The sequence below is a fragment of the Niabella ginsenosidivorans genome, from assembly GCF_001654455.1.
GTDB lineage: Bacteria > Bacteroidota > Bacteroidia > Chitinophagales > Chitinophagaceae > Niabella > Niabella ginsenosidivorans.
On sequence record NZ_CP015772.1, the window covers coordinates 4,786,432 to 5,017,117 of the forward strand.

At 44.6% G+C, this 230,686-nt stretch carries 169 protein-coding genes, 1 tRNA gene, 1 pseudogene and 1 CRISPR repeat array; of the genes and pseudogenes, 51 read left to right on the forward strand and 120 right to left on the reverse strand.

The genetic code is table 11. The features are described 5' to 3' along the window. Nucleotides 1-139: 139 nt before the first annotated feature. The 7 genes from atpA to A8C56_RS20345 all read right to left on the reverse strand — a co-directional run bounded on the left by atpA (nt 140) and on the right by A8C56_RS20345 (nt 5,790). Nucleotides 140-1,720: a F0F1 ATP synthase subunit alpha gene (atpA, locus tag A8C56_RS20315; protein WP_067762340.1), complete on the reverse strand. Its 1,581-nt coding sequence runs from the start codon at nt 1,718-1,720 to the stop codon at nt 140-142. A 261-nt stretch (nt 1,721-1,981) separates the two neighbouring features. Continuing rightward, the gene (locus tag A8C56_RS20320; RefSeq protein ID WP_067760184.1) at nt 1,982-2,452 is read right to left on the reverse strand and encodes a DUF4920 domain-containing protein; all 471 of its coding nucleotides are present in this window, start codon (nt 2,450-2,452) and stop codon (nt 1,982-1,984) included. A gap of 37 nt (nt 2,453-2,489) precedes the next feature. After that, entirely contained in the window at nt 2,490-2,720 is a 231-nt protein-coding gene (locus A8C56_RS20325; protein ID WP_067760185.1) for a 4a-hydroxytetrahydrobiopterin dehydratase, read from the reverse strand. An 11-nt stretch (nt 2,721-2,731) separates the two neighbouring features. Beyond that, nucleotides 2,732-3,175, reverse strand: coding sequence for an IPExxxVDY family protein (locus tag A8C56_RS20330; protein WP_067760187.1), 444 nt, complete (start codon nt 3,173-3,175; stop codon nt 2,732-2,734). A 79-nt stretch (nt 3,176-3,254) separates the two neighbouring features. After that, nucleotides 3,255-3,632 (reverse strand): DoxX family protein, encoded by a 378-nt coding sequence (locus tag A8C56_RS20335; protein WP_067760190.1) that lies wholly within the window; start codon nt 3,630-3,632, stop codon nt 3,255-3,257. Nucleotides 3,633-3,706: 74 nt separating this feature from the next. Further along, nucleotides 3,707-4,480 carry a sugar phosphate isomerase/epimerase family protein gene (locus tag A8C56_RS20340; RefSeq protein ID WP_084490464.1) on the reverse strand — a complete coding sequence of 258 codons (774 nt, stop codon included), beginning with the start codon at nt 4,478-4,480 and terminating at the stop codon, nt 3,707-3,709. 32 nt (nt 4,481-4,512) lie between these two features. Then, nucleotides 4,513-5,790 carry a Gfo/Idh/MocA family protein gene (locus tag A8C56_RS20345; RefSeq protein ID WP_067760196.1) on the reverse strand — a complete coding sequence of 426 codons (1,278 nt, stop codon included), beginning with the start codon at nt 5,788-5,790 and terminating at the stop codon, nt 4,513-4,515. A gap of 586 nt (nt 5,791-6,376) precedes the next feature. On the opposite strand from A8C56_RS20345, the gene A8C56_RS20350 reads away from it, so the two are divergent. The 4 genes from A8C56_RS20350 to A8C56_RS20365 all read left to right on the forward strand — a co-directional run bounded on the left by A8C56_RS20350 (nt 6,377) and on the right by A8C56_RS20365 (nt 14,397). Further along, complete coding sequence (locus A8C56_RS20350) at nt 6,377-9,418, forward strand: SusC/RagA family TonB-linked outer membrane protein (RefSeq protein ID WP_067760199.1); 3,042 nt, start codon at nt 6,377-6,379, stop codon at nt 9,416-9,418. 23 nt (nt 9,419-9,441) lie between these two features. Continuing rightward, nucleotides 9,442-11,031, forward strand: coding sequence for a SusD/RagB family nutrient-binding outer membrane lipoprotein (locus A8C56_RS20355; RefSeq protein ID WP_067760202.1), 1,590 nt, complete (start codon nt 9,442-9,444; stop codon nt 11,029-11,031). A gap of 78 nt (nt 11,032-11,109) precedes the next feature. Beyond that, nucleotides 11,110-13,566 (forward strand): glycoside hydrolase family 9 protein, encoded by a 2,457-nt coding sequence (locus tag A8C56_RS20360; RefSeq protein ID WP_245645615.1) that lies wholly within the window; start codon nt 11,110-11,112, stop codon nt 13,564-13,566. Between the two features lie 63 nt (nt 13,567-13,629). Next, on the forward strand, nt 13,630-14,397 hold the full coding sequence (locus tag A8C56_RS20365) for a cellulase (protein ID WP_067760206.1): 768 nt from the start codon (nt 13,630-13,632) through the stop codon (nt 14,395-14,397). On the opposite strand, the gene A8C56_RS20370 is transcribed toward A8C56_RS20365, so the two are convergent. After that, on the reverse strand, nt 14,392-15,156 hold the full coding sequence (locus A8C56_RS20370) for a DeoR/GlpR family DNA-binding transcription regulator (RefSeq protein ID WP_245645616.1): 765 nt from the start codon (nt 15,154-15,156) through the stop codon (nt 14,392-14,394). The two genes, A8C56_RS20365 and A8C56_RS20370, sit on opposite strands and share 6 nt — an antisense overlap. Nucleotides 15,157-15,498: 342 nt before the next feature. On the opposite strand from A8C56_RS20370, the gene A8C56_RS20375 reads away from it, so the two are divergent. The 4 genes from A8C56_RS20375 (at nt 15,499) to A8C56_RS20390 (ending at nt 18,889) form a co-directional block, all read left to right on the forward strand. Further along, nucleotides 15,499-16,464, forward strand: a complete 966-nt coding sequence (locus tag A8C56_RS20375; RefSeq protein ID WP_067760208.1) for an ROK family protein — start codon at nt 15,499-15,501, stop codon at nt 16,462-16,464. Then, the gene (locus A8C56_RS20380; RefSeq protein ID WP_067760210.1) at nt 16,454-17,602 is read left to right on the forward strand and encodes an MFS transporter; all 1,149 of its coding nucleotides are present in this window, start codon (nt 16,454-16,456) and stop codon (nt 17,600-17,602) included. The genes A8C56_RS20375 and A8C56_RS20380 overlap by 11 nt, the downstream gene beginning before the upstream one ends. Before the next feature lie 3 nt (nt 17,603-17,605). Next, the gene (locus A8C56_RS20385) at nt 17,606-18,367 is read left to right on the forward strand and encodes a sugar isomerase domain-containing protein (RefSeq protein ID WP_067760212.1); all 762 of its coding nucleotides are present in this window, start codon (nt 17,606-17,608) and stop codon (nt 18,365-18,367) included. A gap of 75 nt (nt 18,368-18,442) precedes the next feature. Beyond that, on the forward strand, nt 18,443-18,889 hold the full coding sequence (locus tag A8C56_RS20390) for a GNAT family N-acetyltransferase (protein WP_067760214.1): 447 nt from the start codon (nt 18,443-18,445) through the stop codon (nt 18,887-18,889). Nucleotides 18,890-19,494: 605 nt separating this feature from the next. Here A8C56_RS20390 and A8C56_RS20395 read toward each other — a convergent pair. From A8C56_RS20395 to A8C56_RS20405, 3 genes are all read right to left on the reverse strand, one after another. Further along, on the reverse strand, nt 19,495-20,394 hold the full coding sequence (locus A8C56_RS20395) for a metallophosphoesterase family protein (RefSeq protein WP_067760217.1): 900 nt from the start codon (nt 20,392-20,394) through the stop codon (nt 19,495-19,497). Between the two features lie 67 nt (nt 20,395-20,461). Continuing rightward, on the reverse strand, nt 20,462-22,249 hold the full coding sequence (locus A8C56_RS20400) for a RagB/SusD family nutrient uptake outer membrane protein (protein WP_067762344.1): 1,788 nt from the start codon (nt 22,247-22,249) through the stop codon (nt 20,462-20,464). 71 nt (nt 22,250-22,320) lie between these two features. Continuing rightward, a complete protein-coding gene (locus tag A8C56_RS20405; RefSeq protein WP_067760219.1) occupies nt 22,321-25,554 on the reverse strand; it encodes a SusC/RagA family TonB-linked outer membrane protein in 3,234 nt (1,077 codons plus the stop codon). 427 nt (nt 25,555-25,981) lie between these two features. Between A8C56_RS20405 and A8C56_RS20410 the strand changes: the two genes are divergently transcribed. Beyond that, nucleotides 25,982-26,575, forward strand: coding sequence for a TetR family transcriptional regulator (locus tag A8C56_RS20410; protein WP_067760221.1), 594 nt, complete (start codon nt 25,982-25,984; stop codon nt 26,573-26,575). Here the strand turns inward: A8C56_RS20410 and A8C56_RS20415 are convergent. From A8C56_RS20415 to A8C56_RS20490, 15 genes are all read right to left on the reverse strand, one after another. Further along, nucleotides 26,551-26,823 carry a CBU_0592 family membrane protein gene (locus A8C56_RS20415; RefSeq protein WP_084490309.1) on the reverse strand — a complete coding sequence of 91 codons (273 nt, stop codon included), beginning with the start codon at nt 26,821-26,823 and terminating at the stop codon, nt 26,551-26,553. The two genes, A8C56_RS20410 and A8C56_RS20415, sit on opposite strands and share 25 nt — an antisense overlap. A 517-nt stretch (nt 26,824-27,340) precedes the next feature. Then, nucleotides 27,341-28,561, reverse strand: a complete 1,221-nt coding sequence (locus A8C56_RS20420; RefSeq protein WP_067760225.1) for a hypothetical protein — start codon at nt 28,559-28,561, stop codon at nt 27,341-27,343. Between the two features lie 206 nt (nt 28,562-28,767). Continuing rightward, nucleotides 28,768-29,853 (reverse strand): dipeptidase, encoded by a 1,086-nt coding sequence (locus tag A8C56_RS20430; protein ID WP_245645617.1) that lies wholly within the window; start codon nt 29,851-29,853, stop codon nt 28,768-28,770. Continuing rightward, entirely contained in the window at nt 29,850-30,956 is a 1,107-nt protein-coding gene (locus A8C56_RS20435; RefSeq protein WP_067760227.1) for a D-TA family PLP-dependent enzyme, read from the reverse strand. The genes A8C56_RS20430 and A8C56_RS20435 overlap by 4 nt, the downstream gene beginning before the upstream one ends. A 2-nt stretch (nt 30,957-30,958) precedes the next feature. Then, the gene (locus A8C56_RS20440) at nt 30,959-31,426 is read right to left on the reverse strand and encodes a RidA family protein (protein WP_067760228.1); all 468 of its coding nucleotides are present in this window, start codon (nt 31,424-31,426) and stop codon (nt 30,959-30,961) included. A 2-nt stretch (nt 31,427-31,428) separates the two neighbouring features. Continuing rightward, nucleotides 31,429-32,739 (reverse strand): gluconate:H+ symporter, encoded by a 1,311-nt coding sequence (locus A8C56_RS20445; RefSeq protein ID WP_067760230.1) that lies wholly within the window; start codon nt 32,737-32,739, stop codon nt 31,429-31,431. 300 nt (nt 32,740-33,039) lie between these two features. Next, nucleotides 33,040-34,227 carry an AGE family epimerase/isomerase gene (locus tag A8C56_RS20450; RefSeq protein ID WP_067760232.1) on the reverse strand — a complete coding sequence of 396 codons (1,188 nt, stop codon included), beginning with the start codon at nt 34,225-34,227 and terminating at the stop codon, nt 33,040-33,042. A gap of 6 nt (nt 34,228-34,233) precedes the next feature. Further along, nucleotides 34,234-36,318, reverse strand: coding sequence for a GDSL-type esterase/lipase family protein (locus A8C56_RS20455; protein WP_067760234.1), 2,085 nt, complete (start codon nt 36,316-36,318; stop codon nt 34,234-34,236). A gap of 17 nt (nt 36,319-36,335) precedes the next feature. Further along, nucleotides 36,336-37,898 (reverse strand): sialidase family protein, encoded by a 1,563-nt coding sequence (locus A8C56_RS20460; protein WP_067760236.1) that lies wholly within the window; start codon nt 37,896-37,898, stop codon nt 36,336-36,338. 17 nt (nt 37,899-37,915) lie between these two features. Next, entirely contained in the window at nt 37,916-39,202 is a 1,287-nt protein-coding gene (locus tag A8C56_RS20465) for an MFS transporter (protein WP_245645619.1), read from the reverse strand. Nucleotides 39,203-39,205: 3 nt separating this feature from the next. Next, nucleotides 39,206-40,261: a Kelch repeat-containing protein gene (locus A8C56_RS20470; protein WP_169818807.1), complete on the reverse strand. Its 1,056-nt coding sequence runs from the start codon at nt 40,259-40,261 to the stop codon at nt 39,206-39,208. A gap of 87 nt (nt 40,262-40,348) precedes the next feature. After that, on the reverse strand, nt 40,349-41,269 hold the full coding sequence (locus tag A8C56_RS20475; RefSeq protein ID WP_067760240.1) for a dihydrodipicolinate synthase family protein: 921 nt from the start codon (nt 41,267-41,269) through the stop codon (nt 40,349-40,351). A gap of 40 nt (nt 41,270-41,309) precedes the next feature. Beyond that, nucleotides 41,310-43,007: a DUF4091 domain-containing protein gene (locus tag A8C56_RS20480; protein ID WP_067760241.1), complete on the reverse strand. Its 1,698-nt coding sequence runs from the start codon at nt 43,005-43,007 to the stop codon at nt 41,310-41,312. Nucleotides 43,008-43,109: 102 nt separating this feature from the next. Beyond that, on the reverse strand, nt 43,110-44,639 hold the full coding sequence (locus A8C56_RS20485) for a RagB/SusD family nutrient uptake outer membrane protein (protein WP_067760243.1): 1,530 nt from the start codon (nt 44,637-44,639) through the stop codon (nt 43,110-43,112). A 20-nt stretch (nt 44,640-44,659) separates the two neighbouring features. Further along, nucleotides 44,660-48,022, reverse strand: coding sequence for a SusC/RagA family TonB-linked outer membrane protein (locus A8C56_RS20490; RefSeq protein ID WP_067760245.1), 3,363 nt, complete (start codon nt 48,020-48,022; stop codon nt 44,660-44,662). 136 nt (nt 48,023-48,158) lie between these two features. On the opposite strand from A8C56_RS20490, the gene A8C56_RS20495 reads away from it, so the two are divergent. After that, on the forward strand, nt 48,159-48,851 hold the full coding sequence (locus A8C56_RS20495; RefSeq protein ID WP_067762350.1) for a FadR/GntR family transcriptional regulator: 693 nt from the start codon (nt 48,159-48,161) through the stop codon (nt 48,849-48,851). Nucleotides 48,852-48,901: 50 nt separating this feature from the next. On the opposite strand, the gene A8C56_RS20500 is transcribed toward A8C56_RS20495, so the two are convergent. The 9 genes from A8C56_RS20500 to A8C56_RS20540 all read right to left on the reverse strand — a co-directional run bounded on the left by A8C56_RS20500 (nt 48,902) and on the right by A8C56_RS20540 (nt 66,379). Continuing rightward, the gene (locus A8C56_RS20500; RefSeq protein ID WP_084490310.1) at nt 48,902-49,651 is read right to left on the reverse strand and encodes a GDSL-type esterase/lipase family protein; all 750 of its coding nucleotides are present in this window, start codon (nt 49,649-49,651) and stop codon (nt 48,902-48,904) included. 7 nt (nt 49,652-49,658) lie between these two features. Continuing rightward, on the reverse strand, nt 49,659-50,570 hold the full coding sequence (locus A8C56_RS20505) for a DUF4380 domain-containing protein (protein ID WP_169818808.1): 912 nt from the start codon (nt 50,568-50,570) through the stop codon (nt 49,659-49,661). Between the two features lie 7 nt (nt 50,571-50,577). After that, nucleotides 50,578-54,243 carry a DOMON domain-containing protein gene (locus A8C56_RS20510; protein WP_218917208.1) on the reverse strand — a complete coding sequence of 1,222 codons (3,666 nt, stop codon included), beginning with the start codon at nt 54,241-54,243 and terminating at the stop codon, nt 50,578-50,580. Next, the gene (locus A8C56_RS20515; RefSeq protein ID WP_169818809.1) at nt 54,218-56,008 is read right to left on the reverse strand and encodes a hypothetical protein; all 1,791 of its coding nucleotides are present in this window, start codon (nt 56,006-56,008) and stop codon (nt 54,218-54,220) included. The genes A8C56_RS20510 and A8C56_RS20515 overlap by 26 nt, the downstream gene beginning before the upstream one ends. A gap of 53 nt (nt 56,009-56,061) precedes the next feature. Next, on the reverse strand, nt 56,062-57,894 hold the full coding sequence (locus A8C56_RS20520; RefSeq protein ID WP_218917209.1) for a glycoside hydrolase family 88/105 protein: 1,833 nt from the start codon (nt 57,892-57,894) through the stop codon (nt 56,062-56,064). A 496-nt stretch (nt 57,895-58,390) separates the two neighbouring features. Further along, complete coding sequence (locus A8C56_RS20525; protein WP_067760255.1) at nt 58,391-59,242, reverse strand: alpha/beta hydrolase; 852 nt, start codon at nt 59,240-59,242, stop codon at nt 58,391-58,393. Next, nucleotides 59,239-61,251: an NPCBM/NEW2 domain-containing protein gene (locus tag A8C56_RS20530; protein ID WP_218917210.1), complete on the reverse strand. Its 2,013-nt coding sequence runs from the start codon at nt 61,249-61,251 to the stop codon at nt 59,239-59,241. Before A8C56_RS20530 ends, A8C56_RS20525 begins: the two co-directional genes overlap by 4 nt. Before the next feature lie 34 nt (nt 61,252-61,285). Further along, complete coding sequence (locus A8C56_RS20535; RefSeq protein WP_067760259.1) at nt 61,286-63,175, reverse strand: RagB/SusD family nutrient uptake outer membrane protein; 1,890 nt, start codon at nt 63,173-63,175, stop codon at nt 61,286-61,288. 30 nt (nt 63,176-63,205) lie between these two features. Beyond that, nucleotides 63,206-66,379, reverse strand: a complete 3,174-nt coding sequence (locus A8C56_RS20540) for a SusC/RagA family TonB-linked outer membrane protein (protein WP_067760262.1) — start codon at nt 66,377-66,379, stop codon at nt 63,206-63,208. A gap of 289 nt (nt 66,380-66,668) precedes the next feature. On the opposite strand from A8C56_RS20540, the gene A8C56_RS20545 reads away from it, so the two are divergent. Continuing rightward, entirely contained in the window at nt 66,669-66,902 is a 234-nt protein-coding gene (locus A8C56_RS20545; RefSeq protein ID WP_067760264.1) for a hypothetical protein, read from the forward strand. 130 nt (nt 66,903-67,032) lie between these two features. On the opposite strand, the gene A8C56_RS20550 is transcribed toward A8C56_RS20545, so the two are convergent. From A8C56_RS20550 to A8C56_RS20610, 13 genes are all read right to left on the reverse strand, one after another. Beyond that, nucleotides 67,033-68,628, reverse strand: a complete 1,596-nt coding sequence (locus A8C56_RS20550) for a right-handed parallel beta-helix repeat-containing protein (RefSeq protein ID WP_067760266.1) — start codon at nt 68,626-68,628, stop codon at nt 67,033-67,035. A gap of 612 nt (nt 68,629-69,240) precedes the next feature. Beyond that, nucleotides 69,241-70,605: a hypothetical protein gene (locus A8C56_RS20555; RefSeq protein WP_218917211.1), complete on the reverse strand. Its 1,365-nt coding sequence runs from the start codon at nt 70,603-70,605 to the stop codon at nt 69,241-69,243. Between the two features lie 184 nt (nt 70,606-70,789). Continuing rightward, on the reverse strand, nt 70,790-71,815 hold the full coding sequence (locus A8C56_RS20560) for an MBL fold metallo-hydrolase (RefSeq protein WP_245645621.1): 1,026 nt from the start codon (nt 71,813-71,815) through the stop codon (nt 70,790-70,792). A gap of 77 nt (nt 71,816-71,892) precedes the next feature. Next, on the reverse strand, nt 71,893-72,393 hold the full coding sequence (locus A8C56_RS20565; protein WP_067760273.1) for a DinB family protein: 501 nt from the start codon (nt 72,391-72,393) through the stop codon (nt 71,893-71,895). 463 nt (nt 72,394-72,856) lie between these two features. Beyond that, nucleotides 72,857-74,593: an RICIN domain-containing protein gene (locus tag A8C56_RS20570; protein ID WP_067760275.1), complete on the reverse strand. Its 1,737-nt coding sequence runs from the start codon at nt 74,591-74,593 to the stop codon at nt 72,857-72,859. Between the two features lie 108 nt (nt 74,594-74,701). Then, nucleotides 74,702-77,746 carry a SusC/RagA family TonB-linked outer membrane protein gene (locus A8C56_RS20575; protein WP_067762356.1) on the reverse strand — a complete coding sequence of 1,015 codons (3,045 nt, stop codon included), beginning with the start codon at nt 77,744-77,746 and terminating at the stop codon, nt 74,702-74,704. Nucleotides 77,747-77,800: 54 nt separating this feature from the next. Then, nucleotides 77,801-79,528: a RagB/SusD family nutrient uptake outer membrane protein gene (locus tag A8C56_RS20580; protein ID WP_218917212.1), complete on the reverse strand. Its 1,728-nt coding sequence runs from the start codon at nt 79,526-79,528 to the stop codon at nt 77,801-77,803. Nucleotides 79,529-79,554: 26 nt separating this feature from the next. Continuing rightward, entirely contained in the window at nt 79,555-82,638 is a 3,084-nt protein-coding gene (locus A8C56_RS20585; RefSeq protein WP_071609379.1) for a SusC/RagA family TonB-linked outer membrane protein, read from the reverse strand. 55 nt (nt 82,639-82,693) lie between these two features. After that, nucleotides 82,694-83,695 carry a DUF4961 domain-containing protein gene (locus A8C56_RS20590; protein WP_067760281.1) on the reverse strand — a complete coding sequence of 334 codons (1,002 nt, stop codon included), beginning with the start codon at nt 83,693-83,695 and terminating at the stop codon, nt 82,694-82,696. Between the two features lie 25 nt (nt 83,696-83,720). Further along, nucleotides 83,721-84,161, reverse strand: coding sequence for a DUF5004 domain-containing protein (locus A8C56_RS20595; protein ID WP_067760283.1), 441 nt, complete (start codon nt 84,159-84,161; stop codon nt 83,721-83,723). Between the two features lie 56 nt (nt 84,162-84,217). Next, nucleotides 84,218-85,999 (reverse strand): RagB/SusD family nutrient uptake outer membrane protein, encoded by a 1,782-nt coding sequence (locus A8C56_RS20600; protein ID WP_067760285.1) that lies wholly within the window; start codon nt 85,997-85,999, stop codon nt 84,218-84,220. Between the two features lie 229 nt (nt 86,000-86,228). After that, a complete protein-coding gene (locus A8C56_RS20605; protein ID WP_067762357.1) occupies nt 86,229-88,577 on the reverse strand; it encodes an alpha-L-rhamnosidase-related protein in 2,349 nt (782 codons plus the stop codon). 20 nt (nt 88,578-88,597) lie between these two features. Further along, entirely contained in the window at nt 88,598-91,123 is a 2,526-nt protein-coding gene (locus A8C56_RS20610) for a glycoside hydrolase family 38 C-terminal domain-containing protein (protein WP_067760287.1), read from the reverse strand. Nucleotides 91,124-91,526: 403 nt separating this feature from the next. Here A8C56_RS20610 and A8C56_RS20615 point away from each other — a divergent pair, with 403 nt between their 5' ends. After that, nucleotides 91,527-94,457 carry a discoidin domain-containing protein gene (locus A8C56_RS20615; protein ID WP_067760289.1) on the forward strand — a complete coding sequence of 977 codons (2,931 nt, stop codon included), beginning with the start codon at nt 91,527-91,529 and terminating at the stop codon, nt 94,455-94,457. 360 nt (nt 94,458-94,817) lie between these two features. Here the strand turns inward: A8C56_RS20615 and A8C56_RS20625 are convergent, their stop codons facing one another. From A8C56_RS20625 to A8C56_RS20635, 3 genes are all read right to left on the reverse strand, one after another. Beyond that, nucleotides 94,818-95,672: an ROK family protein gene (locus tag A8C56_RS20625; protein ID WP_067760293.1), complete on the reverse strand. Its 855-nt coding sequence runs from the start codon at nt 95,670-95,672 to the stop codon at nt 94,818-94,820. A gap of 375 nt (nt 95,673-96,047) precedes the next feature. Continuing rightward, nucleotides 96,048-98,363, reverse strand: coding sequence for a GH92 family glycosyl hydrolase (locus tag A8C56_RS20630; protein ID WP_067760296.1), 2,316 nt, complete (start codon nt 98,361-98,363; stop codon nt 96,048-96,050). 40 nt (nt 98,364-98,403) lie between these two features. After that, the gene (locus A8C56_RS20635; protein ID WP_067760298.1) at nt 98,404-99,804 is read right to left on the reverse strand and encodes a DUF5005 domain-containing protein; all 1,401 of its coding nucleotides are present in this window, start codon (nt 99,802-99,804) and stop codon (nt 98,404-98,406) included. 549 nt (nt 99,805-100,353) lie between these two features. Between A8C56_RS20635 and A8C56_RS20640 the strand changes: the two genes are divergently transcribed. Together A8C56_RS20640 and A8C56_RS20645 are read left to right on the forward strand one after the other, a co-directional pair. Then, a complete protein-coding gene (locus A8C56_RS20640) occupies nt 100,354-101,751 on the forward strand; it encodes an SGNH/GDSL hydrolase family protein (RefSeq protein WP_169818810.1) in 1,398 nt (465 codons plus the stop codon). A 14-nt stretch (nt 101,752-101,765) separates the two neighbouring features. Next, a complete protein-coding gene (locus tag A8C56_RS20645; RefSeq protein ID WP_067760302.1) occupies nt 101,766-103,712 on the forward strand; it encodes a sialate O-acetylesterase in 1,947 nt (648 codons plus the stop codon). 22 nt (nt 103,713-103,734) lie between these two features. Here the strand turns inward: A8C56_RS20645 and A8C56_RS20650 are convergent, their stop codons facing one another. From A8C56_RS20650 to A8C56_RS20670, 5 genes are all read right to left on the reverse strand, one after another. Next, nucleotides 103,735-105,285 (reverse strand): family 43 glycosylhydrolase, encoded by a 1,551-nt coding sequence (locus A8C56_RS20650; protein WP_218917213.1) that lies wholly within the window; start codon nt 105,283-105,285, stop codon nt 103,735-103,737. Between the two features lie 639 nt (nt 105,286-105,924). Continuing rightward, nucleotides 105,925-106,494 (reverse strand): ORF6N domain-containing protein, encoded by a 570-nt coding sequence (locus tag A8C56_RS20655; RefSeq protein WP_067760304.1) that lies wholly within the window; start codon nt 106,492-106,494, stop codon nt 105,925-105,927. 45 nt (nt 106,495-106,539) lie between these two features. Continuing rightward, the gene (locus A8C56_RS20660; RefSeq protein WP_067760306.1) at nt 106,540-107,088 is read right to left on the reverse strand and encodes an ORF6N domain-containing protein; all 549 of its coding nucleotides are present in this window, start codon (nt 107,086-107,088) and stop codon (nt 106,540-106,542) included. A gap of 168 nt (nt 107,089-107,256) precedes the next feature. Further along, a complete protein-coding gene (locus A8C56_RS20665; protein WP_157098043.1) occupies nt 107,257-109,545 on the reverse strand; it encodes a GH92 family glycosyl hydrolase in 2,289 nt (762 codons plus the stop codon). A 2-nt stretch (nt 109,546-109,547) separates the two neighbouring features. Then, the gene (locus tag A8C56_RS20670) at nt 109,548-110,129 is read right to left on the reverse strand and encodes an RNA polymerase sigma-70 factor (protein WP_067760311.1); all 582 of its coding nucleotides are present in this window, start codon (nt 110,127-110,129) and stop codon (nt 109,548-109,550) included. Nucleotides 110,130-110,332: 203 nt separating this feature from the next. Between A8C56_RS20670 and A8C56_RS20675 the strand changes: the two genes are divergently transcribed. Beyond that, the gene (locus tag A8C56_RS20675; RefSeq protein WP_169818811.1) at nt 110,333-113,476 is read left to right on the forward strand and encodes a ligand-binding sensor domain-containing protein; all 3,144 of its coding nucleotides are present in this window, start codon (nt 110,333-110,335) and stop codon (nt 113,474-113,476) included. Next, nucleotides 113,473-114,234: a response regulator transcription factor gene (locus A8C56_RS24205; RefSeq protein WP_084490315.1), complete on the forward strand. Its 762-nt coding sequence runs from the start codon at nt 113,473-113,475 to the stop codon at nt 114,232-114,234. Before A8C56_RS20675 ends, A8C56_RS24205 begins: the two co-directional genes overlap by 4 nt. A 143-nt stretch (nt 114,235-114,377) precedes the next feature. Here the strand turns inward: A8C56_RS24205 and A8C56_RS20680 are convergent, their stop codons facing one another. From A8C56_RS20680 to rbsK, 14 genes and pseudogenes are all read right to left on the reverse strand, one after another. Further along, nucleotides 114,378-115,205 (reverse strand): alpha/beta hydrolase, encoded by an 828-nt coding sequence (locus tag A8C56_RS20680; protein WP_157098044.1) that lies wholly within the window; start codon nt 115,203-115,205, stop codon nt 114,378-114,380. Nucleotides 115,206-115,287: 82 nt separating this feature from the next. Then, nucleotides 115,288-116,841, reverse strand: a complete 1,554-nt coding sequence (locus tag A8C56_RS20685; RefSeq protein WP_067760313.1) for an ADP-ribosylglycohydrolase family protein — start codon at nt 116,839-116,841, stop codon at nt 115,288-115,290. 507 nt (nt 116,842-117,348) lie between these two features. Then, nucleotides 117,349-118,659: an IS110 family RNA-guided transposase gene (locus A8C56_RS20690; RefSeq protein ID WP_071609351.1), complete on the reverse strand. Its 1,311-nt coding sequence runs from the start codon at nt 118,657-118,659 to the stop codon at nt 117,349-117,351. Nucleotides 118,660-119,074: 415 nt separating this feature from the next. Beyond that, nucleotides 119,075-120,883 (reverse strand): DUF4838 domain-containing protein, encoded by a 1,809-nt coding sequence (locus A8C56_RS20695; protein WP_169818812.1) that lies wholly within the window; start codon nt 120,881-120,883, stop codon nt 119,075-119,077. 72 nt (nt 120,884-120,955) lie between these two features. Continuing rightward, nucleotides 120,956-122,518 carry a hypothetical protein gene (locus A8C56_RS20700; protein ID WP_067760319.1) on the reverse strand — a complete coding sequence of 521 codons (1,563 nt, stop codon included), beginning with the start codon at nt 122,516-122,518 and terminating at the stop codon, nt 120,956-120,958. A gap of 30 nt (nt 122,519-122,548) precedes the next feature. Beyond that, the gene (locus A8C56_RS20705; RefSeq protein ID WP_084490316.1) at nt 122,549-124,753 is read right to left on the reverse strand and encodes a sulfatase-like hydrolase/transferase; all 2,205 of its coding nucleotides are present in this window, start codon (nt 124,751-124,753) and stop codon (nt 122,549-122,551) included. A 16-nt stretch (nt 124,754-124,769) separates the two neighbouring features. Next, nucleotides 124,770-126,668, reverse strand: coding sequence for a glycoside hydrolase family 127 protein (locus tag A8C56_RS20710; RefSeq protein ID WP_084490317.1), 1,899 nt, complete (start codon nt 126,666-126,668; stop codon nt 124,770-124,772). Nucleotides 126,669-126,687: 19 nt separating this feature from the next. Then, nucleotides 126,688-128,271 carry an ADP-ribosylglycohydrolase family protein gene (locus tag A8C56_RS20715; RefSeq protein ID WP_067760321.1) on the reverse strand — a complete coding sequence of 528 codons (1,584 nt, stop codon included), beginning with the start codon at nt 128,269-128,271 and terminating at the stop codon, nt 126,688-126,690. Then, nucleotides 128,272-129,270, reverse strand: a complete 999-nt coding sequence (locus A8C56_RS20720) for a GRP family sugar transporter (RefSeq protein ID WP_067760323.1) — start codon at nt 129,268-129,270, stop codon at nt 128,272-128,274. A gap of 490 nt (nt 129,271-129,760) precedes the next feature. Next, entirely contained in the window at nt 129,761-131,428 is a 1,668-nt protein-coding gene (locus tag A8C56_RS20725) for a sulfatase (protein WP_067760325.1), read from the reverse strand. A 65-nt stretch (nt 131,429-131,493) separates the two neighbouring features. Beyond that, a complete protein-coding gene (locus tag A8C56_RS20730) occupies nt 131,494-133,071 on the reverse strand; it encodes a RagB/SusD family nutrient uptake outer membrane protein (RefSeq protein ID WP_067762368.1) in 1,578 nt (525 codons plus the stop codon). 36 nt (nt 133,072-133,107) lie between these two features. Further along, nucleotides 133,108-134,805, reverse strand: a pseudogene (locus tag A8C56_RS25360) (SusC/RagA family TonB-linked outer membrane protein); the annotation flags it as partial. Nucleotides 134,806-134,825: 20 nt separating this feature from the next. Next, complete coding sequence (locus A8C56_RS25365) at nt 134,826-136,154, reverse strand: SusC/RagA family TonB-linked outer membrane protein (RefSeq protein WP_169818813.1); 1,329 nt, start codon at nt 136,152-136,154, stop codon at nt 134,826-134,828. 523 nt (nt 136,155-136,677) lie between these two features. Then, nucleotides 136,678-137,631, reverse strand: coding sequence for a ribokinase (gene rbsK / locus A8C56_RS20740; protein WP_067762370.1), 954 nt, complete (start codon nt 137,629-137,631; stop codon nt 136,678-136,680). Between the two features lie 176 nt (nt 137,632-137,807). Here rbsK and A8C56_RS20745 point away from each other — a divergent pair, with 176 nt between their 5' ends. Next, the gene (locus tag A8C56_RS20745; RefSeq protein WP_067760326.1) at nt 137,808-139,319 is read left to right on the forward strand and encodes a hypothetical protein; all 1,512 of its coding nucleotides are present in this window, start codon (nt 137,808-137,810) and stop codon (nt 139,317-139,319) included. Between the two features lie 41 nt (nt 139,320-139,360). Here the strand turns inward: A8C56_RS20745 and A8C56_RS24725 are convergent, their stop codons facing one another. Then, complete coding sequence (locus A8C56_RS24725) at nt 139,361-139,513, reverse strand: hypothetical protein (RefSeq protein WP_169818814.1); 153 nt, start codon at nt 139,511-139,513, stop codon at nt 139,361-139,363. Nucleotides 139,514-139,884: 371 nt separating this feature from the next. On the opposite strand from A8C56_RS24725, the gene A8C56_RS20750 reads away from it, so the two are divergent. The 3 genes from A8C56_RS20750 (at nt 139,885) to A8C56_RS20760 (ending at nt 143,376) form a co-directional block, all read left to right on the forward strand. Then, a complete protein-coding gene (locus tag A8C56_RS20750) occupies nt 139,885-140,655 on the forward strand; it encodes a class I SAM-dependent methyltransferase (protein WP_067760328.1) in 771 nt (256 codons plus the stop codon). 247 nt (nt 140,656-140,902) lie between these two features. Continuing rightward, complete coding sequence (locus A8C56_RS20755) at nt 140,903-141,544, forward strand: transposase (protein ID WP_169818815.1); 642 nt, start codon at nt 140,903-140,905, stop codon at nt 141,542-141,544. Nucleotides 141,545-141,864: 320 nt separating this feature from the next. Further along, complete coding sequence (locus A8C56_RS20760) at nt 141,865-143,376, forward strand: alpha/beta hydrolase (protein WP_067760332.1); 1,512 nt, start codon at nt 141,865-141,867, stop codon at nt 143,374-143,376. A 1,219-nt stretch (nt 143,377-144,595) separates the two neighbouring features. Then, a CRISPR array of direct repeats spans nt 144,596-146,491; the repeat unit is 47 nt; unit sequence GTTGTGAATTGCTTTCATTTTTCGAATTAACTTTGGTCTTTGACAAC. 503 nt (nt 146,492-146,994) lie between these two features. Here A8C56_RS20760 and cas2 read toward each other — a convergent pair. Genes cas2 through cas9 form a run of 3 tightly spaced genes read right to left on the reverse strand, consistent with a single transcriptional unit; the run spans nt 146,995 to nt 152,258 of the window. Beyond that, nucleotides 146,995-147,333 (reverse strand): CRISPR-associated endonuclease Cas2, encoded by a 339-nt coding sequence (gene cas2 / locus A8C56_RS20765; RefSeq protein ID WP_067760334.1) that lies wholly within the window; start codon nt 147,331-147,333, stop codon nt 146,995-146,997. 2 nt (nt 147,334-147,335) lie between these two features. Continuing rightward, complete coding sequence (gene cas1 / locus A8C56_RS20770) at nt 147,336-148,244, reverse strand: type II CRISPR-associated endonuclease Cas1 (protein WP_067760336.1); 909 nt, start codon at nt 148,242-148,244, stop codon at nt 147,336-147,338. Nucleotides 148,245-148,256: 12 nt separating this feature from the next. After that, nucleotides 148,257-152,258 carry a type II CRISPR RNA-guided endonuclease Cas9 gene (cas9, locus tag A8C56_RS20775; protein WP_394330805.1) on the reverse strand — a complete coding sequence of 1,334 codons (4,002 nt, stop codon included), beginning with the start codon at nt 152,256-152,258 and terminating at the stop codon, nt 148,257-148,259. A gap of 750 nt (nt 152,259-153,008) precedes the next feature. Here cas9 and A8C56_RS20780 point away from each other — a divergent pair. From A8C56_RS20780 to A8C56_RS20810, 7 genes are all read left to right on the forward strand, one after another. Next, nucleotides 153,009-153,617: an NYN domain-containing protein gene (locus A8C56_RS20780; RefSeq protein ID WP_067760340.1), complete on the forward strand. Its 609-nt coding sequence runs from the start codon at nt 153,009-153,011 to the stop codon at nt 153,615-153,617. Between the two features lie 637 nt (nt 153,618-154,254). Continuing rightward, on the forward strand, nt 154,255-154,968 hold the full coding sequence (locus tag A8C56_RS20785) for a hypothetical protein (protein WP_067760342.1): 714 nt from the start codon (nt 154,255-154,257) through the stop codon (nt 154,966-154,968). 180 nt (nt 154,969-155,148) lie between these two features. Beyond that, nucleotides 155,149-155,748: a hypothetical protein gene (locus A8C56_RS20790; RefSeq protein WP_067760344.1), complete on the forward strand. Its 600-nt coding sequence runs from the start codon at nt 155,149-155,151 to the stop codon at nt 155,746-155,748. A 375-nt stretch (nt 155,749-156,123) separates the two neighbouring features. After that, nucleotides 156,124-156,645, forward strand: coding sequence for a hypothetical protein (locus A8C56_RS20795; protein ID WP_067760346.1), 522 nt, complete (start codon nt 156,124-156,126; stop codon nt 156,643-156,645). Between the two features lie 10 nt (nt 156,646-156,655). Next, on the forward strand, nt 156,656-157,468 hold the full coding sequence (locus tag A8C56_RS20800) for a hypothetical protein (protein ID WP_067762372.1): 813 nt from the start codon (nt 156,656-156,658) through the stop codon (nt 157,466-157,468). A gap of 303 nt (nt 157,469-157,771) precedes the next feature. Next, nucleotides 157,772-158,425 (forward strand): DUF4145 domain-containing protein, encoded by a 654-nt coding sequence (locus A8C56_RS20805; protein ID WP_067760348.1) that lies wholly within the window; start codon nt 157,772-157,774, stop codon nt 158,423-158,425. Nucleotides 158,426-158,576: 151 nt separating this feature from the next. Further along, a complete protein-coding gene (locus tag A8C56_RS20810) occupies nt 158,577-159,548 on the forward strand; it encodes a hypothetical protein (RefSeq protein WP_067760350.1) in 972 nt (323 codons plus the stop codon). Nucleotides 159,549-159,954: 406 nt separating this feature from the next. Here the strand turns inward: A8C56_RS20810 and A8C56_RS20820 are convergent, their stop codons facing one another. Further along, nucleotides 159,955-160,203, reverse strand: coding sequence for a helix-turn-helix domain-containing protein (locus tag A8C56_RS20820; protein WP_067760352.1), 249 nt, complete (start codon nt 160,201-160,203; stop codon nt 159,955-159,957). A 282-nt stretch (nt 160,204-160,485) separates the two neighbouring features. Between A8C56_RS20820 and A8C56_RS20825 the strand changes: the two genes are divergently transcribed. The 4 genes from A8C56_RS20825 (at nt 160,486) to A8C56_RS20840 (ending at nt 163,502) form a co-directional block, all read left to right on the forward strand. Then, nucleotides 160,486-160,980 (forward strand): hypothetical protein, encoded by a 495-nt coding sequence (locus tag A8C56_RS20825; protein ID WP_067760354.1) that lies wholly within the window; start codon nt 160,486-160,488, stop codon nt 160,978-160,980. Between the two features lie 522 nt (nt 160,981-161,502). Beyond that, a complete protein-coding gene (locus A8C56_RS20830; protein ID WP_067760356.1) occupies nt 161,503-162,108 on the forward strand; it encodes a hypothetical protein in 606 nt (201 codons plus the stop codon). 70 nt (nt 162,109-162,178) lie between these two features. Beyond that, nucleotides 162,179-162,733, forward strand: coding sequence for a hypothetical protein (locus A8C56_RS20835; protein WP_067760358.1), 555 nt, complete (start codon nt 162,179-162,181; stop codon nt 162,731-162,733). A gap of 238 nt (nt 162,734-162,971) precedes the next feature. After that, on the forward strand, nt 162,972-163,502 hold the full coding sequence (locus A8C56_RS20840) for a hypothetical protein (RefSeq protein WP_157098047.1): 531 nt from the start codon (nt 162,972-162,974) through the stop codon (nt 163,500-163,502). Nucleotides 163,503-163,523: 21 nt separating this feature from the next. On the opposite strand, the gene A8C56_RS20845 is transcribed toward A8C56_RS20840, so the two are convergent. From A8C56_RS20845 to A8C56_RS20895, 12 genes are all read right to left on the reverse strand, one after another. Next, on the reverse strand, nt 163,524-163,793 hold the full coding sequence (locus A8C56_RS20845; RefSeq protein ID WP_067762373.1) for a helix-turn-helix domain-containing protein: 270 nt from the start codon (nt 163,791-163,793) through the stop codon (nt 163,524-163,526). A 10-nt stretch (nt 163,794-163,803) separates the two neighbouring features. Continuing rightward, a complete protein-coding gene (locus tag A8C56_RS20850) occupies nt 163,804-164,319 on the reverse strand; it encodes a hypothetical protein (protein WP_157098048.1) in 516 nt (171 codons plus the stop codon). 256 nt (nt 164,320-164,575) lie between these two features. Continuing rightward, entirely contained in the window at nt 164,576-165,082 is a 507-nt protein-coding gene (locus A8C56_RS20855) for a hypothetical protein (RefSeq protein ID WP_067760365.1), read from the reverse strand. A gap of 1 nt (nt 165,083) precedes the next feature. Beyond that, nucleotides 165,084-166,748 (reverse strand): hypothetical protein, encoded by a 1,665-nt coding sequence (locus tag A8C56_RS20860; protein ID WP_067760366.1) that lies wholly within the window; start codon nt 166,746-166,748, stop codon nt 165,084-165,086. Then, nucleotides 166,748-167,842, reverse strand: coding sequence for a DUF4407 domain-containing protein (locus A8C56_RS20865; protein WP_067760368.1), 1,095 nt, complete (start codon nt 167,840-167,842; stop codon nt 166,748-166,750). Before A8C56_RS20865 ends, A8C56_RS20860 begins: the two co-directional genes overlap by 1 nt. Beyond that, nucleotides 167,823-169,100 carry a DUF4407 domain-containing protein gene (locus A8C56_RS20870; RefSeq protein ID WP_218917214.1) on the reverse strand — a complete coding sequence of 426 codons (1,278 nt, stop codon included), beginning with the start codon at nt 169,098-169,100 and terminating at the stop codon, nt 167,823-167,825. Before A8C56_RS20870 ends, A8C56_RS20865 begins: the two co-directional genes overlap by 20 nt. After that, nucleotides 169,097-169,639 (reverse strand): hypothetical protein, encoded by a 543-nt coding sequence (locus A8C56_RS20875; protein WP_067760370.1) that lies wholly within the window; start codon nt 169,637-169,639, stop codon nt 169,097-169,099. The genes A8C56_RS20870 and A8C56_RS20875 overlap by 4 nt, the downstream gene beginning before the upstream one ends. 78 nt (nt 169,640-169,717) lie before the next feature. Further along, on the reverse strand, nt 169,718-170,068 hold the full coding sequence (locus tag A8C56_RS20880) for a DUF3157 family protein (protein ID WP_067760372.1): 351 nt from the start codon (nt 170,066-170,068) through the stop codon (nt 169,718-169,720). After that, the gene (locus A8C56_RS20885) at nt 170,065-171,177 is read right to left on the reverse strand and encodes a type I restriction endonuclease (RefSeq protein WP_067760374.1); all 1,113 of its coding nucleotides are present in this window, start codon (nt 171,175-171,177) and stop codon (nt 170,065-170,067) included. The genes A8C56_RS20880 and A8C56_RS20885 overlap by 4 nt, the downstream gene beginning before the upstream one ends. Before the next feature lie 201 nt (nt 171,178-171,378). Then, nucleotides 171,379-171,900: a thermonuclease family protein gene (locus tag A8C56_RS20890; protein WP_067760376.1), complete on the reverse strand. Its 522-nt coding sequence runs from the start codon at nt 171,898-171,900 to the stop codon at nt 171,379-171,381. 154 nt (nt 171,901-172,054) lie between these two features. After that, the gene (locus A8C56_RS25370) at nt 172,055-172,186 is read right to left on the reverse strand and encodes a hypothetical protein (RefSeq protein ID WP_262492441.1); all 132 of its coding nucleotides are present in this window, start codon (nt 172,184-172,186) and stop codon (nt 172,055-172,057) included. A 204-nt stretch (nt 172,187-172,390) separates the two neighbouring features. Next, a complete protein-coding gene (locus tag A8C56_RS20895) occupies nt 172,391-173,356 on the reverse strand; it encodes a hypothetical protein (protein WP_067760378.1) in 966 nt (321 codons plus the stop codon). A 630-nt stretch (nt 173,357-173,986) separates the two neighbouring features. Here A8C56_RS20895 and A8C56_RS20900 point away from each other — a divergent pair. From A8C56_RS20900 to A8C56_RS20910, 3 genes are all read left to right on the forward strand, one after another. Next, complete coding sequence (locus A8C56_RS20900; protein WP_084490320.1) at nt 173,987-175,636, forward strand: tetratricopeptide repeat-containing sensor histidine kinase; 1,650 nt, start codon at nt 173,987-173,989, stop codon at nt 175,634-175,636. After that, the gene (locus tag A8C56_RS20905) at nt 175,633-176,298 is read left to right on the forward strand and encodes a response regulator (protein WP_067760380.1); all 666 of its coding nucleotides are present in this window, start codon (nt 175,633-175,635) and stop codon (nt 176,296-176,298) included. Before A8C56_RS20900 ends, A8C56_RS20905 begins: the two co-directional genes overlap by 4 nt. Nucleotides 176,299-176,543: 245 nt before the next feature. Next, entirely contained in the window at nt 176,544-177,146 is a 603-nt protein-coding gene (locus A8C56_RS20910; protein WP_067760382.1) for a C40 family peptidase, read from the forward strand. Between the two features lie 93 nt (nt 177,147-177,239). Here A8C56_RS20910 and A8C56_RS20915 read toward each other — a convergent pair whose 3' ends face one another. Continuing rightward, the gene (locus A8C56_RS20915; RefSeq protein WP_067760384.1) at nt 177,240-177,746 is read right to left on the reverse strand and encodes an SRPBCC family protein; all 507 of its coding nucleotides are present in this window, start codon (nt 177,744-177,746) and stop codon (nt 177,240-177,242) included. A gap of 365 nt (nt 177,747-178,111) precedes the next feature. Further along, entirely contained in the window at nt 178,112-179,470 is a 1,359-nt protein-coding gene (locus A8C56_RS25180) for an SRPBCC family protein (protein WP_084490321.1), read from the reverse strand. A gap of 278 nt (nt 179,471-179,748) precedes the next feature. Between A8C56_RS25180 and A8C56_RS20925 the strand changes: the two genes are divergently transcribed. Further along, nucleotides 179,749-180,744, forward strand: coding sequence for a GlxA family transcriptional regulator (locus tag A8C56_RS20925; RefSeq protein WP_067760386.1), 996 nt, complete (start codon nt 179,749-179,751; stop codon nt 180,742-180,744). A 46-nt stretch (nt 180,745-180,790) separates the two neighbouring features. Further along, nucleotides 180,791-181,009, forward strand: coding sequence for a hypothetical protein (locus tag A8C56_RS20930; RefSeq protein WP_067760388.1), 219 nt, complete (start codon nt 180,791-180,793; stop codon nt 181,007-181,009). A 167-nt stretch (nt 181,010-181,176) separates the two neighbouring features. On the opposite strand, the gene A8C56_RS24570 is transcribed toward A8C56_RS20930, so the two are convergent. Next, complete coding sequence (locus A8C56_RS24570; RefSeq protein ID WP_157098049.1) at nt 181,177-181,392, reverse strand: hypothetical protein; 216 nt, start codon at nt 181,390-181,392, stop codon at nt 181,177-181,179. Nucleotides 181,393-181,838: 446 nt separating this feature from the next. Between A8C56_RS24570 and A8C56_RS20940 the strand changes: the two genes are divergently transcribed. Continuing rightward, complete coding sequence (locus tag A8C56_RS20940) at nt 181,839-183,290, forward strand: RtcB family protein (RefSeq protein ID WP_067760391.1); 1,452 nt, start codon at nt 181,839-181,841, stop codon at nt 183,288-183,290. Between the two features lie 95 nt (nt 183,291-183,385). On the opposite strand, the gene A8C56_RS20945 is transcribed toward A8C56_RS20940, so the two are convergent. Continuing rightward, a complete protein-coding gene (locus A8C56_RS20945; protein WP_067760392.1) occupies nt 183,386-185,554 on the reverse strand; it encodes a TonB-dependent receptor in 2,169 nt (722 codons plus the stop codon). Between the two features lie 680 nt (nt 185,555-186,234). On the opposite strand from A8C56_RS20945, the gene A8C56_RS20955 reads away from it, so the two are divergent. The 3 genes from A8C56_RS20955 (at nt 186,235) to A8C56_RS20970 (ending at nt 189,058) form a co-directional block, all read left to right on the forward strand. Beyond that, nucleotides 186,235-186,636 carry a hypothetical protein gene (locus A8C56_RS20955; protein ID WP_157098050.1) on the forward strand — a complete coding sequence of 134 codons (402 nt, stop codon included), beginning with the start codon at nt 186,235-186,237 and terminating at the stop codon, nt 186,634-186,636. A gap of 164 nt (nt 186,637-186,800) precedes the next feature. After that, entirely contained in the window at nt 186,801-188,096 is a 1,296-nt protein-coding gene (locus tag A8C56_RS24575) for a cation diffusion facilitator family transporter (RefSeq protein WP_157098051.1), read from the forward strand. Nucleotides 188,097-188,131: 35 nt separating this feature from the next. Beyond that, entirely contained in the window at nt 188,132-189,058 is a 927-nt protein-coding gene (locus tag A8C56_RS20970; protein ID WP_169818816.1) for a DUF4346 domain-containing protein, read from the forward strand. Between the two features lie 597 nt (nt 189,059-189,655). Here the strand turns inward: A8C56_RS20970 and A8C56_RS20975 are convergent. From A8C56_RS20975 to A8C56_RS21035, 13 genes are all read right to left on the reverse strand, one after another. Beyond that, on the reverse strand, nt 189,656-191,587 hold the full coding sequence (locus A8C56_RS20975; RefSeq protein WP_157098052.1) for an XAC2610-related protein: 1,932 nt from the start codon (nt 191,585-191,587) through the stop codon (nt 189,656-189,658). A 40-nt stretch (nt 191,588-191,627) separates the two neighbouring features. After that, complete coding sequence (locus A8C56_RS20980) at nt 191,628-192,434, reverse strand: DUF805 domain-containing protein (protein WP_067760401.1); 807 nt, start codon at nt 192,432-192,434, stop codon at nt 191,628-191,630. 56 nt (nt 192,435-192,490) lie between these two features. After that, nucleotides 192,491-193,543: a hypothetical protein gene (locus A8C56_RS20985; protein ID WP_067760403.1), complete on the reverse strand. Its 1,053-nt coding sequence runs from the start codon at nt 193,541-193,543 to the stop codon at nt 192,491-192,493. Beyond that, nucleotides 193,531-195,402: a WG repeat-containing protein gene (locus A8C56_RS20990; RefSeq protein WP_067760404.1), complete on the reverse strand. Its 1,872-nt coding sequence runs from the start codon at nt 195,400-195,402 to the stop codon at nt 193,531-193,533. Before A8C56_RS20990 ends, A8C56_RS20985 begins: the two co-directional genes overlap by 13 nt. Next, nucleotides 195,399-196,538, reverse strand: coding sequence for a DUF3298 and DUF4163 domain-containing protein (locus A8C56_RS20995; protein WP_067760406.1), 1,140 nt, complete (start codon nt 196,536-196,538; stop codon nt 195,399-195,401). Before A8C56_RS20995 ends, A8C56_RS20990 begins: the two co-directional genes overlap by 4 nt. 7 nt (nt 196,539-196,545) lie before the next feature. Further along, a complete protein-coding gene (locus tag A8C56_RS21000; protein WP_067760408.1) occupies nt 196,546-197,250 on the reverse strand; it encodes a hypothetical protein in 705 nt (234 codons plus the stop codon). A gap of 4 nt (nt 197,251-197,254) precedes the next feature. Beyond that, on the reverse strand, nt 197,255-198,496 hold the full coding sequence (locus tag A8C56_RS21005; RefSeq protein ID WP_084490322.1) for a WG repeat-containing protein: 1,242 nt from the start codon (nt 198,494-198,496) through the stop codon (nt 197,255-197,257). 29 nt (nt 198,497-198,525) lie between these two features. Then, entirely contained in the window at nt 198,526-199,236 is a 711-nt protein-coding gene (locus A8C56_RS21010; RefSeq protein ID WP_067760411.1) for a hypothetical protein, read from the reverse strand. A gap of 37 nt (nt 199,237-199,273) precedes the next feature. Further along, nucleotides 199,274-200,161, reverse strand: coding sequence for a hypothetical protein (locus A8C56_RS21015; protein WP_157098053.1), 888 nt, complete (start codon nt 200,159-200,161; stop codon nt 199,274-199,276). A gap of 25 nt (nt 200,162-200,186) precedes the next feature. After that, nucleotides 200,187-200,816, reverse strand: coding sequence for a hypothetical protein (locus A8C56_RS21020; protein WP_067760415.1), 630 nt, complete (start codon nt 200,814-200,816; stop codon nt 200,187-200,189). A 90-nt stretch (nt 200,817-200,906) separates the two neighbouring features. Then, nucleotides 200,907-201,698 carry a hypothetical protein gene (locus tag A8C56_RS21025; protein WP_067760417.1) on the reverse strand — a complete coding sequence of 264 codons (792 nt, stop codon included), beginning with the start codon at nt 201,696-201,698 and terminating at the stop codon, nt 200,907-200,909. Nucleotides 201,699-201,836: 138 nt separating this feature from the next. Then, on the reverse strand, nt 201,837-204,875 hold the full coding sequence (locus tag A8C56_RS21030; RefSeq protein WP_067760419.1) for an energy transducer TonB: 3,039 nt from the start codon (nt 204,873-204,875) through the stop codon (nt 201,837-201,839). A 25-nt stretch (nt 204,876-204,900) separates the two neighbouring features. Further along, nucleotides 204,901-205,230 (reverse strand): hypothetical protein, encoded by a 330-nt coding sequence (locus A8C56_RS21035; RefSeq protein ID WP_067760421.1) that lies wholly within the window; start codon nt 205,228-205,230, stop codon nt 204,901-204,903. A gap of 226 nt (nt 205,231-205,456) precedes the next feature. Between A8C56_RS21035 and A8C56_RS21040 the strand changes: the two genes are divergently transcribed. After that, nucleotides 205,457-207,499: an ATP-binding protein gene (locus A8C56_RS21040; RefSeq protein WP_067760423.1), complete on the forward strand. Its 2,043-nt coding sequence runs from the start codon at nt 205,457-205,459 to the stop codon at nt 207,497-207,499. Here A8C56_RS21040 and A8C56_RS23995 read toward each other — a convergent pair. Beyond that, complete coding sequence (locus tag A8C56_RS23995) at nt 207,429-207,788, reverse strand: winged helix-turn-helix transcriptional regulator (protein WP_071609353.1); 360 nt, start codon at nt 207,786-207,788, stop codon at nt 207,429-207,431. The two genes, A8C56_RS21040 and A8C56_RS23995, sit on opposite strands and share 71 nt — an antisense overlap. Nucleotides 207,789-207,886: 98 nt before the next feature. On the opposite strand from A8C56_RS23995, the gene A8C56_RS21050 reads away from it, so the two are divergent. From A8C56_RS21050 to A8C56_RS25560, 3 genes are read left to right on the forward strand one after another with little or no spacing between them, the layout of a single operon-like run. After that, nucleotides 207,887-208,519 carry a nitroreductase family protein gene (locus A8C56_RS21050; protein WP_067760427.1) on the forward strand — a complete coding sequence of 211 codons (633 nt, stop codon included), beginning with the start codon at nt 207,887-207,889 and terminating at the stop codon, nt 208,517-208,519. A 10-nt stretch (nt 208,520-208,529) separates the two neighbouring features. Further along, the gene (locus tag A8C56_RS25185; protein WP_245645623.1) at nt 208,530-208,682 is read left to right on the forward strand and encodes a hypothetical protein; all 153 of its coding nucleotides are present in this window, start codon (nt 208,530-208,532) and stop codon (nt 208,680-208,682) included. Further along, the gene (locus A8C56_RS25560) at nt 208,616-208,888 is read left to right on the forward strand and encodes a DoxX family protein (RefSeq protein WP_394330820.1); all 273 of its coding nucleotides are present in this window, start codon (nt 208,616-208,618) and stop codon (nt 208,886-208,888) included. The genes A8C56_RS25185 and A8C56_RS25560 overlap by 67 nt, the downstream gene beginning before the upstream one ends. Nucleotides 208,889-209,084: 196 nt before the next feature. Here the strand turns inward: A8C56_RS25560 and A8C56_RS21060 are convergent, their stop codons facing one another. The 4 genes from A8C56_RS21060 to ybeY form a co-directional block, all read right to left on the reverse strand. Further along, complete coding sequence (locus tag A8C56_RS21060; protein WP_157098054.1) at nt 209,085-209,981, reverse strand: hypothetical protein; 897 nt, start codon at nt 209,979-209,981, stop codon at nt 209,085-209,087. Between the two features lie 262 nt (nt 209,982-210,243). Beyond that, nucleotides 210,244-210,972, reverse strand: coding sequence for a DUF2490 domain-containing protein (locus A8C56_RS21065; RefSeq protein ID WP_067760432.1), 729 nt, complete (start codon nt 210,970-210,972; stop codon nt 210,244-210,246). A 77-nt stretch (nt 210,973-211,049) separates the two neighbouring features. Continuing rightward, nucleotides 211,050-212,918, reverse strand: a complete 1,869-nt coding sequence (mnmG, locus tag A8C56_RS21070; RefSeq protein WP_067760434.1) for a tRNA uridine-5-carboxymethylaminomethyl(34) synthesis enzyme MnmG — start codon at nt 212,916-212,918, stop codon at nt 211,050-211,052. Between the two features lie 746 nt (nt 212,919-213,664). Continuing rightward, a complete protein-coding gene (ybeY, locus tag A8C56_RS21075; protein WP_067760436.1) occupies nt 213,665-214,105 on the reverse strand; it encodes an rRNA maturation RNase YbeY in 441 nt (146 codons plus the stop codon). 52 nt (nt 214,106-214,157) lie between these two features. On the opposite strand from ybeY, the gene A8C56_RS21080 reads away from it, so the two are divergent. After that, nucleotides 214,158-214,400 (forward strand): FeoA family protein, encoded by a 243-nt coding sequence (locus tag A8C56_RS21080; RefSeq protein WP_067760438.1) that lies wholly within the window; start codon nt 214,158-214,160, stop codon nt 214,398-214,400. A gap of 6 nt (nt 214,401-214,406) precedes the next feature. Next, a complete protein-coding gene (nadD, locus tag A8C56_RS21085) occupies nt 214,407-214,979 on the forward strand; it encodes a nicotinate (nicotinamide) nucleotide adenylyltransferase (RefSeq protein ID WP_067760440.1) in 573 nt (190 codons plus the stop codon). On the opposite strand, the gene A8C56_RS21090 is transcribed toward nadD, so the two are convergent. The 3 genes from A8C56_RS21090 to nadA all read right to left on the reverse strand — a co-directional run bounded on the left by A8C56_RS21090 (nt 214,967) and on the right by nadA (nt 218,563). Then, nucleotides 214,967-216,181 (reverse strand): chromate transporter, encoded by a 1,215-nt coding sequence (locus A8C56_RS21090; protein ID WP_245645625.1) that lies wholly within the window; start codon nt 216,179-216,181, stop codon nt 214,967-214,969. The two genes, nadD and A8C56_RS21090, sit on opposite strands and share 13 nt — an antisense overlap. A gap of 551 nt (nt 216,182-216,732) precedes the next feature. After that, entirely contained in the window at nt 216,733-217,488 is a 756-nt protein-coding gene (gene fabG / locus A8C56_RS21095) for a 3-oxoacyl-[acyl-carrier-protein] reductase (RefSeq protein WP_067760445.1), read from the reverse strand. Nucleotides 217,489-217,552: 64 nt separating this feature from the next. Next, nucleotides 217,553-218,563: a quinolinate synthase NadA gene (nadA, locus tag A8C56_RS21100; RefSeq protein WP_179946951.1), complete on the reverse strand. Its 1,011-nt coding sequence runs from the start codon at nt 218,561-218,563 to the stop codon at nt 217,553-217,555. Between the two features lie 587 nt (nt 218,564-219,150). Here nadA and A8C56_RS21105 point away from each other — a divergent pair. Further along, on the forward strand, nt 219,151-219,471 hold the full coding sequence (locus A8C56_RS21105) for a hypothetical protein (RefSeq protein ID WP_067760447.1): 321 nt from the start codon (nt 219,151-219,153) through the stop codon (nt 219,469-219,471). A 48-nt stretch (nt 219,472-219,519) separates the two neighbouring features. Here the strand turns inward: A8C56_RS21105 and A8C56_RS21110 are convergent, their stop codons facing one another. From A8C56_RS21110 to A8C56_RS21120, 3 genes are all read right to left on the reverse strand, one after another. Next, entirely contained in the window at nt 219,520-220,230 is a 711-nt protein-coding gene (locus A8C56_RS21110; RefSeq protein ID WP_067760449.1) for an NUDIX hydrolase, read from the reverse strand. A gap of 183 nt (nt 220,231-220,413) precedes the next feature. Next, nucleotides 220,414-222,126: a transcription termination factor Rho gene (gene rho / locus A8C56_RS21115; RefSeq protein WP_067760451.1), complete on the reverse strand. Its 1,713-nt coding sequence runs from the start codon at nt 222,124-222,126 to the stop codon at nt 220,414-220,416. A gap of 166 nt (nt 222,127-222,292) precedes the next feature. Beyond that, a complete protein-coding gene (locus A8C56_RS21120) occupies nt 222,293-223,381 on the reverse strand; it encodes a CapA family protein (protein ID WP_071609354.1) in 1,089 nt (362 codons plus the stop codon). 82 nt (nt 223,382-223,463) lie between these two features. Here A8C56_RS21120 and asnS point away from each other — a divergent pair, with 82 nt between their 5' ends. Then, complete coding sequence (gene asnS, locus A8C56_RS21125) at nt 223,464-224,903, forward strand: asparagine--tRNA ligase (RefSeq protein WP_067760453.1); 1,440 nt, start codon at nt 223,464-223,466, stop codon at nt 224,901-224,903. A gap of 101 nt (nt 224,904-225,004) precedes the next feature. Here the strand turns inward: asnS and A8C56_RS21130 are convergent, their stop codons facing one another. Both A8C56_RS21130 and A8C56_RS21135 read right to left on the reverse strand, forming a co-directional pair. Continuing rightward, nucleotides 225,005-226,228: a glycoside hydrolase family 10 protein gene (locus A8C56_RS21130; protein WP_067762387.1), complete on the reverse strand. Its 1,224-nt coding sequence runs from the start codon at nt 226,226-226,228 to the stop codon at nt 225,005-225,007. 27 nt (nt 226,229-226,255) lie between these two features. Then, nucleotides 226,256-226,723, reverse strand: a complete 468-nt coding sequence (locus A8C56_RS21135) for a MarR family winged helix-turn-helix transcriptional regulator (RefSeq protein ID WP_067760455.1) — start codon at nt 226,721-226,723, stop codon at nt 226,256-226,258. A gap of 192 nt (nt 226,724-226,915) precedes the next feature. Here A8C56_RS21135 and A8C56_RS21140 point away from each other — a divergent pair, with 192 nt between their 5' ends. Both A8C56_RS21140 and A8C56_RS21145 read left to right on the forward strand, forming a co-directional pair. Further along, nucleotides 226,916-227,806, forward strand: a complete 891-nt coding sequence (locus A8C56_RS21140; RefSeq protein ID WP_067760457.1) for an aldo/keto reductase — start codon at nt 226,916-226,918, stop codon at nt 227,804-227,806. An 81-nt stretch (nt 227,807-227,887) separates the two neighbouring features. Then, nucleotides 227,888-227,961 (forward strand) — tRNA-Asn (locus A8C56_RS21145). A 128-nt stretch (nt 227,962-228,089) separates the two neighbouring features. Here the strand turns inward: A8C56_RS21145 and A8C56_RS21150 are convergent. The 3 genes from A8C56_RS21150 to A8C56_RS21160 all read right to left on the reverse strand — a co-directional run bounded on the left by A8C56_RS21150 (nt 228,090) and on the right by A8C56_RS21160 (nt 229,591). Next, on the reverse strand, nt 228,090-228,692 hold the full coding sequence (locus A8C56_RS21150; RefSeq protein ID WP_067760460.1) for a hypothetical protein: 603 nt from the start codon (nt 228,690-228,692) through the stop codon (nt 228,090-228,092). A gap of 144 nt (nt 228,693-228,836) precedes the next feature. Next, complete coding sequence (locus A8C56_RS21155; protein ID WP_067760462.1) at nt 228,837-229,103, reverse strand: hypothetical protein; 267 nt, start codon at nt 229,101-229,103, stop codon at nt 228,837-228,839. Then, nucleotides 229,100-229,591, reverse strand: a complete 492-nt coding sequence (locus A8C56_RS21160) for a hypothetical protein (RefSeq protein WP_157098055.1) — start codon at nt 229,589-229,591, stop codon at nt 229,100-229,102. The genes A8C56_RS21155 and A8C56_RS21160 overlap by 4 nt, the downstream gene beginning before the upstream one ends. A 100-nt stretch (nt 229,592-229,691) precedes the next feature. Here A8C56_RS21160 and A8C56_RS21165 point away from each other — a divergent pair, with 100 nt between their 5' ends. Next, nucleotides 229,692-230,615, forward strand: coding sequence for a hypothetical protein (locus A8C56_RS21165; RefSeq protein ID WP_067760465.1), 924 nt, complete (start codon nt 229,692-229,694; stop codon nt 230,613-230,615). Nucleotides 230,616-230,686 lie beyond the last annotated feature (71 nt).

Here is a 230,686-nt window from a genome sequence, read left to right on the forward strand (position 1 = left end):
AAACGATGACTTTTGATATCGTTTCTTCCGTTTCTAATATTGATCCAATAGTAGAGTTAGTTCCGCACTACAACGGCTACCGGCAAATAAAAAGCTGCCCGGAGGCAGCTTAAGATCATATATCCAAAGGATAATGTTATTATTTCTTGTACTGAGGGATGATGCTGTTGGACAGTTCCACCATTTTTTTCAGCCCTTCTTCGGGGAGGTTCCCTTTTTTGAATTCAGCCAGAACATCGGGGTATTTATTTTCCATTTCCAGCAGGAAATGCTCTTCAAACTCCTTTACCTTATTTACAGGAACGTCTTTGATCAGCCCGTTGGTGCCCAGGTAAATAATGGCAACCTGTTTTTCTACGGGATAAGGAGAGTATTGTGCCTGTTTCAGGATCTCCACGTTACGCGCCCCTTTGTCAATTACGTTCTTGGTTGCAGCATCAAGGTCTCCGCCAAACTTGGAAAAAGCTTCCAGCTCACGGTAAAGCGCCTGGTCCAGCTTTAAGGTACCGGCCACTTTCTTCATGGATTTGATCTGTGCATTACCTCCTACACGGCTTACGGAAATACCTACGTTAATAGCGGGGCGGATGCCGGAAAGGAATAAGGATGATTCCAGGAAGATCTGTCCGTCTGTGATAGAGATTACATTGGTGGGGATATATGCTGATACGTCACCGGCCTGGGTTTCAATAATGGGTAAAGCTGTTAAGGAACCGCCACCTTTTACAAGGTGTTTAATGGAATCCGGAAGATCATTCATATTCTTAACAATCTCATCATTGCTGATCACTTTGGCGGCTCTTTCCAGCAAACGGCTGTGCAGGTAGAACACATCACCCGGATACGCTTCGCGGCCCGGGGGACGGCGTAACAGCAGCGAAACTTCACGATACGCTACGGCCTGCTTTGAAAGGTCATCATAAATGATCAGTGCAGGACGGCCTGTATCACGGAAATACTCGCCAATAGCAGCACCCGCAAACGGAGCGTAGAACTGCAAAGGAGCCGGATCAGAAGCAGAAGCTGCAACAATGGTGGTATAATCCATTGCGCCATTGTCTTCCAGGGTTTTCATCACTCCTGCAATGGTAGAGGCTTTTTGCCCAATGGCGACATAGATACAATAAACCGGCTGACCGGCTTTAAAAAATTCTTTCTGGTTAATAATGGTATCAATGGCAATGGCTGTTTTACCGGTCTGGCGGTCGCCAATGATCAGTTCCCGCTGGCCGCGGCCGATCGGGATCATGGCATCAATCGCTTTAATACCGGTTTGCAGCGGTTCTTTTACCGGTTCACGGAAAATTACTCCCGGTGCTTTCCGCTCCAGAGGCATTTCATAAAGCTCTCCGGTAATAGGTCCTTTGCCATCAATAGGTTGCCCCAGGGTGTTTACCACACGGCCGGTCATACCTTCACCCACTTTAATGGAAGCGATCTGCTTGGTGCGGCGCACCTTTGAGCCTTCTTTAATATCTTTTCCTTCACCCATCAGTACCACGCCCACATTATCTTCTTCCAGGTTAAGGGCTATGGCACGAACGCCGTCTTCAAACTCAACCAATTCGCCATATCTTACATTTCCAAGTCCGTATACACGGGCGATACCATCACCCACCTGTAGTACGGTACCCACTTCCTCCAAATCGGCCTGAGCATTAAAATTGCTCAACTGCTCCCTAAGAATGGCGCTTATTTCGTCTGGTTTTATTTCCGGCATAAATAATGAGATTTTATAATTTAATTCTTTGAATTTTGGCCTAACGCCCGTTTTCAGGCTGCAAAAGTAGTGTATTAGCGCATTCAGAACAAAAAAATAAACGGGATATTGATTTTTATCCGCCGGCTGAAATCTGTTCCTGTCTGTTGCCGGAACCCGGCGTTTGAAAGGGCTCATTCGTATCTGCATCTCCGGCATTTACAGTGCTGATGCAGAAAAAATCCAGGTGCTTTTAAACCAGGGATCAGGGGGCATTTGCCTTTACAGCACCAATACCCCTGTGGGCTGGAACCGGATCTCTTTCTGAGGCTCTGTAATGGCGTCAATTTCAGCCTGGGTTTTTTTTGCGTCCTCTGCGTAATGCTTTAATTCACTAACGGAAGTGGTTTTGTTAAACGCAACGCCTTCTAAAACAACTGTTTTTCCTTTTAAGGCAACAGGCACGAAGATGTTATAATTCCGGGATTTTACAAACATCCCTGATTTGTCCGGCAGTTCTAACGTCAGCCAGCAGCCTTTTTTGGGACATACATCCAGCACTTTGCCTGTTACCCTGGTCTGCAAAGTATCAGTCTGATGCATTTTATCTACCAGTTCCATTACCGAGATGGCGCCCCGGGCACTAATTTTTTCGCCATATGTATCTCCCTTTTTTGCTTCACCGGCCGGCGGCTGTGCATATACAGAAGCGGTGATCATCACAGCAGCAAGCAATAAGAACCCTTTTCCCATAAAATATAATTATTTAAAATGCAGAGTTACTTACAAATTAAAGGCAATTATTGATGCTGTTTGCCATTTTTTTGTCTTTTTCTGTAACAATATCCCCCGCATCATGAGTATTTAGCCAGATCTCTACCTTATTATAGGTATTTGTCCACGTAGGGTGATGATCCATCTTTTCAGCGATCAGGGCCACACGCGTCATAAAACCAAAGGCTTCATTAAAATCTTTGAATTCAAATTTCCGGTATAATGTATTGTTTTTTTCTTCCCACATAACAAACCGTTTTAAAAAATGAGGTAATCCTTGTTCTTTATTTTTTCATTAGTGAGCTCTGTGATCAGTTGCACCCCCGGAATTTCCCGGAGCCAGGCTTTTACCTGTTCCAGGTATTCATCCGTTACCGTATCATTTTTCATCAGCCATAAAAAATCCAGGTGCTTGAATTCCGGCAGCAGGAACTCCCCGTCATGCAAATTATTGTATAAATAATGGCAAAGGGAGCTGTTCGGGTCCCGGTATTCATAAACGGAGAAAAAATATAATCTCCGTTTTCTTTTCAGCTTTATCTCAATATCATGATTGATCCTGAAATCCAGTTCCAGCAGGTTATTCAGGTTCCAGCAAAATTTATAATCCTTTACCGTGGTTACTATGCCCAGGAGCTTTGTATCTTCAAAAAACTCCTCGGTGATCTGCTCGGTATTTAATGATAATTTTACGGTGGCCATGAATTACATAGTTACTACTGCTGTATAATCCAGCATTTTTGTAAAGGTAATAACTATTGACAGTTGGCCAAAGATCCGGTCAGGCAATTATGGGCCGGTACTTTTTATAATTATCAACAAGCATCCAGCTATTTATGATCAGCAATACGATTGCTATCGGCAACCCGGGTATTGAGGGATCCAGGGTCGTGTGATGCAAAACAATGCCCACCATAACAGGAAAAATCACAAGAGCACCTAAAGCTCTTGTTTTGGGAAAAATAACCAGCAGGCCTCCTGTTGTTTCCATGATGCCTAAAAGCGGAAACAGCCATTTCAACTTTAAAATGGCGCCGGCTATTTCCATCTGTTCCGGCGTCATCTGCTGCGCAGGCATATACATAAAGAACTTATTAAGCCCGGCATTAATAAACATTAATGCAAAAAGGGTGAAGACGATCTGTTTTACTATTTTCATTTTTGTTTGATTTAAGCTGTTAAAGTCAGCTCCTTTACAATCCCATTACCTTCCGCCACCTGTTATAGTGTTGCTTACACACAGAGGCGCTTTTTTTCAAAATAATTATAGCTGGCAGCTACCCGCTCCAAACCATTTTGGGCTGCAGAAGGCGTTTCTATAATGCTGTACAGCATCCCGGCCTGTTCTTTTTGCCGGAACACAGCAGGAAAGTCTACTATCCCGTCACCGGCATTTACAGGTTGTCCGCCGGCATCCACATCTCTTAAATGCCATAAAGGAAAACGTCCCGGGTATCTTTGGATAAAGGCATCCGGATCATGACCGGCCTGCACGACCCATCCCAGATCCAGTTCAAAAACGACCAGCTCCGGGTCTGTATGGCTTAACAATGTATCAAAAGGCAAGGTGCCGTTGACTGCCTCAAATTCAAAATGGTGATTATGGTATCCTAACTGTATCCCCGCTTTTTTTGCAATACGGCCCAGTTTATTATATGTTTCCGCTATTTCTTTATAGGAATCTACCGTTCGCCGTTCGTCGGGGAACATAGAGCAGATGATGTATTTTATCCGGAGAGCGGCACCGTCTTCCAGTAATAGCTCAATAGTATCAGAAGCAGCGTTAGCATGTAAACTGATGAGGTCCAAGCCAAGCGCATCGGCTCTCCTCTTCAGGAGCCCGGGCTTTACACCCAGCACCGTACGGGCCTCCGGGCTATAACCGGCAGCTTCCGCATAGCTAAAGCCTTTACAGGCGAGGGCCTGCAATGTACCTTCAAAATCGGTTGCCAGGTCATTCTTTACGGACCAGAGCTGAACGCCTATTGCTTCTTTTTTATACGTCATATTTTGCAGGATAAAATGAATGCTCACGGGTTTCAGAACTTCCTGAAATCCCATTCACCACGATAGGGCCGGCTGCGCATCTGGTTGGCAGATTCATTGTCAAAAGCTTCTTTAACAGGATCCCATTTCAGCTTCTTTTGCAGCTCGTAAGCAATGTTCACCGCGTTGCAAACAGTAGCGGTGCGGTGCCCGGTTTCCACATCACAAATCGGCCTGGAACGTTTTTTTATAGCGTCCACCCAATCCTGGTAATGGTTATCACTGAAGTATAACCGCCTGTCGCTTGTTTTAAATTTCAGTTGCGCCAGGTTTTCGGGTTGTGTCCTTAAAAAGCTGCGGCTTACTTCTATTTTCCCTTTATCGCCAATAAACTGAATGGAGTTGCCCTCACCCCAGTTCTTATGATTTACCTTAATGCCGTTGGCATACATAAAGGACAGTCCTTCTTTTGCACCGGGCCCTTCAGGCGGAATAAATGTTACGGGGCCGGAATTGTCCATGCCCAGCGCCCATTGCACAATATCAAACATATGGGCACCCCAGTCGGTAATATACCCGCCGCCAAATCCCGCATAACCGCGCCACCAGGCCCATTCTTTTGCATCAACAGGCGGTGCCAGTATAGCGTTATATCCCCTGTAAAAGGAAGGCCCGATCCAAAGATCCCAGTCAATATAATCCGGGGTAGGCTCTGTAGGCAGGTCACATTGCTTTACCGGCTCACCAACGGAAACATTGATCTCTGTGATCTTACCGATATATCCATTTGTTACCAGTTCAGCCGCCTGCCGGAAATTATAGGAAGAGCGCTGCATGCTCCCGGTCTGGAAAACACGTTTGTACTTACGCGTGGCATTTACCATAGCACGGCCTTCGGCAATGGTCAACGCCAATGGTTTTTCGCAATAAATATCCTTACCGGCTTTTGCAGCATCAATAGCTATCTGCGCATGCCAGTGATCCGGAGTAGCAATAACCACGGCATCAATATCTTTCCGTTCCAGCAGTTCCCGGTAATGTTTGTAGCCTTTTATTTCCGTTTTTACTTTTTTTTCATTTGCCTTTTGGGCAAGGCCGGTAAAGTAATCCAGCTTTTTTGCATCCACATCGCAGGCGGCAAGCACTAATGTTTCCTTAGGACCGTTAATAGCATTAACAAGATGATGGGATTGTTTTCCCAAACCAATATAACCGAGCTGGACACGATCACTTGGGGCCAGGTGCCCCTTGCCACCCAGAACAGAACGGGGCACAATGGTAAACGCCAGGGCGCCCATGGCAGTTTGCTGAATAAATCTTTTTCTTTTCATTTTTACAGATTGAGGGAACAGGGCCTTTTATTGTATCAACCGAAATAAAATTTTACAGCATAAAAATACACAAAGAGAACTGAAAAGCTTTACCCAAAGTTTCTGATGGTTCAGATGATGACAATGCACAGAAGGAACAGACCGTTTTATTTTTGTAAACCCCTGCTGAACCTGATACGATTTCCGCCTTTTCAACAACAGTCCAAAGCCTCTTAAACAACCCGGAACGATCCAAAACCCGGTTTATAGAAAATAGCGTTTTTATGCGTTTTATATGATAAAAAATATAAAATAGGCAAATAATATCAACATTTCGATCATCTGACACTTTTCTGAAATACCTTTAAATATTGGTATTTTTTTACTTTTCAAAAAAAATAGAAAATTTTTGTTGCGTTTTTATGCATTTTTATTATAACTTTCTGCTACAAAACAGCAGCCAGTGTAAGCAGGATTACAAAAAGAGAAAGTTCGGGCGCCGTGTGATTGTGCTTCTCCGTTTGTAAAATGATGATGAAATGATTGAATGAGCCTGGTAATACACCGGGCAGTATGATGCCTTTTTTTTTATTATAATATTAATAATATGCTTCTGAAACATTTCCGCAACATAACACTTGCTGTTATCGGCTTCTGTATGGCTCACCCGCTTTATGCCCAGCATAGAGTATTTACCGGCAAAGTGCTGGATGCTGCAGACAGTAGCCCCCTGAGTGGTGTATCTGTAACTATTAAAGGCACGGAACAGGGTGTTACAACTAAAAAGGACGGCTCGTTCTCTATCAAAACGGCGGTTGCGGCTCCTTTGCTGGTTGTTTCTTACGTGGGATATAGTCAAAAGGAAACTGCAGCCACCGATTCCTTTCTTACCATTTACCTGGAGAAGACCACCAGTGAAATGAACGAAGTAGTGGTAACCGCCCTGGGGGTAAAGCGGCAAAAGGCTTCTCTCGGATATGCGGTCAGTGAAGTGAACGGAAAAGACCTTACACAGGCGCGGGAAGTAAATGTGCTCAACTCGCTGGAAGGAAAGGTAGCCGGGGTAAATGTAAGCGGTATAGCGGGTGGTCCGGGCGCTTCATCCAATGTCATTATCCGGGGTATTTCCAGCCTTACCCAAACCAATCAGCCCCTGTATGTTATTAATGGCATTCCGGTTGAAAGTCAGCCTAATTCTTCAGACGGAAGCCAGTACTCCAACGTTCCGGATCTGGGCGATGCCATGAGCAATATTAATCCGGATGATATTGAAACGATCTCTGTGCTAAAGGGTGCCGCAGCCTCCGCCTTATATGGCTACCGCGCAAAGGCAGGCGTTATTTTAATCACTACCAAAACAGCCAAATCGAACAGCATAGAGCTGAACTCCAATTACGTGGCAGAAAAGGTGGTGGACTTGACAGACTGGCAATATGTTTACGGGCAGGGCGCCAATAACCTGAAGCCCACTTCACAACTGGTAGCCTTCCAGTCTGGTCAGTCCAGCTGGGGCGGCAAGCTGGATGGCAGCCCTGTTGTGCAGTTTGATGGTGGTGTACGGCCTTATGTAGCCCAGAAGAACAATCTCCAGAACTTTTACAGGACCGGGGGCACTTTTACCAATACCCTTGCATTGAACCGGACTTTTGAGGGAGGCGCTATACGTTTTTCGGCCAGTGATCTTACCAGCCGGTCTATTGTTCCCAACAGCGGTATCAACCGCCAGACATTTGACCTGTCTGCCAATTATAATCTGACGCCAAGATTTCTTGCAGATGTGCATGCCAATTACATCCTTGAGCAGGCAAAGAACCGGCCCCTGCTCAGTGATCCGTCCGGGAACTCCAATTATAATGTCATGTTTTTACCCACCAGCGTAGATGTGCGGACGCTTGAAAAAGCCACCAATCCTGATGGGTCCGAACTGGCTTATTCCCCGTCTGTAAACGCCACCAACCCCTGGTTTGCCGCCGAAAAGTTTATTAACAATACAGAGCGCAACCGGTTCATTTCCTCCGTACGGCTTCGTTATACGTTTGATAACGGGGTTTTCCTACAGGGCCGCGCAGGCATAGATAATTATAACGACCATTATTTATCCGTTGTTCCCACAGGCACAGCTTACAGGCCCAAAGGCTCTATGTCTGAATATAACACCAGCTACAAGGATCTGAACGCAGATCTTCTTGCCGGAAAAGATTTTAAGCTCTCCCCCGACCTGACCATAACGCCTAACCTGGGCGCCAGCTACCGCCGTACAAAATCGGCCGAATATGAAAATCATGGGGAAACGTTCCAGATTCCCTTTGTATATAATATCCTGAACACATCTGTAAAAACGGTCTATTACCTTCCCTCTGACCAGGAAGTGCAAAGCGTGTACGGCACCCTGGATCTTGCCTATAAAAATTACCTGTACCTGACCGGTTCCGGAAGAAACGACTGGTTCTCTACACTGGCTACACCGGGAACCAATAATAAAGTCGGCGTTTTTTACCCTTCTGTAAGCGGCTCTTTTATATTTTCCGAGCTGCTGAAGCCCAACGAATGGTTCAGCTACGGAAAACTAAGGGCTGGCTATGCAGAAGTAGGACAGGCTACCGCTCCTTACCAGACGCAGCTCAGCTACATCTTTGCCGGCACCACCTTTAACGGGCTGCCGCAGGGCCTCATCAATAACTCAGACATTCCCAACTCTTCCTTAAAACCTTCACTGGCAAAGGAACTGGAGATCGGAACCGAGCTTGGATTTTTTCACAACCGTCTGAACCTGGATCTGAGTTGGTACAACAAAAAATCATCCAATGAAATCCTGAGCGCACCGGCTTCCATTGCTTCCGGTTATGGAGGCGCTGTTTTAAATATCGGCCAGTTGCAAAACAAAGGCTGGGAACTTCTATTATCCGGTACGCCGGTAAAGGGGAGCAGTTTTACCTGGAAAACAGCCCTGAACGGTTCCGTAAATAATAACAAGGTGCTTGCCCTGGCTAACAATCAGTCTTCACTGGCCGTTGGTACCTCCAGCACTGCTGTTGGATTCATTCAGCAGATCGTTGGGTTACCCGCCAACCAGATCATGGCATATGATTACAAATATGACGATGCCGGCAATATTATAAAGACCGCCAGCGGCGTACCGGCCAGAGGGTTGCTGAAGCCTTATGGATCTGCCTATGCCAAATGGATGGCCGGTTTCAGCAATGATCTTTACTATAAACATTTTCACCTGTCCTTTCTTATTGACGGGAAGTTTGGCGGCAAACTGTTTTCAGGAACCGATTACCGCGGATATACATTTGGCTTGTCCAAGGCAACGCTGGTAAACCGCGAAGGCACTTTTGGCAATAACCTGGATGCCGCTACCTATTACAGTACTCTGGCATCCAATGTTTCAAAATTATTTGTAGAAGATGCCGGTTTTATAAAATTCAGATCGGTGGTGCTGGAATACACGTTCCCCTCCGGACTGTTTGGAAAGGGCATTAAAGGCGCTTCTCTCAGCATTGTGGGCCGAAATCTGTTTTACCTGATGCGCAAAACAGAAAATGTGGACCCCGAATCGAGCTTTTCTCCTACCGCGTATGGGCTTGAGCTGGGCGGTGTGCCCTCCACGCGCACATTTGGCGCCAACCTGAATTTAAAATTTTAAACGCGTTCCAAAAAATTACAGCAATGAAAAAATCAGCTTTATATATTATTTCTGCTTCCGTGCTTTTTTTACAGGCCGCCTGCACAAAAAATTTCGACAGGATCAATACTAACCCGGCTACTTACAATGAGCAGAATTTTGACCCAAACTACCTGCTTACGACCGCTCAGGTAGCTTATACCGGCAGCTACGACTTTGCCTATGACACCTGGCGCGCCAATCTTATTTACTGTTCCGGCATGATACAGGGCTTTGCAACCGTGCTGTCCTACTGGGGCGGAGATAAGTATACGCTGAACGAAGGATATACGGCTGCCTACTGGGGGTTCAGCGGCGATGGCGCATATTCCGAACAATTAAAACCTATTGCGGATATTCTGCAAACAACAAAAGACAAGCCCCAATACAAAAATCTTTACCAGATTGCGCACATTATGCGCTCCTTGATTGTTGAGCGCATTACGGATCTTTACGGCGATTGCCCCTATTCAGAAGCCGGTTTGGGTTATTATGATAAAAATTATTTTCCGAAATACGACAAACAGCAGGATATTTACAAGGGTATGCTGCAGGAAGTAAGTGATGCTGTTGCTGCGCTGGATTCATCGGCAGACAAGCCTTCCGGCGATGTTATTTACAATGGCGATATTGAAAAATGGAAACGGTTTGGCAATACCCTTATTTTGAGGATGGCAATGCGGCTTACAAAAGCAGACCCTGCAACCGCAAAAACCTGGGTACAGAAAGTTGTGGGAAAAACAATGACCGATAATACAGATAATGCATTCATCAACGGGGATGAAACCGGTGGTTTGTCTACCATTAACCGCAACAGCCTGGTGCTGCTGGGCGATGGCGGCCAGGAGCCCTATTATGTAAAATGGTCCAACACCTTCATCAATTTCCTGAAATCCAACAATGATCCGCGCCTTGGTAAAATAGCCGTGATCCGGTTATATACGGACGCAAACAGTACCACACAAAATCCCGGCTATAGCGCAGACCCTTCCAAACAAAAAGGAATGCCCAACGGAAAAGACCTGAGCGGTATTGCCGGAAGAGATATTTCCACAGACCCTTCTTATACGGGTATGCCGGATTATTCTTCCCCACATCCGGGCATGATCAAAAATAACGGCCCTACCTTCCTTTTAATTTATCCTGAAGCGGAACTGCTTTGGGCAGAAGCAGCACAACGTTTTGGCATTGGAGGCAGTGCCGCAACCCATTACAATAACGGGGTTACCGCGGCCATGACCTATCTGGCGCAATATGATCCAAAATTAACGATCAGCGTTTCCGATGCCGGCACTTACCTGGCGGCGCATCCGTATAATGCCGGCCAGGGACTGCAGATGATCAATACGCAATACTGGGCATTAACCAACACTATGCTGGATTTTTATGAATCATGGTCAAACTGGAGAAGAAGCGGCTACCCGCAATTAACACCGGTAAATGCGCCCAATAACGCAACAAACGGACAGATACCGAGGCGGTTCCCTTATCCCCTGGCAGAATCCAATGTGAACCCATCCAATTATCAGGCGGCTTCCGATGCCGTTCCCGGGGGCGACAATTTACTGGGACGCGTATGGTGGGACGCACAATAACTCATTTACTAAAAAACAGGAACAGCCATTATGTATTTTTGGAGATCATTTTTTCTTTTTATTTTATTATTTCCCGGCATGGCAATAAAAACATTTGCCGCCGATGAGTGGATCCGCATCAATCAGCTGGGATATATTCCCAAAGGTATCAAGGTTGCAGTGTGGGCCTCAAAGAACAATGCTATACCCAAAAACTTTCAATTGGTCAGTACACAAACCGGTTCGGTGATTTTTTCGGGTGTTACAGGCGCGCCTTTTGGTGCTTACGGCCCTTTTTCCCAAACCCTGCGGTTGAATTTTTCCGCATTCCATACACCCGGCACCTATTATCTTACCTGCGGAAATGCCCGGTCGCCTGTCTTTACCATTGGCGATGATGTATATGCAGGGATCGCCGATTTCGGGCTGCGCTACTTAAGACAGCAGCGGAGCGGATTCAATCCCTTTTTAAAAGACAGTTGTCACACGCACGATGGTTATACCATGTATGGCCCGATGCCGGATACCACCCGCATTAATGTATGGGGCGGCTGGCATGATGCAACAGATTACCTGCAGTATGTGACCACTTCTGCAAATGCTACTTTTCACCTGCTGTCCGCCTACAGGGATTTTCCCGGGATCTTTACGGATCATTACCAGGCAAACGGACTGGAAGGCAGCAACGGCATGGCAGATGTATTAGACGAAGCCAAATGGGGGCTTGACTGGCTGCTGAAAATGCATCCCCGTAAAGACTGGATGTTTAATCAACTGGCGGATGACCGCGACCATCATGGTTTCCGCCTGCCTGATGAAGATTCTGTGGACTATGGCGTGGGCCCCGGGCTGGGGCGGCCTGTTTACTTTGCCACCGGAAAACCCCAGGGTTTGGGAAAATACAAAAACCGGACAACCGGCGTTGCTTCTACCGCCGGTAAGTTCAGCAGCGTCTTTGCTTTGGCCGCCATCATTTATCAAAACAATCCTTCCCTGGCTTCCCTGTTTAAAGAGCGGTCCCTGTCTGCTTATGAAATGGGGCTTGCAAAACCCGGTGCCTGCCAGACAGCGCCCAACCGGGAACCTTATTTCTATGAGGAGGATAACTGGACAGACGATATGGAGCTGGCTGCCGCAGAGCTTTACAGCCTCACCGGAGAAAAAAGCTATTATACACAATCGATCCGGTATAGCAAAGAGGAAAAAGTAACGCCCTGGATGGGGCAGGATACCGCCCGTCATTACCAATGGTACCCTTTCCACAATTTCGGACATTATGAGCTGGCCAAAGAAGCAGCGGCACCGGAAAACAAAACGATAACCAGCTATTACAAAGAAGGCATTGAGCGGGTATGGAACAAAGCCAGGAAAAACGCTTTTTACCGGGGTGTTCCCTTTATCTGGTGCTCCAACAACCTCAACACGTCTTTTGCCATACAATGTTACCTGTATAGGCAACTGAGCGGAGATAACCGGTTTGATGAGCTGGCCCAGGCCTGCTTTGACTGGCTCTTTGGATGCAACCCATGGGGAACGGGCATGGTGTATGGATTACCGGCAGGTGGTGATACGCCCGCCGATCCGCACTCCTCATTTTCCCAGCTGAAGCATTATCCCCTTGATGGGGGCATGGTCGACGGTCCTGTATACGGCAGCATCTTCAAAAACCTCAGGGGATTAAAATTGATGCATGAGGATCCCTATGCCGCTTTTCAATCGGATTATGTGGTGTATCATGATGATTCCGGCGATTACAGCACCAATGAGCCTACAACAGACGGAACCGCCTCGCTGGTGTACCTGATGGCCGCAAAGGAAGCGGAAGCCCGTAACCTTTCAGGGAATAATACCGTTACGGCTTATGGAGGGATCATAAGAGGAGACACGACTAAAAAAAATATTGCGCTGGTTTTTACCGGGGATGAATTTGGAGACGGCATTTACTCCATTGCCCGAACCCTGCAAACAAGAAAGATCCATGCCTCTTTTTTCCTCACCGGTAATTTTTACCGGAACCCTTCTTTTAAAAAAGGCATACAACTGCTGCAAAAGGACAGTAACTACCTGGGCTCGCATTCAGACCGGCATCCCTTGTATTGCGACTGGACCAACCGGGACAGCCTGCTGATCTCGCGCAGGCAGTTTTTGAACGATTTAACAGCAGCTTACCAGGAACTGAAACAATGGAACATTACCCCCAAGGAGGCTCCTTATTTTTTACCGGCCTATGAATGGTACAATGATTCGATTGCCGCATGGACAAAAGACTTTGGTTTACAGCTGGTCAACTTTACACCGGGTACGCGGAGCAATGCAGATTATACTTTTCCCAAAATGGGAGAAAAATATGTGCCCGGTGACACCATTTATAACAGCATCCTTCATTATGAAAAAAAAAGCCCTTCCGGGTTAAACGGTTTTATACTGCTGCTGCATATTGGTACTGACCCGGACCGTACGGATAAATTCTATGACCGCCTGCCCCAACTCATTGACGCACTCAGAGAAAAAGGCTACCGGTTCCTGCGGATCGATCAGCTGTTGAAGGAGCAATGAGCGTTGAGAAATAGTTATCAGCTTTTAGCAATTAGTACCTCATGGTCATATAAAAACAGACGGATGAAAAAAATATTCCTTTTTATAGCAACCGGTTTTTTAATGATGGCCGCCAGCGGGCAGGTAAAGCTGCCGGCGGCTTATCTTAAAGACAGCTTTCCCGTATTGGTCAGTCATTGCAAAGCTGTTCTGGATAAGGCATACATGGCGCAGAAGCTGATAGCAACAACGGATACCTTACCCGGCTGGGAGGGTTTTCCGGTAAAGCTGTATCAATATAAAACAGGCAATGACCTGTATACCGGTCAGCCCAAGACAGGGATGGTCTATTTGCTGAATCCTTCTCCTCAAAAGCTGGCGCTGTGGATCGCCACGGCCTGCTGGATCGCCAAAGGGTCAGTGGCCGGCCGCTATACAGATTCCCTGCTTGCGTGGATCAACAGGCAATCCAATGCCCAGTTTCCGGTAAAAGGCGTGGTTTATGAAGATCAGTATACAAATGACTTCCAGGAGCCTTATGTTTTCAAGGATGGAGTTACGGTGTATGTAAAAGACAGTACGATGTTCCCAAAAGACAAGACCTGTACACCGGAGCAACTGGCATTTTACCTGCGGTTAACCAATGATGACCTGAAACCGCAAACGGGGCAATATGCCCGTATTGCAAGCACCCGGCGCGAAGATTATATTGCTAACGGGGGCACAGAAGCTGTAGGCGATGCCGGCAACCGGAAAATAAAATGGCTGGATGTAGTACGTGATCTTTATAAAAAAGCCTGGAACTCCGATGAAAATGAACTCATCATTTTCTGGGCAAAAGATCACTTATAACACGATCATATTCTTTTTATAGGGGATCAGCTTTTTATCGGAAGGTTTTAACTCGGTGATCAGGTAATCGATCTGCTGCGGGCTGCAGATCTTCATATTGAATGTAGAGTTCAGCTTTTCTGAAATAGTGATCACGGCCAGCCTGTCGCAGCACGCGATCATTGCCTTCTTTACCTGGGCCACGTTCCATTCCCTTTCCGTAAGACCGGTTTTGGCATTTAAAGCATTGACTCCAAAAATGCACAGGTCTGCCTTTATCTGGTTCAGCTCATAAACAGGCTTTTCGCCAAGGGTGATCTGGGAAGACATATCCATCTGGCCACCAATCAGGATCACTTTCAGCAATGAATATTCTGCCAGGTGCAGTGCCATTAAAGGGCTTACTGTAAAGAAAGTAGCTTCCAGCTTTTCCGGGAGCAGGCGCACCAGCTCCAGCATCGTAGTGCCCGCCTCAATCAGGATCGTCATGCCCGGTTTTATTAATTCGACCGTTTTTTTTGCGATGATCTTTTTCTCTTCCTGCGCATAGACCTTTGTTTGCTGCACCGGGTAGTGGTACGACTTGGAAAGCGCCCCTCCATGCACTTTTATAATGTCACCGGCTTCTGCCAGTTCGGCAAGATCCCTGCGGATGGTATCTTCAGAAACATTCAGCTCCTCGCTCAGCGAAGAGGACAGCACTTTATTATGCAGGTTGATCTGCCTTAAAATATACGCCTGACGTTCATTTTTAAACATACCGCCGCTGGGTTGTTCCATATCTGTCATTTAAAAAAGCTTTTGTTTTGATTGTCTGCAACCGGTGCATAGTAAACAACCGTGCTCAAAGCTAATTAATTCTCCCAACAGGAAGCGCATACCTGCGTGAAAATTTTGTCAGCAGGTTTATGCAGTATTATTACACAACAGGAGTTACCCGTTCAGGGAAAAACAACGGCAGGCCCCGGCAATGATCCTGTTCAGGGATCTGGAAGAGCAGCCTATGCCCTGCAAAAAATTTCAGAAAAAATTTTTTTATTTTTTGTTTGCGTTTTTATGCGAATATATTAAATTAGACAAATAAAATCGGCTTAAAACCGCACTTCTTAAATAACTCCATTTATGGCAGTAATCGGATTGGATTTAGGCGGCACCAAATTAGCGGTTGCTTTATTTACTGAAGAAGGCAGCCTGCTTTACAAAGAGCGTGTGCCTTTAACGCTTTTGCAGGGCGAAGCAACAGGAGCACTGATCGCCGACCGGATCACAGCATTAAAGAACAGGTTTCCGGAAACAGCCATTACCGGTGCCGGCATTTGCGTGCCGGGCATTTATTATGCAAAAACAGGTAATGTGTGGTGCCCGAACATCAAGGGCTGGGAGAATTACCCACTTGGAAAGCGGCTTTCAGAAGCCTGTGGGGCTATGCCCATTGTCATTGACAGTGATCGCGCCTGTTATATTCTGGGAGAAGCCTGGAAAGGAACAGCAAAGGGATGCAACAATGCCATTTATTTATCTGTAGGCACCGGTATCGGTGCCGGTATCTTATCCGGAGGAGCTGTTGTAAGAGGCCAGCATGATATTGCCGGGGCCATTGGCTGGATGGCCTTAGCCCAACCCTTTCAGCTTCCTTTTAAACAATATGGCTGCTTCGAGCATTCCGCCTCCGGGGAAGGCATTGCCCGTTATACCCGTGAGCTCCTGGATACGATGAACGATTACAACGGACTGTTGAGAGCCATTGATGCAGAACGTTTAAAAGCACAGCATGTTTTTGAAGCATTTGAACAGAAGGATGTGCTGGCAACAGCCGTGATCCGCCACTGTGTGCAGTTTTGGGGAATGGCGGCTGCCAACCTTGTAAGTCTTTTTGACCCGGAAAAGATCATTTTCGGTGGAGGTGTTTTTGGGCCTGCCCAAAAGCTGATCCCTGACATACGGGAAGAAGCAGCAAAATGGGCACAGCCGGTCAGCATGCCATCTGTGTTATTCGTACCCGGCAGCCTTGGTGCTGACGCAGGGCTATACGGAGCGGCATCACTGGTATTACAAAAAGCCATTCCGTACCCCAACCATGATCAATAAGCAACTTCTTTTCAGCGCAGCCTGTGCCGGCATGCTCTTTTTTGGCGTTTGCCTGATAACGCTGGGCTCCGTTGTACCGGATTTAAAAGTTACCTACGGGCTCAATGATCTTGAGGCCGGGGCTTTATTTTCAATCTTACCTTTTGGCGTACTGGCCGGTTCACTGATTTTTGGCCCTGTTTGCGACAGGTACGGTTATAAATTTCTACTAAGCATTGCCTGCATCTGTATGGCCATAGGGCTTGAAGGGATCGCTTTTGCGCCTACGCTGCTTGTTTTAAACAGCTGCGTGTTCCTCTTCGGGGCCGGAGGCGGGGCTATCAATGGCGCTACAAATGCACTGGTAGCGGATATCAGCCATACCAATAAGGGAGCCAATCTGAGCCTGCTGGGCGTTTTCTTTGGTATAGGAGCGCTGGGCATGCCTTTTATCCTTGGCCTTTTACAACATCATTTTAATTATACGGTCATCTGCGCGGTTGCAGGAATTACCTGTTTTTTATTAGGTATCTGTTATGCGCTGCTTACTTTTCCAGAGCCTAAGCAACAACCCAACGGAACCGGTACCAAAAGCAGCTTTCTGCTAAAAGAATCTTTTTTATGGCTTATATCGTTCTTTCTTTTTTTCCAAAGCAGTTTTGAAGCCATTATCAATAACTGGACCACCTCCTATCTTTCTTCCCGGTTCAAATTTGAAAAAGAAACAAGCCTGTTTGCTTTATCCCTTTTTGTAACCGGCATGGCAGTGATGCGTTTACTATTGGGCAGCTTTTTCAGAACAGCCAAAAAAGTACACCTGTTCCCCCTTCTGTTCGGGTTGGTTGCATCAGGTCTTCTGTTTCTTACATTCGGCAACAGCTTCTTTACCGCTGCATCCGGCCTAATTCTTACAGGAGCAGGACTGGCAGGCGGGTTTCCTTTTATGCTGGGCTATCTGGGAAGCCGCTATGCAGCTGCATCCGGCACAGCGTTCAGTATTGCACTGACCATTGCCCTTACCGGCAATATTCTTATCAACTCCATTACAGGCATCATTATCCAGTACTACGGTATCCGGCATTTAACGACTATTGCCTGTACAGAGCTCGCCTTTATGATCTTCCTTTATTTTTTTATAATTAAACAACTCAAATCTTAAGTTATGTTAGCAACACAATGGTTGAATAATGTGCGGTCCATTATGACAAAAATTGAAGAAACACAAATGGATTTTATAAAAAAGGCGGCAACCGTAATGGCCGATTCTATTGAGTGTGGCCGGTGGGTGCATACGTTTGGCTGCGGGCATGCAACATTACCTATTGAAGAAATGTACCCGCGCATTGGCGGCTTTGTAGGGTTTCATCCCATGGTGGAGCTGCCCCTTACCTTTTTTACAAACATAACAGGGCAGATGGGGGTGCACCAGTTCATTTTTTTAGAGCGTGTGGAAGGCTATGGTGTTGAAATTATGAAAGGCTATAATTTTGACAAACGGGATACGATGTGGCTGTTCTCTCACTCCGGTATCAATAATGTAAATATTGATATTGCGCTGGAATCCAAAAAGCGTGGCATGCAGGTAGTGGTATTTGGCTCCGCTGCTGCCGCAAAGGGAAAACAGACCCGTCATTCCAGCAGGAAAACGATTTTTGACATCGCTGACATTGTAGTAGATACCTGTGCGCCTATTGAAGACGCTTCTGTGCCTGTAAAAAACCATATTGACAAAATAGGTCCTGTATCTACTATGGCTTTTGTAACCTGTGTGTGGATGACGGTGACCACCGTTGCCGAGATCCTGGCCGACAGGGGCGTGCAATTGTTTATTCACCCTTCACATAATGCCCCCGGAGCTCAAGACGCTAAAATACGGCTGGATGCCGCTTTGGATGAGTATAAAAGAAGGATCACCGGTGTTTAACCCTGTTCTTTATTGTTTTATCAAAAGGACAGCGAAAGGTTATACAAATGCCGACACAAGGAAATTTTATAGGATATGGATATAGAAATAAAAAGATTAAAGGAGGATACAGATACCTTAAAACAATTGATCCGGCTTTATGCCGAAGTATTCGAAACACCGGTTTTTACAATGCCCGATGACACCTATCTTAACGGGCTTTTACATAACCCCATGCAGCTTTTTATAATCGCCTTAAAGGATAAAACCCTGGCAGGAGGGTTAACAGCATACGTTTTACCTTCTGTTTACAGGCCTTCACCGGATATCTATTTATATGACATCGCTGTAAAGAAAAATCTGCAAAGAAGCGGTATCGGTACTTTATTAATGCACCGGTTATTTGAAGAAGGTAAAAGGATGGGGGCTTCTGAAGTTTTTGTTCAGGCGGATAGTGCTGACAGGCATGCGCTTAACTTTTATAAGCAATCAGGCGGCCATGCTGAAACAGATGTAATGCATTTCAGCTATATTATAAAATAATCCGTTATTTGATCGGAGGTAACTAAAAGGTACCCTGATGGTCATCCTGAGACTTCGGAAGCTTCTGACGAAATACAGACAATCAAGGGATCAGCTTTCGTCAAGCCCGTACGACCATTCCGGCGGTACCCGGGCTGACATTACTTTCTGGTAATTGCCAGGCTGTTCGTCGGACAGGAGCCCTGACAAGCGCTGTTATGCTGATTGGAATACTGTGCCTCAAATAAAACAGGGTTTAAGTTCATTGAGGGCAAATTCTTTAATCGCCATCCCGAGTTTTTTATTTGCTTGGCAAAGTCAATAGGGCCATGACGCTTTTCGGAGATTCCGGATTGAAGTTGCCCCAATAGCAGGAGTACTGCTTCGGCCTAAACATAAAAATCCTAAGGCTGAGTGTCCGCCAGCTGGCGGACCTGCCACTATGCACAGAAGCTGATAGCAGCTCTTTCCCGGAAGCGTGCCGTAACCCCTGCCCCTCCGGTCAGGCAGGCATTCCGGGGGCCTTTGGGGGGAGGTACCTTTTGGGAAGCAAAAAGGTACAGAAGAAAAATAAGATTGTGTATCAATTCAACAGAAAAGAGCATTGCAAGTCAGGTTCTTGGTAATTAGAATCCATGGGGAATATATTGGTTTTCTACTCTTCCGCCGGTAAATAATTTCAGGACCGCATAGCCGGGAGGCGTTTCCAGATAATAGCCCGGACCGGCAGATTCTTGATCACCCCGGCCCCACCAGAACCCGGACATGGCCCCGTTGCAACAATAATATACATTATTATACAAAGTGGTATCTGATAAATGATTGTGCCCGCTTAAACAAACCTTTACCTTATCCCTGTGTTTATAAAACAGATCCTTCAGCTTTTTAAAGTCGCTATGTCCCCCTCCCACCAGAACCGGTGTAGTGCCCAGTATAGGGTAATGAGACATTATGAGTACAGGCTTATGGTCCGGCAACTGCTCCAGTTCCTTTTGCAGCCAGTTAAACTGTTCATCGTCCAGTGAAACATTGGCATTATTACCGTCCAGCACTATAAAATGCCAGCCCTGCCGGGAAAAACCGTAATAACGGCCGGGCATTTTCAATCTTTTTACAACATATTCCTTTCCAAACATTTCATCTTCTTTTGACGGAGCCTTCCACCAGGGGTCATGATTGCCGATGCAGGAGTACATTTCATACTGTTTTATCACCTCCAGACAATTATCCCATATTTGCCATTGGCTCACGACCTGCTCTCTGACAACATCATCATACGAAGCATCCTGTATAGAATCACCGGTGTTTAAAAAGAAATCGGGCTGATGTTTCCTGATGATCATTTTTAAGCATTCCTTAAACCGTGCGGGAGCATTGTCACCCGGTCTGATATGCACATCTGTAATATGTGCTACCGTTATAAAATCTTTTTTTGAGATACGCTCTTTTTCAAAATACCCCGAACCTGGCAGGGCAATACCTGCCAGGCCCAGAGCAGATCCTTTAATAAAATTTTTCCTGTTCATTACTTCCTGTTAAAATCATTATATATGGTTTCTGACGATTGGGCACCTGCACTGTTCAAAAAGACAACTACCATCCAAACGGTTGTTTTAACTGTCCGTTTTGTGTTGTTTCCAGAACAGGAATGGGCAAATAATAATACTTCGGCTCTATAAAGGCCCGGGGAGTAACCCCTGTAACAATAGGTCCGCCGGCTTCTCCGTTCTGAAGAAAAACCGTAACGTTCTGGTCTCCGAAAACACCCACTTTATAGTAGATCAGTGTTACGCCTAATGCATTTTTTATCTTGTTTTTCTCATCCGGTATTGAGGCCGTTTTGCTGATCAGGATGATATCCGGAATACCATCTCCTGTAAGGTCATACTGTCCCAGGCCAGGGAAATAAAGCCCCTGCGCATAAGGCGCAAACCCTGTTGTTCCGGCATGCCAGCGCATCAGGTCATTGTACCGTTGTCCCTCCAATGCAAATTCAACGCGCTTTTCACGCCGTATCTCAAGAATCAGTCCTTTATTCGCTCCGCCTACATCAGGATATTTGGCGGCCAGGACCGGATCGGGATTTGCATTGGCACTGGTTATGAGCAAGGGGGGCATACCAGCACGGGCCCGTAGCAGCCCGATTGTTTTATCAATGTCGTCCTGCGTTACTGCACCCAGTTCAGCGCTGGCCTCGGCATATACCAACAGCACTTCTGCATACCTTATTGCCGGAACATCTGTACTGTTAATAACGGTTGCATCCGTACTGCTGTTCTGATATCCTTTCAACTGATGATATCCCGTAAAATTGTTGTTCAGCTTTTGTATATACGGCGTTGTGGCCGGCAGCAGAATAAAGCCGGGGTACATGAGCGTAGCATAGATCCTCGGATCCCGGTTTTTAAATTCCTCCACAAATTGTTTCTGCTGATAATTGGCAGCATCAGTAAACCTTGTGCCGTCCTTCATCAGATAGGTTTGCACCAGATCACGGGAAGGAGATTGCTCATAGTCCAGTATATTTGCGTTTCCGGAGCTTGCTATTTCCTTAGCCACATCATACGCAGTATTTAAAATCACCTCTTTATTCTGACTCAAGTCCTGGCTGTTAAACAGGTCTGCATAATTGGGCGTTAAAGCAAACTGACCGGATGCAATGATATCACCCGCCTGTTGTTTTGCCAGCTGCAAAAAACGGGCTGCAGTGCCTTGCAGGTTCAGCTCAGGATGATACTTCCGGTATGTTCCTTCAAATAAGGCCATCCGGGCATACATCGCTTTTACGGCCCAAAGCCCGGGGGTTCCTGCAGGAACCTTTTCCTTAACATTACCGGCCGCAAAATCCAGATCAGCAAATATGCTGTCCACCACCAGCGTTCTGGGATCGCTGGCTTTGTATAAGGATAATGAATCTGTAGGATCAATTGTATGGCTGTACCAGGGCACATCAGAAAAAAACTTTACTTTGTCCAGGTAAAATTTTGCCCTGTAATACCGGGCCAGACCGGCATAATGGTTTTTTATATCCTCTGAAACGGCAGCTTTGGAATAGTTGTCTAAAAAATAATTAATACTTCTTAACCTGCCCCAGTTCCAGTTGTTGGGTACGTTCTGGGGGCTTATATTCCCACTCAGGAGATTTTTAACGGTCACATTGCCGGTGGTGGCATAGTCGTCCGTAGCCTGTTCATTCCCGTTTACATACAGGGAGGTTCCGGGGTGGTCCAGCAGGCCGTTAATGTATAACGACAGATCGCTTTCCGTATTAAAATAAAGCTGGGGTGAGATGGACGTTTGCGGATACCGGTCCAGAAAACTTTTTTTGCAGGAGCTCATGCCGGCAAGCGTAATAAGGATTGCTATATAATACTTTTTCATGTGCATATTTTTTATTGATTTTGGCCACATGGAAGATTTCATTTAAATGCTTTTATAAGACAGCGGGGCTATTAAAGATCAAGGTTAATGCCTACTGAATACTTTCTCTGGTAAGGATAAGCCCAGCCATAACCATCAATAATAGATTCAGGGTCTACATATTTTTTGATCTGGGAAAATTCAAACAGGTTCTCTCCTGTAAAGAAGATCCTTAACCGGCTTACTTTTATTCTTTGTGTAAGAGCGCCGGGCAGGGTATAGCCAAACGTAAGATTTTTAATTCTCAAATAGGCGGCGTTCAGCAGGTATTTGGTCTGGGGTATATCCAGGCCGGACCCATAGTTATTATCTGCCAGCCAGGATTGCAGAACCGGGTAATAGGAGTTAAGGTTCGCATTTGCCAACCCGGCGGCGATGTAGGACTGGGAGTATGCGGCCTTTTCATCATCCGTAGCCGCTGTTGCCCTGTAAAAGTCCAGGTTCCAGGGATAGATATTGGCATAGGGCTGCTGGTACGGGCCCCAAAAAAGATAATGATGCGGGTAATAATCCATTTTTGCCACACCCTGTATAAAAAGGGAAAGGTCAATATTATTCCACGCCAGGTCTACGTTAAAGGAATAACGGTACCTCGGGCTTGAATTTCCAATAATGCGCAGGTCCGCAGGATTTTTATCACTGGTGCCCACGGTAATCTTATGATCGCCGTCCTGATCAATATATTTTGGCCAGCCGGGCACAATATTCAGCGCGCCCCAGGGTATAATGGCGCTTTCATCCAGCCCTGCTATATCATCTGCATCTTTAAAATAGCCGTCGTTTACCAGCCCCCATATTTCTCCGATCGTTTGTCCCTGTCTGTACGAGGCAGAGAACAGGCCCAATGGGTTATCATATCTGGTAATTTTGCTTTTATCATCCCATAGCTGCGCTTTTACGGTGAGTGCAAAAGGCTTATGCGCCACATCAAAGACCGTATTGTATGCTGCTGTAAGCTCCCAGCCTTTTGTAGACATGTCTGCTGCATTTTGTTTCGGAGCCGTTGTTCCCAGCACACCGGGGAGCACTTTTGATGCCACCAGCATGCCGGTGGTGTTCCTTACATAATAATCGAAAGTGATGTTCAGGTGGTTTTTAAGCAGGCCGATATCGGTTCCGAAGTTGGAGGAAGCCACGCTTTCCCAGGTATAGTTATTGGGGTCAACATCCAGGCCGGGCACTGAAGTAACCGGTTGCCGGCCTGCGCCATTGATGAGATAGCCGGAAGTGCCTAAACCCAGCCCCTGGATATATCCGTAATAGGCTACAGACTGGTTGCCCTGTTTTGCATAAGAAGCCCTGAGCTTAAAAGTGGAAATGGCAGGATCCAATGCTTCCCAGAACCGTTCCTTATTAATGACCCATGCGCCAGAAACACCTGGTGTAAATGCCCACCGGTCGTTGGGAGGAAAACGGGAAGAACCATCTCTGCGGGCTGTAAAGGTGGCAATGTATTTATCTTTAAACGAATAGTCCGCCCTGCCAAAATAACTCCTGATGGCATAGTCATAATAATCATCTCCAAAACCGGTTTGGGTAATGGAGGGATCGGTTCCCAGTGTAAGCCCGATGTACGGAAGGCTGGTAGAGATCAATTGGTTCCGGTCTACAGACAGCGGGTTCCATTGATAATACTCCTGGTTATATCCTGCGGTAAGTTTGATCCCATGCTCCCCCAGCGTTTTATTATAGTTTGCAAACAAATCATAGATATCCTGCCTTACCATGCCATTTACATTTGTAATGGAGCCGGGTGCGTTCACTTCGCGCACATCATCAGGCCCATAGCCCACCTGGATGGGCAGGTAAGAATAATAGCCACTCCAGAGCTCTCTTTTATTACTTGCCGTTCCGGTAATGGTAAGATCTCCGTTTAAAAGGGTAGCCGTTCCTCTCAGAATATTGGTAAATCCAAAACGGGTTTCTTTATTTCTTCCTCCGTCCACCAGCTCACCGGCTAAAATGCCCGCAGTATTATTTCCCCAGGAGCCATCGGGGTTCTTAGGTACATTAACCGGCTGTGTATAATAAACATCTGTTACATTATAAGAGGGCATATCTTTTATGAGTTCATAAACGCTCAGATTATCTTCAACCCGCAGCCAGGATAAGGGGTTAATACCAAGATTGGATCTGAGCCCATACCGGCTCCAGTCATTCTTTGTGATCTTGATCAGCCCGTTTTCTTTGGTATAATCGGCAGATAACAGATAATTGACGGGCCTTTTTCCTGCCGACGATCCGCTAAATGAAAGCGTATGATACTGAGAGAAGTTGGTGTTGCTGAAAAAATAATTGTTGAAGTTATAATTGCCCATATAGGCCCATTTTGCAGGATCGTCCGGGTTGACCATTACCTCCGGCGCTGAAGAAGGGTCATCGGAGCGTTGTTTGGCCCAGGTTTGTTCCCAGGGAGTAAAGCTGGCATAATCCCAGGGAGTATTCTGGGTAGCGATCTTCATTACTTTTTTATAGATATAAGGATCCGTAATGGGATCCGGCATTACTGTTCTCCTGGATAAAGCAAAATAGTCATTATAGGAAATGGTTTGCCTTCCGCCTGATTTTCCTTTTTTTGTTACAATCATGATCACACCAAATGCAGAGCGGGCACCATATATAGCAGCGGAAGCGCCATCCCGTAAAGTGGTGATCGATTCTACATCTGAAGGGTTCAGGCGCAGCAGGTCGTCTGTTTGCGATGCAACGCCGTCAATCAATATCAGCGGGGAACCTCCGCCACCATTGATGGAGCCCATGCCCCGGATATTTATGTTGGGAGTGCTTCCCGGGGCACCTCCTGAATAAGAAATATTTAACCCGGCGCTTAAGCCCTGCAGGCCCTGCATAATATTAGCTACCGGCCTTTCGGCAATCTTGGCGCCCGAAATCTGGTCAACCGCACCTGTTACTTCTATTCTTTTCCGGGTACCATATCCTACATTTACAACAATCTCCTGCAGCTGATCACTGCTGCCGCCCGGTTCCAGATAAACATCAAGCACGGTATTCCCGTTCAACGGAAGTTCCTGTCCGGTATAGCCCACCGAGGAAAATTCCAGTATCGCGTCCCTTGGGGAAACAATAGCGTAAGCCCCCGAAGCATCTGTAACCGTTCCCCTTGCAGCACCCTTTAAGGTAACAGAAACTCCCTGCAACAGGCTGCTATCCTTAGCAGACCGCACTACACCACTGATCTTCAGATCCTGCGCCCCTGCACAAATACAAAGCGCAAAACAAAAAAGTGTAAAAGCCAGTTTTTGCATCGTTTAAATTTTTGATTATTGATTATTGTAAAATTTTGAAAGAACAGTCTGGTTGTTTTGCATTCACTGATTGAATGGGTACAGTCAGTCTCCTTCCGTTTATGTCCTTGTTTCTAAAACACAAAATTCATTATTCCGGCAGCATTCGTCTTCTTTCCCTCTTTAAATAATTAACACTTTTACCTTATGAAATTATTAATTATTTTGATTGAACGTTCATTCAATTAAAAATACGGGTAAAAAAATTATATTCGTACCCCTGTGCAACCGGGCTGTACTGTTTTAAATGTCAATTGCCAGCGCGGAAGGTTCGGTGTACTGCGCGGGAGATACTGTACTGGCCTTCAAAAATGTTCTGTATCATTTTCTTGGGCAGATTCAGTATTTTTCAGCCCTGAATTCGTCATGAACTAAACCAAAAGAAAAAATGGGCAGAAAAAGTTTGCGGGAGCCAAGGCAAAAAGAAATCGTAAAGGCCTTTTATAAGGTAGCCAAGAAAGAGGGACTGGAAGAAACCTCCATTGCCAAGATCGCTGAGGTTATGGACATTAACCCCAGCCTTATTGTTCATTATTTCAAAAACAAACAGGAACTGGTATATGCCCTGATTACCTATATTCTTGACAAATACCTTCTCATTTATGAAGTAGAAAATACGGAAAACCCGAAAGTTTCAGATTTAAGGAAAATGATCGACAACCTGTTCTCAAAAAAATGGAACCGGCTTTTTGATGACGGACTTTTTTACAGCTGTTATGCGCTTACCTTCAGGGATAAAAGGGTGCAGCAGATGTATCTCAATATTGCGCATACCCTTCGCAGCAGGCTGGCTGCTTTTATTGCGGCCTGCAACAGGGAAAAGATCTTATCCGTAAAGAATGTTGATGAGATTGCCGACAGGCTTTTTGTTTTGGTGGATGGCTCCTATTTTTATTTAAGCGTGATCACCGACAAAAAGGAGTATGAGCAGATCGTAGCCCGGCATAAGGCCGGAGCCTATGCATTGCTGGGAATTTCCTGATCATTGTTTCTAGGTCTGTTCCTGAAATATTTGATCATACCAAAACAGGCAATGACCAGCCACAGGCAGTTGGCCAGAAAGTTGGGCGTATCATCAAAATCCAGCGCTTTTATTGCCAGACCGGCACCGCCCAAAAGATTTAATGCCTGGAACAGCCACCCGTCAAAGCGGATGTATTTTAAATTCAATAACAGGTAGGCCAGTGTACAGCTCCCCAGCCCGATCCAGCCAATGCTATTCAATAACATAATGTAAATTTTTTCCTAAAAGTAATGGATTAACTACTAAAGCCATCCCGTACCGGTAACCTTTCTTTTGAACTGTTGCCGGCATAACAGCTATAATATGGATGTGGAATTTTAATCAGACCGAAAGGGTTTCCGAAAACGCAACGCTTTTTTTTGTTGGTCTGTAATGAATTTCACTTGCATGTTATGTCCCGCTGTTCCGAACCTTCGGAACGCAGGCTTCTGCCAATGACGGAAGCGCAGATGGACTGGTTGTCAGCGCTGTTCAGGGAGCATTGAATGGCACCAGCCCTTTCTTTTGGTTCTTCCGGGATGCCGGGAATACCCTATCCTAAAATCCATCTGCTTTCGGAAACCTTTTAATGCTCTGGCTACTTAGCCGCAATGCTTTGTTCAGATCTATAATAAATTTCACTTGCGTATAAGAAGTCAATTTTCACCAATAACAAAAGATGTCCGGATCAACCAGAGAAAGGGCGGCCGGTGAAAAACACCAGCGGAAAACAGGCTGAATTACCTATTGGCATTGGCCTGTCAAAAATCTGATGGTTGCCCGGTCATAATCACTATAGATATGATGATCGGCTACAGCAATATGAATTTGCTCCAATACGGCAAGCTTTTGATTCAGCGACAGGCTTTTCAGTACAGGGAATGCAGCCGGGTCGCTTTGTAAAGCTGCTGTTAACGCGTCAGCAGATGTACTGAAATAGTTTTTATTATCAATAAACCCATTGGCCTTCAATTCTGTAAATACAGCAGCTGACTGTTTATCGGAAAGCTGGCCACTTCTTGAAAAACGTTCCGGATAAACCGGACTTCGTTCATTAACCAGGTACTTACTGCATACACCTCTTGCATTCAATGAATTTGAAAAAGAAAACGCTGCAGCATTTCCGGCAGCCCCAACCTCCGGATTACTGTCGGACCCTGCCATACAAAACTGAACGGGAACCGTGGTGTTTTGCAACACATTGGTGCTGCCCTGTGAACAATACTGCACTTCTGCTTTAAAATGGTACAGGAAGGATAACGCCGCCGAGAAAAAACCGCCGTCGCTCATGCCAACAGCATATCTTGGCACCGAACGATTGGCGATGCCCCGGGTGTAAAGATTGTTGGTTATAATGCGAATGTTGGCATTATCTACATTCGACATACTATCATATGGCAACAGGGCCCACCGTATTTTACCATCTCCGTTCTCATCTACGCCGGTAGTAGCTTCTTCGGCTTCCGTAATAAGCACTGCAAAATGATTATTGACCAGCTCTTTTATCAGTTGCTGCCATTCATAATCATTTGCAATGTTTGCAGCGCTTCCACCAGTACCATGCAACAGGTAAACAATGCCCTTGTGTTCCCCGGGAAAGCAATAATATACCGGTTTTAACCGATCCTTTCCCATAATCTGCTCATACCGCAAAGTAAAAGGATCACCGGTTCTTACGGTGCCGGTCAGGGTTACATTCTTCCCCGGCATAATAAACCATGTGTGCCATTCGCCTGCATCATTCAGCAGGGAGCTATCCCCGCTCCAGATACCGAAAACCTGGTCTCCTGTATAGGCCCTGGCAAACAGGTGCACTGTATCCCCTGTCCTATACCTGCCGCTTCCGTAACCGTTGTGTATGGTAACCGTAAAACTATCTGCTGAAGGTGCAACGCCGGCACCAGCTTCCTTTTTACAGGATGTAATTAACAGGTAAAAAAGGGAGATGGATATCAGATTTTTCACAACCCTGTTTTTAGCCTTTGATAGCAATTTCGGAAAAAGGTTTAAAGGCAAAGCATTGATGCAGGGGTTTTACTTCCCCAGGCTGGTCCTGTTGAGGTTCCGGAGACGGAACAATAGGTGGATCCGCTCTACGCAGGGTTTGTCAGCAATGCAAAAGACCCGGTGGCAGCAAAAAAAAGATTTAAGCGACCCTTATCCGGCAATTTCTATTTCCCCGGATGATGCCAGGCATTCCGCAAAAACCGCAACCAGTTGCCATGCATGATCTTTTCAATATCGGCATCAGCATATCCCCGTTTTTTAAACAAGGCCGGAAGCTTTTGCAGATCGGCAATGGTTTCCAGGTCATACGGGCATTGCTCTTTTCCAAAGGCGCCGTCCAGGTCTGACCCCATGCCGATATGATCCGCATTTCCTGCCAGCTGGCAAATATGATCCAGGTGATCAACCACAACCTCAAGGTTGCAATTCATTGCCCGGGGTTCCGATTGTCCTCTTACCCAACCTGGAACCATCATCCAGGCATCCAGAGCGCCGCCAATCACCGCACCACGTTCTATCAGCGCTTTTAGCTGGTCATCGCTGTACTGGCGGTTATGATGCACCAGTGCGCGCACATTGTTATGGCTGGCCCATACCGGGCCGTTAAAATGTTCCAGTGCTTCCCAGAAACTGTCGTCACACAAATGCGTTGCATCCAGGATGATATTCAGCCGCTCCATTTCTTTTAATAAAGCATGGCCTTTTACTCCCATAAAGCCGGCAGCATCCGTGCCCTGCGCATAAACGCCCGGGCCGTAGTGCGCCGGGCCCACCGCCCTTAGTCCGTATTGGTAAGCTTTTTCGAGATGTTGTAAACCAACGATAGAGTCCGCTCCTTCAAGGCTTAAAATATACCCCACTGGTTTTTTATCAGCTGCTGTATTGCCCATCCAAAGACGCACATGTTGCTCCAGAGCATCCAGATCTGCTATCTGCACCATTTCTCCCTCTTCTTCCATGGCATTATACCACGCCAGCTGGCCCTGTGTTTGTGCCCAGGCCTGCTGTTGCGAATGCCAGCCTGGCAAAGGATTTCCCGGCGCCACATAACGCGCTATCTGGGTGGCGACCACCAGCCCGATATTCCCTTTTCTCAGCTCGGGTAATGCTACGGTTGCCTTTGCCCTGTCCGGCTTATCTGTCAACCCGTTTTCACGCTGGTTTATCTGCGCTACCGGCAGCCGCAGATCGCGGTTCCATTCCAGCGCATTCATGCTCAGATCCAGATGGGCGTCTATTGTAAACATCATACCGTTATTTTTCTGTCGCGCGCCGTATTTTCCCATTCACCTGCTGCGATCCCGTTTTCCACAACAATAGCTCTTTCATATAACGCACAGGTAGGACAGATATGCACAGGCATGCCATAAAGCGCCTCCCCGATTTTAAAGAGATGCTCTTTATCTGCTCTTAATTTTAAATGCTCCTCGCTCTGCCCTTCAAACAAAACATCCGGAGCATTGAGAAAATGCACCCGGTCATTTAACGGGTTTTCCGCGGCAACGGATTTATGCCCCAGATCTGTACAAACGATACCTGCTTCCGGCAGGGAAATGACCCGGGTAACCACCAGTGCTGCGGGCTGAAACAAATGTTCCTTATACCGGGTGGCATAGCCATAGTCCCAGTAAACAAAAGTACCCGGGCTGCATTCCACGTCTGCTCTTCTGGCATGAACAGAGAAGGTGGGCGATCCACCAATGATCAGAGCAGGCTTTACAGATCCTGCATTCATTATTGCATCTTTTATTTTTGTTACCTGGTCAAAAACAGCATCGCTCTGCTGTTTCCGTATCTCATAATCAGGATCCGTAATATGCCCATCGTAGGCATGCAAACCTATAAAGCGGATATTCTTCAATGCACAAATCTCTTTAAAAAGAACAAACACTTTTTCCGGAAGAATGCCCGTCCGGTTCATTCCCACGTTTATGTCAATATACACTTTAATAACAGCGGATGCACCCTGTGCCGCTTCATCGATCTTCACGGCTGCTTCCGTATTATCCACCAGGCATGAAAAACGGGTTTGCGGATATTTGCTGATCAGCTCCAGCAACCGGCTGATCTTTGGGCCAACGGGCTGATAAGCCAGTAACACATCCGGGGCATTGACCATTGCCAGCATTTCTGCTTCTGCAATGGTGGCGCATTTGAACCTTGTAATACCTGCCTCCAGCATTAACCGGGTTATTTCCTTTGTTTTGTGCGTTTTTACGTGCGGCCGCAGCCGGTCTGCATTCCCCACCATTGAAAGGGCAAGCGCAATATTTGCCTTTACCCGTTGAGGATATACCACCAACGCCGGTGTATCTACCTCGTTGATATTATTAATCCGGTACCACTCACTCATATTTATTGCAATTCAAACACAGCTTCTATTTCAACCGGAATATTATCGGGCAGCGAACCGAAGCCCACAGCGCTCCTTACGCCGATACCGTTTTCTTCACCCCATACTTTCGCAAAGAGCTGGCTACATCCGTTGATCACATAAGGGTGTTTTTCAAATTCCGGAACGCAGTTCACCATTCCCAATACCTTTACCACTCTTTTTATCCTGTTCAGGCTTCCCAGGTTTGTCTGAATGGTTGAAAGGATCGTAAGACCTACCTGTTGTGCCGCCTGTTTTCCCTGCTCTATATCCAGTTCTTTGCCGATCCGTCCGGTAATTAAGCTTTTATCATCCTGTACGGGCCCATGCCCGGATACATATAATAAATTGCCAATGACCAGGCAGGGCTTGTAAACCCCCAGGGGTGGAGGTGCAGGAGGCAGTGTAAGCCCCAGTTCCATAAATTTCTGTTCTGCGTTTTGTTCCATAACTAATGAATAAAATTATTTAAAATCAAGACCCCGATCAAGCCAACCACAGATACAATAATTTCCATTATTGACCATGATCGTAAAGTGTCCTTTATACTTACATTAAAATATTCTTTAAACATCCAGAAACCGCCATCATTTACATGAGAGAACATCAGGCTTCCTGCGCCAATAGACAATACCATCAGGTTCGGATCGGTATGTGTTTGCCCTATTAAAGGCGCAATAATACCGGCGGCGGTAAAGCCCGCTACGGTGGCGGACCCTACAGCGGCGCGGATAATTGCAGCAGACAGCCAGCCCAAAAATAAGGGAGATAAATCGGTTTGCTGCAACAACCCTGCGATCTGATCACTTACACCACTGTCTGTTAACACCTGTTTCAGCCCTCCGGCACCACCAATAATTAACAGGATCATGGCTACTTCTTTTACCGCATCGCTGTACATCAACATCACCCGCTGCATATTACGCCCCTTTTTTAGCCCCAGTATCCATGTGCCGGCAATCAGGGCAGCCAACATTACAATGGAAGGCTGTGCTAAAAACGAAATCAGTGAAGCGTATTTGTCATGCAAAACAAAGGGCAGCAATGTCATCAGGGCAAAAAGCCCTACCGGTAAAAGCGCTACAAAAAAACTGCTGAATGTGCCGGGCAGGTTTTCTTTTGCGATTGCCTGTGGCCGGAATGCCTCCAGTGGCGCAGCTGGTATTTTTAATAAGGCCCTGGAAAAAACGGGGCCTGCAAGAACAATCGCCGGAACAGCCACTACAATTCCATATAATAATGTTTTACCAAGATCTGCATGAAACTGGGAGACCAGCGCCGCCGGAGAAGGATGCGGCGGTAAAAACCCATGTGCCACGGAAAGCGCTGCCAGCATGGAAATGCCGGTGGCTACTGCCGGCAGCCGGTATTGATATACCATTGAAAAGATAAGGGGCACCAGCAGCACAAAACCGGTATTATAAAACAACGGAATGCCCACGATAAACCCTACCAATGCCACGCCCCAATGCACTTTTTTTATGCCTGTTTTACTGACAATGGAGGTGGCCACCTGTTGTGCAGCGCCCGTATCTGCAATCAGTTTTCCCAACATTGCCCCGGCAATAATGATCACCACATTACTGCCCAATATATCTCCAATTCCTTTTTCCACAGATTGAGTGATCTTGTCCAGCGGCACCCCCAGGCAAAGCCCTGCTGTAACGGATACAAACAGGAAAGAAAGAAAAGCATTGATCTTAAAAACGCCAATCAGCACTACCAGCAACAGGATCGCACCCAGAACAATAATTAAATCCATGTACAAGCATTAGAGAGTGAACAGATTCGGGGCTTAAATTTAAGGGCAAATCCTGAGAATATTTAGAATTGTTATACGGAAGGCTTCTTGCGAAGCCGCAAAGAGGGCTGGCCGCAATGTTTTGCCTTATCTGTAATACACTTCCTTTGGTATCAGTACAGGTTACAGGATAAATATTTTTAGCTGAAGGATACCCTATAAACAGGTATTGATCATAGCGTCCTTTATGTAAGGCAGCAAGCCAAGCAGCGTATTCATAACATTTCCGGTAAATATCTGGCTTTACGCCGTTAGAGGAAACTATACCCTATCCTTATCCAGGTAACTGTTTAATAAATGATAGCAATACCATTCCTGCCTGGGTAAATGAAAGGGCCCTTTGAATAGATTTCCTTTTGCTGTCTGTGCAATGGTTCCATCCCTGTGGAGATAGCCAAACCATTCCCCGTGCTGCGGGTCATGAAAATGCTGATAAGAATACGCATGAACCATTTGATGCCATTGCGCATACTTTTCATTTCCAGTAAGCAGATATGCTGACAGAGTTGCTATAATGGCTTCATTATGCGGCCACCAGAACTTCATATCCTGCCAGTATTCCTGCACCGGCCTGTGGTATACGTCCCTGAAATAGAAAATGCCGCCCTGCTCCTGATCCCATCCGCGCTCCCACATATAATCCAGCATACGGCAGCCTAAATCAATTAAATGCGGATCGTTATTGCGGTGCATGGCCTCCTGTAAGATAAACCAGGCGCCCTCAATGGCATGGCCGGGGTTTAACGTTCGCCCGTCAATATGATCAATAATGCTGCCATCGGGAGCTACCTGCTCCATCACGCATTGTATATCATCCTTTACAAACCCTGTTTCTATTTCTCTGATCCATTTGGAGATGTACTCATCACAACGCGGATCACCAATCGTTTCGCATAGCTGCCGGGCTGTGTTGATCATGATCATAGGTATGGCAATGCCTTTAGATGGTCGCGTATCTGTGAATTTCGGGGGAAGCTTTTTTTCTCCGTCTGCATATTGAATACAGGTAGTAAAAAGCGCTCTTGCCTTTCCGGCAGCCTGCTCATCGCCGCTGGCTTTGGCATAAGCGGCATGCGCAATGCAGGCAAAGGTTTCAGAAAAAAAATATCTTCTTTTTCTTATGGGCCGGCCATCTCTTGTAACATGAAAGAACATTTGCCCATCGGCATCAAAGCAATACTTATTTAAAAAATCAATACCGGCTTTTGCAGCGTCCAGCCACTCCTGCCGGGGCTCAATAGTGTTATACAGGGTAGATAGCAGCCAGGCTGTGCGCCCCTGTATCCACACAGCTTTGTCATCATCAATTAACGAACCGTCCGCATCCCTCATTAAAAGATAACCCCCAAATTCATTGTCAATGCTTCTCGGAAACCAAAAGGGAAGCGTGTCATTTAATAGCTGATTTTTATAAAACGCCCGGAGTTTTATAAGTTGTTCGCGATTCATATTCTGTTATTTTACAGGTTCAATAAAAGTACTTGCCGGTAATAAATCTCCGTTTACCAGATTCGCCCTGGTAAATGGCTGCCAGGCATAGGCAACTTTTTCCGCATGCACACCTTCAGGTATAGTAATGATTACTTCATCCGCTTTCACAACAGCAGGCACTTTTATAAATGCTCCTTTACCGGACATAATTTCAAAGCCCTCCAAAGACCTGCCGTTGGCCGCCTTCAGCCCTGTGGCATACTGAAACCTGATCCTGATCTGATTGCCTGTTTTTTTCAGGGATTGAAACAACGGGCCAGATGGTGTAATACTTTTATGATAGGTTTTATTGAGCGCTAACCCTGCAAGACGGTTGCCAACGGGTATTTTGTTTTTATAATGCACATCAGCAGTATCCCCCAGATCGCTAGTAACAACCATACCGCAATGATCTACCTGGTTTATTAAATTCCTTTGCACATCCCGAAAGTAATTCCAGGAAGGCCTGTTAATGCTGGAGAGCTGAACATAATAAAAAGGCAGGTCTTTTTGCCACTGATTCCGCCAGTCCTTTACAAAAACAGGGAACAGTTTTTGGTATAGCTCTGCATTTTCAGCATCGCTCTCTCCCTGGTACCAGATAACCCCCTTAACGGGGTAAGGAATCAGCTTTTCAATAGCGGCCTCAAAGTTAAAGGACGGATCATAAGGGTGGCGTTGAAAAGGTGAGGCGGCATTTTTTAAATTTACATCGGCTCTTTGCCTGCACCATTGCATCAAATAATCAGACTGGCGCCAGTTATGGAAAGCCGGCTCAAAAAGCGGGGCCGCTTCAAGCGCATAACGGCTTACCCAGGAAATAAGCGGCGATCCTCCAACAGCAACTTCAATAAGTCCCACAGGTACATTTACCTCTTTAAGCAACCTTGCGCCAAATATATATCCAACGACAGAAAAATCCGCAGCGGCCTTTTTATGATTCAATTGCCAACTGCCTGAAAAAAAGTCCAGCTCATTTGCCTTGCGCAATTCATTATTTGTCCACGGGCGGTTATCCGTTTCAGCATAGGGTTTATATTTAAACAAGCGTAAAGGCTGCAGGGAATCGGTATTTTGAAGGAGACTATCTGCCCCGGTGGTTTGTGATAACGGAAAATACATATTTGACTGACCGGAGCAAAGCCATACGTCACCAATTAGCACATTACGAATTGTTACCCGGGTTGACAGGCTGGATATTTCAATAACCTGTGGTGCGCTAACGGCCTTTGATGCAGGAAAAAGTACCTGCCATTTGCCATCATAACCGGCTATTACGGTTTGTTTATTCGTCATAAATTTTACAGTAATGGCAGCGCCCGCGTTTGCTTTTCCCCATATCTTAACAGGTTCATCGCGCTGCAATACCATATTATCTGTAAATACAGGCGGTAGCTGCAGCCCGCCGAACTTCCCGGTAATGTATTGATAAATGGTTTGAGCTATAATACCGGCTCCCGTTTCATTGGGATGCAGGGTGGCCGCATCTGTAAATACATCGGGACGGTTATGAAGCGCCTGATATAAATCGATCAATGGCAGGTTGTTTGCTGCGGCTACCTTTCTGATTTTTTCCTGTACCTTCCAGTACCAGTCAAAAGTGCTCGACATAAACCGGCTATGCCCCGTAAACAGGGGAGTTAACCGGCAAATAAATATTTTTACCCCCGGGCTCATACTCCTGATGGTATCTATAAGCCAGTTATAATCCACCATAAAATGATCGCGGTAATTGGGAAAATCCCTTGGATCCGTATCATTTAATCCCAGATCGATGACTGCTATAGCGGGTTTGAATTGTAATAATTCCTGAAACTCTTTTGTTTTAAAATAAGGATTATGACCTTTCCTCAGCAGAGTGGCACCGTTATGTCCGAAGTTCCGTACTTCATATTGGTCGCCCAGTTTTTGCTGCAGGAGCGCAGGATAGGACATTTGCGCAGGATCCTTCAACCCCCAACCGTATGTAACGGAATTGCCAATACAGGCCACTTTCATAAGCCGCTGCTGTGCATAACAAACGGAGGCCCATAAAATCATTACCAGAAAGCAGAAAGGGCGCTTATACATTGTCACTTATTCAATAGTCAGTTTATAATATCCGCTACAGGGATTTTTACAAAATTCAGGTCTCTTATCCCTTCATATAAAACTCCAAGGGTCTCTTCATCCACCTGCACCAATGCAGAGTAGCCATAAGCCTTCCGCTCATCAATCAGTAGCTGGTGAGCCGGCAGCCAGGTTGCGCCCAAATCAAGGCTCGCTTTAATGGTTAAATGCTTGCGCGCGTCACTATTATTCATGTTACTAAAGAAAACCACTTCCCTCAATACACCTTTTATCTTTACGCTTGCCTTAATGATGGATGCCATGCAAACAGGGTCTGGCAGTGCTTCGTAAGAAGTTGGATGCTCCAGCCATGTTTTACCCATATCTTTTGTGGTAGCAACGCTGCGAAAACCACCCCGGTTATCCCGCATGTTCAGCATCAGGGTTCCCGGCGTGGTTTCTATTACCTGGCTTTCTGTGGTATTTGATTTAGCGCCAATGCCGGATTTCCAGGTTTTTCCATGATCCATACTGTAAATGACTGATCCGTGTGGAATGCCGGGCTTCTTTGTTTCATCCCAGTACTGGGATGCGAAAACAAGCGTTCCGTTTTGCATGGCGATGCCGTTGCCGGGCCCCTGAAAATATAAATGCCAGGCAGGATTTTTTACCTGCGAAGTAATATTGATCGGCGCAGACCAGGTTTTTCCGTCATCAGCACTGCAGACTAAAACAAACTGCCCCGAAACATCCGGTGACAAACCAGGCTCAGATCCGGCAATGGACCGGTTACCTTTGCTCCATAACCCGGCTACCCATATTTTTTTACCGGCCGGATCAAACAAAACGGCGGGATCACCAATGCCGCTGTTCTCCCCGGGTTTACCCATACTCATAATGATCTTCATGGGTTCCCAGGTTTCGCCGTTATCAGTGCTGCGGCTCATACCTATATCAATATCAGCAGGAAGATCCCTGTCATTTTTATACCGTACGTCATAAACAGCGATCAGTGTATTTTTGTCGGTTCTTACAATACCGGGAATCCGGTAGGTATTAACGGAGTCATCACCCGGTTTGCGGATCCTGATGCCGGTGTACCACCCCTTCTCTAACTGATTACCGGCCCTGATGGGCAGGCTGCTGCCATTTGATAGAATAATTGTATGTGTGCTTAGCTGAACCTTCTTATCAACAGGTGCCTGCTCTTTTAAAAGAACACTTACCCACAGGTAATTGAGTCCCGGCGCCAGTGTGTCGTTGATAGGAATAGCATTTTTTCCTGCAACAGGCTGTATGTTAACCGGTATGCCTTTACCGGAAAACACCGGTTCATTGCGGGTGTTAAAAATACGGATCTTATCGATCAGGGAGGCACTTGCCGCGTCTGTGTTTATGACCAGTTGCTTTGCTGTTAATGATCCGCCGGGAATAAAAATCCTGACCCGTTGAACGGGGTTTTCATCTACCCTTTTGAACACAGGGATCCTATAGTTGAGCACTTCAGCATCCGCTTTTGTTCCCTGTGCGTTACTTATTGCCGGTATAAAAAAAAGAACAGCCAGGCGGGCAGCGGTAAGCAACGATTTTATTTTATTCATAATCTTTTTTTTAAATTTTAATCCTTATAATTATTGGTTCGGGGCTTTAATAATGATAATTGCAGCAACACGGCTACTGCAACAATTACTGACATCAGGGCAAAATTGCCTCCCAGCTTGCCGGCGTCCGTTGCTTTCCCCAGGAGACCGGTAACAACGGCTCCTGCAAAAACCCCGCTCATATTCATTAGCCCGTATGCTGTTGCCCGGTACTTTGCTGAAACAAACTGGCAAAGTATCGGCATATTATTCGCATCAAACATTCCAAACCCAATACCAAAACAAAATGTTGCCGCTATAACGCTGAGCATGGAGTTGCCAAATCCCAGAAACATCAGCGCAGGAATGGTAAGTCCCAGGCCGATAGCGCTGGTATAAATACGGCCCCGCAGGTTCTTTTGTACCCATTTATCTGAAAGAGTACCGCCAATAAGTACCCCAATAAACGAGGATACAGCAATCGTAATAGTAGCGGCAGGCCCGGCCTTTGCCATATTGATCTGCAGGTTCTCCGCAAATAAAGTAGGAAGCCAGTTTTTTGTGGCCCAGCCCGGAAGGCTGGGCATGGCAAAGCAGAACAGGATTACCCAAAACGCAAGATTGGAGAACAGAACAGCCAATCCTTTTAAAACCGGCAGTTTTCCGGTGATGTTCTCTTGTTGCCGGAGCAACGCTGTTGATGGCCGCCTTTTTGATTTCAAAAAAAGGATCAGCACCACCGCGTAAATAATGCCGGTAATGCCAAACCAGTGAAACGTTTGCTGCCATGAAAAATTACTGGCAACTGTAGCACCCAGCCCTCCCAATGCCTGCCCAGCGTATAAACCGGTCATGTGCAGGCCAATGGCCAGCGATCTTGTTTTTGATTCGTGATATTCGGTTATTAATGCCAATCCTGCCGGGATATAAAGCGCTTCGCTGACACCCATTACCGCCCTTAATATATATAACTGATCAAACGTAGTCGCATACCCCATCAGGTAAGTTACGGCAGACCAAACAAAAAGACTTCCTACGATCAGCCATTTCTTGTTTAGCTTATCTGCTATCATACCGGAAACAGGGCTCATCAAACCGTAGATCCACAGGAATACAGCCATCAAAATTCCAAAATTCTCTGCGCTCTGCAACTGGTGTATGTCTTGCTGCATGGCGGGCTTCATCGTTGACAGCATCTGCCGGTCAAGATAATTCAGCAAGGCCACTACCCATAGTAACCCTACAACTATCCATGCATAAGAAGCGCGTCTTTGATCAGACCTTCCGTTACTGCTATTGAGGTATGTTGTTTCTGTAATTTCCAAAATCTAATGCTTTATTGCCACTCTTAGTATTTCCGGTGTTCTTACACCTGCTTTTATTTCTCCTGAAGGAATATAAATAGCCCCCGGAGTTGCAACAGCCGTTGTTGTTACGGGCACTTTAAACGGAATTATTCCTTTAACAGACCATTTATTTTCAGCAATATTCAATACCAGCACCTGATTGCTAAACCCCGGATGCGTTTCCTGAAGCCGCATCCTTTCAACATTTAATATATGCTGCTTTTGCGTATCTGGTTCATTATTGATCTGCTGAATCTTTAATTCCGTTTCATGAAACCGTTCACCTTTATCACCACCAAAGAGCACAATTTCATTTTCATTAATCATAGCGCCGGTGCCTGCAGCAAGCGGGTAGGGTAAGGATTGCAAAGACTTCCATTCCTTTTTCACCAGATCAAAGGCATAAACATCTTTGTAAAGGGCGCTGATGCCATCTGCTCCTTTTTCCCGGCCACCAATGTAGTAAAGCGCCCGGTTGCTGCCTACCATCACTCCATGGGAAGCGGCATAAGGGAGGTGCGGAAGTTGCTGCCAGCCCTTATTCAGCGCCCTTATATCAAGGCTGTAACATGCATTGGAAACACGATCCTTCATTTCACCGCCTGCTATATAAATGATGTCCTCTACACAGGTAGCTGCAGCATTGGTAACAGCAGCCGGTAACTCCGGAAGCTTATAAAACATCAGTGAATCCCTATGCTTTTTCAGTAGCATTGCATTCCTGCTGATACCGGTTTCATTTTCTCCTCCCCCAATAAAAATGCCCTGACTGAACGAGGTGCAGGCGGCATAAGCCAGATTAAAGGGAAGCACAACAGAGCGCTCATCAGCCAGTAAGCTGTCACCTCTTATTTCAAACGCGAATAAATGGTCATAATATTTTTTCTTTCCTCCTTTCCACGGCATTCCATCCGGAAAATTTGCCCCTCCGCCAACAATCAACTGATCTCCAATGATACCAGCAACAGGCCCCGCGTAACCCAACGATTTCTTTTCATTCTTAACTGCAGGCAGCTGCCCGGCTATATTCCATTTCATTTCCATACTGTTATAGCTGCAGGAACAAATACCTGCAAAAAGAAGCAAACAGATCACCCGTTTTTTCAATGCTTTAAAAATCATTGATTATTTTGAGCAAAAATTATAGAAACCAATCCGCTCTGCATCTTCCATGAATTTTTTAAAAGAAGGATCGTCCATATTTTTAACGGGCAACCGAAATCCTCCGCAGTCAAGGCCTATGAGTTTCATATATGCTTTCCCCACTGCTATGCCTCCATATTTCCCTAACAGCCTGATCATCTCTATTGCTTGCACCTGCAGGTCCCTGGCCCTGCTAAACTCCTTATCATTGAATGCCTTAATCAGCTCATGATAAAGCGGTGCGGCGTAATTATAGGTGCTTCCCACGGCTCCCGAGCAGCCCAGGGCCAAGGCGGGCAGCATATTCTCATCTCTGCCCCAAAGCATGTCATAGCGGCCATTTTCCATGTACATGCATGAAAGAAAGTCCATAAAATCCTCATGTGTATACTTAATGCCGGCAAAGTTAGGAATAGCGCCCCCGATCGCATTCAGTAAATCATACATCGGAATATTGCAACCCGTAAGCGCCGGAATATGATAATAATAAAATGGCGTGTTAGGCGCAGCAGCAGCTACCCGCCGGCAACAGTCTGCCAGGGTTTGCGCTATTACCGGAGTAAAATAAAAGGGTGAAGTAAAGGATATGGCATACAACTTCAGCTGTTCTGTATATGCTGCCATTTCCTCACAATCTTCCAGTGAAGCGCCTCCTACTAAATTAATAATCTTAAACTCAGGATCATTTTCAGCTGCCTCAGCCCATGCTGCTGCTACCTGTTTTTTTTCTTCTATTGTAAGCGAAACACCTTCTCCGGTAGACCCGTTTATAAACGCACCCGCAATCTTATTTCTCTTTAAAAGCTGATAATACTGTGGAATTACCTCAATGTGCAGCCGTCCATTTTGCAGCAGAGGCGCAAACGGCGCTGCAATGAGGCCTTCTATTTTTTTAAACTTCATTGTCTGATATATAATTTTTATAAATGTTTTTTCAATGTCATTAAATGGATTCCCGGTTCAGGATGTCTTTTATTTTTTGAACCATAGAAGCTGCCTGTCCGGATCCTGCCGATTTTATACTAAATTCTTTTAATGCATCGGTCAGATCACTTAACTGTTTACTGGTCTTACCGGATCGATTGCTTTTTATTATCCTGATCTTTTCATACAATTGTATTCCCTCAATAAGTTTTTCAAAACGGATAGAGCTTGTAGCAAATGGATATACCAAAAAGCAGTCACCGGCCGGCGCCATAGTAAACCTGCTGTCCTGAAGCGGTTTGTCGGGCCAGCTGTTATAGGCCCAGCGAAGATAACCGTCAAAATGATTGGCGGCTGCATAAATACCTAACCAGGTACTTTCGGCAGGTGGAGAAAAGGTAAAGCTATTGGGAAAACGTTCTGCACAGCACGTATAATAAGTGCTTTTGAGCTTTTCAGCTTTCCTCCTGTTCAGAACACTATCCGGATAAACAAATTTTGATGCCAGGCAATAATCATAAATATCTTTTTCGATCTCCGGATGATAATTGCCTGCCAGTGCAACTTTCCACTTTTTGTTCAGTGATTTTAGCAGGCCAATGATATACTTCATATCCTCCAGGCCTCTTTCATCCATTGCTATGGTAGTTATATCAAACCATCCTTTTTGTTGAAGATGCCTTTCAAAATCAATAAGCATCGGTTTCCACATCCGGGCGTATGCATCGCTGCCTGGTTTGCATTTTGTACTTTTCACCTGTTGGGTTGCTTCATCATAATAGCTGAAGGATAACCCCCACGGAAGCATTGAATAACAATTGATCTGTTCGTTGATCCCGCAGCTCATCACAAATGCGACGTACCTGTCAAATAAGGAATAATCATATTTCCAACTGCCATCCCGTTTTTTGATCCACCTGATTAAAGCCGGATAGTCGTCATACGTTTGATGCCCCCAAGGTTCATTTACAATACTTGTTGTAATGACCTTTTGTCCGGCTTTTGCCAGCATGCTGTACAGGGAACGCATTGCTTCAAAATGTTCATTGCTCCAAAGTGGTACATGTTCAGCACGTGCCACAGCAGCCGGATGTTGCCATAAGTCGAGGTGGAATTTCCATTGCGCCGGCGGAGGCAACGTTTTGTTGATCACCTCTATATTGATTGGCAGTCTGTATTTTTTCTTTCCTGTTATTTCAATAGCCCCTTTGTAAATACCTGCCGATATGTCCCGGGGAACCTCAATAGATATCCAAACCGGCTGCAGGTTTTTTGTTGTGCTGTTGCCAGGGCGTGCTGCAAAAAGCGGATCGGCAACCATTGAGGAATCAAATACAATCCCACGCCTGTCAGAAATACAGCTTCTTTCCCTGTTGCCAAATCCATCCGTCCAAACATACCCTACATAAGACACAGAGAAGGCGCCTTCCGCAATAAGGTTCCCTTTTGCATCTTTTAGCGCAGTTGCCTTAACTTTAATACCCGGCAATTGCTGATCAGAGTAAACAAGCAGCTGCTGGCTTATTTTTTCCCCTTTCCATGCCTTGCCGTTCCAGGATGAAGCAAGCGTGGTATTTTTAGCCAGCGGGTATGAATAACGCATATTGGTATCCGCAAATCCTATAACCAGGCTATCCTCAGGTATGATCGTATAGCTGCAAACCGTAAGTAAACAGACAAAATAAATTATGCGCTTATAACTGATTATGTTCTTCATTAAAATGCTGCCAAAGTATATTTTTTTTTAATATTTCTATCATAAACAGGAAGACTGCTTAAAAGTTACTTTGCTATTCTGAAACAACCTTCCTGTTTTTTGTCAATAACCCGGAGTTTGTGTTAACAACGGATCATTATTCATCATAGTCTGGGAAATAGGCAACAGCAATTTAGCAGTTGTAGTTGGTGAAAGATAAGAAGGCCTGATCGCCGCATATACATAATCATCTCCGGCTCTTCTCAATGCCCACCAACGTTTTCCCTCGCCAATGAATTCCCTAAGATATTCATCTAAAATGGCATTCATATTGCTGCTAACCGATCCGTTTGTAAAAAGCTGCGCAGCATCGCCATGTGCTCTTTTCCTGATCTGGTTAATTTCTGAAGCAGGATCTTCTCCCAGTTTTGTCTTTGCTTCTGCCATCAGCAACAACACATCCGCATAACGGTAAACCGGGTAATCATTATTGTATACTTGCGTAGAGCCGGATGTAGTTCCTATAAATTTGGTTAGCAGAATCCCTCTTGTATCAAATGGAGATTTTGCAGTGTACATAACCCTGAAAGTCTTTGGAATGCGTTGGTCAGTTGTATCAGCCGTTAGCTTGTTAATAGTTGCCTGCGACATTCCTACGCCATTAGCGCCACTTACATATGGATACACGGATAAGACCTTTGGCGTTGTATCTTTTGCAAATGACAGGCCGGAAGCCTGGATATTATTCACCAGAAAACTTGTAAAGGTTGTCTGGGTTGCCTGTCCCAATTCATAATTTACCGCAAAAATAATTTCAGGGTTATTGCTCTTTTTTGTCGGATCAAAAATATCCGCATAATTGGCGTTTAACATTAACGAGGTTCCCTGTAAAGCTTCTACTTCTGCCAATGCAGCTTTAGCTGTGGTAAAGTCAGCTTTTCCTCCTTCAAGATGTGTACCCGACCAGATATATACATCTCCTTTTAGCACAAGCGATGTTATGCGGTTCCAGAAAACACGGTTCCCGGATGGGAAGGTATTAGCATTACCAAACAATTCGAGCGATTTTTCAATATCACTTTTTATCTGCAGCATTACAGAATCAGGAGTGCTCCGGGCTTTGTAAGTTTCTGCAGCATTGTTTATAGTAATAACCGGCGTTGTTGTTATGGGCACCCCGCCCCATGTTTTTAGCATTGTGTAATAAATGTATGCTCTTAAACCATACATTTCTGCAACTTCTCTTTGACTGATGGCTGCATCAACCGGGCTTTTAGGCAACACATCAATTACGTTGTTAATATTATATATCAGGTTATAAAAACCAGCCCAGTTGTCGAAAGGCACATTTAACGCGCTAATATTATGCGTATATAATTGTAACATTCCGGCATTGGGCGACTCTGTATAAATTCCGTCAACCCATATATCAGACCGCATTTCACCCAGGTTAAAAAACGTGCTCACATTTGAACGGAACAATGCGTATGCTCCGGCATATAATGTTTGAGCAGCCCCGGCATCCGTGAGTGCCAGAGACTTGCTGATGCGGTCCTGTGGAATCACTTCTTCCAACTGGCGCTTACATGAAATTAACGATGTGGTAATAGCCACATATAATAACAGTTTATATATTGATGTATTCTGTCTCATCTTTTCTGATTTTGATTCGATTAAAAAGTGATTTGGGCGCCAAAAGTCAATCTTTTGGGTAACGGATAACGGCCATTATCAACACCTCCAACTTCAGGGAAAATGCCACTATACTTAGTTATATACATAAGGTTTGTTCCTGTTAAAGAAAGGCTTATACCTTTTATTTTATTATTCAGTATGCTACTCAACAATTTATTGGTCAGGCTGTAGCTCAATGTCATTTCCCGCAACATCAGGTAATCACCTTTTTCCCAAAGATTGGCAGCAACAACATTGCCGGAAGCATCGGTAAAACTCCGTCCCTGATTGGCCCAATAGAACAGCGGTAAAGTTGCGTTTGGATTATCGGGCGTCCACGTATTCAGTACATCCTTTGTACTGTTTTGCGAGCCCTGGGCCTGTGTTAACCCTCTCACCTTACTATTATTTAAGATAACAAACCCATACGCATAGTCAAAGGCCGTATATAAATGTATGCCTTTAAACCCTGCATTGAAAAAGAAGCTGCCCAGTCCTTTTGGCGTGGTACGCCCAACAAAGACATATTGCCTTGAATCAATGGTATCATTTTTATATACCTGGTACCATTTCGCATCCCCCAGTTGTTTAAATTTTTTATTATCCCCTGCGTAAGGCAAAAAAGCATTATAAACACTGGCATCAGCCGTTATCATTTCCTGGCTGGTATAAATACCGGCCCATTTAGGCGCCCATACCTCATCATATCCAACCCGCTGTCCTTCTATCAGGCCATTCACCTGCAGCAGTTGTCCTGGATTGTTGGGATCCCAAACCTGTATAGTTCCCTGCCGGTTGCCCGGTAAACCATTATAAGGGAGCTTTACAGCATAGTTCTTAACAGTAAAGTAAGTTGCTCCAAAATCAAGGTTAAACCCTCCTTCTTTTTGGGGCGACACAATTTTTGCATTCAGCGTAAATTCCCATCCTCTGTTTTGCAGCTGAGATAAGTTAGTGGTATAACTTGTGAAACCGGTTTGAGCAGATATGGGCAGACTGGCCAATTTATCAAAAACGTTCCTGATAAAATAATCTCCGATCAAGGTAATCCGGTTGTCAAAAAAGCCCAGGTCGGCACCAAAGTTCAGTGAGTTTGTCCTTTCCCACCTTAAATCCGGATTGATGTAACTGGGGGCATATGTTCCTCCCAGGCCATTGTAAACACCAGCGTTTGTATATACCTGCGCTGTAGGATAATAATTGGGAGCAGGCGTATCAAAAAACTTTAGATTCCCGTTCTCCCCATAGCTTATCCGTGGTTTAACTGTGCTGACGTATTTAGCAATAGCGCTGTTTTTATAAAAATTCTCGCTATGCAGGTTCCATCCTGCCGAAGCCCCGGGGTATAATCCGTAAAAGTTCTTACTGTCTAATCTGCTGGATCCGTCATACCTGAGAATACCAGTAAAAAAATATTTATCGCGGAATGAATAATTCACTCTTCCAATGGCTGATGCCAATCGTTCCCAGCCCGAAAAGTTGGATGAAGCGCCTGAAGGATTTACAATCACGCCGCCCTGTACCGAAGGGGTATTTGAAGCTACAAGCCAGGGGATAATATCTGTTGGCGCTCCGGATGCAGACCCGGAAAAGGTGTATCGTTTGTAGTCCTGAAATTCGCCGCCAACCAAAGCGGTAATATTGTGATCATTTATATTTTTGTCAAACTGTAAAAATCCGTTATATATGTATTGTATATCCCGGTAATTACTGAACGAAGCAGATCGTGTTGTGTTGAAAGAACCTCCGTTTCCCTGCTGGAATGCCTTGGTAAAATAATTGTTATTCTGGTAGAGCATATACCCGGAACCACTCGCAATAAATTTCAGAAAAGGAAGGAATTTGTACTCTATATTCAGGCTTCCCATAAACCGTTGCTGATTGGTGCTGTTGATGTACAGATTACCCCAGTAAGCAGGGTTCCCTAAAGTAACATCATTAGGCCCGGGCAAGATGGTGCCGGAGGTATCGTTATAATAACGAACGGTTGGAGCAACACCCAAAAAGCGTTGCATCAGGCCGCCGGTAGCGCCTGTGGTACCGGCAATGCCGGGCTCAGAATAAGGTACTCCCTGCTCAAGGTTATAGGCAGATGTATTTAACATTACCTTAAAGTTTTTACCAACGTTCAGCGAACCGTTAAAATTCATATTCATACGTTTCAGCCAGGAGCCAACAATTACACCGTTATCCTTTACTGAATTAAGGCTTAACGCAAACGCTCCCTGATCATTTGCCCCGGAAAATGACAGGGAATGTTCCGTGGTATTTGTTCGCTGCATAATCATAGCTTCCCGTTCCTGTGCAGTTATTTCCCTGTATAAGATACTGTCCATAGTACCCGGATAAAACGGATTGGGATCTACCAGCAGTTTCCAGTTCGGGTCCGATAGATACTTGCGGTTGGCGTCTGTTATAAGTTGGGTTGTGTACAACCCTACGGGGGAACTGTTGGTGCTTCCAAATGCCCATCCCCAGGCACCGCTTAGCTGCCCTTTATCACCCGCTATATCTGTATGTGTCAGTGAATCTGCTATATATCTTGCCTTTATACCCAGGCGGTTCATCCGGAGATAATCTTCTGCACTTAAATAATCATTTGCAATACTCCTTGGATAATTGATGGTTTGCCTGATGCTGTACTGCACCTGCGTTTTACCCTTTTTGCCTCTCTTGGTAGTAATCAGCACAACACCATTGGCGGCCCTTGCCCCATAAATAGCTGCCGATGCCGCATCTTTTAATACATCCATTGATTCAATATCATTCATATCCAGGCCATATAAAGAGGGTACCACGATACCATCAACTACAATTAATGGATCTCCCGTTCCGTCAAAGCCGGTACCACCCCGAAAAACAATCCGGGGGGTAGTACCCGGCTGCCCTGTGGTTTGCTGTACCATTAGCCCCGGAACCGTACCCTGTAAAGCCGTAGCAACATTTGAATTGGGATTGTGCTCTAAAGCAAGCGGGTTTACTTTTGATGCGGCCCCTGCGAACTCCCTTCTTTTCTGTGTTCCATAGCCTATGACTACCACCTCGTCCAGCTTGGAAGTTGCCTCAGCAGATAAGCTGACTGAAAGATTGAGTTGCTGCCCCAGTTGCAGCTGCTTCGTGGTATAACCGGTAAAACTGATTTCAAGCGTATCTCCCTCTCTGGCCTCTATACTAAAATGACCATTTTCATCTACTATTCTGGCAACGGCATTACTTTTATTAACAACCGTTGCCCCTGCCAGCACATTACCAGATCCTTCATCAACCACCTTTCCGCTAAATGTTTTGGCCTGCCCCCACATGGCATGTGATAAAGAAATACTGATCAATACCAGCACCACTTTTAACAAAGCAAATCGCATAATTTAAAAATTAATTTATTAAGTATTATGTATGACATAATAAAAATAGGTGCTTCTTTTTAATTCCCAAAATTTTTTTTATTTTTTCTTTGCGGTAGTTTTATTTTTATTTGTTGAATTTTTAAACGGCAGTGATGTGAAGCATCTTTTTAAATCGATCGATAATCATAGCCTGGTAGACCGGGTAGAGGCAAGCCTTATTGACTTGCTGCATCAGCGGAAATTAAAAGTGGGCGACAGCATTCCCAAAGAGCTGGAATTGGCCACCACGCTGGGCGTAAGCCGTACGGTGATCCGGGAAGCGTTAATGCGGCTGCGGATCATGGGACTGATTGACACCAAAAAGAAAAAAGGAACAGTAATCACCAGCCCGGATATATTCGGCAACCTGTCTAAAAGCATGAACCCCTATATCTTAAGCGATGATACATTAAAGGAGATCTTTGAGATCCGCCTGGTGCTTGAAATAGGAATGGCAGACCTGTTATTTAAGCATGTAACCAAAGAAGATATAAAGGAACTGAAGCAAATTATCAAAAATGAGCCTCTGTCGACAAAAAACCAAATGTTCGAGGCATCGTATGAAATTGCATTTCATGGAAAATTATACCAGATCAGCCACAATGAAACATTAATGAAATTTCAAAGCCTGTTATTGCCTGTATTTGATTATGTTGAAAAAAGCTCTCTTTTTAAACCCATTGTAAATCCTAAAAAATTCACCTCCCACAAACAGTTGGTCAATATCCTTGAAAATGGCACCCCGGAAGAGTTCCGGAACGGCATGCGCAATCATTTGGAAAATCATTTTCTCCGTATGAAAGACTGATCCGCGAAAGCAGCAAACTCACTTATAAACAAGTTGCTGTTATGCCCTTTTTACGGGTGAAAATACTTTTCAAAACAATCGGCCCAAAAAGCACCCAGCTTCTGAGCTCCTAAAGCATTCGGGTGCAGGTAAAAAATACCGGAGGGATTCTTTTCCGGGGTAAAATACTTTTCCGGGTTTTTCTTAAAGAAAGCAAATACCTTTCTGTCTCCTTTTAAAACAAATTCCGGGTTTTCTTTTATCAATAATTCTAATTGAGGGGTATAGGTTTGCAGCCGCTTTAACCCTTCTTCCAGGTATACTGAACGGTTCTGTGTGTTCGGACTATACCATATGGGCTGGTGCAACATAAAATGACTGCGGGGGTACCGCTGGTGCAGGCTGTCAATAATTAACTGCAGGTTTCTCTTGTATTGTTCCGGGGCTACAGGTGCACCCGCAGGGCCTTCTGCAGCGCTGTCGTTGGTGCCCAGCATTATTGAAAAAAGCAGTTCAACCCCGGCATCATAAAGGCTATCTGCCGCCTGCATCACTTTTGGAAAAAGTCTGTTGGAGGCCGGTAAAAAGTCCGCCGTTGTACTACCGCTGTGTCCACAATTGGCATAACGGATAGGATACCCTTTTCGTTCCAGGATCTTTACCATTTGTACGGGCGGCGCTTCTTTTTGAGGCGATCGCAACGTGGCTCCGTAGGTAATGCTGTTGCCGATAAAAACAAGGGCATAGCGGGTTGGCGACTGTTGCGCCCATGCCTGCATAACAAGCGTACCCAGTAAACACACTATAAATACACGTTTCATATGCCGGTTACTTTATTTTTTTATTCAATGCTGCCACAATTGACAATAGTGTTTCTTTTGTCTGGTGACCGACATTCCTCAGCAACCATTTCTCGTGGTATTGCAGATATTGACCCGGTTGTACGTTACTATACTTTCCATGGTTTTCCAGTTCCCGGTACCGGCCCATGGGCGCTACATAAATTTCCGCTGCGCCCTGACCAGGCGGCAGGTCCTTTTGGGGAACCTCGGGAAAACATTTTACCAACAGCAGCCCGTTGTAATAATGTGCGATCCATCCCTCCTTAATACCTGAAAATAATTTCTGTCCTTTTTTATTCCCCGCTCCAGTAGGCGGCAGCCAGAGGATCCCGTTTTCTGTCACGGTGCCGGAAATATCCGATTGAGCGCTGACACCGGGCGCCCCAACCGGGAAGAAACTGCATCCGCCCAGGACCCGGGTAACCTCCCAGGGAGCGAGCTTTTTTGACGGGCCGGATGCGTTCCGGATGGTATAACAAATGGCAATTGACGTATCTGCCTTTGATACTGAAAATTCCTTGATCACCTGTATGCCCTGATCCACCGGGCTGGTCAACCGGATGGATTTTGAAGTGCTTTCCAATTGATACGGCAGCAGATCCATAACAGAATATTGCGGCCAGTAGGCTGATTGCGGCGAAAGCCAGAGCGTGGCACCATAATAAAGGGGATGCACGGTATCAGATGCCAGCACCTCTTTACCCGCTTTTTTAAAAGACAGGATCCGCCCGCCTTTTTGAGGCGCCACCGTAAATACCAGGTCGCCAAAGCACAAAGAGATGCAGGAATCAATAGTAGGCCGTTTTTCTTTATACTGCCGGATGGTTTGCGTTTTTGCTACCGGTAAACTGCCTGATAAAAACGGAATGACCATCAGCAACCATATGCTTTTTTTCATAGCTGTGCTATTTTTCCACCCCAAATTCCACTTCATTAGCCCAGTGCTCTTTCCAATCGGGATGAAAGGCCCTGGAATTGATCTTCGATACACTACGTTCCCTGGCCAGTTCCATACAGGCGCCGCCGGCACCATCATCGTTGATCCGTGCAGAGAACTTGATGGGTGCGCCCCGGTCGATCGCTTTTTTTACATCGGGCAGCTCGCTCCAGGGAAGGGCGCATTCCGTGTACAGCGTTTTGCCTTTACGCACGGTTATCAACTTTCCGTTCTTTACAGCACCATCAAAAGGCGATTTGGGCTGGCGCGGGTAAAAATGCTTACGCGGCATACCCGGAACCAGCATTCTCCAGATCTCAAAGCCACCGCCATATTCCGGGGCCACGGTATTTAACGCATACTCATAATCGGTGCATTTATAACCGATATAACGGGGCATTGTGCCCTTTGCAGCAGCTTCCATACCATCTTCCCCGATGGGGATCACGTTAAATGCGATCAGTATATTATCAAACTTTTCGCCGGAAACGCCATCCGGTAATGTAGGTGTTTTACGATAAGTAAATCTCCTTACTCCTTTTGGCCATACCAGCGGCACCAGATCATCCTGTGCAACCATCGTACAGCGAATGCCTGGCGGTAACGAAGCAGCTGCCCCTGCAAGAGAATAACCCGTTTTACCATAAACACCGATCCAGTTGCCCTGTGTGTCAAAGTCTTTTGTTATGAGCGCAGCAGCAGCATTGCTGCCAGCAGCGCGGATCCTGTTATCGGACGCATCAAAAAAGATCCCCGCCAGCTTGGTGGTATTTCTCCAGCTGTCCCAGCTATAAGCTGAACAGCGGATGCGAACGCTTCCCTTTAGATCAAGGCTCAGATAAGCTCCGTTCCACAGGTTTGCTATTGCAGTTGCCAGTAATTCTTTGCCGCTTTTCCGGTCATATACCGTTACCGAAACATTCCGCTGGTTTGTTGCCGGAAAATAAAGCGTTGTACGGGTAAACCCTTTTGTGGGCAGATCTATATCTACTCCAATCGACCGGGTAGAAAGGCTGTTTTCATAATAATTCATGACCCGCCCGCCGGATGGTAATTGCAACGCAGCCCTGTCTGTTGCTGCAGCAGGCTGCTTCACCAGCACCGATTGCATGGCATAAACGGTTTGCAGGAACGCCGTATCCGGGTAAAAACAGGAGTCATCGTTCCGGGTCTCAAAACGCGGAGCGCCTTTGCTGGGTGTTTTGTCAGCCACTTTTGCTGCAAAATAAAAATACTGATCATCATAGGCCATATAGGTTTGCGCCAGCCCTTCGGCTGTTGAATCCAACCGTTCATACGGATGCCAGGCGGCTTCTGTTACTGAAATACTGGCTTTGGAGGAACCCCTGATCGTTTGAGGAATTACTCCGTTCCAGTCATTCAGATCCCCATCCACCGCAATTGTTTTTTTAGCGATAACGTTCACGTGCATCTCTTCCCGGTGTTGCGCAAAACCGTCTTTTCCCGCGTCAAAATACACCTGAAGCGGGTAGCTGTTTTTGCTGTTTGCCTTTCCGTTCATCACTTTTACATGTACCGTTTTTGTTTCATGAGGCCGGAAGCTAAGAGCGGATGGACCAGTTGTTTCCAAACCATCAACCGTAACCGATAAATTACCTTTTACCGGGCGGTTCAGGATATTGGTCAGCAGCAATTCCAGCTCTGGTTTTTCAGCAACAGGCGCCGTAAAATCCTTTGCAATGATTTCCAGCGGTTCATACCCTTCGATCCTTGCATTGCTGATGGCTGTAACCAGCTGATCAAATGCCCCTTTTTTATTCTTCACCCGCATAAAGTATCCCTGGTAATTCAGCGGGACCTCATACACTCCTTTTTGTGGTGCGATCGTATTGCCGTAAAAGTCATACAGTAAAAAAGAAGGATCGGCCTTTACGATCATTTTACCATCGGTGATCGGATGATCGCTGTCGAGCTCCTCCTGTATTTTTTTTCGTTCCACAGCATCCTTTGTTGTTTCCAGCCGTTTTTGCAGATCCTGTTTTTTCCTTGCTTCGCTCAAACTGCGCACATTCCTGAAAAGCACATTTGCCGCACCAAAAGCCTCTCCCAGGTCTCCCGCAATGACAACCGTGCCATCTTCTTTATTTTGGTGATACCCGTCAAACAGCATCACCCAGGGCAGGCCGTTTTTAAAAAGCAGCCGGTTAAAATCCCGCTCCCCGATCAGGCTCTGTACCGCGCCCATTGCCGCTGCCGCAGACCAGGTATTGTGCAGTTTGGGTACTGTTTCTATGCCGTTCTGAGTACGAACAGCCATCGTTTGCGCAGACCGGTTCGGATCACCGGAATACATATACCCGCCATAGATCCCCATCGACCGGTCGTACCCCGCCGAACGGTTTGCTGCTACCACCAGGCCAATCCGGTCATCTGTATTGCCTACCCAGCTTTCCGTGTCCCATATTTTCACCCTTCCTTTATAGTCCTTTCGCTGATTCCATTCCGGGTACAGCACCGGCGCTTCCATCCCCTGGTAATGGATGGATAAAAAATCAAAGATAGGCAGCATTTTCAGCGTACCATCAGAGAAAAATTTATCCAGTGCATTGGAATTGGAATCACCGCCACCTACCAGCACATCCCTTTTTTCCTTACGGGCTTCCAGCACTGCTTCCGCCATTTTTGTATAGATCTCCCGGTACCGGATCATGTCGGCCTGCCAGCCGGATATGGAAGCTCCTTCCCAGGGTTCATTCCAAAGGCATACCGCAGTAACAGGCCCGTTTGGCCAGCCAAAACTGAGGCAGAGTTCTTTTACATATTTTTTAAAATCCTCATCTTCTGAAGGCAGCCATGCCAGATCCTGCTTTGTCCGCAGCAATCTCCCGCCGCTGTCCAAATGAGGTCTTGGGGTGCCCAGGGGCATTGACCAGGCGGCCTGGCCCTCCCCAAACATCAGCATTACCGTAATGTTGTTATCCTTAAAATTTTTCATCAGGCGTTTTAATTCCTGCATAAAATTCTGGTAGCCGGGATTGGTGGTGGACATATACGGTATCCCGTAACGGATGGCCTGCGCCCCGATCCGGCTCAGGAAATCCACCCCCAGGTAATCCAGCGACTGTTTCGGATATTGCATGGGCACCGGTGATGGCTTCATGCTCAGTGCAAAGCTGGTACCCAGCCTGCGGCCGTATGGCCCCAGGTCAAATACTACAGCGTACCCGCCATATTCCTTAATATCATCGATGGCCAGCTCCGTATTCACATAACCGTTGGGCGCAATGGCCAGCCGGACCGGTATTTCTTTTTCATAATCCAGTTTCACCATCCGGGGCAGCCAGATATCATTGGGGATGCCCTTTGTTCCATAGCGGATCACCTGCATTTTTGCCGTTACATCTATTGTCTTACCGGTATTATTGACAACCTGGAATTTCAGGTGCACCGGGTCTCCCGGCCAGAACACATTTGCCGGTGCCGGGGAGCTGATCAGCTGTACCTCATAATCGTAATGCCGCAGCCCGTTCTTAACGCCCAGCACCTCTTCATATCCTGCCCAGTCCTGCGGTTCCTTCATCTGGCTTTGCGCCGTCAGCGTTACCCAAAAAAGAAGTATCCCGGCTATAGAAAATCGTGCCCGCATGTTATTTTGAATTGATTTCGAAATCATTTTTTATCCGGAACTCTTCATCCGGTTTTTTCAGCGCCTTCACATAACTATTATTACTGGAAAGTCGCAGGTATTTATGGTCTGCAGTTACAGTTACCGGAGGTACTTTAATAGATGCGTTATCCGCTGCCATCGAAAGCGAGAGACCGATGACCGCCTCTTTCATAGCTGCCAGGTTGAACGTTTTCCTGCGGCCGGAATAAATGACATAATCGGCCCATTGCTGGTCTTCCGTTCCGCCAAATTCCCAATGTCCTTCCGGAAGCCCGTCCCAATTAATATAGGGTATTCCTATACGCGCCTGTACAAGTCCTGACTTCAGTAGTATTTCTTTTTTTACCGGATCCGTTACCGAAAAACCGGAGGCAGCAACGGCCCCTCCCACCTCAATGCGTACCCGCAGATCAGCGGCTGAAATCGTGGCATCTTTTATCCGGTCGATGCCGGGATGCTTATCGCCACCGTTATACGCCACGTTCAGGATGGAGAGCACGGTAGCCGTATCCTGCATACTTTTTATATGTACCGCTGAAAAATCATAAAAGTCATGCAGGAAGCGCACCCGCAGGCATACCGGCTTTTCTGCGGTGCCCCAATGCGCTATCAGCGGGCGGCATTGATTCCACAGGTACCCCTGGTTCACAGATGCCAGTGCATATTGCGGGTGCGCGTACAGGGTGCCAACAATATCTCTGGCCATTACTGCTTCACCATCAGCATACCGAACCGTATTCTTTGGCTGAAGCCGCCCCATTGTAAAGGTATCCGTTTCTGTACGGGGCAGCTCCTGGTGCAGGAATGCCGGTATCATTGCGGATGGTATCTGGTGTGGCACCAGCACGTCCGGGTCTTTTAAATAGGTACCGGGTAAAACGATCTTACCACCGGATGCGGTAAACAGCAATCGTTTCAGATCCGGTGTCAGCAAATTGCTGTAGGCCCTCAGGTTGGGTCCGCACCATTGCCCCGAAGGCGCATGAAAATGACGGGCGATCATGCGCCAGCATAACTTATACAGTTCCTCAACTTTTCTTTTATCTTCCGGGTTGGTGATCACCTGCTTCATCCGCAGCAGCTCATTCATGGCCACCACCGTATAGGTGGGGCTGTTGTATTCTGTAAATCCTTTGTTGTCTTTGGTATACTGGTAAAAATAAGCCAGCCTGTTGCGGGCATAGTTACTAATGTCCGGTATCCGGTACAAATCACCCACCACATAACAAACGTAGGTGCCCATAATGCAGATATTGGTATAATCTGCTTTCACATCCCTTTTCTGAATAGCACGGGCAGCCAGTATCAATGCTTCCCTTACCTGTTGCTTTAAATCTCTGTTCAGGTGCTCAGAAGCATTGAGCACGATATCTGTTAATGATACCGCCATAAAATCGGCCCAGTTATAATCTACAGGCGCTTTGCGGCCTTTTAACGGGTCCTCCGGATAATAAGGCCACACCCCGCAAAACGGTTCCCGGCTATCTTTTTCCTGCAGGGGCAGTATGTTTTTTAAAATGGTGATGCCGCGTTGAACAAGTACGGTGTCATCCGTACGCAGCAGGGCAGCCGCATACTGTACAGAGGCGCGCGTATCGTGCACCCGAACACCGCTGTCCAGGTCGCTATGGTAATGTTTTTCTTTTGTTACCGTCCATAGCAGGCCCTGTTCTTTATCATAGTGCGCTTCATTTTCAGCCAGCTCCTTTTTGAGCGTGGCAACGGCCGTTTTTGATAACCGGTCGGGCGTTTTCCGAATGTTGCTGCTCACCGAGCAGCCGGAAAAAACCATTATCGGTATTATTATCCAATTGATTGGTCTGTTCACTGTTTTAGTTTTTTATCTGACCGGTCCAGCATCTGTTGTACTTCTATACCCGCAAAGATGACCGCAAAAGAGCCATGCGTATCATTATCAAAAAAAGGACGGTTCATATAATAATTAATGTCTTCCGAGCACATGGTGCCGATACAGATTTTGTGTACTGTTCCATCGTCTTCAATCTCCGATGCAACCGCCTGCCAGCCTTTTTTAACGACCGGTTCAAATTGTTTCGGGTTCAGCCAGCCCAGGCGCACCCCACGTGCCATCGCCATTGTAAATATAGCCGTTCCGGATACTTCTTCCGGCGAATCCGGCCGGTTAATAACGTTGTGCCAGAAGCCATCAGCGCTCTGGTACCGGATCAGCGAGTTTACAAAAACCCGGTATTGCTGCAAAATGGTCTTGTATTTTGGATGGTTCCGGGGCAGCGCCATTAATACTTCGGTCATGGCCCAGATGGCCCAGCCATTCGCCCGTGACCAGTAGGGTAATTTTACCTGTGGCCTTGATGAATAACTGGCATGCATATAAAGCCGCGCCTCCGGGTCCCATACATGTCTGGTAAAATCGATCAGCTGACTGGCAGCATCATCCAGAAAGGCTTTTTTTATTTCCGGTGAATCGGAATAAAGCCCTGCCTGCACCAGGAAGGGAATACCCATAAACATATCATCTACCCAAACCGTGTACTCTTCGGGTGTTGTGCGCGTATAATTGGTAAACCCCTTGCTTCTTATTTGTCCAAACCGCGCATACTGCATCATCTTACTGATGTAGGCCCTGTAAATGCTGTCATTTTTAAACTGTTTTTCCGTGCGCAACCGGTAAATGATCGGTAAAGAAGGCGCCAGTGTAAAGTCCAGCAACGATGAATTAATAACCATTGCATTAGCGGAATTATAGGCTTTCAGTTCATTGACCTGGTAGTTCACAAACGGCATTCCTTCCATCTGGTAATCGCAGAAACGAGTGCCCCATTGCTTATATTTCTGCTCTCCGGTAAGCGCGCCCAGCACCTGCATGGCCCAGGCAACCCCACCGTTATGATAGTTCCACTGGTAAGTGGTACCCCAGGCCCTGGCGCCGATCATATCCCCCAAAACTTCTGTTTTTGGAATGGTCCAGGTAACAGGTTTATACAATCCTTTATACATATACCCAAAACTAAATGTCTTTTCAGGTTCATGAACTATATCCATACCCGGTGCAAAAGGCCCTATTACCAGCCAGTCTGTTAATGCAGCCACTTCCCGGTCTATATTTTTTACATATTTCAACCCGATCTCCGGATAACTTCTTTCTGTAGAGATCACAGCGTCCTTTTCACTGGGCGGCTGTAAAAACACGCACCACTCTTTTCCGGCGGTCTGCGATTTTATTAATAAGGAATTATTGCCTTTTTTTAACGGCAGGGTAAAAGAACCGGACATTTTCATACTCCGTTCATCTCTTATAATCTCAATATGCCGGGTACCTTTTTTTTCATAAACAAGCGCTCCGTTGCACCATATTTTACAGGCGTCATTATGTTCTACTTCCACTGTTATTACCGTATCCCTGGAAAACGTCAGCTGCGTAAAGGCATAAGCAACTGCTTCCTTTCCGGTGCCAAAGCTGCGCCCGAAATCAATAAAGTGCAGCGTATTGAAGCAGCTGTCCCGGGCAGGCACGGTAAGCCGGTAAGCAAAAGGGGTTTCCCGTATCAGCTTATCGCCGATCCTTTTTATTTTATCAACGGGCCGATCCTGTGCTGTGCCCGTATGGGCCAGCAACAACAGCACAATAAAACATAGATATTTTTTAATAGTCATCTTCGTATCTGGATTCATCATTTTCATTTACTTTTAAAAACATCCGCGGTGTACAAACCTATTCCAAGTGCTCCCGGGCTGCAGCCTAAACCGCCTCAAAAACAGGAACAAAAAGCCAACAAAGTCCGGACAAAACCGCTGATCACGAGTGACAGGCTATGAAGCGTTACATTTATGCCTGCCTGTCCTGTAAGATTCTTTGACATGATAAAAACGGCTGTTATGCTGAGTCTGTCATAGTGAGGCAACCATAAGGCGTTGCATTTATGCTCATTAAAATGACAATTTATCCAATCGTCATCCGAACCAAACCCGCTTTAAGCGGGTGCGCAGAGGGGATCTCATCTGTTATAGAGATCTACCTGCGGGGAAATTGTTCTCCGCTCCGCTTCGCTACGAAATGACGGAACTATATATTGTTGATCTTCAAAATAATACAACACTTGTTATTAACAGCTTGCCGAACTACGAACCATGCCCTTTGTCAGGGGTGACAACCACACAAAGTATGCTACCCTTACCTGCCGTTCTCCTGTTCCCGGTTTCCCGGCAAAAGCCGGAGCCATTCTGTTAATGCTTTTGTCCAGTCTTTCTTATATAAAAAATGATCATTTAAACCCCATCCATGGCCACCCTCCGGGTATACATGCAGTTCCGCCGGTATCTTCATCCGATGCAACGCTTCATAATAACGGACACTGTTCAATGGCGATACCGTTTTATCATCGTCACTAACCACAATAAAGGCCCGTGGCGTTTGTGAAGTAACCTGTAACTCATTGGAAAAATAATTGATCCCCCTGTTGGTTGGTTTGTTGCCCAGGAACGATTTGCGGGAGCCGGCATGACAAAGCTCTTTTTTCATTGAAATAACCGGATAAAGCAGTACCTGGAAAGCAGGCCGTTCCCCGTCTGACGCATGCGTACACAAAGTTGCCGCCAGGTGCCCGCCGGCGGAAGCGCCCATGATGCCTATTTTATCCAGATCAATATGCCATTCCGCCGCATGTTTCTTTACCACATGCATGGCCTTTTTTGCATCGTTCAGCGGAACATCCGGATGTCCGTTGGGAAGGCGGTATTTCAGTACGATCAGCGCAATACCCAGGTCATTAAAATAAGAGGCGAAACCGGTTCCTTCTTTTTCAAGCGCCAGAAAGGAATAGCCGCCACCAGGACAGGCAATTACGGCCATGCCATTGCTTTTTGCCGGAAGATATACTTTTAAAAGAGCCGTATCAGCAGTTTTCACCCCCTGCAACTCCGGCCAAAGCAGCAGCTCCCTGTATTGCTGCGCCTTAACGGGCAGGGAACCTGCCATTACCAGGAAAAGAAGCACTGCTATTTTTAAACAGGTATTTTTTTTCATTCTGTTCTCCTGTTGTTATTGCAATTAAAGCCCGGTCTGATTTTTAAAAAAACAACACCATGTGCGGGTACTTCTGATGTATAGTTTTTACTGTACACGCCCAGGTCTTTTTGCTGCCATATATTGCGCACCCGCTGTTTCCCGTTCAGATGCAGCTGTTTCCAATCAATGGATAGTTCCTGCAGATTGTCTGACAGGTTAAATAGCCCTACTGCTATTGATCCATCGCCAAGCGGGCGGCTCCAAATTTCCGTTTCCTTTTCCCTGTCTGCCGCTACACGCTGCCCCTGTATACCCGCTGCATCCTGGTCAACAGCAATCACCTCCCTGTTGGTCAGCAGGCTCAGCGTAAATGCATCCATCTGCTTCAGGTCGCATCCGATCAGCAAAGGCGCAGCCAGAAGGCTCCAGAGTGTAATGTGCGTGTACTGTTCATCGGGTGTCAGGTTGGTGGTATGAATATCCTTTCCCCAGCCCAGTTTTCCAAGAACCAGCATATCCGGGTCATTCCAGCTGCCGGGTTTTGCAAAGGGCTGCCATTTGTTTTGCAAAAACCCAATGGTGGTCATACTGCACCAGGAGTCATGAATATCGCCCGTGGTGCGCCAGGCATTTGCTAAACGGCTCCAGTCTTCTGCCAGCTCAAAAGGTGCTGCATTGGAAATGCTGAGCGTGATATCTCTGCCGGATTGCCGGAACAGGTAACTGAGCTCTGCCGTATGGGCAATATCATTGGTTACCCAATCGTATTTTACATAATCAAAACCCCACGCTGCCCATTGCTGCACATCCTGTTTGGCAAAGGATACCGCGCCATACCTTCGCGACGCATTTATGATCTTTCCTTCCGGCGTATCAGCACTGCTGCCTGTATAGCCTGCATAGGTTTGTACCCAGGGAGAAGAGTAGATACCTATTTTAAGCCCTTTGCTATGCACATAATCCACCAGCGCCTTCATATCCGGAAATTTTTTATTGGGCATAATTGCATTGAACTTACCGCCGCGCTGTCCCTGCCACCCGTCATCAATGTTGATATAAGCATAGCCATATTGGTTTAAACCAAGCGCCACCAGGGCATCCGTCATATCTCTTATTTTCTGATCCGATATATCCGCGCCAAACACATTCCAGCTGTTCCAGCCCATTGGTGGCGTCCGGTTTATTTTTTTGCCGATCTCAATCGTGAGCTCCTTTGTATCAGTTCCATATCCATTTTTTGCAGTAACGGTAACCTTATAGGTTCCGTTTTGCGCTGCCTTCCCGGTAATGATGCCGGTGCGCTCATCAACCGACAGCCCGTCCGGTAAATCCCTTGCAATAATATGCACCGGGCGTTCACCGGATACCGGTATTGTAAATAAAAACGGGTTCCCTGCACGCGCGCCCAAAATATAGGGAGCATTTATATGGGGTTGCTTTTGAGGAACCGGACTTAATACATATTCTTTTTCGCGTTTCCGTTTTACGGAAACCGGATTTGCCCCTTCCACTTCAAAGCGGGCGTTTACCCAATCGGCCCGGTCCCCGGCAATTCCATCACCGGCATGATCTACCCATAAAATAAGAGAATGAATCCCTTTGGTGCTAATGGCCAGCTTTTTTGCTTTTTGCCGGCCATGCATTACCCCGCTGCGCCAGATTATTTTACCATCGCCGATAATGATAAACTCCGCGCTTGCCTGTTTCAGTTCGTGTTCCGGAGCCGAATCATCAATGCCCACGGCGGCTTTGAAGGCAACGGTTCTTCCATCCAGTTTTACCCGGAAGACGCCTGCTGCATGTGTGCCTACGCCCCGTTTGAATACCTCTCCTGAAATGGAAAGTGGCGTCCTCCACATAGACTGGTTGGCCAGCGCTTTTCCTGCGGACTGGTCTACATTGGTCAGATCCAGTTCATTCAGCCATACAATACGGGTAGGCGGTTTATAACCGGTACATAGGATTGTTAACAACAGACCCAACAACAAGAGATGCATGTGTTGTTTCCTGTTTGAAAGAATCATCATTCTGAATCAGTTTATTTTTGCAGAGGCTGCTTCACTAATACCCCTTATTCTGTACGCAGTTGGCATTCCTGTCCAGCTCTGTTTGCACAATCGGCAAGGCATACTGGTTATCCGAATTCCAGGTTAAAGAGCCCGCGCGCGTTTTCTCATACACTTTTGCCTCGTTGGGCCCAAGCGCCCATCTTCTTACATTGAACCACCATTTTGCCTCACCAAAGGTTTCCGCCCAGGTTTCATAATAAAGCGCATTTAATGCCAGTTGATCTTTAAATGAAGGATCCGCCTTATCCGGATTCAAACTGGCTTTCGTGATCTTTGAGGTGGCTGTAATTGCCGTATAATCCACCCCTGGCTGACCGGCCGCTTCAGGTAGGTTCCAGGCGCGGCGATGCACCTTGTTGATGTAGCTTAATGCATTTGCATCCGTGTTGCTGCCGCTGATCTTCCAGTAACATTCTGCCAGGTTCAGGTAAACTTCCGGAAGGCGGGTAAAATAAAAATCGGCGCCATGCATACGGGGGTTCTGGCTGGCCTGCACATCATACAGGTTAAACTTCCGCAAACTCCATCCGTGTTTGATGATATCGCTGCCCAGGTGCTCATTCAGCTGGTACTCTGTTTCCGTGCCGGCTCCATAAGGAAGGATGGCTACTTTGGCGGTATTGTTCATTACAGAATCTACCCAGGGCTGATAGGCAGACACCCACAAACGCGGATCGGGGTCCACACTGTACCGCTTTAGCTGCTTCATATGCCGGCAGGAATCTACATAGGCAGCACTTACCGTACGGCCGGGTGTGCCCAGGTTTTGCAGAACCGGATAGTATTCCTGCGGAAAACCAAAACGGCCAAGGTTCCGGTCGTGCATAAACATATTGCCATAGCCGGGCGTAGCGCCGCCCGGGGCACCGTTATCATAGAAGGGTGTATACAGCAGGCTTACCGCAGATGCCGTTGAAGCACCGGCCATCGCGTTATCTCCGGAACGAACAATAGCAATCTGGTGCAGGGCTTCCGTGTTATTATTCTCTGTATTGGCATACTGGGGATTGCCATTCCACATATTATAATAATCCTGAAAGCTCATCAGGGTTTTCCCTGAATGCTGAACAATATCCAGAAAAGCATCCCGCGCTTCGGTCCAGCGCTCTTCATACATTAAAGCCCGGCCCAGCAACGCCTCGGCAGCATAATAATCAATACGGCCTTTATCGGCACCCGTCCAGATTTTTTTGGTGCCATCTGCGGGATCTGTTAGTTGTTCCATAGCGCTTTTCAGATCGTAGATAATATAATCCCAGCACTCTTTTACCGTGCTGCGGGGGCGCATTTCATCTTCCCGGTCCCCTATTTTAATATCGGAAGTAAATAAGATCACCCCCGGGTTGGTATTATCCCCATTATTCTTTACCACCACTTCCTGCGCGTACAGGTTCATTAAAAAGAAATAATGCCAGGCACGCAGGTAGTGGGCTTCTCCCAGTTTATACCGTAAGGCAAGTGTATCAGCAGGCGATAGCGTTCCGCCCTTTTTTTCTTTAAAATTGGGAACGATGAGGTCAATAAACGTGCGCGCCTGCTGAACGCCCCTGTACAGGCCTCGCCAGGGAGCACCGGAATAGCTGTTAGCTGCATTGACCTGCAAAACCTGCAATTCATTCCACTCGCTGGTGCCCAGCCAGGCTACATCACCGGTATGATCTATGTTATAAAAAAAGCGGCCCAATCCGGAAAAACCAAAGAGCTCCACGCAATGGGTATTGGCATAGGGGGAGTTTAGAAAATAATTCACCTGGGCCATGCTTTCCGGGAAAATATCCGGACTAAGCACATTATAGGGTTTGGACGCATCTACAAAACCTTTCTTACAACCAAAAAACAACAGGCTGAGGATACAGGCAATGATGATAAAAGTATGTTTCATTTATAGTAAAATTTTGTTTTTAAGAATGGATCAGAACCCGAATTCAATTCCGAATGAATGCAGCCTTGTTTTAGGATACACCTCAGCCGAAATAATGCCCTGTGCCAGGGCGCTTGCATTGGCACCGGCAAAGCCTACCTCCGGATCCACATTCTTTACTTTGGTGATCACAAATAAATTCTGCCCGCTGTAGTAGACCCTTATGTGCGTCATTTTTATACGATTTAACAGTTTTTGCGGCAGGTTGTAGCCCACCTGCAAATTCTGCAGGCGCAAAAAGGAACCTTTTTGTATATGAAAATCAGAGATTCTTTTATAGTTGCCATTGGGGTCATACTGGAAAGAGTTACCATCCAGGTATCCCCAGCGGGGCTGGCCGGTAAGCCCGTTCCCATACATAAAGGAGCTGTTAAATACCTGGGCTGTGGTATTAAAATCGTTATAAACGCTCTGGTAATAACCATCCATACCATTATAGATATCGTTTCCATACACCCCGTTAAAGAAGGATACCAGGTCAAATCCTTTATAGGATAAACCGATATTAAAGCCATAGGTCATTTTGGGAAGCGGGTTGCCGATGACGGTACGATCCTGGTCGTTGATGACGTTATCCCCGTTCAGGTCTACATACCAGATATCGCCGGGGCCAGATCCTGCTGCATACCAGTATGCATTCCCCGCTGCCTGCGCTTTTGCATTCAGCTCATCAATCGTTTTCTGATCGGGGATCAGCCCTTTTGTTTTAAACCCGTAGAACTGTGAAATAGGTGCATTCAATTCTGTACGGGTTACTGTTCCTGACCAGTACTCACCTGCGGATCCGGCATCTATCGGCAATTGCTCTCCTCCAAAGGATAAGATTTTATTATGATTAAACGCGGCGTTCAAGCCAATATCCACACCCAGCTTTCCAAAATTGTCCCGGTAATTCAGGGTAAACTCCAGCCCCTTGTTCCTCATTTTTCCCAGGTTCATATCCACGGCGTATGTATCTGAAGAAGAATGCCCAAAGCCCATGCCCGAACTGAGCGGCAGCTTGCGCTGGTACAGCATATCTCTTGTATCCTTTACATAATAATCTACCGTTACGTTCAGCCGGTTATTAAAGAGGCCGATGTCCAGTCCTGCGTTTGAGGTCACCACCGTTTCCCAGCGGATGCTCTCATTGGCCACTTTACCAATACCCCAGCCGTTTACCGGACCGGTGCCGGGTAATTCATTGAACTGTGTTTTTTCATAATTGGCCAGGGAGGGAATATATACATAACTGCCCACCCCGTCATTTCCCAGACTTCCGTAAGAAAGCCGCAGCTTCAGATCAGACAAAGGACGGATCTTGTCTTTAATAAATTTTTCTTCAATCAGCCGCCAGCCCAGGGCCGCAGAAGGAAAAGTGCCTTTGCGGTACAGGGGTGCAAACCGGTCGCTGATGTCCTGGCGCAGGTTGGCCTCAAACAGGTATTTATTATTATAGGCATAGTTAATGCGGCCAAAATAGCTCTGCATACGGGAAATGCCATAATCCATATCTGTAGAGCGGCCGCTGGTATTGCCCGGCACATTGCTTAAGGCAGATGACTCTGCAAAACCCACCGGGAAAGCATCGGAAATGACCGGAACCGAGTAGGCAGAGTTCACAGCATAGATGGAACCGGAAAGATTATCAGAGGAAGACATGCGGGCTTCTGTTCCTGCCAGCACTTTAAACTCATGCGCTCCCAGTTTCCGGTCGTAAGATGCCACAAGGTTGCCCACATAGGCCATGGACAGGCTGCTTTGCTTCCTGAGGTTGTCCTGCGGCTGGTTGGATTGCCCGGATACATACCATTTGGGCTCAAACTGCCGGGCCATGCTGGTGCTCCAGTTGCCCCCGCCTGTAGAGCGGATGTGCAGCCCTTTAAGTGGTTCATAATCGATATACAGATTGCCTTCTGCTTCCAGCGAATTATAGCGCCTGTTGGTCGTGTTGATATAGGCGGCCCAGTTGCCCCCGTTATAGTTGCCGGATGACGGCAGCCCGCCCCAGGAGCCATCATCGTTTTGCGGCCGCATCATTGGGGTGGAACGGAAGGGCAGTGCATAGGCATTGGCCTGGCTGCCGGTAATTACCGGGGGATTATCCTGGTAATAATACAGGTTCAGGCTTTCGCCTATTTTTATTTTTTTACCCAGGTTATAATCGCTATTAATGCGGAAGCTGTACCGCTCCGACCAGGTATTGGTAACCACACCATCCACCCGCCGGTAGCCGGCAGAAATATAATAGTTCTGTTTTTCACTGCCCCCGCTAACGGAAGCATTATAATTTTGTTCCTTGCCGGTACGGTACAGGTAGTCCACCCAGTCTGTATTTACAGATTCGTCCCAGCCCGTGGCGGATGGAATAATGGCCGCCCAGGCCCGTTTATAATCCGGCGTTCCCAGCAGTTTTGGCAGAAAAGTAGCAGTGCTGTACCCCTGCGTCAACGAAAAATCAACGCTCATTTTTTCCTTACGGGCGCCTCTTTTGGTGGTGATCAGGATTACCCCGCCGGCAGCCCTGGAGCCATAAATGGCAGAGGAAGAAGCATCCCGCAGTACCTGAATGTCTTCGATATCCCTCATGTTCATATTGAACCCGGTATTGCCTACGGCCGGCACCCCGTCTATCACATATAAGGGGGCCATTCCCCTTATATTTCCTACTCCCCGTATTACAACCGTGCCGGTAGAGCGCGGGTCGCCGCTTGCATTGGTTACCTGAACACCCGCTGCACGGCCCTGGATGAGGTTGGCAATACCGGTAACCGCCATTTTGGAAATATCCTTTGCCTTTATAGAGGAAACGGCACCTGTAAGGTTTGCTTTTTTTTGTGTACCATAACCGATCACCACTACATCATCCAGCTGTTTCGAATCGGCTGTTAACACCACTTCCAGTTCCTTTTCCTGGCTGTTTACCGTTATTGTTTTTGTGGTAAACCCCGAGCTGCTAAAAACAAGATCGGCCGGTATTTTTTTGAGAATAATGGAAAATTGCCCGTTAGCATTTGTGGTTACCCCGTTTGTGGCTCCGCTTTCGGTTACGGTAACGCCTATCAATGGTTCCTGCTGCTCCGAAACAACCACGCCTTTTACCACCGTATCCTGTGCCCATGACTGCTGTGTTCCCAAAAGGGCCAGCATGAGCAATACAATGCTAAAGAACTTTTGCACTTTCATATGACTTACAATTTTTAAATGGATTTGAAAAAGATTCCGGGCGCAAATGTATCAGCACCCAGGTAGCAGCCTCAAATAAAACAGGAAAAAAACAGCAACAAAGGGAATACAAAATAAAAACAAAACATATAGAACACTATTAATCAAAACGTTATGTTTTATCAGAGGCATTATGTGGAAAATTACTATCACGCCCGGGTCTTAAGAATAGCTATCAGCGATATTGCCTGTCCGATGTGGCGGACTTCCAAGCCACCTGTCTAAAAAAGAATATAGTAACCCGTATTTAGTGTTTCAGCGGTTTTTCAGTTACCTGTCGTGCACTGATTGGCTGCTGCACCGGGAGCAGGTAGTGGGGGGCACCTTTTGCTGTGATGCTGCTTTTGCACCAGTTGCGCCGCTGAAAGTGTACCACCATTTGGCAAAACTGGCAGAAGTTGCTCATTTCATTAATGTACGGGAAGTAACCTATGTGGGTAGCTGCCTAAAAGGAAAAAGTATTGGAATATATGAGCCGGGTTAACGCCAGGCCACCGGTAAACCGTTGCAATGAAATCCATATATCCGGCAATAAATACCAATTTTTGCCAATTATGTATTTTAAACAGAAAATCCGGTCATAAAAGGGTTGGCTTTATGACCGGAGCATATTGCTAATTTCCCCTTTGGTGCGCACCCATTGCCGGCGGCAGGGTTGCGGAAACCGGGTTCCCAAAAAAGTCCCGGCCGCCATTGTCCATAACTAAAACCCCGGCTGCAATAGCAGGAGAACCGGCTTTTAGTTGATAGCCTAAGAGTGTAGTCATGCCATCAGCGCCTGTACCCGCAGCCTGTAATAAAGGATCTGCTGTTACTGCATTTACATCGCCGGCCGCTTTCATGCCCGTGTAATACAGGTTATGATCATACCCGATATTTTCCGGATCATCAAACCGGAACTGTGGCGCATAAAAAATATTATTATGGAAGGCAATACCGGGGTGCACACCGGCCCCGCCGGCCCTGTCCAGTACGCCAATCTTTGTATCGTTATAAAAGGTATTGTTATAAACAGATATAGGCACTACCTTGCCATTGGGGTGACCATGCAGTTCAAAAACGCGGTGCTCAAACCCGTTGCCATCATTCTGGCTGATGTTATACCGTACAATGCCATAGGTAAAATCCGGGCCCGGATCGCCCATGTGCAAAAAGAACCCGCCCTGGTTATCGTGCGAATAGTTGTACTGGATGATGGTATACCCCGGTGTGCTCAGATCAATGTCAAATGCCTCGGAATCCATCGACTCATAGGGCACCGGGTTGGTCAACCGGGTATAAGCCACTTCGTTATACTGGATGGTCATGTTCTTGCCCCTGCCCCATAAGCCGGCCAATACAATATTCATATCTACCCCCAGCGTATAGGCGCCGGCATTAAAGACCTTATTATGCTCAACCAGTACATTTTTGGCGGTATATACAATGATCCCTTCTAACGCCGTTTGGTTTATAGTGTTATTGCGGATGACCACATGATTATTATAATATCCGGTGTCCTTATTGCTGCCATCGCCCATAAGAATGCCACGGGACGAACAACGTTCCAGGTTATTGCCTTCTATCAGCAGGCTATCCAGGTAGCCTTGCGCCACATTGGACCGTACAAAGATGCCGGCCTGCATATGCCGGTTAAAAATGGGCATTCCCTCTACATCATGTATATCATTGTTCCTGATCACCACGCCCGGATAAGCACCATTTTCTGACAAGGCCACGTATATACCACATAAAGAAATATCCGGCGGGCGCACCGCACGGGGATGGCTGATCTCAAAATTCTCAAACGTAAGGTATTTGGGATTCTGGATCATTACAGCTGCCAGGGTGCTGTTATTGCCGGTAATGCGGGGTTTGGCTCCTGTTCCGTAAGCGCCAAATACAATCCGCGCTGTAGCCGTTCCGGCATTTTTGATGGATAAAGTGCCCGTCCAGCTGCAGCCTCTTTTAAACAGGATATTATCGCCGGGGCTAAAGGTTACGGAGTTTACTTTATTGAGCGTGCGCCATGCGGTAGCGGGTGATAGCCCATCACTGGAATCATTTCCGGTACTATCCACATAGTATTTTCTTACCGTCAGCGTATCGCCAGGCACCCCGGGCACTTCCGGCAGGTACCGGGTACAGGAGGTAATCACCCCCAAAAACAGGCAGACTGTTGCCAGCAGGCAGGCGGTGTTTATCAGACTGCCCTTTTTTTGTCTTTTCATACGACCTTTAAAATTTAAAATGAACAAAAACAATCTTGTTGAGCAAATCTATTGGCCCAGAGCACGGGGGGCAAATGAAAACAGGGAAAAAATAAGGACAAAGGAGATACAAAACAGAAGCAAATTTTACAAGCAACTATTAGTCAGTGAATTGCAGTATTGGTTATGCCTGTGAACAGGGGGATAAGGGAACATGTCATAAGTGATTTGTGGGAACACTATTGCCGTCAACCTATGGGTCCGAGCCTACAGCTCTCCGCTTTTATGAGTGCCTCAATATGACAGTCAGGGAACCTTTGGAGTCGCCCCCAGCACATTCGACCGAGGCTATGCCTCTACACGCATTATTATAGCCATTCCCAGGTAATGCCCCTGGAGAGCTTTTCAATTCCCGAAGGCCATCGGCCTGATTTCACAGAGCAACTCCGGGATACATTCCTGTGAAACGTTGAGTGCCATAGGCACGATGCATTTCTTTAGTCCTGACAGCGATACACAAAGATCGTGCTCCCGCTCTTAAATTTACGGCTATGGTGGGAACACAAACCATGGCGTCAGATTTTTGTAGAGAACACAACCATGATATTAACCGCCAAAAAGACCGTAGGTTCTTTAAAGCGGGGAGTCGAAATTTTCTTCGTATACCAGGCTGCCATCCAGCCTGCGCAACCTTACATAATCTACGGCGCCGCATCCTTTAAAACGTAAAATCAGCTCATTGGCGGTACCTATGGATTTGTTATATTCCATATCCAGGATTTTTTCTCCGTCTACATAAAAAGCTGATTTTTTGTTGGCCACTTTTATGCTCATCACATGCCACTCAGAAGGATTAAATCTAAAGCGGCTTAAATTATAATCGTCCCCTTTAATGGTTTTTTCGCCGCTTATGAATTTGATATAGGCATACCCGTTTTCATTCATAGCAAAGCCATGCATGCCCGTATCGGAAAGAATGTACATTATTTCGTCTGCCTGTGGAATGGCGTTTTCTTTTGCTGAATTACGTACCCGGGCTTCCAGTATAAAATTATCGCCATCTACCAGCTTATCTTTATAGTATACATAACTTACAAACAAATGGCCCGGCCGGGCATCCGGCGGCACACTGTCCAGCGGCAGGCTTACGTATCCCTCTTTTGTATAGGCCTGGCGTATGGGCAATGGTTTAAAAATATTTTTCCGCTCATTGCGGGTAAATACAGACCAGCCGGGTTTACGGCTTTCTACATTGATCGTCTTTAGGGTCTGGCCTTTATATTGCAGGTGGCAGAATGCATCCCCCTCAGCTATATACGTTGCATTTACCCGTCCAGAATCCCGGGTCAGCTTTTTTACCGAAGTATCGCCATTGGCCTCTTCATATACCAATTGAATATTATCCAGCAACCGGGGGGGGATTTTGTAGGAGAAAGTAGCCGTTAAAGGATAGGCTCCTTTTATGTTTACCGCTGAAAATTTTATTTTAGAGATCAGATATTCCGTATACCAATCCTTAAGTTTTAAGGTATACAAAAGATACCCTCCCATAACCAGCAGTAAGGTAAGCGGTACATAAAGATAGATCCGGCTGCTCTTTTTTACAGGTACCGGTATTTCTTTTGATTTAACCGGCGGTTTCTGCTCCTTTTCAGCAACCGCTTCACTTATGCACTCTTCCTGTATGTTTCCGGCGGCCGGCGCCTGGGTTTCCCGCGGGGTTTGGGTCTGTTTCAGTACAAAATCCGTATAGCCGGTATAGCCCAGGAAACGGCACAAAGCATCTCTGGTGGCCAGCTGCGGGTTACCGGTACGCTGCTGAAAAAAACGTTTCAGTGTATTGGCATTTACATCAATATCGGTGGCGTCAAAGATCAGGTTTTCCAGGGTCTTGAACTGATCCAGATCCCAGGTATCGGACGGGCCCCATGTGGCAAACCGGGCATTGTATTCTTTTATAATTTCTTTTATATAGCGCCTGTCCTTCTTTTCATCCATGATCTTGTGTAAACTTCGTTAGTTTCTTACCCCAATTTGCGTAAAAAATGAGCTTTTGCAGTAAAAAATATCTCAAGGGCAAATATAGCATATTCGGTTAAGCAACGATGCTGCACTGCTTTTGATATAAATTAGCTGTGGACGTAATAGGACAAGAAAGACCTATTATTAGTGGTTCTGTGGCCTATATCAATGCCTCCCACCATTTTTCCCAGGCCTTATTTAAGTTATTGAGGTCTGCCTTTTCCCCGATCATGGGCGTGGTAACAGGTATCCCTGCTGCTGCTGCAAACCGGGTTACTTTTTCTAAAGGCTCATACCAGGGATGCTGCGCCAGCTTGAATTTAGAATGATGCACCGGCATAAAATTCCGGGCATTTAGTTCCTGTACCTCCGGGATGACCTCTTCCGGCAGCGAATGTATATAGGGCCATTTTTTGTTATACTGCCCGCATTCAAGAATAGCAAGATCAAACGGTCCGAAACGGGCGCCGATCTCTTTAAAATGAGGCCCATAACCACTATCACCGCCCAGAAATAATTTTTTGGCGGGTGTTTCTAAAACAAAAGATGTCCAGAGCGAACAGTTCCGGGTAAATAATCTGCCTGAAAAATGCCTTGCCGGCGTCAACGTAACCCTGAACCCATCTCCAAGATCCACGCATTCATACCAGTTCTTCTCCGCCAGCTTCTTTTTATCCCAGCCCCAGTATTCAAAATGCTGCGCCACACCCAGCCCACAGATCACCTTCTGTGCTTTTTGTTTTAATTGCCGGATGGTGAGGTAATCCAGATGATCCCAGTGATCATGTGAAATAAACAGCACATCAATGTTGGATATATCATTTGCCTGATAATTATTGGTTCCCGGAAAGGCTTTTACCGATCCGGGCACGGGAGAAGCATTGCCGCTGAAAACAGGATCTACCAGGAAGCGTTTGCCATCCACCTGTAAAAAATAAGAGCTATGTCCAAACCATACCAGCACGTTTTCTGTGGATGACAGGTTTTTCAAATCTGTTTTTACAGAGGGCAGCTCCTGTTTGGGCACTGCATCCGGCTGCTTGCTAAAAAAATCGCAAAGCACTTTTGTCATGCTTTCCCCCTCCGCCAAAGCAGGTGTAGGAACCAGGTTTTGAAACTGGTCATTCTTATAATTGGAAAGGGCTTGAAACCGGGCTTTCCTGGCGGCGTCTGGCTGTTGGCCCATTTTTTTGCTGATACTCATTTTTACCGGCTGTCTTTCAGATCATAAACTTTTCTGCAGGAATACTCCAGCCACTGCTATTAAACAACTGAACCTTCATTGTTGTTTTCTAAAACCAGTTTTCTGATCAGGGAGATCTGTCCCAAATGATAATAGCTATGTTCAATAACCCCTTCGATATTCCGCAAATAATTACCATATTTTTCATCTGCAAACGGGGCCTCTAATTCATCATCGGTCATCTGCCCTACCCGGTCTGCAAATTTTTCTGCATTTTTCAGAAATGAATCAACCAGTTTGTTCCAGTCTGCAGCTCCCAGAACCGGAGGCAGATCAAAACTATACCTGTCGCTTATTTCCAGTTTTCCCCCGTTCAGTACCTTTAAAAGCCCCTCCAGGTAATAATTTATATGAAAGGTTAATGCGGCAATTGTATTTACATTTCCAACCTTCTGTATAGCCTGTTCCCAGGTAATGCTCAATAGCTGCTCCTTATAGTTGGTATTTGCAATCCAGTGTCCATTGAGCAACACTTCCCGCAGCCGGTTTGCTATAGCGGTGCTTTTGATCTTATTTTGCATATGATTTCGTTCCTGTAACCGGCGGTTTATTTTCCGGCGTTACAAGATACCTATTTTATTAATGATACCCTACCGTTCCTGTTCAGGGTCAACGCATCTAAAATTTTGAGATTGTTTAAGATAACCAGGACGGTAGTCTATTGCAGACAGTTTTTTTTGATGTGGCCTATGTTCTTGCCGGAAGTAGCAGATAGTACCGCAGATTTTTACAGGAAGGGCCCTATACCTTTATAGTGTATCTATATTTTTTGAGATAGTACGGCACGCGGTAAAGGAAGTACTAATTTATAACCTATGTACAGTCCATAAAATCTTTTATTATCTTAATTTATAAATGACTTTAAGGAGTTTGTTTCACTTATTCAAAATTCAAAGGAGGCTGATTCAGCAAATTGCCACGATAACAATTTTGAACAATAAAGCCGTGAGGGTATAATCAAAACCCGCCACGGCTGCAACAAATTTAAATGCCTGCTGTAGTATACGGTATGCGTATAGCTTTTAGCTGATAATAGTACGGATCTGTACGGTTATTGGTGCAACGCGACACGCCATCGCAGCCGGTAAAATTAAGGCAGTAGGTAACCAGCAGTTCATTACGCCCGTTATTGAAAACGGGGTGCGCATTGACAACATAATGATTCGCCAGCACACCATTTATCTTATCCTGTATAGCATATATTTTTTTGCGGGAGGTGAACGGCCCTGTTGGACTGCCGGAGGTGGACACATAGATATTATGCGGATCGCTGCCGCCCGGGCATCCGTAACCAAAGTCCATCTCAACAAGCACATACCTGCCGTTAACATAAGCAACGCTACTGTTCGATTTTAGCCCCTTGGTAGTGTTGCCATCCAATCCCAACTGGGCCGCTGAAGCAGTTGATGGTGTCGCCGTCCAGTTTGTACCATCCCAAAACTGCCAGGTGAAGGGCGTTCCAGCTGCAAAGCGCGCTACATGCAGATATTTGCCCCCAAAGGCATCGGTGAGGTTTCCGTATGCATATACATAGCCATCGCCCGGTTTCACAAAGCCTAACGGGTAACTAATGTCTGTTTGGTTTGAAAGGCCGCTCACGGTATGCCGTACGGCGGTTCCCCAGTCAAGGCCTGAAGTGTTTTCTGTGAAATCGTAGATAACGGTTTGATTGTACGAGCCACCACCTTCGTGAGCATACATGTACACATGGTTGTTTATTTCGACTCCTACGCCCGGCCAGGTATAGGTACCACCGTGATCATTTGGATTTGGACTAGCCAGGATCTCGTATGCATAAGCTGAATTATGCGTGATAATATTGGATGTTTGTGAAGGGTCCCAATTGGTAATTGAAGGCTGCAAAAGGGCCGAATTGCGTATATCAAAAAGCCACGGCTGGCCTCCATTGCATGGAAATGTTTTTGTTGCCGGATCCCAGTCACTGATATTGGAAGTATAGGTATCTTCTCCAATCCATAGTACTTTGCCATTGTTTGCACCATACGTAAGCGGGATGCTGCTGCCCTGATCGAATGCAATGGATCCGTTTGAGCGCCTGAAGAACTGTACTACCTGGTCGTCCCGGTAAGCTTCGGCAGTAATGGCGCTGAAATTCCAGTACTGCCAGGTATTATTAACCAGCGGCGCCTGCGTAATAGCCGTGCCATCTGTTGTAGAGCCGTAATTCATAAGCACCATGCCATTATTATTTTGAATATAATAATTATTGGAGGTGCCTACCTGATGCAGATACCATATTTGCGAAGGGAAAGAATTGGCATGGTCGGTAAACAGTTGCGTTCCTCCATTGCCATCGGGCGCTTCTAGATAAAGGCCGTTGGCCACATTCATTATTTTAAAAGGCGTAGAACCCGTTATGGGGCCGGTACCCTGTTGTATGAGATACCATTTTTGATTTTGGGAGGTACCCGTGCCAAAATCAAAATTAGTGTATTGCTGCACGTTTTTAGGGTTGGCCTGCGCGGTCATAAGGTTATCATCCCCCCTAACCTCCAGTACCTTGCCTGATGCTACATTTATGATGGAGAAGCAACCATAAGCGCCTGGAGGTCCTACAGAAAGTGTGGAAAGCGTGGATTTGCCTGATGCTGTTGCTTTGTCCATTTTGGCAGGCAGATCCATTTGCCTGGAGCTACAGCCAGTAAGCAGCACGGCAGCAGCAGCCAAAGCAGCTGCGCCTGCAATCAGGTTCGTTTTCATAACTTAATTTAATTTTAGCTTATCCCTACTCTTATCAGGTTTTTCGGGTTTCACCTATTTTAATCGTTCTGCATACAAGCAATGCGGGTGTCTTCATTATGATAACATCTAAAAACCGATCTGTACTCCCACATTTACTACGCGCTGGTTCATATAAGCATCCCCGGCAGTATTGCTTGTTACCTCAGGATCCTGCTGGTACAGGCTGTAGTTGGTAGATGTGAACAAATTATAGGCACTTGCATACACCCTTGCATTATTGATCTTAAAGGGAAGCATCCGGAGGGGTAACTGATAGCCGATATCCACCGTTTTTAAACGGATATAGCGCGCATCGATGAGCCAGAAGGTTGATGGATAGGCGGCAGGACTGTTGATGGAAGCCGAGTTAGTAGTTAACCTCGGGAACTTCGCATTGTCTGCGTTGTCGGGCGTCCACCTCAATTCATGAACAGGTTGAAACTGGCTTTGGAAGGGCTCTATACCTGTGCCGGTAACATAAAAACTATAATTAAAGGACCCCTGGAACAGGATACTTAAGCTGAATCCTTTGTAACTGCAACCTAATGTAAGGCCGGCTGTGGTATTGGGTAAATTCGGTTTACCTATAGGCCCCATATCATTCTCATCAATGACGCCATCACCATTCAGGTCTTTATACTTCAGGTCGCCCGGCTGAACGGGGGTGAGCGGCTTTGCGCTGTTATCAATATCTGCCTGGTTTTTATAAAATCCCTCAAAAGTATACCCAAAAGGCTGGCCGATCGGATGCCCGGTGCGCAACAACCAGGGGAATGCGGGTGTTGCTTCATCCTGGAACAGGATCTTGTTTTTTGCATAAGAAAACACACCGGTTATATTGTATTGAAAATCGCCGATATTATTGCGGTACGATAACTGGCCATCAAAACCGGAATTGAGTACCCGGCCCATATTAAACCGGGCAGTGCCCACACCCAGTATCTGGGAGATGGATCCGCGTGTGATCAGCTGATCATACCGTATATCCCTGAAGTAATCAACCGTCATGGAAATTTTGTCATTGAACATGTTCAGATCCACTCCGATGTCCAGCTTCCGGGCCTTCTCCCAGGTTACATTGCTATTACCAAGATCTCCTTCATATATAGTAGGATAAGTGACAGCGCTGCTTTCTCCGAAGGGATAGCCGTTGCTGCCGTTGTTATACTGCTGGTTATAAAGATACCTGTTGCCTATTACGACATCCGAGCCCACCATCCCATAAGAGGCCCTGAGTTTTAATAAATTAATCGCTTCCGCTTTGAAGAAGCTTTCTTTATTGATGTTCCATCCCAGGCCAATGGCCGGGAACAGCCCGTACCGTTCGCTTGATTGAAACCGGTCCGACCCGTTGTAGCCCAAATTAAAGTCCAGCAGGTATTTCTGCGAATAATCATAGCCGATCTTAAAGCTATAGCCCTGGAATTTATTGGGAACCGCTGCATTTTTCTGATCGGTATAGCTTTGCCGGTTGAACAGCAAGAGAGAGGTAATATGATGCGCTTTAAACGTACGGTCATAATTTAAAAATCCCTGCAGGTTGATGTTCTTATTGTAATCATTGGTTACGCCTACCAGGGTATAATTTGCAAGCTGGTATTGTCCTCTCGGATCAAGGGTGTAGCTGCCATCGGCCGGGTTATAATAATAAGACGGGGGAGAATAGCCGTCAAACAAACCACCCCTGAACAGCTGCCGTGAGGTCAGCTCCGTGCTGGCATAGGCCACCCGCCCGGTAAAAGATAATCCCTTTGTAATCATATCCAGTTTTTCAACCACCCCGAAAAGCACGTTCAGATCGCTCCGCTTATCCCGCTGGTAGCCGCTGTTGGCCAGGCGCGCATTCAGCGTAGCCAGGTTACCGGGGTTGTACCGGTCATAGGCATAGCTGCCGTTGGGATTCAGAAACGGGGCGGAGTAAGGCCGTATTTTCTGGAAATTGTAGATCTCCGAAACAATGTTCTGGGCATGGGGCTGGTTGATGTCTCCAAACCGGGTGGTCACATCTAAACGGACAGACAGGCTTTTGGAGGCACGGATATCCAGATTGCTCCTGAAATTATAGCGGCGGAAGTTATAATTGTTATCGACCTCATTGCGGGGGTCTGAAAAATCTTTCAGCGCACCGTTTTGCAGGAACGCGCCACCGGACACAAAATATTTAACAATGTTATTACCACCGGAAACATCTACATTGGCATTTGTTTGTAAGGAATAGGGCTTAAAAATAGCATTATACCAGTTTACATTAGGATGGCCATAGGGATCGTCTCCTGTTCTGAAATGTTCCAGGTCCGATTGGGAGAACGGAGGATTGAGCCCGTCATTGGTATAGGCCTCATTTTCGAGTATCGCGGTATGATAGGAATCCAGAAACTTCAGCTTTGTTACCGGGCTTTGTGTGCCACCTTCGATCCGCGCATTTATTTTTGGCCGCCCCATTACCCCTCTTCTGGTGGTAACAATTAAAACGCCATTGGCACCTTTGATGCCATATACCGCAGTGGTAGAGGCATCTTTTAAAATGGTGATATTCTCTATTTCATTTACATTGATCTGCGCCAGCTGCTCATAGGTATATTCAATATCATCCACAATAATCAACGGCTTATTGCCGTCCGGATTTAACGAGCTTACCCCCCTGATAAAAAAATCGGAGGCATCCTTACCCGGCTGACCGGAGCGCTGCTGGGAGAAAAAGCCCGGCAACCTTCCTGCAAGGGTATTCTGAACATTTGCAGTAGGAACGGTTCTGATCGCTTCTCCGGTTATGGCACTTGTAGCACCGGTATTCGTTACCCGTTTTTTGGTTCCGTACCCCACCACCACGATCTCATCCATACCCTGGGGCTTGGTCTGCATTGTAATTTCAAGCGGCTTATCCTCTTCCGGCTTTATCTCAAACGTTAAATAACCCACCAGGGTAAAAACCAGCTCACTGCCGGCAGCTGCAGCAATCGTAAACTGCCCGTTCTCATTAGTGGTCGTTCCCCGGGTGGTTCCCTTTATGGTAACAGAAACCCCGCGCAAGGGACCCATATTGTCCTTGACAATACCGGATATTTTTCTTTCCTGACCGAATACCGTTGTTCCCAAAAGCAGGCAGAACATGAGTAGATAGATACGCTGCATAAAAAAGCAATTAACCAGTTTGTTCAATTTTATTTTCATCAATATTGCCATAACTTACCATCCCGGGTTTTGACGCATATTTGAATTTTTAACCACTTCATCGTACGGAATGGGGTATAAATATTGCCGGGTGCTGAACACAGGTGTTAACACCTCAGACAAGGTATAGGTCAGCCTTCCTGACGAACTTTTTATAATAGACATCCCGTGCAACGGCTTATTTACCACAGTTTCTGCAACCTTCCACCGCCTTATATCCCAGAACCGGTGCTCTTCAAAAGCCAGTTCAATCCTTCGCTCATTCCGGATCACCTGCCGCATTTCCTCCTTCGTCATGCCTGTTTTCAGGCCATAGCGGTTATCAGCTCCGGCATCAATACCTGCCCGTTTTCTTATGGCTGTTAAAGCAGCGTATACATCCGCATCCGGGCCGGAAAATTCATTCTGTGCCTCGGCAAAATTCAACAGCACTTCTGCATACCTGAAAAGAATGAAATCATGATAGACATCTGAAAAGGTGTTGGTGGCTTCAAAAGCCCCCATAAATTTTCTCATATAATAGCTGGTTTTTGTTTCCATATTTAGTGTGCCCGGATGGCTTCTGCCACCTTCAAAGGTTTCCAGGCTGGTATTCAGCCATGGGTGGCCATTGTAAAAGATGCTCATTCCCAGCCTCGGGTCCCTGTTGGTATAGGGATCGCTGACATCATAACCGGAGCCTTCGGCATTGATATCCATCCCGTTTTTCATCGGGAACGCATCTACCAGCTCCTGGGTAGGGCTTGTTCGTCCATTGGCAGTACCGGGTGAGTAGCCCACCGGTCCGTTGATTACCTCAATACCCGTACCTTTGCCGTCTTCCCTTACAAAGATGATCTCCCTGTTCGTTTTTCCTTCTGCACCATCTACGGTAATAAAAATATCTGAAAATAATTCTGGCACCAGGTCGTATTCCTTCCGGTCGATCAGCTCTTTTGCCGCATCTGCCGCCAGTTTCCAGCGGTTTCCATCAAAATTGGTATACCCGGTCAGCTCGTTTCCGGATTCAATGTTCCCACCATTAAACAGCGGGCTGGCGGCGTATAATAATACGCGGGATTTTAATGCCAGACAGGCGCCTTTTGTAACAGACTGGTATTCTCCCACAGCCCGGGTCTGTGCCATGGTGCGCAAACTGTCTTTTATATGATCACATTCACCAACTATATAATCAACACATTCTTTAAAGGTGTTCCTGGGCAACTGCATATCATCTCCCAGCGTTCCTACTTTATCGCCTACCAGCGGTATGCCCCCGTATCTTTTTAAAAGCTCAAAATATAAAAGTGCCCTTACAAACCGTGCCTCGGCCTTATAGGCATGTTTTTTTGGGAAGCCCGGTTCTACCATCTTTTTCAGCGGCACTATGTCTATATTATTGATAAAAATATTGGCCTTCCGGATCCCCGCATAACAGGTGGCCCATACATTTTCACCGGATGGAAACGTGGCAGCCGTATAGCCGCCTGTGGCCAGCTTGTAAACATCCACACTCCCCGTTTCGGAGGAAACGGCATCATCTGTGGCTGCATCCAGCAGGTCTGTGCCTACCCGGTTAAACCCCCTGGGCACAGTAAAATAAATACCGCTTAAATAGCGCTCCGCATTAACGCCCAACGAATCGTCTTTATCAAAAATGTAATCAATGGTATTGAGCTCCAATGGGATCTTTTCAATATTCTTGGCACAGGAGCACAGTATAACCATACCGCCGATCAATATCCTGGAAATATTCCGTATCATACCTTTCATTTTAAAAGTACCCTGATCTAAAATTTTACATTAATGCCCATATTATACACCCGCTGTATGGGATAAACACCATACGGCACTTCGGGGTCCACCCGGTCGTAAGCCGACCAGGTAAATAAGTTCTGCGCGTTCACAAAAGCAGTAACACCGGACACCTTAAACCGGGAAGTCCATTTAAAGGGAAATGTATATTGCAGGTTGATATTCTTAATCCGCCAGTAATCGCCGGAATGCATCCAGAACGTACTGCTGCTTAGCGTGTAGGCGTCACCCAAACTCCCGTTTGCTTTCAGGCGCGGATAGGTAGCAGTTCCGGCTGTTTCAGGCGTCCACCGGTTAAGCAGCCACTGGTATATTTGGCCGTACAACTGCCCGTTGGCTCTTAAGATCTCCGTATCCCAGCTATCAATATATAAATTCCTGTTTTTTACGCCCTGTAACAGTATGCTGAACCCGATACCTTTATAATTAAAGCCGGTTGTAAGCCCGTAATAGATCATGGGTTTGGTGCTGCCTATGGAGGTCATATCAAACTGATCAATCACGCCATCCCCATTCAGGTCTTTGTATTTTATATCTCCCGGCTGAATGTCGTAGCCGGGTATCAGCGCGCCGGACTGCACTTCTGCTTCTGTCTGGAAGAGTCCTTCTGCTATATAGCCAAACCGCTGACCAACGGGCAAACCGGTCCGCACGTTCCAGGGATAATCGCGCCGCTGTTCATCCATATAAAGCACTTTGGTTTTTTCCAGTGAGCCGTTTGCAGTTACGAAATAGTTGAACGAGCCGATATGATTCTGATAAGAAACGGATAATTCCCCGCCTGTATAAAGGTTCCTTCCAATATTTTCCTGCGGGTACGGGGTGCCCAGTATGGCGATGTTTTTACCCCTTACCTGCAGCAGGTCGTAATAAACATCCCTGTAATAATCTGCATTTAAGGAAAGGTGATTGTTGAACAAAGCAATATCAAGCCCTGTGTTCCATTTATTGCCCTGCTCCCAGCTGATGTTGGTATTGGCCAGCCCGTTTTCAATAACAGCAATCTGCGCCCGTATATGATCGATGCCCGCAATGCCCGTTTGGTCATTGCTTTGCGCATAGGTCTGGCGCCATATAAAATAACCGGAATTATCGATCCCGTTGCCGGTGTGGGCATAGGTAGTTCTCAGCTTCAGCAGGTTGATCCAGCTGATGTGGTCTTTGATAAACTTTTCTCTGGCAATATTCCAGCCTGCCCCGGCCGCATAAAACAGTCCGTATTGCTTGCCGGGCGGGTACCGGTCGTAACCACTGTAATTAACCGCCGCTTCCAGCAGGTACTTTTGCAGGTAATTGTATTCGGCCTTGGCCATATAATTGGTAGCGGTACCGGGCAGGTCAAAATTGAGCGTGGAGCGGCGGGTATCTGCCATCAGGTAGCCGGTGAAGGAGTGGCCGGCCGGGAATTCCTTTGTATACCCTAATTCCCCCTGAGCATACCAGTACCGTGCATTGGAAATAGCATAGAAATTATTGGCCTGTGCATTTGCGCTGCCGTAGCGGGCATATGTAGTATCTCCGCCATCTGCATCCAGCTGCATCAAATATACCGGTACCTGCATACTCCGGTCTGTTAACGTGGCAGATTGTACAGAAAGATTTCCTTTCACCTTTGCCCATAATCCTTTTACCCACTTGTCAAAACTGTATTTCATGTCCACATTGGCCATAATATCCCGGTCATTGTTCATCATATAGCCTGAGTTGTCTAATGAGGCTTTCAGGTTTGTCTGAAAAGAGTTATTGCCACCAAAAGAACCATTGGGGTTATAGATGGGGTATGCACTGTTGGGAGTTGTTAAAAGGTTTCCCAATATGGTATTAACAGTTGCTCCCGGCTGGCTGCCGTCCTGTATGCGGCCAAACAGCTGCACACCTATTTTAAAATATTTTGTTACGTCAATGTCTACTTTTGAATTGATCAGGTAGCGTTGCAGCTGCAATTTTGCATCCGAGTTCTGTGTATTTAATAATCCCTCCTGATTCATATAGCTTAAGGAGACCATGTACCTGGCCACCTGGCCGCCACCACCCAGGTTCAGGTTATACCGGTACATGGGCGCACTTTTTTTCAGCACTTCATCATACCAGTTCACGTTGGGATAACGATACGGGTCGTTGCCGTTTTTAAACCCTTCCAGGTCGGCCACGCTGTACAGGGTTTTCCTGCCCTCATTGGCCAGTGCTTCATTTACCAGGTAGGCATAATCAAAAGCGCTCACCGGCTGCGGCAGCTTTAAGGGCTCCTGTGTACCCACCTCCGCCGTAAAAGACAGTTGTGGCGGCCCCAGCTGTGGTTTTTTGGTGGTCACCAACAATACGCCGCCCGAGCTCCGCTGGCCTAAGGCTATGGAGGACAATCCATCTTTTAAAACCGAAACGCTTTCAATGCTTTCCGGGTCCAGGGAGAAAATATTCCGCTGGATACCATCTACCACTACTACCGGGTTTTGTCCTCTTAGTTTTAATGATATTTCATTATTATCGCTAAAGGGCGCCAACCCTGTTCTTGCCAGGGTGCCCGCCAGGTCACTGACCGAATTGGCATCTGCCGTTCCCGCAAAAGACCGGAACCCGCTTAACTGCTCCGTGTAAAGGCCAGGTAGCCTTCCGGTAAGCGCGTAGGGATAAAGAGTGGCCGGTGTGGTAGCTATCTGGGGGGTATACACCGTAGCAACAGACGCCAGGGATAAATCCGCTTTTTTGGTTTCATATAACACATCAATACTGTCCGCCTGCGTTAAATAGCTGTTCCTCATCTGAACAGTAATATCATTTTCGCCTGGTTTTGGCTTGTAATACAGTACTTCCGTGTTGGCTCCGGAAAAAATTAATGAAGCCGCAGCCGCAGTTTTTATTTCAAACCGCCCTTCTTCATCACTTACAACATAATTATCCGTTCCTTTTTCCCGGACCCTGATGTTTTGAACCGGGTGGCCATATTCATCGGCTACTTTCCCTTTTACCAAATGATCTGTTTGAGCAACGCTTCTATTGTAGAGCAGCATAGCTATTGCAACAACAACCGTTCTCTTTAGACAAGAATTTAACCGCGGCATAAAATTATTTCTGTTTATTGTGAGCATGTTAGATCAATACGAGCCTGTTAAACGATCACTGGCAATTGAACGTAAATTTGAACGGATCAGATGGCAGGGTACTGCCTCCATAACCCACTTTTTTTGTTCCCGTGGCATCCATTAAAAAATATTCCATCTTGGTCAAAGACTGATCTTCTTTTAACCCGAAGAACGAGCGCGGCCAGAAATCGAACCGGAACCTGTTGATCCCCGGTGCCGGCTTAAAAGCTGTTTTGTCACTCACTGCACATTGCTCAATCACCTGCCCGTCATTGGTGTATCCCTTTGCACAGAGGTATATTTTTGTTTCCGGGCTTAAGGGAGTTGTAATCAGGTCGCCATCGTAATAGATGGTTTGAATATCGTTGTCGGTAGCTTTTGAAAGCTCCATCATGGCCAACTGTGGATTTATAAAATCGATCAGGTCTCCTGTGCCATTGATAACGCTCAGACGTGCGGATTTACCATCGTGGTACTTGTCGCTGCCCGGGGCTTCCAGACCGTTATAGGTATTTCCTACAAAATAGCCCAGGTTCACCAGCATGTTTTGTTCCCCGGTTTTTGTAACAATTTTTACAGTATAGTCAACGCTGTTATTGACGTCGTAGGTTTTTGTGGAACGAAAGACCACCCATTCCATATCGCTGATCAGGTTGCCCATTAATGCATATCGTTTATCCTGCATTAATGCCTCGGGCCAGGATATCTGTGTATGCGTTTCTTTTTCTGAAGCGGGCATCAGGCTCATTTTTTCATTTTCAGCACTTAGTGCCGTACAGGTATAATAGACCGATGTGTTTTTAGAAGCATTCCAGGATTTGGGCACCAGGAATCCTACTACCAGGGTTTTACCCAGGTTGGTTCCTGCAACATCCAGATGCACTTTTACAACAGCAGTTAAACTCTCCCCGGCATTTATCGTTTCCGGCTGGTCCACACCTGTAATATCCGTACTACAGGCCACCACCAGAGCCAGCAGCACAAAAGCGATCAGCAGTTTTCGAAAATTTTTCTTTATAAAAGGATTTGTTCTCATATACCTGTTTGAAAAAATGAATGATTTATTGTGCTACCAGTGAATACTGGTAGGTGTTGGAAGTACATCCGGGGGCACCCCTTAGCACAATGCGCCGGGCGCCTTCCACAACCGGGTAGTCGAACTCATTGGTAAAGGTTTGTGAAGCGCCTTCCTGCCTAAAAGAAATATGCAACGGATGTGTAGGATCATCTAAGGACCATGTACCGTTTTTTGAGATCACAAAGGGTGCCTGGTTGTTGACTATGTAGCTGCCGTCTTCTTTAAACTCAATAGAGAAAGGGGCAAAATCGAAGTAGGGAGTTATGTCTACCCCGTTTCTTATTACGCTGGCAATCTTCCAGGTTCCAACAATATTTTTACTGGCTTCCGGGTGAATCTTTGTCTGCTCTTTTTTACAGGAATTGATACCCACCGAAAACAGGGTGAATCCCACAATTAAAAAAAATATTTTAACAGGCTTCATAGCAGGATAATTATTATGTTATTGAATGGATCAATCTTGGCGGAGCGGTATCTGTTTTATTGCCCTGTTGTACTCCAGTAAGGGTTCTGTAATAAATAAGTCGATTTGGCCACTTCAGACTGGGGAATGGGGAATAGATACATGGCGTTCCTGAAATTCCGTTTGCGAACATTCACTATTTCGAAAACCGCGGGAACACCGCCACTCCGGGTCACCTTCATTCCATGCATCTGTTTGTTTTCGGTGTCGCCGGCAATCAGCCATCTGCGTACATCCCAGAACCAGTGCTCTTCAAACGCCAGCTCTATTCTTCGCTCATTGTGGATCACTTCCCTCATTTCATCTTTGGTCATGCCCGCCGTTAGCCCATACAGGTTATCATCCCCTGCGTCAATACCGGCTCTTTTCCGCAGTGCAATAAGCGCATCGTACACCTCCTGTGTGGGACCTGCAAATTCATTTTCAGCTTCTGCAAAATCCAGGTACATTTCAGCAAACCGGATCAATGGCCATCCACGATCCGTACCATGAATGCAATTTCCTGCAATGTCCGGCTTCAGCATTTTGTTTACATAATAGCCGGTTGTTGTCCGCTTAAATATAGCATCGGCGCCAGCGCCTTCGTACAGGTTCAGGGCAACGTTCATAATTGGCTGAATATAGTCGGTGTACAAAACGATCAGCGAGGAATCGTGCATAATTGTATATGTTAGTCTTGGGTCACGGTTATCATAGGGCCGGTTGGGATTATACCCGGAACCGCTACTGTTGATCGGTTTGCCGTTCTTCATCGGGAAGGCATCTACCAGCTCCTGGTAGGGATAGGCACCCGATCCGTCGCCACCCCGGCTGGGCGGCATCCACCAAGTTTCAAAGTCTTTCGTACCTGCATTCATCCGGGCAAAAATGTACTCGTTGTTTGCCCGTTGTGAAAAGACGCTCTGGAAGGGCTGCACGGTAACGCCGGATACCTGAGTGGTGGAATTATACAGTTCATAAGTACCCAGAGATAAAACCGTTCTAGCCGCATCAGCAGCCAGTTTCCACCGGTTCGGATCGGCCGTTTTATAGCCGATTACCGACCGCAACGGATCACTTACACCTGTATTAAATGCATTGTCCCCGTTAAACAAGGGGCTGGCAGCATACAGCAGCACGCGGGCTTTTAAAGCGAGGCATGCGCCCGCTCCAGCCCTGCCATAGTCAATGCCCTGTTGCCTCACGGGTAATACACTTGCAGCGGCATCGCATTCCGAAATGATATAATTTACACATTCTTCAAAACTATTTCTGCTGGCGGTAATATTGTCTTTATCCGTAAAAATCGTATCGCCCACCAGTGGTACACCGCCATAATGCTTTAATAATGTAAAATAATACCACGCACGCAAAAACCGGGCTTCGCCTGTTGTGCGGTTGATAAGGTTTTTTGCAAAAGGTAGCGTAGCTGCATGTTTTAAGTATTGATTCACGGCCCTTATCTGCGCATACCCGGTTTTCCAGGCATCATCTGATACGGTAGCCGGAGTAATTGATCCCGTTGCAAAGCCGGTTGAAGTGGCCGCTACGCCCGCTTTGGGTACATCTGCCTCTGAAGAAGCAGCATCCAGTCCACCATTGGCAAACCGTACCGGGCTAAAACTAAAACCGATGTTTGAATAAATATTATTCAAGAAATTCATTGCATAGGCACTATCGCTGAAAACCGTCTGCTCATTAAGGTTGGTGGTGGTGGTCTCTTCCAGGAATTTGTTCTTTGAGCAACCTGTAACCAACAGGAGTACTATAGCCACAAACCCTGGCTTTATTAACAGTTTTGCATGGTCATACCTTTTCATATATAAAGAATCGTTTATCTTTTCTTATAGTAAGTACCCTAAAAATACCCCTACCTCCATACTGCAGCTATTTTGTTTTATTTTTTGCAAAAAGGGAAGGAACTAGTGTAAAAAGCCTACGCTCTAAGAGGGCAAAAGGCTTGTGGAGCAGATATCCAGTTATAAGCCCGGGCTTTCCTGCCCTCTGACGGGCACCTTTCCCGGTCTTAGGTTTTGTGCAGGCCCTTTGTTAAATTGTAAACCTACTTTCACCTGCTTTTAGCGCATACGTTTTTTCTTTCCAAACCAAAACGCCTGATGTGTTTTGCGGGAGGGTAATGCGGATGTCCCATTTTTTGTTTTTGAATGTATAGGATACCACCACCTTGCCGTTGGGGTGGGGCATTTCCCCACTGGCTTTTGTAAGGTTACCCAGGTGGGGTTCCACCTTTATCTTCCCAAAACCCGGTGCATCGCTATCTATTCCCAGTACGGTTCTGAAAAATTCTATGTTGGGACTGCTTCCCCAGGCATGACAATCAGAGCGTGTTTTATGCAGATCAGGCTCCTCCGCCCAGGTGGTAAGGCCCATTTTTATATTATCGCGCCAGGTATCCAACCAATTCATATAATCATTTCCCAGGCCCGCTTTTACCAGTGCCTGGTGCAGGTAATACTTAAAATAAATAGTGCATTGTGTAAGGGTATTGTCCGCAAGCAGCCGTTTGCCAAACGCCTGCATCCCATCCTTATTGACCAGACCGGTGAGCAATGCCAGCGCATTGGCGTGCTGGGAAAAACTGGTTTTTTCTTTGGTATCGGCATACAGGCCCTTTGCCGCATCCCAGTATTTTGATTGAATGGTTTGTTTTAGTTGCGCTGCCTTTTGCTGGTACTGGTCAGCAAAGGCTGCGGAACCAATATGGCGCTCCAATGCTTCGGCCCACTGATAAGCCCATAATAACTGGAGGTCGAAGATGGCCGAGCTTCCGTCAGCCCCGTTGGGCGGTGCGCCCATCATCCAGTTTTTGCCATTGGCCCAGTCCACAAAGGTCCAGTAAGGCGTGTTGTGTAAAGAGCCGTCCGGCTGCTGGTATTTACCAAAAAAATCAAGGATGGCCCGTGCTCCCATTAGCTTATCCTTTAAAAAATCAGGATCGTTCCGGTACATCCAGTAATCATACAGCATACCAATGTACCATAAGGAAAAGGTGGAGATGACCTGCGTAGAACGGGTGGGGTAACGGCTGAGCGTAACCCCTTCGGGCAGGCGCGAATCGTTCATCAGGTTCAGCGCATTGCGCGCCAGCCGGTCGTCCCCGCTGTAATAATAAGAGATCATTGCCTGTATGCGGGTATCGCCAATATATTGCAGCTGCTCATAATAAGGACAATCCGTATAGGTTTCAAAAGCATTGAGCCTTGCGGTACGCCAGCCAATGTCCAGGATCTGCTTGATCTCCGCATTATCTGTATTAAATATGGCCGCCTGTTTAAAAGGATATGCAGTAAAAGTGCCATACAGGCTGTCGATGGTTAACGGCGTTTCTTTGGTTTGCACAATCAAACGCAGGTACCGGAACGTGCGGAAATGGAAAGGGGTAAAAGCCTGGCCGTTTTTTCCGCTGGAAACCAGCGTGTCCCTGAGCCCTTTAAACTCCCGGCCTTTTACTTCATTACGGTTGCCTTTGCCCGCACTGTTATAAAGCGCTTCTGCATAGCCCAAAGAAAGCCCGGCCTCCTTACCGCCGCTGAATACAATAGTGGGATAAGCATTGGTTTCATAGGTCTGGTCCAGTAAAATGGTAACGTTTGTATGGGCGGGTATGGTTAACGGAAATAGTTTGCCGGTTGCAGAAGGGGGCTGCATGCCGGACACTTGCCGTACCACATTGATGGGCTGGTAGGTCAGTTCCCGGGCCGGGATGGGGGAAGGCACCAGCATATACCCAAAACCATCCGTCAGCCCTTTGGGTTGCCCTCCGAATAACTGGGTAGCAGGTGCCCACTTGCTGTCATCAAAACCCGGTGCATTCCACCCGGTTATGGTTTCGTTCATGTTTACAAACTGGCCGTTGACCGCAACAAACGGGGCCCATGCAGGAGCAAAAGCCTTATCCTGTATACTCTTCCAGGTAGCATTGGTATTCAGGATTTCCGTTGCTCCGGTAGCGCCCTGCACAATAAAGGCCGCCCGTAAGGACTGCTGGTATTCCGGCCGGAAATTGGCTTCGTTCCATATCATGGCTGCAATAGTGTTTTTGCCGGCTGTAAGGTATTGCGCTATATCTGCTGTTTCATAATTCCAGTTATAAAGGCTGCCCCGCGCCGGGCCTATGGAAACCAGGGTATTGTTGACATATAACTTATAGCAGTTATCTGCGGATATATGGATAGGAAAAGACGCCGGTTTTTCCGGAAGAGTAACCGTTTTACGAAAATAATAGACACCGTACTCTTCGCCATTATGCGGCAGGTTGGCGGTACTGATCCATTGCGCATTCCAGCGCCTGTTAGTTTCAGGTGTGGCTGTCGATTGGCTATACACCTGTATTACAAATACAAGTAAATAAGCGGTTATGGTAAGCAGATATTTCATATTATGCGGTTTTATTGAAATCATTTTGTTAAGCGATCTCCTGTTTTTTTTATGGAAAGTTCTAACGTGTTTACTCCAAACGGGGGTATTGTTTTTATGATTGTATTGTTCCTGATGATTGCCTTGCCTGCATCTGCCCCGTTTAATTGGATCCAGCGGGCTTTTTCTACGGGAACCCGCAGTTGTATTTTTGCAGCATCCTGTTTTCCCTGTGCATTATAAAAGCGTACCACCAGCTTATTGGGATGCAGGTTATACGAAGTGATTTCGTACCCGGTTCCCGAAACATCCAATATACCGTTTATTTTGTTCTTTTGCGCACCTTGTACTACCATCAATGGCTCGGCTTTATACAATGCTTCTTTATTAAGAGCGCCTGTCTGCCAGTTGCCGGCATGTGGCACAATGGAATACTGCACGCGGGTGGAATCGTGCAGCTGGTAACTCCCGCCCCATAATCCTTTACCGCTATAAGCTATGGTTAAGGATAACGGAAACCCATTGCCATAGGAATAGCTGGTCGTATGATCTGAAAAAAGAGCGATCCCGTTTTTTCCATCTGTCAGGTCTGCCCACCGGTAAATAATATTGTTTTTAATGCTGTCCCACCGGTTAAAAAAGGTATTACTTAAACGGCTCTCCGTTACATCAAAAGGCGCATCTTTAAAAACCCTTACGCGGCCGATGTTAGCAGGAAAGGAAACAGACAATTTAGAGGTATCTACATAAAAGGCTTTATATACATCTTTACTATCATATCCTTCTTGCTGGGCATGGCTGTCGCCGATGCCTTCATTTTTTGCCCAGTAGATGATGGTTTCAAAATCAATAGCCGGCTGCCCGTTGAATAAGCTGATGTACTGAACAAAATCATGTAGCCCCAATTTGCCGGTGACTTTTATTTTTTTGTGTACCGGCCCGTTTTCAGAAATGGTTATGGTGTTCTTTGCATCGCAGGAAGACAGGAACAGCTGCTGCTCATAAAACTGCCCTTTTATTTCATTAAACTTCCGGCCGGCTTTTGCGTCGATCCATTCTTTGTTATCCTTTTTTGTAACCAGGCTGCGGATGGTGCCTGTTATGGAATCCAGTGTGAGTCTGTAAAGGTCGGTTTCTACGGAATAACCGGGCGTGGCCGGTGATTGTTTGTCAGTCAGCAAAGCCGGGCTTTCTTCCAGGCGGTAGGTTCTGGCGCTTGTTGCCGGAACGGATGCCATAAATAACAATTCGATAGCATCAGCCGTGGTGCCCGGCTGGAGCTGTGGTATTATTGACTGTCCGTCTTCAGTTTTGAGCACGATGTTTTTAGAATACCGGGCAGCCGGTACTGCAATGCGAACCACTTCTTTGCGGCTGATACCGGAAGTGTTGATAACAGTAATGCTGTTTGCAGCAGTTCTATTGATCAGCGCTGCTTCTGCCTGTAACAGCACACTATCCGTCAGCTGACTGCTTTTCTGGATCCATCGTTGCACATGTCCATACCAGGCCAGGGGCACAATCCAGCAGTCGTGGTGCTGCGCCAGCAACAGGTTGCGCCAGGCTTCATCCAGTAAGGCACCGGGCCGTTTATAATTTCCATACAGGCCCGCCATCGCGCTGAGCTTTTCGGCCTGTACCAGCCGGTTTTCTGTATGTCGTACCATCTGCGCTATCTGCTGTAATTTTTGTGAGCCCCACACCAGGCTCACCTGTATATCTTCCTGCGATAACTTCCAGTTCAGGCTGGGGCGGGAGGCAATGCTGTCAAAATAATAGTTCCAGGTAGTGTAGCGGGTGCTGCCTTGCCTGTGATTGAGCCAGGGGCCGTTGCTCCAGCCGGCATCCTGCAAGCACATGCCTACAGGGTTGTTGATTCCCTGCTTTAAAGCCGCGGCATAATATTGATGCGAGTTGGTCCACGCGTCTGTTTGCCAGGTAGAAAAATTAGCCAGCCCTTCAGAAGCATACCGGGGAACAGTTGAAAGTGCAGCACCATCCGGCCCCACCCAGTTAAGCACTTCGCCCCCAAAAGCCCTGGTATAGCCGCCCCAGCAGGTATTGGGATTTTTTAAAGAAGCATATTTAAAGCCAAAAGATTTTAAAATACCGGGCAGCGCGCTGGTAAAGCAGGGCTCTTCTGAAGAATAGGTAACAAAGGTTGCCGCAGGGAAATGTTGCTTTATTTTTTTGATGCCGTATTCAAACTGCCGGATGATGCTTTCCCCGGAAATATTAAAGAGATAGCTTTGCCCGTAAGCAGGATTTACAAATTCGATCCGGTTATTTTTCGGGTGCTGCTGCTCAAAATAAGATTGAAGTTGTTGATAGGCTTCCGGCTCCCGCACCTGAACGCTGTCCCATGTTTCAGGCTCAATTTCCAGGTTAATGTTCCAGTCGGGATGCGCTTCCAGGTTTTTTACAATGAATGCCGTAAAATTTTTTGGATAGTGCCCATATATGCCGCCATGATACCCATCAATAAAATACGTGTTTTGTGCCGGAATGCGGTTATAGAACAGTACAAACAACAGAACAGGAATCAAACGGGGTATCAATAGTTTCATTTCGATTAAAAGGCATGCCACCTAATCAATGTCACGCAAGTTATTGGTTTCCGCTATTACTGCTCTTTATTTATTACAGGCGCGCATTCACCGGGTGTTTTTTATCAGGCTCCCGGCTGTAGTGCTCCTATAAAGCCTGGTTACCTGCCGTTCCGGTAGCAGGTGTCGCACACTCCAACGTTCTGTTAGCTATTATGCTCATCAATAACTAACTGATAAGAAATGATAACAATGTTTTATATCCAAAATTTATTACACGCAAAATAGCAGTAAAAGAAGCCGGAAGTGACTTAAACACAGGCGCGTTTTATGAAGTAGCAATCGTACTTTTCAACAGTACCAACTATACGCTTACTAATTACCGCAAAACTGATTTTTTTACTCTATTAAACAGATACAGTATATGCTCAAAGCTATTTGTATTTTTTTATTCCTTTTTATTACCGGTCTGCACGCTGCGGCGCAGCAAAAAATTTCTTTAAACAGTGACGGCCATCTTGCAGACTGGAAGCTGACGCCCCAATCAGCCATTGGCAGTGACAGTATGCAGCTGTTTAACGACTCCTATCCAACAGCCAATTGGGTAAAAGCGCTGGTGCCGGGAGCAGTATTTAGTTCTTATGTTGCCGCAGGTATTGAAAAGGATCCCAACCGGGGCGATAATATTTACCGGGTAGATAAAAAGAAGTACGATCGCAATTTCTGGTACAGGACCACTTTTACAGTGCCGCAAAAAACAAACGGCAGGCTGTGGCTGAACTTTGAAGGGATCAACCGGCGCGGAACCGTTTATTTGAATGGTACCTTACTGGGCCGGCTGAATGGCTTTATGCAGCGCGGTAAATATGATATAACCCGCCTTTACAGGCCGGGTAAGAAAAACATACTGGCCGTTCTGGTGGAGTGGCCGGGCCGGCCGGTGCCCAATTATGCCATGCCAGCTTATATGAGCAGTGATAGCTGGGACTGGATGCCCTCCGTTCCCGGGCTTTTACAGGGCATTACGGATGATGTGTATTTAACCACCTCAGGCGATGTGCTCATAGAAGATCCCTGGATACGTACAGATGTGTCCGAAGACAGGAAGGACGCTTACCTCCGCCTGCGCTTTGATCTGAAAAATAACAGCGAACAGCAGCAGGAAGGAATTGCTATTGCCACCATCCAACCGGGAAATATCACCGTATCCCAATCCGTCAAGATCGCTCCGGGAAAAAGCGCCCAGCTTGCATTTGATACGGCCTTTTATAAGGAACTGCATATACAGCAGCCGCTGTTGTGGTGGCCCAATGGCTATGGCGACCCGAATTTATACCACCTTACCCTTTCTTTTAAAACAGGGAAAGAGATTAACATATCCGATACCAGGACCCTGCAATTCGGTATTAAAAAATACACCTATGATACACTGGGCGGGGTTTTGCACATTAATATTAACGGTGAACGGATTTTTATAAAGGGCGGCAACTGGGGCATGAGTGAGTACCTGCTTCGCTGTCGTGGGGCAGAATACGATTTGAAAGTAAGGCTTCATAAAGAAATGAACTTTAACATGATCCGGAACTGGATCGGCAGCATTACGGATGAGGAGTTTTATGAGGCCTGCGATAAATGCGGCATTATGGTGTGGGATGATTTCTGGCTCAACAGTCACCCAAACCTGCCTAATGACGTCTTTAACTTTAATGAAAATACAGTGGAAAAAATCAAACGGCTCCGCAACCATCCCTGTATTGCACTATGGTGCGGAGATAACGAAAGCTATCCCTTGCCCCCCTTGGATAGCTGGCTGCGGGAAGATGTAAAAACCTTTGACGCCGGAGACCGGAAGTACCATTCCAACTCCCATAGCGATGGGCTTACCGGCAGCGGGCCCTGGGCCAATTTTAAACCCAGTTGGTACTTTACAAAATACCCCGGCGGCTTTGGCGGGGATGTGGGCTGGGGCCTGCGTACAGAAATAGGCACGGCCGTATTTACCACCTTTGAAAGCTTTAAAAAATTTATGCCCAAAGAAAACTGGTGGCCGCGCAATAAAATGTGGGACCTGCATTATTTTGGCCCACAGGCTGCCAATGCGGGTCCGGATCGCTATGAAAATGCCATCAACAATAATTATGGCGCGGCAACAGGCATTGAAGACTGGTGCAGGAAAGCGCAATTGCTGAATATAGAAACCAATAAGGCGTTGTTTGAAGGGTGGCAGCATCATATGTGGAACGATGCTTCCGGTGTAATGACCTGGATGAGCCAGTCTGCCTACCCCTCTTTTGTATGGCAGACCTATGATTATTATTACGACCTCAACGGGGCCTACTGGGGCGCTAAGAAAGCCTGCGAGCCGGTGCATATACAATGGAGCTATGCAGATAACAGCGTAAAAGTGAGCAACACCACGTTAAAAGCATTCAGTAATATGACTGCGGAAGCCATTGTTTATGATATTAACGGAAAACGGTTTGACCCTTATTGTATGGAAAGCAAAGTGAACGTTAAAGCCAATGCGGTTACCGACTGTTTCCGGCTGAATTTTAATACCAACAACCTGGCCTACCAGAAAAAAGCCTATGCATCTTCCACTACCAAAGATGCGGAGGAAGCCGGTGCCGTGGCCGATGGCAACAGCGGCAGCCGGTGGGCGAGCGATTATACAGATGATCAATGGATCTACCTGGATCTTGAACGGCCGACCAATTTTGATGAGGTAGTGCTAAACTGGGAAGACGCTTATGCAACGCAATACCGGCTGCAGGTATCGGATGATGCGGCCGGCTGGAAAGATGTTTACGCGCAAAACAACGGGAAAGGCGGCCGGGAGCTGGTAAAGATCGCCCCGGTAACAGCCCGCTACATCCGGATGAAGGGCCTGCAACGGGCTACCCAATGGGGTTATTCCTTATATGATTTTGAAGTATACAGCAACAGTAAAAAAAGCCGGGAGATCTCCACCACGCATTTTATCCGCTTACTGTTAAAAGACGAAAAGGGAAAGCTGGTATCTGATAATTTTTACTGGCGAAGCTCCAGATCTAACGACTATACGCAGCTCAATACACTCCCCCCTGCAGTAGTAAAAACAACGTCATCCATTAAAAATAGAGATGGAAGGTCTTTAATAATCGTAACAGTAAAAAATACAGGCAGGAGCATTGCCTTTGCTACCAAGGTACAGGCCTACCGCACCAGCGATGGTGAAAGGCTGCTGCCTGCAATTATGAACGATAATTATTTTACGCTGCTGCCGGGCGAATCCAGGGAGATCACGATTGAGTTTGAAACCCGCCTGCTGAACGGAGGAGGTTATAAAGTGGTTACGGAACCGTATAATCTGTAAGAAGGCGCTATGCAAAACCTATATGGCCTATTCTACACCAGGTAAGGACCTTATAGGTTTGCTGTGCAAAAAACCGGTGAGTTTTTTTATTTTCCAAAAATGGCAGCCGGGATTGGGAGGCATGCCACTCCGGGCAACAAATCAAAAGGTCAGGTCTACTCCACAATTATATAAAATACCGCAGGTCGTTCTTGTCCTCCACAAAAACGCAGGTGCTTAATGCCGCATCCATTTTTCAGGTGGTAAATAGGCCGCCGCTATGCGGCTTGTTATAACCGGCTGTTTATGCATCTACACATATTAAGTCCCGATGGGGCTATATGCAGGTAGCTTATACGTACAAGCTACATAGCCCAACCATCATATCACCGCTCCTAAAACAGGGGCATCCTCTCCCAGGCTTGCAATCCTGATGGGGACGCTTAAGTTTTCTTTTTGCAGCCGGGCTTCAAGATTTGTTAGAAAAAAACGGCTGGCCCGGGCTATATTGCCACCCAGCACAATCACTTCCGGGTCTTCTTCCTTAATAAATTCGGAAAGAAACCGGCCCAGGTTTTCAGCAAACTCATTAAAAATAACCGGTACGGAAGCATCCGTATCATACAGCGCTGCCAGGCTTTTAACCCCCGTGGTCTTTTTTCCTGTAAGCTGGTAAAACCGGTTTAAGAACCACCGGGTAGAAATATATTCTTCTGCAATACTATCCAGAAAGGGCCTGCACCACAGGTTGGCATCTTCTGCATACTCATTTTTAAACCGGGCGGTACCCAGGCCCGTACCCAATGTGATTCCTATTGCCCGCCGGCAATTATCATCCGGGTTGGAAAAAAGCTCTCCCTTTAAAAAACAACCGGCATCATTGGAAAAGCAGATCCGGCTTAACGGTACGGATAAATGATCCGACAATACCTGCTTAATATTGATGCCGTATAAGGACTCATATTTGTCGTTGCCCTTAATAAGGCTTACGCCATTTTCATAATCAAAGGGGCCCGGCATGGCAATGCCGATGCGGGTTACCGCAACAGGCGCCAGCGATAAAGACTTCCGGATGGCTTTCAGCCAGTCTTCCGTGATGGCATTTGCCGTACCTTTTGAATTTACCGATTCCCGGAAACGGGTATGCTCCAAAATCCGATGCCTGTTCAGGTTTACGATGGCGGTGGTAATATGCGATCCGCCTATATCCACTCCCAAACCAAATTTATCCTCCATAATTTTTATTACAAGTATAATTCCTGTTATTTGTTGAACGAACTATTTCATCGTTAATGACAGGTGTTATAGTATTCGTCACCCTGACCGTATTCCGCTGAAAGCGGAAGAAGCGGAAGAGTCTCCCGATTATTAAGCCCCACCTATTATTCAGAGATGCTTCGGCTGCGTTACACTTCGCTCAGCATGACGACTCTTTATTTATCTGTTATTTCAACAAACTTAATTTTCCCTTTTATGTTTGCCCTATCCCACAACATCCCCTTGTTTGTTGTTTTAAAGAACTTTACTCCTGTTTGTTCGCACTTTTACCCGGAAAATCCACTTGCTGTTACGCCCGTTTTATATTTCATTAACGTAAAATTGTTTCATTTCTTATTTATAATTTTTATTAGGGCCGCTGCCCATTACCAGTTCCAAACAGCCACCCCGCGTTATATCCCGGTAATCGATGTAGCATTTGTTATAAGGCTTTCCATTTAACAATGCTTTTTGTATATAGCTATTTTTGGCCGTATTGTTTTTAGCAATGATAGAAAAAGTATTGCCATTTTTCAAATGAATATCGGAGCGGGAAAACAGGAGACCTGTGATCTCATACCTTGTACTGCCAGGGCAAACCGGATGAATGCCCATGGATGCCAGCACATACCAGGCGCTCATCTGGCCCACATCTTCATTCCCTACCAACCCTTCCACCTTGTTATGGTACGCGCTATCGCAGATAATACGTGTCCATTTTTGGGTCAGCCAGGGCACCCCCAGGTGGTTGAATAAAAAGGGAACATGGTGCACCGGTTCATTAGCGTGGTTGTAGTAGCCGTTCCACATAAAGTTTTTGGGCGTCTTATTAAAAAACTCCTCAAGATCTGCTATTACCTTTTTCTTTCCGCCCATTAAGGCCACCATCCCCTCCACATCATGCGGAACAAACCAGCCCTGCTGGTAAGGATTGGTTTCAAAAGTACCGTACCAGTCTGTCAGCCGCCCGTCTTTTGGCCAGGGCTGCCAGGAACCGTCTTCATTACGGGGGCGGAACCAGTGATGTGCCGTGTCCCAGATATTCTTGTAATTCAGCGATCGCAATGCATATTTTTTGGCGTCGCTCCGCTTACCCAGGCTATCGGCCAGTTGTGCCAGGCACCAATCGTCAAAAGCATATTCCAGGGTTTTGGCAATACTGCCCGGGGCATAGCCCAGCCTGCCGTTGCCAAATTTTTCATTGGTGTTTACCGCGTACCGGTATGCTTTTTCAACATCATAATTCCGGATGCCTTTTGCATAAGCGTCCGCCAGTACCACCACAGCGGGGTTCCCCAGCATACAGCCGCTATAGGCATTCAGCAGCTCCCACCGTTCCAGGTAACTGCTGTCCGTTTCATCAGCAAGGGTCACCAGGGAATTGATCATATCGCTTACCAGGGAAGGGTTGATGATGGTTTGCAAAGGGAACTGGCTGCGGAAAACATCCCACCCGCTGAAGATGCTGCGTTTACGGAAGGTTGCCGCCTTGTGTATTTTTCCATCGCCACCGGTATAATTACCATCCACATCTGTTACAATACGCGGGTCGATCATGGTATGGTATAACGCCGTATAAAAAACAAATTTTTGTTCTTCGGTGGCACCTTCAATAGAAACCACGCTTAAGGCATCATTCCAAAGCTTTACCGCCTTCTGATGTGCGTTCTCAAAACTCCAGTCCTTTATTTCGGATTCAAGATTCTGCCTTGCGCCATCCATGCTTACAAAAGAGATACCGGCTTTCATCAGTACCTGTTCCTTTTCAGTTGTTTGAAATTCTGTATAAAAGCCCAGGTGTTTTCCTTCAACCTCACCCTCTACCCCCTTTCCAAAAGAGAAGGGTTTAACTGTTGCGTTAGCAATCCACTGCTGGTAATAATCGCTTTCGATGGCCTCCCGTTTGCGGCTGGCCGTATCGGGAATATTGGCACTCCATACGCCAAAATCCTTTAGCGGCTTGCTGAACTGCGCACAGAAGTATACGATATAATTGGCCTTGCCCTCGCCATTGCCCCAGCCGCCGCCTTCAGGCGTGCATTGCATCCAGCCGGCAATGGTACTGTCATTTACAATTTTTACAAACTGCCGGGTGGAAGTGCCGCCTACCCTTCTTGCCAGGTCTATTTGTATACGCGATTGCCGGTTGGCCGGAAACGTAAACCGCAGCATGCCGCTATGGGGCGCTGCCGTCATCTCTGCCAGGATCTGATGATCCGTTAGCTGAACTGCATAATAGCCTGCGGATGCTTTTTCACTTGTTTTATCATAACGCGATCGGTACCCGGTGCCGGGAGGATCGCTCATTTTTCCTGCTGCTGTTTTTAACGGGCCTGTTGATGGCATTACCAAAAAATTACCCAGGTCGCCATACCAGCCAATACCGCTCATTTGTGTAAAGGCAAACCCTTCAATACTGGTATGCTCGTAGCTGTAGCCGGACCCGTTATCTCCACCGGTAATGGTGTTGGGACTTACCTGCACCATTCCGTAAGGAGTTGTGGCTCCTGGAAAGGTTTTTCCCAAACCATGATAAATACCGGCTTTGCCGGCGCTGGTACTGGCACCAATAAAGGGGTTCACATACTCAGCGGGTTGCTGGGCGCTTACATTAAGCAGGTGCGAAAACAGGAACAGAAAGGTTAAATAGCTGTATTTTATAAATGGCATTACTGCAAATCAATATTGTTTAGCTGATTGTTCAAAATAATTATTTCCAGTTAAAGACCCGTACAAAGTAAGGCCGGTACCGGTCTGCACTGCCCGGGTTATTAAAGTTACTCCAGAAATCAACAGGATTGATGTTGTAGGAAATTACCAGCTCTCCCTGCTGGGATAACCCTGCATGTACCGATGCATTGTAAGTCAAAATATCTGTTCCGTTGTATTTATCCGGTATCCGGTAAAGCGTGCGCTTGTTGGTCCATGGCCCTACGGGCGATGTGCTTTCAAAAATATAAATATCCTGGCCGTAAACGATTTGCTGGGAAACGAGGTAGTATTTACCCCCGTCTTTAAAAACATTGGGCAGTGTTACATCCCTGGCAATAAAATGCCCGTCGGGTTGATCAGCCCAGCCACTCTCTGTAAGATATTCCCATTTTGCGGTAAGGTCATGACCGGGCGCCCTGGCAACATGCAGCATCGTTGTCAGCCATCCGTTCTCTGTTCCGTATATATAGGTATAGCCATCCTCCGCATCAAAAGTACCGGAATCATAGCCGGTATTCCTTGTGGTATCCACATCCCTTACAATTTTTTCAACAGCAAGATCCGGTAGGGAAAGAATGGCCACATCTGTTGAAAGATGTTCCAGCTGGCCCGTTTCAGGATTTTTATGCATATGCCCCATAGGCAGCTGTACTTTATTGTTATAGATATGGGCACTCCCCGGCCAGTACAGGTCATCCTCATCATTGGTATTGCCGGGGTATCTGATCCATGTCTGGGATTGGTTGCCCGTACCGGGGTTCAGCTGTATAAAGCTGCTCAGAGAGCGGTCTTTTTGCAATATGCCGGTATTCCGTACAAAGGCATTGTCGACCCTTGCCCGCTCCGGTGTTACCTCCCCGAAAAAGCTGTCCTGGAAGGTCCACAATAAACTGCCATCCGGTAATAGCGTGGAGTAACAGCCATCCGCACCGTTCCAGCCGGAATACCGGGTTAAATAACTGTTATAAAGGGTATCGCTGTACACCTTTACCTTCGCGTCCCATTTCCCTTCATTGGGTATTAAGACCAGCCCCGGAAAAGGCTCCTCTGAAAGCTGTATCCGCACGGTCCATTCTCTTTTGCTGCCATCCGCTGAAATGACGGTATAGGTCTTGGTTTTACTGGCAGAAAAATCGACCGCTTCCCCGGAAGCAGGAGAAATGGTGGCATTTTCAGAAACAGCAATCTGTGGTTTTACAGCCGTAAGATCCATCGTTGGCGGCAGGGTAACCGTTACCACTGAGCTATCTACGCTACGTGTGATCACTGTTTTGCCGATCTGCCCGTCAATATTGTAAAACAGGATGGCCCGTTCCGGGCTTTTATATCCTTTCAATACGTCTTTCTGGCAGGCGATTGCAAACAGACAAATAAGCATACCGGGTAAAATATTCTTCATTGACACCATTTTTCGCATAAACGTCTTTTTACCTGCCATTCAACCACAGCAGGGCCTTTTTCGCAGGCATTTTAGTTCCTTCTTTTAAAAGACACTTTAACAGGCTAAAACCTCTATTTTGCCCCCGATAATAGTTATTAAGGTGGACAATACTTTGTACACATATTTTCCTGAATTGATCAAAAAGGCTTCTTGATTTTCCTATTGAGTTTTTTGCGTAGTAAAATCATCCGGGTAACGACATATATTCTTGTCGTCACCCTGACCGGAGCGAAAGGGTCCCCGGGATTACAGAGATGCCTCGGCTACGCTCGGCATGACGAGAAAAAGATTGATTTTCAAAACTGCACATCTGGCATTAACAGCCTGACGAAGGGTGCGTTTACAATCGGATCATGGTTCGTCAGGCTCACCACGTCATCCCCGGAATTCAAATAAAAAATACCTCCTGATGAATGGCATAATAATCCTCCCGCCGGAATAGAGGTAAGCGCCTTATTATTGTACTTTATTATATAGAATGGTTTTTTTCATTATTAAGAAATGTATATGAATAAAATGCTCATCGCAGTTTGTTGCTACTGCTTCACAATTACACCTGTTCTTGCTCAAAAAAAACCTGCTCCTTTTGTAAACGGCGACCGGGTGGTATTTGCGGGTAACAGCATTACGGAGCACGGCTTTTATGAAGCCTATATCTGGCTGTACTACATTACCCATTTCCCGGAGAGAAAAATTACCGTCTACAACGGCGGCATCGGGGGGGACGTGGCAAGGCAGATCTATATACGGATGGACAGTGACCTGCTGGCAAAAAAACCAACAGTATTGTCGATCAGCTTTGGCATGAATGACAGCCGTTATTTTGAATACTGGATGCATAAGGACAAGGTCGACAGTGTACGCAAAGATGCGATTGACACTTCTTTTAAATGGTTTGAAAAGATCCGGGATAAAGCAAATGCCTACCCCAACATCAAAAAAATCATGATGACCTCTTCTCCTTATGATGAAACGGTAAAGAACGGCAAAGACCCGTTCCGGGGCAAATTTAAAACAATGGAAGGAATTGTTGCTTTTCAGAAAAAAGCAGCCATAAAAAACAACTGGGCGTATGTAGACCTGTTTTACCCCATGACCGAGCTGGATAAAAAAGGACAGCAAACAGATACAGCTTTTACATTAACAGGCCCGGACAGGATACACCCGGGCAATGCCGGGCATTTTGTAATGGCCTATTTATTTTTAAAAGCCCAGGGGCTGGCCGGTAAACCCGTAGCGGATGTAGTGATTGATGCAAGCCGCAAAAAAATAATCCGTGCAGAAAACGCCGCCGTTAGTTCAGTTAATAAAAATACACCGGGCATTTCATTTAACTATCTGGCAAAGTCGCTGCCCTTCCCAATAGATTCCGTTTCCAGGGTCTGGGAGAATCCTCAAAAACAGTATGATGCCTTAAAGTCCATACCGTTTATAAAAGAATTTAACGAAGAGCTGCTGGCTGTAAAGGGATTGGAAGCATCAAAAAATTATGTATTAAAAATTGACGGCATTACCATCAGCAACTTTACAGGTGCTGAGCTGAACAGTGGCATTAACCTGGCTTTGCTGGGCAATACACCTCAATATAAACAGGCAAAACAGGTAGCCGCCCTGCAATTAAAACGTAAAGAACTGGAAGATCAAATACGTGCGTATTATTGGGTAAACTATGACTATCTCTATGACAGGGGGTGGTTCCTGCAGGATTCCCCCGCCATTACGGATTCTGTGGTTGCAAAAGCAAAGACAGACTGGGCCATTGCCAGCAAAAAGGATAGCTACCTGGCTATGCGTGATAAAAGCGCGCGTGTTGCCACTATAAAAGAAATGAACGATATGGCCGACAAAATGTATGCACTGGCCCAACCGGTAACTCATACCATCACCATTGAAGCAGCACACTAAGAAAAAAGGATTTCATGAAGTTCCGATATACGCTCGCCCTCTTTTTGCTGCTGGCTTCCAGTGCGGCCCGGGCAGATATAAAATTGCCGGTCTTATTCCAGAACAATATGGTGCTGCAAAGAGACAAACCCTGTACTATATGGGGTACGGCAGATAAGGGCGAAGTGGTGACCCTTACATTCAATAATACCACTTACCGCACCACCGCAGTAAACGGGAAATGGAAGATTACCTTACCGGCACAGCCGGCCGGGGGGCCTTACAGGATCCTTATTAATGGGAAAAATACAATAGCCCTGGATAATGTGCTGTTTGGCGATGTATGGATCTGCAGCGGGCAAAGCAATATGCAGTTCAGCGTGCGGGAAGCAATACCCCAGCCGGACAGCTCTGCATGCAACAATCCCCATATCCGGTTATTTACGGCAGGAACCGGAATGGATTTTGTACCGCAGGATACTTTAAAAGGAGGTTCCTGGAAAACAGCCACAGCAAAAGAAGCAAAAAATTTTACGGCTGTTGGCTTTTTCTTTGGCAGCTACCTGCAACAGCATTTAAATGTTCCTATAGGTTTGATCAGTGATAACCTGGGCGCAACAGCCATTGAAGAATGGATGAGCAATGAAGCGATCCACCAATTCCCGCAGTTTGATGGTTTTTACAACCGGTATATTGCCCCCGATAAAAGTATGAAACAGATAACGGATGATTTTGAAAAGATCAAATCCTCCTGGAACAAAAATTATTATCTGAAAGACGACCCGGGTTTAATACAGCAATGGTTCCGGCCCGAAACAGCTACCAGCGACTGGAAGCCGATGAACCAGCCCTCGCATTGGGAAGATAACGAGCTGAAAGACTATGACGGATCTGTATGGTTCCGCAAAAGCTATGATTCTTTGCCCAGGGATCTGCTCGGGCAGGCCAACATCAGCCTGGGGCAGGTGGACGATTACAATATCTGCTGGGTAAACGGTGTGAAAGTTGGTGAAGGCTATGGCAATATGAATCTGTATACCTATAAGATCCCTGACAGTATCATTCAACCCAAAAATAATGTTGCAGTGGTACGTGTATTTGATGCCGGTGGCAAAGGCGGCATGTATAATATGTTCTGGAGCCCTTTCTGGGCGGGTGAATGGAAGTATAAAAAAGGCGTACAGATAGATGCTGCCAAATTTAAAAGACCGCTTTTTGCAAATGCCTATATTTTTGGCACCCCCACCATTTTATATAACGCGAACATTGCCCCTTTAACGCCCTTAAGTATTAAAGGATTCATCTGGTACCAGGGAGAGGCCAATACCGGGCGGGCGGAAGAATATAAACAACTGCTGCCGGCAATGATCAGGGACTGGCGCAAACAGTTTGACCAGGGTAATCTGCCTTTTTTAATTGTACAGCTACCCAATTTGGGAAAAGAGCCCGAACAGCCGGAGAGCAATGACTGGGCCGAACTGAGAGAAGCGCAAGCCGCTGCTTTATCCTTGCCCAACACGGGCATGGCAATAACCATTGACGTGGGTGAAGCAACTAATTTACATCCGCATAATAAGCTGGCGGTTGGTAACCGGCTGGGCATGACGGCCCTAAGCCTTGTATATGGAGCAGATAGCATTGCTGTAAGTCCGCAATACAAAAGCATGCAGGTCGTCGGAGACAGCATACTGGTTACTTTTGACCAGAATATCCGGACCAAGGACAAATACGGTTATATCCGCGGGTTTGCCATTTGTGGCAGCGACCATGTTTTTCACTGGGCAAAGGCTGCGGTTAAAAACAATAATACGGTGATCGTTTACAGTTCCGCCGTATCATCTCCCGTTGCAGTAAGATATTTATGGAGCGGAGAGCCTGGTGTAATTGACCTATATAACAGGAATAACTTACCGGTTGCCCCTTTCCGTACGGATACTTTACCACTGACCACTGCCGGGAAAAAATTCTCTTATGCGGAATAAAAGAAGGGCGAGTGATTAGTAATCAGTTGTCAGTATAGTTTATTTTAAAAAAATCAAACGCCGCGGGCGCAGTGCCCTGTTGTATCAACCCGGGCCTTGGGCTGCGGTCCCATTGAGATAAAAAGTCGGCATTAAAATAGGGTTCACCAGTAGTAAGCTCCTTCCATGCTCCGTCAGCAGTGCCCCGGAAAAACTGCAACTGATGCCCTTTCCTGACAGTAATCTTCAAATACACGAACGCTGCTTTTACCGGTATTTCACTCAATACTTTCTTTACGCTATCTTTTACAGACCACACCTGCACCAAATCATTTTGAACGCCTATACCGACAGCCTGGTTGGCATCACCATAAACCACCAGCCCTTTCAGGGATGCATTGTGGTTCTTTACGACTGTAGTGATTTCATAATTGGCGGAGTAAGGCCGGATGGTCAATGCGGTTCCGGTCTTATTATTCGCGGTGGTCTTGCCGGATAAATACAGTACCCCATTCTCTGTCTTTATATCCGGCGTTGCATGACGGAAATCCCATTGCCAGGCATCACTTAATTTATTGGATAAAAACTCATCTGCAAAACCTGCCGGCTTTTCACCGCTGACCGGTTGTAACAACGGCCAGCCTATATATTCGTTCCAGCTCAGGCTTGCCAGCATTCCCTGTCGCCCGGTGTACACATCATCTTTCTTACTATAGGCATGGTATAAATAAAAATCTTTTCCTTTTGCCGTGGTAACGATGGTTCCATGACCGGTACATTTCCAGGTATCATATCCGGTAAGCACGGGGTTTTTATCATATTTTACATAGGGCCCTTTCAGTGATGCAGAGCGGGCAACATTTACATGATAGCTGCAACTGCGCCCGCAACAGCCACCGGCAGAATAAAATAAATAGTAATAGTTATTCCGCTTAACAATGCACTGTCCTTCCATTCCCATGCGCTCTTCATCGCGCAGCAACATAAACGGTTCGCCAACCGTTTTCAATCCATCGGCTGTAAGCTGGTAGCCCAGTAGTTCAATGGGGCGTTTATCCAGGCCATATGCCTTAAATGTGATGTATAACATCCCTTCGCTTTCAATAACAAAGGCATCAATCGCCTCTTTACCAAATGCTACTATGATGCCATGATCCGTAAAGCCCTTTTCAGGATCCTTTGATGTGGCTACACCAATGCAGGAAATGCCATCTGATTTCCGGCGGGCTGTATAATAAACATAATAGGTACCGTTATGATAAAATAATTCAGGTGCCCAGAAAGAAGCCGACGCCCAAACCGGCGTTTGAGGGAATACATACCCCAATTGCTTCCAGTGAATCAGGTCTTTTGAAGTAAAAAGCGGGTAATGCGGTGCCCACTCGGAGGAGGTGGCCGCAGCATAATAGGTATCTCCCACACGGATAACCGAAGGATCCGCAAAATCACCGGGGATCACAGGTTGAGTCAGTGTAGTATCCGTAAACTCAGTCCTGGCATTGTCAAAAGTGTTTATGACAGCTGCTGAAGCGGGTACGAACAAACCGGTAAGCACCTGGCTGACCAGGCTGATAAGCAATAACATTCTATTCATATGCTGATTCTTTGGGAATTTTTCGTTTTTGACTATTTATCAGGCAGACAAATATCGTATAAAACACAATACACAGGGAAGGGATCAACAAAACCAACAGATCAACTTGAGGTCGCAAATTGCGACTTCAAGTTGTCAAACTCTTTGTATGAACAGCTCCTGCTGATTTTCGCAGATTGCTTTCACTGATCTACGACAAAGCTCCCAGTCTCAACCGAAACATCTCTTACAAATCTGGGAGACCCTTCGGCTCCTTCCACCTTTAGCGGAATCCGCTCAGGGTGACGCGTCTAACATGGTTCCCTCCCTGGCGAGCAGGCATCAGGCTGTTATTGACAGGTATCTTATTGTTTTGAAAGCCAACAATATACAAGATCGTCATCTCGACCGAGTTCGAAGAACGAGCGGAGAGATCTCTGTAACAGATGAGATCCCTCTGCGCACCCGCTGAAAGCGGGTTTGGTCGGGATGACGATTAAAAAAAACTTGTCATCCGAATGAACATAATGCCCTTTATTTGTGCCTCACCATGACAAGCTCTCTATGCAGATAATTTTCTTCTGAGTAGATCAGCGTTTTCTGCGGTAATACTAACGATCTGCAGGCTTAAACAGCCCATCATCGCTGCTTTGTGGTTATTCATCCTTTCTCATCACCGTATTGTTTAAAACCGATCTTATTCCTGGGCGTTGGCGTGCTTTGTTTTTCTATAAGCTCTTTCAGCACCACGAAAATATTTTCAATATCCTGCGTATTGCCTTTTACTTCTTTTTCCAGCTGTGCAAGCTGCATCAATATTTCTTTATGAGTAAGCGTGTATTCTCTAAGTTTGGTAAATACCCTGATAATACGAATATTCACTTCAATAGCAGTTTTACTGTTTAGTATGCCTGACAACATGGCTACACCCTGTTCCGTAAATGCCATTGGCAGGTACCTGGTACCACCCCATCCTGCCAGGTTTGCCGGCAAACTTGAGGTGCCAATTTGGTACCTCAGGTTTTCAAACTCTTTTTTTGTAAGCTCAAACATAAAATCTTTTGGGAAGCGTTCTATATTTCGTTTCACCTGCCTTTTTAATTGCTTCGTTTCCACCCCATACATTTCAGCCAGGTCTTTATCCAGCATAATCTTTTGACCACGAATGACGTAAATGCGGTTGAGTATTTTTTGTTCTGCTACGAGAATTTGCAGCTCCTTTTTTGCCATAAAGCGGTGTTTTATCGGTTAACTAATAATAATTGCCAGGACTTTTCATCCCTTTTTATCACCGTATTGCCGAAAGCCAATCTTATTCCTGGGTGTTGGCATACTTTGTTTTTCTATCAGCTCTTTTAATACCACAAAAATAGCTTCAATGTCCCGCGTATTGCCTTTTACTTCTTTTTCTAATTGGGCAAGCTGCCGCAATATGTCTTTATGCGTAAGTGCATAATCCCGGAGTTTGGTGAAAACACGAATGATACGAATGTTTACTTCTATAGCTATTTCGCTGTTCAACACGCTGGATAACATGGCAATCCCCTGTTCGGTAAAAGCATTAGGCAGATAGCGAATACCACCCCAACTTGAGGTCGCAAATTGCGACCTCAAGTTGCCGAACTCCTTTTGTGTAAGCGTAAACATGAAGTCTTTGGGGAATCGTTTACCATTGCGTTTTACCTGCTCATTCAGGCGCTTTGTTTCCACGCCATACATCTCTGCCAGATCTTTATCCAGCATTACTTTCTGGTCACGAATAACGTAAATACGGTTGAGGATCTTTTGATCTGCTACCAGAATTTGCAGTTCCTTTTTTGCCATGAGGTAGTGTTTTAAACATTGGCTAACAGATAATCATCAGGTGTCTTTCATCAGCTTCTCTGCTTTATCATCCTTCCTATAAAGATAAACAAAATATCTGTTTACAGAACTGCAATCCGGTACTTTTCTGTTCCGGAAGTATTGCAAAACAAGGTGTTTTATTCCCGCTTAATGATTTAAGGAAACAGAAAAAGGAACCGCGTCCGGCCCCGTGCCTCTTTCTTTATTGGGCACAGCGCTCATTTCCAGTTCCAGCACACCACCGTTCGTAATATCTGCATACGTGATCCAGTTACGATCATATATTTTGCCATTCAGTTTGGCTGATTGTATATATACATTTTTTTCACTGTTGTTCTTTGCCAGCACCGTAAACTGTTTGCCGTTTTCAAGCGTAATTGTTATCCTATTGAACATCGGGCTGCCGATCACATACTGATCCGTGCCCGGGCAAACAGCGTACAGGCCAAGCGCGCTTAACACGTACCACGATGAAGTTTCCCCCTGGTCTTCATCGCCCGGAAATCCGTCAGGCGTGGCGTTATAGATCTTCCGCATGATCTCCCGCAGTTGCTTTTGCGCTTTCCAGGGCTGGCCGGAATAGTTATACAGGTATGCCGCGTGTTGTACCGGCTCATTACCATGCGCATACTGGCCTATATCCTGCAAAACCATTTCCTTCATTTCATGGATTTCATGACCATAGGAACCATATTTTACCGTGTTGGGTGCGGTAAACAGGCTATCCAGCTTTGCATTAAACCGCTCCTTGCCACCCATTAATTGCATCAACCCGTTGATGTCATGAAAAACGGACCAGCTCCATTGCCAGGGATTGCCTTCCGTAAACGGGTCGCCCCATTCCACAGGATCAAAATCTTTGGGCACCCAGTTTCCGTTTTTATCCCGGCCCCGCACAAACCCAACGGTTGTATCAAACACGTTTTTATAATTGAACATTTGCCGCGCAAATATATTTTCATAAAACCGGTTACCCGTAGCTTTGGCAAGCTGGTATCCACAAAAATCATCATACGCATATTCCAGGGATTTTGCCCCGCTTTCCGATACTTCTTTATAGGGAATGTATCCCAGACTGAACCAATACTCATGCCCTTCTCTTCCGCTGGAACCGCCCCAGGGGCCTTTATTAGTAGCTTCATGAAAATAGGCCTGAAGTACTTTCTCGGGATCAAAGGTCCGGATGCCCTTCATCCAGGCATCTGTTAATAAGGATATGGCATGATTGCCGATCATTACTCCTGACATGCCCGGGTTGGACCAGGTGGGGAAAAAACCGTATTGCTCCTGTGCATCCAGCAGGGATTGCATATACCGGCCCTGCATGGTCGGGTGTAAAATATTGCTTAAAGGAAATTGCGCCCGGAAAGTGTCCCAGAACCCGTTGTCGGTATACATATAGCCATCATGCACTTTTGCATCATACGGGCTGAAATAATACGGCGACCCGTCCTCCTTCAGATCGTAAAATTTGTGGCTGAACAAATTAGCCCGGAACAAACAGGAATAAAAGGTAGCTTTATCATCTTCTGTCCCCCCTTCTACCTTCATCCGGCCCAGTAAGGTATTCCATGTTTTATCTGCCGCCTGCCGCGCCTCTTCAAATTTGCGGAAACCTCCCAGCTCCTGTTTCAGATTCAATGCAGCCTGTTCCGGGCTGATGTATGAAGAGCTTACCCTTACCTGCACCACCGTACCTGGTTTAAACCGGATAAAAGCCCCCTGCTTTTCTCCGGAGGCCGAACTGTTTTTGGGAGTTATTGTTTTCCCCTCATTACTCCAGGTACCATAACCGGCAAAAGGCTGATCAAATTCGATCACAAAATAGTTCTTAAATTCCTTGGGAATAAAGGTGCCGTTGGTTACATAGCCGATCAGCTTTTTCTGTTCCGGTACAATGGTCACCGATGAAAATTTGGTATATCCGTCAAACACCAGAAACGCATCGCCTTCTTTTGGGAAGGAAAAGCGCATATAAGCCGCCCTCTCAGTAGGCGTAATTTCAGAAACGATCCCGTTATCAAACCGGACCTTATAGTAGGACGGTTTGGCAATTTCATTTGCATGCCGGAAAGGTATGGCCCGTTCTTCCTCATTTACTTTCAGGCTTCCCCAAACCGGCATCAGGGAAAAAACCCCATAATCACCCATCCAGGGGCTGCACTGGTGCACCTGCTGAAAGCCTCTTATGGTAGTGGCTTTATAAGTATATTTCCATCCATCGCCATTTTTACCGGTCTGTGGCGACCAGGAGTGGACCGGGAATGGCAGCGCTATCGTTGGGTACACATTTCCATAAGACAGGTCCCAACCGGAGTTGGTTCCCTGCAGGGTGCTCACATAATCTACCAGTTGTTTTTTTTGCGCGTGCGTAGTTATACAAAAAAGTAAAAAACAAACCGCTTTGATAAAACTCTTTTTATAAAATAAGAACATAATCAGTTAATTGAAAAATCAGCAACCAGTAAATTCGATTTTAAAAGCCGCAGTGCCTTGCTGATGTGCTTTTCCACTGTGCTGACTGATATTCCCATATAGCCGGAAATGTCCTTATAAGACAGCTCTTCACTACGGCTCAGCAGGAAGGCGGTTTTGCACTTATCGGGCAACGCGTTTATAGAAAGCTGAATGTTCGTATTCAGGTCTTTTACCTCACAATCAAAATGACTGTTTTCCGGGGAAATTAACTGCCCCTGGAAAAAAAGATGCCGCCGGTAGGCATTCCGTACCCCGGAAGAACGGAACTCGTTCAATATTTTGAACTTTATGGCTTTGAGAAGGTAATATTTCAGGGAGATCTTAATATCAATTTGTTCTCTCCGGCAGTACAGGTTCAGGAAAATCTCCTGTACAATATCCTCCGCCACCTGGGTGGATTCCAGCATTTTTTCAGCCAGTGACTTCAGCAGGCCCCGGTAGCGTTTATAGATCTCGTCAAAGGCCCTATTATCCTCTTTTTTCAAAAGCAAAAAAAGCTCCTCGTCAGACAATGTTTTGTAATAGCTGCCCATTTTAATCATAGCAATCGATTTATATTACGGAACAATCGTTTTTCTGTGAAAAATACCGATTGCAATATTGAAAATAGATTGAAACAAATCGGCCTGTTTTTGTTTCAAATATCTCCTTTTTTGTCTCATTCTTCTTTCTCCTCTATAACAACAGCGCCACCATTTGCATGAATTCAATTACTTTGTTGTATCATTTATACGGGATACGTCATATGAGGAAACGACTGTTACTTTTTTTGATCCTTTCTTTTTGTGGAATTTTTAATGGCATTTCACAATCCTATTATTTTACCCATTACCAGGTAGAAGACGGGCTGTCCAATAACGCGGTATTGTGCATGATGCAGGATAAACTGGGCTTTATGTGGTTTGGCACACGCGATGGGTTAAACCGGTTTGACGGGTTGTCCTATAAAATATTCCGGAACAACCCTTCTGATCAGCGCACCATTGGGAGTAACGCCATTATCAGTTTATCTGAAGCGCCTGATAAAAAAATATGGGTGGGTACCGAAAAAGGGCTTTATATTTTTGATGAGCTCACAGAAGAATTTGAGCCCTTCAAACCCGCCGGCAACGGGGCGGTTCAATCCGTAAAGGTAATTGGGGATGAGGTTTATTATATTACCCTGTATGTTCTGTACAGTTATAATACCAAAACCAAGCAGCTCCACACCTATTCATTCCAGAAAGAGGTTACCGCATTTGCACGGTTCAGCGACGGCAGTTTATGGATCACCACCTCTACCGGCATTATTGCACGGTATAATCCGGGCCGGAACAGCTTTGACAAAACCTATGACCTGTTCAGCAGGTCGGCACATCCCGTCTCCAAATGGATACAGTCTGTTTGTGAATTGGGAAACGGGTTGGCACTGGCAGGAACCTCCAACGAGGGGTTAAAGCTGCTGGATACCCGTACCGGCGCCTATAAAAACCTGATCACCTATAACCCGGATAAAACGGATATTACCGTTATGGACATCCTGAAAGCCGGTACGCATGAGTATTGGGTGGCCACACAGTCGGGCATCTATATCATCGACCCGTTTACCAGTCAGTATCATTACATCCGTAAAAAATACGAAGATCCCTATTCGCTTTCTGATAACATTGTACAGGCACTTTGCAAAGACCGGCAGGGAGGTATATGGGCCAGCACCTACTTTGGAGGGGTCAATTATTATTCCAAGGACCAGATGCTCTTTAAAAAATATTTTCCCAAAACAAGCGAAAACTCCATCAGTGGTTATGCCGTGGGGGATATCCGCAAAGATAAGAACGGCCTGTTATGGATCGCAACAGAAGACGCCGGGTTGAACCGGTTTGATCCAAAGACATCAACTTTTAAAAACTTCAACCCAGCCATCAATAAAAACACGATCTCTTATTCCAACGTGCAGAGTTTACTGGTTACAGAAGACGCCATATGGGCCGGTACCTACTTACACGGGCTGGATCTGCTGGATCTGAACGGCAACCGGCTGCACAATTACAACACGTTAAACGCTGCCATAGGAAGCAATTTTATCGGCTCCCTGATAAAAACCCGGCAGGGGACTATTATTGCAGCAACAGACAAGGGTGCCTTTATTTTTTCCAAACCGGAAAATACCTTCCACCGTATTACACAGCTGCCAAATACATTTTTCAGAACACTCCATGAAGACCCCCAGGGCAACATCTGGGCCGGTACCTATGGCAACGGTGTGTACAAATACCAGCCTCAAACCCAAAACGTATGCCATTATGTATTCTCGATCAACAATAACAAAAGCCTTGCCTGTAACATCACCAATGCTATTTATTACAGCGCTGATAGCATTACCTGGCTGGCAACGGAGGGTGGTTTATGCCGCTTTGACGAGCAGACCCGTCAATTAAAGATTTATACCACCCAGGAGGGCCTGCCTGCCAATGTTATTTATACCATACTGGAAGACGGCAAAAAAAATCTCTGGCTCAGTACCTCAAAAGGGCTGGTCCGTTTTACCCCGGCAACCGGGCATATGCAGCTCTTTTCAAAATCACAGGGTTTGCTGACGGACCAGTTCAATTACCGCTCTGCATACAGAGACAACGATGGTACCCTGTATTTTGGAAGTGTAAAAGGCATGATCAGCTTTCACCCTGATTCTATTCCTGATGTACAATTCTCCGCACCTGTGTACATAACAGGTTTCCAGATCTATAATAAAGAGTTGCCGATCAACGCCGGTCATTCACCGTTAAAACAATCCATTTTATTTACCCGAAAATTAACATTGTCCCATAACCAGTCCACATTTAGTATTGATTTTGCAAGTGTAGACTATAATTCCCCGCTTACCATACAATATGCCTACCAGATGGTGGGGCTGGATAAAGGCTGGAACTATTTATCCAGCAACCGGAAGGCCTATTATACGGAGCTGGCGCCCGGTCAATACACGTTTATCGTAAAAACCATTACAGATGATACCGGTAAGCCCGTTGATTTTGCACAGCTTGAAATCGAGATCCTGCCCCCCTTGTGGCAAACCTGGGAAGCTTATGTGCTTTATGCAGTCACCGGGTTGCTGCTTATTTTCCTGACAATAAAATTCTTTATCAACCGGTCTAAAGAACGGCATAAAAGAAGAATGGAAAAATTAGCCTTTGAAAAAGAAAAGGAGCATTATGAAGATAAAATAGATTTTTTCACCAATGTGGCGCATGAGATCAAAACACCTCTTACCCTGATCAAAGGCCCTATGGAAAATATTATGGACGAGATAGAAGCTACTTCTCCCATAAAAAAGAACCTGGAGCTGATGAGCCGCAATACCGACCGGCTGACGCACCTGGCCAACCAGATCCTTGATTTCAGGAAGATTGAAACGCATGGCTTTCACCTGAATTATACCACCGTGAACATTTCGGAACTGTTACAGGAGCTCTTTTCCCGGTTTCAACCCATTGCCGCGTATAACCACCTCTCTTTTGAATTGCAGGCAGAACCGGATGTGTTTGCTTATGCGGATGAAGAAGCGCTGAATAAAATATTCGGCAACCTGATCGACAATGCGGTGAAATATGCCCGGAGCTTTGTACGGGTTCACTTAGCCTATACCAATGAGCACAACAGTTATAAAGCCCGTTTTATCAACGACGGGTTTGTTATTCCGGAGGAAGACCGGGATAAAGTATTTGAAAGTTTTTACCGCGTTAAGGACACGTCCGGCCAGTCAGGAACGGGCATTGGTCTTACGTTAAGCCGTACGCTGGCCGAAATGCATAATGGGCGCTTATTTATAGATCCTGATCAGCAGGAGGTCAATGTATTTGTGCTGGTACTACCTTTGAACCCTCAAACCCAAAAACCGGAAATAGTATGAAGGCTGTAATTCTATTGGTTGAAGACAACAGGGAGATCCTGGATTTTATTGAAAGCAACCTGTGCGATCAATATACCGTAAAGAAAACCGCCAATGGCAAGGAGGCACTGGAGGTGCTCCGGAACGAAATAGTGGATCTGATCGTAAGTGATGTGATGATGCCCCAGATGGATGGGTTTGAATTATGCCGGATCATTAAATCCGATGTGGAGCTCAGCCACCTGCCCTGCATCCTGTTAACCGCCAAAAATACCTTGCAGGCACGCCTGCAGGGACTGGAGCTTGGGGCAGACGTCTATATAGAAAAACCCTTTTCACCTAAACACCTGAAAATACAGATCTCCAACCTGCTGGAGAACCGCAATAAAATAAAAAACTATTTTGCCAACTCACCCCTTGCCCAGCTAAAAACGATCGCCCATACAAAAGCCGATGAAAAATTTTTAGAAACAGTGAACCATATTATAGAAGAGCATTTGCAGGAGCCGGAGCTGGATGTGGACCGCCTGGCCCGGTACCTGAACATGAGCCGGCCTACTTTTTACCGGAAAATCAATGCGATCTCGGACCTAACGCCTAATGACCTTATCAACCTCACCCGGCTGAAAAAAGCCGCCCGGCTGATGAGCGATGGCCATAACATCAATGAAGTATCCGAAATGGTGGGGTATAATTCCCCCAAGATCTTCAGCAAAAATTTTGAGAAACAATTCGGCATGATGCCTTCAGAATATATCTCCGGCCATTTAAAGGGATAAGGGGAATAATACCATTTAAACTTTTAATTCGTCAGGATCTGACAGTGTTCTTTCAATGTAAATGGCATAAAAACCCTGTAACATCAGCAAAAAAGGAACCAGGAAGGTTTTCTTCAGACAGTCTTAAACCGGGCAGCGCCCGTTTATTTGATATAACCAAATTCTTTTAAAAAACGGGTAAGCTGCTCCAGGGTTTCGTTATAATATTTTGATCCCCTGTTATAATTGAAAAAGCCATGTCCCTGGCCTTCATACAACAGCAGATCACAACGGCTGCCTACCTCCTGCATTTTTTGCTGGTACTGTTTTGCTATTGCTACAGGAACCAATTTGTCCCGCGTTCCCAAAAAAATAATAGCAGGCGCCGCACCTTTCTTAATATTATGAAAGGGCGAAATTTCCCGGAACCGGTCCTTGAACAGGTCGTAACCATAATTACCGGGTCCATTGTTCAATACCGGGTTAAACAAGGCCAGCAGATCGGGCCGCGCATTGATATGAAGGTCATCTGTTGCCTCATCAATTTGCGTAAGATCGGCCGCTGCTGCTATATGCCCACCGGCAGAACCACCGGCTGCGGCAATTTTATCCGGGTCAATGCCCAATGCTGCGCTATGGCCCCTCAGATAACGGATGGCAGAACGCCCATCCTTTACGCTTTCAAACGGAGTGGTTCCCTGTCTTGATTTTACCCTGTAGTCTGGTGTTATGGCGATCATTCCTTTTGAAGCGAAAAACAACGCCTGGTTTTTAAACTGGTCCATAGTGCCCTCTGCCCATCCACCGCCAAAGAAAAATATGATGGCCGGATATTTTGCTCCTTTTTTATAATCCGCCGGGTAATAAATTTTCATTTTGAGCTGCGTGGCGTCTGTTGTTTTATACGTTATTTCCACCACAGAAGGCTGCGCAGATACAATGACAGCACCAAACAGCATTATAATAAAAATGTATATGCTCTTTTTCATCATCTTTTTTTAAAGAAATCAATCGTATGCCCGGCAGCAATCAACAACTGCTGCTGTTTTTCTTGCTGTTTGTTTTAATGAGCACTTACTTTGTATCTGCCGTTACTGCCGGTTTACCGGCAAATACAATATAGCCCGGCTTTTGTATTTCATATCGATCGTCCGGGTTCAATACCTGAACCCGCACATGATGCCGGCCTGGTGGCAATAAATACTTCCAGGCAATTTCCTGCTTGCGGGAAGTAAAATCCGTAGGCAGGTGCACTGTTTCCGTTTTTTTACCATCAATAAATACATCGGCATGCACTATATACTCGGGGCTTTGATTGTTTTTCTTTTTTACTTCACCCCGAAGCACAAAGCCGTTCCCTTCGAAATCAAAGGAGAGCTCATTCCCCTTTATTATTACCCCTTTTGCCAGCACCGGGTATAAGCCCGGAAAACTTTTTTCATACTTTACCGGCACCGGCTTTTGGGTAAGGATCGTAACCGTACCATCGGCATACTGTCCGCCATTGCGTTTAATATTTTCCAGGGCATGCTTGTATCCTATTTCATAAACTTTATTCAATGAGATCGTTGTGTATTTGAAATCAATATCCTCAGCCCCTTCCAGGCCTTTTTTCCAGTAATCAGGGATCCGGTCATACCCCAATACAACGCCTAATATACCACCGGCGGATGAAGGGTTACAATCCGCATCCTGACCGGCACGTGTGGCTATTTCCAATGTTTTTCCAAAATCGCTATTACCATATAACAGGGCCATCACCACGTAGGCAGAATTAATGGTTGCATCAATATCAAAGGGAAGAAAGATTCCGTCCGGACAGCTCAGATCGCTGGACCACTTGCGTTGCAGCTCAAACCAGGTCTGCTGCCAGCTGTCAGGATATTCTTTATGCCAGCGGATTACATCCGCAATGCACTGGTAATAGCTGCTTTTAGCCGGGATCACCTGCAAAGCCTGCTCTACTATAGCATTAACGTTCTTATTCAGAAAAGCCAGCGTATATAAAGCGCCCATATACACACCACCATACCACCCATCACCATAATTCATAATATGCCCGATCTTGTTGCTGATCGCCGAAGCGGCATTGGGCATACCCGGACTCATCAGCCCGGCATAATCCGCTTCTATCTGGTAATCGATATCGTCCGCATGCGGGTTGTTTTGCCAGTGCCCGCTTTCCGGGGCTTTTATGCCATTGAGTATATTATACCGGGCAGCCTGGTTGGCGTGCCACAGCTTGTACCCTGCATAGGCAAAAGCATGTGCAAATGAATCTACAGGCGCATCAAGCCCCAGGCGCTCAAACACCTCCACAAAGGTCAGGTCCATATACAGATCATCATAGAGGCCGGGTGTTTCCAGCATCGTTTTTCTTACATAGCCTTTTTCCCAGAACAAGGGTTGATAGTCCTGTATAAAAGTGCCATTATACCGGAACTCATAGGGCCCTCCAAAAGTAACGCCGATGGTCTGTCCGGCCCAGCCGCCCCGGATCTTATCTTTTAATACTTTTTCACTGATGGTGATCTTTTCGCCCAGCTTTACCGGCTTCCCCGGTACCTGTGCCTGTATATGCGCAATACTTAAATACAGAACGAGCAGCAGTGCACTATTTTTTTTCATATATATCTTTTTATCGATTTTAATACTGTGTAACTCCGCAAAAAAATATCATTGACTATGATACAAAAGAGGGTGTATCAAAAGCAATACCAGCTCAGTCACTGATAACCGCAAGTTCTTTAAAATAACAAAACAACTGTCGTGCTGAGTTTTTTATTTGCGTAGCAAAAACAATGAAACAATGACAAACTTTTTATCGTCACCCTGTATGTAATGCAGTAGAGCCGAAGGGTCTCTAAAATCGCAGAAACTCCTCGGCTGCGCTCGGATCCGATAGCTATCGGATGACGATCTAAGACTCTTACGTTCAGCCTAATCAAAAATCTGTCATTAACAGGCACAAATAATAGAGAAATTAAGTTCTTTAAAATGACAAACTTTTTTACCGTCACCCTGAGTGGAGCAAAGCGAAACCGAAGGGTCTCTAACTTTTGTAGAGATTTACCTTCGGTGAAATTGTTCTCCACTACGCTTCGCTTCGGTGCCAATGACAAGATATGTAATGCACTATATTTCAACTAATTTCAAGTTGTGTTTTGTAGCCAGTTTCAATAAATACTGTTGCTCGCGTTGCTTTAATTGCTGTTCATATTTAGCAGCTCCTTGTTCTAAATAAGCTGTCCCTTTAGTCAGTAAGTTATAAAATGCAATAGCAATTTTTCTGGCTCCTGCTTTTATTGCAATTGCGGGACCTTTCCTGGTGCGTATTCTGCGTATAAATGTTCCAATGGCTATATGTTTGCTATTGAGCAGCGATTGTGCGATCTCCCTGAATATCTGGCCCACTCTGGAACTGTTTTTCATTTTTGCTTTCCTGCTGCGGCTGCCGCTTTGGTTATGACCAGGGGAAAGCCCGCACCAGCTTACATAATGCTTTTCCGTAGGAAATCTACTCAGATCGGTACCTGTTTCTCCCAGCAGCTTCAACATAGAATAGTTGGTTACTCCCGGCAGACAGCCCGCATCTACACCGTATATATTGAGCAATTTTTGATTTAAATCCTTAATCATTGGCTTATGATGGCGTACGGGCTTCTCCTTATGTACCGGCGCTACAAATGAACTACCTTGCTCCAGAAAAGAAAGCAACACTTCCATACGCTGATCTACTATGAGTATTTGCTGCTCATGAATTTTCCAAAGCTTGAGGTTCTGTTCCAACAAGAACAGCCAGCTTTCATTGTAGTTGCCTTCTAAGGCCATCAATACCTCGTCTGCCTTTTTATCTTTTATACTTTTGTGACACAGGCTTAATAATACCTTTCCGTCCCTTTCCCCTCTAAGGATCGCCTCTATCATACGGATACCACTGACACCAGTAATCTGAGAAATAACCTCCGTCAATTTGATGTTCATCAACTCTAATGCCTTCTGCATTTTATTTACATAACTGCTGCCCATACTGATAATATCTTCCCGCTTCCGCATTAGCATCCGGAGTTCTTTCAATCTACCGGCCGGTATATAGCTTTGCCGTACCAATCCTGCACTAAACATTTTCTGCATCCAACAGGCATCCGCAACATCTGTCTTCCGACCTTTTACCTGCTTTACCTCTTTGGGATTTACCAGGCATACACAGAAACCGGCTTGCTCCAGCAGCTCATGCAGCGCAATCCAGTAGACGCCTGTAGCCTCCATACATACATTTTTCACCTGCTGGCTCCTAAGATCTTCAATACACTTACGATAGCTAAACGTAAAAGTATCGTAACTTTTAACCGTAATCCCATCACAGGAAACGAAGATTTTCTTTGAGCCGATATCAATAGCGGCTGCACACGCATTGTGTTGTTCAAAACTGACTAAATTTGACATAACTACTTTTTTAAGTATTAATTAAAAAAAGCAGGTTACAGCTCAAAGAGGTTCAATAAAAAAGCAATGTGCCAAACGGGAATGCTGCTGCAAACAGTATCACCAAACATTAATGCACCATTCTTTGAAGCAAGTGTCGACAGGAGGTACAAAACACTAATCGATACGACGGCTACGCTGCTGTAACCTGCTTCTTTCAAAGATACCACTTGTCATTACTCATTAATTTTGATCCCTAATTAACAAGTCGAAATGACGAAACTATGTATATTCATTTCCAACAACTTACAACACTTATCATTAACAGCCAGCCTGACGAACCATGATCCGATTGCAAAAATTCGCCCCTTGGCAGGCTTAACAGGACAATCAAAACTCTTTTGATACAGCTTCAAATAAGCTCTTATTTTTCCTTTCATGGTGAACGATACTGGCTTAAAAATGTTTTGAAATTATCCTTCCGAACAATAAACACACCCTCATGGGCATGCGCCTCCAGAAAACCGGTCAGCATTTTTATTTCCTGATCAGGGACGTTTCCTGTGTGCTGCAACCGGCGGATGCGCAGATCCAGATCCGCATACCGCAACATCAGGCCCAGCCGATGCAGGTTTTCCGCGATCCGCTTCTCCTGCATTCTTTTCGCCATTCCGGTTATAAATTCGTACTGTTTTGCCAGTACTGCCTGCGCCCTCCTGATCTCCTGCGGCGCCTTAAGGGTCGTATATGGGATACCGCTGTACCGGGGCAGGATCCGTTCAAGATCCGAATAAACGGTTAATGCCGCGGCGGCCTGGCTGCCATACCGTATTTTACAATATTTTTTTATCAAGGCATCTACGGGTACGGACGGATCCCATGCAAGGGCCGCCAGGGTATAATGGTTCAGCTCATAGGTGTACCAGTCTCCCGGCTCCGCGTAGGTTGAAATACCCTGCAAGGGCAGGCCCGCATACCATTGCAGCTCTTTTTGAATAAAATGAGGAAAGATAACCGGGCGCGAACGCCAGGCATACTTACGGTAATAGGAATACAGGCCGATATTCCCCTTAAACCTGTTTCGCCAGGCCCGGATCGCAGCAGCGTATGCTGCGTTATTCGCATGGGCAGTGTCATAAATGGGTTGTTCAAAGCTCTGGTTGATGGGGCAGATATCCACCAGGATCTGTTTATTTAATGTTACCTCCTGCGGCGGCAGCAAAACCTGCCCGTAGGCGATCATCTCCAGCCGCGTGGAGAGCCGGTAAGCACGGAGGGCCGAGTCTACCTGGTTCAGCAGCGCTGCCTGGCGGTCTAAAGGCGATCCCAGCATTTTCATATCATCACTTTCTGCCCATTTGGCTACATCGGGTGGCCAGCAATCGAAAATGTCTATTTCGGGATGTGCACGCAGGTAAGCAATAATATGGTTGATGAAGTACCGCACTGCCGGAGGATTGGCGGTATTGAATACCAGGTTCCGGGTGGAATCCCATTGTCCGTTCTTATTTTTGCCAAACCAATCAGGATGCCGGTGGAACAGCGTTCCCTGCTCCATATGTGGGTTAATAAAATTCTGGTATCCATGACCACCTACTTCCAGGAGAATCCCTCTTTTCTTTAATTCGGGGATCAGTGCATTGCGCCAGTGATCCCATTGCACGCGACCTGCGCCCTGGTAATTCAGGGGCACCATTAATACATTCAGCCGGACCTTGGGCATCCAGTCGATCAACTGCTGCAGGTTTTCACTATTGTGCGACCGGCCTTCTTCCACATCCAGTTTCCGGATGGCCATGCGGGGATGTTCTGTTACAGCGCCTGATGTGTACCGGACCGTTGCAATTGAAGGAATGTATTCCGATTGCCCCTGATAAAAAGAAAATTGCGGGGCCAGCCACTCACAGCCCAGGCGATGCAGGAGGTCATATACAGCATACAGCAGCGCACGGCCGGAGCCGGCGGTGAGTGCCAGTACCTGTTTGCTGACCCGGATGGTATAGGATTCCTCCGCTAACGTTTTTTCAATTTGTAAAGAAATGGCAGGCTGCCGGGTACTGCCCTGAACGATAAGAAAGGAGGCGCCGGAAATCTGCTGTAAATAGCGGGCAAGCTCTGCAGCGGCAAACCGTTGGGTATTTGCAGGAGCAGACGGAAGGAGGATAACTGCAAGGGCTTTGCGGGCTTCAGCAATCCGGAATTCCGGAGCTGCATGCCACAGGTCATTACCACAGACGGGATTCACAAGGGACCTCTTTGCCGACACCTGCATTGTCCACAGAAGTGCTACCGTTAATATATACCAGTACCGGTTCATCTATTGAAAGGTGGGCGTTTGAACATTTGCCACGTTAAGATTCATGAGCGTTATCCAGTTAGCAGCGGTCAGTTGTGTACCGTTGAACAGGAAATGATCAAATACCAGACCATCGAAAGGTTTGTCCGGATCGCCGGCAATGATGTAATTATGAAAGCCTTTTGACAGATCCATCTTTACGTTCCAGTTTTTAAAAGTGAGCCCGTGTATTTCGTTCGGGCTTGCTGCATTGGGAGAGACCCGGAAGATGAGCGGTACCGGGGTTTCGGTAACCAAATCCTCAATCACCCAGTCCTTTTGCAGACCGTACATACCTCCTTCGGCAAACTTATCGCCCACGCAACTGATAACGCCGCGGTTCACCGCTTCATTGTTCCATTCTGCATGCAGGATATCTATACGGCTTACAGTAACATTGGTTGCATTTCCATTGCCCCAGCTCATTTGTATGATACCGCCGTTGTTCAGTTGCCAGCAAACACAATCCGTAAAGCGGATATTGTTGCGGTAGATCTTGATATTATCGTCATTCGCCCATATAAAACAATGGGACACCGTTGAGCCTTCATACGCGGCAATGCCATCGCAGTTGTAGGTCCAGGCCCCGATGGTCTTTACCCAGCTCACGGTATTGTTCTTACCGATCAACCGCACCGCAAAATGTTTCTGATCGGCAATGGTGATCCCTTCCAGCATAATGTTATTGCTCTGGTTGATGGCTTCCACGCAATGCGATTCCCGGTAATTCAGTTTTGCAGAAGATAGTATGCCTCTTCCGAAAATGTGCACATCCGGGTTGCCGTCCATGATCAGAGCGCCGTATACCCATGCCCCTTCAGCCAGGTACACATTTTTGATATGAGCGGGAATATGGAACACGCCCATATTGTGCACGCCCGGCCTGAAATAAATACCGGTGTATTGCGCACCAATATCCGCAAAATCAGTATCGACAGCATTCCGGAATATCCTGTAGCTGCCGCTGGCAGTATCCGGTTTGTTGGTTTCTGCCGGGTTGGCAAAGAGCATCAGCCCGTTCTTATACCCATTGGCCCCAATCTCCACCGAGCACTGACCGGGCTGGTTCAGGGTGAATGTAATGGTGTTGCCATTTACGGCGGGCGTAATGCCATATCTGGAGGGCAGTATGGTTACATTGCTGCTCATGGTAAGCCGGCTCTGGCTCAGCAGCTTTACTTCTATGGTAATGGTTCCTGAAAATGAAAAGGTAGACCAGTTGATGGTGCGGCCTTTAAAAATATTCAGGGGATACATATCATTGGTGGTCATGTTCATATACCCGGCCTGGTAAACCGGGCAGGCATTCTGGAATACCACCTGCTTCTGCCGGACGCCGCCATTGCGGATAACGGTCACTTCATAAATATCAGACTGGGGAACACCTGTGTAAGACACAGTATCCGTTGCAGGAGGGTTCTCTCCATTGTCATTGTTGCCATCATCAATACTGCTGATCTTTGAACAGCCCAATGCCAGCAGCAGCATGATGCCACCCAAAAACAATTTCAGATTGCTGTATAATAATCGGCGGATCGTTGTCATTTGTAAAATGTTTATAATGAGGCTTCTGTATTAATGCGCTCCTGCCTCCTTATCCCTGAAAAATACTTTTGCCTTTTCAACAGGCTGGCGGCGCAGGCCCGGTCCGCTCCAGTCCAGCTTTACAAAAGGGTCTCCATTCTCTTCATCGCGGTAATATGAAAAACTGAACGGGTGCAGGCCGGCCTTTAAAAAGATCGTTTCCTGCCGCGGCAGATTGCCGGAATACCCATAGTCCGCATCCAGCACCTGTATATCATGAATGCGCAGGAAAGACTTACCATCGCAAGCCATGTAAAAAGTGTATTCCCCATCACGAGGCACGGAAATATATCCGGTAAACACGGTTACCGTTTTCAGTTCCTTTCCTTTTTCGTTCAATTCCGGAAATTGTACATGATCCCTCGTTACCGGTTTCAATCCCGCCGTTTGGGGTATCCAGGGAAAGTTGCCGGTATAAATGCTCCGGTTCAACCCGGGAACAGGATCCACAACTTTTACAGCGGGCACCAATGCACTATCGTATGGGCGGGGTGATCCAATACCGATGTGATGCAATTGCAATACCCGGTCCTGCACATACGACTGGAATACTGATACGCTTACAGAACCGGACGTATCCACATACGGCAGTTTTACCGCAAGCTGCCGGGCAGGATCATTGGCCAGGTTCTGCAGCTCCGCCGGATCATTCACCACATTGTAAATTTCAAAAGGGTCTTTGGCAGATTGGATATTGTACCGCACGGCTACATAATCGCCTACGCGCAGCAATTGTGTCTGCCCGCGTACCCGGCCGCGCTTGGCAGGAGCGAACGCTGCGTAGTCCGGCGTCTTTTCTTCTCCGTGATATTCTATGTACACTGTCGGATCTCGTTGCACCCCTTTCCCGGTAAGCACCGGTAAAAGGGAAATGCCATCCATGCGTTGCGGAGCAGGCTGACCGGCAATATCAATAAAGGTGGGCGCCCAGTCATAATTGATGGCAGGTGTGGCCACCACTTTTTTTGCCGGGATATGCCCGGACCAGCGTACAATAACAGGCAGGCGCACACCGCCTTCCCAGGTATCGGCCTTTATCCCTTCAAAAGGACCAAAGCTGGAAAAGAACGTGGGGCGGTTGGGTGGGAACCGGTCTTCCGGTAAATAGGATTCGTTGGACGGGCCGTTATCGGAAGTATATACAACAAGGGTGTTGTTATCAATATTCAGATCTTTCAGCAGCTGCATCAGGTCTCCCACGGCATCATCAATGCGCCGGTTGGCAGTGGCGTACCGCTTGTAAGTGGCCGGCCAGGGTTTGTTGGGTGTGGAAGGGTCATTGTCATCATCATAGGTGGCATTTGCATATTCGGGATACATGTAGGAGTCCGGTGTGCCCGATGCGGTTGTGATCATGTGCCCTGGCTTGCCGATCCACTGCATGCCACCATGCAACCCGCCTCCTTTGGGATACGCCTGCGTGGGCAGCTCCTGTACGGCATGCGGTGTTTCAAACGCCAGGTATAAAAAGAAGGGTTTTGACTGATCCCTGCCGCGCACATGATCGGTGATATATTTTTTTGCCGCGGCGGTCCACAGGTCCGGTGTATAGCATTTATCCAGTTTTGAAGTGATGTTCGTTGTGTTCTGCCACACCCCTTTTCCATTCTCTGCCCAGTACTTCCGGTAGAGCGCTTCTTTCGGGTAATGCTCATGACCATCTGCATGGCGCATGTATCCGAAATAATAATCGAACCCGCGCTTTAACGGGTGCGCCGGCCACTGGTAACCGTTAAGGTCATATTTGTCATTCCCTTCAAGCCCCCATTTGCCGATCAGCGCCGTTGTGTAGCCCAATGTACGCAGCGTATTGGGCATGGTATAATTATCATCCAGTGCTTTGTCAAATTCATTGTCCCGCACATTGGAATGTCCCTGGCTTACGCCCAGCATCAGCGAGGCGCGGGATGGCGCGCAAATAGGAGCTGCCACATAATGCTGGGTAAATACTGCGCCCTCACTGGCCAGTTTGTCCAGGTGAGGTGAAATTTCGAATGGTTTTGAAGCATCGTGCAACTGTGCCCGCTGATTCTGAAAAAAAGCGCCGATGTCCCCATAGCCCTGGTCATCCGCAAGAATAAAAATGATATTGGGTTGCCTACCCGCCTTGCTTTGTGCTAACAGTTGCAGAGCACCAACCGAACAGGTCAATGCATATAAAAAAACAAACCGGAACAGCTCTTTTTTTAACCACATGCAATAAGATGTTTAATTAATCAATCTGATTTTGAAACCAGGCCAGCCGCCAACCTCCGGTCTTCCGGCCACCCGCTTCATAAAAGGGCACAAAAATCAATGGTGCAATACCGCCCGGATCAAAACGGAAATACACTGCCTGCTGGTTTTGCCTGCCGGAAACCGGTGTAAAAAAGGAACTTATTTTTTCCGGGGACAGCTGAAAATTCCGTTCACGGTCTTTATGATCGATTAACCCGTTGCCGGCATATACCAATGGACCTTTGGTAACAGCGAACCAATCTGCGCGGTACATGTCTGCAGTTCCCTGCGGCATAGTAGCAAATTCGGCACTGCGCACCACGCGCAGCGGCATCGGAAAATCAAGCTCAATCACATTTTGCTGATCCCAGTCCCTTACTAACCGGTAATAAGCGCCGCTGCTGATGCTGTCTTTATTGATCTTTTGCCCCTCAACGGTTATTACGGCATCTTTTGCCCAGTCCGGTATGCGGATAAATAAAGGGAAGCTGCTTTTTTGTGAAGGTTTTACGATCAGTTTTATTTTACCGTCGAAAGGATAACGGGTCTGCTGTATGAGCTGCACAGTATTATTGGGGCTTAGCGCTATTGTAGCAGACCCTGGCGTAAACAGGTTGCAGGCTATACCTCCCTGCCTTTTTGTATATATGATTGATGTTAATTCTTCAAGGGCCATCGCCCCGCTTGAGGGGCAGCAATCATTATAGTTGGCGGCAAAGATGCGCCCGTTGGTAAAGGAATGATAGGTCCAGAGCTGGCCATCAGACAACTGCGCGCCCAGCAATGCGTTATAAGCAGCTTTTTCTGTTTCCTGTGCATACCGGGCTTCTCCGGTAAGATGCAATAATAGTTTATTCAACTGGATCCATGCCATAATGCTGCAAGTTTCCACAAAGCCGGAAGGGTTCCAATATCCTTTGGTATTAAAACATTCCTTATGTTTCCCGATACCGCCCCAGGGGCCGCCAGTAATGGTAAGATGGTAATCACGGATATTCTTCCAGGCGCTTTCAACCGCTTCCAGGTATTGGGGCTTATGGGTTACTTCATATAACTTAGCCAGCCCGGTAAGGTTCCAGATGATCTGGTAGGCCTTTCCATCTGCTACGGTTTCCAGGTCTTTATGCTTCTGCATGGACGCGATCAGCCGTAACCCGTCACGCTGCTCCACCTCTTTTACGATCAGCTCCCCAAAATTCAGGTACCGCTGATCGTGGGTAGCCTTATATAATTCAACAACAGGATCCAGTACAACAGTAGCCGAATACCCGTAACGCGTGCCATAATTGGTAATATTGGCAGCACCGTCTCCAAAGGTTTTCAATAACAGTTCCCCGATCTTTTTTGCGGCACCCAGGTAGCGTTCGTCCGGTATTTCTTTATTCAGTTCCAGCAACCCGAGTACCATGCATCCCAGGCTCCATACATCCCAGGATTTCTGATGCTGCAAAGAAGCTTTACTGGTAATCCGCAACTGCGGGGAATAGGTGCCCATATACCCATCCGCCTCCTGGTTGGCCACCAGGTAGCCGGCTGTTTTAAGCAGCAGTTTTCTGAGGGTGTCATTTCCGGTTCTGCCTACGGCAAGTGATGCAGCATACAGCCATTTGCCGGCATGCTCGCCATACCAGTCTGTGGTCTGGTTCTGCTTTCTTGCTTCAGGGGTAAACATTTTAATAAGCGCCCCGTTGTTCCATTCCGGAAGTGTGCGTAACCGCCCGTGCTCACTGAGCGCCATGGCACTCCCCAAAAGCCCGTCTACGGCAACCTGGCCGGGAGGAATATAAGCATCAGCAGGTAAACTATCATAAGGAATATTGCCGGCCCTGCCATTTGTCCGGCACAGGAGCAGGAGCACTAAAAAAAAGCATGTTTTAAAAAATCGTACAGCCATATCATTATTATTAAACGGGCTATTGGATCACCAGGTCTTTCCAGTAAGCATTACCGGAAACCTTACCCGGTATCAGCACCCGCTGATAAATCCGGATAGTCACTTGCTGGTGCGCAAACTCCGTAAGATCAATCTTTATAGTTTTCCAGCCGCGGCCGGATGCGGGTCCTTCCATCAACTGATCGAACTTTTTATAATTATTTATAAAGACCATGCATCTCCATGCCCGCATGGAATCCACCCCGACGCTCAAACGCAATTCCTTTTGTCCGTTAAGGGTAATGGTGCGCGTCAACAGCACTCCTTTTACCTCATCACGCGGATAGGTTGCCAGCACACTGTCTTCCAGATAAGTAATGCCCCTGAGGCCGGGCATGCCCCCTCCCGCTCCGCCAAATCCCGGGTTACGGAGCTTCCATTCAGGGTTCCAGAAGCGGGTAAGCGCTTCCAGGCGGAACAATTCCGCCGGCTGTGTATGTACCGGCTCCGCTATTAGTTTTATACGGCTTCCTGCAATAACCATCCCCTTGTTTTTAAGCAGCTGCAACCCGATTGCCGTGGTCCTGGCGGCCAGTTGAGCAATCGATTCGTTCACAGCAGGGGTCAATATTACACCGCCTAACTGCCGGCCAATGATCCGGTCACCCAACTGACGGACCATGCCAGCCGGAAGCGCGCTCATACCGTGCATAGCCGCCACTACCGCACCAGCGCTGGCGGCATTACAATCTGCATCTGTAAAGTCGGCCGCCTGAAAAGCCAGGTTGACCGTTTTTAAAAAGGAGCCGTTGCCAAACCAGACACAGGCCGCCACAATGCCACCATTAGCAACAGCGTTGTTGGAAGCGGGGTATTCTATCCGCCAGCGTTTTTCTATTGCAGAAAAAACTTCCGGTGCAGATTTGCCGGCTGCAGCCAGCCGGATCACCATATCCAGGCATTGACGGTAAGGAGACGCCGGATGGATCAGCTGTGCGGCTTTACGTACAATGGTTCTGGTATCCTTTTCGGTAAAGCCAAGGCTTACCAGTCCGGCAACAAAAACACCGCCATCGGCCCCTTCAGCATACCCGTTGATGTGCGTATATTTTCTTGCCAAGCTGCCGGCAACATTGGGGAGGCCCGGGGCAAGCATTCCATATAATTCTGAAGAAAACTGCGGGCCAATGGTATGCCATAATTTATTATACCGGGGATGCCCGCAATCCGGAGGCATTATGCCCCGCAGCATTAATAAGCGTGCCTGCTCACTGGATCCCCAGCTGCCCGCAGCATTCTGCAGCCATTGCTTTCCAAGCTGCTGCACGCTCATATCAATGCCGTACTGCTCAAATGCCCTTAAAGCCACCATTTCATAATACCAGTCATCGTCTACCGGCGCATGGGTTATGGTGTCGCTTAGGTGATCGATCCAGCTTACCGAAGCCGCCTTATGTTCAAAAGGCCAGCCCAGCATGGCTCCCAGGATCTGTGCCGCCCATACTGCCTTTACCCGGTCCTGGTACGCGGATAGCAAAAGCGGTTCCGGAGGCTTTTGTGCCTTAGCCCTGCAGGCTATACAACACACAATAAGGAATAATATGATCGTTCGTGTCTGCTGCATTTATTTACCTGCATAAATAATGAGCCCGATACCGACCAGGAATAACAGGAACATGGCTGTAAGCAGCGCATTAATGCGTGAAGCGCCTTTAAATTCTTTCCAGATAAACACGCCCCATAACGCCGCCACAAGCGTAGCGCCCTGGCCCAGGCCATAGGAAATAGCCGGACCGGCCTTCCCCGCGGCGATCAGGTTAAAGGAGTTACCCAGTCCCCAGATCAGGCCGCCTAATATCCCTACAAGATGGGTTTTAAAGTGGCCTTTGAAATAATCCGAATAGCTGACGGCAGCCCCTTCAAAAGGGCGCTTCATCAGCAATGTATTAAATACAAAATTGCTCAGCAGGATGCCGCAGGAAAAAATAAATACGGCTGTATAGGGCGTCATTTTTCCGGGTTCAGGATTTACAAAATTTTCCAGATCCATTGAGGCGGCAATAAACCGGTAAAAAAAGGACATCAATATACCGGCAACTATGGAAAGGATAATCCCTTTTGAGGAAACCGTTCCGGTACCGGCAGCTTTTCTTTTATAGGCAATGGCATTAAGAATGATGGCAAGCATTACCAGGGCAACACCTGTAAATAAAAGCACCGGATCGCCTTTTTGCGCTCCCAGGTAATTGATAAACACACCCAGGATAAGCGCCAGCCCGATACCGATGGGAAAGGCTACCGCCATACCGGCAATGGCTATGGCTGCAGAAAGCAATATGTTTGCTGCATTAAAAATAACGCCGCCCAATAATGCTTTGCCAATGTTCACCGGGTCCGCCTGTGCCAGATCATTTGTAAAACTGCGGCCTTCACTGCCCGTGCTGCCCAGGGTAAACGCAGAAAGAACGGAAAAAAGAAAGATACCGATGACATAATCCCAGTAAAAGAGCTCAAAACGCCAGCTTTTACTGGCCAGCTTCTGCGTATTGGCCCAGGAACCCCAGCAGAGCATGGTAATGATGCAGAAAAGAACCGCCTGCGCATAACTTTGAACAATAAACATGTTTTCTTTTTTTGAAGTTTTTAAATGAGCAATCGTTGAAACCTTTATAAAATCTAATTGTAACAGCGTGAAACAAAACTACCGGATACTACCCCGGAGTTTTGATCAATGCATTACATTTAAGTTTATCAGATCCGATCATTCGGATGACAAGTTCTTTTAATCGTCATCCCGACCAAACCTGCTGAAAGCGGGGGCGCGGAGGGATCTTATCTGTTATAGAGATTTCTCCGCTCCGCTTCGGTCGAAATGGCGCATTTGTATATTATTGATTATCAAAATATTATGCTGTATGTCATTAATAGCTTGCCGAACAACGAACCATGATCCGATTGTAAATAACCAGACTGTCGCCATTCACTCTTTCGGCAATCCCGATCCCAATAGCTATTGGGACAGAAGACCTTTCGCTTACGTGATTTATCAGTATTTTAAAGAACTCAAAACTATTTTTATTACGGCCCTCACTGCGGCAGGCTGGATGCCTCCCTTAATGATCCTCATCAGGATCTTTTTCCCCGTTGCCCGGCCATTTGATGGCAGGATTGTATTTGGGATTGGCTGCCGGCATTTTTGCCCCTACGTCTTTGCGCCATTGGTGTAGCATGGATTGCAGCTCACCGGCCTTTGCTTTTTCAGTGGCCGCCAGATTGTGCTGCTCATAGGGGTCCTCCTTAATATTGAACAGCTCCACCGTATTGTTTTCAAAATATTCGATCAGCTTATAATCGCCATACCGGATGGCACCACCCGGGCTTTGCGCCCCGTGATTGCTGTAATGCGGGAAATGCCAGAACAGCGGTTTATTCTTTAACTGCTGCGCCTGCTGCTCATTTCCTTCCAATAAGGGCACAAGGCTGGATCCGTCAACCCCATTCTGCCCCCTTGGCCGGGCTCCTAAACCAACCATATCCAGGATAGTCGCATAAAAATCCGTACTGATGACCGGTATGTCAGAATGAGCGCCCGGCTTTGTATGCCCGGGCCAGTAGATGATCAGCGGCTCCCGGATACCGCCTTCATACAGCCACCCTTTACCGCCCCGTAAGGGATAATTAGAAGTAGAAAAGGCTTTATCTGCATCACAAACGGAAACATTGCGCGCCGGGTTCCCGAAATTGGCAGCCGACATGCCTCCGTTATCCGAGAAAAAAATAATGATAGTATGATCTTCGATCCCCAACTCTTTTACCTTGTCTACCACTCTACCGAAATTTTCATCCATATTTTCCACCAGTGCGGCAAACTGCGGATTGTCCTGTCTTTGTTTGATCTTAACGGTCCGGTCGGCAAATACCTTTATTCCCTGGTGTTGGCCATCATTCAGGCGTTGATTAAGCTGGTCCCTGGTAAAAGCGGCCGGGTCATCAGGGTTTCCTTCCAGTATAAAAGGTAAGGAATCTTTTTTGGGCAGCTTATTCTTCTTTTTTTCATATTTGACCACCAGATCTCCACGCCCCTGTATGGGATCGTGCACCGCAAACTGGGCAAGGTAAAGGAAAAAGGGGCGCTCCCGGTTCTGCTCCATCCATTTCATGGCCTCGGTAGTAAGCCGGTCTGTAAGGTATTCTCCTTTTGGGCCGCCTTCAAGCCCTTTCATATCAAAGGGAGAAAAATAGGTGCCGTTGGGCCATCCTTTATTGTATTGGGGCACATGCACATCAAAACCCTGTTTTTGGGTGGAAGCGGAGTCTTCTCCCAGGTGCCATTTCCCGTAAACAGCCGTTGCATACCCGTTTTCTTTCAGCACCGCAGGCAGGGGGTTGGCATTATAAGGCAGGTGCTGTTCAGACCGTACATTCTTTAATTTCTGAAAGGAAAAATCCTTTCTGCCCGGCAACCAGTCTGTAAGACCAAGGCGTGCGGGGTACTGGCCGGTAAGAATGCTGGCCCTTGTAGGGGAACAAACCTGGCAGGCAGCATAAGCCTGTGAAAAACAGAACCCCTGTTTTGAAAAGTTATCAATATGCGGCGTTTCATAAAAGCTGCTTCCCTGGTACCCCAGGTCTTTCCAGCCCAGGTCATCGGCCAGGAAAAAGATGATGTTCCATTTTTTTGCCGGTGAACCGGTTGAAGGCCGATGAGCAGACTGGCTGTAAACAATGCTATCAGTAAATAATAACGCAGGCAGTATATACAATACAATCCATTTTTTCATCTGTTTATTTTTTATTTTTTTTAAAGATCATTGTATCCCGGCGAACAGGATTCCCTGCTGATCAATTACCAGCCCGGGTTCTGTGTCAGGTTAGTGTTCAGCTCTCTTTCTTTCTGGGGCACCGGCCACAAATAATTCTTATTGTCCCAAACCTGTGTCCAGCCGGGCACTTCTATTGTCTGCAACTGTCCCTGATCATCCTTATAAGTAATACCATATACTTTACCAGGCATAACTTCCCCGGCAATCTTCCAGCGCCGGATATCAAAAAAGCGTTGCCCTTCAAAGGCCAGCTCCACCATTCTTTCATGCCGGATGATGTTCTGCAGCTGTGCCTGTGATTTGCCGGTTGTTATTGCCGGCTGGTTTACATCAGCACGCTGCCTTACTTTATTTAAGGCATCATAAAGCTTTTCATCCAATTGGTTCAGTTCTGTCTTAGCTTCCGCAAACGTCAGCAGCACCTCTGCATAACGTATCAGGATGAGGTTAATGCCGCAATTACCGGGATGGGCAAGATCTTCTTTGTTCACATACTTTTTAACATTGAAGCCTGTTGGGGAAACCACAAAGGATGAGCCAACGGCATCACCTGTTTTACTGTCTGGCAGCGAATTAAATATTTTACCATTGGGCAGGCTGTCTCCCGGAACAAATACGGAATACTGCAGCCGCGGATCACGGTTCTTATACGGATCGGCCGGGTCATACCCGCTGCCAGGATCGGTAATAGCTGCACCGTTTTTCATTTCATAGGCGTCCACTATTTTTTTGGTCGGCACCCATTTGCTGTTTGCATTCACACTGCGCGGCGCCAGTGCCTGAAAAATACTGTTGGAATAAACATCCTGAACATACTGGATATCCAGGATCACTTCCGGGCTGTTTTCTGATTGATAACTGAACAACGTTTTATAAGAAGGCAGTAAGCTGTAAACGCCCAGATCCATTACCTGCCGGGCAGCATCGGCGGCCTCCTGCCAGCGGCCGGCGTAGAGCATTGCCCTGGCTTTCAACGCCAATGCCGCTCCTTTTGTAAACCGTCCCACATCGCTTTGTTTAACGGGGAGCACTGCTGCGGCGGCATCCAGTTCGCTGGCAACAAAATCCCAGACTGCTTTAGCCGGGTCGCGGGTAACCCGCCGGCTTTCATCCACTGTTAATTCTGAAGTAACCAACGGAACATCTCCAAACAAAAACACCAGCTGGTAATAAAAATAACTTCTCAGGGCCCTTACCTCTCCTTTCAGCCGGTCAATAAGGGCAGGGTCTGTTACTTCTATCTTATCCACATTGGCCAGGAAGCTGTTGGCCGCGCGGATGCCCGCATAATTCCGCGTCCAGTCACCTGAAATACGGCTGTTTAATGCGTTGAACTGGCCCTGGGAAATAGAGGCTTCCTGCGGGCCCGTTGGGTTGGTAAACACAATATCAGACATACAGTCCCAGCCTATAAAATGATCTGCATCCTCCGCCATATACGTATACACCGCATTGGCAGCAAGCACAGCATCTGTTTCTGTTTTCCAGAAGATCTCTGTTGAAATGCGATCGTTAGGAATCGTATTCAATAGATCCTTTTGGCACCCCCAAAGAAAAAGCAGCAGGAAAAGGACGCTCAAACTATTTACAGACTGTTTCATTGTTTTTAATTTATTCTGTGAAAAAAACACACCGCTTTAAAATTGAATATTGACCCCTACAGTATACAACTGCGTCTGAGGATAGTAATTCTGTACACCGGACATCGATTCTGGATCTATTTTCCAGTCGTTCAGCTTTGAAAAAGTGAGCACATTGGTGGCAGATATATACAGGTTTGCCTGATCAATAAATGCCTTTTTGATGAATCGCTGCGGCAACTGCCAGGACAGCTGAATGTTTTTGAACCTCAGGTAAGAGGCGTCAAGAACCAGCAGATCACTATTGGTCTGGTTCCGCAGATCCTGTTTTGTAGGCCGTGGAAAATAAGCGCCCGGGGTTTCTGGCGTCCAGTAATTGTCTTTATAGATACTGGGCACCATTCCTTCATAGTTACCTCCCTGGCCAAAGGCGCCGGCCATACGGATGCTGGATTTTGCAGCACCCTGCAACGAGATATTTAAAGCCACTGATTTATAGGAGAGGTTAAAGGCGCCGCCAAAAGTATACCTGGGAAACGTATTGCCCAGGTAGGTCTGGTCTGCCGCATCTATTTTATGATCATTATTCATATCCACATAGCGGACATCGCCGGCCTTGGCATCGCGCATATAAAACGGACCGGCAGCCGCTTCTTCATCTGACTGATACAATCCATTGGTCTTATACCCCCAGAACGCATAGATGGGATATCCTTCCTGTATGGTATAGCGCGGGTTTTGATCGGTACCATAGTAGAAGGGGCCCGTACCTGCCAGGTCCACCACCTCATTTTTATTAATGCTCAGGTTCAGGTTCACCGCCAGGCCAAACTGCCCGAATTTATTAACGGAACCCGCCTGAAATTCCCATCCGGTATTATCAACCTTGCCTGCATTGCTGGGTCCGGCCTGCAACCCAAGGGTTCCCGGCACCGGAAGCGTAAGCAGGATGCCGGAAGTGCGTTTTTTATAATAGTCTACCGTAATATTCAACCTGCGGTTCAGCAACTGGGCATCTATGCCCACATCTCCTTCCGTAGTTGTTTCCCAGGTAATATCAGGATTGGCCACCTGGGTTTGCACATACCCGGATACCGGGGTACCACCAAAGCTGTAGGTAACCTGGTGCAATGTTGGAAAATAGCTGTACAGCGCTACTGCCTGGTTGCCTGTTTGCCCCCAGGAACCTCTTATTTTAAGATCATTTACAATGTGTGCAATACCATTCCAGAATTTTTCCTGTGATATACGCCAGCCCGCAGAAAAAGAAGGAAAAAAGCTGTATTGCTTATCTCCGGTAAACCGGGAAGAGCCGTCAAAGCGGGCATTGGTCTCAAAAAGATACTTATCGCGGAAGTTATAATTAAATCGCCCGAAGTAAGAACGCAATCCCCATTCCGCATCTGTTCCGTCATTATTTTTTGTAGCATCATCTGCGCCCTGGCCAATGGACTGAACATCGTTATTATAAAAGTTCTGACGATAGGCTTCCAGGTTGGTTGTTGTTGAAAGGATCTGGGAATAGCCCAACAGGAATTTTAATCCATGATCTGCTATTTTGAGCGAATAATTCAGGAGGTTATTTAATGTATATTCCCGGGCATTATCCCTGGATTCTGTAAGATTGTTAATAAGGTTGCGTTTTCTTACAATAGAAGAATCTCTTGTTTCCCAGGTGTTCTGGTATAGTTTTCCGCTAACATTGGTAACCCGGCCTGCAAACTGTGTGGTAAAATTCAATCCTTTAATAATATTCCAGGTTCCTTTAAGATTTCCTACAAGATAGTCTGAGGCCTGCCGGTTATACCCCCCTTTTCTATCAGTAACAGCGGGTTATTGCCCTGGGTACCGCCTCCGTAATCCCCGTTGGGATATTGGGGAACTGCCCATATGCCGTTCTGCGTCATAAACTGGAAGATGTTTGCCAGGCCATAAGGATTCAGGTTTTTTTCATACCGGTAATCCAGGTCGGCAGATACCGTAATTTTTGGTGAAACGGCAAAGTCTGTATTCACCCTCATTTCAGTTACATTGGAATGTGTATTATCAATAATGCCTCCCTGGTCCAGGTAGCGGAGGCTCATCCTTCCCCTGAACTTTTCATTGCCACCGCTGACGGACAAGGTATTGTTGATCTGTGGTGCCGTATGAAAAGCATAATTGTACCAGTCATACGGCAGGGGATAATGGATCGGATCTGCGGCATGGCCCTGAACATATGCATCAATGTCCTCATCCCGGTAAGGTTTGGGCGGATTGGAGCCTACATTTTTATAGGCCAGGTTTTCCAGCTTCAGGTAGCTTTCCAGGTCCAGCGGCTCCGGGTTACTGACTGATTTCTGAACCGCATAATATCCGCTATAATTCACCACTACCTTTCCGCTTTTTGCCCTTTTGGTAGTGATCAGGATCACACCATTGGAGGCCCTTGATCCGTATATAGCGGTGGAGCTGGCGTCTTTTAAAACAGACACGGATTCTATATCTGCCGGGTTAATATTACTGAACGGCTGTTCAATACCATCTACCAGAACCAGCGGAGCCACAGCTGCTCCGGAAAGATCTTCGCTGCTATATAAGGTATTGACACCCCTTAATACAATCGGCGTATTATTATTGCCCGGCTGCCCGCCTTTGTCAAGGATCGTAAGGCCCGGCAGCTGCCCCTGCAGCGATTGTTCCAGGCTGGTTACCGGCCTTCGTGTAAGGTCTTCACCGGAAATCTGGCTCACGGCACTGGTAAGGCTTACTTTTCTTTGTGTTCCATACCCTACCACAACCACCTCATTCAATGCATTTTCCAACGGGTCAAGCCTTACCGTTAAAAACCCGCCGGTAGCCCGCAATTCCTGATCAGTATACCCTATAAAAGAAAAGACAAGCACCGTTTCCCTGTTGGGAACAGCAATTGAAAAACTACCGGTACTGTCCGTAATGGTACCGGAGGAGCTGCCTTTTACCGTAACGCTTACGCCGCCTAATTGTTTCCCCTCATAATCTGTTACCCTTCCATTAACTACAATGCGGGATTGCGCGGCTGTAAAGGCTTCGGGAAGCACCAGCAGTAATAACAGTACCGCAGCAGCAGGTATTAATTGTTTCATACACCATTTTTTAATGAGTACCATTCCGGAAACGTCAGCACGCTTCCGTTTTTATTTTTCAGGGAGTGCGCTCATGAAGCTTCCCAATAAAAACTTGCTAATCTTTTTATAAGTCCGGGGATTAAAAAATCAAACAGTTTCCTTGCTAAAAAAAACACCTGCAACATCGGTCATCTTTACACGACCCAAAAGCCCAGTTCATCATTTAATACAGACCTGTTTAGTTATTTATAAAAGTTTTTTCCAGTCTTATTATGCCTTTGTACTATCCGCATATCAACCAGTGAAAAAATTTGAGGCTACAAAAATACCATTCCCATTTAGTCTACAAAATAAATAGACTAATATTTTTTTCGTTTCCCGGATCAATGCTTTATCATTTTTAAACAACGCTTTTGCAGCGCGGCCTCTGTTCCTTTCTGTTTTTTGTATGCTATTTCTTTTTCATTATCCCCCGGCAAGATTGTTATACTGCAACAACTTTTTTCAATACGGCAACCCGGTTTCTGCTATTCCTGCATCATCACGTTTCCTTATCCACGTTACTGTACCTGCCGGGTTGCAGTTCCTGTGCAATCAGCTCTGTACGGTATGGTATGGAAGCTTGCGCCCCCATCCGTGTTACGGAAATAGCGGCGCCCCCACAGGCAAAATCGACGGCCTCCTTAAGGCTTTTATTTTCCGAAACGGCTACAGCCAGCGCCCCATTAAATACATCCCCTGCAGCTGTTGTGTCAATGGTTTCCACCTTTCGTGTAGGCACCAGCGAGCAGGCACCGTTTTCACAGATAACGGCGCCCAGGGCACCCATGGTAACCACTACATTTTTTGCGCCTTTTGAACAGATCCGTTTTGCTGCTTCTTCCGCAGATGCCAGGTCGGTTACCGTTATACCGGAAATCATAGATGCCTCCGTTTTATTGGGCGTTAATATATATACGGCTTCCAGCAGTTCCTGGCTGAGCACGTTGGCGGGAGCGGGATTCAGGATCACTTTTACCCCGTTCTGATGCGCGAATTGCACAGCAGCAGTTACCGTATCCATCGGTATTTCCAGTTGCACCAGTAAGATAGCCGCCTTGCTGATAGCATCCCGGGCACCGTCCAGGTCTTTGACCAGCAGGTTGGAGTTGGCCCCGGAAGCCACCACAATGCTGTTCTCTCCCGCATCGTCTACTGTTATCAGTGCCACGCCGGAAGGGAGCTCTTCATCGGACAGGATATACCGGGTATCAATACCCTCGTCACTGAAAAGCTGTATAAACTGCTTTCCAAAAACATCATTCCCCATCTTTGAAATAAAGGATACTTCTCCGCCCAAACGCGCTATGGCTACCGCCTGGTTGGCCCCTTTGCCCCCGGGGTTCATAAAAAAGGAACCAGATAAAACGGTTTCACCGGGAACGGGTATGTGGTTTGTTTTTACCACCATATCCATGTTGGAGCTTCCAACTACTACAATTTTTTTCTTTTCCATATGCCTGCGATCGTTTACCAAAAATAGCGATCTGCCAGGGCGGTTTTCAAACCATTTTTTGAGCAATTATTAGTTCCTGATCAGGTTCTTTAATAAAAACCGAAACAGTAAACGATTAATTTATAGCAACTTATAACAACATAATTTTTAATTAATTTTGAAAGACAACTTTATTTATGACGCCCATTGCGCTGTTAAAACTGGTCAACTCTCTCTCTGGTGCCGAAAAAAGATATTTCAGGCTATACGCGGCATTCCAGGAGGGAGCAAAGGAATACGTACGCTTATTTGAATTAATGACCAGGAGCACAGTACCGGATATACGGAAACTGAAACAGGCTTTTCTGAAAGAAGCCCCGGAGGGCACCTGGGAAAACACCTGCAGCTACCTGGGTAAAACCCTTCTGGCTGCCCTGGTAACTGCAAAAAAAGAAAAGGACGTTTTTATAGAGTTGCTGCAGCGGATACAGGAAGCCAAAATTTTAAAAGAACGCTCCCTTGAAGAAGAAGCGCTGAAGGTTATAAAAAAAGTGCACCGGAAAGCGGTGCAATACCAGTTGCCCTGGGTGGAGTATTATTGCCAGCGCTATATACTGAACCAGTATGCAGACAATAATTTTTCTGAACTGTCTGAAGCGGCCCTGGTAAAACTTCAAATGAACGGAAAGCATATTTTAAAAGGGTTTCATCATATCCATGATCATTATTCCCTGTATGAATTATTAAAATACCGCCTGATCCACGGGGGAAAAGTGATCTCCGAGGAGGGCAGGAAAAAGCTCAATGATCTTATGCTGAGCGAAACGGTTCTGATTGCCAGCAAGTCAAAAAGCTTTACTTCCCAAAAACTGCATTTATTGTTCCAGTCGTTCTTTTTTACGGACATCGGCGATTACACATCTGCATTAAAATCCTTTTATCAGCTGAATGCGCTTCTTGAAAAAAACGAGGACCTGCTTGATAAACCTCCGGTTGATTATCTTGAAGCCCTTAACGGCATTATCGACAGCCTGCGGATCCTGCACAATAAAACGGAGATCCGTTACTACATCAGCAAGCTCAAAAAACTGGACCGTAATACTTTCCCGGAGTATTTCCGGTACCTGGTAAGAAAAACAGTGGCCCTACAGGAAATGGCCGGTTATTTATTGGGGGAGGAATGGGAAGCCGCCCTGCATTTTTTAAAAACCATCCCGGCAGATATCTTTCATCATTACGCAATGGTTGATGAAGAGAAACAAAGCGCGCTTTATTTTTATGCCGGCCTGGTCCATTTTAAGAGCAGGGATTTCAAAAAAGCGCATCTGCTAATCCGGGAAGTGATGACGCAGTTCAAGCTTCCCAAACAGCTCATGATCAGCCGGGCCATACGGCTGCTGAATATTATTACCTATTATGAAAAAGGAGAGCTGCTGCACCTGGAGTATGAAATACGCTCTTATAAACGGTATTTTATGCAGCTGCGCCTGTTAAAAACAGAAAAGCTGTTATTCCGCATCATTGCGCTGACATCCGTGGGCAGCAAACGGTTACGGCTGATGGAACCTGCTGCCAAAAAGATACTGACGGAGCTGCAGGAGCTTACCGCAAACCGGTATGAGCAGCAATTGCTCAATTATTTTGACTTTACCGGCTGGATGAAAGAGCAGACCAATAACCTGCTGCAGCCGGTCATAACCGGGCATTAAAGACCCGTCAGGAAAACGGGCAATCTTTTACCTTCCAATAATTAATGATGCTGTTTAAAATACTGTATTTCCCTTTCGTGGTTTTTAGCCGCCTCCAGGGTATCAAATGTGCCCAGGTTCCTGCGCTTGTTTGTTTTCTTATCCGGGGTTCTTGAATAGATCCGGTATTTGCCTGATTTGAGTTTGCGTATCATAACTGAAATAATTTAAAGAGTATAGTTATCAATAAACTTTTATTCTGTGTATAAACACACACTTTATTATTTACAATAAGCAAGCCGGAAAACAGCCCTGTACCGTCTTGTTTTATTAACCATCTGTTATAATTAGAGTTGTTTAAACTTATTTATAGATTGCCCCGGGTTGGATTGCCCCGCAGGTCGCCCGGCTGAACGGCGTTCAGCCGGGGGCAAAAAGCCTGGTAAAAAAAAACAACAGCTCCTTAAAACGGCGCTCCATAGGAGCGGACTGTTTGTTATTAACGCTAAACGTTTAAACAAATTCAATTATTTACAGCATAAGCACACGCCGTAAATGCTGTATATTTATAAAGAAACAGAACCTGATGAATTATTTTGATCCAAAAACAGCAGCAGAACGGTATGCCAAAGGAAGACCCGATTTTCACAGCAATACAATTCAGCATATAAGAGACCATTTAAAGATCAATCATAAACTCGATACCGCGCTGGACATCGCCTGTGGAACTGGGCTTTCCACCAAAGCGCTTTTAGCAATTGCCACCCATGTATATGGAACAGACAGTTCCCGGGAAATGCTCAATCAGGCACTGCAGCCCGATAAGATCCATTATACTATTGCCCCGGCAGAGGAGCAGCCATTTGCTGATAACTACTTTGATCTTATTACTGTAAGCTCCGGTGTGCATTGGTTTAATATTGACCGGTTCCTGGCAGAGGCCCACCGTATTTTAAAAACAAGGGCCTGGCTGGTGCTTTATGAAAATCATTTTATTGCTGAAATGGAAAGTAATAAAGCGTTTACCAGCTGGTTCTTTACGGTCTATTTAAAAAAATATCCCTCACCGCCCCGGAACAACAGCTATGCCTGGACCAATGAAAACCTCAATCCAAAGAATTTCAATTTTATAACAGAAGAGCGTTTCAAGAATGTTGTTCCGCTGAGCAAAAAGCAGCTGATCCTGTATTTCACCACACAGAGCAATATTATTGCCGCTGTTGAAAAAAAGGAGGTCACTTATCAGCAGGTTGAAGACTGGCTGGATAAGGAACTGGCGGTGTTCTTTGATAATGACGACATCTTACGCTCCATCAACTACGGAAACTGGATCAAATTCATTCAGCGGGCAAACTGATGATCTATAAGTTGCGTTATTAATAAATTGGGGGGCCATCTTGCGGAAGTCTCCGGCCTGTACATGCCCGTAATTGAACCACTGCTTTAAGTGACCAAACCACACAGGCCCCAGGCCTGCGCGAAATAAGCACGCCTGGGGGTTATGACCCTGCGGGATCAAAAGTAAAAAGGGAGCAGAAGTTGTAAAAGCATTGGAAGGGAGTTACAATGATACGTACCTTTTTATGCTAAAACAAAATCTTGATATGTGGAAGCAGCATCAGCAACAGGTACATATCATAGACCAGCGGATTGCCTTACTGTTAAAAGATCTTGTAAAGGATAAGCCGGAAGTCAAAAAAGATGCATTGGGTAAAACTAAATCGGTACGCCATCATAAACCAGAAATAAAGAATCTGCATGTAATGATGGTTCAATTGTTTGGAGTGAATGTAAGCAGCATAGCAGGTATCAATGATTATACGTTGTTAAGATTGATAGGAGAAACAGGAGTAGATATGAGTCGTTTCCCCAGCATGAAACAATTTACAAGCTGGTGTAGTTTATCGCCGGGACATCATCAAAGCGGAAAGAAAAGTAAATGGATAAAGCGGGCACCTTGCAACAAGGCCGGTCAGATCTTTAAAGAAGCAGCCCAATCGTTAGAAAATAGTAAGCATAACGCGATAGGAGCATTTATAAGAAGATTAAAAGCACGCAGAGGCCCTGCTGTGGCTTACAAGGCCGGCGGAAGAAAAATAGCTGAAGCCTTTTATAACACACTTACAAAGGGAGTGGAATATGTAGAACAGGGTGTTAAAAAATATGAGCAACAACTTAAAGCGAAAGAACTATCATTACTTCAAAAGTTTGCTAAAAAGCACAAGCTGCAAGTCGTTGATAATTAAATGTCTAAAAAACTTGTCATTAACAACTTGTCGAACCATGATTGTGTTGGTCGCTCTTAGGCAGGCTCAGGGTGACAATAGGATCATCTTATTGCTATAGGAAGCTTGTCACTGTGAGCCTGGCACCTGCCCGCCGTGGAGAGAACCCTGATTGTATTAGCTCTCCTTCGTCAATCAATATGACAATCAGGGAACCTTTTTAGTTACCCACACACGTAAAGAGAGACATGGTAGTTTGTATATTAAACGCCTGGCTAACCGGACCAACCTGGAGCGTACAATCTTTTTTGCTTATCTTTCAATATACCTAAACGGAGGTTATGAAAAGGCTCCTTATATTTTCCTTGTTAATTAGTGTTGCCATTGGGCTAAATGCGCAAACATCCTTGCAGCAGGATTCAGCCAAGAGCCGCTATCTGGAGGAGCAAAAGATACTGGGAAAAAGGTTTTCAGGTGTCTTTTATCCTAATTACACAAAAGTACATCAGCTTGGCGAAAAGGCATTTGTAGCAAAGATGGATTCAGCAGCCCGAGGGTTTTATACATTGTTGCGCCAGTATAAAAAAGCGCTCCCGGCAGCATATGCCGATTCTCAGCGCCTGGAGATCAAACTCTATTTTGATAAAATACTGGCGGAATATCCAACCAATCATGAAACGTATTCCGGTGAGCGACCCAAAAGCTACCCCATAATTGAAGCAAAGCTCCGGGACAATCTGCCGTTATTTAATAACCCGGAATTGCTGGGCAATACGGACCTGATGTCTTTTATCCAAAGTTATCTGAGCTATAAGATCGAAATTGAACTAAAGAAAACGGCATATAATGGTCTTTATAATAAACGATTGTATGCAATGTGGCACCTGCTGCCAAAATATATAAACGAGGAGCATTGCAGAATCTATCATCAGTATCATTTGCTGCTCGATCATATTACCAGTAATGGCTTTAAACACACCGAAGAACTTTATGATGCGTTTAAAAAGCATTGTCAGGACACCTCCTATACTAATAAGCTTGAGCAGGTCTATCGCAATGCCCGCAACGATCTGAAAGATCACCAGGTTCTGGAATACAAACAGATTGGCAATTATGGTCTGGACATTCATTTATTTAAAAATGACAAAGAAGGTAACAAAGAAAAGAAGCCGGTTATTGTATTCTTCCATGGGGGAAGTTGGTCAGAAGGGCAGCCATCATGGCATTTTCAGGCGTGTCGAAATTATGCCGCAAAAGGCTGGATAGCCTGTTCCGTGGAGTACCGCATCTACGGGTCACAGAGCACCCTGCCTTTTGCTGCTGTCATGGATGCGCGATCCGCTATTCGCTGGCTGCGGGAACATGCCAATGAATTTGGGATTGATACCAGTCGCATTGTGGCAACCGGTAATTCCGCTGGCGGCCACCTTGTGCTGGCTACCGCTCTTGCCACTGACTGGAATGAAAAAAGTGATCACCTGCAATTTAGCCCGGTGCCAAATGTATTGTTGGTAAATTCCGGCGTTTACGATCTTACCGATGAAAAAACGGCCTGGATCAGGAAAGAGCTAAAAGATAAAAACCTGGTAAAGGGAATTTCACCAAATAATCTGGTACGCAAACACCAGCCACCCATGCTGTTAATTCATAGTAAAGCAGATAAGAATGTTCCGTATGAATCTGCTGAAAAGTTCTTGTCACTCATGCAATCTGCAGGCAATCCTGTTATTCTAAAATCGCTGGATGAAGGAGGACATTTTATTTTTGACAATCCACAATACACACCCACTGTTTTCGCCTGGCGGAAAGAATTTTTAAATGCCCTTGGGTATCCCACGAATGATGGCGAATAAATACCTGTCAGCACCGTTTCACGAAACACTCCAAAACACACCGATGGCGCCTTTTCTGGTCTTCTGACCAATGAACCAAACCAACTTACAACCTCTTCCTGTTGTCGGTGAAAATTTATCTGCCGCAGGCATAACACCGGCAAAGGAAAAATTTTCGAATTAACTTTGGTCTTTGACAACTATAAACCATTTGGCCAATTGATAGACTCTGGTTGTGAATTGCTTTCTCCCGAACAATCGGGATTCGAATTAACTTTGGTCTTTGACAACGTTGTTGGCCTTTCGCCCAATATTCAGTTCGTTGTGAATTGCTTTCATTTTTCGAATTAACTTTGGTCTTTGACAACTAGCGGGGTATCAGGTTCAGCCATTCGCGTTGTTGTGAATTGCTTTCTCCCGAACAATCGGGATTCGAATTAACTTTGGTCTTTGACAACCTGGTGTGTTTTCCACAAGTACAACACCTGTGTTGTGAATTGCTTTCATTTTTCGAATTAACTTTGGTCTTTGACAACGTCATCTCATCCTTATCCTCAGAATATTCCGTTGTGAATTGCTTTCTCCCGAACAATCGGGATTCGAATTAACTTTGGTCTTTGACAACTAATAGTCCTGGCTTTGCTGCAGTGCATCGGTTGTGAATTGCTTTCTCCCGAACAATCGGGATTCGAATTAACTTTGGTCTTTGACAACTGCTTGGCAGATGGATGTTTTGTGCCATTCGTTGTGAATTGCTTTCATTTTTCGAATTAACTTTGGTCTTTGACAACCAGCATGGCGCATTTGAAGGCAACCGATTGTTGTGAATTGCTTTCTCCCGAACAATCGGGATTCGAATTAACTTTGGTCTTTGACAACTAAGCACCTGCACTACATTGGAACCGGCGCGTTGTGAATTGCTTTCATTTTTCGAATTAACTTTGGTCTTTGACAACACACCATCATTTTTGAACAGGACTGTATTTGTTGTGAATTGCTTTCTCCCGAACAATCGGGATTCGAATTAACTTTGGTCTTTGACAACTCAGGTTCAAGGCACGCCGTCCCAACTTCGTTGTGAATTGCTTTCATTTTTCGAATTAACTTTGGTCTTTGACAACCGCGGCCAATACGCCGCCTTTTTCCCGCCAGTTGTGAATTGCTTTCTCCCGAACAATCGGGATTCGAATTAACTTTGGTCTTTGACAACCAATAGCGATTACGCTGGTGACGCAGAAGTGTTGTGAATTGCTTTCATTTTTCGAATTAACTTTGGTCTTTGACAACTTCCTGATCATCATCAAGGCCAACAATACCGTTGTGAATTGCTTTCATTTTTCGAATTAACTTTGGTCTTTGACAACCTCGCATACCGGTTCTGTTTTGCTTATTATGTTGTGAATTGCTTTCATTTTTCGAATTAACTTTGGTCTTTGACAACATCCCAGCTGCCGTTTTTACCAAGCAGGGTGTTGTGAATTGCTTTCATTTTTCGAATTAACTTTGGTCTTTGACAACATTAATAGCCATATCTTTTTAATTCTACGTGTTGTGAATTGCTTTCATTTTTCGAATTAACTTTGGTCTTTGACAACCCTCTACGTCTGCGCATAGTTTATGGTTTGTTGTGAATTGCTTTCATTTTTCGAATTAACTTTGGTCTTTGACAACAGCCACTCCACAAAAGAGGCGGTATTAACAGTTGTGAATTGCTTTCATTTTTCGAATTAACTTTGGTCTTTGACAACGTAATGTATTTAACCCCTCCTTCGATGTGTGTTGTGAATTGCTTTCATTTTTCGAATTAACTTTGGTCTTTGACAACCATTTTGCTATGTTTTATAGAGCCGAGCTCGTTGTGAATTGCTTTCATTTTTCGAATTAACTTTGGTCTTTGACAACTTTTATAATTTAAAATCCCAGTGTTATTATGTTGTGAATTGCTTTCATTTTTCGAATTAACTTTGGTCTTTGACAACTTTTTCCAAGCCTATCTGCTAAATCCTTTTGTTGTGAATTGCTTTCATTTTTCGAATTAACTTTGGTCTTTGACAACGTTTTTATGAAAAATATCGTGTACCATCAAGTTGTGAATTGCTTTCATTTTTCGAATTAACTTTGGTCTTTGACAACAAAATTAAAACACTAAGCAAAGCATTGTCTGTTGTGAATTGCTTTCATTTTTCGAATTAACTTTGGTCTTTGACAACGCCGGATGGCCATGTTCATGTAAGCGTTTTGTTGTGAATTGCTTTCATTTTTCGAATTAACTTTGGTCTTTGACAACATGAACACCTTCGGAGAAGCGTGCAAAATTGTTGTGAATTGCTTTCATTTTTCGAATTAACTTTGGTCTTTGACAACTCGTATTATCCAATCACACTTTTCCCTGCAGTTGTGAATTGCTTTCATTTTTCGAATTAACTTTGGTCTTTGACAACCAGGCGCAGGCCCTAAGCACAACAAGCTTAGTTGTGAATTGCTTTCATTTTTCGAATTAACTTTGGTCTTTGACAACAGAAGCAGACAGCAACATAAAAGAGGCGCTGTTGTGAATTGCTTTCATTTTTCGAATTAACTTTGGTCTTTGACAACTATAGCTACAATAGCCAACGAAATTATTACGTTGTGAATTGCTTTCATTTTTCGAATTAACTTTGGTCTTTGACAACTTTCTCATTGATAAACTCCACGAGCTAACCGTTGTGAATTGCTTTCATTTTTCGAATTAACTTTGGTCTTTGACAACATTGAAGTATTCCCAATCTGCCGCCCATTCGTTGTGAATTGCTTTCATTTTTCGAATTAACTTTGGTCTTTGACAACCCGGTTCCGTATAATGACAGCTGTATAACGGTTGTGAATTGCTTTCATTTTTCGAATTAACTTTGGTCTTTGACAACCTGTTTCTCTTTTCATTGTTTAAAGCTTTAAGTTGTGAATTGCTTTCATTTTTCGAATTAACTTTGGTCTTTGACAACTGCCCTATTGGCGGCGCTAAGGGTAAACCCGTTGTGAATTGCTTTCATTTTTCGAATTAACTTTGGTCTTTGACAACAAGGAAAACAACCGGTTGCGCAAGTTCTTCGGTTGTGAATTGCTTTCATTTTTCGAATTAACTTTGGTCTTTGACAACTCGATTTGTCAAAACCCGCAACAGTAAAGGATTTCAGGTTGTCAACAGGATAAAAAAACGGGCTTTACGCCCGTTTTTTTATTGCTGATACCTCAAAATGGCTGTTTCTGTTATTATACCAATCAGATTTTTAAAAAGGATTGTCGCCCTGACAAAGGATATTTTTCAAATGAATCATGGTTCGTAGTTCGGCAAACTCACTATGACAGGCTCACCATAACAAGAAAATTATGCTGTCATGCTGAGTTTTCAATTTACGTTGTAAAATCAATGTGCCTATGGCATACTATTCTTTCGTCACCCTGACCGCAGCGAAGCGGAGCGGAAGGGTCTCTCAATTCTCGGATAGTCTGGTATCACAGGGAAGCCTCGGCTCCACTTTGTTGCGCTCGGCATGACGAAAGTATAATTGGTTTTCAATACATAATGTACTCTGTCATTGGCAGCCGGTCAAAGGGATAAGCTCACCAGGACATCTCTTATTACGCCGGTTTTAACCGGTATTAAAACAACTCCAATTGCTGGGCCGGTAGCAGGGCTTCAGCCGCTTCTTTCCCGTTAAAGATCTCCATTTGCCCAAATTGTTTGTCGGTAATGCACAAAATGCCGATATGACCTTTTTGCGGCAGGATCTTTTTTACCCGCTGTACATGTACCTCGGCGTTCTCCCGACTCATGCAATGACGGATGTACATGCTGAACTGGAACATATTAAAGCCATCGTCCAGGATCTGTTTCCGGAATTTTGCATAGCGCTTCCGGTCGATCCTGGTTTCCGTAGGCATGTCGAACATCACTATCACCCACATAATCCGGTAGGCATTTAACCGTTCAAAATTCATTTTTAAACAAATGAAGGAGGCAATACAGGATACAGCAGCTTACGGCTGTTTCCTTCAAAGCATTTAGCCAGGCTGGCCGTCGTCCGCTGCACCGCGTTCATCAACGGGCTTTTTCCACCATCAATCACCACATCCATAGCAGGAATGCCCAGCAGTTGCTGCTTCATGGAGGGGGTCAGCTCCAGGAACTTCCCATTACCCCGTATAATATCATACACCACCTTATCCACATAAGGCCGGTAAGGCTCCATAATATCATCCGCCAGGCAATAGGCATTGTACTGGTTCCGGTGAAAAATACCCAGTGTGGGCAACAATCCGCTACCTACTAAATTGCGCGCTACTATAGCCCGCAGCACGGCATAACCATAATTCAATAAATTATTCGGTGGCTCCCCCTCCCGAAACCGTTTAAACCCGGGGAACAGGGGAAATACATTTTTCCAGTAATAACCGGCGGCCTGCGCCTCGCAGTTATCACTGTCACCGCTTTTTACCCGGGCTGCCAGGTTCAGCAAGGTTTTATTGGGAATACGGTATTGGGCCAGCAAATTTGCCTGGTTGGTGATTTTAGCTGTTACCGTCTGCTGCCACAATTGCTTTTTCAGCGGCACAGATGCATCCACCTGTAGCTGGAAGCGCTGGCTTTGCAGGGTATGCCCGTCCAGGTTCAGCATGAGCCCGGTAGGCAGGTGAATATCATCGCAGGTGATCAGCGCCACATTGTTTGCCAGCAGCTTGGCAATAACGCTGTGTGTAATAGTGATCTGCTGGTGATCTAAAATCAGCACGCCTATATCTTCGATGGCGGCTGTTTTTACCTCGCCGGTATCAGCCAGTTCCACCAGTAACTGCTCGTTTTTGGTTTTAAGATAGGCCGGGTTGCCGAAATAAAGGGTGCGTTTGATCATGGCAAGCACATTTTAATACTCTCCTACACTAATAATCTTCCCCAAATGATTGATACGGACTTTGACGACATCTTTTATTGCATTTAATCCTAATTGAGGCTTATATACAATATCCTTTAACTCCTTCCTTTCTTCAACATTCGTTTCCAAATGATGTCGAAAGAAATAGTTTTTACTCGCTATTTTCTGTACTCTAAACAAATTAGGACTAATCAACTTTCTATTATCAGTATTTAATAAATCAATTTCCTTAGGATCAAACCCTGTTTTTTCATTTGGGAATACAAACATTTCATTTTGCTTCATTGTAAACAGGAATTGCCAGCCTATCCCTTTGTTATACTCCCTATCAATCACTGCCTCTCCGGCATTTACTAATTGCACAGCATCAAATAATGAAACAACCCTTTCCTGCAAATTCCCCTCTGCATCCCGGTAAATAGCTACGTGATGATTGTTGCCGGTACTTACAAAAGAACTGGGTATCAGCTTTCCGTTTTCATTTAAAATAGCATTCCCAAAATGGTCTTTTTTATAATGTAGCGCTTCTGCATTTTTAACACCGCTGATGGTTACCCGTTTTATAGTAATTCCTTTGGCCTCATTCAACCATATTGGGTTTTTATCCAAGTCGGAAAAAGCTTTCTTGGGATCATTGCCAAAATCGACAAGACGCTTCAACAGTATTTTTTTAATCCCTTCATCTAAGACTTTTTCAATTGTTTTTACATCTTTCAGGTTTTCAGGAGTTACATCTTTGCGAATGGAATAATCATCATTCAGCCAACGCAATAAAATTTTTTCGGGCAGTAGCTCTTGCTTGGCCTCATCAATATAAAGAGGATTTTTGCTCAACGTATTTTTACCCCCGAAAGCCTTTTTAGGATCGTTTCCATTTGTTGTAAGTCGTTCCAACAGAAGTTTTCTATACTGTGGGTTTACAACCATCCCAATCGTTTCCGCATCAAACTTCGGTCCTACTTTTTCCTCTTTGCTTTCATAATAGCGATATCTGCCATAAATGGTTTCTTTGTGCAATTGTCCACGCGGAGTAAGTTCCGTTTTTATTTTCTCACCTTTGGCTGTCTTTATTTTATTCTTATTTTTAGTAACTACTTTATTCTTAGCCTTATGTGAAATCAGCACATTTTCCAGATGTTCTTTTACCACTTCCCGAAAGTTGGGCATTGGAGCCTTGAATCTTCTTTTTCGGTTCCCCAGATCATCATACACCAGGTCTGTTTCTTTTTCCTCAATCTTGCTCACGACAGGATGCCATTTGCTGGCCTCATCTTTACGTGCGTTCAGGTGATTTAAATACTGAATATGGCTATGTCGTGTAAAAGCGATGGTCAATGCATCCATCGCATGATGACGATGATCGTTGCGCTTAGTCCAGTCAATAATACGCTCTTTTTGACCACCATCCTTTTTCTCAACCATTTCTGTTAAGCCCAGGGCTCTGAATTTTGGCAAATTAATTTCCTGCATCACATTTACCAAATCCCAATCCTCACGCAGTCTTGCCGTAATTTCACCGCTGGTAGCAACCACACTACGGCAGATTGCATAAAGCATATTCTTTGCTTTTTTAGCTATATACTGGCTCTCCCGGAGATCTTTTTCAATAAAACCATCCCCTATATCAATAAGGCGCTTTTGTAATTTTTGAAACTTCGCCTTGTTAATGCCCTCTTCCTTATTTTTCTTTCCCAATTCAAAAAGGCTGGTTATCCGGGAAATATATTCTTCCAACGCCAGTTCTCCGTATTTACCAAGGATATAGTCGTAGGCGGTTTTATTTCCTTTATCCTGATTATCTTTTCTAAACACAACCGTTTTGTTAGAAAAACTATCATCAAATAAACTCATTTGCGGAATGATGTGGTCTATATCAATCTGCTTACTGAACAAGATGTCGGGGGAGATGTAGGTATTAGTGTATAAATCTTTATAGCCGTTATTCTTTAGCTCTTCGTACAGTTTGTAGCGAATAATATCATTTCGGGAAGGATTGGACACTCCAAACTGGGTTTGCAGGATCTTAATTATTTTCTCATGTAATTGCTTTGCGGCGTTAATATTTGTTGTCATCTCAGCCCTCTCTTTTGCGTTCTTTTTTAATTCACGGGCCAGCTCAATCCGTATTTCATCAAAATGAAAATCATCAGATAAGCCCCGGGCTTTTCGCCGTTTATTTTCATCATCAATCAGGGCATTGACCACATTAACCATTTGGTTGAGGATTTTCTCCACTACCGGGCTGCGCAATTCATTCTTTTTCAATAAACCCAGTCGCTTTTGCAAAGGCCGGGTAGCTATCTCTTCTTTTGAAAGTGAAGAGGCGGAATGTCTATAACCTGCTTCCCTACAAGCTTTGTCATAAGTAAGCTCTTTGATGAAGGGATAAATTTTCCGCATTGCCTTACTACTCAAACTACCATAATCCCCACTGAAAGCAACATTCACTAAAATCTTCGTATGCTCTGGCCTGAATCCAAACCTTTCGCACAGCTTCTTTTTTAATCCAATATTATCATGTCCATATATAAAAATATCTTCCTGTAAATATTTTTTATTATCATCCTCCGCTGAATACAGCAAATGCCATAACCGATATGCCGTTTGTTGCTCAAATGCCTTACCATCTGCTTCTGCGTCAAAATCTAAAATTGTGCTATTAATACCCAAAACTTCAAAAACAGCATGCACCATTTGTTTAATTTCTGATGCGGACTTTTCGATTTTGGAAACATCAATATCATCGCTGCCGCTTAATTTCAACAGATCTTCATCATATCCCTCCAATTCCAAAATTTTCAGATAGGCATCGTACAAAGATTTATTGGTGCGATTCCCCTCCAGCGTATGATAATTGGCTTCCCAATCCTTCGTTTTATAACCCAGAATTTTTATGGCTTCACTTGCTAACAGGTTTCCTTTAATATTAAGCTCGTCAAAGAGTTGCTGTTTAGCAGTCATATCCGGCACAAACACTTCTTTGGAACTTTTGTTGCGAAACTCCAGGTTATTTAATACCTGCCATATTTTAAACTCCTGGAACAATGGTGATGATTTAGGTGCAACCCGCAAGCCTATCCGCTTTTTTATCTTTAGTCCGTTCTTTTCAACTTCTATTTCCTTACTCTCAAATTCACAAAAGCTGATCAGCCCTTTTTGAGACTTCAATTTTCGCTGATAAAAAATAATAACGTCACGAATTTCTTCTTTTAATGCAGCAGTCAGTTCTGGATGAAACTTTGCCTGCGTTTCCCAAATGGTTTCAAACTCATCCAGGTAATCCTGCCGGTAAAAAACCTGCCCCTTCAGGCGGGTGTGCGGATTTTGTTTCAGTTGCTGATATAAATACTGGCCAACGGTTTGCTTGTTAAAAAACAATTCTTTGCTCCGGTCAGAAATAGCCCCCAGGTAGCCGCTGGATTTATTAAGGTCATTGTTTATTTCAGTAATCACGTAAGCCACTTCCTCTTTTGTTAATTGTTGATCAACGGCTTCGCTACGCCATTGATAGGCTTTCAGTTTTTTTTCCTCCCTGCTGCCTTTATTTTCTGCTGTATTAAAACCATATTGTCCCCAAAATGCGGCTGATGTAGCCCGCTGTCCTTTTCCTTCCAAATGTTTTTTAAACTCTTCCGTTAATATTTCAGGATAAAATTGCTTTTGAAAACTCCACACCTTATCCAACTCTGCATTCAGATCAGACCGGTAAAAATCGGGCAGGTATTTTTTGCCCTCTTTTAATAACAGGTAAGAGAGCTGACCGGGAGTAAGGTTTTCTTCATATAATCTTTTAGCTACAGCCATTCCGTCAATCAGCTGGCCCTCATCTTCGTTCTTGGCTTTCCGGCTGCTTTTATAGCCCCGCTTTTTATTAATAGCCAACAGGACCCGAGCAAAAGCTTCCAATGGAATTTCAGCAGTAGCAGCCAATGCTCTTACCGCATACGTAGCATGTGTTGTATTTTTGCCGTCCTCAGCAAGTTTTGTATCCACTGTAATAATATGATTCGCTTTCAGTACCTCAATTAAATGATGCCGCCGGAGCTGGTAACGGTCCAGATTACGGCGCATGCCTCTTTTAAGCGTTCTATCAGCATTTACAGATACCGGCCTGCCTTTTTCAAAATTGGTTTGTTCATCCGTGGTCAGGGGGTTTACACGAACACCTATCAGCTCAACAGCAGAGTTTTGATAATCTTCATCTTCAATTACTTTGGCAAAACCGATGGAAGTAGTGCCCAGATCGAGGCCCAAAATATTCCTTCTCATACGTTTATTATTGATCCTGGTAAAGTTAAATCCTCATAGCAAAATATTTTACGGGTTCCCGTAATAACTACAATAAAAACTAATTTATATTTGCTTTTGAAAGCAATTCACAATAAGGATGATTCCGTTGTGAAAACATTTAGCGCCTCGCCTATCTGCGGGGCATTTTTGTTTTTAGCTATCAGACCTCTATTTTTAAAAGAGAGGCATTGCGCCTCTCTTAAATTGAAAGCAATTCACAACTCATCAATCAACCACGTATTATCATTATCAATGAGTTTCAATATTCATTTTGTAAAATTAATAAATATACGTGGATTTATTGATGACAATTTTAAAAATAAAATTATTTTGTACTATCTTCGTTCCTATAAATGCGAAACGCCCCGTTTCCGGAGCGTCAATCCTGAGATGCTATCTCAGGAGCTGTTCTTGTATTATCAAAGATAAATTGAAAAATGCAAATAACCAAATATGGAAAGAATAATTGCTTATATTGACGGATTCAACCTTTATTTTGGGATGAAACAAAATGGCAACGGCACGCTATGGTTGAACCCACAACAGTTGGTTTTATCTCTATTAAAATCGCATCAGGAATTAATATCGATAAAATATTTTACCTCCCGGATACGTAATAACCCTGATAAAGAAGACCGGCAAAAGACCTATTTAGAAGCACTCGAAACTCTATCAAACTTTAAAATAACCTATGGCCACTATCAATCACATATTGAAACATGTCGTAGATGTGGGCATAGTTATCCATACTCTAATGAAAAAATGACTGATGTAAATATTGCCGTCGCAATGATGGAAGACGCGCATAATAGCCTATATGATACAGCGATTTTAATAACAGGGGATAGCGATTTGGTTCCTCCGATCAATTCCATTCATAATATTTATCCAAATAAAAGAGTATTTGTCGCATTTCCTCCTAATCGTTCCAATCTAAGCGTAAAAAATGTAGCTAAGGGAAGTTTAGTAATTGGCCGAAAGAAATTAGCAGAGGCTCAATTTCCTCCAGTTGTTATAAAAGCAAGTGGGTTTAGGTTAATAAAGCCGAGTACCTGGATATAAAACCTGCTCCTTATACGATTTTCTTATCTTTTAATCAATCTGAAAAACTCCTCAAGCGTTAAATCTCTTGCAGTATAAATTTTGTGCAACGTATAAAGGCTGATTTTATACGCTGTTTTTTTAAAATCAATAATTTGCCGTATTGTTTTTTCATCTACCTCATGTTCATCAGCAAAAGAACGCATAGAACCTTCTCATTGGGCAATCCACTCTTTATTGATGTAGTTGCAAATATCGGCACTGAGGCCATGCATTAAATTATCGATCCTCAACCCCGAATTCAAAATCCAGCAGTTTTTTAGGATGAACTTTCAGTCCTTTTGCTATGGCTACTAAAACTGATAAAGTTGTACAGTCTCCTCCATTGATGATTTTATAACCACCTAGGTTAATTCATCCGCAGCTTCTTTACAGATTTTTAATAGTTCCAAAAATTAAGTATATTTAGCAAAATAACCATTTGGAAAATTGAAACTGCTAAAGCAAAATAACCAGAATTATTGCAGAAGAAAACAAAATTTTTAACTAATAAAAACTATTGCACAATCGTATTTTAAGCGTTACAAACAACTGCAAACATTTTGTAATTTCGAAAAATCAGCTCGTTGGTGACAAGTATAGCAGATACCCTAAACAGATGAACGATATAGCAACAAACTATTATTTTGGGGGTTACTACTTGACCAAACTCAGGCCTAAAGGTTATGGGTCTGGCTTGGGTAATTTGATATATACTTGCAGCGAGTGCATTAATGACCCCTTACTTGACACCTGGTCTTATAGTTGGGCAACGGACAACAACAAACAAATAGACGAAATAAAAAGTAATTTTAAGCTGTCGGAAAACCAAATAGACAAGATTAGAAATTGGGTAAACGACAAGATCCAGGACAACAAAATTGGATTTTTAAATGTGTTCCAGGACCTTGAAACCGCACTTGATTATAAAAGCAGGTTCTTTATTCATTTAAGTGACATAAAAATTTTTGCCCTCTATTTTGACGCAAACGAAAAAGAGGCTATTCTTAAAGAGTTCAGGCCACAATCCGAAACCATGAGAGAAATTGGATTGCGTTTGACACTTTTGAAGGAAATACTAGAACCGGAAAACGAAATAGTTTTAGGATACGACTATATTGGAATTGAAATTGACGGCAGTTTTCATAGTTTTCATTGCCACGACATCGGGAGGGAACTGGCCGGCAAATTTGGTTTGGTTTTAAACGAATATGGCTTATTTGACAGCAACTTAAATTCAAAACAAGTGCTCGACTATTTGAACGACGAAAAAAACGGTTGTGAACCCGTTCCCTGGTTTATTGTAAAGACAAAACTTGTGCGGGATGTATAAAACACAGGCCCCAGCAGGCGATTTGGCAATAGGGCGGGGCAACGAAAATAAATGTATTTAAACCAGTAAAAGCAATTATAGATCCCTGTTTAAGCGTTTACAAACAATTATAGCCGTTTAATGGCCTCAACAATCGGCGGGTTGGAGGCAACCTTTTCACTCATACCTTAAGACTTTGAAATGAGAAAAACTATAAAATGGATTTTAATAATACTTGGTGGCGGGCTTTTACTTTTCTTTGGTTGCGTTTTTTACGTTTTTTCAACTTTCAGATTTGACGACGGAAAACATTATTCAACTCAAGACCTGATAGACAATTATAATCAAAAGAGCAACCAAATTACTGACTTAAAAACATATGTCAACAAAATTATACCTACGAGCAAATCTGTGGACATAGAATTTGAGGGAAATAAAAAATTGTTCATTTTTCATTTGAAGGATACGAACAATTATGACAGCAATTGGGATTTAAACTTAAACTCAGCAAAGACAGACACACTTTTGAAAAAACTGAACTGGACAAAAGAAACATTAAAAGTGCTAAAAGAAAAACTTGACGCAGCAAATTGTATTTCTGTAAAAAGTGGCGAACCTTGCAATATTGGCTTTCAACGAAGTGGAATGGGAAAATTTTACTATAACATATTTGACAACCCGATCCCAGACAGTTTAAAAAATAAATACAATGACAGTTGTACGTATATTCTTTATACAGACAAAGTCGTTTTAGAGTATGGGGGTGGTGCAATTGGGCCACAATGCTTTCCAATAAACTAATTGGCGGTAAGAAAAGCTACCGCTAACAAGCAGGTTAGCAATACCGCGAGGCAACAAACACCCTTCCCCTTTACGGTTTCCCGTAATCACACCATCTTAAAGCAAAATATATTTGTCCTAAGACACTAGAATTTTTTTTAACAATTAAAAAAAGAAGTATATTTAGCAGTACAACCATTTGGAAAATTGAAACTGCTGAAGCACAAAATACCAGGACGGTTGCGGAACTAAACAATTTTTTTAACTAATATACGCGATGGCATAGCCGTGTTTAAACGTTTAGTAATTGCGTCAATTGGCGAGGTAGTGGCAACCCTATGAACCGAGTCCGTGCAAAAATTGAAGAAACAATATAATTATTAACAATCCGTAAAAGTGAAACGCATTTATCAACTTTTTCTAGCTTTCAATTCAACTTGGTTAATTGTTGTTGTTTATCTAGTAAAAGAAAAATATAAGTTCAATATTTTAGACAGTTATCCGATGTATTATTCTTGGGCAATATTCATATTAATTCCAATTTTTCTAACTGCATTAAGTTTTTTAATTGCTTTGAAATTGCCAAAAGATAATTTAAGAAGCAATTCTGTTACTGAAATAGAATTAGCCAATAATAATTTTTTGCCAACCTATTTAGGTTATTTTTTTGTATCGCTTGGTGTTAACGATATTTCAACTTTAATAGTTGTTTTTGGAGTTATTTATGTGTTTACATACTTATCACAGACCCTATATTTCAATCCAATTTTTCTACTTTTTGGTTATCATTTTTATTTCATAAAGACGACAACAAATGTGAAAATATTTTTGATTACTAGAAAAAAACTCAAAGTTCCGGGTGACGAAGAATTCGAAAATCTTAAGAGAATAAATAATTATACATTCATTGACTTATAACAAATTAATTATGGCGAACTATATATTTGGTAAAGTAAAAAGGAAACAAAAAATGTTTCGAATAATTGAAACTGAGACTCAGGTTTATGATATAGCAAACCTTGTGTTGAATGGAATTGATTATAACCCAGCAACCTTAATCGAAGATGAAGAATTATACAAATTGACAAATTTTTCTGAATCGGATTACTGTTTAGACTTCTTAACAAACGAATTAAATACTGTTGAACATGACCAAATTTCAAAAGAAGATTTAAAGAAATTATCATTTATTTGTACTGTTCAAGACAGTTTATATTTTTTCCAAATAATAAATTCAACCTTCTTTATAAGTAAAAAATGGTTTTCAATAGATGAATTGACATTAGAAACTGAAAAACCAATAATAACTATTAACTCTTTTGCAGATGCCATTTATGATAAGCAACAGGATATCTTGTACTTTAAGAAACTTACATCTGCTCAAAAAATCTTTAAAGGAATGGACCAATTGTACAAGGAAGCAACAGAAGCTGAAAGCGAAACATTTTTAGAAAATGACTTCCTTGAAGTATCACAAGATTTTGTTGTAGCCCAAATTTCTATACCCAATAGAAAGCGAATAGCTTTAGTAAATGAAACCTTGAACAGACTTTCCGATGAAGAAAAATTAGCTATCTACAACTATACAAATCAGTATGGCCAAGTTGTATATGAGAATGGTAAGTTCAAAATTGAAAGTGATGATGATTTGAAATTTGTTTTATGGGGAATCGAACAAAGATTTTATACAACTCAAGTTGGAGGAGAAAAAAGAGTAGCAAACTCAATAATAAGTATTTAAGGCAGCAATTAACATGGTATTTATAAAAGATGGGCTGACATCAGTTATTAAATTTTTACCAACTATTTTGCCTGTGCCTTGCATAGGTACCCAAACTATGACACAAGGATAGAAGCGCTTCTTTACGGTTTCCGCAATAATGCTCTGCGATTGAGAATGTTTTTGTATAACCAGGGGTAAAAGACTTTTTATCAATTGTAAAAAATAAGTATATTAGCAAAGCAACTAACTTTGATGAAACAGAAACTGACTGAAAAAAAAAAGAGATTGCTAGACAATTGTAAGATATATACTTAACTATTTATGAGTAACATACCCATACATACAAAGACAGGCGACAGGCATATTACAGGGTTGCCAGACAAATGCCCATATTGCCATAAATCAATTACGCCGAATCCACTATACGGGCATAAGCATAAGGATAATTTCGATGTGTTTTTCTTTTGTCCTAATGATCAATGTAAGAGATCTTTTATCGGCTACTATGATTGGGGTCCAGTGGCATCTGTATCTAACTATTTGCATAAAACAAGTTTTGGCTCATTAACTGAAAGAGATTTTTCTAATACTATAAAGGGTATATCAGTCCAATTTGAAATAATATATAATCAAGCTTATTCTGCTGAACAGCAGAATCTGATTGAAATATGTGGCGTTGGTTATCGAAAGGCACTTGAATTTTTGATTAAAGATTATGCAATTCAAAATCATCCTGATGATAAGGAGAAAATTGAAAAACAGTTTTTATCAGCAACTATTGAAAGATATGTAACTGACAGTAGAGTAAAATCGGTAGCGAAACGAGCTGTATGGCTTGGAAATGATGAAACTCACTATATAAGAAAATGGGAAGGCAAAAACTTGGAGGATTTAAAAAAACTCACAGATCTAACAATACATTGGATTGAAATGGAAGCCTTGACAAAGAGTTTTAATGAAGATATGCCGGATTAGTAGTTAATTACAAATACAGAAAAAGACTATGACAATAGCAGTAGTATAATTTATAATAGAAATCAAAGTATGTAACGGATAAAGCCATTTGTAAATGTTTACATGTTATACTAATTGGCAACTAACTTCGCTTGGTGCTTAATTAATTGAAATGACGACAAATCAAGATGTTTTAGCGTATTTAAAGTATTACGGGGATTTAGTCGAAGATGGGTATTTAGATGCAAAGAAATCAGCTGATGCCCTTTATGGCTTCGACAAATCTTTAAGATATTTTCTTTATCAAGAAAATTCAGATATTCAAGATATAGAATTTGAAATTCCTATAAAAATTCAAAAAGGTAGTTGGGAAGCATTAATTCCGGAAAATATTGAGCAATGGATTAAAACTATTGCACTTATTAGTGCCGGAGCTTATAGTAAGAAAGCATTAGAGAAGATGGCTGAACGAGATTTTGAAAAGATAGGCTTTAAGGATATATTTAAAAAAGCTTTTCAAGCTTTTTTATGGGTAATAAAAATAGCTAAACACTTAAAGACAATGCGGAAGCGAGACTTTAAAGATGTTGAGTTTACACAAGACAATAAAATTGTTATAATAAAAAATGATGAGAATCAAAGTCTTTCTGTTCCGATTGAATATCTAGAAAAATATGCAGGTTGTCCCGAAAATATATTTGCCCAAATAACAAAAATTATTGAACCCCAAAGAGAATTAGAAATAGGACTCAATGATACTGACGTCAAAGATGACGAAAGAAAAGTCCGCGTAGCCATTAGTGAAAAGCAAATATTTTACAGTAAGGATGAAGATGACGAAATTTTATTCCCAGAATTACAAGACGGGCAATATATTGAACTTGGAGGACACATTACAAGAGGAAATGAAAACTCAAATACTATTGGATTCTTTTATAAAGGACATGTTCTTACATGTTCTCCAGAAAAAGGTAATATCAACGAGCACAAATCAAAATTATTTTCAAATTGTTTAATCAAAGGGCGCATTGATCGGATTTCAAAAGAAGGGGAATTGATAGAAAAGAGACCAAGAATAATATTTAGCGAACTTATACTTCTTGACAAACCATTTCTTGATTTATTTTCAAACGAAGAAACGTAATAGCTAGCAATTTTAAAACAAACGACGCAAACGTTAATACTATTACCTCTTAACCAACCTGAAAAACTCCTCAAGCGTTAAATCTCTTGCAGTACACATTTTGTATAAGGTATAAAGGCTGATTTTATACGATGCATTTTTAAAATCAATAATTTGCCGTATTGTCTTCTCATCTACATCATGTTCATAAGCAAAAGAACGCATAGAACTTTTTCATTGGGTTATCCATTCTTTGTTGATGTAGTTGCAAATATCGGCACTGAGGCCATGCATTAAATTATCACTCCTCAAACTCAAATTAAAAATCCAGCAGTTTTTTAGAATGGACTTCCAGTCCTTTTCCTGTGGCCACTAATACTGGATAAAATTGTGTTGTACTTCTCCATTGGAAAATATGTGAAGAAAATCAGTCAGAAAAAAAATCCTTTATTTCTGCATCTAAAGCGATAGCCAGTTTAACAAGGGTAAGAAATTCAATATTTTTTTGCCCGTTCTCTATCCTGCTAATTTCCGTTCTGTTAATTCCGGAAGCAATTTCCATATCGAGCTGTGTTAACTTTTTCTGTTCTCGGAGTCTTCGAAGGCGTTCACCAAATAGACTTATTTCCTGATTATATCGCTTTTCAAGTTTATTCACATTTCCAAGGTCTGCCAATGTTAAAAAAAATAAAGTGAGTTATAGCTCACATTTTGATTTATATTACTATATTTGTGCTGAAATAATATTTTTGCGATTACTTCATAAAATTATTTGAAGCATTCGCTTTCAGTCTCGACTTGAAAACTGGTAATTTTTAAACACACGAGACGATAAGCAGAATGGCTCACGACCTAGGCGTGGGCTCTCTTATCCGTGTGTGGGTGTACCAGTACCTCAAGTCGGTAAGTTGAGCACCACGCCTTTTTGTGCGGGTGCCCGGCCTAAAACTTTTTTGTTATGAATAACGCCGTTACTACACCAGTGCAAAACACCAACCCCCATTTTAATGAGGCCCAATGGCTGCAGGCCCTGTTCCTGCTGGCAGAGGCACAAAGCTGGCTGCAGCAATTGCAGGAGGCGCTTATCTGGCAGCTGCCGGTAAAGCACCGTAAAAAGCTGCTGCGCCAAAGCTGGTACCTGAGTGCCAAGGCGCTGGCGCATATTTTAGAGCGGCATTATTATAAAATACCCGGCCATCCGTACACGGCCAAGTTTACTATAGCTATACCGCAAATTGTAGCTTGTATAAAAGAAGCAGGGGCGCAACAGGCCATGCCCCTGCCCGAACCCAAAGGGGCTGGGGTGCCCCGCAGCCGCCACCTGCAACGGGTATGGGATGCGGGTATGGCTGTGGGGTATGACCCGGCAGGGAATACCGTAACCGTCATTACGGTTATAGCCAGCACCAGCGGTGAAATCATCACCGCCTTCCCCGGCGCCATGCCGCCGTAAGATCTATGAGGTCTTTACCCGGCATGAAACAGACCTCATAGGTCTTGCCACGCATTCCGCGGAAGGAGCCGAAGCCCGCCCGACTGAACACCGTTCGGACGGGGGTCTCCCCTGATTTGTAAGAGATGTTTCGACTGCTCCCGCTACCGCGGGATCCGCTCAACATGACGATTAAAAGATAATGCGTAAGCAACTGTTCAAAGCTCATTTGCCAAGCACACCGCTCAATAGATATTCCCCCGACAATCGCCCCCGCAACCGATTGTCGGTGCCCTTTTTTATTCGCTTATTTTTTTATTGCTTTCAGGTGCTCATGAGCTCCCTTCGGTCGGTTGCTCCACTTTTTTGGGCAAGCAAAAAACGTGGAAAATGATAATTATAAACCCTGTGATTGAACCTTTTATCTTTTTCTTAAGGCACCTATGAGTGCCAAGCATTTGGACAGGAAAAAAGAGATGCCTCGGCTACGTTACACTCCGCTCGGCATGACGTAAAAATGATGCATTATAAAATAAAAAACATATGAAAAACAAAACCCTTAAGGACCCGTTTAAAACCACCCGCTGGCAGGGCGAGGCTGTTACAGACCCGCGGCAGGTATTTGCAGAACTGTTCCTATTTGCAGGGCTGTGCAGCTACCGCCATTTTATAAAAAAGCTGCTGCAACATGCCGGCGCTGCAAAACCCTATAAAGGAAAACCACGGGAGGATGTATGGCTGTATGCGCGCATGATCCGCTCCACCCTTATTGCCGCTTATGCGCTATCCGCCGTAAAACGCAACCCCATAACAGCGGAAGAAGGCAACCTGCTGAACAAAAAATTCTATTGCAGCGGCTATAAGAGCGCCAGTGTATGGACAGATCTTCCGCGGTTTCTTTCCAAAAAAGAATACCGCAACCCCTACCGGGCCTTTGCTGCTTTTTTTAAATACCAGTCCTTAAAACAATGGCTGAGAAGCTGGCACAGGATAGTAAAGGCGGCCCTTGCTGCAAAGCCCCTGCGCCGGGCACCGGATGTGCTGGCGCTGTATTGTTACCTGGCAAAACTCATAGAAGCCGCGCATTTAATTGATGTAAGGGAAACCATGCATGTAGATGGCGCCATTAAAGGGCTTAACAGGGAGTAAACAAGAGGCGGTACTCCTCTTAGCATTGATTAAAAAAAACTCCTGTTGTTTTACTCCAAAATAAAAACTTATGAACATCATAAAAACAATGGATCCCTTTCATACAGAAAGCTGGTGCCAGCAATGTACTACCGACCCCTACCGGGTGTTTGCGCTTTGTTTTGAACATGCCGGCAGTATTGACCAGCTGCGCAAACTATTGCTGTACCTGCCGCTTTTTATTGACCAGCCAAAGCCCGCCGGCAAAATACCGCCTTACACCATTTGCCAGGCCTTTATGGCCATTAGCTCCGTTATTGATGCGGCCTATGCCATTTATACAGGAGGCAGCCGGCTTCAGGTAAAAAAGCCCGGGGGGTATCAATCCGTTTTTCAAACAGCCGCACCGCCCGGCCAGCGCAACTTTGCTGCTTATCTTATTACGCAAGGAGAGTATGCCCGGCTTTACAAAGTGCTGCGGAAATTTTTTAACTACCAGCCCCGGGAGCGTTGGAAGGCGGCCCTGCATGCACTACTGTACCACAGCTTAACCGGCAATGCCATTGGCATTGAACTAAATGTGTTTGCCGTATGGTTTTATCTTTCCAAACTGCTGGAAATGGCATGGCTGGTGGCAGCATGCTGAGGTGGATTGCAAGGCCAGTGCCTGAATTACTTATTGCGCAGCTGGTGAATCCTGAAAACGTTTGCAGGTGAGAACACCTGCAATGGCAAAAAAATCAATTGTAGACAAGCAGGTTGTAGACATTTAAAAAATCTACAATATCTTTGTCTACAACCGGCATTTGCACCAGGCGCTTTATAAAAGCATCCAACTAAAATCCGTCCGAACGGCATTCAGCCGGGCGGGCATAAAAAACAGGATGATGAAACAATTTATGAAAGAAACCGGCTTTACCATCCGCGAACTGGCGGGCCTTTTTGGCGTTTCGCACAGCGTGGTAGGGCATCACCTCAAAGGCAACCGCTCTTTACCCACAGCCGCACTGATACAATTTACCCAACTGCAGGGCGACTGGCAGGCGTTTTGTAAAAGCGACTGCAAAGAAGCAATTCCCGTTACACATGCGCGCTCAAAAATACGGCAGCAGGCAGCCCGCTTCTGGAAGCAGGAGGTAGCCACCGCAAGCTTTGAGGTAGCCCGGCTGAGCCGGCTGCTGGAGCAGCAACAACAACGCTACCGGAAACTGGAAGCCAAGCTCCGGTTTATTATTTTGCAAAGAAAGATTTATACGGATAAGGGGCGTACCCTGTTTTTAAAAATACGGGAAGACGCCGTTTTACAATCCATGAACAATTGCTGCCCGGAAAAGCAGGCAATACTGCAATACCGGCTGGAGCTGGCCAAACAGCGCGAACAGCTGGCTATTGCAATGACAAATTCATTGCAATAGGAGCAATTACGGAATTGCCCCTTATGAAGCCTTTCTCACTTCTATAATGGGGGCGCCTAATTCAGCCTCCAGTTTAGCAATCGTTTTCAGCGTAAGATTATGATTCCCGCTTAACCATTTATTAATTTCTGAGGGTTTTTTATTCATACGTTCGGCAAGCGCTTTTTGCGTGTAGCCCTTTTGCCGCATCAGCTCATTGATACGCACAACAATATTGGTATATTGCCGAACAAAAATGCGCACTTCTTCCGGGGTTTCATCCAGAATTCTCTTTGCAACCTTACTTCTCATCTTTATGAATTTATAAAATAATTTCACTGCTATTATCTGACGACTTCAATTTCCTGTTTTTTGCATCCACAATTATTTCCCTGGTTCTAAGGGCTTCCTCTATCCGCTGAGCAAACCGGCAGGCTTCTCTCCATTTAATATTCAAGCCACTGCTTGCCTGGTTGGTTTGGGCAGATTTTACACCTCCATTAAATAAAACAACCAGGTCTTCCCTGTTTTTAATACGCAACGCGTATAACCGTAACGGAAAATTGGGATATAGAAAAACAAGCGCTCCAATTTGAACCCGGCCTTTATTGGGCAACCCTGTTACTTCATTTTCAAAACGGTTAAACAAGGCATCAATAGCACCATGCTCATCTCCAATACTGTCCAAAATAAAACTCAGCAATTGCTGAGCTGCCCGCTTATATTCGGGTAACTGATCGTATTTATTAAAGAACAGATCTGTTTCATTTTCCGATGCATGAATCCTGCGTACACTGTAAAAACTGCATTTACGCCCTTCATCATCCCATATTTCCAAAGCAAAGGTATTCACTTATAAGTTAATTAGCAAGTTCATTATTCTTCCCAGCAAAATTTTAATGAAACACCTGGTTCTGAATGCATTAGTGTTTTATAAATATAGACTGCGGTGTTTTCATTAGTATTTAATCCCTTTCTATAAAATTACACAAATACAAGCTTAAAATGCGGTATTTCTATAAAAATATTTGATGGTAAAGCCCATGGGTATCTTTATTCCCAAACAGCATCAGCCCAGACTTTATTTACACTCATTAATGATAGAACGGAACCGGAACAGCCGGAACAAATACCCTAAGGATCATTTCAAAAACTGGCAAAAGGCAAATGATAAACCCTATTAATACCATTCCCCTTACAAGAAAGAACATAAAATTGCCGGCAGCAACTTCTTTTGCTCCGTTTCTTTTTCCGGTAACCATAACAAACAGCATATTTGCAATGAAGTACCAAAGCAACAACCATACAATGCTTAAGCCGGTAAACAATGAACCTGTTTTAAAACATTCAAACAGGGCCGTGGCAGAATTTATTTTGTAAATATTATCCACGGCTTCAGCAAATACAGCAACTTCTTTTGCAATGATGAACGCACCGGATAAGAACAGCGTTGCAAACCAAACTCCAAAGGCCGGTTCTGTTTTTCCATCTTCGGAGTCTCTGTTTTTTGCCTTGCGCAGCAGCAATTGTATGCTCATTAAAATAATAGCCAGGGCTATTATTATTGCTATACTTAAGGTGATTGCTTTTGCCGTTTCCATATTATTCTGATTTAAGTGATATGCTCCAATAATTTAAGTTGGTTATTTTGTTGGGTATTATTCCCGGTTTTATAGCTGCTGCCGTTGTTTCCCATAATACATACCGCTGTGCATTATAAGTATATGCAATACCGCTATAGGGCAGGTTTATACCGATTAATGAATGGTTATAGTAGTTGCTGTTCAACATGGCAACGTCATAACTATAATGCGAAAGCATGGTGTAGAGTAATAAAGTGCGGGTATCGCAATCGCCGCTTAACGTAGCCATAAATTCCACGGGTGTATTAATGCCAAACCGTTCATACCCATCGCACCGGGCATCATTGCCGGATAAATAGCTTTTGATAAAATTGTCGGCATACAAGGAACCATCGCAGGCATCCGGCAATACAACGGTATAGGGGATATCCTGCACAAAAGAAACAATGAGCTCTGCAAATTTATCTGCAGGTAAATGCTTTACGGTTCTAATGCTGTCAAATAATTGATAAACACCCGGCAAATTATTTTTATCGTTTTCTTTTAAACGATACACCATCTCCTTATAGCTATCTTCTGTATTACCCCGGCTGTTTAAATTGTTCTTAAAGGAAGAAGCATTCATAAGCGCAGATTTCTTTACCCAGAATTTCCCCGCATATTCGTTGCCGTCATAATCCTTCCAGCTCCGGTAATGTGTAATAAGCGAATCCTTAACCGATGTTTGATTAACGGTATCTGTTACCGGGTAGTAGTGGCGTTTCCTTTCTTTGGGTTTATCCTGAACGATGGATTTTGGAACAGAAGGGTGTTCGGAACGCTGGCTTGTATTAATAATTGAAACAATAATTCCCGCCAGGAGCACTGCACCGATGCCCCTGAAGATCCATGTCCAAAACAGCTCAGGGACCAGCCGGAAAATGACTGACAACAACAAAAAAGGCAGCATGATTGCAATTTTGGGCAGCAGTAACACCAGGAATACCAGCCCGATAATTCCACTTAAAACGCCAACCGAGGAAGACAGGCAACCCTCGCCCACCGGTGTTGTTAAGGGCCTTTTGTATTGCCACTCCCCCCAGTATTTTGTCTTGTAGTTGGAATAATAATATTCTGTTCTTTGGTATCCGTTTTTAAACTCAATATTCCCTGTTGGTATAACCGTTTTTACAGGCCCTGTTGCGCTTTTTACAGGCTGAGCGGTTCCTGTTTCCACATCTTGCAAATATTCCTTTTCCTCGTAATCCTCTGTGCAAAAATCAAGTAAGTAGCCTGTTATTCGTGCTTCAATAGTACCAAAAACTTCATTACCCTCCGTTTGATGCAACGCTGCTATAAAATGAACATTGGCTATTTGTGGTTCGTGGATATTCAGTTCATATTCTTTCCCATCCTTTTCTACAATAACGGGGAGCAATTTTGGCAATCGTTCTCTTGGAAACTGAACATCAGGCGTAAAAGTAAATGGAGTCCGGCTAATGGCGGCATTGGATACTTCCGCTTCATAAATATGGAAATCATAAAACTGAGCCTGCTTATATTCCAATTCTTTCCTGCCATCCATTTCGCCCCAATACTTCCCGTACAATGTACCCAACAGATAGGTTCTCCTGGGTACTTCCCTTGTTTTGTTGACCAGCCTGTATTTCCGGCCCTTTTTATCAAGAAATATCTGTTCTTCCATTATTCATTATTTTCCTGATAAAAAGTCCGTAACAGTTCCGTTTCAGCAGTCAGCTTCCTTGTTGCCGTTTTATATTTGGTACGAAACGGATGATCTGCCCAGTATTCATATTTTTCAAACGCGCTTTCCTGCACCTGTAAGTCATTTTCCAACTGTGCATACAGCAGCTGATATTTCTCCGGATTTATGTTCTCCAGTCTATTGAGATGTGGCATTAAGTTTTCCCAACAGGTCCTGTTATAATGCCTGTTCCTTTCAACCAGCCGGATGGTGTATTCTTTTTTAAATTGCTCATATTCTTCAAGTATGATCCTATACTCAATCAGTGATTTTTGAAAATAAAAATCCGCAGTGCGGATGGAATTGATATTAACAGAAAGAATCTGTTTAGATAAATTATCAAAGTCTGTAATATTCCCCCCTAATTGTTCCCTCAAATGCCGCAGCCCTTTTTCCGTATCCCTGCTTTCAAAATCATCCCTGAAACTTTTTACTGAAATTTTCCTTATGCCATATTTAAAATAAACAGGAAGCAACAGAATGCTGCAAACAAAAACGGTTAGCATCCAGGACAGCGGTTGATTGTTGAGAATGGATTTTAGTATTTCGGCAAACCGGTCACCTTCCTCGTAATTATGAGAGAAGATCCACACATTAACGGGCTGTGCTACCACTACCGCAAGAAAGGTTATTAAACCCAACCTGAATAAAAATGAAAAGCTCAGCAACAGTCTTTTCTCTTTTTTCTTTTCTTCAATAATGATCTTCTTTTTTTTGCCATTCTGAATGATCGTTTTCTTTTGTGCTACGGGCAATAACGCCGGAGAAATGGTGTATAATAACAGTAAGTAAAGAAGGGTAACCAAAAATGCCCAAACAACGGCTACAGGAATACTGATCCACCGGGCATTGTCAAAAATATGCGATACAAAAAGCCCTGCACTCAGCCAGCAACCAACAAATATCAATAGCACAAATGCTCCTATCAACGCAAACCGGATTTGAATACCGGTACTACATTTCCGTATTATAAAATCGTCTTCGCCTGAAAAAGAACAGAAAAGCAGTCTTAAATTATGAATTGCCTGATTCATCAGGAGGTATGTTTTTTATATAGTCATCAAGGTTTTCATCAATTCGTTTCTTTTCCCTGTTTTTATATTGCTCCACTGCATAATTTGTAAGCTCCTTTTGTATATCCGTTAGTTTTATTTTTTCATAAACCATTTTATCTGCTTCATGATTCATTACCAAATGCCGTTCCTGCCCTGCTTTATCTTTATAATAATCATACCGAACTTCAATACCGTTTTCTGCTTTTATCAGCTCATCCCGGTTTTCGGCCAGGTAATCATACGGCGTTTTTATAAGCATCAGCTTAAAGAAAACCGGTGTTAATTCTATTGCCATAAACAGCAGGGTAATAAAAAGGGAAATAACCCAGCCCGCTATTTCATGGGCTTTCTGTATCCTGATCAGCAAGCCGTCTAATGTAGCGGCCTTTTGCTCGGCACTTGCTATGTCACTTTTCTTTTCGTCATCAAATTTTTTCATATCCGCTAATGCAGCAAGATATTCCGGAGTATTCTTCAGCTCTTTCAATTGGTTTTCTATAATGCCCGCCTGGCGTTCCAATTCTTCAGCCCTGGGTCCAAATGCTGCTCCGTTACCATTTTTACCTGTTATTTCTTTGGAAATTTCTGAACGCAGATCGGTAATAGCGGCTTCTTTCGCGTCAATATCATTCTGAATTTTTCCCAGCTTGGCTTTTGTATCAGCCACTTTTTTATCATAATTTATTTTTGCCTGTTCAATCCCCGCTTGTTTTTCTTTTTCCTGTTGTTTTTGCACCGCCAGATCAATTTCCGTTTTAAACATTCTTATTTCAACCGGTTTGGAAATGGTCAATGCGATGATGGCACCCATCAGGATACGTGGGATGGCCCCTTTTAGTTCTCCCCAGGTTATGGCTTCTGTACCATCGCCTTTACCCGTGCTTGTTACTATAAACCGGTCAATATTAAAAATGATGAGCCCCCATATGATACCGAATAAAACAGATAGTATCACCGTTTGGGGATCTGTAGGGATATAGGTTGTATTTTGAACAACCGTTTTTGTTTTATCAAGAACATCCGCCGTTTTTGGAGAAAAGATCGTATAAAATGCATAGCCGCCTGCAAGGCCGGCCATTGCCCCGGTTGCAAATACAATGCCGCCCAGGCACATATACTTTACCTGGTCGCTATAGGTTGCCCGTTCCAGCAAATACCGGTCGCCACCCGCGGCCTTCCATAAAAACCGCATGACACTGCTTGAGGCCGGAGTTACATAATAGTCTCTTACTTTCATATAAAATCAGTTTGGCTAAATAAGGAATGATTGAGTTGTATGTTCGGGTACCTGAGTTTTACCCGGGAATGTTTCAACTGGATGTTTGGAGTAGTAACCGCTAATTTTGAATAGTTGGATAGTTGCGCTTTAATAACTTTGCCCGTGTCATTCAGTTTTCTTAATTCTATTTTAAACAATTTGCTTTTTACGGTTTTCTCAGCAATTACAGAAATGAGAAACTTTTTTTTCTTAAAAAATCCATGTACCACCAATTCAACCGGTATTACAGGCACATTTTTCAGGTTCAGAATAAGAATTTCCTGTTCTGTTGTTCTCTTAATATTTTTAAAGTTGTACCAAAGCGCGTTTCTGAACCGGTAACGAATTACCAGGTAGCTTTTGTCAAACAGGTACCTTTCTGCATAAGAAAGTTGTAAAAGCGTAATGGCTTTTCGCCGCCTGAAAAGGACCCTGAAAAACCGCCCGATAATGATAAATACGAATTTTATCTTTTTTCCTGCAGGCTTAATATAGTCGGAGAAATAAAAAATCGTCATTACTTGTTTTGATACTTGCGATTATTAAAGAAGATCCTGTTCCGATACAAACCGATGCAACAAAATACAGGGATACATTTAATTACACAGGCTCCGGTCTACATACACTTTATTACCGCCGGATGTAAGATAATAGCAGCCGCCTCTTTTTCCCCGGTAATATACCCTGCCGGCGGTGGATTTGCGGGTAGTTGTTTTCTTTTTAATTGCAGTACTGCTTTTGCTAAAATCAGAGCTGTACGCGTTATTAATCCCTACATTTTTGTTATTTACAGATGGTTTTTGTTCACTGACATACTCCCAGGTATAATTGCTATACAGCTTTACGGTGGCCCCATCTGTAGTCTTTACGATATGCTTCACTTTTTTCTGAGCGCAGGAAGCATGAGTAAACAAAGACAGCATTAAGAACTGGATCACCCGGCTCATAGTGTAGCATTTAGTTGTTCCTTTTCACTGTTTTTCTGATAATTACTAACCGTAGCCAGCAATTCCTTCCGGTACTGGTAAATATCATCCAGCGATGCCAGCAGCTTCCGCTCGCCATTATCTTTCCCCTTGTGAAATAATTCCAGGTACTTTTTTGAAAAATTAAAATGCAGTCTGGCCAGCGGTTTGCGGTTATTATCGTCCAGCAAAATGCCAAAATAAGACTGGGTGTCCCTGAAGGAGATACGTGCGGCCGGAACCACTTCCCGCAGAATAGCTTTTATGATCTGCGAACCTTCTATTTCCTCTTCCGTAGTGATCAGTTTTGGTGAATCCGGGTTCTCGTCAATGGGTGCAACTTCCCTTTGCTCCTGTTTTGAAGGATTTTTCTCATTGATGTTTAAGGCATTCTTCAGCCGGAAGTTGATGGACTCATTAATAGAATTGGAGATGGCCCTTCGGGCATATTCTTTAAAGCTGGCAAGCCGGGATGCTGTTAACGGCTTTTCAAAAAATCGGTTCACCAGCAACTTTACCAGCTCATCCGACGGATCTTTGAGCTCTTTTTCAAACTCGTTCCGGATGGCCTTTATATACTTTAAGTCCTCCGCTGAATCCAGGATGCCTTCCAGGTTGTAGCCGTTCCTGGTAAATTTTTCCAGGATCTTGATACCGGAGTCTTTAAGGTTGGAAAGTTCCAGGGTAAAAAAGGGTTTATCATCCATAATGTTCGGGCGCTCCAGGTCTGCATAAAAATTATATACCAACCCGTTTGTCAGTACTCCAAAACGCGATTTGGAAACATGATAATACCGGTGCAGCTGGGAATTGTGCGCATCTGCATTTTCTTTCCAGTGCTTACATTCAATGATCAGGATGGGCTTGTCCTCTTTTTTGATCACATAATCGATCTTCTCTCCTTTTTTTGTCCCGATGTCGCAAATGTATTCGGGGATCACTTCGGTCGGGTTAAAAATATCATACCCCAGGATCTGGATAAAAGGCATTACAAAGGCATTCTTTGTAGCTTCTTCTGTATGGATCTGGTCTTTCAGCGCAGCTACCCTCTGGTGCAGCTGCTCCAGCTTTAGTTTTAAATCATTTTCCATTTTACGGCAGTTATTTTATGAACAGCAGTTTTTTTGATAACAAAAACATTTAATAATCTACAGCTAAGGTAACCGGCGATCCTTCACATCCATTACGGGAAACCGTAAACAGTAAAATTTTTTATCTTAAAAAAACGGTGCTTTTCAAGCAGGCTAATAGATTATATACATTTGGTTGCACAAGCTTATAACCCCCTGGTACTACTTTCCGAAGGGCTTTTTGCGATGCCGCCAGTTCCAAGGTGCCACCGGCTTTTCGTCTGCCCAAAGCCCCTTTTTCTGAAGCCGGGCGGCCGTTTCCAGTGCCGCATATTCCCTGCTGTGAGAATATCTTTTAAAATGCCAGGCGAGGCCATTCTTTACCAGCTCTTTGTTGAGGTTCCGCCCGTCCTCCAGGATCACTTCTGCGATCAGCCGCTTATTCCGGTCGTATTGATGCTGTTGAATGAGGGTCACTTCTTTACCAAAGCATAAGCCGGCAGCAAACTGTTTGGCCCGGTTTCCAAAGGGCTGTTTCTTTTCCGGGCAGTCAATATGCGCCAGGCGCACCACCTGTTGTTTCCCCCCGATCAGCAATACAAAGGTGTCGCCATCCTTTATGCCAATTACCTTGTAGGCTTTTTTGTTTTCAGCACCGCTCAGCCCGCTGTTATACGTTTTACCCGATAAGCCATTACAGGCAATCAAAAGCAGCAAAAGAATGGTTGCACTCCAGCGGATCATTTATTAGAAGAGTTATTGCTTTTGCACAAACTTATCATTGCAGGGAGTATCCTCATTACGGAAAACCGGAATGAATGGATGCAGCATGGGTATAACCTTTTTCGATTCGTGAGGACGCGAACCGGGGCAATCAGCCGTAAATACCAACAACAATTTAATTGCCCGGAGCATCTTTAAAATTACTTACACACCCCGCAACTGCCCCCGTCTTTTGAACAATGCTTGCAATACCTGCAATTTTTACAGGCCCTGCATGATTTGCTGCCGGTACAGGTTGCCATTTCATTTTTGTATCCCGCTTCAGCAACATACAGGCGCTCATTACTTGCGGCGCTGCAGGAGGCCAGGAATAAAAAGATAAAAACGCAACGCTTAGAGCGATTAAAAGACTTCATCTTCTGTTTATTTCTGCAAATGTATCCGCACGGAGAACCGGAGCATTACGGAAAACCGTATTATTCCAGACCAAAGAAAGGTAAACCCCACACTGCTAATTTGACTTTACAGGCAGCGGCTGCTTTTTTAAAGGGAGGATATGTTTTTCATAAATATACCCGGTCAGAGGCTTTAGTGTGCGTTCTGTATAAACAGGATGTACACCCCTTTCTGTATAAAACTCAATTTTTCTGCCAAACTTTATGTAAAATACCTTGTTAATATCTGCTTCCGTAATCGTATCCGGCCGGGTTATCTTTTTAAAATAAACCAGCTTTTCAGAATCCAGCGCAATTACTAAAGCGCCATGCACTTTTTGGCTGCAGGATATTTGCTGGTAATGATCACCGGCCCAGTACATACAGGAACCTTTCATTGAGCTCGCCATAGGACCAGGTACACTCTTATTTGTTCCAACCCAATAAATAATGATTCCTGCCAATACTACTATAATTGCCGAAAGAGCAACAGGCCCTTTTTTAATATGAAAACCGGTCTTTGAAAAATTAGTTCCAGACCTGGTAACCGCTATCTGCAGTCCTTCATTCGGATTCGTCAACGCTTTGTCCGGTTGGTCGGATCCATTGGAGGTCTCCCCGTTTTTTTCTTTGTTACAGTTATATTTCTCCGTTCCGTCAATCGTTGTTTCTGAGTTTTCAGGATGATCGTAATGTCTTCCCAACTCAAAAGGCCTTGGTTCAAAACCGATCAACCAGGCAAGGAGCTCAATATTTTTTTCGTCTGTTGATGCGGTTTCTTTTCTCAGAAATTTTATCAGTGCTTTGAACTTATCTGCTTCATATCTCTTTATCGCCTTCAGTATTACTGCCTGGTCATTCCCTTCTCCAAAAAAAGCTTCCAAGACTCTTCCATCTTTCCTGGAAAATCTTTTTGTACAAGCCCTCAAACATGCTTTTTTGATTTTTGCCGGCGTTGGCTGCATAAGATCTAACGGCAGGTCATTTTCACGCTGCTTTTTCTCATAAAGCTGCAAAACAAGTTCCTGGTATTGCTCAAACATGTTACAAAGTTTGTGCAATAAAGCTACGGAATTTACGGAATCCCGTAAACATTACCGGAATTCAAATGGAAAGACCGGAATTATCGGAACCGATTAATAATCAACCTATTACATCGATCTATTTTTGTTGTGCACTCAGTTGAATGGCTCCTTTGCTAAGAGCGCTCCTGTACAGCACTGATTGCTCCGGGATGTTGAAAGCGGTTGTCTTTAAATGGTTTTGGGAAGCGTTTACCGGCTTCCGCAATCAATATCCTCCCCACTTCCCAAACGCGTAAGAAGCGCTTCTTACTGCACTGACATCCCTGCGCCGGAACCGGCAGCAGTATTCCTAAAATTTAAAATCATAAAAAATGACAGAGTTCATACTTGCATTTTTGTTGTCGTTAATGTCACATCATCCATGTCCGACAACAATACATAACGGCACACAGATAACCATCATGGATGATATAGGCGGAGAAACAGGGCATATACCTCCTTCACCACCACCGCCCCCACCGCCCGCTGACCAATAACAAGGTCCGTTTAATAAGGCAAGAGCGCATCTTGCCTTATTTTTTTTAATCCTGATAAAATGGATCATTAAAAAACAGGCAATTTTTTTTATTTTTAAGCTAAATACCTGTCTTGATAAAATTGCACATTTACCAGCTGCTAATTGCCATTGCCTGTTTTTTTGGATGTACCCGGCAGCGTAACACAACCCCGGTTGTTACATCTACCGATTATAAAAAAGGGGAATCCCTTTTAAATATAAAGAACGATTCCGCCTTTTATTATTTTAACAGAGCGGCATCTGCTTCCACGGATAGTTTGCAGATTGCAATGGCATATACTTATATGGCCATTATTCAATCGGATGCGGGGGATTATTTTGGCAGCCAGGAAAGCCTGCTGCAGTCCCTAAAGCTCCTGGATGAACGAAAAGAAAAAGATCAGCAATGCCTTTTATCTGATTATAATGAACTGGGAAGCACCAGCCTGCGCCTGAAGAATTATGACGCAGCGATTGATTATTATAACCAGGCATTAAAGTTCACCAAAGACAGTAATTACAAAAGAGTTACCTTAAATAATAAAGCAGTTGCCTGTCAGGAAAAAAAGGAATATGCCCAGGCGCTTGCAATCTACAGTTCCATTATAAGTGAAAGCAGAACAGATAATAAGGAGTTTGCCCGCATTCTATCCAATATGGCCAAGGTAAAATGGCTGCAGCACCCCGGATATAATGCTGCCCCTGAATTTTTAACTGCCCTGCAGATCCGGAAAAATGAAAATGACAACTGGGGCTTAAACGCCAGTTATGCACATCTGTCGGATTATTATCAACATGCTCATCCGGATTCTGCATTGATCTATGCAAATAAAATGTATGCCATTGCCCGGCAGCTAAACAGCCCTGACGATGAATTGTATGCCTTACAAAAATTAACGCTGCTGAGCCCGCCGGAAGCTATAAAAACATACTTTACACGTTACCAGCAGTTGAGCGACAGCTTGCAAACTGCAAGGAATAATGCCAAAAACCAGTTTGCGCTCATCCGCTATGAAGTGGCAAAAAACAAAGCCGATAAACTGGCCCTGCAAAAAGACAATACAGAAAAAAAGATCCAGATCCTGGTTCAATGGGGATTGCTTTCCGGCACCATCATCCTTGCCATTGTTATTTTCTTTTGGTACAAAAGGCGTAAACAACGCATGATCCGCGAACAGCAATTAAACACCTCCCGGAAAATACATGACGAGGTGGCCAATGGTATTTACCGGATCATGTCGGAAGTGGAGCATGCTGCATTTGTAGAAAAAGAGCCCCTGCTGGACAAGCTGGATATCGTTTACGAACGATCACGGAATATATCCTATGAACACCCTGAAACCGTTCACCCTGATTTTCAGCAATCGATTACCGAATTGCTGGAATCATTCGCCAGTGAAACCACCCGTATCCTGATCGTGGGTAATACCAAAGAAATATGGGAGGGCCTATTACCAAAAGCTAAAACTGCATTAAAACACGTTTTGCAGGAACTGATGATCAATATGAAAAGACATAGTGCAGCCGGGAACGTGGTGGTAAAATTTGAACGGTCAGAAAGTTTGTTAAAGATCCTATATTCCGATGACGGAATTGGCCTTCCTCCTGGTTTTCATTACGGAAACGGGCTGACCAGTACGGAAAACCGTATGAAAATGATCGGGGGCAGGATTATTTTTGACAGGACAACAACAAAAGGATTAAAGATCCAACTGTATATACCAATGTTTCAATCAAAATGATTAAAAAAGTACTGATAGCCGAAGATCACGAAAGCGCCAACATTTCTGTACAGAAAACGCTGGAAGAACTGAAAATTGCACATACGGATTATGTATATTATTGCGATGATGCACTGATTAAAATAGAAAAGGCCAAACAGGCCGGGGATTCCTATGACCTTCTTATTACTGACCTCTATTTTGAAAAAGACCACCGGGAACAACAGCTTTCCGGCGGCACTGCGCTTATTGAAGCTGCACGGAAAGCACAACCGGAACTGAAAGTGCTGGTATTCTCCGCTGAAAACAAACCCGCCATCATTGACGGGCTCTTTCATAAGCTGGAAATTGACGGGTACGTTCGCAAAGCCAGGGGCGATGCAAAAGAGCTGATGACGGCGATCAATGCCATCGCTGGCAACCAGCGTTATTTTCCCAGGCAAATTATCCAACACACCAAACAAAAGAATGCGCACGAATTTTCGGATTTTGATATAACCATCCTGTCCTTAATGATCGAAGGAAAGCGGCAACAGGAGATATCGGATCACCTGAAGAGAAATAACATTCAGCCTTCCGGCTTAAGCAGCATTGAGAAGCGGCTCAATTATATAAAAGAAACACTTAATTTTTCTACCAATGAACAATTGATCGCGCACTGTATTAAAATGGGGATCGTCTGATGGAACTGAATGGCAAAAAGACGCCGTATCTGCTGTTATTCAAAAGAAATTCCGAATAAAAATTTCTCTGATAATAGCAAATGCCTCTCTTAAGCAGGAAACTAAAAAAACCGGCCGTTTTTCTGTCGCCTGGTGCTGTTCATTATTTTTTCCTGTTTTAAAATAGTAAATTGCTAAGGTTGTTCCTGAGAGTCCCGTTATTGCAGTGACTGAGAAAACTTTTAATAGCAACCCGTAAATATTGAATGGTGAAATATTTTGTTTTGCTGGTTATACTACTTGCAGGGATCAGTTATTTCTCTTTTAGATTTATAAAAGGTAGTATTACCCGGCAGGCCACCGTACCCCATCAGGATTCACTGCCTGTAAATACGGAGTCGCCACCCCATGATTCACTGTCCGTAACAGGAGACAGCTCAGAAAAAACAATAACGCCCTGGAGCCAAAAAATTGCGCTTAATGATATCGTAACCTTTGCTGAAAGCTTAAAAGGCACTCCTTATCTTTATGCCTCAAGCGACCCTGCCAGGGGTTTTGATTGCTCCGGATTTATTACTTATGTATTTAATCACTTTGGGTTGCAGGTTCCGCGCTCTTCCGTTGAATTTACAAACCGGGGTATCGCTGTTCCGCTGTCCAAAGCAAAACGCGGAGATCTGATACTATTTAAAGGTACCGACTCCCTGGCTACTGAAGTGGGACATATGGGAATTGTAACTGAAAACACGGACAGTTTACGGTTCATTCATTCAAGCTCTGGTAAGGCTGATGGCGTTACCGTTACGGCACTAAATGCATATTATTTAAACCGGTTTGTGAAAGTAATAGCCATTGACAAAGGGCTATGAATTTAAAATCCTGCGAAATTTTTTCTGCTGCAGGACCTACAGGATTTTAGCAGCATGCAGGCAAGCACGTTCTGCGGCATACCAACGGCTCATTTATTTATTAAACCCCGGCCGATGCTGGTAGGGCCACGGAGTGCCCTTACCCGTTTCACAAAATAACTTCAGGCTCCGGAGAAACTGTGCCCAGGTATAATTACATTCCGCATACATCAATGTAGCTGCTCTCCAGCCATCATGATGAAAGAGCAGCAGGGTTCCATCAGCCCCCTCCAGCTGTTCTGCCTGCCCCAGTATTTCCGGGTGGGTATTGAGCAGGATATTTTTTGTACCCGGCTCAAGATGAAAAGAAATACGGGTGCCAACCCATTCATCAGCCCCCGCAATGCAGGTCCACCGGACCAGCCGGGAAGGCTGCAGTTCTGTGATCCGCATTTCCTTAAAGTAAGGTGGGGTAAACGGAAAACGCGCAATAGTACCCGGCTCCGGCTTTGCGGTGGTGCCGGGCGTCCACCAGGCGGATAAACCTTCCTCCGTAGTGAGGGCCTGATAAATTTTTTCAGCCGGGGCTGCAATGAGTACTGCGTGGTAAATATCGGGCATGGACAAATAATTAAAATGGATCAGTCATTTAATTTATATTTTCAATATCGGGTGCGCCTGACGAATTCATAAATCAATCTTCATAAGACCGTCAATGATAAGCTTTTTAAAATATTCATTATTAATAATAAACAACCGATTATCTGGAGATGCTTCGGCTGCGTTACACTCCGCTCAGCATGACGACACTTTATTTACTTGTCATCCGAATGATCGGATTCAATGAACTCAAAACTGTTTTTGTTTATTTCAGCAGTGCAATGACTTCCTGTTTCTTCGACTGGACAATTATTTTTTTCCAGCCGTAAAAGAGCAGGTCATTTACACAGGGCTAAATTAGTTATTTCCCTGTTTAACGGCCCGCATCATTTCTCAAAATCAGGATAAGGTGCGCCTTTACTGGTTTCGCACAGCAACCGCAGGCTCCTGAAAAAAAGCGCCCAGGCAAAACTGCATCCTGCAAATTCGGTTGTATAATCCTTCCACCCATCGTGGTGAAATAATAAAACACACCCCTTCTGATGCGGCTCCAGCTCAAAATCAAGCGTAGTGCCGATCCATTCTTCAAAGGCCCTGATACAGCGCCATTTTACAAGGCTGTAAGGCTTTAGTTCCGTTACTTCCATTTCTTTAAAATAATCCGGTCCAAAGCCGAACCTTAAAATACTTCCCACTTCCGGTTTTGCAATGGTATCCGGCGTCCACCAGCCGGCCAACCCCTCCTGTGTGGTAAGGGCCTGATAAACTTTTTCTACCGGTGCGGCGATCAGCAACCGGTGGTAAATACTTTTTGTAACAGGTTTATCATTGTGCTGCTGCTCATCTGTAGCGGAAGCCACTTGCCCCGTTTCTTTGGGGGTGGCATTGCCTTTGCCCGTTTCAATAAATTTTTTCAGGCTATCGTGTATATAATGCGTCCATGCATCATGACAAACCGGGTAGCATTCGTATTCACGTACCAATCCGTGGTGCGTAAAAACAACTGTGGTTTTATCATTTTCAGCTAAAATGTCAAAAACAATTTTTGTTCCCTTCCACTCTTCCTTGTCTTTTGTAAAATTGAAATAATTGTCTTTTACAAACCATACAACCTTTTTATTGGGAATGAGGGCTGCAATTTTCATTTTAGCAATATGAACATCCTTATAATGATAGGTAAATTCAGCATCAGGTATATCCGTTGCCCCCTCAATATTTTCTGACCACCAGCCACGTACATTATTAATGGCATTAAACACAGCTGCAGGCGACTGATTCACGACAAAGGAAGTGCTGTATGATTGCTCATCTTTAGAAATATCTTTCCCCTTTCCGGTAAGTATCAGATTTTTAAGACTGGTTGTAATAAAATAATCCCAGGAATTAGAGCAAACGTTGAAACATTCAAAAGCAGGTGTCAGCCCTACATGTGTAAACTCAAGACGGGTTTGTTTTTCATTCCCTGTTATTTTAAAAACAAGCTTTGTTCCATTCCACTCCGTTTTGTTTTCAAAGAATTCATTGTTTGTTTCTAAAACACTCCAGACAATTTTTTGCGGGGCCAATTCAGTAATTTTCATCTTTGCTGTAAGATATTTATCACGATATATAAATATGCTGTTCAGTGTATCCGTTTCCCCCTCAATATTTTCTGACCACCAGCCGCGCACATTATTAACGGCATTAAATACCTGCTGTGGTGTGGCATCCACCGTAATTGTTGCTGTAAAATTTTCCTGTTTCATAATTCAGATTTTTTAATTGAGGTTATTACCGCCGGCTGCTTACAGGTTCAAAGATATTAACAGATACAGACCTTTAAAGGGTGTAAAATGGACTTTGTGATGGGTTGATTTAGACATATTATTTTTTTAACTTTGCAGAACAGGTACAGCAATAAAATATTATTGAATGAATTCTTTTCACTATTAAACCCCGTTGTATGAAATGAGCCATAAGAATATTTCATACCCGGAAGGATGATTTTCTTGGCGAATTCCATCTGGCAATTAAAAACAAACAGATGAAACAGCTTACCATACTGGTTCCCGATGCTCAAACAGGGCCCAACACCTTATCCTGCATTGTGGGCGCCTATCACATTTTTACGGAAGCCAATAACCATTATACACGGCAAGGCAAAAAACAGGTGTTCCGGATCGAGCTGGCGGGCGTATCAGAGCGATCCGCTTTTGTAAACGGACTGTTAACGATTATGCCACAGGTGCATATCCGCGCTGTTCAAAAAACAGACCTGATCATTATTCCTGCAATTACCAGCAACTTTAAAAAAACAGAAGCAGCGAATACCCTGCTGGTAAACTGGATCCTGGAACAATATAAAAAGGGCGCCGGGGTTGCCAGCATGTGTACCGGGGCCTACCTCCTGGCCTCAACGGGTTTGCTGGATAAAAAGAGCTGCTCCATTCACTGGAACGCCATAGATAATTTTAAAAAGCTTTTCCCAAAAGTACATTTAAAAGCAGAAAAGCTTATTACTGATGAGCAGGGCATTTACACCAACGGAGGCGGTTATTCTTTTTTAAACCTGCTGATTTACCTGGTTGAAAAATATTACGACCGGCAAACCGCCATTTATTGTTCCAAGATCTTCCAGATCGATATTGACCGGCAAACACAATCGGATTTTATGATCTTTACCGGGCAAAAAGCACATGGAGATGAGGTGATCAAAAAGGCGCAGGAATATATTGAAAAAAACTTTTACGAAAAGATCTCTGTGGAACAGCTTTCCAGGAAATTTACTATTGGAAGAAGAAATTTCGACCGCCGGTTTATAAAGGCCACCGGCAATACTCCCATTGAATATTTGCAAAGGGTAAAGATAGAATCTGCCAAAAAAGCGCTGGAAACCACGCGTAAAACCATTAACGAGGTGATGTATGAAGTGGGATATGCGGATGTAAAAGCCTTCCGGGAAGTGTTCCGGAAAATAACCGGTATGTCGCCACTGGAATATAAGAACAAATACAATAAAGAGGCAGCCGTCCTGTATTGAACCAACGGCAGTTAAATACGCTAATGCCAAAAACGGAACCGCAGCTATGGAAAGATACAAAAATACAGGCGGGAATTCCGGGATCTCTTTTTTTGAAACCGGTACTGATTACATCCTGGTAAAATTTTCAGACACAGCCCGGCCCTATAAGTACAGCTATCAAAAGGCCGGCTGCTGTCATGTGGAAAAAATGAAAGCATTAGCCAGGAAGGGGAGCGGTTTGAATACCTATATTAACCAATACGTGAAAGACCTTTACGATTAAGAAAAAAGTATACAGGATCCGCTATCCGGCAGGTTGTTCTTCTAAAATACAGCTTCTGCAATAGCTACGGCCCCATTACAACCTTTTGTTTACATGCGATGGGGTCATAAAGCAGGAATAATGCCGTGGCCTGCAGGCCGATGGCGCACGTTTTTCCCCCGTGTATTTTATCGCTGCTTACAAAGCGGGCAGGAGCACAAGGGTTTACGCTGAACGGTACTGTCAAGCACCCTGCCACAGGAACAGCACAGGGTATGCACCACTTCATGCGGCTTGTGATCGTTAAACTGATTACGTAAATAATAGCTGCCTTCAAAAAAGGATCTGGCTTCTGTAGTGGCGGTTCCCCCACAGGCCGGGCATTTTATTGTTTCTTCTTTCATCAGATTATCCGGTATTTATTATAGTGAGCAAAAATATCTGTTTTCTGCAGAAAGGATCTGATCTGTCCTGCATCTCCCTTAAAGACCAATAAAAACAGGCTGATCCATACAGCAGCTTTCTTTACCTTTTCCCGGGTTACCTTTTCCTAAAAGCGGTATTAATCCCCCGCTATGCGTGTACTATATCTACCATATTGAAACTGTACGAGTGACGGTATTTTATGACTGCCGATCTCCTATTTTAAAATAATTTTTTACTGTGTAAAACTATTGCACAGTATATACACCATTTTACATTATAATCGTGTGAGGGATACCTGCCTGCCGGCAGGGAAGCGAAAAGTCCACAGCGCAGCGTAGTGAGAACTTGCAGCGATAGCCCGGTCCGAGTGAGCAATGGTCAGAGTGGCCGGGCTACGAGGGGCACGACCTGACAATAATTTTTTATGAGCAAACCAAGCTTAACAGGAAAAGAACTAAGGGCAATAGGATACCCGGAAGGACCGGTGATCTCTGTTGCTATGAGCACCATGCAAAAAGCATACAGGCATGAAAGCAAAGAGTATGCGCTGAATATTTTAAAAGAGCTATTAGCTGCTCCGCATGATTATGTTTCAGATAAAACCCTGGGCATTATTGCCCAACAGCTATTGCCCAAACCGGCAGCTATGGAAGGCGCGGACATATCACTGAATCAAACCGGTATCCACTTTAATATATTCGGACAGGAGCATATTGAAGAAGGAGCCCTGCACCAGATGTACCAGGCGGCAAAGCTGCCTGTAGCAGTGGCCGGCGCGCTTATGCCTGATGCGCATAGCGGCTACGGGCTACCCATTGGCGGCGTACTGGCAACCGATAATGCGGTCATCCCTTACGGCGTGGGCGTGGACATTGGCTGCCGGATGTGCCTGAGTATTTTTGACCTGCCCCCAAAAGAGCTGACGGACCGCGAAGCCTTTTTTATACGCGAACTGGGCGCCGCCACATTATTTGGCAGCGGTGCGCAGTTTGACCGGTCTCCTGATCATGCAGTAATGGAAAACAGATTGTTTTACGAAATGCCCTTATTAAAAAGGCTGCACGGGCGCGCCTGGAAGCAGTTAGGCAGCTCCGGTTCCGGAAATCACTTTGCTGAATTTGGTATTGTAACCATTACAGAAAAAGACGAAGCCCTTGGGCTGGATGCGGGCAGCTATATCGGCTTCTTGACCCACTCCGGATCCCGGGCCTTAGGCGCTACCATTGCCAATCATTACACAAAGCTGGCCATCAGCAAACGCCGCCTGCCACAGGAGGCAAAAAACCTTGCCTGGCTGGGGCTGGATGAAGAAGCAGGAGCAGAATACTGGCTGGCCATGAACCTGGCCGGTGATTATGCAAGTGCCTGCCATCATGTGATCCATGATAAAATTGCAAAACAACTGGGGCGTAAACCTGTAAAGCAGGTAGAAAACCATCACAATTTTGCATGGAAGGAATTGTTGGATGGCAAAGAGGTTATTGTGCACCGTAAAGGCGCCACACCTGCCGGTAAAGAGGTACTGGGCATTATACCGGGCAGCATGACAGCGGATGGCTTTATTGTAAAAGGCAAAGGCACAACCGCAGCGGTGAACTCAGCATCGCACGGGGCCGGCCGCAAAATGAGCCGTACCCGGGCTATTCAATCAGTTACCGATAAACAGTTCAGGGATGAGCTGAAAAAATTTGGGGTGAAGCTGCTGGGCGGCGGGTTGGATGAATCGCCCTTTGCATACAAGGATATACACACCGTTATGCAATCACAAAAAGCATTGGTAGCCATTGTAGGTTCTTTTACACCAAAAATTGTAAAAATGGATGGCGCCGCGCACCGGAGCTGGAAGAAAAAGAAAGATGAAACTGTGGCTGAATAGGCGTATAAAAGCAGGAGCATTCTTTTACGCTCCTGCTTTATTTTTTTGATGCCGGGTATCTGTAGTATGCCCGGCTTTTTATTTCCGGAACAGCATTACAATTTTAGTTTTAGTCCCCCATTGATCACAAATCCATCTAATGGTGCATAGACATCCCTGAATACCGGGTGCGTAACGGTACCGGTATAAATACGATCAAACCGTGTTTGCCGGGTATCAGTAAAATTCTCAAAGTTGATGAAGAGCGAAAAGCGCTCCCAGATCTTTTCCGCCATAAATCCGCAGATCCAATAGCGTTTTCCGGTTGCCCCGTCATTCAGCAGTTGTTTGCCGTAATAGTACGCTTCCAGACCTATTTTCCATTTATCTTCTATTTCATATAGCAGCACGTTATTCAGCCGGTGCCGCGCGGTTAGCGGGTTCTGTTTTTTGCCGTTCTGTGTATGCAGACTGGCATCTGTAAACGTGTACCCGATAAACAATTTGAAATTGCCATAGCCGAGCTTCACATTGGTTTCCCACCCCCTCGTATCTATATGCCCGTTGGCATTGGTAAGCCGGAACAGGTTGCCCGTAATACTATCCAGCAATAAAGGATTATTGATGCGGGTATAAAAGAACAACTGGTTTACGCTCATACTCACCTTATCCAGCAAAAAGGTACGGTAATTAATATCAAAATTGACGCCATAGGATCTTTCCAGCTTATTAATAGCTGCGCTAACAGGCAATACGGAACGGAACTGTATACGCTCTGATTCTTCAGTAAAGATAGTGGGCGTTTTATAGCCAAAGCCGCCGCCCAAACGGGAGGTAAGCCTGGGGGATAGTTTAAAAAGCCCGGAGATACGCGGCAGGAAAACAAAACCGTAATTGGTAATATAGTCTCCGCGGATGCCGCTTTCGACCTGCAGCCAGCCGGCAGCCTTCCAGGTGTTTTGAACAAATCCGCCGATGGTGTTTTGTTCATAACTGCGCGCGGGAAAGCTGTCTTTCGGGTATTCCCTGAATTGATCCGTATATAAATTCAAACCCGCTACCCAGTCTGCGCGCTCCCCGTTATTATGATAGGTAAGCTCTGAATAGGTAGACCATTGCTTTCCATCAAATGTATACCCGGGTATGGTAATGGCCCGGTTAAAATTGCTGACTGAATTTTTTACTGTCAGCCCGCTGTGCTCATTCAACTGATGCTCCAGTGAGAGCTGCGTTGAAAAACGGCTGCTTTTGTTTTTTTCAAAATAACTGTGCGTGCTGTCACCCCTGCCTTTTATGTATCGGATATCCCCGCCGGTACGCTCCTCAAAGAGCGTATTCACACCAATGTTCAGGGTTGTTTTAGGGCTGAAATAAACAAAGAGTTTTGGGTTGAACACATACCGTTCTGCCCAGGGTATAGCGGTAAACCCGGTGGCAGACGGGTCATATGCCCTGCTGCTGTTCCGGGAAGCAAAAACGGTCAGGCCCAGCTTTTTAAATTTTTGCCCATAGAACCCGTTCAGATCCAACCCGCCTGCAGAAGTGCCATTGATCAAAAAACGCAGTTCTCTTTCCTCTGTTGGTACTTTGGATATAAGGTTCACCAGCCCCGCAATAGCACCACCGCCGTATAAGGTGGAAGAGGCGCCTTTGATCACTTCTGCCTGCTTTAAGTCCAGGGGTGGTGTTTGCAGCAACCCCAACCCGCCGGAGAAACCGGCATATAAGGGAAAGCCATCTTTTAGCAACTGTGTATAACGCCCGTCCAGCCCCTGGATGCGGATGCTTGCATTGGCGGAGGTGGCCGATACCTGCTGGGTCTGTATACCGGTACTTTCGCTCAGCAACATGCGGATGTCGCCCGGCTTCATATTTGCTTTCTCTTCCAGCTCTTCCCCGCTGATGAACTCCACGCGCGTTGGTGTATTTTGTATGGTTCTTGTGCTTCTTGTAGAAGAAACAACGACCTCATCCATATCCTCATCGGCTGCGCTCAGCAAAACAGTAACCGTATCATCAGAACTTGGATACAGCCGCGTTAATGTATGTGTACTATAGCCGGTAAAACTAAACGTAAACTCCTGCTTTCCATCAGGTATATTATCAACAACCGCCACCCCCTTTTCATTGGTTTGTACAGATCTGGCTGTTCCGTTGAGCGTTACGGTAGCGCCGGGTAGCGGCTCTTTTGTATCTGCGTCTTTTATGACAGATGTAAATGTATGTTGCGCCATGCACCAATGCCCTATGCACAGTAATAGTAATAAGCCTGAAACTTTTCTCATTTTATAGAATAAAGATTATAGAATAGCGGGGCTAACAGGAAAGGCTCCTGATTGTATTCTCAAAGCTTCGGAGCCAGACGAAATACAGACAAACAAGGAGTTGCCTTCATCAACCCGGATAACCATCGGTATCGGGGACAGGCTGACATTCCTTTCCGGTCAGCCCCATTTAAAAATCATAAAAAGGTCAGGCTGTTTTGGGCGGTTGCCAGATAGAAGGTAAAAAATAAAAAAGAAATTGCTCTGTATAAACAGCGTGTAGCTGAGTGTTAGCAGGTAAAGGACAGGAAAATTCGATATGATATCGGGGAAGGGTTACACCATGACAGGCACCACAGGCAAAAAAGGGCGAACAGGGGCATGCGGGCCGGGGGGCAGTATCCGGTGCTTGTTTTTTCATTGGGTACATCTGTGTTATTTCTTCCATGCAGCAACCATCATCTGCTTTACAGGGAATACCGGATAGCAGCAGCACATAAAATGCAAACAGGTAAACAAACCACTTCACAGGGGCAAATATAAACCTTATTGCTGAACCCGGATTGCCACAATCCGGGGCTGAAGCGATGTTTACCGAGTTGGCCTGTCATAAAATTGTTTCTTTTTTACCGGGCAGGGGCACAGAATAGTACTGATTGTTTAATTTTTTTACCTTCACAGGGTGCGCAAATCTGTTGAAGATGGTGAAGTTCATAAAAAACATATTCCTGTTCTTCATTATTGTAAGGTTGATCCTGCCCAACCCTGTATTGCTTTATGTGGTGCACATTCCTGACCTGATCGATCATTTTCAATTACACCAAAAAGAGTTCGGGCAGGTTTCGGTTATTGATTTCGTCATGGAGCATTTAGGTGATGAGCAGCACCATCATCATAACGCGCATGCCCACGACAGGCTGCCTTTTAATCACCATACCATCAGCCATTCCCCAACCCCGGCTTTTTTTACCGGCTTCAATGATTCCGATTTCAGGTTACAGAAGCCCGTTGATGTTTCTCCGAAAATTATGCCCCATCTGCATTTTTATAGCACCGCTTATATCCCCGCTGTCTGGCAGCCCCCCAAACAGGAACACTGTTAATTCTTTCCCCCGAAGATTATTAATCTTTTTAGACAGCAGCAACCCTGCTCTATATCCCTTTTCGAAAAAGGGAAAGAATTGTATACGGATTCCGGCTTTTTTCTGTCAGCAGAAAAAGAAGGATCCGGCTGTAATCATTCTCCTTCACTATTAAAAAAAGAGAAATGCAACAAACCAACACCCGAGATCACCAGGACCATAGCCATTCACACGAGGAGCGAACAAAATGGGTTGTTCTACTCACGGCCGTTACGATGGTAGCGGAGATCAGTTTTGGATACTGGACCAATTCAATGGCCCTGCTGGCAGATGGCTGGCACATGGCCTCACACGTTTTTGCTTTGGGCTTAACGTGGGTCGCCTATTTTGTGGCAAGAAAATATTCCCAAACAGAAAACTATTCCTTCAGCAAATTGAAGCTACTGGCATTATCCGGCTTTACAAGCGCGGTTGTATTGCAGATCGTGGCCATCATCATGGCAATAGAATCGGTGACCCGTTTGATGAACCCGGTAAAAATCCTTTTTGCAGAAGCCATTATTGTTGCCGTGATCGGGCTGATCGTAAATGGCGTCAGCGCGCTGTTCCTGCACCATGATCATGAGCACTACGACCATAATATCCGTTCCGCCTACCTTCATGTTCTGGCAGACGGGTTAACAAGCATAACGGCCATTCTTGCACTCATAGCCGGAATGTACTGGAACATTTACTGGCTGGATTGTCTAAGCGGTATCATCAGCTCTTTTGTCATTACCAAATGGGCCTTTGACCTGATGAAAGGCTCGGGGACCGAGCTGATCGATTTTATCCGTACTACCGCATCTTCAACCATAGCAGCACAACAGGGCCTGAACATAAAGGCCGCCGAAGTATTGAATGAGATCATCAAAAAAAGAAGAAGCATTTATCCTTATCAGTATGAAAAAGACAAACCCGTTCCGGACGCGGTTATCTGGCAGATCCTGGAAAACGCCAGCCGTGCGCCCAACCATAAGCAAACCGAGCCCTGGCGGTTCAATGTTTATTCGGGCGAAGGATTAAAACAGTTTGGCGAGCTGCAGGCATCTGTTTACAAACAATATGCAGGGCAGGCCTTTAATGAAGGCCGGTATCAGAAGCTGCTCCATTACCCGTTACAATCATCGCATGTCATTTCCATCGGAATGAAAAGAAATGAGGACGACAGGTTACCTGAAATTGAAGAGGTGGAAGCCGTTGCCTGCGCTGTGCAGAATATGTTCCTGAGCGTTACCGCCTATGGCCTGGGCTGTTACTGGACCACCGCAGGCATTACCTATTTTGAGGAAGCAAAAGAACACCTTGGGCTGGGAAAAAAGGATAAGCTGCTGGGCTTTTTTTATATTGGTTCTGTGAAGAAGCCGGTTACTGCGGTTTCCAAAAGAACACCTGTTAGAGAAAAAGTAAACTGGATCAACCATACACCAGGGATAAAGTAAATCATTAAGCCCCCTTTAAACAGATGAAAAAGCTGATGCATCTCTTAGCAAGCCTCTTCCCGGATTCGGCAACAGGAGAAAATCCTGCCGCCGTAAAACTATTTTACCAGATGCTCTCGGTAAAAGCATTTTTCAACCGGTTGAAAAATATTTCCGGCAACCGGTGGCCACCGTATCCGGGAAATTACCAGATAATACACCCGCAAGGGCAAATAGCCCTTTGCACGCTCACATCTGATGAGCTGATCCCGGTAGCAACGCTTCCGGAAAATGTAGCCATCACAGGAACATTGATGACGCCCAATTTAGGCATTGAACGGATGATCCTCAACATCCTTTCTAACCCGAACATCCGTCATCTGATCCTTTGCGGAAAAGAGTCTCCGGTCTTTAAGGCCGGGCAGGCTATCGAATGCCTATTCAGCTATCGAGTTGACCATGAGAAAAGGATCATCAATGCAGAGGGTCATTTCCCGGTATTGATGAACCTGTCCGAAGAAAACATCAGCCGGTTTCTAAAACAAACCCGGTTAATATCTATTAAAAATGAAAAGCGGACAGAAGTGATCCAGCAAAAAATAAACGAGTTAGCTCTTAAAACCGAACCTTATCATAAAAGGCTTCTGCCTGAAAATAAGGTATCTGAAGACGCCTCTTTTACGGAGCTGAAACCGGGCGGAAAAAGGATCCCTCTGGATTATGACCAAAAGGGTTTCTTTGTGATCACAACTGATTCCAAAAGAAATGCAATACAGGTAAAGCATTATTACAGGGGTAACCGGCCGGGGTATTTTATTAAAGGGCGTTCGTCCGAATCCATTTTACTGGCGATCCTGGAAAAGGGTTTGGTGTCACAAATGAGCCACGCAGGATACCTGGGCGCAGAGCTGGCAAAAGCGGAAACAGCCCTGAAGCTGGATCTGAAATATACGCAGGACCAGCCGCTTAAACGTAGCACCTGATCCATAAGGGTCAGGTTGCGCAGATTTCCGCTTCAGGCCTTTTTAAACAACGAAAGTCCGGCAGGTTTTATAATACGCTGCTATCAATTTTATTAAACTGTCCACAAACACAGGCAGTTTGTGCGGATATTATTGCCGTCAACTTATGACCCCGAGCCTACAGCTCTCAGCTTTTATTACTGTCATCATAACAACGAACTGAAGTTCTTTGTTAGCGCATTCAACCGAGGCTACGCCTCTGTACGCATCATTATCGCAATTCCTACACAATGTGCTGCTGCTCTTTTCCGACCCAAAGGTCATCGGCCTGATTCATGAAACAACTCCGGAATTGATTCCGGGGTTAAAGAATCTGTATAGAACTCTGAGTGCCATCAGTACGATACATTTTTTTGACACCAGGAAGTATTCCTGATAGCCATAGTCAAAAACAGTGCATTCTCTGCACTGATCAGGAAGAGCGGTAATTCTGATACCGGTTGATTATTATACGGAAGTGACCTTTTAATCAGACCAAAAAGTTTCTCACAGCAATACCCCGAAAACCGGGAGAGCGGCTGCGTAATATTTTACTTTGACCTGTTATATAGCAATGAATCATTCCTCCTTTTTCCGGAACAACTGCGTAACGTTGTCAAACAGGTACTCATCATAATACACCCGCTGCTCATCCCGATTGGTTTCAATACGGAAGTCGGGAAGGCCATCGGCATTGTAATCACCGGTCTGAAAGAGGGAATCAACAGCAGGATACTGCACACCCGTGATGATCTGCATGGGCTGCCGGGCGGCTTTATTTAGAATCCTGATAGCAACAATGGTATTGGTATCAGCTGCTTCAAAACGAAATAGCAGGGTTTCTGATTTTAGCTGTAATGAGAACCCGGGAAGCATCGCCTCTTTTCTGATCCAGCCTTTTATATCTTTTTGTGTATTACTTACAGCTTCTACATAATACCAAAGCGGGGTTTCTTTTCTTATGAAGGCATAGTCATCTTTTACGAGTTTCCCCACAGGCTTTTTTATATCCACCGGAAAGTTATAAACAGCGGAAGAATCAGCAAAAATGCGCCCGCTCGGATAAACCTCTTCAACCCAATTACCGTTTACCAGTTTCCCCGTTCTGTTTTCCGCAAAATACCCGCTAGCCATTTGCTCCCGGCTCCAATAGAATACTTTTTGAAGTGTATCCTTCACAAAAATATATTGCTCTCCGCCGTGGTATCCGGCCCCGCCCCGCCAGTCAGTGGAAATACATTTGCGTGCCGGATCAATTTCAACATTTGAAAGGTTTGATAACTGTTTATTATACTCAAACTGACCGGAATGTGCATTATAAATATGATAATCGTGACTGATATTTGCGACATCGCTTATATAGCGCGCGCTAAGCCAAATATCGGGGTGCCCGTCAAAATTGCAATCCCGCACCTGAACCACATCAGCCGGATCCTGTTTGAAGAATGCCTTATTAAAAATAACCTGTCTTTTCCCGGTTCTTTTATTGATGATTCTGATCGCTTCAATATTAGCAGGCTCATCACCCGGGCCAGCGGAAGTACAGGATATTTCAAACCGGAATTGCCTTGTCTGCTGTTTTTGCTTTATCCACGGATTGGTTACAAGATCTTCTTTTTTTACCCATCCCGATTTTATTTGCAGCTTTGAATCGTTGGGCGGCAGGCCGGTATCCGGTATGTAATGCATTGCCGTATCGGGTTGAATGATGATCCTGTCTGCAAAAAGCCAATCTGCAGAATCCCTGCGTACGGCAATATATTCTCCCCGCCGGAAGCGGCTCATCACCGGAGTATGCGGCATTGTGCTTTTATACAACGGGATACCATCATGGTCAAAAGTGAATATCAGGTTCCGGTAGGGCGCACGCCGGTCATGCGGATAAAAAAAACTTTCTTCAAAGGTAAAGCGATTACCGTAACGGGAGGAACGGGAGGAAGAATCATAGCGTTGCAGCTGCCCGCGCAGCGGCGGAAGGACAATAAAGGCCAGCAGGTTGCTATAGCCGGTAAATGACCGTCCAAAGCGCCATTGCCCTTCAATATCCGGATGATCGGGAAAAGCCCCGTCCATGACGGGTTCAGGGGAAACGCAGTCTCCGGTTACCGGAAACGCCTGTGCAAACACCGGGACTCTGCGCCCGTTATAAAAACCGCCGGAGACAAGCTGCTTCAGTTTTTCTTTGCCGCTCTTGCTGACGGTATCGCGCAGCAGGGCGATCTTCATTATCCCGGTTGCCGTATCTATGGCGGCCAGCGCATAGCGCAGCCCATATTGCGCAATGCCTTTATGCGGTACCAGGTTTACTTCATAAAAACGGCCCGGATTTACCATATACCGTGTATAGTGTTCCATAGGGAAAATATTATCGGAAGTAGGGAACAGCCGATAAATGCACGCACCCGGCAGCTGGGCCTGCATCATTGCCGGATGCGCTGTTATTATAGCTACAACAAACAGTATCCTGAGGCGATTACATTTTCGTTTTAATTTCTCGGATCGTTTTTTCATAAAGCGCCTTTTTATTATGATTGCACATTTCTTTAATAAATTACTCTCCCCCAAAAGCCTTAACTAGTAATTTGTACTCATAAGAAAGCTGCGACAATGCGATCAGCCCCGTTATCACAAACAAAATGATGCGCATTTTTCTTTCTTTGAAAAGAAAGGGCAGTCCCATAAAAATAACCAGGGACAGCAGGGAGAAAAGATTCAGCAGGCTCATAAAGTTTTGCTGGATCTCTCTAAAGTGATGGTAGTCTTTATCAGCCATAGCGGAAAGTTTTTTGTCGGCCAGGGACCAAGCAACAACAGCAACACGGGAAATACCTTCTACAATGATGAGCAACAATAATAAGGTTTGGGTAGCATAGGCTTTTGTTTCGTGGTATAGTCGTTCTCCATACCTGTTTATACCCCGCGTTCCTTTTTGCAGCAAAACAATTGCAAATACAACCATGCCCGACAATAAAAAAATAATTGCCGTAAGGGCCCAGCCATAAAAGGCCGTTCTTTCCAGCCAGCCGGTCTTTTTTAATGCCTCAGCAAGGCATAAGTAAAAGGTTCCAACGGACACAACGGGTATTAAAAGATACCAGCCGCTTTTATTACTATCATGTAACCGCCGTATAGTAAGAGCCAGCCCCGGAACAAATACCGCCAGCGAATACATTGTATAAACCCACCCAATGACCAGGCTCTGGCCATTACTTGTGAAGCTGGTTTTAAAAAGAACATCCAGCACAATGGCGATGATGGCAAAAAGAGCATTGAATAACGCGAAGAACCAATATTCCGCTCTGCCGGCTCTTGCATTAAAATTTGCAAAATTTTTAAACGCAGATAAATACCCTTTCATTTTTTAAAGTGTTTTGTGTTTTATAAACGGCTTTCCTGAAAACCCGTGGTTATTAATCATACTACTGTTTCATCCTGTATGCGCTCTATATTTGTAATAAGCTGCACAGGAATGGCTTTTGTATTGTTATCAGCAAATGAAAAACGCACTTTTTCACCACAATGCGCTTTTGCCTCAAACCCCAATACATACCATCTACCTCCTATAATAATTAATGTGTAGTTAAGAGAATTACGGGCGCTAACGCTATACCGGATAATTCCGGTTTGTGTAATAACACCGCTTACTTCCGTTTTCTGTTGCAGGGCACTCCTTCTTTTCCTGTCAGTACGGGCATCCTGATGAATGACCAGGTACAAGATAACGCCGATCAACAGCAGAACAGCTGTAAGGGAGCCCCAGAGCTCAAGATCTCCATCAGCAGCAATAGAAGCAAAGACAAATAAGACCGCAAGGAAAATAGCGCCTCCCCTTTTGAATAACCGCACCATCCTGCCGGAGGTTGCCGCTAAAGAGCGCCGGTCATTATCAGTAACCGGCTTTTGCAGTGCCTGCCCCGGAAAAGAAGGGCAGAGGGCTTTGAGCAATATATTCTTTCCATTGGGCAAGGTGAAAAAATGGAGCGCTATTTCTTCCCCGGGAATACAGTCAGATGTGCGGAAGTAATAACTGTCATACTTGAAAAATTTTTTACTCCCCAGCGGGATCCACACCCGTATTTTAAGATCCCCGATCTCATATTCATGATCCTGGTCTGCAATCCCTAACGCCCGTAGCCTGCCGGTAACCACTGTTTTGAAATTGCCCTTCAGCAAGCTACGGTAACAGGCACATTCCTGCCGGAGCACTTTCCGGCCGCTGCGGATAGAAAAGTATCCTATAACAAGCAGAAACAGCGCAGGCGGGTATAAGATAGCAAGGTCTTTGAGCAATGCCGCCATAAAAATAAAACCCAGCCCCATAACCAGCAGCAGGCTGCCACCCGTTACGGGCAACAAGCCACGATAGCGGTACGCAAAACCCATCAGCGCTGCTATCAGCTCGCGGTCGTCCGCATCCGGCATCTGCTGGTTTTCCCCGCTTTCCGGTATATTTGTTAACGTTCCCATTTATATTCATTTCCCCGGATATCCACATAAAAATAATGCGCTTCCTGTTGGGCCTGCAGCAGGTGCGGCGTCTTTTCCCAAAGGTAATTGTACCGGAAGGGCACCAATATATGGCCTCCGGTACCCAGCACGCCGTAGTTTTTACCTCTGCGGCAGGAAAGATAACCGTAGTTGTATTCCATTTTTGTATAAGCAGCATCGGTAAGGGGCTTGCCGGCCGTTGTTAGTAACTGGTAAAAATAATCATTGTCTTTTCTTTTGGCTACAATAATAAAGTGGTCATAAATTCTGATGATATCATATTCCGGCGGAATGATTACCCCGGTTTTAATATTAAAGACCCCGTTATGCTGCCTTGCCGTGTCTTCTGTTTGCACCCAGCCCAGCTGAAAATCTTCTTTCCGTACAGATACAAAGCCATAATCAAAGGGGATCAGCATTTGCCCGTTCCGGTCAAATAAAGCCCAGCGATTTTCTTTTTCAACCGTGTAAAAAACAGCATCAGTAGAATCGGTCTCTTTGGTATTAAAGATGGTATTATACTCCGCAGGGATGATCGTTCTTCCCAGCGTATCAATTATCCCGCTTTTCCCATTGGTGTAAACTCCGGCCCGGCCGTCAGTGAAATAAAAATAATGATCATATTTAAATGCTATTACCGGTTTGCCGGAGATCGTTGTCATTCCGTATTTCCCCCCCTTCTGCGCCAGGAAACAATGCTGTGCCGGCATATAATCCAGGCTTGTATAAGTAAATGGAAGCAACACCCTGTTCTGCAGATCAAGAACTCCATATAAACCGCTTTGGGCATCCTGCGCTTTTATATACTGCGTGCCTGTAAAAAAATCCAGGCTTGCATATTGCACTGGAACAATCGTTGCCCCCTGGTTATTCTTCAGTCCGTATAATCCCCCCTGCTGTATGATCGTGCATCCGTTTAAATACCGGGTTCCCGGAGCGGCCATTTTGTGACCGGTATAGAGGTTCATATAAAAATCCCGGCCGTTATAATCATACTTTACAGTGCTGTCGTTTATAATGACGGGTGTATGGTCTGCATTAAAAACAGTGATTGTTCTTCCTTCATAATTCATTAAGGCCACTTCCAGCTCCGCTGCCTGTTCAGACCGGGCAGCATCCGTTAAAACGTCGGCAAGATCCCTGACATTTTTTATAGCGATCGCCAGGATGCGCCGGGCTTTGGGCTGGTATTGTACTTCTAAAAAAAGAGGCGGCGCCAGTATTTTTCCATCCCAGGTACAAAGCCCGTTATGCAATTCGTCTCCCTTTTGTATATCAAAAAGATGCTGCTCCCTATCCACATTTGTAATGGTACATCCCCCAGGTGCAGTATACTTTTTATCCCCGGCAAAAAAAATGTTATGGTCGGCAAGGAAATGATCCCGGTCATAAAAATAAAACTCGCTGTATTGCCCCGGAGGCACGATCCATTGGCCGTCCGGCAAAGAAAGAATACCGGTTTTGCCCTCTTGGGTGATCACTTCTTTTAATCCGGGTATCGGTTCACTGCCATCTATACTTCCATATTTTCCCTTTTCAAATACTTCCGTAAACTGCGGCGCAAAAAGCACTTTTCCTGTAGTATCGATCCAGCCGGAGAGCAGGCGGGTGTCCGGTTGGGTAGCTGCTGGATTACACAGATACACCTGCGCAATTCCTCCTTCAAACAACCCGGCATCATCGTATTCAGGGGCGATCACGATCTTCCGGGTGGCTGCATTCATATAACCCCATTTGCCCTGCGGATTGCAAACGGGAATAAGGTTTTCGTTCAGCTGGTTTTGGGCTTGTGTCATCATTGCGGATAACAGGAATGGGAGTATCAGGTCTATTTTCATTTTTTACCGGTTAATAATTTCATGCGATCTGTAAATACAGGATCAAGATAGCGCTTCAGCTTTTCGTAGGGGATCAGCACCGTGATCTCGCCTTCCGCATAAGCGGCCACCTCGTACGGACTGTAAGCAAAGCCCAGCCCCTTGTCTGTAAAATAAAAATTGGAATTGGGTGGCAGCCGGTCTTCCAATAAGATCTTGCCAAGTGAATCAGTGGAACCCAAACCGTAATCTTCACGGAACTGTGCCTCCAGCAGGCCCCGCAGCGTGGCGGAATCTGCGCTGACGATATCACTTAACCGCATCCGTTTTTGCTGCTGTACATCAAAGCAGTCGTAATCCACAGCATAGTTGCCATGCGCACCGCCGGAATATTCGCTCAGGTTGTCCTGCAGCACCACATAACCATTGCCGTTATAAGCTACCGAAAGCTGTTGCGTATTTTCCCAGTTCATACTGGCGTTGTACGGTTCTTCCTTCAATCCCTCCATATTGTCCCGGTAATTAGCCACATACTCTTTTACCTGCGCCTTCAGCCCTGCATCAATTGATGCGCCGTCTTTCCAGCCCATGAATGTTTTTATTTCTTCGTTGAGCCAGGTGGCTGCATCACCGTTCCCGGATGCCGTAAGGTAGACTGCCGTGATCTCGTACTGAGGCGTGGAATCCTTACCCGGGAAGGCATCAAACACCTTGTTGTAGGTGTGTACGTCAAAAGCGTAGGCCCCACCGGAATAATCTTCTTTCAGCTTAATGGGGTAGTTTTTAGTTTGCCGGGCATTGGTCCAGGTGCCGGTAAGCCGCCCGTTCTCAAAACGGCATTTCCAGCCGGGAAACTGTTTCCCCGTTTCCATAGTTGTATCACCTTCCAGGAATAAAAGACTATCAGCATCAGCTGCGGGCGTATAGTAAAGCCCGATCGGCTCCCGGTGGCGGTTATAAGCATACCAGGCCGTAACCTCGCTGCCGGTGCGTTGTATATACGCCGTTACCGGCTGCCCGGCAACCGTGCCGGTAAAACGTTTGTAATATTGCTGCGACAGGTGATTGTCTTGCGCGAAAACAGCCGGGCTTACTACCAACAGGGCAATACCGGTAAAGATCGGGCGCAATTGCGGGATATGATAAAATCCTTTCATTGTTTATTTACAGTAATGAGTCAACCAGCTTAAAAGATAACAAGGTATCGGGCATTGTTGATAAGAATGAAACAATTACATGTTTGCCAACATTTTTTTCCGTAGGTAACACGTACCCTGCATTGTGTAATTGCAGTATTTTTAAATTATCTAATGAAAAGTCAATACAAAGGCTTCCGTCATCAATCGAAAACAGGGTATGTATATTAGAATATCTTACACTATTGCTCATATCCTGTTTATAACATTTTGTAAGAATCCCGTCAAACACCACCTTTACATTATCTGTTTTCAATACGTTTTTGTAGGTGCTATAACCAGAATATTTACAGAGGAAAACAATAGCCAGTACAAACAAAAGAAAAGCGTTTGTTATCAATAAATATTTTTCATGAAGAAGAACTGATATCATCAGCGTAACCGGTATCGTAGCAATTTCAAATATACTCTTAAACTTTTCTGATTTTAATCCGAGCCAAATGGGTAAACCGAAGCCTGCTGCACCAGAAAAGATGAAGAAAACGATACTCCAAAACGTGGAGACCTTTGCTCCAGAAAGCAGGAAGGTGCTGACCGAACCTATTATGGTCAGTAATAAACATACCATGGAGATAAGAAAGACGCCAGTTTTCAGGCTAAACGCCTGAGTGCGGATGTACCCTTTCAGAAATGTTTGAAGATCTTCCTGCGTAACAGGTTCCTTTCGAATCATATTACTAATGGTGTATGTTTAACGGATTCCGGATAACGCCTGCTTTTCCCTGCGGGGTCATCACCACGGCAAACCCTTCATGAAAATCCCCGGCTGATTGGAATTGCGGGCGGATAACTACGCGCCCCTTTGCATTTATATAGCCCCAAAGATCACCGATCTTCACTGCTATCAACCCCTCATGAAAACCCAGGTTGGAATCATATAAAATGCCATACGGCGTTTCTAAAGAAAATCTGGCGATGGTTCTTCCTAGGGTATCCAAGGTGATCAGGTAGCCGTCTTTATTCCACTTGCTTTTATCGCCATCCACCTGCACCACGGATACGCCATCGCAAAAGGGCAGCGGCTTGTTGCGGTACTTAGGAGCTACTACCACCTGGCCATGCGTATTCATGATGCCCCAGTTGCTGCTATCGGCAGTTTCCAGGAGAAACGATATTAAGCCGTTAGAAAAGTTCCCGTTTAGATCCAAAGTAACATTGCTGTCTGGCCGACAGATGGTTTTTCCGTCTAGATCAATCAGCCGGTAGCGGTATTGTGGCGGGCCGGGTGGCAGACGGTTATACAGCCGGCTCAGCGTATCATCATCTTCCATCACAGGGGCAGGTATTGTATCGGCCACCGCGGCCACGCCATCGGTAAAATCACAGGCATAGTCAACCCGGGCCGGGATGACGAACTGCCCCAAAGTATCGCGGTAACCATAATGGCCGTTCTCATCCCGGTACAGTACCCGTCCGCAGGCAAAAGCCGGTGGTTCAACGTCCTCCATTTCCTGTTCCTGCTGCAGATTGATCACCGGCATCTCGGTAATGACCCAATCATCGCCAATTACGGTTTTGCCCTCCCTGTTGATGTATTTCCAAATACCATCCTGCTGCACGGCGGCGCGGTTACAGGAAAAATCTTCCACTTCATCATATTGGTACGGGATCACCAGTTCCCCGGCTTTATTGATAAAGCCATAAAGTGTTTTGCCATTTATTTTTTTATACACCCATGCAAGGCCATTATGAAAATTGCCGGCATCGTCAAAGGGCTCCTTCCAGGACTTTACCCTGCCGGAGGTATCTATAAAACTTACACTCCGGCTATCCCGGAAATCTACATGGGCCAGCCCTTCAGAAAAACGGCCGATGCTGTTGAACGAATCTCCGGGCGGCACCAGCCAGGCCGGTTCCTGCGCCAGGCAATAGTTCGCACAAAACAACAGCGTCAAACCAGAAAAAAACAGATATCTCATAAATTATAGCATTGTTATTTTAATCGTGTTCAATAATATTCAAATTTGTACCTGCGCATTTCGAGCTTATTGTCCTTGCCTGTATGGGTAAGAACAGTCTTTTGCGGATTGCCATATCTGTCAAAACCACTGTAAATGATGGCTGTCTTTTTCTTTGCCCCGTTATCAAGATCAGAGAAGCTGCAAATTGCTGTATGGTAAAAACCGCTATTGTCTTTTTCACATATTTCATTAGATTGAGTGAGTACAGGCTTTTTATTTTGATCCAATACCGTGATCTGTGTTTTATAAACCCGGTAATCTTTGTCAAGATGAAATTCCTGAAAGGTTGTTTGCCCCCCGGTTTTACTGGTAAGATTTGTTTTATAGGTGCTGTCATTTAACACCATCCGCTGAACAGTATCCGTTTCCCCGGAAGTATAATTATAAACGACCTCTGATCGCCTGCCATTTCTGTATGTTATCGTGGTTTTCTGCTTTTTTATTAACTCGTCTTCAGGGCCGGAACCTGTAAATGATAAAACAGAATCAGTATTTCCCTGCTTATTAAAATAAAAGATCTCTTCATCATACAATACAGCGCTGTCCTTATTTAAGGAAGCAGGCACATTCCAATAGTTATAAATGGTTGCCTTTCTTAGATTTCCTTTTAACCCGTATTCCTGTAAATCCGTATGCTGCTGCGCGCTGCATATATAACCGGGGGCGAATAAACAAAATATAAAATATTTTAATTCCATAAATGATCAAAGATGATACAAGAGCCTCTTCTGCTTATCAAAAGTTTTTATTCCTGTCTGTTCGTTTTTTGCCGGGCAATAATGGCACTTTATAATAAATGCCTTCATATGTTGCATTGTGGCCAAATGCATTCCTGCAAGCGTCCTCGTCAGGATAGCTTACAACAACGAATTGTTTAAAAAATTGCACTTTTATCCTGCAACCGTCGGTATCGGGAACCTTATAGGTAAAGGTGGCCGCGGGTATGGGAATTGTGTCATTGTCTATTAGGTCGGCCATGTTTCTTGCAGGCGCGCTGGTCACTGAAAACATATAAAACAGGGCAATCTGATCATTGATCTTTCTTAATTTAAGCTCGCCTGAATATCCTTTTTCTCCGTACCGGTAATAATAATTGCCAAAGATATCCTCGGGGTTTGTTGTAATATCCTGTGAACGAATTAACGTGTCACAGGCTTTTAGTTGCAGAATGTACGTTTTCTCTGATGAGGGTTTTGACCAGGTTCCTTTAAGGGTTTCCTTATCTGCATTCGCGTAAATAATGCCGGTGACCGCTCCATCCTTTGCGTATTCTGACAATATAAAATGCTTGCCGGAGTCTGTATAGCCAATGAGCGGAATCGGTTGCTGCTTCTTTGTATTAAGATAAATAATTTCACCGGACACTATGTTCCCGTATTTCCCGTAACGGATGCTGTGGGAACAAAAATGTATAAAAACCGGGATCCCGGACCCTATAAATCCCTTCCAGCAATGGTCGTATTGTTCTGTTGCTTTGTTCAGAATGCCGTTTTTAATTCCACTTTTCTGTTTCCCGGTCCGGGCTGGCGTGCCTTGTCCGGAAGATAACAGCGGGATAAATATCCATAATAGAATGATGCTTTTCATTTTCATCCTGCTAACAGTTGTACCCTTCCTGCCCATAAAATCCTCCTTTTTGTTAATCGCTTTAATACCCCATTTTTCTCAATCCTTCCCGCACGTCCTTTGCTGTTTTATATTTAGCCGTTTCATTACGCCCATCGCGAAAGCCGCATTCACAGCCAAAAAGCTTATCGCTTAGTTTTTCTAAATAAGTAAACCGGTTGCTCTTTTTGTCAAAATCATAGATAAACGTTTCATAAAAAGCGCCCCCGTAATCATAATGTCTTTGTTCATATTTGCAGAGTACGGCTAATTCTTTATCAGTATCCTTATCTGCGTTCACATAAAATACGGAAAGGATCTCCGGGTCGCCGCCATCCGGAGGAATCGTATCAATCAGTATCCTCCGGTAATTATTCTCCGTGGACGGCAGGTATAAATAACCCAAAATAATATTATATTGATCATGGTCTGTATACGTACCCGTTTGATAGGTTTCAGTGATCGTCTTTTGATAAAAGGCCAGTATAGCATTTTTTGGATCAAAATTTTTTGTTTCAAAAATCTGGTGCTCAATGAGCGTTGAAGAATCCGGCCGGATGCGGTCCGCAAATTGTTCTATGCTCTCATTCTCCTGCCGTTTTATTGTCTGTGCGAATGAAAACTGCGCGAAAATAATAATTGCCAGGAAGCTTATTATAACTGTTTTATTCAATCTGTTTTCTTTTATTATTTTAACGGATCTTCTATTGCTGCCATCCACCTCACTTGTATCGTAATATTCATTTTTAGAAGTGTGTTGCGGTTAATAATATTGATATTCATAAATTTCCATTGTCTGTTTGGGAGGCTCGCCTTTACTGGTGCCTGTGTATATTATTTTTCCTGGATTTCTATGTTTATCAAAGTCAGCGTATGTACTATGGAATATTGTTTTTTCATTTTTATCCAACTTGTCTGTAATTGTAACAATGCATCCGGAATAGAAGCCATCACTTCTTTTCCCATAGTACTCGGTTGTTTGAGTTAAAACGGGACAGGTGCCTTTTTCAAATACTGACATTTTTATTCTTTTGAGTTTGCCTTCACCATCTATATTGCATTCTGTGATGATCATTTGTTTACTGCACTTTTTAGTACTGCTGGTTTTGTAAATACTATCATTTATCAGGATTTGTTTTGTCGTATCTGTTTCATCACATAGATAATTATGGGTCACCTCCAATCTTTTCCCCCTCTGAAAACTTATGTACGTGTCATACAACTTTTCTAATTTACCGTTAGCGCGCCACTTTAAGTATTGACTCGAAGAATCCACATTGCCCACCCTGTTATAATAAAAAACCACTTTCCCTGTTAATCTTAAACGATCAGCCACAGAAGCAGAATCTTCTGAATAACTGTAAATAGTAATCGTTTTTACATTGCCCTTGTATCCGGCTCCCTGTAAATCATTATACGTTTTTTGTGCATGACAGAAGGAGAACAGGAGCGGTAATAAATAATTCAGCTTCAGCGGCATCCTTTTTATAGCCCCGGAGTATCCTGATTCTATTTGATCTTTTTTCAAAAGCATTATTTCTTTATATTCTTCCATTAAAGTGGATCGTAAAATTTACATCCATTTTCTTTTCCGGGATAGATGTATAATAATGATTGAGCTTTTTTATTTTTCTTTATGTTTTTGGGGCATCTGCTGGCCTATAGTTAAACATCAGGGGCCGCTGTCGCTGTTTTATTTTTCTGGCATAAATATTACAGGAATGACCCTTCTTACATTTACGGTTGCTCCGTTCTGTTTGCCAGGTATCCAATCCGGCATCGTTTGTACAACCCGTACTGCTTCTGCCGCGCAGCTACCGCCAATATCATTTAATGCATGCGCTGCTCTTATCTTTCCTTTTTTATCAACAATAAACGCTACCAGCACGTTGCCCTGTACAGCTTTTTGGGGTCTGAGGTGCGTTTTAATATATTGCTGCAGCGCTTTTTCACCGCCTGGATATTGCGGCATCACAGCCACAGCTGTGTATGCCGGCTCCTTACTGACTGCCGGTGGTGCTCCCTGTTCATTGACAGCTGAATCTTCCGGCAGTACGTCTTCAGCCGAAACAGGAGGTACTACTGCTGTTCCGACACCTGTTTTGTTGACCGTGCCGATATTGCTTGCTGTTGTTGTGTCCGCAGCTGCAAGCGACTTCCATTCATCAGATTCCGTTATAGAAAGATCTCTAACATCGTAAGGAGGTGTAAAGTCTATAGTTCCTTTCAACCGGCACGGTAACGGGCGCCCCATCGCATCATAATAGCGATATACACCATCCTTTAAAGCGGCTACAGGAAAAGTGATAGGGGCTGCATCACCCCAAAAATTCTGCCCGCTGTATAAAATACTGTCAAATTCCGCCGGTAGTATGGTCTTACCACGGGCGCTGATGATGCCGTATTTGTTGTGCTTTATTACAAGGTATCCTTTCTTATCTTCTGTTGGGATTACTTCTTTATATTCCGCCGGCACAATAATTGTTCCGTCTGCAGCGGCGCAGCCTTTCAGATATTGCCCATAATCATTGCTGTCTTTTTTCAGCAACAATAAGGTAGTGTCGTTATTAACGTAATCCCTGATATTTATCCATTCATAGGTATCGTATGCTAAGGGCACAACCAGTTTACCGGTACTGTCTGCAAAACCATACACATAGTTGTATAACCCGTTACCTCTGGCTTCGGTGATGCGGGGTATTGAATCTACAACCGCCGGATCGCCGATCCTTACTTCTTTTTCTTCCTGTGCTTTTTTATTGGCAACCATAATAATGCCCGGGGGAAACAGTTGCACAAAATCATATTGCAGGTGAAAAAAAGTGCTGCCGTCTTTCCGGATTATATCCCATTTGCCGTCTTTCATGACCAGTGCATTGTTATTATACGGATATACGACCTCCGGGTAACCGTTTTGTGTATACGCCCCTTTTACTATTTTACCCGCAACGGCATCATACAGCGCATACCGGCCTTTGGCGATCTGTACCCCCAGCAGATCTGCATTGCCACCTATTAGTATAGTATCGTAGGGCAGCTGCGTTTGTTCCCGGGTAAGTGCATTGAACAGGGTGTATGTTATTTTTGATGTATGGGTATCCCTGCGGGAAACCAGGATAAAGCGATTAACGGAATCCATCACTTCTATTTCCTGGTAGGGCACCGGTGCATAAAGTACCTTGCCGGAAAAATCGATCAGGCCTTCGCATTTATTATTATCGTTCCCGTTCTTACCCTGTACCCAAAACAGGCGTTGCTGCAATACTGTTACATCCTGGTAAATTGTTGGAATGATCAGTTTTTGCTGGGATATCCGGTATATTCCCTGGCCTTCCCCCCGGCTTACGCTTACTAAATCAGAATCAGGGTTATCCTGAAAAACATGATCATACACAGGGGGAACGATTACTTTTCCGTTCACATCAATATATCCTTCTTTTTTGCCTGCCTGTACGTTTATAATGGAATGCGCCTGTTGTGCATCAAAGAAATGGATATGCGTGTATTTTGGTTTTACCAACGTTTTTGTAGAAGCATTATAAAAACCCAGTAACCCATTTTGCCGGATCTTTATGAGACCAGGAGCATCCGGATAATCATCGGGCATATCGGTTCGCTCCAGAGAATCATACCCAGGAAGGATTAAATTTCCTTTTTTATCAAAAAAACGCTCTTTCCCTCTAACCTCGGTATAAAACAAATCCCCCTGCTTCATGTAGCTAAAAGCATTCATATAGATTGGTGGGATAATGATTTTTCCTGTAGTATCTGCCACCCCGCTTTTACCGTTTTTCGTAATAGCAGCAAAGGGCGCAGGCAGGTAGGTACCTGATGTATCAGCATCATAGCGGATGTAATCATATTGATAATCCAGGATTAACCTTCCTTGTGCATTCAGCAAACCATACTTGCCGTTTTTGTTTTTAATCATAAAACCACCTGCCATTTTCTCTTCCTCATTTTCGTTGGTTTCATTACAATTACAGGTATCTGTTTCTTTTGTTCTCAGGTTAATGCTTAGCTGCTTACCGTTCTGATAAAAACATTCCACCCATTCATCGCTGCGCATATTGCTATGCTCATGGTCGTATTCAAAAGGCAGCAGCACGTTATTGTTAAAATCAATAACGCCCCATTTTCCGTTCTTTTTTGCAAAACAATAATCACCTTTTTCCTCGCAGCCATAACAATAATCCATATCCTCATAGCTGCATGGTACCGTCAGGCGATTAGCCTCCCGGTCATACACCCCCCATTGATCCTGCAGCCGTACATTAAAGTAGCGGCCGTTCATGTTATATACTTCCTCAAAACGGAAGGGCAGCAGGAAGCTGGAGGGCGTAAACAGGGATTGGGTGTTTTTTTTCTTTACCACCCATTCCGTACGGGAACGGGTGTCGATGGAATCGTATTCCGGTTGCAACAGCCATTTTCCTTCAGGACTTAAAAGACCCAGCCGTCCTTTGCGGCTGACCAGAAGGGTGTTTTCCGGCAGAAGGGTAGAATCACCCTCGTGCAAACTGCCGTTTTCATCAGACAGGAGCAGAGTGCTTCCGTTCAGGAAGCGGTCAAAAGCGTAACGCCCCAGCGTATCAATATAGTAATAGTCTTTTCCCTTTTCTACCCGGGCAAATCCCAGCACAAAGGGAGAGCCGCCGTCATAAAGGGAATCCTGTGCCGATGTGAAAAGGCCGGCGGCTGTCAAAAAGAAAAGGAATAAGAAGGATTTCATTATTGCTGCTTATTAAAGAGGGGTTTTAGCGGATAAAAGGAAATCTATTTTCAAAAAACCGGCCGATGAAAGGAATTGGCCGCTCAGTTTCATTCAGCGCATTGATCATGCCCATTACTAATAAAATAAAGAGCACAATGCCTGCCCAGGTCAGCACGGCAGCGGCTTCCGGTGCCGCTAACGCCAGCAGGCGCAACACCAGGCCATACAGAACGCTCAGCACGATAAGGCCAAGGGATTGCTTTAAATGGTACTGCAGCAGGTTACTTTTGGCTCCTTTTATAAAGCGGATATAAGAAATTGCCCATCCAATGAATGTGAAGTATGCAAGAATAGATAATTGTTTTGCAGTCATGGGCATTTTACTTTTAGCAAAAATGCCGCGGTATTAACCCCCTTCCAAACTTATAGCACCTACGAGGTGACTACACTATTAAAAATCAGCGCCTACAAAGCGACTACAACCCCAAATATGCATTGATTATTAATCTATAATACTATTCGATTTTTTATCATGTACATATCTTTGCGGCAAACTTTGAAAAAACAGCGGGATTATTACTTATTTTCGCACAGCCTTTATGAACCGGATCCGCCATCTTTTCCTGCTGACCAGCGTGTTTTTTTTCTTCTTTTGCCGGTCTCTTTGTGCACAGTATATGCTGGGCGACACCCTGCTGCGGCAATTGCAGCAACCTGGTTTGCCCATAAGCCAGCAGGCACAGGTGATGGCACAGCTGGCCGCTCTTTATGTAAAGAGTGATTCGCAAAAAGGGCGGGATTATGGACGCCGGGCACTGGAGCTGGCCCGCCGTAGTGGAGATGCCGCTGTACAGTCTTACGTATTTAGCTATCTGTCTAATGTATACTTCAGCACAGAAAGTGATACAGCAACGGCGCAGGCAGTAGACAGCGCACTATGGTATGCAGGGCAAACAAAGAACCGGATGGTCAGAGGTTTGGCCTGGTATAGAAAGGGCTGGCTGCAAAACATTGAAAACCGTCCGGAAGAGGCGGTGCAAAGCTGGCATCAGGCATTAGATTATCTGGAAGGGCTGCCGGAAGGAGCACGCCTGCGTGCAGGCATTTATTACCTGTATTTTGGCATTTACTCGGAGAGGGAGGACCTGGATAAAGAACAACTATATGCCCGCCTGGCACTACAACAGGCGCAGCAGGCAGGTGAAGAAGAGCTCTTGTCTTCTGCCTGGCAGATCAACGGCACAGCTTATCTGGATTGCTATGAAAAAGGAGCACATAAAGATCCGGCGCTTCTGGATTCGGCGCTGTACGCTTTTAAAAACTCCGCTACATTCCTGTTACATTCTTCTTACGGGCCAACGAACCGCGATCCGGCTATATTGTCAGCTTTATTTACTGCGCAGGTATATATGGATCATTTTCCGCCATCAAAAGATACTGTTGTAAAATATGTAAATCTTGCCCTGGCAAATATTACCGATACATTAAGAGAGAAACGCATGCTCATCAACTGCTATACAATGCTGAGCAAATATGCACTGCAGGAGGGAAAACGGGCACAGGCAGAACAGATGCTCCTGCGGGCACAGGCCTCTTTTAATGCTATGGACCCCCCGGATTATTATGTGGCTGAGCAACTATATGAAGGATTGGCGATACTGGCAGAACAAAAGGGAGATCCGGTAAAGGCGCTTGCTTATTATAAACAATACCTGTCCTATTATAAAAAGGAGTTTGATACCCGGCGGATTGAAACAATACACCGTCTGGAAGCGCGTTACCAGGCAGAGAAAAAAGAAAAAGAGATCGTTCTTCTGAAACAACAGGAAGCGTTCCGGCGTAAACAAAATCAGCTGTATCTTGGAATAGCTGCTATAGCAATAGCAGGGCTGAGCTTTCTGTTCCTGGCCTACCATTTCCGTTTGCGCTACTCCCTGCAACGGGAAAAACTGTTACGACAGGAAAAAGAAGAAGCACGCCTGCAGTCCCGCCTGAAGGAAGAAGAGGCAGCACGCCTGCGGCTGGAAAAGCACGAAGCAGAACTGCAATCCCGGCTGCAGCAGGAAGAAGCCGCCCGGCTGCAGGCAGAACAGCAGTTATTGAAAGCACAGCAGGAACAAATGCAAAAAGAATTGCTGGCCGGTGCGTTACAGGTAGAGCATAAGAATGAGCTGCTACAGGGCCTGAAGGAAAAACTGTTGGCACAACCGGGCAGCGAAGCGGCATTGCGCCAGTTGGAAAAGATTGTACATGAAGAAAGCCGTGTGGACGAGGACTTTGAAAAAGTACGCTCGGAATTCAAAGACCTGCACCCGGAATTTTTTAACCGGCTGCAGCAACAGGCAGAACAAAAGCTAACGTCACTTGACCTGAAGTATTGTGCCTATATCTATATGCAGCTTTCCACCAAGCAGATCGCCTCCCTGTTGCATGTAGAGCCCAAAAGCGTACGTATGACCAAATACCGGATCAAACAAAACTGGGACTGGGACGGGAAGAAGGGTTGGAAGAGTTCCTGGGCAGGATACTGTAAAAAAGAAGAAGGCTCTTTGCTGCAACAGAATGAATCATTTAGTACCCAACCTCCTGCTTTCCTAAAATTTGCTTCCTGTGATTGGTACCCCAGCGATGCAGTTCCTTAATTACTTTTTTCAGGGTCTGGGAATATTCGGTTGGCGTATATTCTGTTCTTACAGGAAACCCGTTAATAACCGTTCGGGTTATTAGCTGGTTATCTTCCATGTCTTTTAATTCTTTTGCCAGTACCTTGGTAGTAAGCTTTGGAATGCTGCGCTCTATTTCCCTGAAATGTTTGTTACCGTTCCATATTGAGATCAGTATTAAAATCTTCCATTTTCCGCTAATAACGTCCAGCGTATCTCTTACTGGTATCAGCATGGTCAAGCATTCTTTGTGTTCTTTCTTTTTCATTGCTGTTTTTTCTGATTACCAAAAGGTAACTGATTACAATAAGAAAGCAAAAATAAATAATTTTGCGCTAACAATTTTAATCATAAAAAAACAGCAATATGACTTTACTGGAAAATTTAATGTGGCGCTATGCTACCAAAAAAATGAACGGGCAACCGGTTCCGCAGGAAAAAATTAATTATATACTGGAAGCAGTGCGTTTAGCTCCTTCATCAGCAGGAATACAACCCTACAAAGTTTTTGTAATCAGTAATAAAGAAAAATTAGAACAAATAAAGATCATTGCCAATAATCAGAGCCAGATTGCCGACTGCTCACACTTGCTGGTATTTGCAGCCTGGGATAGTTATTCCTACGATAAGATCGATAAGGTTGCTTCTCTGGTTGTAAGCGAACGCAACCTGCCTGAAAACGCAATGGATGACTTTAAAAAACGCTATTGGAGCGTGTTAGAGCCGTTAGGACAGGAATGGCATAAAAACCATGCGGCCAAACAAGCCTATATCGCATTAGGGATAGCCGTTGCAGCTGCAGCAGAGCAAAGAGTAGATGCTACTCCTATGGAAGGGTTTGACGCAGCTAAGCTGGACATGTTTCTCGGACTTGACCAGTCAGGGTTAAAAAGTGTTGTGATTTTACCACTCGGTTACAGAGACGAGCAAAACGATTGGCTGGTAAACCTGAAAAAAGTACGCACGCCAAAAGAAGAGTTCATTACTGAGTTCAATTAAACAAGGAACAATGAAAAAAGATAAAATCGTTTTCTGGATTACAACAGGGTTATTTTCCTTAATGATGCTGTCCAGCGCATTTATGTACCTGACAGCCTGGAATGGAGGCAACGTTCAGCCACCTGGGTTTTTCCGGGTTATTTCAGGGTTGAACTGGCAATAGCAAAATTTTTAGGCGCGTTGGCCTTGCTGCTTCCATTTGCTCCCAAAGGCTTTAAGCAATTTGCTTACGCTGGTTTTACAATTAGCCTCGTTTCAGCGGTTATTGCTCACGCCTCTTCCGGCAACCCTGCACAAGCAATTGTAACACCTGCTGTTTTTCTGGTAGTACTAATCGTTTCATTTCTCTACTACAATAAATTGCAGTAATCTGGGCTACTTCTTTACTAAAAATAGCTTATACATAAACGAATACTAAAAGCCGGGCTCAAATATTAGCCCGGTTTTTAGTGTTTTAACAGCCCGTAACTATTAATACATCACTGGCCGTTTTTATTTAAGCACACATACCCGACCAACACATAAACAGATCGCGCGTAAGCAGTTTTTAAACCATCAGGTGTTTTTAACTTTTTGCTGCTGATAGAATATCTATTAACCGGAATATCTGCCCGTTCTCCTTGCATTGAAAAACAGCGCAAATTTTATCCCCGGTATTGAATCCGTCCGGTGTATTGCCCGATTTATAGGAACAAACCAATTCCGAGCCAATGCGGTACCAGTACAGAGTGGTATAGCTTCCACCCTTGGTAAATTTTTCTCTTGCTGTGATCACTTCTGTTACAATCCCTTCAATAAGCCATCTCTTATCGGATTGCTTCAATTGCCGCCATTTAAAAATTGCCAGTATCGCGGGGCCTAATATGAACGGGAGGAACATTGATCCGGTCGTGATCAAAGCCGGACCAGGCCCTATAATAGGGGTGATGATGAATAGCATAAAAAGAAATGCCCAGGAAATATAAAACGAGCTGAAAACCATTTCCTGCCCTCCTGCAAAATCTCCTGGTTCTGCTGCTGTTATTTTGTTGCCTGCTGTATTATATTCTGTATAAAAAATATTTAATAAAAGATACTGCTGCTCATCCTGCTTTAGCAATTCCATTTTTACAGGTGTATGCTGCAATGTGGTTATACCAAATAGATTCCTGTATAACGTTCCAAAATATCTTTTATCTCCACCGGGAATAATATTTACATCATAGGTTTGCCCATCAATAATATAATGAAGGCGCCTGTTATCAGGTCTTGCCACTTCAATTGTTCCCTGAACGATCATTTTTTGCCCGGACAAAAGAGCTCTTTTTGCTTTTTTGTTTTTTTGCACAAACCCGATAAACCGGATCATAAAAAAAGCACCGCCACCCAATAATAAGAGCATTATCAAAAAAATAAAATCCAGGGTACTATCCGTAGTTGTTCTATTAGACACTACAACAGCCCATACAGAAAAAACAGCCATTATAATACATAAAATTCCGGCAATAAAAACACTGATGGCTCCGCCACGTATACTGCGCCTCCAATATTTAATTCGTTGAATATCTGCTGGTGTCAGGTTGCTGTAGCTTATCATTTTATTTTTTCATTCTATTCATTAAAGTCAAATGAGGCCGCGGCTGTATTCAGCATCAAAGAAGTATATCCGGATAGATCTCTACTTAACCCTAATATGCTACCACATAAAATGGCAATAATATGTTTTTTATGCCATTTTTAATAAATTAATCTATTACCGGAACAAAGATCCGTTTATCCTTATCTGCCCAGCGATCTATAACAATATTGGCAGCCAACTGGATAAAATGCAGGCTTCTGTTGCCTACCGGTGACAGTTCCCGCTGCCACAGGTACCCTGCCGTCATTCCAATATTCCCGTTGAACTGATACCCGGCTCCTGAATAAACGCGGTTCCTTTTAAACGCATTTTCTTTAGGGCCCAAAAACAACTCATTAAACGCATTTACAAAAAAGGTCTTTGCGATCACTCTCTTCTTATTAACAGGTATTGTTGCGCTTAACCGGTAACGGTATCGCTGGTCATTGGTTCTTTGTGCCGTTTTCAATTGATGGAAAAACCGCTGTTCTGCCCTTAGCCTGTGATCAAAATCTATTCTTGAAACAGCATGACTAAAAGTATATTGCAACCAAAGTCTCAGTTCTTCCTGCGACAGGCTTTTTTGTTTATAGGTAGCATACCGGCCAATTCCGATCAGCGCCTGGCTATTTTCATTAAAGTTATAACCGGTTCCCCCTTTTATTTCGTAATAATCGATGGTCTTGAATTGCTCAATGGACCGTGCCTGCATTTCCATATATGCCATCCATTTGGGAGCGTATTTATAGGTTATCGACGTTGTCAGAAACCCCGAAAGATGCTCAGGGCCCGTTTGTGCATGGCAGAAATCTATAAGAACTAATAAAAATGCTGGCAGCAACAGTCTTCGGATCATGCAGATTCAATAGTTTAAAATAAAAGGTTCAAATTATGTTAGTGCCATTACCAGAAATGCCGGCAGATCGCAAAATTCTATCGGCCCATATATACCATCAGGATCTGTATATCGCTTGGTTTTATACCGGAAATCCTGCTGGCCTGTCCCAGTGTTTGCGGTTTAATACGGTTTAGCTTTTCTTTTGCTTCGTTTCCCAGGGAGCTAAGCTTTGAATAATCAAAGCTTTGGGGAATTGCAAGGTCTTCCATCTCGCTCATCCTGTTTACCAGTTCTTTTTCCTTTTCAATATAGGTTTCATATTTGATATGTATAGATGCCTGCTCCAGCTCCTCTCTTGAATAATTTTTTACCTTTTCCTGCAGATAAGGAACAGCTTCTATTAGTTCCTCTAATTCCACGTCAGGTCTTAACAGGATCTTTTCTGCCCGTTGTTTTTCCTGTATGGGCGAAGAATGGAGATCAGCCAGGAATCCGTTAATTTCATCAGGTTTTAATGCCACTTCTTTCAAAATAGACTTAATACCGGCAATATTTTCATTTTTTTGCCGTACTTTATCCATCCTGTCCTGGGAAGCCAATCCTAATTTATAGCTTATAGGAGTTAAGCGTGCATCTGCATTATCCTGGCGAAGCAGGGTACGGTATTCCGCCCTCGAAGTAAACATCCGGTAGGGTTCCTCAGTTCCTTTATTAATAAGATCATCAATAAGCACCCCAATATAAGCCTCACTACGTTTCAATGTGAACGGCTCCTGTTCATTTACTTTTAAATGAGCATTAATACCAGCCATGATCCCCTGACAGGCAGCTTCCTCATAACCTGTTGTTCCGTTGATCTGACCAGCAAAATATAAATTACATATTATTTTTGTTTCTAATGTGTTTTTGAGCTGAGTAGGAGGAAAATAGTCGTATTCAATAGCATACCCTGGCCTGAATAATTTTACCTGTTCAAACCCGGGTACCATTTTTAAAGCGGCAAACTGAACTTCTTCCGGAAGCGATGTAGAAAATCCGTTTACATAGATCTCAACTGTATTCCAGCCTTCCGGCTCTACAAACAGCTGATGGCGCTCTTTGTCTGCAAAACGGTTAATTTTATCTTCAATGCTCGGACAGTAGCGGGGGCCCACACCATCAATACGGCCGGCATACATCGGGCTCCGGTCGAAACCCGTTTTCAGCATATCATGCACTTTCTGATCAGTGTAAGTGATCCAGCAACAGCGCTGTTGTTCGGGTTTGATCCTGGGGGTGTCGATAAAAGAGAAGCCTATTATCTCAGTATCTCCATCCTGTATCTCCATTTTTGAGTAATCAAGACTTCTGCCATCTACCCTTGGCGGCGTGCCTGTTTTTAACCGGTCACTTTCAAATCCCAGGGAAACCAATTGCTCTGTGATACCCGATGCAGCTTTCTCAGCTACTCTTCCACCGCCAAATTGTTTTTCCCCGATATGTATAATTCCATTCAGAAAAGTCCCATTAGTTAATACTACCGCCTTTCCATGTATTTCATGTCCTAAACCGGTAATTACACCTGCTATCCTATCCTTCTTTACCAACAAACCCTTTACCATATCCTGGTAAAAATCCAGGTTAGGCGTTTGCTCAAGCATTTCCCTCCATTTGGCAGCAAATAGCATCCGGTCGCTTTGTGCACGCGGGCTCCACATGGCCGGGCCCTTTGACCGGTTCAACATGCGGAATTGAATCATAGAAAGGTCGGTAACAATACCTGAATACCCCCCTAACGCATCAATTTCCCGAACGATTTGTCCCTTTGCTATTCCACCCATTGCCGGATTACAGCTCATTTGAGCAATTGTCTGCATGTTCATGGTAACCAGCAGCGTTCTTGAGCCCATATTAGCAGCAGCAGCAGCAGCTTCACAGCCTGCATGCCCTGCCCCGACAACTATTACATCATATTCCGGAAACATAATTTACAAAGTTACACCATTCTACTATTTATAAGAATTTATGCAACAGATACAAAAAAGCGAATCAATAAAAAGAGATGTTTCACGTGGAACGGTCGTAAAATTCCCGGTAAAGTATTCTGATAACTTATGCAACAACTCTGTTTTATTGATTCCTTAGGGATTACCCTGAAGATGTCATCCCGTACCTGTTCCGTCGCATCATGTAATCTGGCATTGGCAGCAATCATAAAAAGCATTTCATTTAAGCTCATTAAAACGACAAAGTTCTGTCAAGGCTGAGCTTGATATACTACTTATAATGCAATCTAAAGGTTTAAACGGTCTTAAATAAGCAATCTCCATAATACTGAAAGCTTTTTAAGTTCTTCTCCTTCTGAAGTACAAATATTGTTTCACGTGGAACAGAATACCCGTTTTAAATTGACAATAATTTTGGTTGTCCACGCAGCCGTACCTACCAAGTCTTATATAGATGTATGTGATTAATACTCATTATAAATTAGGAGCCTTTGCTCTCTTAACAGCATTAATATAGATATGGCAATTCAAAGGTTCATTTAATGGAAAACAATAATTTAATCTTTTATTTTACCTGAGCCAATAAAATAAAAACCTGGCTATTAAGGGTTAATCACTCAATAAAACTCAACCGGTTAAAGCCTCTGGTTAACAGTCAGAGGCCCGCAAACTCAAGTGCAGTTAGATTTGAGTGTTCCCCTAATTGTTTCACGTGGAACAAATGGTTATCGAAAGTACTTTAATAAACATTCATCTTCTTTTTTACGCATAATTGCCTGCTCCTCTTCGGATTTATCATTATATCCGCACAAATGCAATACGCCATGAAAAATAACCCGGTGCAATTCCCTTAAAAAAGGTTCGCCAAGAAATTGCGCATTAGAACGTACAGTATCTACACCAATGAAAATTTCTCCGACCATTGCATCTGTAGATCTTTCCCGTAAGTCAAACGTTATAATATCAGTATAATAATTATGGTTGAGATACTGCTGGTTAATGGCCAGAATTTCTTCATCAGTACAAAATGTATAATGCAAAAGGTCCAAAGGCTGTTCATTCTCTTTAAACAGAGAAATAATAAAAGCTTTAAGCCTTTTCCTTTCAGAAAGAGCGACATTGCCGTTAAAAGAAAACTGGACCACCGGAGCGTTTTTAAGTATCATAATTTTCAAAATTCGTAAATAAAAGACAACCTACAATAGTTAGATTTGCAAGATGGAACAAGAAAAAGACCTGCTTTTGTCTGAATTAAAACCTGGCCAGCGTGCCCGGATACAGAAGTTTACAACAGAAGATATTTTCCTGAAACTGATGGAAATGGGATGTTTACCAGGGGAAGAGATAGAAGTTATAAAGATTGCTCCACTCCATGACCCTATTTCTATATCTGTAGCAGGATATACCTTAAGTTTAAGACTTGATGAAGCTCGTTTTATTGTAGTGGATACCATAAATTAACTGTGAATGAAAATCGGATTATTTTTTGGCTCCTTTAACCCTGTACATCATGGGCATTTAATTATTGCAAGTCATATACTGAATGAAGGGTTTACAGAAAAAATATGGTTTATTGTATCTCCTCAAAACCCTTTAAAGGAGTCTGCCTCACTTTTAAATGAAAATCAACGCCTCCACCTAATAAAGCTGGCTATAGAAGATGATCTTCGCATGCAGGCTTCTGATATTGAATTTCACCTGCCCAGACCTTCTTATACAGCTGTTACCTTAGCACATCTGTCAGAAAAGTACCCACAACATGAATTCTCAGTAATATTAGGCGGAGATAGCTTTCAAAATATAGAAAAATGGAAAAATTATAAATATATAATAGAAAATTATAATATATTAATATATAATCGTCCAGGCTTTATAATCAATTTAGAAATAGCTGATCGTATTACAATACTGGACGCGCCTTTACTGGAGATATCCGCAACCCTGATCAGGAACCTTATCCGTAATAAAAAATCCATCCGTTACCTGATGCCCGAAAATGTAGTAGAAGAAATTGAAAGATCAGGTTATTACAGAAAATAACCTAATGCCAGGCAGGACAAAACCAAAACAGGAGCGGGAAGTTTCGTAAATATCAAAACGATAGCTGTACCTGCCACTACCAGCAGATTAGCACCATTAAAACCCTGAAAGTTAAACAAGGAAAGATCTTTCATAATGTATAAAGTAGATCCAATCATAATACCCATCACTACTGCATTAATGCCTTCAAGCGACCGGTAAATACCCGAATATTTTTTCAGCATATTCCAGATCGGGAAGAAAAACAATACAAGCAGAGCGCTTGGCAAAAAAATACCAATCATTGCAATAATGATCCCCGCCACCTGCCAGTAATTTCCCATATTCTTTAACGCCAGCCCACCCGTGTAAGAAGCAATTGAAAACACCGGGCCTGGCATTGCACGTACCAATCCTATACCCGTAAGCATTTCTTTTTTATCAATGCGAATAACATTGGGGTTCTTTTCTTTTACTTCATCCGGCCTTACACTATATTGTTCATAAAGAATGGGCATCAGTACGTTGCCTCCTCCAAAAACCAGGCTGCCCATGCGGTAAGTATTCTCAAATAAGTTAACGGGCTTCCTGTATTCCCAATCATGCTTACGGGCCATTTCACTGAATACTCCCGCAAGAATAAATATAATCCCAAAAAGCCAGATATTCCACCAGCGTATTTTTCCGGGTTTTATTTCCTCCTGGGGAATCCTTTTCTTACTAAGATTGGTTACAAAACCACCTAAAACAATGAGGACAGGCACTACAAAAGGTCTTCCAAAAAATAAAAAGGTAAGGAGTGCCGAAATGATCGCTATAAAAAAAGTGATCCTGTTATTAACAGAATAAGGAAAAGCCGAAACACAGGCATAAATTAAAAAACCTGCGGCCATTGGTACGATGTATTGAAACAACTTCAGCGATTCTCCGCCTTTGTCCAAATAATTTACCAAAAAAGACAAAGCGCCCATGATACTACAGGCGGGTAATATCCATACCAAAAGCGTTAGTATTGCCAGCAATATTCCCCCGCGTTTAAAACCAATCAATGTCAGTGTCTGTGTAGAAGACGCTCCAGGCAGTAACTGGCAAAAAGCATTGTACTCCATCAGTTCCTGCTCAGTAACATAGGGCGTTTGTTTTACAAACGTTTTCATCATCATTGCCAAATGCGCCTGCGGCCCCCCAAAAGCAGTGATGCTGTGGAGAAAAACCAATTTCAAAAAATGCAGGTGCCTTAGTAACATTACAATTGGGTATCAATTAGACAATATGCCTCCACAAAAACCTTTTGATTCCATACAATCAAGATAAACAATTTAAACAATATTTCTAAATAAAACTTAGCGCTTTCAAAGTATAAACCTAAAAAATGCTTTATAAAAATACTGATCCTTATTGGCATAACAGATAAAATATAAGAACCGGGGTATATCCTTTACATCTACTCTGCATTTCCTTCTTTATTTAAAGAAAGCTGAATGAGGAGCATTAAAGACAGGAGATAAAGCGCTTAAAAACTATTCCTGCTGATACTGACCAATAACGATAACGTTGTTAATACCTGCTGCAGTACTTTATCAGGATGGGTTACCTATTATTACTTTGGACGGTTTTGCTTTTAAATTACAAGGTCATGCAAGAGCAGCAGGCAATGAAACCGTACAGTAAACTAACGGATGGGAATAAAAAGCATTTGATGGTATTACTTTAATAAACTATGTACGCTTGTCATAATTTCATCAAATCGATGGTATAAATAGCGGGATGCCTGTTAAATATTTAATCCTCCGCAAACACTGATCGTTTGCCCGGTTATATAAGCGCCCATATCCGATGCAAGGAATAAGGCTGCATTGGCGATATCTTCTCCTTTCGCAAATTTTCCCAAAGGAATATCCTGTAAATATTTAGCTGCACTATCCCCCTCGTGCAGGTAACTCGTCATATCTGTTTCCACAAAGCCCGGTGCTATGGCATTGCACCGGATGTTCCTGCTTCCCAATTCTTTTGCAACGCTTTTTGTAAACCCTATAATACCTGCCTTACTGGCTGCATAGCTTGCCTGGCCTGCATTTCCCATTATGCCGATTACAGAGCTCATATTAATAATACTTCCCGATTTTGCTTTCATCATCGGTTTTATTACCTGCTTGGTCATATAAAACACACTGTTGAGGTTTACCTGTAATACAGATTCCCACTGTTCCGGTGTCATACGCAGTAACAGGTTATCTTTAGAAATACCGGCATTATTTACACAAATATCAATAGTACCAAATTCTTTTAATACAGTATCCGCAAATGCCTCACAAGCTGAAAAATCTCCTGCATTGCTTTGGAAGGCTTTTATCTTAACCCCTTTACCGGCCCATCTTTTCACAATTGCAGCTGCTTTTTCTGCACTGCTATCGCTAACATAAGAAAAAGCAATACTGGCACCTTCTTCTGCAAATTTGTCAACAATAGCTTCTCCAATTCCACGGGCAGCACCGGTAATCACCGCAATTTTATTTTCCAGTAATTTCATAAAACAAAAAAGTAGGTTTCAGAATAGTTGCAAATAACGTCAATTATTTTGGTACTATAAAGTTTTATAATCCGGCAGCCGCGCTAATTTCAAGCATCCTGTCAATTGGTTTTTTTGCTGCGAGGCGTAGCCCTTCATCCATAATAATATCCGGTATTTCATATTTCATGCACAGGTATATTTTTTCAAGGGTATTCCGCTTCATATGCGGACAATCATTACAGGCACAACTGTTATCCGGTGGAGCAGGAATAAATTTCTTATGCGGATTTACTTTTTCCATCTGGTGCAGGATGCCTGTTTCTGTAGCAACGATATATTCCTGTGCGCTATCCTCTTTTGTAAACTTCAATAAACCGGTTGTAGAACCTATATAATCGGATATCCGCAGCAACGGTTCTTCACATTCAGGATGCGCGATCAGTTTTGCATCCGGATGCTGATGTTTAAGCCGGGTAATCTTTTCAAGACTGAAAATTTCATGTACCATACAGGCGCCGTTCCATAGCAACATGTTTCTTCCGGTAACCTTGTTGATATATGCACCTAAATTTTTATCCGGTGCAAAAATTATTTTCTGATCCTTGGGAAAGCTTTCCACAATTATCCTTGCATTGCTGCTGGTAACAATTACATCACTCAATGCTTTTATACCTGCGCTGCAATTGATATAACTCACCACAACATGATCAGGATATTGTTCCCTGAATCTTTGAAATAGCGGAGGCGGGCAGCTATCGCTTAAAGAACAGCCAGCTTTAAAGTCAGGTATCACCACTTTTTTTGTTGGGTTCAGGATCTTGGCCGTTTCTGCCATAAAATGCACACCGGCAAACACGATCATATCTGCATTGGTCTTTTGCGCTTCCTGTGCAAGCCCCAGACTATCCCCGATATAATCCGCAATGTCCTGTATATCCGGCTCCTGGTAGTAATGTGCCAGTATTACCGCATTTTTTTCTTTTTTCAGTTTTTCAATCTCCGCAAACAGGTCTAACTGCGGATCTACCTCCACATCCAAATACCCGTTTTTCTCTAACTCATTTTTTGCTGTTTCCAAAACTCCTGAAATCATGATTGAAAAAATTTTGAGACTGCAATGATACGACCAAACACAAATAGAAAAACAAAACTTTTTTTACCAGCCTTTTTCTTATAATAGTATTTATATTAATTATTTATTTTAAAATAAGCTATTATTATTATGGTTGTGAATTAGTGGATAATTCAGTTATTCACTTTTTTAAAAAAGTTGAACTTTTCATTTACCCACATAAAATTAATAGTTATTCACACAATGAAGTTACGAATTGTATCTGTTATGAAAGGTTATTCACAAAAATGTGAATTGCTTCCTGTTTATAAAAATAAGATACATATTAAATTTACATTATGTTAATATTGATGGTATAAAATTACACCTGTTCACCAAAATTTTAAAAGCAGACTGTTCCAACAAAAATTTAAGCCAGTAATACATTTCACATACACGTTTCACAGCAGGTTATTCACAACAACAGGCTGTTATTCACATCGCTGTGGGGACAAATAATTGTCTGAGTAAAAGTTTTATTCTGATGAAATACTTCACTGTATTGGTCCCGGAAACTGTAAAAAACAAGTATCTTTAACTACCATTTATTTCATTCTAAAAAAAATTTTATGGTAAACAACAAGCACATTGCCACATTTATTTTAGGCGCACTGGCCGGTCTTGCTGCGGGTAAATATGCAAGTATGAGTGATGAGGAAAAAGAAAAGATGATGAGTAACCTGAAAGAAAAGGCGAATCACCTGAAAGAGGAAGCTACAAAGACTGCCGGCCAGGCAAAGGATTATTTTACGGAACTGGCTTCTAAAGGAACAGAAGCGTTGAAAGAACATTTTCCGGAAGCTGAAAAATGGATGAGTGATCTTTTTGTAAATAAAAACAGCAATACGGCTTCTGCCGATACCGGTTCAGCAGATACAGCAAAATCCTGACAGGAATAATATAATTTAAGTAAGGTAACCTTAGGACCAGGTACCTCTTTATATAAAGTTGTTTGGATTTGGAACCAGCTTTAAAAATTTGTGAAGGTTTTGCTGATAATTTTTTTTGTCTAACTTATAAAAGTAAGCACCCTTTTTAGATCCTGTTTTATCCTTGTCCTTTTGTTTTTGCAGCAGGCCGGTAGAAAGCATTTTCCTGCTGAAGTTTCCTTTATCAAAATTGGTTTCATAAACGTCTTCAAACAAACTTTGTAAAAGCGGAATGGTAAATTTATCCGGCAACAGCTCAAATAATATGGCGTGCGAAGTAGCTTTGTACTGCAATCTTTTCTGCGCCATTTTAACCATCTCTCCATGATCAAAGATGAGTTCTGGATAATCTTTTATGGAGAACCATTGCGCCTGATAAGCAGTGCTTATTGATTCTTTATATTTTTTTATATCGATTAATGAGAAGTAAGCAATTGAAATGGTACGTTCCTGTGTATCCCTGTCAGGTTTTGTGAATGTATAAAATTGTTCCTGGTATATATCCTTTAATCCTGTTAAATCAGCAAGAATACGGCTTGCGGCTTCATCAGCGCTTTCATTTTTTGCAATAAAACCTCCCATCAGGCTCCACTTGCCTTTTAAAGGCGTAAGCGCTCGCTTTACCAGCAAAATTTTAAGATTCTGCCCATCGTATCCAAAAACGATACAATCAACAGCTACGGTGTAACGGGATTGATTACTGTATTTTGCTGATGCCATAATGGAAAAAGCATTTTTCTAAAAATAATTTTCAAAATGACAATTAATCTTATTATAAGGCAAATGTAATGTTTCTATGAATAAAAAAGGGGCTGTATCAAAAGTCATTATTGTCATACCGGATCAAGCCCGGTATGACAATAATGACTTTTGATACAGCCTGTTTTAGTAAAAGAATTATTTTTAAGAATTCATACTGGCCAAAAATTCTTCATTACTTTTTGTTCCCTTCATACGCTTTAATAATTCCTGCATGGCTTCTTCAGTTTTCATATCAGCCAGGTAAACACGCAGCAGGTTCATTCTTTGCAGTACATCCCTGTCCAGCAGCAGGTCATCTCTTCTTGTAGAAGATGCGGTAAGGTCAATAGCCGGATAAATCCTTTTATTGGATAATCTTCTGTCTAACTGCAATTCCATATTACCGGTACCTTTAAATTCTTCAAAGATCACCTCATCCATTTTGCTACCGGTATCAATTAACGCAGTAGCTAAAATAGTTAAAGAGCCGCCGTTTTCAATTTTACGGGCGGCACCAAAGAACTGCTTGGGCTTTTGCATAGCATTTGCTTCCACCCCACCGCTCAAAACCTTACCAGATGCAGGTGATACGGTATTATGGGCGCGTGCCAGACGTGTAATGGAGTCTAAAAGGATCACTACATCATGCCCGCATTCTACCAAACGTTTTGCCTTTTGTAAGGCCACAGTAGAAACCTTAACGTGTTTTTCGGCTGGTTCGTCAAAAGTAGAAGCAATCACTTCTGCTTTTACGCTGCGCTCCATATCTGTAACCTCTTCCGGTCGCTCGTCTACCAGTACAATCATCAGGTAACATTCCGGGTGGTTCTCAGCAATGGCGTTTGCCACAGCTTTTAGCAACATGGTTTTACCGGTTTTAGGTTGCGCCACAATCAGACCGCGCTGACCTTTACCGATAGGTGTAAACAGGTCAATGATCCGGGTAGATAAATCTGATGGCCTGGTAAACAGGTTTAATTTTTCGTAAGGGAATAAAGGGGTGAGGTAATCAAACGGAATCCGGTCCCTTACCTCATCCGGTTTTTTACCATTAATAGTATCCACCTTGAGTAGTGCAAAATATTTTTCGCCTTCTTTCGGAGGACGCACCGCTCCATGAATCGTATCACCGGTCTTTAATCCGAATAGTTTTATCTGGGAAGGAGAAACATACACATCATCCGGACTGGAAAGATAATTGTAATCAGAAGACCTTAAAAAGCCATAGCCGTCAGGCATCATTTCCAAAACTCCCTCACTCAGGATCACCCCGTCAAATTCTACATTAAAAGAAGGATTCAGATCTTTTTTAGGGGCATAAACCTTGTTTTCAATGGGATATTCGATGTCTTCAACCGGGGCTACCACAGGGGCATCGTATTTTTCAGTAGCCTTTAATGCCTGTAAGATAAAAGCTTCAGTTGCAGCGTCTGTTTTAAATACAGTTCCTTCTTCTTCCGGGGCGTTTTCAGCGGCTTCCACTGGTTCAGCCTTTTTAGGTTTTACGCTTTTTTCTTCTTCTTTTGCTTTTTCTTCCTTTTCTTCTTTCGTTTCTTTTTTCTTTTTAGCCGGGGTCTTTTTCTTTTTGGCCGGGGCTTTTGCCGTTTTTTCTGCCGCTTCAGAATCCTTTTCCTCCTTGCCGTCTTCCTCAACAAAAGCTTCTTCAGTTCCGATAGATGTGGTTGCTTTTACAATTCTTTTTCTTTTCGGACGATCGGTAGCGGCAGTTTTTGAACCGGTAACAGCCTGACTGTCAAGAATTTTATAAATCAGGTCCTGTTTGTTCAGTTTTTTGGCATTTGGAATTTTCAACTGTTCAGCAATGTCTAACAGTTCAGGAACGAGCATATCGTTCAATTGTAAAATATCGTACATAAGTGTGTGGGATTAATCAAAAGATTAAATCTTAAATGTGATAATTTGTGATGAAATTTTAGTTTTTTCGGATTGATAAATGGTAGTTGATATTACCATCCAGCAGAGATGATCATATGTGTTATAGGGTCATTTCTGCACCAAAAATAGTATGTTTTCCAGAAAATTAAAAATTTTTAATAATTATGTCGCCTTTTTGGGTTATTGTTAACGGACTTTCGGGAAAATCCTTTTTACTGAGGTGCTGCATCCGGGTAAGCACTTTTTTTGCCGGGTCCAGCCTGGGAGTATGATCATTGGCAGGCAGTTGCATAGTAGAAATAATGCGGCCATTTACAAAATCCCCTTTTTTATTTACTCTTATTTTCAGGATCGGCGCAATGCCCATCGGGCCTCTTAAGCTGATAGAGCCATAGGTGGCATAGTTGCCCAGGCTGTACGCGATCAGCTTGTTTTTATAAAGTTCAATTCCCCTGGTCACATGCGGGCCGCTTCCCAATACCAGGTCAGCACCAGCATCAACACAGCTTCGGGCAAAAGCATATACATTGCCACGGTTTTCACCATGGAACTGCTCGCTTTTGCGGGGTACATGCTCTGTGGTGTCTCCTTCGGCTCCGCCGTGAAAGAAAACCATCAGGATATCCGTACTATCCCTGATCTTTTTTATATGGTTAGCAACCAACTGCTGTTGATTAATGCGCAGATGCCGCCAGCCAAAACCAACGCCAATAATACCATATCTTATACCTCCTTTTTTTATGATCGTATAAGGGTAATGTGTTTTGATGCCTGCATAATGAATACCGGCTTTGTCCAGTAGCTCCATGGTTTGCTTCAACCCCTGATTACCAAAATCCCCGGAGTGATTATTGGCCAGGCTCAGAAAATCGAAACCAGCCTGTTTAAAGAAATTCTCTGTTCCCGGTGGCATCCGGAAGACATAACAGTTACCAGGATCAGCGCATTTTTTTTCCGGAGTTGGCGCATTCGTAATCACCCCCTCCATGTTTCCTAATAAAAAATGACCGGTTTTTAATGAATCTGCCAATGTATGAAGAATATTGTGTTTAGGTAGTCCTGATCTGTTTGGGTAATCAGATCCCAGCATCAGATCTCCCACGGCTGTAATAGTGATCACTTCCTCCTTATTCCCGGTACCCGGATCTGCCTTAGAAAGGGGAACAGGAATCGTTTCCTGGTTATTACATCCCATAAGAATAAGGCCAGCCACAACAATATAAGGCAGTTGCATACTCCTGTAAAGGTATAAAGAAACGCGGGATGAAAAAGTTTATCGGTGTCAATTAATATCTTTGCCGCTCAAGCAACAGACTATGTTCAATAAGAGAATTAAAGTGAAGGAGCTTCTGAAACAGGAGCCGGCAGGACAAGAAGTAACAGTAATGGGTTGGGTAAGAACTTTTAGAAATAACCAGTTCATCGCATTAAACGATGGATCTACCAATGCCAATGTGCAGGTAGTGGCGGAATTGGGAAAGTTTGATGATGCGCTATTGAAGAGAATTACCACATCAGCCTCTTTGAAGGTTACGGGAACCGTTGTCCCTTCTGTTGGTAAAGGACAAAAACTGGAAGTAAAAGCCGCAACTATAGAAATATTAGGTGATTCTGATGCAGAGGCCTATCCGCTTCAGCCCAAAAAGCACTCTTTAGAGTTTTTAAGGGAAAAGGCGCACCTGCGTTTCCGTACCAATACATTCGGGTCTGTGTTTCGTATCCGGCATGCTTTGGCATTTGCTGTGCATCAATTCTTTAATGAAAAGGGCTTTGTGTACCTGCACACCCCTATTATTACAGCGAGTGATGCAGAGGGTGCCGGGGAAATGTTCCGGGTTACTACCCTGCCGTTTGAAAATACACCGAAGAATGGAGATGGTTCTATTAACTTTAAAGAGGATTTCTTTGGAAAACCGACTAATTTAACGGTAAGTGGTCAGTTAGAGGGAGAACTGGGCGCAACAGCCTTTGGTGAAATCTATACATTCGGACCCACTTTCCGAGCTGAAAACAGCAATACGGCCCGTCACCTGGCAGAGTTTTGGATGATTGAGCCGGAGATGGCATTTTATGACCTGGAAGATAATGCCAACCTTGCCGAGGAATTTATTAAATACATTATCCGTTATGTTCTGGAAAACAACCGGGAAGATATTGAGTTCCTATCTCAACGCATGGTGGATGAAGAAAAGCAGCTGCCGCAGGATAAGCGAAGCGAAATGGGCCTGATTGAGAAGCTGGAATTTGTAGTGAATAACGATTTCCAGCGACTGACCTATACCGAGGCCATTGATATTTTAAAAGAAAGCAATTATAATAAAAAGAAAAAGTTTCAGTATCCCGTAACCGGCTGGGGCATGGATCTGCAAAGTGAGCATGAGCGCTATCTGGTAGAAAAACATTTTAAAAAGCCCGTCATTCTTATGAATTACCCCGCCTCTATCAAAGCGTTCTATATGCGTATGAATGAAGATGGTAAAACGGTAGCGGCAATGGACATACTGGCGCCGGGTATTGGTGAGATCGTAGGAGGCTCCCAGCGGGAAGAGCGACTGGAAGTGTTGCAGGATAAAATGAAAAAAATGGGAATACCGGAGGAAGAGCTTTGGTGGTACCTGGACACGCGCCGTTTTGGAACCGTTCCCCACGCAGGGTTTGGATTGGGTTTTGAGCGGATGATCCAGTTTGTAACCGGCATGAGCAATATCAGGGATGTGATCGCTTTTCCTCGCACCCCCAAAAGCGCTGAATTTTAAAACAAGGCCAGTTTTTGATCAGTAAACCCGCTAAAGATAGGATTAATCCCTTCTTTGCCTGTAAAAACCGGCAGGTTCAGTTTTAACCTGTCGGTTTTTATTTAGCTGAGCGGTTTTGCAGGCAGCCAGGGCATTGGTGGAATTTTTGCCGGGATCCTGTAATAATTATTTCTTAAAGAATCATTCCAGCCGGCCGGGTTCTTATCAAAACTCCTGCTGTTAAAATAAACGCTGCCCTGTATCCTGGGGTTGTCCCGTAAAATTTTTATCTGATCTGGTATCTGGGAAGGTTTTCGCCAGTTCGTATTGCTGCTTTCATAGTAGCGGTAAATCCCGTGCCCGATATATACATGACGCCCATAGCTGTGTTTGGCCCACCAGTCAACCATGGTTTCATAGGCAATCAGCCGGTCTCCTATTTCGCGGTAGAGTTGGGGCGTTACATAATCAATCCATCCCTTTTGTAACCATAACAGCACATCAGCATATAAATCATCATAGTTTGTGATACCGGCTTTTGTATCGCTGCCCCTGGGATCTTTAGAAGCATTCCGCCAGACCGCAAAGGGACTGATACCGAATTTGCACCAGGGTTTTATGGTTTTTATAGCAATATCCAGGTTCCTGATCATAGAATCCACGTTCGCTCTTCTCCAGTCTGCCTTGCTGAGTGCTGTTCCGGATTTTTTATAGGCGTAATCATCCGGAAAAGGCTTTGTACCGATGGGATAGGGATAAAAATAATCATCCATATGAATGCCGTCAATATCATACCGGCGCACCAGATCTTTTACCACATCCACTACAAATTGCTGTACCTGTTTATTGGCCGGATCAAAGTAGCGGGTGGTTCCATAGGTTATAAACCAGTCGGGCCGTTTACGGATCAGGTTATCCGGCGCAATGGAAGAGGATCCGATCCGGAATTCTGCCCGGTAGGGGTTCAGCCATGCATGAAATTCCATTCCCCGTTTATGGGCTTCCCGGATCATAAATGCCAGCGGGTCATAAAAGGGCACAGGTGCTTTTCCCTGTACGCCGGTCAGCCATTCGCTCCAGGGTTCGTAAGGAGAAGGATAGAACGCGTCTCCGCTTGGGCGCACCTGTACAATAACAGCGTTCATACCGTTGCGTTTGTGCATATCCAGTTGGCGGATAAATTCCGCCTTTTGCTGTTCAACAGTAGCGTGCTTTGGTGGCCAGTCAATACCTAATACTGTAGCAATCCATACGCCCCGGAATTCATATTCGGGGCTTTGAGCATAAGTATTCTGACAAAAGGAAAAAAGAAGAAAACAAACACAGAGTAAACGGATCCGCTTCATAGTATACAAATGTAGCCTAACAAATCCTTAATAAAAAAACCTGTTGTTGTCATGTAATTTAGCCAGCAGTACGTTTGTTGCTTCTGCTTCCTGTGGAGAAATTGTACTGAACAGTTCTGTAATCCGGTCTTCAATTCCATCCAGCGCAGCCAGTTTTTCAAGTCCTTTATCTGTAATAACCACATCCACTAAACGATTATCCGAAACATTGATGTTTTTTGTGACGAGCCCTTTGGTTACCATCCGGTCTACAATACGGCTGGTGTCGCTCATGCGGTCTGTCATGCGTTCCCTAATCTGCAGGGTAGACAAGGGTTTGGGAAAGCTACCCCGGAGTATCCGTAAAATATTATATTGCTGAATGGTAATATTTTCTTTTTTAAAAGTACCTTTTAAAAAGGATTCCAGATAGTTTGAGGTAACAAGAAGATTTAATGCCAGTTTATGATAGCTGTTTTTAAACTGGCGTTGGTTTAATTTCTCCTGAATAGACATAAGGCTTTATTTTGGTTTCTTTGCCAGAAAAGCAATTTTTCCAAACTTATGTTTGTTAACAAAGAAACAGTTCTGTTATGAAATTTATAAAAAAAACAATAAGCTCAAAAAGATTAAATAATTTTTTAACAAATGTTTATTTTCATTTAGTTTGATTAATAAAGAAGTATATATAATAAAATTTTTTAAATCATGAAACTAAAGACTTTAGGAAGTACAGGCTGGCAGGTTTCGGAGCTGTCTTTTGGCTGTATGTCGCTTGAAAAAAATACACCAGCAGAATGTGCCTATTTAATAGAAAAAGCAGTTGCTGCAGGAATTAATTTTTTTGATACAGCCGATCTTTATGAAAAAGGGGCAAACGAGGAAAAAGCAGGTGCGGCACTCAAACAGATACGTAAAAAAATCTTTATTGCAACAAAAGTAGGTAATGAATGGAGGCCGGACGGATCCGGATGGAACTGGAACCCCCGGAAGGAATATATTTTAACTTCCGTTGAAAAAAGCCTGCAGCGATTGCAAACGGATTATATTGACCTGTACCAGCTGCATGGTGGAACGATTGAAGATAACATTGATGAAACCATTGAAGCATTTGAACTACTGAAGCAGCAGGGAAAAATAAGGCATTACGGTATCAGCAGTATCCGGCCCAATGTGATCCGGGAATATGTAAAACGCTCTTCCATTGCATCCGTAATGCTGCAATACAGCCTGCTGGATCGCCGGCCTGAGGAAACAGTATTGAGCCTCCTGAAAGAAAACAATAAGGGCGTACTGGTAAGAGGGGCACTGGCGCAGGGTTTGCTGATTGATAAGCCTGCAAAGGAATACCTCGGTTACAGCCAGAAAGAAGTGCGGCAGTTACAGGAAGCGATCCGGGCATTCAGCAACTATACGCCACAGCAACTGACGCTGCAATATGTGCTGCAAAACCCGGCTGTTACCAGTGTGGTGGCCGGCATCCGCACCAATGAGCAACTGGAAGAATTGCTGGCCGCGTTAAAGCCCGTAGTAACAACAGTTTCTGAGCAATTATCTGCCTGTCTGAAGCCTTTGCAATACACGCAACACCGGGAATAAAAAAACAGGGAAATAATTCTTTTTCAAATAAAAATATCCTTATTTTTGCAGCCCCAATCGCGCATGCCATTGGGGAAAGATTCCTCCTTAGCTCAGTTGGTTAGAGCATCTGACTGTTAATCAGAGGGTCGCTGGTTCAAGTCCAGCAGGGGGAGCAAGAAAATCAAGCAGTTACATATTAAAAGTGTAGCTGCTTTTTTCATTTGAGACATGTTGATTTTTGTGGAAAAGTTTTTGAGTTTTATGAAGCCCAAAACGAGTCTTTAAGTACCAATTTGATCCGTTATGGTTTGTACGGTGTTTCCTTAATATTTCCTTCGTAGTAGCCTGCTATAATTGAAAACTGTTTATCGGTTAAAAGCATTGTGTGCAAGTCATTGCTGCCATACAATAAATAAAACTGTTCATCGCTATTTTTAGCTTTTAATATTTCGTTTACTTTTTTAAAGAAATTTCTTGGCGCTGTATCCCAAAATGTATTGTTGTCCAGATCCTTTTGAGTATAAAGTTGTATTGTGTCGCCATTAACTAAAACATTAAAAGAATTTTCCTTATCGTTTAGTTTTTGAGCAGACAGTGAAATGCCTCTTTTTGCTAAAATTCTATTAAGTCTAGGGAGAAAAAAATCAAAGCTAAATTCAGCCAGTTCCTCGGCATCAATATGGGCGATCCTAAAGTTGTCATCATCATAAATATCAAAAGAATCAGTGAGGTGTGCTTTTGAACTTCCAACCCTTGAACTGTCAGCGTATTTTAAGAAGCCATTGTTTATGAGTTTTGCTGCATAATTGCCTTTTTCGGATTTCTGCACATTGTTGTTATTGGTTCCTTTATCCTGATTGCAACTGATCATAAATATTAAATAAATGAGTACTAATTGTTTCATGGTGTCTGTTTAGTTTTGATAACGACGGTTTGCAACCTGGCGAAGGAGGATATCTGAGCTCAAAAGTTCATGTAAAGCACAAATGTCTCTGCGAAGCACGTTGACTGACATATTATTAAACCGGTTGTTTATAACGATTTTTTGTCATAGCGATGCTGAAATAATTATGTTAGCAACTCTTCTGCAATTTTCAATATTACCAAGCAGGCCCATTCTTTCTGTCTCTACTTTAAAAAGGAATTGTGCCATTGTCTCGATATCTGCGTTGTCAATTTTTAATTTGAGAACTTGTGGTATGTAACTGTAATATTCATCCCTTGCTTCTTCGTACTCGTTTACACCAATTGGGTCCCACTCATTCCACAGTAGTTCATCAATAATTGTATAAAGACGTCTCTGTTCTTGTGTCACCCAAATAAGTTTTTAATTTTATCAATAATAGTTGCTTTTCTTTTTGTCGGACAAATATTTACTTCATCAAAGGGATCAAAGTTTGGCTCAAGTCCTTCAGCTATTAGTCGTCCAGAATCGTAACGTCTGCCGTCTTTGTCAATCAAATATGGAAAGCAGTATATGGTTGTTCTATAAATTTTTGGATCTGGAAATTGAAACTCAATATTAGCTTCTGTTATAAAATCTATGTCAAAACCGTTTGCTACTAATTCCTTATCAATGATTCCTTTTAATGTCTTTGCATTAAGTGTTAATGGAAGAATATTAAGCTCTGTGGGGTTGAATGAGGCCTGCAATACATTTAAAGAGGCTTTTGTTAATTTAAGTTGTCGTGCCGCATTCAATAACCAGTCGCCCATATAACCGCAATTATAATAACGTTCTGTTCCAAAAAAGCTTTGAGTGATATTATGAGGAATTCCGTTAAGATTTTTACGTCTTGGCATAATTACTTGTGTAATATGGCGTATAATTCTTAAATATACAGCTTTCCCCTGTTTTAAATGGTTATTGTCGTAATTTTAAGCTGCTCAATAATAGCCGAAAATGAAAATTCCCCAATCCATCATAAACCGCCTCAATAAAAGATATGTTACCGCTATCGATGTGCATGGGAAGATTCCGAATGATTTTATTTGGATAATGAAGGATGTAAGGGTTTTTCTCGACAAAGCTATCCGCAAAGGCAACGCCATCAGCTTTAACGATACCGATTACCACATTTCAGAAAATCATTTTTGGGATATCGAGTTTTTTGAAGATTACTGCCATTTTATTTTCTTTTGTTTTAAACCCGGATTTACTCAAAAACTGATCCGGGCTTTACAAAGAGTGACCAGTACTGATCTCAACTATTTTCTTCAAACACTCTCACAATACCCGGCAGCTTATCCAAACGCCATCAACCATCCTACCGACCCCTACCTGCATTTTATCGGCAAGAAGCTATCCAGCATGAACCGGGAAAATATGCTCGCCGAAGTGATCCGGCTGGATAAGGAAAACCGGCAAAAGCTGTTAAGCGCATTACAGCAACAATCGGCCCCATTCCAGAAACCTGCTTTACCCAATCAACCAGCCGAAATTCCGTCTGCACCTTTCAGTAATATGTTAAGACCCATAAACGGCTCTATAAATACTACCCGGCAATTTATCCAACAGCAGCTTACCAATTCAGGCATTCCCTTTGAACTGTTTATATCCAAACCAGTAACGCAAACGCGCACGGGCAAAAACCCGGATGGGTTTGCCGGGGCCATTGCAAGTATGATTAGCACTTTTAAAGACCTGGGCTATTTTAAGGACGGTTTCACATTCCCGGAGATACTCGATGCTTATCTAAAGGAGACTGGCAACTCCATTGGCAAGCTCAATAATTTTAAAAGAAACTACCTGACCGATAACTATTATCTGCGCTATAAAGCATCTCTCGAAGACCTTTCCCTCAAAAAATACCGGGAAAACACCTGACATTCCTGATTTTCCGCCACACTGACTTGATATGCCTACGAGCTGACTATAGTTTGCGCTCATTGTTCACA

Bases quoted from the DNA above. Each gene is read 5' to 3' on its own strand.
- A8C56_RS20450 (WP_067760232.1), bottom strand. From the start codon at position 34,227: ATGAATCGCGAACAACTTATAAAACTCCGGGCGTTTTATAAAAATCAG.
- A8C56_RS20445 (WP_067760230.1), bottom strand. From the start codon at position 32,739: ATGGATTTAATTATTGTTCTGGGTGCGATCCTGTTGCTGGTAGTGCTG.
- A8C56_RS20720 (WP_067760323.1), bottom strand. From the start codon at position 129,270: ATGTTTATTGTTCAAAGTTATGCGCAGGCGGTTCTTTTCTGCATCATT.
- A8C56_RS20910 (WP_067760382.1), top strand. From the start codon at position 176,544: ATGGTGAAATATTTTGTTTTGCTGGTTATACTACTTGCAGGGATCAGT.
- A8C56_RS21000 (WP_067760408.1), bottom strand. From the start codon at position 197,250: ATGATTCGAAAGGAACCTGTTACGCAGGAAGATCTTCAAACATTTCTG.
- A8C56_RS20700 (WP_067760319.1), bottom strand. From the start codon at position 122,518: ATGACAACGATCCGCCGATTATTATACAGCAATCTGAAATTGTTTTTG.
- A8C56_RS20715 (WP_067760321.1), bottom strand. From the start codon at position 128,271: ATGCAGCAGACACGAACGATCATATTATTCCTTATTGTGTGTTGTATA.
- A8C56_RS20340 (WP_084490464.1), bottom strand. From the start codon at position 4,480: ATGACGTATAAAAAAGAAGCAATAGGCGTTCAGCTCTGGTCCGTAAAG.
- A8C56_RS20585 (WP_071609379.1), bottom strand. From the start codon at position 82,638: ATGCCGCGGTTAAATTCTTGTCTAAAGAGAACGGTTGTTGTTGCAATA.
- A8C56_RS21065 (WP_067760432.1), bottom strand. From the start codon at position 210,972: ATGATCCGAAGACTGTTGCTGCCAGCATTTTTATTAGTTCTTATAGAT.
- A8C56_RS20320 (WP_067760184.1), bottom strand. From the start codon at position 2,452: ATGGGAAAAGGGTTCTTATTGCTTGCTGCTGTGATGATCACCGCTTCT.
- A8C56_RS20650 (WP_218917213.1), bottom strand. From the start codon at position 105,285: ATGAATAGAATGTTATTGCTTATCAGCCTGGTCAGCCAGGTGCTTACC.
- A8C56_RS20605 (WP_067762357.1), bottom strand. From the start codon at position 88,577: ATGAAATATCTGCTTACCATAACCGCTTATTTACTTGTATTTGTAATA.
- A8C56_RS20575 (WP_067762356.1), bottom strand. From the start codon at position 77,746: ATGCAGCGTATCTATCTACTCATGTTCTGCCTGCTTTTGGGAACAACG.
- A8C56_RS20835 (WP_067760358.1), top strand. From the start codon at position 162,179: ATGAACATCATAAAAACAATGGATCCCTTTCATACAGAAAGCTGGTGC.
- A8C56_RS20980 (WP_067760401.1), bottom strand. From the start codon at position 192,434: ATGAAAGGGTATTTATCTGCGTTTAAAAATTTTGCAAATTTTAATGCA.
- cas2 (WP_067760334.1), bottom strand. From the start codon at position 147,333: ATGAATTTTGAACGGTTAAATGCCTACCGGATTATGTGGGTGATAGTG.
- A8C56_RS21120 (WP_071609354.1), bottom strand. From the start codon at position 223,381: ATGCAACTGCCTTATATTGTTGTGGCTGGCCTTATTCTTATGGGATGT.
- A8C56_RS20855 (WP_067760365.1), bottom strand. From the start codon at position 165,082: ATGGAAACGGCAAAAGCAATCACCTTAAGTATAGCAATAATAATAGCC.
- A8C56_RS20875 (WP_067760370.1), bottom strand. From the start codon at position 169,639: ATGACGATTTTTTATTTCTCCGACTATATTAAGCCTGCAGGAAAAAAG.
- A8C56_RS20535 (WP_067760259.1), bottom strand. From the start codon at position 63,175: ATGAAACATACTTTTATCATCATTGCCTGTATCCTCAGCCTGTTGTTT.
- A8C56_RS20730 (WP_067762368.1), bottom strand. From the start codon at position 133,071: ATGAAACAGTCTGTAAATAGTTTGAGCGTCCTTTTCCTGCTGCTTTTT.
- A8C56_RS20915 (WP_067760384.1), bottom strand. From the start codon at position 177,746: ATGCCCGATATTTACCACGCAGTACTCATTGCAGCCCCGGCTGAAAAA.
- A8C56_RS21005 (WP_084490322.1), bottom strand. From the start codon at position 198,496: ATGAGATATCTGTTTTTTTCTGGTTTGACGCTGTTGTTTTGTGCGAAC.
- A8C56_RS20375 (WP_067760208.1), top strand. From the start codon at position 15,499: ATGGCAGTAATCGGATTGGATTTAGGCGGCACCAAATTAGCGGTTGCT.
- mnmG (WP_067760434.1), bottom strand. From the start codon at position 212,918: ATGTTTCCGGAATATGATGTAATAGTTGTCGGGGCAGGGCATGCAGGC.
- A8C56_RS20645 (WP_067760302.1), top strand. From the start codon at position 101,766: ATGAAGTTCCGATATACGCTCGCCCTCTTTTTGCTGCTGGCTTCCAGT.
- A8C56_RS21160 (WP_157098055.1), bottom strand. From the start codon at position 229,591: ATGCCAAGACGTAAAAATCTTAACGGAATTCCTCATAATATCACTCAA.
- A8C56_RS20505 (WP_169818808.1), bottom strand. From the start codon at position 50,570: ATGAAAAAAAGCATATGGTTGCTGATGGTCATTCCGTTTTTATCAGGC.
- A8C56_RS20635 (WP_067760298.1), bottom strand. From the start codon at position 99,804: ATGAAGAATATTTTACCCGGTATGCTTATTTGTCTGTTTGCAATCGCC.
- A8C56_RS20350 (WP_067760199.1), top strand. From the start codon at position 6,377: ATGCTTCTGAAACATTTCCGCAACATAACACTTGCTGTTATCGGCTTC.
- A8C56_RS20550 (WP_067760266.1), bottom strand. From the start codon at position 68,628: ATGAAAAGACAAAAAAAGGGCAGTCTGATAAACACCGCCTGCCTGCTG.
- fabG (WP_067760445.1), bottom strand. From the start codon at position 217,488: ATGAAATTACTGGAAAATAAAATTGCGGTGATTACCGGTGCTGCCCGT.
- A8C56_RS21130 (WP_067762387.1), bottom strand. From the start codon at position 226,228: ATGAAGCGGATCCGTTTACTCTGTGTTTGTTTTCTTCTTTTTTCCTTT.
- A8C56_RS20945 (WP_067760392.1), bottom strand. From the start codon at position 185,554: ATGAGAAAAGTTTCAGGCTTATTACTATTACTGTGCATAGGGCATTGG.
- A8C56_RS20810 (WP_067760350.1), top strand. From the start codon at position 158,577: ATGACGACAAATCAAGATGTTTTAGCGTATTTAAAGTATTACGGGGAT.
- A8C56_RS20560 (WP_245645621.1), bottom strand. From the start codon at position 71,815: ATGGGCCAACAGCCAGACGCCGCCAGGAAAGCCCGGTTTCAAGCCCTT.
- A8C56_RS20570 (WP_067760275.1), bottom strand. From the start codon at position 74,593: ATGAAAACGAACCTGATTGCAGGCGCAGCTGCTTTGGCTGCTGCTGCC.
- A8C56_RS20745 (WP_067760326.1), top strand. From the start codon at position 137,808: ATGACGCCCATTGCGCTGTTAAAACTGGTCAACTCTCTCTCTGGTGCC.
- A8C56_RS20485 (WP_067760243.1), bottom strand. From the start codon at position 44,639: ATGAGACAGAATACATCAATATATAAACTGTTATTATATGTGGCTATT.
- A8C56_RS21135 (WP_067760455.1), bottom strand. From the start codon at position 226,723: ATGTCTATTCAGGAGAAATTAAACCAACGCCAGTTTAAAAACAGCTAT.
- A8C56_RS24725 (WP_169818814.1), bottom strand. From the start codon at position 139,513: ATGATACGCAAACTCAAATCAGGCAAATACCGGATCTATTCAAGAACC.
- A8C56_RS21165 (WP_067760465.1), top strand. From the start codon at position 229,692: ATGAAAATTCCCCAATCCATCATAAACCGCCTCAATAAAAGATATGTT.
- A8C56_RS20845 (WP_067762373.1), bottom strand. From the start codon at position 163,793: ATGAGAAGTAAGGTTGCAAAGAGAATTCTGGATGAAACCCCGGAAGAA.
- A8C56_RS20625 (WP_067760293.1), bottom strand. From the start codon at position 95,672: ATGGAGGATAAATTTGGTTTGGGAGTGGATATAGGCGGATCGCATATT.
- A8C56_RS20705 (WP_084490316.1), bottom strand. From the start codon at position 124,753: ATGTGGTTAAAAAAAGAGCTGTTCCGGTTTGTTTTTTTATATGCATTG.
- A8C56_RS20365 (WP_067760206.1), top strand. From the start codon at position 13,630: ATGAAAAAAATATTCCTTTTTATAGCAACCGGTTTTTTAATGATGGCC.
- A8C56_RS20415 (WP_084490309.1), bottom strand. From the start codon at position 26,823: ATGTTATTGAATAGCATTGGCTGGATCGGGCTGGGGAGCTGTACACTG.
- A8C56_RS20410 (WP_067760221.1), top strand. From the start codon at position 25,982: ATGGGCAGAAAAAGTTTGCGGGAGCCAAGGCAAAAAGAAATCGTAAAG.
- cas1 (WP_067760336.1), bottom strand. From the start codon at position 148,244: ATGATCAAACGCACCCTTTATTTCGGCAACCCGGCCTATCTTAAAACC.
- A8C56_RS21040 (WP_067760423.1), top strand. From the start codon at position 205,457: ATGAACCGGATCCGCCATCTTTTCCTGCTGACCAGCGTGTTTTTTTTC.
- A8C56_RS23995 (WP_071609353.1), bottom strand. From the start codon at position 207,788: ATGAAAAAGAAAGAACACAAAGAATGCTTGACCATGCTGATACCAGTA.
- asnS (WP_067760453.1), top strand. From the start codon at position 223,464: ATGTTCAATAAGAGAATTAAAGTGAAGGAGCTTCTGAAACAGGAGCCG.
- A8C56_RS21150 (WP_067760460.1), bottom strand. From the start codon at position 228,692: ATGAAACAATTAGTACTCATTTATTTAATATTTATGATCAGTTGCAAT.
- A8C56_RS20660 (WP_067760306.1), bottom strand. From the start codon at position 107,088: ATGGCAAAAAAGGAACTGCAAATTCTGGTAGCAGATCAAAAGATCCTC.
- A8C56_RS25370 (WP_262492441.1), bottom strand. From the start codon at position 172,186: ATGAAATGGCAACCTGTACCGGCAGCAAATCATGCAGGGCCTGTAAAA.
- A8C56_RS20615 (WP_067760289.1), top strand. From the start codon at position 91,527: ATGCTCAAAGCTATTTGTATTTTTTTATTCCTTTTTATTACCGGTCTG.
- A8C56_RS20990 (WP_067760404.1), bottom strand. From the start codon at position 195,402: ATGAAAATAGACCTGATACTCCCATTCCTGTTATCCGCAATGATGACA.
- A8C56_RS21030 (WP_067760419.1), bottom strand. From the start codon at position 204,875: ATGAAATCCTTCTTATTCCTTTTCTTTTTGACAGCCGCCGGCCTTTTC.
- A8C56_RS20755 (WP_169818815.1), top strand. From the start codon at position 140,903: ATGTGGAAGCAGCATCAGCAACAGGTACATATCATAGACCAGCGGATT.
- A8C56_RS20865 (WP_067760368.1), bottom strand. From the start codon at position 167,842: ATGAATCAGGCAATTCATAATTTAAGACTGCTTTTCTGTTCTTTTTCA.
- A8C56_RS20805 (WP_067760348.1), top strand. From the start codon at position 157,772: ATGAGTAACATACCCATACATACAAAGACAGGCGACAGGCATATTACA.
- A8C56_RS20975 (WP_157098052.1), bottom strand. From the start codon at position 191,587: ATGAAAAAACGATCCGAGAAATTAAAACGAAAATGTAATCGCCTCAGG.
- A8C56_RS20475 (WP_067760240.1), bottom strand. From the start codon at position 41,269: ATGAAGTTTAAAAAAATAGAAGGCCTCATTGCAGCGCCGTTTGCGCCT.
- A8C56_RS20370 (WP_245645616.1), bottom strand. From the start codon at position 15,156: ATGGAACAACCCAGCGGCGGTATGTTTAAAAATGAACGTCAGGCGTAT.
- A8C56_RS20590 (WP_067760281.1), bottom strand. From the start codon at position 83,695: ATGAGAACAAATCCTTTTATAAAGAAAAATTTTCGAAAACTGCTGATC.
- A8C56_RS20685 (WP_067760313.1), bottom strand. From the start codon at position 116,841: ATGAAAAAAAATAGTGCACTGCTGCTCGTTCTGTATTTAAGTATTGCG.
- A8C56_RS20335 (WP_067760190.1), bottom strand. From the start codon at position 3,632: ATGAAAATAGTAAAACAGATCGTCTTCACCCTTTTTGCATTAATGTTT.
- A8C56_RS20725 (WP_067760325.1), bottom strand. From the start codon at position 131,428: ATGAAAAAATGGATTGTATTGTATATACTGCCTGCGTTATTATTTACT.
- A8C56_RS20710 (WP_084490317.1), bottom strand. From the start codon at position 126,668: ATGGCTGTACGATTTTTTAAAACATGCTTTTTTTTAGTGCTCCTGCTC.
- A8C56_RS24570 (WP_157098049.1), bottom strand. From the start codon at position 181,392: ATGAAAGAAGAAACAATAAAATGCCCGGCCTGTGGGGGAACCGCCACT.
- atpA (WP_067762340.1), bottom strand. From the start codon at position 1,720: ATGCCGGAAATAAAACCAGACGAAATAAGCGCCATTCTTAGGGAGCAG.
- A8C56_RS20380 (WP_067760210.1), top strand. From the start codon at position 16,454: ATGATCAATAAGCAACTTCTTTTCAGCGCAGCCTGTGCCGGCATGCTC.
- A8C56_RS20670 (WP_067760311.1), bottom strand. From the start codon at position 110,129: ATGATTAAAATGGGCAGCTATTACAAAACATTGTCTGACGAGGAGCTT.
- A8C56_RS20435 (WP_067760227.1), bottom strand. From the start codon at position 30,956: ATGAGTGAGTGGTACCGGATTAATAATATCAACGAGGTAGATACACCG.
- A8C56_RS25185 (WP_245645623.1), top strand. From the start codon at position 208,530: ATGAAAAAAGATAAAATCGTTTTCTGGATTACAACAGGGTTATTTTCC.
- A8C56_RS20430 (WP_245645617.1), bottom strand. From the start codon at position 29,853: ATGATGTTTACAATAGACGCCCATCTGGATCTGAGCATGAATGCGCTG.
- A8C56_RS20880 (WP_067760372.1), bottom strand. From the start codon at position 170,068: ATGAGCCGGGTGATCCAGTTCTTAATGCTGTCTTTGTTTACTCATGCT.
- A8C56_RS20890 (WP_067760376.1), bottom strand. From the start codon at position 171,900: ATGATCCGCTGGAGTGCAACCATTCTTTTGCTGCTTTTGATTGCCTGT.
- A8C56_RS20780 (WP_067760340.1), top strand. From the start codon at position 153,009: ATGGAAAGAATAATTGCTTATATTGACGGATTCAACCTTTATTTTGGG.
- A8C56_RS20390 (WP_067760214.1), top strand. From the start codon at position 18,443: ATGGATATAGAAATAAAAAGATTAAAGGAGGATACAGATACCTTAAAA.
- A8C56_RS20440 (WP_067760228.1), bottom strand. From the start codon at position 31,426: ATGGAACAAAACGCAGAACAGAAATTTATGGAACTGGGGCTTACACTG.
- A8C56_RS20985 (WP_067760403.1), bottom strand. From the start codon at position 193,543: ATGGGAACGTTAACAAATATACCGGAAAGCGGGGAAAACCAGCAGATG.
- A8C56_RS20500 (WP_084490310.1), bottom strand. From the start codon at position 49,651: ATGAAACGTGTATTTATAGTGTGTTTACTGGGTACGCTTGTTATGCAG.
- A8C56_RS20600 (WP_067760285.1), bottom strand. From the start codon at position 85,999: ATGAAAAGGTATGACCATGCAAAACTGTTAATAAAGCCAGGGTTTGTG.
- A8C56_RS20840 (WP_157098047.1), top strand. From the start codon at position 162,972: ATGATGAAACAATTTATGAAAGAAACCGGCTTTACCATCCGCGAACTG.
- A8C56_RS20565 (WP_067760273.1), bottom strand. From the start codon at position 72,393: ATGCAAAATAAGATCAAAAGCACCGCTATAGCAAACCGGCTGCGGGAA.
- A8C56_RS20925 (WP_067760386.1), top strand. From the start codon at position 179,749: ATGAAACAGCTTACCATACTGGTTCCCGATGCTCAAACAGGGCCCAAC.
- A8C56_RS20885 (WP_067760374.1), bottom strand. From the start codon at position 171,177: ATGGAAAATGATTTAAAACTAAAGCTGGAGCAGCTGCACCAGAGGGTA.
- A8C56_RS20395 (WP_067760217.1), bottom strand. From the start codon at position 20,394: ATGAACAGGAAAAATTTTATTAAAGGATCTGCTCTGGGCCTGGCAGGT.
- A8C56_RS21140 (WP_067760457.1), top strand. From the start codon at position 226,916: ATGAAACTAAAGACTTTAGGAAGTACAGGCTGGCAGGTTTCGGAGCTG.
- A8C56_RS20895 (WP_067760378.1), bottom strand. From the start codon at position 173,356: ATGTTTGAGCAATACCAGGAACTTGTTTTGCAGCTTTATGAGAAAAAG.
- A8C56_RS20325 (WP_067760185.1), bottom strand. From the start codon at position 2,720: ATGTGGGAAGAAAAAAACAATACATTATACCGGAAATTTGAATTCAAA.
- A8C56_RS20480 (WP_067760241.1), bottom strand. From the start codon at position 43,007: ATGAAGAACATAATCAGTTATAAGCGCATAATTTATTTTGTCTGTTTA.
- A8C56_RS20750 (WP_067760328.1), top strand. From the start codon at position 139,885: ATGAATTATTTTGATCCAAAAACAGCAGCAGAACGGTATGCCAAAGGA.
- A8C56_RS20580 (WP_218917212.1), bottom strand. From the start codon at position 79,528: ATGATACGGAATATTTCCAGGATATTGATCGGCGGTATGGTTATACTG.
- rbsK (WP_067762370.1), bottom strand. From the start codon at position 137,631: ATGGAAAAGAAAAAAATTGTAGTAGTTGGAAGCTCCAACATGGATATG.
- A8C56_RS20510 (WP_218917208.1), bottom strand. From the start codon at position 54,243: ATGATTTCGAAATCAATTCAAAATAACATGCGGGCACGATTTTCTATA.
- A8C56_RS20490 (WP_067760245.1), bottom strand. From the start codon at position 48,022: ATGCGATTTGCTTTGTTAAAAGTGGTGCTGGTATTGATCAGTATTTCT.
- A8C56_RS25180 (WP_084490321.1), bottom strand. From the start codon at position 179,470: ATGAAACAGGAAAATTTTACAGCAACAATTACGGTGGATGCCACACCA.
- A8C56_RS20455 (WP_067760234.1), bottom strand. From the start codon at position 36,318: ATGTATAAGCGCCCTTTCTGCTTTCTGGTAATGATTTTATGGGCCTCC.
- nadD (WP_067760440.1), top strand. From the start codon at position 214,407: ATGAAAATCGGATTATTTTTTGGCTCCTTTAACCCTGTACATCATGGG.
- A8C56_RS20665 (WP_157098043.1), bottom strand. From the start codon at position 109,545: ATGTTCTTATTTTATAAAAAGAGTTTTATCAAAGCGGTTTGTTTTTTA.
- A8C56_RS24205 (WP_084490315.1), top strand. From the start codon at position 113,473: ATGAAGGCTGTAATTCTATTGGTTGAAGACAACAGGGAGATCCTGGAT.
- A8C56_RS20525 (WP_067760255.1), bottom strand. From the start codon at position 59,242: ATGAAAAAAAATACCTGTTTAAAAATAGCAGTGCTTCTTTTCCTGGTA.
- A8C56_RS20610 (WP_067760287.1), bottom strand. From the start codon at position 91,123: ATGAAACTATTGATACCCCGTTTGATTCCTGTTCTGTTGTTTGTACTG.
- A8C56_RS20995 (WP_067760406.1), bottom strand. From the start codon at position 196,538: ATGAAAGGATTTTATCATATCCCGCAATTGCGCCCGATCTTTACCGGT.
- A8C56_RS20460 (WP_067760236.1), bottom strand. From the start codon at position 37,898: ATGAATAAAATAAAATCGTTGCTTACCGCTGCCCGCCTGGCTGTTCTT.
- A8C56_RS20655 (WP_067760304.1), bottom strand. From the start codon at position 106,494: ATGGCAAAAAAGGAGCTGCAAATTCTCGTAGCAGAACAAAAAATACTC.
- A8C56_RS20905 (WP_067760380.1), top strand. From the start codon at position 175,633: ATGATTAAAAAAGTACTGATAGCCGAAGATCACGAAAGCGCCAACATT.
- A8C56_RS20680 (WP_157098044.1), bottom strand. From the start codon at position 115,205: ATGATGAAAAAGAGCATATACATTTTTATTATAATGCTGTTTGGTGCT.
- A8C56_RS25365 (WP_169818813.1), bottom strand. From the start codon at position 136,154: ATGAAACAATTAATACCTGCTGCTGCGGTACTGTTATTACTGCTGGTG.
- A8C56_RS21010 (WP_067760411.1), bottom strand. From the start codon at position 199,236: ATGGAATTAAAATATTTTATATTTTGTTTATTCGCCCCCGGTTATATA.
- A8C56_RS20640 (WP_169818810.1), top strand. From the start codon at position 100,354: ATGAATAAAATGCTCATCGCAGTTTGTTGCTACTGCTTCACAATTACA.
- A8C56_RS20860 (WP_067760366.1), bottom strand. From the start codon at position 166,748: ATGGAAGAACAGATATTTCTTGATAAAAAGGGCCGGAAATACAGGCTG.
- A8C56_RS20955 (WP_157098050.1), top strand. From the start codon at position 186,235: ATGGTGAAGTTCATAAAAAACATATTCCTGTTCTTCATTATTGTAAGG.
- A8C56_RS20970 (WP_169818816.1), top strand. From the start codon at position 188,132: ATGCATCTCTTAGCAAGCCTCTTCCCGGATTCGGCAACAGGAGAAAAT.
- A8C56_RS21080 (WP_067760438.1), top strand. From the start codon at position 214,158: ATGGAACAAGAAAAAGACCTGCTTTTGTCTGAATTAAAACCTGGCCAG.
- A8C56_RS24575 (WP_157098051.1), top strand. From the start codon at position 186,801: ATGCAACAAACCAACACCCGAGATCACCAGGACCATAGCCATTCACAC.
- A8C56_RS20790 (WP_067760344.1), top strand. From the start codon at position 155,149: ATGAGAAAAACTATAAAATGGATTTTAATAATACTTGGTGGCGGGCTT.
- A8C56_RS21110 (WP_067760449.1), bottom strand. From the start codon at position 220,230: ATGGCATCAGCAAAATACAGTAATCAATCCCGTTACACCGTAGCTGTT.
- A8C56_RS20555 (WP_218917211.1), bottom strand. From the start codon at position 70,605: ATGGATGAAAAGAAGGACAGGCGCTATATAAAAGAAATTATAAAAGAA.
- A8C56_RS20385 (WP_067760212.1), top strand. From the start codon at position 17,606: ATGTTAGCAACACAATGGTTGAATAATGTGCGGTCCATTATGACAAAA.
- A8C56_RS20355 (WP_067760202.1), top strand. From the start codon at position 9,442: ATGAAAAAATCAGCTTTATATATTATTTCTGCTTCCGTGCTTTTTTTA.
- A8C56_RS20690 (WP_071609351.1), bottom strand. From the start codon at position 118,659: ATGTCAAATTTAGTCAGTTTTGAACAACACAATGCGTGTGCAGCCGCT.
- A8C56_RS20870 (WP_218917214.1), bottom strand. From the start codon at position 169,100: ATGAAAGTAAGAGACTATTATGTAACTCCGGCCTCAAGCAGTGTCATG.
- rho (WP_067760451.1), bottom strand. From the start codon at position 222,126: ATGTACGATATTTTACAATTGAACGATATGCTCGTTCCTGAACTGTTA.
- A8C56_RS21060 (WP_157098054.1), bottom strand. From the start codon at position 209,981: ATGGCTGTTTTTTCTGTATGGGCTGTTGTAGTGTCTAATAGAACAACT.
- nadA (WP_179946951.1), bottom strand. From the start codon at position 218,563: ATGATTTCAGGAGTTTTGGAAACAGCAAAAAATGAGTTAGAGAAAAAC.
- A8C56_RS21015 (WP_157098053.1), bottom strand. From the start codon at position 200,161: ATGGGCAGGAAGGGTACAACTGTTAGCAGGATGAAAATGAAAAGCATC.
- A8C56_RS20760 (WP_067760332.1), top strand. From the start codon at position 141,865: ATGAAAAGGCTCCTTATATTTTCCTTGTTAATTAGTGTTGCCATTGGG.
- A8C56_RS20800 (WP_067762372.1), top strand. From the start codon at position 156,656: ATGGCGAACTATATATTTGGTAAAGTAAAAAGGAAACAAAAAATGTTT.
- A8C56_RS20330 (WP_067760187.1), bottom strand. From the start codon at position 3,175: ATGGCCACCGTAAAATTATCATTAAATACCGAGCAGATCACCGAGGAG.
- A8C56_RS20785 (WP_067760342.1), top strand. From the start codon at position 154,255: ATGAACGATATAGCAACAAACTATTATTTTGGGGGTTACTACTTGACC.
- A8C56_RS21105 (WP_067760447.1), top strand. From the start codon at position 219,151: ATGGTAAACAACAAGCACATTGCCACATTTATTTTAGGCGCACTGGCC.
- A8C56_RS20930 (WP_067760388.1), top strand. From the start codon at position 180,791: ATGGAAAGATACAAAAATACAGGCGGGAATTCCGGGATCTCTTTTTTT.
- A8C56_RS20940 (WP_067760391.1), top strand. From the start codon at position 181,839: ATGAGCAAACCAAGCTTAACAGGAAAAGAACTAAGGGCAATAGGATAC.
- A8C56_RS20530 (WP_218917210.1), bottom strand. From the start codon at position 61,251: ATGATGATTCTTTCAAACAGGAAACAACACATGCATCTCTTGTTGTTG.
- A8C56_RS20825 (WP_067760354.1), top strand. From the start codon at position 160,486: ATGAATAACGCCGTTACTACACCAGTGCAAAACACCAACCCCCATTTT.
- A8C56_RS20595 (WP_067760283.1), bottom strand. From the start codon at position 84,161: ATGAAGCCTGTTAAAATATTTTTTTTAATTGTGGGATTCACCCTGTTT.
- A8C56_RS20360 (WP_245645615.1), top strand. From the start codon at position 11,110: ATGGCAATAAAAACATTTGCCGCCGATGAGTGGATCCGCATCAATCAG.
- A8C56_RS20630 (WP_067760296.1), bottom strand. From the start codon at position 98,363: ATGCCATTTATAAAATACAGCTATTTAACCTTTCTGTTCCTGTTTTCG.
- A8C56_RS20830 (WP_067760356.1), top strand. From the start codon at position 161,503: ATGAAAAACAAAACCCTTAAGGACCCGTTTAAAACCACCCGCTGGCAG.
- A8C56_RS20675 (WP_169818811.1), top strand. From the start codon at position 110,333: ATGAGGAAACGACTGTTACTTTTTTTGATCCTTTCTTTTTGTGGAATT.
- A8C56_RS21035 (WP_067760421.1), bottom strand. From the start codon at position 205,230: ATGACTGCAAAACAATTATCTATTCTTGCATACTTCACATTCATTGGA.
- A8C56_RS20520 (WP_218917209.1), bottom strand. From the start codon at position 57,894: ATGATGAATCCAGATACGAAGATGACTATTAAAAAATATCTATGTTTT.
- A8C56_RS20400 (WP_067762344.1), bottom strand. From the start codon at position 22,249: ATGAAAAAGTATTATATAGCAATCCTTATTACGCTTGCCGGCATGAGC.
- A8C56_RS20540 (WP_067760262.1), bottom strand. From the start codon at position 66,379: ATGAAAGTGCAAAAGTTCTTTAGCATTGTATTGCTCATGCTGGCCCTT.
- A8C56_RS21025 (WP_067760417.1), bottom strand. From the start codon at position 201,698: ATGGAAGAATATAAAGAAATAATGCTTTTGAAAAAAGATCAAATAGAA.
- ybeY (WP_067760436.1), bottom strand. From the start codon at position 214,105: ATGATACTTAAAAACGCTCCGGTGGTCCAGTTTTCTTTTAACGGCAAT.
- A8C56_RS21050 (WP_067760427.1), top strand. From the start codon at position 207,887: ATGACTTTACTGGAAAATTTAATGTGGCGCTATGCTACCAAAAAAATG.
- A8C56_RS20345 (WP_067760196.1), bottom strand. From the start codon at position 5,790: ATGAAAAGAAAAAGATTTATTCAGCAAACTGCCATGGGCGCCCTGGCG.
- A8C56_RS20470 (WP_169818807.1), bottom strand. From the start codon at position 40,261: ATGAAATGGAATATAGCCGGGCAGCTGCCTGCAGTTAAGAATGAAAAG.
- A8C56_RS20405 (WP_067760219.1), bottom strand. From the start codon at position 25,554: ATGCAAAAACTGGCTTTTACACTTTTTTGTTTTGCGCTTTGTATTTGT.